The sequence below is a fragment of the Granulicella sp. WH15 genome, from assembly GCF_009914315.1.
GTDB lineage: Bacteria > Acidobacteriota > Terriglobia > Terriglobales > Acidobacteriaceae > Edaphobacter.
This window is the reverse complement of sequence record NZ_CP042596.1, coordinates 3,621,085-3,851,770: the sequence shown is the minus strand read 5'-3', so window position 1 is coordinate 3,851,770 and position 230,686 is coordinate 3,621,085. Positions and strand designations below refer to the sequence as shown.

Below are 230,686 nucleotides of genomic sequence, written 5' to 3'. Positions count from 1 at the left end.
TGACGGCGGCGGCCACATAAACCCAGCGCCAGCCGTGGATCTTCGAGATCCAACCGGAGAAGGTGCGCGCCAGCAGCACGCCCAGCAGAAGCCCTGTCATCACAATGCCGATGGCGCGTCCCCGCTGCGCATCGGTCACCAGGTCCGGCGCGATAGGCAGCACGATGTGCGTCACCGACGCCAGCACACCCACCAGCACGCTGGCCAGTATCAGAGACGTCAGGTTGGGCGCGAGCGCCACCAGCAGCAGCGCCACCGCCACGCCGCCGTACATCCGCATCATCAGCGAGCGGCGTTCGAGCACGTCGCCGAGTGGTACGAACAGTAGCAGCCCGCACGCGTACCCCACCTGCGTCGCCACGGCGACAAAGCCGGTGTGCCCGGCGGTCGCATGGTAGGTGTTGGCCATGTCCAGCAGCAGCGGCTGGTTGTAATAAATGGAAGAAACGCCGACGGCACAGGCGAGTCCCAGGAACGATAGAGGCGCGTGAGAGGGGCTTTGTTTCGCGTCTTCGGCCGAGGTGGTCTTTAGTCTCATGGTCAATTGGCCTGACCACAGTGTACCGCTCTCAGCTACCCCTCTGCCTTAAGGGAACGGCTTCAGCCGTGCCATCCATACACGCCAATAAAACGGCTTTAACCGCTGAGGAACTCTTTCTGTAAATCCAGAAAGACGTCCTGCCGGACGGGCCTCCTGCGCGGAGGGCGGTTACTTCATGACGCGTATACCTTGTCTCGATGCCTCAAAAGGCATCGGTCCTCCCGTTGCCCGGAAACAGAATTTCAGAGCACCAGCTTCGCAATCGTGGCCAACTGCATAAACGACGTGCCCTCATAGATCTTGCCGATCTTGGCATCGCGATACAGCTTCTCTACCGGATAATCCTTCACAAACCCCGCCCCGCCGAAGACCTCTACCGCCAGCGACGCCACCTTCTCCGCCACCTGGCTGGCGATGTACTTGCACATCGCCGCCTCCTTCAGGAACTCCGCTCCGTTGTCCTTCAGCCGCGCGGCGTTATAGACCAGCAGACGAGCAGTCTCGATCCCGGTCGCCATCTCGGCCAACTGAAACTGCATCGCCTGAAACTCGGCCAGCGGTTTGCCGAACTGCTTCCTCACCTTGGCCCACGCCGCCGCATGGTTGAAGGCTCCCTGCGCCAGCCCCAGCATCTGCGCGCCGATGCCGATCCGCCCCTCGTTCAGCGTCTCGATGGCGATCTTGTAGCCTTTGCCCGGCTCGCCCAGCAGATTCGCCGCAGGCACCACGCACTCATTGAAGACCAGCTCACAGGTGCTCGACGCACGTATTCCGAGCTTGTCTTCCTTCTTGCCCAGCGCGAACCCCGGCGTGCCCGCCTCGACCACAAACGCCGTAATCCCCTTGTACCCCAGCGCCGGATCGAGCGTCGCAAAGACCAGGAAGATCCCGGCCTCCTTCGCGTTGGTGATCCAGAGCTTCTGCCCGTTCAGCACGTAGTCGTCGCCGCGTTGGGTTGCCCGTGTCTGCAACGCAAACGCGTCGGAGCCGCTGGCCGCTTCGGAGAGGCAGTACGCGCCAACCGTATCCTTCGCCAGCCGGGGCAGGTATCGCTGCTTCTGGCCGTCGTTCGCCCAGCGTGCCAGCGCATTGATGCAGAGGGTGTTCTGCACATCGACCAGCACACCCACGGCGGGGTCAGCCGCCGAGATGGCCTCCACGGCCAGGATCGCCTCGAAGAACGTCCCGCCCGCGCCGCCGTACTGCTCGGGAATCTCGATGCCCATCAGCCCCAGCTCGAAAAGCTGCTTCAGCAATCCGGCGTCGAGCTGCTGCGTCTCGTCCATCTGCCGCGACAGAGGAGCAATACGCTCTCGGGCAAACTGCTCGACCGACTGCTGAAAGAGGAGTTCATCTTCACTAAGCTGGGTAAGGGCGCGGGGCATCTGAGGCTTCAAGGACACGGAAAAAGACCTCCGGAAAACATCGGAAGTCTAGCATCGCGGAAAGGGAACTGGCTTAGAGGCTTTAAAGACGCCCTAACGCCGGGCGGGCGGCACTTCGTGCAGTCTTGGACGCTCCGCGTAAAAGCAAAGATCAAGTACCTACGCGCCGACTGTCCGCCCGCCGCGGCTCACAATCGAAAGCTGGTCGAGCGACAAAATCTTCCTCGCCTGGGTCCGCGCATGAAGACTCCACGGCCCCATCGGGTCCAGCCTTACATACGCCATCCAGTGCCGCAGCGCCCGCCGCCGCTCGCCCACCCGCTCATATGCCAGCGCCAGGTTATAGTGCGCATCAGCATACCCAGGCACAATCTCAATCGCCCGCCGATAAGCAATGATGGCCCCGGCAAGATCCTGCATCTCATCCAGCACATTGCCCAGGTCGAAGAACGCCAGAGCATAGCTGGGATCGGACTCGGTGGCCCGCCGATACATCGTCTCCGCGCCGCTGAAGTTCCGCTGGTTATACCGGATGGTGCCCAGGTTGATGCACGCCGGGGCGTGCTCCGGGCGCAGCTCCAGAATCGCCTCATAGAGCAGCGCCGCATCGGGAATCGTCGTGGGGTTTTCTTCCAGTTGGACCGCCCGCAGGAACATCTCCTGTACCTGCGCATTGCTCCGGGTCGCGTCCTGTGCGGCTGCCACGCCACCCCGCCGCACCACGGTCATCTGCCGCCCGCTGCCCGCGAGGTCGAAGTCAAAGGCCAACTGCCGCGTCACCGGGTCCACCAGCGCGCCGCCGATGCGGAAGTTGATCCGCGATCCCCGCCGTACCGCGGTCGATTCAGTCAGCGGATTCCTCATCCCGCTGACGCGCTGCATGGCGTCGATCGAGGCGCGGATGCTCCGTGCCGAGATGCGCGCCGAGTACATCTCGCGCAGCGCACGGATCTGGGAGAGGTGTTCAAAGGTATACCGCGCCTCCGAGTCGGAGGCGCCCTCGGGACGAATGAGCCCCTCGCGCTCCCATGCCGCCAGGTGGCGAGCCGGAAGCTGCAAGATGCGAAGAACGTCCTGGCGAGTATATCGGGTCAATTGGGACTCTCGTCTGCCTGCCTGCGCAGGTTCTGTCTGGAGTATGCGGGGTGGCAGGTTACCAATCAAGACCCTTCCATCAAATAGGAGTGAAAAGGGGTGGATATCGTGTACCAAATGTGGTTCTAAACGCTTTCCATCAAGTTTTCCAGAGATTTTCCAGAGAGACGCCGTCTCCGCAAGCGGGTCGGCTCTGTGCCGGAATAACTCGTGACCCAGATGGTTACAAGTCCTTCGCATGCTTGGCCCTCGGCTTGAATGTACGGTTACATTCGTATAAATTCACATACTGAAGGGATTCCGTTCTCGTCATTCCGAGCAGCGTTCATGCGCCGATACGCGCAGCTGCACCATACGTTCTCCCACCGTTACTTTTTGTGCGTCTCAGACTGAGCCAGAGCGATATAGAGCCAGAAATGAGACTGCCTACTCTCAAGGAGCGCGATGTCTCGCTACGCTTTCGTTCGTCTGTCTCTTCCTTTTTTAGCGTTATTCTCATGGCTGCTGGCAGCATCTCCGGCTTTTGCCCAAACAGCCCAGCTCAGCGGCACCGTCAAAGATCCCGACCAGTCCGTCGTCGCCAATGCCACGGTGACGCTGCACAGCACGCAGTCGTCGGCCACGCTCGACGCGGCCACCAACCAGTCCGGGCAGTACACGTTCTCCTCCGTGGCCCCCGGCACCTACAGCCTCGAGGCGCATAAGGCCGGGTTCGCGCCCATCGTCCTTCCTTCGATCGTCCTTGCGGCTGGCCAAAGCCTGACCCGCGACCTCACCTTTACCCTTGCCGGAGCCAGTACGTCCATCACGGTCAACGGCGGCAGTGCAGGTACCCCGGCCAACGGCTACTACGTCGATAACGTCGATCAGGGCGTCATGGGCTCCGCACCCATCGTCAACCAGCCGTACACCATCACGGTCCTGCCCTCCGACCAGATCGTCAACACTCAGGTCAAGAGCCTGCGCGACGCCTTCAAGTTCATGCCGCTGGTCGGCTTCACCGAGCAGCAAGGCTCGGAGATCCTGCGCCCGTCCACACGCGGCGTGCAGGGCAGTATCGCGCAGAACACCCGCATGGACGGCATGGCCATCGCCATCACGGGCGGCAACGCGATGGAGCAGTACCAAGAATTGCAGGTAGAAAACGGCCTCGGCGCGGCCATGTACGGCCCTGCCAACCCCTCCGGCATGTTCGACTTCGTGCTCAAGCGCCCGACGGAAGATCGCACCGCCAACCTCTACCTCGAGCAGGACAGCAGCTCCATCGGCACCGCCTACGGCGACGCCGGAGGCCGCCTCGGCCCGCACAAGATCTTCGGCTACCGCACCAACCTCCTCTTCGGAGACGGCACGGCTTACGTGGAGCAGAGCCGCCTGCGCCGCCGCCTCGCCGAGTTCGCCTTCGACCTTCGCCCCACCAACCGCACCACGCTCGACGCCCACTACAGCGCCTACGACATCGTCCAGCGCGGCTACCCCGGCTGGTTCACCTACGGTCCCAACAAGGCCGTAAAGGGCACCACCCAGAACCCCGCGCCCACGCTGATCCTGCCCGGCGCGCCCGACCCCACCCGCGTGGGCTACGGGCAAGCGTATGCCGGAATCAACCTGACCACGCAGAGCACCAGCGTTCGCCTGCTCCACGACTTCTCGCCCAACTGGCACGCGATGGCCGGAGCGTTGGCGCAGCGGCTCGACCGCTTCATCGACACGCCGGTCAACAACCTGACCGACAACAACGGCAACTACAGCACCTCTCTGGCCACCGGCTTCGCGCCGCGCTTCGGCGTCGAGAGCGACCTGGGCTACATCACCGGAACCATCGCGCGCTGGGGCATCAAGCAGGACGTCGTCCTGGCCAGCGAGGGCTACCGCTTCAACCAGTACGCCTACATTGCCCCCGCCGCGGCCAACGTCCTGCTGGGCACGGCCAACATCAACGCCCCGGTCATCTTCGCGCCGCCCGCCGCGGGCCTGCCGCAGAACCGCAATCTCTACCAGTCCGCCGTCGTACACCAGCAGGGCTTCAACCTGGGCGACCTCATTACCTTCCCCTATCGCTTCTCCGTCCGTCTGGCCGCCAGCCAGGACTGGATCGGCGTCGATAACAACAACTCCAGCAACGTGCGCACCAGCGGCTCGAACAAGAACGGCATCAGCCCGTCGGTCAGCGTCATGTACAAGCCGACGGCCTCGACGACCGCCTACGCCACCTACGCCAGCAGCCTGCAACAGGGAGACATTGCTCCGGGCGGCACGGTGAACGCCAATCAGGCGCTCGCGCCCTATCGCAGCAAGGAGTGGGAGCTGGGCTTCAAGACCAGCGCCCGCCCGATCAACCTGACGGCGGCGCTCTTCCGACTGGAGCGGCCCTTCGCCAATACCGTAGCCTTCGGCACCGCTGGCCAGACGATCTTCGAGATCGTCGGCAAGCAGGTGAACTACGGCGCCGAGCTTTCGGCTCAGGGCACGCTCTTCCACCGGCTGCTGCTCGACGGCGGCTTCACCACTCTGAACGCGAGGCTGAACGATACCGGCGTCGCGGCCACCGACGGCAAGCGGTTCGTCGGCATCCCCGGCTACCACTCCAACCTGTACGGCGAGTATCGCGTGCCGGGTGTCACCAACCTGAGCGTGACGGGCAACTGGCAGTTCACGGGGCGGCGTCCGCAGGACGACGAGAACCTGCACTCGACGGGCGGATTCAACACCTTCGACCTCGGTGCCCGCTACTCGCGCACGATCTTCACCAAACTGGCCACGCTGCGGTTTACGGCGAACAACCTGGGCAACGTGCGCTACTACTCCACGATTGCGGCGGGCGATATTACGGGGACGAACGCTAGCAGCAACACGGCTCACCTGGCGCCCCCGCGGACGATCTCCAGCTCATTGCAGTTCTCTTTCTAAGAGCAACGAGTCGCACAAACCCCATCTCTCGAACCTGAGAGATGGGGTTTTCTTTTGCAAAGAAACACGCGAAGCGTCCAAAACCGCACGAAGTGCCGCCCGCCCGGCGCGAGGGCGTTGTTGCACTTGATCTAGCCGCCATTCATCGCCGATGAAGCCGCCAATGAACGGCCCACCCGGTTATTGCTTGTTTCTTTGTTGTTGCCTGTTTTCTTGGTTGTCATTCAGGAGCGAAGCGGAGGAATCTGCTTCTGTCGTTGTCGTTGCTTTTGCTCTTGCTTCTGTTTTTGCCGTTGCTCTTGCTGTTGCTTCTGCCCTTGCCGTTGCTTCTGGGGTAGGTCCGGGCTTTAGCCCGGACATTAAAACCCGCCACAGACGCGGCTTTAGCCCCGAGGTATGCTTTCTTCCCCTCAGGCACGAATCTCCGCAACATCCCCCACCGCCTCAAACTGATGCTGCCGAAACAACTCCTGCGCCTCTGCTCCCCGCAGCCACTTCAAAAACGCCGCCGCCCCAACTGGATTCGCCGCCCCCCGCACCAACCCCGCATAAAACACCAGCGGCTCGGGATAAAACGTCTTCTCCCCGATCGTCAACCGAACCTCCGGATGCTCCTCCCGCACCCTCTGGCTGCTCAGGTTGATCTCCTTGGGCAGAGCAATATACGGCAGACTCCCAACCCCAATCTTGTACGAAGAACTCACATCCAACTTCCCACTCTGCAATGCTGCCTGAACCCCCGGCACAATCTGCGCCGGGTTCAGCGCAGGGCCGAGCACCTTCTCCACCAGGTTCGGCTGGCCATACTTCCCAGCCGCGAGCATCATGGCAAAGAGGATCGCCCGCGCCCCCGGATCGGCGGCAGGATTCCCGCGCCCAATGCGAAGCCCTGGCTCCTGCAACACCTCCCACCAGTTTGCCTTACCGCTGGCGGCGGCTTCGAGCTGCGGAGCAAAGCGGCTCTTGGGGCTGTAGACGAGCACCAGCTCCGTGCGCGCAATTGGCTGCGCAGACTCCGCCTTTCCGGCGTGCATTACGGTCAACATGGGGCCAGCCGTGACGGGGATAAACACATCCGCATGAAGATTTCCGTTAACGATCGCCTGCGCGACGGCATCGGCTCCTTCGGAGTGGGCACGTAGGTCCAGATGCAGCGTCCTCGCAGCAGCAGCTTTGAGCGGTCCCTCCAGCATCGCCCTCATCGACCCGGCCGAAGCAACATCCAGCCCAGCCAGCTCCTGGCCCAGTCCCGTTTGAGTCACGATGCCACCCGCAGCTAACAAACCAGCCTGCATCAGCAGCTTCCGCCGCGTGAGAGATTCCTTGATGTCCATGTAACGATTCTATGCGGAATGAATCGTTATAAAAGCAACAACAAAAGCGCCCTAACGCCGGGCGGGCGGCACTTCGTGCGGTTCTCGACGCTACGCGTGTCTTTAAGGCTGTCGGCTCTCCCTCCGAGCCACCTGCCGCGGAGTCTGCGGCGTCATCACCAGCTTGCCCACAGGAAACCCCTGAGCCGCAGCCTTCGCCTTAATCTCTGCCAGCACCTCCGGCTTCATCGTCGTGGTCCGCGCCAGCACCCGCAAGTCCTTATGGTTCGGGTTACCCACCAGCGACCACTCATACCCCGGTCCCACCGCCAGCACCCAGAACTTCTTCGAAAACGGCCAGATGTAGGTCACCTTCAATTTGCCGTCGCCGCTCTTGTCCTGAGTCCTGCCGTTCCCGTTGTTGGTATCCGTATACCCGGTCTTGGTCTTGCAGGAGTTCACCAGTTGGAACCGGTTCGGCTTATCCGCCAGCGCGATCAGCATGAAGACGTCACCGACGCACTCCTTCTCGCGCTTATCGGCATACCGCGCCACCTCGTACCAGGTCCCTGTAAAGCTAGGCAGGTCAACCTTCGGCACCGCGCGGACGGATTGACCCCGCAACGCCTGCGCCCCGGCCAGCAACAGGCAGATCATCGTCATCCGGCTTCGCATCCCCATCCTGCCTCCTGTGCTGCTCTCGATTCTCGCAGAAAGGGCATTAAACGAAACAGGGAGCGGCATCACCGCTCCCTGCATCAAGCTACATCCGTTCCTTAGCGATGACCGCCGCCACCATGACCGCCACCGCCGCCGTGTCCACCGTAACCGCCGTGTCCGCCATAACCACCCCGGAAGCCGCCCCTGTAGAAGCCGCCGCCGTAGAAGCCGTATCCGAAGCCCAGGCCGTAGCCATACGGGTATCCCCAGCCCCACGGATAATCCCAGCCGTAGGCATAGGGTGAGCCGTAGAAGCCGTCGTAGACGGGGCCATAGCCATAGCCGTACCCATAGCCGGATTCGCCGCCACGGTCTGCGATACCGCCCGGAAGCAGGTCGCTGGAGAGCCGGTAAGGATCGACCTCAATCGAGCGAATGCCCTTGGCCGAGGCCATGAAGGAGAGTTCGTGATCCTCCTTCACCTTGATTCCCTTGACGTCTGACTGGCCGCTGGGAGCAGCTACACCGGGATATCCCTCCGCCTCGCCCTTCAGCACGCGGACGGTATTGGTATCGGCGTTGAAGGTGTAAAGACCATCCTTGAGCAGGGTGACCTCGCCACCGGGCAGGTAGACGAGCAGCTCCGAGTTCTGCGCCGGCTGATGGACCTGGATGTTCACGACTCCGTGCTCGATGCGCAGCTCAGTGCCGTTGGCATCGGCCGAAACGGTATGCGCGGAGCTGTTCGGCTCGGCGCGGAGCCACACGCCGGGGATCGGCTGGGTGGTGGTGATCTGGGGCATAACCCGGGCTGCCGGGTAGGGAGCGCCCTCGCCGTTCTCGTACGCCCGCACGATGGGGGCAGGCTGCGACTGGGTGAAATCCGTGGAGCCTGCGGCTGCCGACTGTGCGTAAACTGTCGCGGCGGACAGCGGCACCAGGGCAAGTAGAAGAGTTGCAAAAGACCTTGGCATCGTAAACCTCTCTAGGTTATAGACGCGAAAATCCTCCAAATGTCGCGGTGCCATTTCGTACCGTTCTCGGGGCTGCATGGGAGGGATGATCTGCATGGGGCCTCCTGTGGGTAGGCAGCAAGCGGCTTTGGTTTCAGGCCGGTGGCGGAAGCAATGTCGTTTACACCACTGAATCGAGCGCCGCGCTCCGTTAGAATAGGGCGATCGAATTTTCACGGTATTTGCTGCTGCGGGTCCATTTGGCCGATAGCTCCTCTGTACCTCGGGGAAGCGGCAGCAGGTTACCTTTGTGCCCTCAATCTCTTGTGGATGGCTATGGCGATACGACTGATCCTGCTTCTGGGCGCAATGCTCCTCTCCTGTGGAAGCGCGGGACTGTTGATCGTGCGTCTGACCAACCCGCGCCTCTCCGGCCTGGGCTGGCTGGGGGGAGCGTTCGCCGCCGGGGGCATCGGCGCGGTGCTGCTGGCCACCGAGCGCAGCACGCCGGATATCATCGGCTGCCTGCTGGCCGATCTCCTGATCCTCTCGGCCTTTGTGCTGGTTCACGTCGCCGTGCTGGAGCTGTCCGAGCGCGGGTCGCTTCTGCCCAAGTTCGGCATCTTCCTGCTCGTCCTGCAGGGGGCCTTCGATCTCTGCCTGATGGCGGGCTATGGTGCTTCGATACTGCGCACCGAGGCGGCGTGCGTCCTCATCGCCCTGCAGGTTGCCCAGACAGCTCTCCAACTGATCCGTTTCGCGCGTCAGGGCATCCGGGCTGCGGCCTGGTTCAGCGCCGGTATTCTCGTCTGCTTCACGGTCTTCAACCTGGTCCGCAGCGGCCTGCTCGCGTTCGGCGGCGCGGGCGGCCGCAGGTTCGCTCAGGACTCGATCGGCGTCATCTACTCGGTCTACATCATCGTGGGGCTGGGCATTGCGTTCGGCTTCTTCTGGATGACCACCGCCGTGCTCACCCTCCGGCTGGAGCAGCAGGCCAGTACCGATTCGCTCACCCGCGTCTTCAACCGCCGCTACTTCCTGAAGTGGTGCGAGCAGGAGCAGGGACGCTCCCGGCGCTCCGGCTCTTCCTTCTCCATCCTGATGGTGGACATCGACCACTTCAAGCAGATCAACGACACCTTCGGCCACTCGGCCGGAGACACGATGATCTGCACCGTCATCGAGAAGATGCAGGACGCGGTGCGCGGCATCGACGTCATCGGGCGCTGGGGCGGCGAGGAGTTCGTGGTGCTACTGCCCGGCGCATCGGCCGATTCAGCCCAGGTCGTCGCCCACCGGATGCGGTCGAACGTCGAGAAGATCGGATGGATGGAGCTTGACCTCCAGGCCGGTGGGAAACAAGCCGAGAGAAAGCTGGCCGTGGGAGTGACGGTGAGCGTCGGGGTAGCCACCAGCAGGGACGGCGAGGACTCCATCGCCGAGATCCTCGGCCGCGCGGACCAGGCCATGTACGAGGCCAAGTCGCAGGGCCGGAACTGCGTCTGTACAGCCATTTAACATGCGTCTGCCACTATGGGGGGAGGGAAGCGGTGGGCGGCACGGTACTTGCGGTTCGAGGAAACTGTAGCCCGGTTCCCGGCATCCCTGCATACAGGGTTTGGAATGAGTATGCCTGCCGCGCGACGGGGTGAGTTGTGCTCTGGATCACCTTCTTTTCCTCGTCGAGTCATGTACTGTACAGGCAGAAAGCTCGGGTGATCTTTTGGTAGATGGTTCGCGCGGCAGTCATTCTGGTTCTTTGAGTACAGATCAAGCTGCGGCATCGCCGAGAGAGCGCTCGAGCCTCTCTCGCATCATTTCTTTTGCACTGCGGTTCTCCAGCACTTCGCATCGAGCGAACGGTTTAGAAGGGGTATTTGGATGGAATTTCACATCGCAAGAGAGATCCGCAGGCGGCTGAATCTGGACGGCCTGTTATTCAGCTTCACCGGCAACGTCATCTTCGCCAACGTCGCCGCGAGCCGCAAGCTGGCGCAGGATCTCGCCGAGCTGTATAAGAATTCGGCAACAGACCCCAGCTCCGAGGAGCCCATCAACGCCGGAGCCCTCTTCGCCATGGGGCTCATCGACGAGCTGAGCCACGCCCTCGTCGCCCGCTATCGCCGCGAGAAAGACCCGGCCGTGCTCGCCGAGGCCATCCGCTGGTTCGGCGATCAGGTCACGCAGCCCGAGATCGACCGGCTTCTGCTCACCTTCTCCGAGCAGTTTCCCAACGTCGCCATCTACCGCAATCAGCTCACCGCGCGCCAGTGGCTTCAGGGCAGCACGGAGGACATCTCGAACCGTGAAGCCGCCTTTGAAGAGCTGCTGCTGCTCTGGCTGGCCAACAGCAATCCTTCCTTCGCTCCCTTCCGCCTCTTGTTCGAAGACCGGGAGCTGAAGAAGCAGACGGCTTACGTGGGTGTCACCTCCGCTCTGCCGGGCTACTTCGTCACCCGGCCTCCGGTCTCGCCGGGGCTGGGCAGCCTGCTGGATGTGCTGCGCGCTCCCATGCTCGCCTCGCCCCACTCGCTCACCGGCCAGCTCGACTTCATCCGCGAGAACTGGGCCGACTACCTCGGCGAAGACCTGAACCGCGTGCTGCTGGCCATCGACATCCTGCGCGAAGAGGAGGTCGCTATCTGGATGCGCTTCCATCCCGCCGGTCCGGACCGGCATCGCCACGGCGCACCCGGCTTTGGAGGAGAGGGCTTCGTCGGCGACGAGTTCGTCGGCTTCAACGAGCTGGCTGCGGGCAACCACCGCCGCTACGCCGCCGGATACCAGGCTCCCCTGCACGAGTACGAGGCCTTCAGCGCCGACCAGGCGTGGATGCCCACCGTCGTCCTGATCGCCAAAAGTACCTACGTATGGCTGGAGCAGCTCTCCAAAAAGTATGGCCGCCACATCCACCGGCTCGACCAGATCCCCGATGCCGAGCTGCACCTGCTGCACAGCCGCGGCATCACCGGCCTGTGGCTTATCGGCCTGTGGGAGCGCAGCCGCGCCTCGCGCACCATCAAGCGCCTGCGCGGCAACCCCGATGCCGTGGCCTCGGCCTACTCGCTCAAGGACTATGCCATCGCCGAAGACCTCGGCGGCGAAGCAGCCTACGCCGACCTGCGCGACCGTGCTGCCCGGGCCGGTCTGCGGCTGGCCAGCGACATGGTCCCCAACCACATGGGCGTCGACTCCGACTGGGTCATCGAGCACCCCGAGTGGTTCCTCTCGCGCTGGGAGAGCCCGTTCCCCGTCTACACCTTCGAGGGGCCGGACCTCTCCACCGACAGCCGCGTAGAGATCAAGATCGAGGACCATTATTACGATCAGACCGACGCCGCCGTGGTCTTCCGCCTGCGCCACCACCGCGAGGGCACTACCCGCTTCGTCTACCACGGCAACGACGGCACTACCTTTGCCTGGAACGACACCGCGCAGCTCGACTACTCGAAGGCCGAGGTGCGCGAGCACGTCATTCAGGTCATCCTCAACGTCGCCCGCCGCTTCCCCATCATCCGCTTCGACGCCGCGATGGTGCTGGCCAAGCGCCACGTGCAGCGGCTCTGGTTTCCGTTACCGGGCGCAGGCGGCTCCATCCCCTCACGCGCTGAAAACGCCATCTCCGAAGAGGCCTTCGACGCGCTGATGCCGCACGAGTTCTGGCGCGAGGTGGTAGACCGCGTCGCCGCCGAGGTGCCCGGCACGCTGCTCTTGGCCGAGGCCTTCTGGCTGCTGGAGGGCTACTTCGTCCGCACCCTGGGGATGCACCGCGTCTACAACAGCGCCTTCATGAACATGCTGCGCGACGAGGAGAACGCCAAGTACCGCTCCTACCTGAAGAAGACCGTCGAGTTCGATCCCGACATTCTGAAGCGTTACGTCAACTTCATGAGCAACCCCGACGAGCGCACCGCAATCGACCAGTTCGGCTCCGGCGACAAGTACTTCGGAGTCTCGGTGCTGCTGGCGACGCTGCCCGGCCTGCCCATGTTCGGCCACGGCCAGATCGAGGGCTACACCGAGCGTTACGGCATGGACTTCAAGCAGGCGCGGCTGGACGAATCCGTCAACGACGGCCTGGTCGCGCGGCACGAATCCCTGATCGCCCCGCTGCTCAAGAACCGCCACCTCTTCGCCGAGAGCACCAACTTCGTTCTCTACGACTTCTGGAACAGCCACGGCACGGTAGACGAGAACGTCTTCGCCTACTCCAACCGCTCAGGCGGCCAGCGCGCCCTCATCTTCTATAACAACAGCTACGGCTCCACTCACGGCACCATCCACATGTCGGTGGGATTCCTCGAGAAAGCCTCGGGCGCATTGCAACAGCGCAGCCTCGCCGACGGGCTGGCGCTCCCGGATGACGGAGCCTCCGTCATCGCCTATCGCGACTCGGTCTCCGACCTCGAGTATCTGCGCCGTGCGGGAGACCTGCGCGACAACGGCTTCACGCTCGATCTACGCGGCTACCAGCACGTCGTTCTCCTCGGCTGGCGCGAGCTTCGCTCCTCTGCCACGCATCCCTGGGACCGCCTCTGCGACGCGCTCAACGGCGCGGGCGTCTACAGCCTGCACGAAGCCCTCTCGAAGCTCCGGCTAGGCCCGGTCATCGCCGCGCTCAGCCAGACGATCAGCACGGAGAATGTATACAACTTCTCCGAGATGGCGGCCGAGATCGCCGCGTTGGGCCTGCGGAAGCCCAAGCCGCTTGAGGCCGCCTCCGTCGCTGACAAGCTCGCGGAGAAGGTTGTCGAAGCCGAGCCCGACCCTCGTCTACAGGAGTTCCTCCTCAAAGCGCACGACTTCGCCGCACGCGTTGCCGAGCTGGCTCATGTGGAGGGCATCGACGTGTTCACCACGCAGCGCCAGAGCGACCAGGTCGCAGCCCTTGCCGCAGCCTCCGTCAACCTGCCGTCCCTCGTGTTGCCCAGGCTGGCCGTGGCCATCCCCGAGTCCTTGCAGCTCGCAGCCCATCTGGTACTCCCTATCACCGGCACCAGCATCCCTTCCGAGCCGGCCTGGGGACCGTTGCTTGCATGGATCGCCTTTCAGGTCTTCCCCGAGCAGCCGCTGGCCCTCTTCGACCGTCTCCAGCTACGCCCGGCCCTCGCCGAAGTCTTCTCCGCCATCGGTATCGAGGGTGAGCGCGCCTGGCGGGCCGCGGCCCAGGTACGGGTCTTGCTGCGGATGGAAGATGAGCCCTCAGTCGCAGCCGCACTCCACTCGGAGGCCTTCTGGCAAGACCCCGACCTTCGCTGGCTGATCGGCTCGAACGTCTCCTCCGGCACGGAGTACTTCAACCAGGAGCAACTGGAGGAGCTGCTCTGCTGGTTTATAACACCGTTACTGTTACAAATCGCAGAGGACCGCTCCACGCTCCGCGAAGGCATCGAGCAGATAGCGTCACTCCTCAAGGAGATAACCGAAGCCGCCCACACCGCCGGTTACAAGGCGAAGGCCTTCATCGACCTCATCACCAAAGAGACCCCCGCTGCGTTGGAGCCGATCAACGAACTAAGCTGACAACTCCGCCAGAAACTCATCGTGCGTAACGATACGCGCGAACATGGGGATGTTTTCTCAAACGTAAACCGCTGTTCCTCCTCGGACACCGTCGCCGTGCAGTCCGAAATCGCCGTCACCTGGAAGCCCTTCTCAGACCCGGTACGCACGGTCGACTCCACGCAGCAGTTCGTCAGAAACCCCGCCACCACCAGGTTCCGGATTCCGCGGCTGCGCAGGATAAAGTCGAGGTTGGTGCTGGCAAACGTATCCAGCCCGCGCTTGCCTTCGATCACAATATCCTCCGGCAGCGGCGCAAGGTCCGCGACGATCTCCGCGCCCCAGCTTCCGCGTACGAACGCCTTGTTATCGACCACGCCCTTCAGAATCCCGTAAGGCTCGGGCGTAATCTCCCGATATCCTCCGCAAAGCTGATGGGTGGATGCTGCTTGTCGCCCGACAAACCCACTCTGCAAACAAGTATCATGGCTATAGCACCTCCCCGCAGCCTCCGCGCTGACCGAACCTTCCCGAACCAACCGCAACAGGAGCAACGCACCCCATGTCGCACCCAACACGGCACCACACCGGCATCCACCACAACTGGATCATCGTGCTGCTGGGCGCGCTCTGCGTCGTCACCCCCTTCGCCATCGACATGTACCTCCCGGCGTTCTCCACCATCGCCACCGAGTTCCTCACCTCCACCCCGCAGATCTCGCTGACGCTCTCCACCTACTTCGTCGGCTTCGCCCTCGGCCAGATGATCTACGGCCCTCTGCTCGACCGCTTCGGACGCAAGCGGCCCCTCTACGTGGGGCTCGTGGTCTACATTCTGTGTTCCATCGGCTGCGCCTCGGTCCATAGCCTCAACGCCCTCATCGCTCTGCGTTTCCTCGAAGCCCTCGGCGGCTGCGTGGCCCAGGTCGGCGCCATCGCGATGGTGCGGGACTTCTTCCCGGTCAAGGAGAGCGCCAAGATCTTCTCGCTGCTCTTCCTGATGATCGGTGTCTCCCCGCTACTCGCGCCGACCATCGGCAGCCTGCTCATCGGCGCACTGGGCTGGCGCGCGATCTTCCTCTTGCTGGCGGCCATCGCGACAGCCATCCTTCTCGTCACCTTCTTCCTGCTGCCCGAAGGCCACGAGCCCGACCCCACCATCTCGCTTCGCCCCGGCCCGCTGGTGCTCGGCTTCTGGCACATCCTGCGCGAGCCGCAGTTCATCACCTACACCCTGGCCGGAGCATTCTCCTTCGCCGGTCTCTTCGCCTTCGTCGCGGGCTCGCCCATCATCTTCATGGACGGATTCCACATGGGCACCAAGGCCTTCGGCATCGTCTTTGCGGTGCTGGTCATGGGCTTCATCGGCGGCAACCAGATGAACGTGGTTCTCCTGCGCCGCTTCACCAGCCAGCAGATCTTCTTCATCGCGCTGATCGCGCAGGTGATCGTCGGCGTCCTCTTCTTCGCCGGGATGCACGCTCACGTCGTCGGCCTGCGCTCGACGCTGGTGCTGTTCTTCGTCTTCCTCTCCTGCATCGGGCTTACCTATCCGAACTCAGCCGCCCTCGCCCTCGCGCCATACTCGCGCCACGCGGGCCGAGCCTCGGCACTGCTGGGTTGCTTGCAGACGGGTACAGGCGCATTGATCTCGATGGGCATCGGGATGCTCGGCGCGGGCTCGGTGGTGTCGCTGCTGGCATCCACGGCTCTGGTTGCGCTGGCAGTCCTGCTGGTAGGTAGAACGGCCATTCGGCAGGTGGTCGAGAGCGAGCCGGACGTAGTGGTCCTGCATTAAGAGCACTTCACGCGAAGCATCGAGAACCGCATGAAGTGCCGCCTGCCCGGCGCGAGGGCACTGGTGCCTGTTTTTTGTTGCCAATCAGGACCGAAAAATATGCTTTTTTCGTAAAAATAAGTATGGTTATCAGTTGTTGCAGATCTCATTCCCCGGCAGGTGTCCCCTTAGCATGAGCAACGGGCCAGATTTACGAGACAGTGTTGAACGCCAGATGTGTCCCAAGTGCAAGACCGGAACTCTCGATCGCGTTGGGCGTCAGGGTTTCCTGGAAACAAGTGTCTACTGCCGCTTCGGCTACTTCCCCTGGATCTGCGGCGAGTGTAAATACCGCGCCATCATCAAGGTTGAGGGTCCAGTGCGCGGCAGGCGATCACGACGATCTCGGCAGTAGAACCCACGCAACTCGTCTTCCGCATGGAGGAGGTGATTGGCTTGTAAAGGGGGAATGGAGCCGATGAGCGGAGTTGAACCGCTGACCTACTGATTACGAATCAGTTGCTCTACCAACTGAGCTACATCGGCGTACCTCTGTCATTCTACCGTTCGCGGCGAGATGGCACAATACCGCACCGCGACTATCTGGCGCGAGCCCATCATCTTTACCGCATTGGGACAAATACCTTGGCGCAACTGGCCAGCCCAAAGTGCCCCGCAGGCGCATCTTTCGGCCCGGAAGCTGCCTTGCCCCTATCCAGGACCTTCACATTGGTGCCCCGCGACAGGTCGAAGTTGACCCCGCTCGACGCGATATCCACATACGCCAGGTGTACCTGCTGCGGTGTAATCCCCTGGACGACCACGTTGTGCAACGCGATCTCCGTCCGGTGCGCCTCGTCCAGCCCCGCCACCAGTACATCTCCCGGGGTCTCGCTGATGACGTTGTCCAGCTCGATCTTCTTGTAATCCGGAATCTTGTCGCCCGTATAGTGCGGGTCCACGAACCCCTCCGTCGTCTGGTTCGTGTAGTACGGCGAGATCGCAACCGGATTCGCCACGTCCCTCATACAGATGTTCCGGTACGTCAGGTCGTGTACCTGCCCGCCCCGCGTCACGTTGCTCTTGATGCGGATGCCGCTCGACGTATGGTCCTCGGTCAGCCCGTCCACCAGCAGATACGCCTGCCCCACCGTCTCCGACCCGATCGACATCCCGTGCCCGGTGTAAAAGTGGTTGTCGAGCACGCTCATATGCGTGGTGCCGCTCTTGATCGCGATATTGTCGTCGCCGTTGTCGATCCAGCTATGCGCCACCGTCACGTTGGTCGAGCCGCTGGGGTCGATCCCGTCCGTGTTCCGCGCGTCCAGCCCCTTGTCCACCGGCGTCAGCAGATGCACCGCCCACGCCGTAAAGCCGTTCGTCCCGTTCACGCTCACGTGGAAGTTCGGCGAGTTGTGCAGCGTAATCCGGTAGAGCGTCAGCCCGTCGGCGTGGTTCGCCACCACCAGCCTCATGCTGTAGTACTTCTCGTTCTTCGGCTCGGCCCTGCGAGCCATCTCCCACCAGCTATAGTCGTGGCCGATCAGCTTCGCGTAGCCCCGCCCGTCGATCGTCCCGTCGCCCATCACCGCAGCGTCGGTCACGTTTACGGCCGAGAGCAGCGGCCTGCATCCGCCACCCGGCACCGGAGCCGCCGGAATCGTCCCGCACACTCCCGGCTTCGCCGCCGCGTCGAAGAGCTTCGGGTCGCGCGACGCAAACAGCGTCACCCCCTCGTCGATCAGCAGCGTCACTCCCGACCGCAGCTCCAGAGGCCCGGTCAGAAACGCGTTATTCCCGTCCACCGGCTTCAGCTCCACCGCCATCCCCGGCTTGCAGGCATCGAGAGCCTTCTGAATCCGATCCGTATCCAGCCTGCGCTCGTCGGCCTCGGCGATCTTGCCGCCCGCCGTCCGCAGGCTGGCGGAGAGCTGTACGCACGAGGCCGGAATCTTCGGCTCCGCCACCTGCCGGGTATCCTGAGCCACTGCAAACCCGGCCCCAGCCACCATGCTTAGCACCACACCCAGCCGCACAAAAACCATCATGTACTCCACGATTTTGTACCGTTTCGACCGCCCTGCCACCTTAGCACAGGGGTAAGTGGTCCGACCAAAACGACGAAGAGGCCGCCCGGCAACAGGGCGGCCTCTTACTAGGGAGAATAGCTCCGACGGAGGCAAAGCCATCAGAACTTTCTGGCGAAATAGTAAGAGTGGCAAAAACCGGTGTCAAGGCTAAAACCCGGACAACATAAACCGATCATTTAGAAAGAGTTATCAGACGCACAAAGCCCTGAACGCTCATTTTGCCGTAAAGTCAAAGCTGCATCAGAAGCAGTGCAGTAATTCTGGTAAATCCATCAGGAATAAGACTTACAGCCAATTATGCGCACCAATACCGGTGCACTATCAGCCGTGCCCCTCCGTCCCCTTGCTCTCCGGCTGGGGAACGAACAGCGGCCTGGGTTGATCGCGCAGATTGATCGCCAGAAACTCCGGCTCGACGTGTGCGGGCTTGCCCCGCAGCACCCGGATACCGGCTCTGGCTCCTCCCAGGAAGATGCCCAGCAGCACCGCGCCTCCTCCCACCACGACGGAGAAGAAGAGGATGTTCTGGAGCAGCGTTGCCGTTTTCTTCACCTCGGCGTGGAACTCCAGCGGCATCTTCTGGTCGAACGAGACCTGCTGGTTCAGGTGCAGCGCGGCTACCAAAGCCTGCGCCTGCGCGGCCGAGAGCGCCCCGCTGGTAATCCCCAGAAGCGGCCCCACGCGCCGCATCTTCACCATTCCCATGGAGTTATGCAGCGCGCCGTGCTCTCCATTCGGCTCGTTCATCTGCTTCTCGATCGCCCGCCCCTTCTCTCCGGCGATCTGCGGCGTGGGGTAGAGCAGCAGCGTCAAAGTACCCTTGCCGTACCCGGCGGTCATCACCTCGGCGCTCTTGTCGAACCCAATCACCTCGGCAGGGATCTTGAGCCCCAGCGAGCCATACCCAACTGGTCCGACCACATACCGCGCCGTATCCGCCTCCAACCCCTCCACCGGCAGATAAGTCGGCAGCAGCGGAGCCAGCGCGCGGCGGCCTCCAACCTTGGGCAGGGCGGAGGTTAAAGCCAGCATTTCCTTGGGGTTAGCCTTGCCTTTCATCCGCAGCACGGTCGTCCCGGCCAGCACCAGCACGGTGTCGCCGTCGGTGACCGACTGTGTTCCCAGCTTAGCTGCTCCGGTCATCACGCGGCCCTTCGGGAGGGCAGTACGGTAGAAGGTGTAGGCGGCGTAGGCTCCGGTGGCGTCCACGAACTGCATCGCCGTTGCGGCCAGCGCGGGTCCGCCGGTTGCGTGGTTGTACTGGGCTTGGGCAAACCGCTCCAGCCCGTCCTCCTTCAGCAGAGGCGCGTTGGCGGCGTCCGCCTGGTTGGGATCTGTTCCGGTCACTGCGTCGCCAGCGCGCTCCAGCCCCGTCACCTGGTGGGGGAGCAGGGGGATTGGAGGCTCCAGCAGCGTGGTGGCCCCTTGCTGCGCGTTCGCAACCATGCCCAGCAGCAGAGGCAGGGTCAGCATCCATCGAGTCTGTGAAAACAAGCCCATATCAAGCATGAGACTACCACCAGAGCTGCAAATTCGGATGCCCCACGCGCAGCGTCGAGAACCGCACGAAGTGCCGCCCGCCCGGCGTGAGGGCGCTTTTGTTGTTGCACTTGTGGCTAAGAAGAAAAAGCATACCTCGGGGGCTAAAGCCGCATCTGTGGCGAGTATTGATGTCCGGGCTAAAGCCCGGACCTACCTCAGAAACAACGGCAAGAGCAAAAGCAACAGCAGATTCCTCCGCTTCGCTCCTGAATGACAACCAAGAAAACAAGCAACAGCAACAACGCCCTTGCGCCGGGCGGGCGGCACTTCGTGCGGTTCTCGACGCTTCGCGTGTTCTCTTGTTATTGCACGCTGGCCCGGTTTACCACCACGGGCTTGCCGCCGCCGAGGCTGTTCTCATACTTGGCCACGCCGTTGAACAGGCTCTCCGCCACGCGCTGCCGATACTCCGGCATCCTCAACTGGTGGGCATCCTGCGGGTTCGTCACAAACGAGATCTCCGCCAGAATCGAAGGCATATTCGCCCCGATCAACACCACAAACGGAGCTTTCTTCACCCCGCGATTCTTCAGCCCCGCGTTCCCGCGCTCCAGCCCCGCAAACAGCGAGCCCTCCACGTCCGTGGCGAACTCCCTCGACTCGGCGATCTTATCCTTCAGGGTAATCTTCTTCACCAGGTCCGAGAGCTGGTGGATCGACTGCCCCGAGACCGCATTCTCACGCGCTGCCACGTCCAGCGCGCTGGGATCCGAGGTGAAGTTCAGATAGTACGTCTCCACGCCGCGCGCAGTCTCGTCGCTGGAGCTGTTGGCGTGGATCGAAAGAAACAGGTCGGCCTGCGCCTTGTTCGCAATCGCGGTGCGTGTCTCGAGCGGGATGAAGGTGTCGTCCGAGCGTGTGTAGATGATCTCCGCGCCCAGCCGCTCGTGCAGCATCTTGCCCAGCCGCAGTGCCACATCCAGCACCACGTCCTTCTCTTCGATCCCGTCCACGCCCAGCGTGCCCGAGTCGTGCCCGCCGTGGCCCGCGTCGATCACGATCCGCCCGATCCTCAGGCCCAGAGCGCGGATCAGAGAGGTCTCGCCATCGGCTGTTTTGTCGGCCTGCTTGGTCGGGGCCGCGTCAGTATGGGCAACCGAGCGAGAACGCCGTGGCAGAGGAGCGGTATCAGGTACATCCTTATTTCCCAGCACGACTGCCGCAATGGGCCGCGTCGTCGGCGCGCTGGTGGCGTCTACACGTCCCGGCAGATCGCTCACAGCGGCCACATCCGTCGTCATCGTGGGAGCAGATTGCGCCACGGTGTTCGGCACCGGACGACCCAGCGTTACTTTTGACGCCGCGCTGACACGCGGGGCCGGAACGGATGTCTTAGCTGCTGGCCCCGGCATCACATCCGCCTGCTCCGGACGCGTTCTCTCCGGCTGAGGCTGGGGCGTCAGCGGCCTCACCGCATCGCCGCCGTCGGTCACCGCCATGGGAGGCAGACCGGAGCTGTTAGCTGCCGCACTGGCCCGGCGGCTCGCGCTTGGAGAGACGGGCAACTCCGCTACCTCATTCGGATCGATCTTGCTCTGCGCCTCCGGCTTGGGAGCGGGTGTCGTTGTGGATGTTGTGGCCACATCGCCGGGGACGGCCTTGCTGCCGTGAATGTCGATAATCAGCCGATACGGATTCGGCAGCAGAAACGCCGAGTACTCGGTCACCGAGTTCACGTCGAGCACCACCCGGGTCACATCGCCCGAGGACTGCGCCGCCCGTATCCGCTTCAGGAAGCCGTCGTCGTTTACGGTGAAGCTCTTGCCGACCAGCTCCTGTGCCAGCTTTGCTCCATGTAGATCGAAGTAGATCCGGTCAGGGTTGGGCACCCGTGCCGCCTCGAACGTCACCTCGTCGCCGAGGTCGATTGCGACCCGCGTGTACGTCGAGGTGGACCAGTGACGAATCCCGGTCACCTGCGCCAGCGGGGTGGTGCGTGTCGTCTTTGCCGTTGTCGTTACTGGAAGCGCCACGGGAGCATCGGCAGAATCCGCCGTACGTGCCGCGATCTTTGCATCCGGCTTTGTCGTTGTAGCTACTGCATCGTTCGCCGGATGCCGCGTTGCTGCGGGCACAGCTTCAGCCGTGCTGTAACTGCTCGCCGGAGCAGCGGGCTTCAGCCCTTGAGGGGCGCTCTTGATCCCGCCAGCCGTAGCTTCCGCACCCTTGGGCCGTCCTAGCTGAGCCAGTCCTGTCCGCGCCTCGGCCGCAGCCGTGCTGTGCGGATACAGCTTCAGCACCAGCGCGAACCGCTCCTTTGCCGCGACTGAATCATGCAGGTCTTCGGAGTCGATCTTGCCCTCGGCCAGCAGTGCGGGTATCCGTAGCGGGCTGCCCGGATACTGCGTGCGCAGAAACTCATACTGCCCCACCGCTGCTTCGAGGCTCTTCACATCGTCCAGCGAGTGACCCTGCTCGGCCAGCAGCTCGGCGACTGTGTTTACGGCCTCAGCCGCGTGCGCGTCGCGGGGATTGTCGTGGTAGATCGTGCGAAACTTGTCCAGCGCCCGCGTATAGTCAGCCTTGCTGCGCGCGTCCTCGGGGATGGCCTCGAGGTGCTCGCGTGCCTCGGTCGCCTGCTCCCAGGGGGTGGGCGGCGGCGTATGGCGGGCTGTGCGGCCAGCCGCCAGCATCGGAAGAGGAACGCAGGAGCACAGGACCGCCGCGGCCCAGAGGCTTGTAGGGAAGTGGCGGCGTGCTGGCGCGAGGCGTAGTGTCACAGGTCTGAGTTTAAGATGACCGTGCGTGTGTATTGGGTGAAAAGACCGGCGGTATCACCTCCGATACCCCCACGGCTGTCCCAATAAGAACCTTTGCGCGGTGTTTACGAGGCGTTCGCGGAGGCTATGTATCCTGATTTGCATAGCCGCATCCATTAAGTAGACGCCCTTAGGGCTGGAGGCTGTGCGGATGGCAGGGATCAGGCGGGTTAGCAAGCTGCGGCAGTTGGTGCGGCTGGTGCGAGAGAGCCACGCGGTGCCGATGACCGGCGAGCCGAAGCTGCCGGGTGCGATCGGCCCCGGCGAGTTGGGCGTCACCTTTCTGGGCCATTCTTCGTTCCTGCTGCGGCTGGCGGGACGCGCGGTGCTGGTCGATCCGGTCTTTGCCAAGCGGCTGGTGGTGCTGCGGCGGGCGCGCCGTGTTGGCGTGGAGATGGAGAATTTGCCGCCGATCGACGTCGTATTGCTGAGCCACGCGCATATGGATCACCTGAACCGGCCGACGCTGAAGCAGGTGGCTCGCCAGACGCGGCTGCAGACCGGGCGTGCGCCGGTGGCGGTGGTGCCGCGCGGCGTGGAGGATCTGGTGGATACGCTGGGGTTTGCCGAGGTGCGGACGCTGGACCGCTGGGAGTCGACCACGGTGGCCGGGCTGCGCGTGACCCTGACCCCGGCCAAGCACTGGGGAGCGCGGATCTTCAGCGATACGCATCGCGGATTCGGCGGCTATGTAATTGAAGGGGAAGGGCATCGGGTCTACCACTCGGGGGATACGGCTTATTTTGACGGCTTCCGCGAGATTGGCCGGAGGCTGCACCCGCAGGTGGCTCTGGTGCCCATTGGGGCTTATTTTCCGGACACTCACCGCTCCGTCCACACCAGCCCGGAGGAGGCTCTCGACGGCTTTGTCGATCTGGGCGCGGACGTGATGGTGGCGATGCACTTCGGTACCTTCCGGCTGGGGCGCGAGCCGATGGAGGAGCCGCCTATTCGGCTGATGGCCGATGCCCGGCGGCGCGGGCTGGAGAGCCGGGTGCGAGTGTTAGGGGAAGGTGAAACGTTAGTCGTCGCGCCCGTTGCCGGCGACGTTTTGGCTGAGCCCGCATCCAATATTGCATGACAACAGCGACAGTAGCGAAGACGTTCAAGCTCGGCGGCGATTTGGAGATCAACCGGCTCGGTTTTGGAGCCATGCGGATTACCGGCGACGGGGTCTGGGGCGAGCCGAAGGATCGGGAGAACGCCAAACAGGTTCTGAAGCGGGTGGTCGAGCTGGGTGTGAACTTTATCGACACCGCGGACGCCTATGGGCCGGATGTGAGCGAACAGTTGATCGGCGAGGCGCTCTCGCCCTATGCCAAGGGCGTGGTGATTGCGACCAAGGGCGGGTTGACGCGGCAGGGTCCGAATAAGTGGCTGCCGGTGGGCCGTGCGGAGTATCTGGAGCAGCAGGTGGAGATGAGCCTGCGGTTCCTGAAGACCGACCGGCTGGACCTGTGGCAGTTGCACCGGATCGACCCCAAGACGCCGGTGGAGGAGTCGCTGGGCGCGATGAAGAAGATGCAGGAGGCGGGCAAGATCCGGCACATCGGGCTGAGCGAGGTGAAGGTTCCCGAGATCGAGCAGGCGCGCAAGGTGGTCGAGATTGTGAGCGTGCAGAATAAGTACAACATCGGCGACCGTGCCCATGAAGACGTGCTGGAATATTGCACAAAGCATGGGATCGCGTTTATTCCGTGGTTCCCGGTGGCGGCGGGCGAACTGGCCAAGCCGGGCGGCAAGCTGGATGAGGTGGCGAAGCGGCATGACGCGACGGTGAGCCAGTTGTCGCTGGCTTGGCTGCTGCATCACTCGCCGGTGATTCTACCGATTCCGGGCACGCAGTCGATTGCGCATCTTGAGGAGAATGTGAAGGCTCAGGATGTGGTTTTGAGCGATGCGGAGTGGGCGGAGATTGAGGCTTCGGCGAAGTAAGTTTGATGTTCAAGCGGCCCCGGATCTTGTGAAGAGATCCGGGGCCCTTCGTTTTTTACGCGAAGCGTCGAGAACCGCACGAAGTGCCGCCCGCCGGCGTGAGGGCGCTTTTGTTGTTGCACTTGTGGCTAAGAAGAAAAAGCAAACCTCGGGGGCTAAAGCCCGCATCTGTGGCGAGTATTGATGTCCGGGCTAAAGCCCGGACCTACCCCAGAAACAACGGCAAGAGCAAAAGCAACAGCAGATTCCTCCGCTTCGCTCCTGAATGACAACCAAGAGAACAGGCAACGACGCCCTTGCGCCGGGCGGGCGGCACTTCGTGCGGTTCTCGACGCTGCGCGTGTTTTTAGGGACGCCACCAGCCTGTTGTGAAGACCCGATGTGCCCCGGCTCGCAAGAGCGAGAAGAGCAGCACCGCAACAGCCAGGTAGATCAGCCCGCGAAGCTGGCTGCGGCGTTCCTGCTGCTCGGTCTCCCGGTGGTCGCGCTGCATTATTTGGGCTCGGTGTTGACGTAGTAGGTAAAGCGTAGCTCCAGGTTGCCGTGATACCCGGCGGGCAGCGCCTGGAACTGGCCCACACCAACGATGGAACCCCACGCGGCACGGTCGATGGCAGTGTCGTGGGTGCTGCCGTCCAGGTGCATAGCTCCGATCTTGCCGTCGGGCAGGATCGTGAAGCGGATCTGGGTGATGCCGCGCTTGTTCAGCGGTGGCCGGGCTTCTTCGGGGATCAGCGGAATCCACGTGTTGTAGATCTCGCGCTTCAGGCGGCGGAAGTAGGCGTCGAAGTCGACCCCCTGGGTATCGGAGAGGACCTCCATGCCGGAGCCGAGGTCGGCTCCCCCGGCGTGGGTGACGGCGCTGGCCCCGTAGTCGCCACCGGCAGCCCCGGCACGGGCGGCATCGCGGGCGGCCTGACGGATGGCGTCGCCGGGGTTCTGGTTGGGCGAGCTGAAGTTAGGCCGGGTGGGGGCTGGGCGCGGAGAATCCGGAATGGCGGCCTGTTGCTGCGGCTGGGGCGTGGGCGCAAGACGGGGCTGCGGTGTCTCATGCGTCGCGGCGGGCGGTGGGGGCGGCGGTGGAGGCGTTGCCGCCTGGGGCTGAGGCGTGGGCGCTGGAGCGGCCTTTGGAGCTGGAGCCGGGGGCTGCGGTGTCGGCTTGCGCGTGGCCTGTAGCTGCTTGATGGTCTTCTGGTCGAGCGCGGGCGGGTTACGCGCCAGATGGTGACGGGTGATGTCCTTGGGAGTGGTCAGCTCGGTCAGCTCCCGGGCCTTCAGGACATCGGCCGGGTTGACGATCTTGCCCTGGTGAAAGAGCACTCGGGGGCCATACACCAGAAACCAACCGATAATCAGGTAGACGATGACCGAGATGTAGATGGACTCGCGGAAGCGCGAACGGGCACGGTCGTCGTCGAGGGTGTCGAGCAGGCGGACAAGCTCGTGCTCGGCCAGCTCGCCGTAGCGGTTGCTGCGGAGGACGACGGGCTCGGGTGATTCAGGCGGCGGCGGGTTGGACGGAAGATCGAGGATCGGCATCAGTGGGATTCGCGTGCGGTTGTTGCGGAGGCACTGGAACGTAAGACGAGTTTAGACAGGGTTAAGTTTGCGCGGGGGCCGAAACGCGATGCCGCAAAAACGGTACAAGGTTCATTTTCTCACGAGGCCGGGGAAAGAAAATCAGGCAAATTGGGCCTTAAAGTACCCAGCCCATGCCTGGTCCGGACTCCTCTTATCCACACCCGAGCCGGGCTTTGGCGGGCGAACGATTTATCTGGTAACAATCGGCGATTAGACTGAGGGGAATGACTCTTAGCTTTCGCAAGAATGTGCGGGTAGTGGTGCTGACGATCAGCGACCGCTGTTTTCAAGGCACGCAGGCAGACCTCTCCGGGCCGCGCGTGCAGGCTGTGCTGGCGGCCGCGGGCGTGCCGGCGACGGCAACCGAGATACTGCCGGACGAGGTAAACGAGATCGCCACGGCGCTGCGGCGGCACGCCAAGGACGTCGGCCTGATTGTGACCACCGGCGGCACCGGCCTGGGGCCGCGCGATGTGACGCCGGAGGCGACGCGCTCGGTCTGTGAGCGCATGGTGGACGGTCTGCCGGAGCGGATGCGCGCTGCGGGGCTGGCGCATACGCCGATGGCTGCGCTGAGCCGTGGCGTCTGCGGGACGCTGGGGACGACCCTGATCGTGAACCTGCCGGGCAGCCCGGCGGGCGCGGCCACCTCGCTTGAGGCCATTCTGGGCCTGCTGCCGCACGCGCTCGATCTGCTGGCCGGGCACGGGGATCATGCGCAGGTGTCCGAGTGAGCGCTGGCGCAGTGTTGCTGAAGGGGCCGTGGGGTTGGTTGAAGCCGGTCGGGGCATGGCTGATGAAGGCCAAGGTCTGGCTGATCCTGGCGCTGAAGCCGTTTGGCGCGTGGGGGATTCTGGGGCTTTCGACGATTGACTCGGCGGCGATTCCGCTGCCGTTTCTGGACCCGCTGGTGGTGAGCTACGGCGTCACGAACCACGGCAAGTTTCTGCTCTACTGCTTTATGGCGGCGCTGGGGTCGGCGATTGGGAGCATGTTGCCGTACTACCTGGGCCGCGCGGGCGGCGAGCTGTTTCTGCTGAAGCGCATCAACCGTGAGCGGTACGAGCAGCTCCGCGACCGGTTCGAGCGGCAGGAGTTTCTGGCGATCATGCTTCCCGCCATGATGCCGCCGCCGATGCCGGTGAAGCTCTTCGAGCTGGCGGCGGGCGTCTTTGAGATGAGGCCGCTCTCGTACTTCCTGGCGATCTGTGGGGGCAAGTTCCTGCGGTTTACGGTGGAGTCGATCATCACGATTGTGTATGGGCCGACGATCTTCCACACGGGGATGCAGGCAGTGCATGAGCACTCCACGGCATTTGTGGCTCTGCTGGGGATTGTGCTGATTCTGCTGGGGGTTTGGGTAGCGCGGAAGATCTTCGACCGGAAGAAGGGGATTCCGCTCCCAAGCGAAGAGGGCAAAGACGAGTTCGAAAACTAGGCACTTCGGCACTTCGTGCGGTTCTCGGGGCGGTATGGGGAAGTGATCTTTTGAGGGCCTTCCGTTGGTCGGCAGCGAGCATCTTTTGATTCCGACCAACGGGAGGAGCACGCGAAGCAGTAAAAAGGCGTATGAACGCCCGCCCTCCGCGCAGGAGGCCCGTCCGGCAGGACAAAAGCACTAAGGGCGCACTCGATAACGAGTGCGCCCTTAGTGCTTCAGATCAGTTGCTTACGCGATATCGTGGTGCGGCTGGAAGGCATCGACCATGCGCGTGGCCAGTGCGGGCAGTCCGAAGAGCGCCCCGGCGACCAGTCCGGTGGAGACGAGGTCGTTGCGATAGAAGGGCAGCGCGGAGGCGAAGCAGGAGGCCAACCCGGCGGCGGTGTGGGCGTACATGCTGCCCATCCAGACGACCAGGTTACTGAGCAGGAAAAACGAGGTGGCCGAGCCCAGAACCGCGCCGGTGACGCGCAGGGCGGAGGCGCGCTGGAGCAGTGTGCGGCCCATCAGGCAGACGCCCGCGTACCAGGCCCAGGTGACGACGTATCCGCTGACGTGGAAGGGATAGTGGTAGATGAAGAGCGTCAGGAAGACGTCGGTGGCCATCAGGGCGGCGACCGCGATGGCCGTCTGCCAGGGGCTGCGCTTCGTGCCGCGTGCGCCGAAGAAGAGCAGCGAGCCGCCTACCGCGGTGAAGTTCATGGCGGTCAGGTGGAGCGACGGCGGAAGGATGCGGCTGAGGATGGCGAAGAGCAGAACGATGGAAGCGGACATGGGATGTACCTCGGATGGGACGCGCGCGGAGGCGCTACCTTGATTGTCCGGGTTTCGGGGGCGCGGGTCAACCGGAATGACGCGATTTTCAGCGTTGGACGCGGCCGTCCAGCTCCATGCGGGCGATGCGGTGGGCATCATCGGCGGCCAGATCGACGAAGACGGTGCCGGAGAGCGGGGCGCGGTGGCGGGCGTCGAGCGGGGGGATGCTGCCGAGGAAGCGGGCGTCGCGGAAGGTGACCGGGGTGAGGCCGTCGGGCGTTACTGCGCCCTGATCGACCAGGGGGAGAGCGGACCAGTCGAGGTAGGGCTCGGCCAGCGGGCTGCGCTTGGCGACCAGCGTGGCGACGGTGGGGGCGGCTTTATTGATTCGTAAGCCGGGAGCGGAGGTGCCGGTGCGGGTGTTGACGGTGGAGAGTTGGTCGTAGGCGGGGGTGTCGGCGACCACGTGCCAGGTGAACGGGTCGATGGGCGAGGGGCTGGCGAAGAGCGGGGCAGGGGTGGTGGTAGCCGCTATTTGGAGCGCCCGGGAGTGCTCGTGGAAGCGGAAGCCCCAGAGTGCGCAGATGGCGAGCAGGGCGGCGATGGCCCAGGTTTGGACCGTCCCGAGAAACTTCGGCGCAAGAAGCCCGATCAGGAGCAGGACGAAGAGGATCGGCTCGAAGATGAAGACGAAAGAGCCTGAGTACCAGCGCGGGTTGAAGGGGAAGAACGGGCGCAGGCCGTAGTTGTTCGTCCAGTCGAGGAAAAGGTGGCTGAGGAGCGCGATGAGGGTGGCGAAGTATAGAAACGGCCAGTTGACGGGGGCCTTGGTGGGTTTGCTTCGGCGGCGGTGGACGAAGCAAAAGGCGGCGGTCAGGAGCGCGGCCTCGAAGGGGACGCCGACGAAGGTGTGGGTGATGCCGCGATGGTGCTCGAAGCCGGGGATCGGCCCGGTGAGCGACCAGAGGGTGTCGATATCGGGCAGCTCCGCCGCGATGGCCATGGCGGCGGTGGCGTAGGCGGCGCGGCGGTTGAAGCCGGTGCGGGCCAGGAGGGCTCCGGTAAGGACGTGGGTGACGGGTTCCATGCTGCTCTGAGGATACTGTGTGCCGCCCGTACAATCCGGATATGCCCCTGCAACTTCCTTCGACTGAAACGGAGATCGACGCGTTTCTGGCGGCGTTCGAGAGTAAAACCCTGCCCAAAGAGCGGTGGACGCACGCGGCTCACGTGTTGGTGGGGGCCTGCTACGTCCACGAGCATGGTGAGGCGGCGGCGACAGTGCGGATGCGCGAGCGGGTGTCGGCCTACAACGTCGCGGTGGGCGGCGAGAACACGGCGAGCAGCGGGTATCACGAGACGATCACGGTCTTCTGGATCAAGCTGCTGGCGCTGCTGCATGAGCGGTACGAAGGGCTGGGGCGCGGCGCGTTTCTCCGGCTGGCGCTCGCGGAGTATGGCGACCGGCGCGATACTCTGCGCGAGTTTTACGACTTCGATGTGGTTGGTTCGGAGGAGGCGCGGCGCCTGTGGATTGCGCCGACGGCGCGGCAGCTCGACTGAAATTTATACTGGCTGCTATGGCGGATGGGCACCACACGGTCGAGCAGAAGATTGAGAAGCTGAGGGAAGAGCTGCGTCACCACGAGCATCTGTACTACGTCGAGGACGCGCCGGTACTGACGGACGCGCAGTACGACGAGCTGATGCGGCGGCTGAAGGCGCTCGAGGAGGAGCATCCTGAGCTGGTGACGCCGGATTCGCCGACGCAGCGCGTGGGCGGCAAGCCTAAGGACGGGTTCGTGAAGACGCCGCACTCGCGGCCGATGCTGTCTCTGGACAACGCCTTTGATGAGGCCGAGCTGCGGGCTTGGGATGCGCGGGTGCGAGGTGGGTTGCCGCCGTCCGAGACGGTGGGCTACGTCTGTGAGCTGAAGCTGGATGGGCTCTCGCTGGCGCTGCAATATAGCGGCGAGGCCAATGGCTCAGCGCACCTGGTGAGCGGAATCACCCGTGGTGACGGGACGATTGGGGAAAATGTAACCACAAATGTTCGGACGGTGCGCTCGATTCCGCTGAGCATCTCGGCGGCGCGGATGAAGAGCGCAGGAGTAGACGGCGGTTTCGAGGTGCGGGGCGAGGTGCTGCTGTCGCAGGCGGCCTTCGAGAAGCTGAACGAGGAGCGCGAGGCCGCGGGACTGGCTCCGGCGGCGAACCCGCGCAACGCCGCGGCGGGCACGGTGCGGACGCTTGAGCCGAACATCGTGGCGCAGCGTCGGTTGGACTTTTACGCATACTTTCTGCTGCGGGATGGCGAGTTCTTGATGCCGACCCAGACCGAGACGCTGTCGGCGCTGCGGGCTCTGGGCTTTCTCGTGAACAAGCACGCGCGGACGGTTGCGGATATCGATGGGGTGATCGAGTTTATCGCCGGTGCGGATGCGCTGCGCGACTCGCTGCCGTACGAGATAGACGGCGTGGTGGTGAAGGTGGATTCGACCGCGCAGCAGCGGCGGCTGGGCTTTACGGGCAAGGCTCCGCGCTGGGCGATTGCTTATAAGTTTCCGGCGCGGGCTGCCGTTACGTTGCTGGAGAATGTCACGTTTCAAGTGGGGCGCACGGGTAAGGTAACTCCTGTGGCGAACCTTAGGCCGGTCTCGATCGGCGGCACGGTGGTGAAGCGTGCGACTCTGCATAACGCCGATGAGATCGAGCGGCTGGGCGTGCGGATCGGTGACCATGTATCGGTGGAGCGCGGCGGCGATGTGATCCCGAAGATCACCGGCGTCGTGCTGGATAAGCCGCGTGGTGAGGGAGTGATCGAGTTTCCGGAGACGTGTCCGGAGTGTGGCACCGCGCTGGTGAAGGTCGAAGGTGAGGTTGATTGGCGCTGCGTGAATGCGAGCTGTCCGGCGCGTCTGCGTGAGGAGTTGCTGCACTTCGGCTCGCGCGGCGTGATGAATATTGAGGGTCTCGGCGAGGTGATGGTGGCCCAGTTGCTGGGGCAGAAGCTCTCGGAGGTTGTGCCGGAGGACTCCGAGTTGGAGGACGCTGCCGAGGTGGTGCGCGAGCCGCTGGTGCGGTCGCTGGCCGATATCTACTGGCTGAAGAAGGAGCAGTTGCTCGAGCTGGAGCGAGTGGGCGATAAGAGCTCCCAGGCACTGCTCGATGAGATTGAGCGGTCGAAGACGCGGCCTCTGGCCAAGGTGCTGCTGGGGCTGGGGATTCGCTTTGTCGGCGAGCGGACTGCGGAGTTGCTGGCCTCGCACTTTGGGTCGATGGATGCCCTGATGGAGGCGACGGCGGAGGAGCTGACCAAGGTGAACGAGGTCGGGCCGAAGGTCGCTGAGGGCGTGGTCGAGTTTTTCGCTGAGCTTCGGAATCGCGCGCTGGTGGAGAAGTTGCGCGAGGCCGGGTTGACGATGCCTGCGGAGAAGAAGGTGACGTCCGACGTGCTGGCGGGGCTGACATTTGTGCTGACCGGGACGCTGCCCACGCTGACGCGGGAGGCGGCGAAGGAGAAGATCGAGGCTGCGGGCGGGCGGGTCTCCGGCTCGGTGAGCAAGAAGACCAGCTACGTGGTGGCAGGCGAAGAGGCTGGCTCGAAGCTGGAGAAGGCGAATGAGCTGGGGGTGAAGGTGGTGGATGAGGCGGGGTTGCTGGAGTTGCTAGAGGCAAAAGACTAGTCCTGCCGGACGGGCCCGCTGCGCGCGGGGCGGGCGTTTGCACGCCTTTTTAAAGCTTCGCGTGGCCCTCCCGTTGGTCGGGAATAAGACTTTCTTTTTTGTGGGAAAGGCGTTGTTAGAATCAAAGGGATGGCTACTATGACCGGCATTTCTCCCGAGGTTCTTGCAAAGTACCAGCCCGTGATCGGGCTGGAGGTTCACGTACAGCTCCTGACCGAGACCAAGGCCTTCTGCGGATGCGTGAACAAGTACGGCGGCGAGCCGAACACCCACACCTGCCCCACCTGCCTGGGGTTGCCCGGTGCGCTGCCCGTGCTCAACCGCAAGGCCGTCGAGTTCGCCGTGCTGGCCTCGAAGGCCATCGGTTGCACCATCAACGAGACCAGCATCTTCTCGCGCAAGAACTACTTCTACCCGGACTCGCCCAAGGGCTACCAGATCTCGCAGTTCGACAAGCCGCTGGCCGAGCACGGCAAGCTCTTCGTGACCGGGCCGGACGGGCAGCCGAGGCCCATCGGCATCACGCGGCTGCACATGGAAGAGGACGCCGGAAAGAGCGTCCACGACGGCTTCGCGGACTCGGTCTCGAGGACGTATGTGGACCTGAACCGCTGCGGCACGCCGCTGGTCGAGATCGTCTCCGAGCCGGACCTGCGCACGGCCGATGAGGTCTTCGAGTACCTGACCAAGCTCAAGGAGATCCTGCTCTACGCGGGCGTGAGCGACTGCAACATGGAAGAGGGTTCGCTACGCTGCGACGCCAATGTGAGCGTGATGCTGAAGGGCGCGAAGGAGTACGGGACCAAGGCTGAGGTCAAGAACGTCAACAGCTTCCGCTACATCCGCTCGGCGGTGGAGTACGAGATCGAGCGGCAGATTGGCGTGATCGAAGAGGGCGGGCGCGTGGTGCAGGAGAGCCGCCTGTGGAACCAGGGCGAGGGCCGGACCTACTCGATGCGCAGCAAGGAACAGGCGCATGACTACCGCTATTTTCCGGAGCCGGATCTGCCGCCGCTGGTGGTGGGCGCGGAGTGGCAGGAGGAGATTATCTCCGCGCTGCCGGAGTTGCCGGAGGCGCGGCGGGCGCGGATGATCGCGGCGTATGACATCTCCGAACAGGACGCGATGACGCTGACCGCGACCAAGGCGTTTGCGGATAAGTTTGAAGCTGCCGCGACGAAGGCGAAGAGTGCGAAGCGGGTGGCGTCGCTGTTGACCAGCGAGCTGACGATGCGGCTGCGGGCGGCGGAACTGGAGATGGACCAGTCGCCGGTGTCGATGGACGGCCTGGTGATGGCGGCGGATTTGGCGGAGAGCGGCGAGCTTTCGAGCAAGATGCTGAAGCAGTTGCTGGATAGCTGCTTTGCTTCGGGCGAGGATTTTCCGGTGGTCTACGAGCGGGAGAAGCCGCAACAGATCTCCGATACGGGTGCGATTGAGGCGATGATCGATGAGGTGATCGCTGCGAATCCGAAGCAGGTGGAGCAGTATCGGGCGGGCAAGAAGACGGTGGCGGCGTTCTTTGTGGGAAATGTGATGCGGCTGTCGAAGGGGCAGGCGAATCCGGCGTTGTTGAATCAGTTGGTGGCGAAGAAGCTGGACGGGCAATAAGCCCTTCACGCGAAGCGTCGAGAACCGCACGAAGTGCCGCCTGTCCGGCGTGAGGACGCTTTTGCATATGTCGAATACACCAAAGAGCCACGCGGAGATGCTGGAAGTAGCCTTGGCGGAGGCTCGTCTGGGCCGCGCTGAGGGCGGCGTTCCTATTGGTGCGGCGATGTTCGACGGTAGCGGCAAACTGCTGGCCTCGGGCCGCAATCGGCGCGTGCAGCAGGACGATCCTTCGGTTCATGGCGAGACGGATGCCTTTCGCCGGGCCGGTCGGCAGAAGAGCTACCGCGACGTAACGATGGTGACGACGCTGGCTCCGTGCTGGTACTGCACCGGGTTGATCCGGCAGTTCGGCATCAGGACGGTGATCGTGGGCGAGAGCCGGACGTTCTTGGGAGGCATCGAGTCGCTGCGGGAGTTGGGAGTGACGGTGATCGATATGGATTCGGACGAGTGCCGTTTGTTGCTCGAAGGGTTTATCGCGGAGAAGCCTGAGGTTTGGAACGAGGATATCGGCGAGTGACGGCGAAGCCAGCGGTGCCGACGATCAGGTAGCCAAGGTAGACGAAGGGTAGCCAGTTGTAGGGCGCGGGTGGGACGGGGTAGAGAGTGCCCGCCAGCGCCAGCAGCATCGCCAGGGTGGCGACGATGGAGAGGACGATGGTGCCGGTGCTCAGGTGGTGGTTGCGGCGCAGGTAGAAGGGTAGGGCGATTGCCACGAGCGCGTAGACCGTGATGAAGCCGTAGACTGCCAGCGACCCCAGCCAGCCGTAGATGTCGATGCCGGAGGCTCCGCGAGCCGCGAGGATGGCCGCGGGCAGCATGGTGACGCCGCCGATGAGCAGGACTGCCGCGGCGGGCGTCGCATTGACCGCGTGGGCGGTGCCGAAGACGCTGTGGATGAGGCCGTCGTTGGATATCTGGAGCAGCACGCGGGCCGCCGCCGAGATGCAGGCCAGCGTGCAGGCGAACATGCTGACGAGGGCGCCGATGTCGATGAGCGTGCCGAAGATGGGGACGTGGACGAGGTTGGCCAGCACGCGCATGGGGGCGCTGGATTCGCCGAGGTTCTGCCCGGCGGCGCGCATTCCGAGGGTTTCGAGATATGCGCAGACGCAGAAGAGGACCGCGCAGAAGACGGCTGACTGGATGACCGCGCGGGGGATGGTGCGGAGCGGGTCTACGGCCTCCGCGCCGAGGGTGGTGGCGCTCTCGAAGCCGACGAAGCTGAAGAGCGCGAGCACCATGCCGAGGCGCACGCCGGAGGTGTGGACGCTCTTCAGATGCAACTGCGCGAGGTCGAGCTTCAAGCCGTTGTGCCAGAGCAGCAGCGCCAGCACGATGGCTATGAGGAGAACGGAGGTCGCCTCGATCCAGAGCATCAGGCGGGCCGAGACCTGCACGTCGCAGTAGGCGATGACGGTGGCGGCTCCGGTGCAGAGCAGGACCAGAAGGGTGGCGAGGATGCGGGGATTGACTGTGCTGGTATGGAGGAAGAGGCTGGCGTAGTTGACGAAGCCTCCGGTGACCGAGGAGCCGGTGGCGACGTAGGCGAGCAGAAGAGCGAGTCCCGCGATGCGGCCAGCCCAGGGCGGCAGCGAGTGCGTGGCGAAGGTGTAGAGCGAGCCTGATCCGGCCGAGTAGCGGGCGAAGTGGCCGATGATGAGCGACATGAGCAGGATGGCCGCGCCCGCGCAGAGGTAGGCCAGCCAGGTCCCGTTGCCCGCGAGCGCGAAGACGAGCGGGATCGTCATGGTCGGGGTGGTGGTGGGGGCGACGGTGGAGAGCGACTGGGCCAGGGTCTCGAAGGGCGAGAGGCAGTCGGGGCGGAGGCGGGGTGTGAGCGGGGCTGTGGCTGTGTCCAACGCGAGTCTCCGGTACTCCGGTACTTCGTACGGTCTTGGGGGCGGTATGGGTGAGTTATCAGCATGGGGCCTTCCGCTGGTCGGCAGCAAGCATTTTTTGTCTCCGGCTAAGGGTGGTCTTATGTCATTGATCCTGCCTATACCGTCCCGAGGACGGCACGAAGTGCTCTAATACCGGAATGCGTCGTCTCCCTCTCTTCGGTTGCGTGGGTTTGGCCCTGTTGGCTATGGGGGCGGTGCGGGAGGACGCGATGCCAGCCAATACGGTTCCGCTCTCGGCGATGATGCGTGAGCTTTCGGCCCAGCCGGGGTTTACGGATGCGCTGCTGGCGCAGATACAGAACAGCTCGAAGGCTGGAGCGCTGCTTACTCCGAAGCTGGTTGATCGGATGCGGCAGATGATTCTGGGTAAGGACTGGCAGGGGCTTGATCGATTTCCCGGTTGGACGATGCGCGAGATTAACCCGACTGTGCGTGTCGTTGGGCGGGTGGCGGCCAAGGATGAGGGAGTGACCGCGTTGGCGACCGCCGGTGGCGCTCCCAGCAAGGGAGAGCAGAGCGGGAAGGTTGCGGCGTTTGTGGATCTGGGGCCGTATGCGCTTGGTGTTGCCGCGACCGAGGATTTGGATAAGCCATCGACGCGACCGGGATTCAGCGAGCAGGATCTGGTCAGTTCGCTTGGTGATGGCGTGGTGCGGGGCGATGGCGCGAATCCGGCGGTCGCGCCGATGCACTCCGAGAGTGAGCGGCTGGCCGAGGTGCTGAATCGGCTGAGCCTGAATGAGTTTGATGGCTCCGCGCCGATGCAGGCTGTGATTGGCGGCAGGGCCACTCACTCGCCGCAGGAGCTGATCGCCGCGCTGACTGCGACCGGCCATGAGGTGATGGTGGCGGACTCGCGCTACTTCGCCAACTTCGGTCACCTGCACTACAAGGGGCCGGGGGCGGCTGCGTATCAGGATGTGATGATGCCCTTCTTCGTGAACTCGCTGGTGCTGGTGCCGGGGACGGATCGGCCGCTGTTGGTGCCGGTCTCGCACGCGGAGTACGAGTGGTTCGTGCGTGGGCCGAAGATCAACGCGGAGGTTAGCTTCTACTTCGGAATCGATGGCAAGGCGGAGTGGCGGACGATGGATCAGCTCGATCAGGCGTGGGTGAAGAACCGGCACGCGCATGAGTATCGCGGGGCGGATGCAGTCGAGGTGACACGGCTCGCGGGATTGATGGTACGGACCTACCTGCACCAACACATGGTGCGGCCGGATCTGCCGTTCGGCGGCTACTACGCGCTGGGCGTCTGTCAGGACGTGGTGGCAGCGATTGAGTTGAAGCTGACCGGGCGATCGACGCTCTTTCCAAACACCGCGGATGGCGCACTCTTCAGCGATCCGCGCGATGCGGAGATCAACGCGCTCATACGGCGCATCCCCAAGGACAGGGCGGGTGAGCCGCCCGATGTGGAGAGGATCTTCGGCTCGCTGCCGGTCGCCGAGGACGAGCTTGCGAGCATCACGATTCCGGGGCTGGCCGCGGACCTGATCGCGGTGCGCGCGGCGTGGCAGGACGGCACGCTCGAGCGGATACAGCCGAGGTGGCGCGTCTGGTTGAATCGGACGCTGGTGGGCGGCGGCTTCCTGCTGGCGCTGGGTGTCGCCGGGGAGTTGTGGCGGCGGCGTTCGCGGCGGGATTGAACCGCGTACAACGCGCGGACGCTGCCGCATGTCCTAGTTGTCAGCTGTCTGGAGGTTTTTTATGGCCACGAAGAAAGCTGCTACGAAGAAGGGGACGAAGTACGGTGCGGCTGCGGGCAAGAGCGTCGAGCGCGAGATGAAGGCGATGAAGCAGGGAAAGCTGACGAGCGGCAGGAGCGGCAAGAAGGTGACGAATCCGAAGCAGGCGATTGCGATTGGCCTGTCTGAGGCGCGCAAGGAGGGGGCCAAGGTTCCTGCGGCTCCGAAGTCGTAAAAGCCTTGCACGGATAAAACAGAAAAGGCACGGATAAGAGCGGAATTCGAGCCATTGGCTCCGTCTCTATCCGTGCCTTTGCTGTGTTGATCCGTGAGGATCTTTTGTTGTTACTTTTTATCCGAGCTGGCGGCCGGCGCGGCGGCGGGAGCTGCCGGAGCAGCAGCCGCAGGGGCCGCCGCCGGGGTGCTGGAGGAGGGGGTAGAGTCGCCACTGGTGGACTTAGCCGAAGCATAGCCGTCCTTGTACCAGCCGCCGCCCTTGAGCGCGAACGCGGGCGCGGAGATGACGCGCTGTAGCGCGCCGCCGCAGAAGGGGCAGACCGTGATCTCGGGATCGGAGAACTTCTGGATCTTTTCAGTGTGGCGATGGCAGGCAGTGCATTCGTACTCGTAGAGCGGCATGGCGATCCTTTGTTTCCAAGATATTGCTAAAAGCTATTTGGCTAATTCTTCCTTGACGAGGTTGCTGACGAGCTGGCCATCGGCGCGGATGCCGTCGGCCAGAAGGCGCTGCTTGATAACGCGCATGGCCGGTCCCATGTCCTTGGGGCCAAGCTTGGAGCCGCCGGGGGCCTCAGCCAGGTAGGCGAGGGCACCCTGAACGATGGCGCGAATCTCCTCTTCGGTCGCGGCCTGGGGCAGGTAGCTCTCGATCATGGCCAGTTCGACGCGCTCTTTTTCGGCCAGCTCGGGGCGGTCGCCCTTGGTGAAGGATTCGATCGACTCGCGGCGCTGCTTGATGAGCGTGGTCAGGATCTGCGATTCTTCGGCGTCGTCGAGCGGCTGGCGCTTGTCGATCTCCTTGCTCTTCAGGGCGGACTTGACCATGCGGAGCGTGGTGAGACGGTGCTCGTCGCGGGCCTTCATGGCGGCGATGATGTCCTTGCCGATACGGCTGGAGATGCTGGTCTCGGCGGTGCTGCTGTTGGTGTCGCTCATGCGATTCCTCTTCCGCAGACTGTTTCAAGACTGCTTCGGGAGATATCTCGATCCTGTGGGATCGGCGTTTCCCGGTTCATGCAAGTCTGCTGTTTTCATTATAGGAACATTGCTCCGGGCAGGACCGGCGAAATGGCTGGCGATGAAGGAGGTCGAGGCATCCCCGGCGGCTACAATGGAGGCATGATCCGTAAAACGCGCCTGTTTACGCGGGTAGGTGCGTAGCGGCGGAGAGGATGAGGGGATGCAGAGAGTTTCGATTGCAGCAAGACCGGACTGGCAGAAGAAGGTCGAGGCGCAGGGGCTTACCTTCCACTCGCCCGCGGCGATGGCTCCGCAGCCCTACTGGGATGAGTCGGCCTGCTACAAGTTTTCAGCCGCGGAGATCGACACGCTCGAGGCCGTGGGCAGCGAGCTGCAGGGCATGTGCCTGGCGGCCGCGCAGCATGTGATCGACAAGCAGCGGTACGCCGAACTGGGGATTCCGGCCAATGCCGCGCCGGTGATCGAGTGGGCGTGGAACCAGGATCCGCCGTCGATCTACGGGCGTTTTGATATTTTGTGGGCGGGGGCTAGTGCGGGTTCGAAGTGGGGTGCGACTGCGCCTAAGCTGCTCGAATACAACGCCGATACGCCGACTTCTCTGCTCGAAGCAGCGGTGGTTCAGGGGGATTGGCTCGACGAGGTCGGGCGGTCGCTCAGCGCCAACCCGGACCAGTTCAACACGATCCACGAGCGGCTCATCGAGCGGTGGCAGAGCGTGGTGGACGCGCTGATTCCGCCGGTTTACTTTGCCGCGCTCGATGACCCGGATGAGCCTGAGGATCTGGCGACCACGACGTATCTGCGAGACACGGCGGACCAGGCCGGGCTGCACACCGAGGCGATCAGCCTGCAGGATATCGGCTGGAATCCGGATCGCGAGTGCTTTGTCGATCTCGAGGAGAACCAGATTTTTTCGATCTTCAAGCAGTATCCGTGGGAGTCGATGCTGGGCGAGGACTTCGGGCCGCAGGCGCTCGATACCTACGCCGACGTGCGCTGGATCGAGCCGATATGGAAGCTGCTGCTCTCGAACAAGGGGCTGCTGCCGATCCTGTGGGAGCTGTATCCGGGGCATCCGCTGCTGCTGGAGGCTTACTTCGACGAGCCGCGCCGGATGGGCAGTTATGTGCGCAAGCCGATCTACTCGCGGGACGGGGCGAACGTCAGCATCATCCGGCCGAATATGCGGGCGATCGAGATGCCGGGGCCGTATGGGGATGGACGATTTATCTGCCAGTCGCTGGCTCCGGAGGTGGTGTTTGCGGAGCGGCATCCGGTGCTGGGGCTGTGGATGATTGGCGAAGAGTGCTGTGGGATGGGAATTCGTGAGTCGGCAGGGTTGATTACAGATAAGCTAAGCTCGTTCGTGCCGCACTATTTTGAATAGAGATTCGACCAGATACTCGACCGGGAGCTGTTCATGCTGGATGTTCATCCGCCTCATGGAGCCACGCACAGTTGGCGCGATTTTTTCATCCACATTGTCACGATCACCATCGGTCTGCTGATCGCGCTGTCGCTCGAGGGTACGGTCGAGTGGCTGCATCACCGGCATATCGTCCATGAGGCGCGCGAGAATATCCGCCGGGAGATTGAGCAGAACGACAAGGCGGCGAAGGAGAATCTCGGCTATCTGCAGGAGAATATCGACAACGTGGACGCGAACGTTGTGAAGATACGCTCGTTGCGGACAGACAAAAACGCATTGAACAACAGTGAGCTGCTCTTTCGCTTTCGGTGGTCGGATTTGAGCGATTCGGCGTGGCGTTCCGCGCGCGACACCGGGGCGCTGGCGTTGATGCCAACCGAGGAGGTAACGCGGTACGCCGAGAGCTATGGGTTACAGGAACTCGCCCTCCATCAGGAAGTCACTACGCTGGTCTACGAGACCGAACTGGCGGCTCCGCTGATGGTAGAAAAAGACCCTGCCGCGCTGAATCCTGAAGATGTTCACGAGCTTCTCAAAGGGGCTGCCATCACGACGATCCGGTTGAGCACGCTGAAGCAACTGGTGATGCAGTTGGAGAAGTCGTATGCGGAGCTGCTCCAGAAGCAAGCAGCCTAGCTATATCGACTGGGCTAGCCGCGGCCGTTGAACTGGTGGATCAGGCGTCTATCCCGCTTGGTTGGCCGTCCAGCGGTGTAGCTATCGGCCATTGGCCCCAGCAGCTTGCGCTCTTCAGCCGCTTTTTTGCGGGCTTCTATGCCGGCCTCGGTCTCGCGGTAGAGAGTCTGGGCAATTGCGGCGGCACCGCGCTGCTCGCTCAGGGCCAGCACCTCAATCTCGAACTCGCCTGCATCATTTTTGATCTGCAAGATATCGCCCACACGGACCTCTCGCGCTGGCTTCGAGCGTTGCCCGTTGCTGTTGATGCGGCCCAGGTCACAGGCCTTCGAGGACTGTTCGCGGGTCTTGAAAAAACGTGCGGCCCAGAGCCACTTGTCGATGCGAGTACCGGTCATTCTTCCATTTTCATACAAGATTGCTCGGGAAACTTCATCAGGCCGTGCAGCTCTCCCGGGCGCAGTTCACTACAATGGAGGGTAAGGGGTGCTGGTCTCTCTCCCCGCGAAGCTGTTCCGGAAGTCCAACCGTAAACCGAATCGTTCGAAGACATTACACGATTGATGCCAGGTGGGGTGAACCCACCACCGAGGTCCTCCTTGAAGATCGTAATTGCTGAGAAAGTCTCCCCTGCTACGCTTGCCATATTCCAGAAAGAAGCGGGCTGGAACGTCGTTACCGCCGATAAGATTGCCAATGGACTGCCCGCCGAGCTGGCCGATGCGGACGCGCTGATCGTTCGTTCGGCGGTGCAGGTGGATGCCAAGCTGCTCGAGTCCGCGCCGAAGCTGCGGGTGATCGGACGCGCCGGGGTGGGCGTGGATAACATCGACACCGCCGCGGCCACGCACAGCGGCATCGTGGTGATGAACACGCCCGGAGCCAATGCTGTCGCGGTCGCCGAGCTGACGCTGGGGCTGATGATCTCGATGGGCCGGTCTATCCCTCGCGCGAACAGCACCACGCACGCGGGCAAGTGGGATAAGAAGTCGTTGCAGGGAAGCGAGCTGCGGGGCAAGACGCTGGGCATCGTCGGGCTGGGACGCATTGGGCTTGAAGTTGCGCGGCGGGCCAAGGCGTTTGGCATGGAACTGATCGGCTACGACCCGTTCATCGCGCCGGTGATCGCGCGCGAGAACGACGTGACGCTGGTGAGCATCGACACGATCTTCAACGAGTCGGACTACCTGACGCTGCACGTGGGGCTGACGCCGCAGACCGAGGGCCTCATCAACGCGCAGTCCATTGCGATTATGAAGCCGGGCATCCGCATCGTGAACTGCGCTCGCGGCGAGCTGATCGTGGACGAGGCGCTGGTCGAAGGGCTGAAGTCGGGCAAGGTCGGCGGCGCGGCGCTGGACGTCTTCCGGCAGGAGCCGCTGAAGGAGTCGCCGTACTTTGGCCTGGACAACGTGCTGCTCTCGCCGCATATTGCTGGCTCGACCGACGAGGCGCAGGAGGCCATCGGCATCCAGCTCGCCATGCAGGTGCGGGACTACCTGAAGCTGGGCGTGGTGCAGAACGCGGTCAACCTGCCCTCGCTCTCTCACGAGGAGTATATCGAGGTCGCGCCGTACATCGAGATGGCCGAGCGGCTGGGTAAGTTCCTGTCGCACGCGGTGCCGGGCAATCTCGAGAGCATTCAACTGAGCTACAGCGGGCGGCTGGCGACGCAGAAGACCGACCTGATCCGGAACGCGGCGATCGCGGGTATCTTCGGCCAGAGCGAGAGCGTGAACCGCATCAACGCGGCGGCGATTGCGGCTGAGCGCGGCGTGCGGGTGCAGGAGGATAAGAAGGAGTTCACGCCGGGCGGCGCGGGCAGCGTGCTGAAGCTGGTGCTGCTCTCGTCGGAGGGGGATGCGAGCGCGTCGGCGACGGTGCTGCATGGCAACTCGCCGCGGCTGCTGACGTATGACGGCATTGATATCGAGGCTCCGCTGCAGGGGACGCTGGTGGCGATTCGGAACCACGATGTGCCCGGTGTGGTGGGGCGGATCGGAACGATTCTAGGCGAGCACGAGGTGAATATCGCCAACTTTGCGCTGGGGCGCGGGGTGGATGCTCGGCCTCGGCGTGTGCCGCGGGGGCAGGCGCTGGCGGTGGTGCAGATTGAGGTGGCAGAGGCAAGTGCGGCCTCGACGGCCGTTGCGGCACTGAAGCAGGTGGAGGCTATCGCCGGGGTGCGGCTGGTGGAACTGGGTTAGCCCAGTTCCATCAGCCTGCTCCGGCAGGTAGCTGCTAACTGCCGAGAAGCGCGTCTCTCAGGACCAATTCCGAGTCGAGGCCATAAATGCTCTATCCTGAATTTCATTCCTTTGTGAAAGCAGTGATATTGAAGAGAACAGGATTCGTACTGATCGTTGCCGCTCAATCCTGGTTGAGCTTCCTATTGCCTTGGGGGGCTGCCTCTGCGCAGGATTTCTCCTTGCCTGCAAGACAAGCGGACTTCAAGACCTTCGTGCAGGATTTCGAGAGCAACTACGCGTATTTGGACCACGCTGAAAAGCCCTGGCTGACCTGGGAAGTCAGGTACGCCGGGGCTGTGCAGCAAGCCGACTCCAAAGAAGCGTTTGACGCAGTGCTGGCGTCCGCTCTCAGCGAATTGCACGACTTCCATGCTGAGGTCCGATCCCGTCTGGTAAATCGCTGGTTGCCCGTTCCTACCTTTGCAGATATCTGGGCCGAGTTTCAGCCGTCCGGGGCCATAGTCACCGCTGTTCGGAGAGGAAGCGATGCTGAATATGCGGGTATTCACGCAGGGGACCGTATCACGAGCGTAGGTTCTGTTCCGCTGGAACAAGCCATTGCAACCCGGCTCACGCCAGCTGTTTCGCAGACAAGTCCGCAGGCACGAGAGTGGGCCTTGCTCTCTGTTCTTACCGGCAAATCGGATGAGCCAAGAGTGCTGAGCCTGGTGACACCTGCGGGGCATTCGTATACCGTGACCTTACCCGTGGAACGCCACTTCGACCAGGCTCCGGGAGAACTCTCACTAAAACGCCTTCCCGGCAACATCGCGCTCATCCGATTCAACAACTCGCTGGGTGAGCAGAAAACCGTCGCTGCTTTTGATAAGGCACTTCTCGAAGCGAGAGACACAAAGGGTCTCATCCTTGACCTTCGGGATGTACCGAGTGGAGGTGACAGCTCGGTTGCGCTCGGCATCATGGGGCGTTTCGTGTCAGAGATTCGACCTTACCAACGGCATCGCATTCCTAACTACGGGCAGTCCGATGTGGAGCGGAACTGGGTCGAGTTTGTCGAGCCAAGAGGCCCGTTCACCTACACCGCGCCGGTTGTGGTGCTGGTCAACCATTGGACAGGCAGTATGGGGGAAGGCATCGCCGTGGGCTTCGATGCAATGCGGCGAGCCGTGGTCGTGGGGATGCCCATGGCCCATCTGGCGGGAGCGGTCTCAGATGACAAGCTCCCAAAGACAGGGGTAGATGTGGCTTACGCAACGGAGCAGATCTACCACGTCGATGGCGTGCCTCGACAGAAGTGGCTTCCACCCGTTCTCATGGAGGAGCCTCTCGAAGATCAAGCTGGTGATGTAATCCTCACGCGAGGAATCGCCGAGTTGAAAAAGCATACGCTTTGGCCGAAGAGCAGCCTGGGCAAACTGCAGCCGCTGCAATGACAAAGCCAAGTATCGGGATATCGGCTTGTCGGAAGTCGCTCCGCTGGGCTAGAAGTAGTTGCGATGAGGCCCAATAAGAATCGTCAAGAGCATCTGATGGTTGCGGAAAAAATAATGCCGCTGCACGCTTTGATTCGGTGCAGCGGCTTGTTTTATTCGCGGATGATCTTCACGAAGATGCCGTCGGGCAGAGAGGCTCCGCCGAGGATGTGGACCACGCCATCCTTGGTGAATCCGCGTAGCATTCCGGCGGTGGCTGGAGCGCGGTTGGCGGCGTAGGGATCGGGGGGCGCGGCGGACTTTGCCGGGTGGGGGATGGCGCGGAGGGGCAGGCTCTGGACTGGCGAGTCGGCGGCGTCTTTGGGGGTGCGCTTCATGCCGCGGTCCATCGCCTGGTTGGCCAGCGCGTCGGCTTCCTTATTTTTGTGCCGGAGAGCGTGGCTGATCTCGAAGCCATCCAGCTTGGCGATGCGGTTGCGGGCCTCCTGCCAGAGCGGCTTCAGGTCGGGCGAGTTGACCTTATATTTGCCCTGAATCTGCTTGACCATCAGCTCAGAGTCGGAGACGACCTTGAGGCGCGGAATCTGGTTTTGCAGGGCGTAATCGAGCACGGCGAGCAGCCCGGAGTACTCGGCGAAGTTGTTGGTGCGGATGCCGAGGAACTCGGATAGCTCGGCGAGGGTGCGGCCGTTGGCGTCAACGAGGACGGCGCCGAAGCCGGAGGGGCCGGGGTTGCCGCGGGAGCCTCCGTCGCAGTGGGCTTGGACCCAGTCGCTCGCGGAGGAAGTTTGCTTGGGAAATAGAGACGACATATGGGGCTAGTTTAGCCGTTTGCCGACCGTGATGACCTTTTTCCACTTCCTCGGTCTACTAGAGTGCAGGTGATCTTAGACTCCGGAGTCGGATCGAATGAGTGTTGATACGGTTGGTCTTGAGGCCGAAGGCGGGCTGTCCCCAGTACTTTCCGCTCTGCGGCGGCTGGGTAATGCGGGAAATGGCGTTGGTGTGTTTTCCAGCAGCCCGGTAGAATCTTCGTCAGAGATGGCGAAGGCGGCGATTCAACGCGGAGCACGGGGCGGCAAGCTGACGCCGGCGCAGATTGAGGCGCGTGCGCAGCAGCGTGTCGAAGACGACGAGCTGATCCGCGAAGCGCAACGGGGCGAGCGGGCTGCGTTCGATTCGCTGGTGCGGCGTTACGACCAGAGCGTGCTGCGGCTGGCGCTGCACATGCTGGGCAACGAGCAGGACGCCCAGGACGTCTACCAGGAGGCCTTCATCAAGGCCTACCGGCATCTGGGGAACTTCCGCTTCGAGTGCTCGTTTTATACGTGGCTCTACCGGATCGTGACGAATCTCTGTCTCGATCAGTTGCGGCGGCGCAAGTCGCGCCGGGAAGACGCGGCGACGGTGCTGGACCAGAGCGGCGACGAGATGGACCTGATGGCCAACGTGACCGACGACCGGGCGATGGCGAATCCGGGCCGGGAGCTGGACCGGAAGGTGATGGGCGAGCGGATCGCCAGCGCGCTGGACGGACTGACGCCGCGCGAGCGGACGGTGTTTGAGCTGAAGCACTACCAGGGTTTGAAGCTGAGAACGATCGGCGAGATGTTGAACACGACGGAAGAGACGGCGAAGAATACGTTGTTCCGCGCCACGCGCAAGCTGCGGGCGAGCCTGGCCAACGTTCGTTAGTTGGCGGGTCTGATTTACAGGTTTGAGTAGTAGCGGTTGAGTGACTTACTGGGCAAAGACCTGGAAGACGCAACACAATTTGAGGCTGGATCGAGGCGAGTGCAATGGACTGCGACAAGGTACGGAACAGTGTGATCCTGGCGGCATACGGCGAGCTGCCGGATGAGGACGCGATTGGACTGGAACAGCATATGTATCACTGTCCGGAGTGCCTGGAAGAAGTAAAGGCGATGGAGGAGATCAGCGAGCTGCTGGCGTACGCGCCGGTTGCGGAGCCGCATCCGAACCTGCTGGCGCAGAGCCGAGTGCGGCTGGATGAGGCGCTCGACGCCATGCCGCGGCACGGCCTGCTGACCAACCTGCGGGTGAACTTTTTTGCCTGGATCGGCCACTTGCAGAGCGCGCCCGCGCTGGCCACGCTGCTGGTCGGCGTCGGGTTTCTGGCCGGAAACTTTACCTATCGCTACCAGGTGGCGCACGCGCCCAAGCTGCCTTCGCCGGTCATCCTGACGAACACCACGGGCGGCGGCATCTCGAACATCAGCGGCATCGTGCAGACGCCGAACTCGGATGTGGTGCAGGTAAGTTACAACCGCATCGTGCCGGAGTCGGTGGAGGGATCGCTTGACGACCCGCAGATTCGGCAGTTGCTGATGCTGGGCACCAAGGCCGCGACCGATAACGGTGTGCGGGGAGATTCGGTTGCGCTGCTGGCGCATGAGTGCCGCGCGGGCCACGCGTGCCGGATGGAAGAGGGCAGCTCCAGCGGCGACGACGTGCGCGCGACGCTGCTGGTGAGCCTGCGCTACGACAAGAATCCCGGCGTGCGGATGAAGGCGCTCGAAGGCCTGCAGCCGTACATCATCACCGACCAGCGGGTGCGCGACGGGATCGCCGAGGCGCTGCTGCACGACACCAACGCCAGCGTGCGGACCAAGGCGATTGCCATGCTGGAGCCGGTGCAGTCGGACTCGAGCGTGCGTCAGGTCTTCCGCACTGTCTCGACGACCGACGAGAACCCGTATATTCGTACGGTGAGCACGCGGGCCCTGCAGGGCACGGCGGATATCCAGTAGTAAGCTAAAGGTATTCGCGGGAGCATCCGGACATCTGATGGTGTGACCAAGGGGCCTTGGTTGACGATGCAGGTGGGTGCGCCGGTAATTTGGAGCAAAGGACCTCAGAGGCGACACGAGAAGATGACGATGGCTTCCAGATGCGGATGGTGGGTTCTGGCGGCTGTGCTCGTGCTGGCTGACGGCCGCATGGCGCTGGGGGCGCGGGCTCGCTGGGGCGGCGGGACTGGCAAGGGCTGGGCCGGAACGAGCGTGAATCATGGCGCGGTCGGGTATCTCGGGATCGACGTGCGCGACATCGGCGATGGGCAGGTTGCGGTTCTGAAGCTGAAGGACTCGCGCGGCGCGGAGATTGTGCGCGTGGACCATGACGGTCCTGCCGGAAAGTGCGGGCTGCGTGAACACGATGTCGTGCTGGTGTTGAATGGTCAGGCGATCGAAGGGGAGGAGCAGATCCGGCGTATGCTGCGCGATCTCGCGCCCGGACGGCCGATTACGCTGATTATCAGCCGCGATGGCCAGACGATAAGCCTGAATACGCAGATGGCGGATCGCGACCAGATTGAGCGGCAGGCCTGGGAGCAGCACATCACGGTGCCCGACCCGGGGCTGGCTGGGCCTTCGGCTCCGGCGGATGACGCGGCCGAGAACTTTGTCGGCAGCACGGGAGCGCCGGTGCGCGGCAGCCGTGGGTTTCTGGGGTCGATGCTGCTGATGAGCCCTTCGTACACGGGTGCGATGCTGGAGATGCTGGGGCCGCAGTTGGCGGAGTTCTTCGGGGTGCCGGACGGGGTAGGACTGCTGGTGCGGAGCGTCGCGACGAACAGCCCGGCGGCGCTGGCGGGGATGCACGCGGGCGATGTGGCGATCCGTGCCAATGCGCAGCGGCTGACGACGATGGGGGAGTGGTCGAAGACGATCCGCGAGAGCAAGGGGCGGCCGGTGACGGTGGTGGTGCTGCGCGATAAGAAGGAAGTAACGCTGACGCTGACGCCGGATGGGAAGAAGCGGTCGTCGCTGGAGCGGCAGAAGATCGTGGCCCAGTGGGCGTTTTTGACAGAGCTGTAAAGTAGTCTCTACGCTCCCCGGCTGCGCCGGATTTTTTCCTTGTTCTTGCGGACGAGTTGCAGGAAGTCGCGCTGCACGGGGTTCTCTTTTTCCGGGTTCCAGGCTACCGAGAGGCCGACGTGCGCGGTCTCGGGGAGCAGGTCGGCGAAGACGAGCCCGGCGCTGCGCAGGCGGCGGACTCCGGCGGGAACGAGCGCGACGCCTTCGCCGGACTCGACCAGGGTGAGGATGCCGGACCAGGAAGCCGAGCTGTTGACGATGTGCGGGGAGAACCCGGCGTTCGAGCAGAGCGAGATGATGCCGTCATGGTAGGTCTGGGCCGAGCGTCGTCCGATCATGACGAATCGCTCCTCGGCGAGGCGGGCAAACTCGATCTGGGCTCCGGCGAGGGGGTGGTCGACGGGCAGCACCGCCACGATGGGGTCCTCGAAGAGAAGCTCGTCTTTGAGGGTGCGGTTAAAGGGCGGCTCGAGCGGGCGGGTGAAGCCGATGTCGATGGTGCCTGTGGTGAGTGCCTCGAGCTGCTGGGCGGCGAGCATCTCGACCAGGGTGAGCCGGATATTGGGGTGGAGCTTGCGGTACTCGCGGATGAGCCGGGGGAAGAAACCTCCGGCGCCCCAGAGGAAGAAGCCGATGGTCAGAGCGCCTTCGAGGCCCTGCATGGCATGGCGCGTGGTGTCGACGGCGCGCTCGGCGGCGGCGAGAGTCTTGTGCGCCTCGTCGAGGAAGATCAGGCCCTCACGAGTGAGCTGGGTGGCCCGCTGCCCGCGTTTGATCAGGGTAACGCCGATCTCGTCTTCGAGGTCCTGTATCTGTTCGGAGATGGACGACTGCGCGACGTGAAGGTGGCGACTGGCGGCGCTGAAGGTCCCATGTTCTGCGACGGCGCAGAAGTATCGCAGGTGACGAAGCTCCATATCAGGTGATGATATCGGTTTTTCCGATGTTCGAGAGCGGAAATAAGCGTGAAACAAAAAGAGGTTAATCCTGTCTACTAAAGAAGCCCTTGAAGTGATTAAATTGAATCAATTTCCCAACTCTAAGGTGGTCTGCCCATGTGGATCGTAAAAATTGCTCTTACGCGGCCCTACACCTTCGTCGTGTTGGCGATTTTGATCCTGATTGCCGCGCCGGTCGTCATCCTCAGCACGCCGACGGATATCTTCCCGGCCATCAACATCCCCGTGATCTCGGTCTCCTGGTCGTATACAGGACTGAACGCGGAGGAGATGGAAGGCCGCATCACGACGCCGTATGAGAAGTCGCTGACGACGCTGGTCGATAACATCCAGCACATCGAGTCGGTGACGGTGGCGGGAACGTCGGTCATCAAGATCTACCTGCAGCCGGGCTCGTCGCTGGATACGGCGAACGCGCAGGTCTCGGCCTCGGCCAACTACTCCACCAAGCAGTTGCCGCAGGGGATTCTGCCTCCGCAGATCATCAACTTCTCGGCCTCGACGGTGCCGATTCTGCAGCTTGGATTATCGAGCGATACGCTCTCCGAGCAGCAGTTGAACGATATTGGTTTGAACTTTGTGCGTCCGGCGCTGGTGACGGTGAACGGAGCCGTCGTGCCCAACGTCTACGGCGGCAAGCAGCGCTCGATCATGGTGAACATGAACCCGGCCAAGATGCAGTCGCTGGGGCTCTCGCCGAAGGACGTGCTGACCGCGCTGGCCAACCAGAACGTGGTGCTGCCCGGCGGCACGGCGAAGATCGGCGGGGATGAGTACGACATCCATCTGAACTCGACGCCGCGCACCATCGAGGGGCTGGCCGAGCTGCCGATCAAGCAGTCGAACGGGGTCACGGTCTTCATGCACGACATTGGGACCGTCTCGGACGGTTCGACGCCGCAGACCAACATCGTGCGGCAGGATGGGCACCGCGGCGTGCTGGCGTCGGTGCTCAAGTCGGGTAATGCCTCGACGCTGGGCGTGGTCTCGGGTATCCGCGGTCTGCTGCCGCGCCTGCTGACGACTCTGCCGGACGGGCTGAAGATCACGCCCATCGGCGACCAGTCGAAGTTCGTGCGCGGCTCCATCCAGGGCGTCATTCGCGAGGCCGTCATCGCCGCCTGCCTCACCGGGTTGATGATCCTGCTCTTCCTGGGAAGCTGGCGCTCGACGATCATCATCGCGGTCTCGATCCCGCTCTCGATCCTGGTGTCGATCATCGTGATGAGCTGGCTGGGCCAGACGATCAACATCATGACGCTGGGTGGACTGGCGCTCGCGGTCGGCATCCTGGTGGACGATGCGACGGTAGAGATCGAGAACACCAACCGGTATCTGGAAGAAGGTCTGGGATTGCAGGAGGCCATCCTGGCTGGAGCTGCGCAGATCGCGGTGCCCGCGCTGGTCTCGACGCTCTGCATCTGCATCGTCTTCCTGCCCATGTTCTTCCTCTCGGGCGTCTCGCGCTACCTCTTCGTGCCGTTGGCCGAGGCGGTGGTCTTCGCCATGCTGGCCAGTTACCTGCTCTCGCGCACGCTGGTGCCGACCATGGCGATGTACCTGCTGAAGCCGCACGATCCGCACGCGATCCCGTCGATGAATCCGTTCTCGCGGTTCCAGCGCCGGTTCGAGCACTACTTCGAGATCGCGCGCGCGAACTACCAGTCGACGCTGGCGGGGCTGTTGCAGGTGAGGCAGCTCTTCGTCCCCGTGTTCCTGCTGATCTGCATCAGTGCCTGCCTGCTGATCCCGTTCCTGGGCCGCAACTTCTTCCCGGCGTCGGATAACGGCTCGTTCATTCTGCATGTGCGCGCCAAGAGCGGCATGAGGATCGAGGAGACGGCCAAGCTCTGCGACCTGATCGAGCAGTCGATCCGGAGGGTGGTCCCGGCCGAGGAGATGGACAATATCCTCGACAACATCGGAATGCCGTACTCGGTGTTGAACTACCAGCACAACACCTCCGGCCTGATCGGCACCAACGACGCGGACATCATGGTCTCGCTGAAGGAAGACCACCACCCCACGGCGGACTACGTGCGCAAGCTGCGTGCCAATCTGCCCAAGGAGTTCGATGGAACGATCTTCTACTTCCTGCCCGCCGATATCGTGACCCAGATCCTGAACTTCGGCCTGCCCTCGCCCATCGATGTGCAGTTTGAGGGGGCGGACATGGCGGCCAACCGCAAGGTGGTGAACGCGGTGCTGGCGGATATGCGCCACGTACCCGGCCTTGTGGATCTGCGGGTGCAGCAGCCGGATGACTACCCGGTGCTCGACCTGACGGTGGACCGCACCAAGGCGGACCAGGGCGGGTACACCGAGAACGATATCGGCGCCAGCGTGCAGAACATGCTGAGCGGCAGCTCGCAGCTCTCGCCCATCTTTTATCTGAACCCGCGCAACGGGGTAACGTACCCGGTGGTGGCGCAGACGCAGCAGTACGACATTACGTCGCTCTCGGCGCTTGAGAATATTCCGCTGTCGTCGTCGACGGCCCGGCGGACGGAGATTCTGGCTGACGTGGCCAAGATCTCGCGCTCGACCGAGCTGGAGACGGTGAACCACTACAACATCCGCCGGGTGCTGGATATCTACGGCGCTCCGCAGGATCGCGACCTGGGCGCGGTGAATCGTGATATCGAGCGCATTGTGGCTCGGCACGAGAAGGAGCTGCCGCGTGGAAGCTTCGTGAAGATCCGGGGCCAGGTGGAGACGATGAACGCCTCCTATGTCGGTCTGCTCTCCGGACTCGGCTTCGCCATCGTGCTGGTTTACCTGTTGATCGTGGTCAACTTCCAGTCGTGGCTCGATCCTTTCATCATCATCACGGCGCTGCCTGCCGCCCTGGCCGGTATCATCGTCTTCCTCTTCCTGACGGGCACGACGCTCTCAGTCCCTGCGCTGATGGGTGCGATCATGTGCATGGGCGTCGCCACGGCGAACAGCATCCTGGTCGTCTCCTTCGCCAAGGACCGGCTGAACGTTCACGGCGATGCGATCCGGGCCGCGCTTGAGGCCGGTGCCACCCGCTTCCGGCCGGTCTGCATGACTGCGCTGGCGATGATTATCGGCATGGTGCCCATGTCTCTGGGCGCGGGCGAAGGCGGCGAGCAGAATGCTCCGCTGGGCCGCGCCGTTATCGGCGGCCTGATCGCCGCCACCGTTGCTACCCTTGTCTTTGTCCCTGCCGTCTTTGCGCTTCTTCACAGTCGTCGTGCGCGGTCCGTCGCGTCTGACCAAACCGAGCCGCACGCAATCGGCGCCGGAGCCTGATTTCCATGAGTGAGTCCCAGTACAGCGCAGCCGCCAATCCCAGCCATCCCATTCCGGACGCGACATACACCGAGAAGCCTACCTACCTCGACGCTCACGGCGTGGACACCGGCAAGCCTCCCGCCCCCAGCGGCGGCATCAGCCGCTGGCTCTGGATCATTCTGGCGATCCTGGCCATTCTGCTGGCGGCTGCGATCGTCTCCGGCATTCTCTCGCGCAGGCACGATGAGACCAAGCTGGAGACGGTGACGAAGGAAGGCTCGGTTCCGACCGTCTCGGTGATGCACCCGATCTCGTCGCGGCTGGCTCCGGAGATCTCGCTCCCCGGAAGCGCCCAGGCCTACGTGGATACGCCGATCTACGCGCGCACCAACGGCTATCTGAAGAGCTGGCACTACGATATCGGCGCGCACGTGCGCAAGGGGCAGTTGCTGGCGGTCATCGAGACGCCGGAGTTGGATCAGCAACTCCAGGTGGCCGAGGCGCAGCTCAAGAGCGCGCAGGCCAACCTCGATCTGGCCAACATCACCTCCACCCGCTACCAGGGGCTGCTCAAGACCAACTCGGTCTCGAAGCAGGAGACCGACCAGGCGATGAGCGACGCCGCCGCCAAGCAGGCTGCGGTAGAGGCAGCGATGGCCGGGGTTCGCCGTCTGGAGCAGCTACAGAGCTTCGAGAAGATCTATGCTCCGTTCGACGGTGTCATCACGGCCCGCAATACGGACGTGGGTCAGTTGATTACGGGTGGCATCGACACGGGCAATGCGGCCCGCGAGCTCTTCCATCTGGCTGAGATCCACACCATCCGCGTCTTTGTGCCGGTTCCGCAGGCGTACGCGGCGGCGGTCAAGGATGGAGGCGCTGCGACCCTGACCCTCGATGAGTATCCGGGCCGCACCTTCGTGGGCAGGATCGCCCGCAATTCGAGCGCGATCGACCCTTCCTCGCGCACGCTCAACGTGGAGGTGGACGTCGATAACCCGAAGGCGGAGCTGCTGCCGGGCGCGTACGTCACGGTTCACTTCAAGGTCGCCGACCACGGCGAGGTGCTGACGATCCCGTCGAATACGCTCATCTTCCGCTCGCAGGGCTTGCAGGTCGCTGTGGTTCGCGACGGCAAGGTGGCGCTGACGCCGATCAAGGTCTCGCGTGATGCCGGTGCGTTCGTGGAGATCTCCGCCGGAATCACTGCCTCGGATCTGATCGTGCTCGATCCCTCCGATTCGATCGCCTCGGGCCAGCAGGTCACCACCCGGGAGCGCAAGGTGGAGCTGCCGACCCAGAAGGCCGCCAAATGAACCCGGTCCTTCTGAGCCAGGTCTCTCTGAAGCAGCCCTCTCGCCTGCGGGATCTGCCGCGCTGGTGCGTCCTCTCGGCCTCTGCCCTGCTGCTCAGCGGCTGCATGGTCGGGCCTAAGTACACCAAGCCTGCGGTCTCGCTGGCTCCGACGACCTCGCCAGCGACCCAGCCTGCCAATCAGTACGACCAGTACAAGGAGACCGACCCTAACTGGCATCAGGCCAATCCCGCTGACGCTGCCCTGAAGGGCGAGTGGTGGACGATCTTCAACGATCCCCAACTGACGGCGCTCGAGGTGCAGGTTCCCAAGACCAACCAGACGCTGCGCGCTGCCGAGGCCAACTTTCGCACGGCCCGGGCGCAGATCAAGATCAACCATGCGGACCTGTACCCGACGCTTGGGGTAGCTCCGTTTGTCGGGGGTGAACGCGAGTCAAACTCCCGGCCCTACTTCAATCCGCCCAGCCCGAACAACGGTCTCGCCGACCTGCTGGTGCCGGTCGATTTCAACTATGAGGTCGATCTCTGGGGCCGTATCCGGCGCAACATCGCGGCCTCCAAGGAGGAGACGCAGGCTTCGGCGGCTGATCTGGCCAACGTACTGCTCTCGCTCCAGACCGAGCTGGCGCTGGATTACTTTGAGGTCCGCAGCGCCGACGCGGCCAAGAAGCTGCTCGACGACACGGTTCAACAGTATGTCGAGGCACTGCGCGTGACGACCAACCGCTTTGAGGGCGGCATCACCTCCAAGGCCGACGTCTCACAGGCCGAGACGCAGCTCCAGGCCGCCATGGTGCAGGCCTCCGACATCGCGGCGACGCGCGCGCAGTTTGAGCACGCGATTGCGATCCTGACCGGCCAGCCGCCCGCTGTCTTTTCACTGCCGCCGGTTGTGGCGACGATTGCCCCGCCGAGCATCCCGGTCGGCCTGCCCTCCGAGCTGCTGGAGCGCCGCCCCGACATCGCCGCCGCCGAGCGACGGATCAACGAGGCCAACGAGCGCATCGGCATCGCGCGCGCGGCTTACTTTCCCACGCTGAACCTCTCGGCTGCCGCCGGTTTCGAGGGCTCCTCGGCCACTAACCTCTTCAATCGCTCCAGCTTCATCTACTCGCTGGGGCCGACGCTGGGCGAGACCTTCTTCGACGCTGGACGCCGCGCGGGCATCTCCCAGCAGGCCTACGCGCAGTACGACGAGACGGCCGCGCAGTACCGGCAGACGGCGCTGACGGCCTTCCAGCAGGTGGAGGACAACCTGGTCCTGCTGCGGGTGCTGGCCGACGAGGCCAAGCAGCAGCACGCCGCCACAGCCGCCGCGCAGGAGGCCGAGCAGATCTTCAACAATCGCTACGTGGGCGGCGTGGATAACTACCTTCAGGTGATTACGGCGCAGACCACGGCGCTGAACAACGAGCGCAACGAGATCGACATTATGCGTCGGCGGATGGACGCCTCGGTGCTGCTGATTAAGGCGCTCGGCGGCGGCTGGACGACGGCGCAGCTCCCGACTTACTAGCCTTCAGGGTGTTGTCGGAAAGATTTTTTCGACAACACCAGCGCCAAAAAATGTTGCGCGCAACACCCTTTGCGGAGATGGGGTTCCATCTGGTGTAGCAAGGAGGTTGTGCGATGACGATCAAAGGTATGAAGACCAAGGTTGCGACGATGATGGCGGCGGGTTTCCTGGCGGGAGCCCTGGTAGTGGCGGCTCCGGTGAAGGCTGAGGCCCAGCGTGTTGTGGTCCGTTTTGGTGGACCGCGCTATGTGTATGCTCCCGCGCCGGTTGTCTATGGGCCTGCCTACGCGCCCGGATACTATGGGTATGGTCACCCCTACTGGGGCGGCGGTCACTGGCGTGGCGGCCGTGGCTTCTACGGCCGTCGTTGATTCACGGCTGAAAGATCAGGTTTGACGTTCACGAGGCCGGTTGCGGAGAGATCCGCGCCGGCCTTGTTGTTTTGCTACAGGGATGCGGTGGCGATGCGGCGGACGTCCAGGCTGGCGAAGGAGTGGTTAGTCTCGTCCACCGAGTGCGGCAGGGCCACTGGGCGGCAGGCGTCTTCGAGGACCAGGCACTCGAAGCTGAGGCGGGTGCCGTCTTCGGCTGAGTAGCGGACGCAGAAGTCATAGGCCAGCCCGGCGATGAAGAGGCGCTTCAGGCCGCGCTCGTGCAGGTATCCGGCCAGCCCGGTCGGGGTGATGTGGTCGTTCTCGAGGAAGGCGGAGTAGCTGTCGATCTCCTTGCGGAAGCCCTTGCGCAGGATCATCTCGACGTGGGGAATCCGCAGGGCAGGGTGGAGTTGGGCACCGGGGCTGTCGATGAGGCAGTGATCGGGCCAGAGGGTCTGGGCACCGTAGGGGGCATGGATCTGGGTGAAGGGCGCGGCTCCGGGGTGCGAACTGGCGAAGGAGATGTGGCCCTCGGGGTGCCAGTCCTGGGTGAGGATGACGTGCTGGAACTTCTCGGCGAGCTGGTGGACGGCGGGGAGGATCTGGTCGCCGTCGGTTACGGCCAGTGCGCCGCCGGGCATGAAGTCGGGCTGGAGGTCGATGAGGAGGAGCGCGTCGGTGGATTGGTTGATGTGCATTTTGCCCCTCACGTCTGCGTACACTACTCCACGGAATTAAAAATCTCAAGCACTTCGTGCCGTTCTCGGGGGTGCATGGTCGGGATGATCTTCTAAGGGCCTTCCGTTGGTCGGCAGCGAGCATCTTTTTATTTCCGACCAACGGGAGGGCCACGCGAAGCTCTAAAAAGGCGTGCAAACGCCCGCTCTCCGCGCAGGAGGCCCGTCCGGCAGGACAAGGTCTTTGCTGAAAGGTATCTTGCTAGGGACGGGAGAGTGCCCTGATGACGCAGAACGTGATTGAGAGCAGGCTGGATAGCCGCTCGGCAAAGGCTGTTGCGAACAAGGCGGCTCTGGCGGCGCTGATGGCCGAGGTACAGGCTGGCGAAGAGGAGATCCGGCAGGGTGGAGGAGCTAAAGCCGCCGAGGCGCAGCGGGCCAAGGGGCGTCTGACGGCGCGGGAGCGGCTGGCGCTGCTGCTCGATGAGGGGAGCGAGCTGCTGGAGCTGGGGTTGTGGGCGGCGCACGGGATGTACCAGGAGTACGGCGGCGCGCCCGGCGCGGGGGTGGTCGTGGGGCTGGGACGGGTGGGCGGCAGGCTGTGCATGGTCGTCGCGAACGATGCTACCGTGAAGGCCGGGGCGTTCTTTCCCATGACCGCCAAGAAGGTGCTGCGGGCGCAGGCGATTGCGCTTGAGAACCGGATTCCTACGCTCTATCTGGTGGATTCGAGCGGGGTCTTTCTGCCGTTGCAGGAGGAGGTCTTTCCCGATCAGGATGACTTTGGCCGGGTCTTCCGCAACAACGCCGTGATGAGTTCGCTGGGCGTGCCGCAGATGACGGCGATCATGGGGATGTGCGTCGCGGGCGGGGCGTACCTGCCGGTGATGACCGATACCGTGCTGATGACCGAGGGTTCGGGGCTGTTTCTGGCCGGACCCGCGCTGGTGCAGGCGGCGATCGGGCAGAAGACGGACCCCGAAGAGTTGGGCGGCGCGGCGATGCACGCGGAGATCTCGGGCACGGTGGACTTCAAGGAGCCGAACGACCATCTGTGTCTGGTTCGGTTGCGGTCGCTGGTGGGCAAGATCGGCACGCGGCCCGAGGCTCCGTTCTCGCGTGTGGCCTTTGATGCGAAACGGGATAAGCCGCTCTACGCGGCGGAGGATCTGTATGGGCTGCTCGATCCGGCTCCGGGCGCGAGCAACGTGTATGACGTGCGCGAGGTGATCGCGCGCCTCCTCGACCGCAGCGAGTTCGACGAGTACAAGGCCGACTTCGGGCGGACGCTGGTGTGCGGGTACGGGCGCATCGGCGGGCGGGCGGTGGGGATCGTGGCCAACCAGAAGACCAACCAGGTGACCACGATGGCGACCGGGCCGATGGCGGGGCAGAAGCGCGTCGAGGTGGGCGGGGTCATCTACACGGAGGGCGCGCAGAAGGCGGCGCGGTTCATTATGGACTGCAATCAGAACCTTGTCCCGCTGATCTTTCTGCACGACGTCAACGGCTTCATGGTGGGCAAGGATGCGGAGTGGTCGGGGATCATCCGGGCGGGGGCGAAGATGGTTTCGGCGGTTTCGACCAGCGTAGTGCCGAAGATCTCGGTGATCGTGGGCGGCAGCTTCGGCGCGGGGCACTATGCGATGTGCGGGAAGGCTTACGATCCGCGATTTTTGTTTGCGTGGCCCACAGCCCGGTATGCCGTGATGGGCGGGGCGGCGGCGGCGAACACTCTGGCGGAGGTGAAGGCCCGGCAGCTCGAGCGGGAGGGGAAGGCTGTCTCGGCGGAGGTGCGCAAGGCGCTGTGGGAGGAGATCAAGGCGGGCTACGATGCGGCGGCGGACCCTCGGTATGGGGCGGCGCGGCTGTGGGTGGACGCGATCATCGACCCGGCGAAGACCCGGGAGGTGTTGATGACGGCTCTCGAGGCTTGCGCGCTGAACCCGGAGGTCGGGCGGTTCAATGTGGGAATCTTGCAGACCTGATATGGGATGGGTTGAGGCTTTTGCGTCGTAATTGGGGGTGGCACATCCCTTATAGTGGTGTGCATGGCTGATGTTTCGGCCAGGCCGCGGAGGATGCAAGGATGATTCATACAAGATTGAAGTTGGCGGCGATTCTTTTCACGGGTTTGCTGACCGTAGGCACGGGCGTGCTGCCCCCGGTGCAGGCACAGATGGCTCCGGTTCCGCCTCCCGCGGGGCGCAAGCACATCTACTCCGAGACGGCGGACCCGAAGGCCGATATCGCGGCGGCGCTGGTTCAGGCGCGCAAGGAGCACAAGCGCATCCTGCTGGACTTCGGCGGCGACTGGTGCGGCGACTGCCAGGTGCTGGATATCTACTTCCACCGCGAGCCTAACGCGGCGCTGCTGAACAACCACTTTGTGCTGGTACACGTCTACATCGGTCAGATGGATAAGAATCTGGACGTTGGGGCCAAGTATGGAGTCGAGATCCAGAAGGGCGTTCCGGCTCTCGCCGTCATCGACGCTCACGGCAAGGTGCTGTACTCGCAGGCGCAGAGCCAGTTCCGGACGATGCGCTCGATGGACCCTGGCTCGGTGAGCGCCTTCCTGAACCAGTGGAAGGGCTAGGCTGCGGCTCCCGGGCATGGGGCCGGAGATGGAGCGGGCCATGCGTGGTCCGCTCGAGCTGAAGCCGTGGCTGCGGCTGGCCAGGGCGTGCCACCGCGCGGCGCTGCTGGCGCTGCGGCACGACTGCCTGAACCTGTCGCAGTCGGCGGCCTACTCGGCCATCATCGCGCTGTTCCCGGCGCTGATCGTGACGGCTGCCCTGGTCGCGCTGCTGCCGGATGCGGGGCCGGTGCGGATGCAGTTGGGGCCGCTCTTCGACCGGATTCTTCCGGCTGAGGTAAGCGAGGCGCTGACGCCTTACTTCGCGGTCTCGCACACGTCGCACTCGACGCGGGCGCTGGTGCTGGCGGGGGTGGTGAGCCTGATGGGCGCGTCGAGCGTGATCGCCACGCTGATGGAGGGTGTGCGCCGGGCCAACGGACTGCCGATGGACTGCTGGACGGTGTGGCAGCGGCGTGGGCGGGCGTTTCTGCTGGTGCCTCTGTCGCTGGGGCCGCTGATCCTGGCCAGCGGGCTGGTAATTTTTGGTCACATCATCGCGGACTGGCTCTCGGGCTACGCGACCGAGGTGCGGCCGATGATCTTCCTGGTGGCTCTGGTGCTGCGCTGGCTGATCGCGGTGGCCGGGGTGGTGGGGCTTACGGCGCTGATCTACCACATGGGCACGCCGCTGAAGCAGCACTGGCTCATGACGCTGCCGGGAGCCTGCGTCTCGACGGCGATGTGGTTTCTGACGACGCTGGTCTTCGGCTGGTATGTGACGCGATTCGCCAACTATACGCAGATCTACGGCTCGCTGGGGTCGGGCATTGCGCTGCTGGTCTGGCTGTACCTGGTCTTTCTGAGTGTGCTCTGCGGGGCCGAAGTTAACGCGGCATTCTTTGAAAGGAGTGGTCAGAAATCATAAGCCGGGTGTATGAAGGAGCTACCCCGGAACAATTTGGGCGAGCGGGTTTTGCACGGAAGGTTTACCGGTTTAGGCTCCGCGCCATATAGAATTGGCTGGCAGTTCCACTCCAATGGTCAGACCATGTAGATTGCTGTTCTGCATGGCTGAGAAAGAACGCGGCGTCCGCTCTCATGACAAGTTCGAACTCAGAGTCTTCGAAATCCAAAGCAATCTTCCCGGTTCTCGACCGGCGCGCCAAGATTGTTGCGACCCTTGGCCCAGCCTCCAGCACGGTTCCCGTCTTCCGGGAGCTGGTGCGGGCCGGGCTCGACGTGGCGCGGCTCAACTTCTCCCACGGCAGCCACGCCCAGAAGGCGGAGCTGATCCGCATGGTGCGGCAGGTGGCGCAGGAAGAGGGCAAGCCCATCTGTATCCTGGCCGATTTGCAGGGGCCGAAGATCCGCACCGGCAAGCTGGTCGATCACAAGCCCGTGCTGCTGGTCGAAGGCGAGCACCTGACGATTACGCCCGAAGAGATCGAGGGCACCAAGGAGCGCGTGGGAACGACCTTCAAGACGCTGGCCGAGAACCTCGAGCCGGGCTCGCGCATTCTGCTCTCAGACGGCCTGATCGAGCTGCGCGTGGTCGAGCTGCGCGGCACCGACACGGTCTGCGAGATCGTGAACGGCGGGATGCTGGGCGAGAATAAGGGCATCAACCTGCCGGGGATCGCGGTGAACGTGCCGTCGCTGACCGAGAAGGACGAAGAGGATCTGATCTTCGCCATCGGTGAGGGCGTGGACACGGTGGCGGTCTCGTTCGTGCGCACGGCTGACGATGTGCGCCATGTGAAGAACCGGCTGGCGGCGCTGAAGTCGGATGCGTGGGTGATCGCGAAGCTGGAGAAGCCGCAGGCGATCGAGCACCTGGACTCGATTCTGGAAGTGGCTGATGCCATCATGGTCGCGCGCGGCGACCTGGGCGTCGAGGTGCCGCCCGAGAAGGTTCCGGCGATCCAGAAGCACATCATCAAGCGTGCGGCGGAGTATCGCAAGCCGGTGATTACGGCGACGCAGATGCTGGAGTCGATGATCGATAACCCGCGGCCCACGCGGGCGGAGGCGTCGGACGTCGCCAACGCGATCTACGACGGTACCGATGCGGTGATGCTCTCGGCCGAGAGCGCGGCGGGCAAGTACCCGGTGCAGGCGATTGCGATGATGGCCAAGATCGTTAGCGAGACCGAGGACCAGATTCGTCGCGACCCGCCGCCGATGTACAAGGTGAAGCGTAAGGTGCAGCTCTCGATCCAGGAGACGATCTGCGAGAGCATGGCGCACGCGGTCGGCGAGATCGACGTGACGGCGATTGCTCTGTTCACTGAGACGGGAAGCACGGCGCGGCTGCTCTCAAAGTACAAGCCGGATACCCCGATCTTCGCGCTGTCGCCGTTCCCGGCGGTCGTCAACCGGGCGATGCTGCTGTGGGGCACGTACCCGATTCTCTGCGACCGCTTCAAGGATACGGACCGGCTGGTGTACATGGCCGACGAGATCCTGCGCACGGCCGGACACGTCCGGGTCAAGCAGGTGCTGGGGATCGTGGCGGGAACGCAGATCAACTCGGGCGGCACCAACTTTATGCGGCTGCATACGGTGGGCGAGTCCGGCTTCATGCCGAAGTAGGTACTTCGTACCGTTCTCGGGGCAGTATGGGGGAATGAACAACATGGGGCCTCCCGTTGGTCGGCAGCGAGCATTGCTTGCTGCTGGGCTGATGGGAGGTTCTGTTGCGTAGAATGGTGGGATGGGCCGCATACGCATCCTCTCCGACCAGGTCGCCAACCAGATTGCCGCAGGCGAGGTGGTGGAGCGTCCGGCTTCGGTGGTCAAGGAGTTGCTCGAGAACTCGCTGGACGCGGGTGCGACGCGGATACGGGTGGAGGTCGAGGGCGGCGGGCGCAAGCTGATCCGCATCGTCGATAACGGCTGCGGCATGGTGCGGGACGACGCGCTGCTGGCCTTTGAGCGCCATGCGACCTCAAAGCTGCGGACCTCCGATGACCTGCTCTCGATTGCCACGCTGGGCTTTCGCGGGGAGGCGCTGCCGAGCATCGCCAGCGTCTCGCGGCTGTCCCTTGAGACTCGTGCCGCAGAGGATGAGGCAGGTACCCGCGTCGAGATCGCGGGCGGCAACATCCTCAACGTCGAAGAGGCCGGGCTGCCGGTGGGCACGACCATCGCGATTCGCGACCTGTTCTTCAACACCCCGGCGCGGCGCAAGTTTTTGAAGTCGGAGTCGACCGAGCTATCGCACATCGCGGCTCTGGTGACGCACTACGCGCTGGCCCAGCCGACCAAGCACTTCGAGCTGCACTCGGCCACGCAGGCCCTGCTGGTGGCTCCTGCCGTGGCCAACGCGGGCGAACGGCTCTTCCAGATCTTCGGGCGGGAGACGGCGGGGCTGATGATCCCGACCGCCGCCGAGATGGACTTTGCGAGGGCCGGGCTGCCCGAGCCTCCGCCCTGGCGGCGCGAACAGGACTACCAGCCGCCCGATCCGGGGTTCATACGGATCTCGGGGTTTGTCTCCAAGCCCGAGCTACAGAAGCTGAACCGGAACTCGATCTACGTCTTTGTGAACGGGCGTCTGATCCGCGACCGGCTGGTGATCCACTCGCTCACTGAGGCGTACCGCAACATCATTCCGCCCACGAGCTTCCCGGTGGTGCTGCTCTTCCTCGAGATGCCGCCGCAGGAGGTGGACGTGAACGTCCATCCGGCCAAGACCGAGGTGCGCTTCCGCCAGCAGAGCTTTGTGCATGACTTCATCCGCGACACGGTGCGGACGACGCTGATGCAGGCGCGTCCGGCGGCGAGTTTTGCGGCGGCGTTGAGCGGTGCTCCGTACGCCGGGGCCAGCTCCAGTTTGCTGCTCGACGTAAGCCCGATGCCGGGCGATCCGGGCGAGGCGGTGTTTTCGCCGAGCGGTGCGATGGGCTTCGGGTCGGAGTCGATTCCGCGCCGGGAGGATGCGGAGCTGTTCTCGCTGGCCGCGCCGGTGCAGCCCGAGTCGCCGGGACATCTGGCGTTTCAGGAGACGATCTCGGTAGGCTACGAGCCTGCGCGTCCGGCAGCGGTAGCGGCGGTGGTGACCAGTGGCGTCATCGAGAACCCGACGCTGGCCTCGCTCTCCACTTTGAGGCCGCTGGGGCAGATCCGTGATTCGTTCATCCTGGCGGTGAACGAGGAAGGTCTGTGGATCATCGACCAGCATGTGGCCCACGAGCGGATTCTCTTCGAGAAGGTGATGCGCGAGCGCGAGACCGAGCAGGTGCAGCGGCAGTATCTGCTGATGCCGGTTCTGGTGGAACTGCTGCCGCACCAGATGGTGACCTTCGCGGCCATCGCCGACGAGCTGGCGCTGAATGGCTTCGAGGCTGAGCCATTTGGCCCGCGGACGCTGGCCGTCAAGGCGGCTCCGGTGGGGCTGACGGGCAAAGAGCTGGAGCACATGCTCGAAGACGTGCTGGCCGGAACCGAGCGCGAGCAGCAGACCGAGAACGCCGATACCCGGCGGCGGCGGATCGCGGCGAGCATCGCCTGCCACGCGGCGGTGAAAATCAATATGCCGCTCGAGCGATCCAAGATAGAATGGTTGCTGGCCGAACTAGGAAAAACCGAGTATCCGACGAGCTGTCCGCATGGCCGGCCCATCGCGTTACGGTATTCTCATAGAGAGATAGAACGAGCCTTTCAACGAACCTGATCTCAGGCGGCTCGTGTACTTTTGACAAATTAACGAAGCACCCTCCGTGTGGGTCTCCACCACGCTGGAGGCCGCCGCGGCTTAAAGAACTCTGCCAAACAGCAGACCGCCCGGCAGGAAAGGCAACACTGTGACCTCATCGAACCCCGCCTCCCCGTCCTCTACGCCGTCGGCCGAACAACTCGCCGCCGCCCGCGCCGCCCGCTGGCACCAGAACGCCGAACCCCTGCTGACCATCGAGACGATGCGCGACTGGATCGTGGCCAACGGCCTGGTGCTCTACACGCCGCGCGCGCAGCAGCTTCCGTCGCCCGCTCCCTCGTTCGTCGAGGCGACGCTGGGCGTGGCCAACACTGAGCCGACCCTGACCGATATGGAACAGGCGCGCGGGATACTCTCGCGGCTGGTGGCCGAGGGTGTGGTGGTGCCGCTGAACCTGCTGGGCGTCACCGGCGGTAACGGTACCGATGTGCCGGATTTCGTGGTCTCGGCGCAGGTGTTTTCGTATGTCTTTACGTTGCGCGGCAACAAGGCCTGGAAGCAGGTTCCGAGCACCTCGGGCGCGGTGAAGGTCTCGCCGCTGGCGCTGGCGGCTTATGAGATTCTGACGGCCAAGATCAGCATGTCGGCCTACGAGCTGACCTCGCAGCTCGGCAAAGAGGTGACCGAAGTGGCGGTGTTGCGTGCGCTGACCGAGCTTTGGGGGCAGTTGCGGGTGATCCCGGTGCCCCAGCAGGACGGATCGGCCACGCTGTGGGAGCTGGCTTCGACGCGGTTCACCAAGCAGATCAAGTCGGGTGCGAACGCGGGGCAGCCGACCGCGCTGAGCGCGCTGATCTCGCTGTATCTGGGCCAGTCGCTGATGGCGACTGAAGATGAGATTGAGACGTTCCTCTCGCCGCTGGCTGCGCGTTCGCGGCTGCGCGACGTGATCCATGCGCTGCTCTCGGCGCGGCAGCTCGACGCCGTGGTGGTGGAGGGCAAGACTCTGCTGCACGTGGCGGGCGATCTGCCGGTCTTTGCCGGAATCGCCAAGCCGGAGCAGGCTGAGCCTGTGAGCGCCGAGGTTGATGGCGACGGAGAGCGGATTCGCAAGTTCACCCCCAAGCCGGGGAGCAAGATCGGGACCGGGCTGCGGTCGAAGCCGGGTTTTGGCGGCAAGCCTGCCTATGGCTCGAAGCCCTCGTTTGGAAGGAAGCCCGGCTTTGGTGGAGCCTCCGATGGGCGCGAACGCAGGCCGTTCAACCGGGATGCGAAGCCCTTCGGCAAGCCGACCTACAACAAGCCGTGGGAGGAAGATAAGGCCGCTCGACAGGCTTCGCCCTCGTTTGATGGCGGGGTAGCGGCCTCGGGTGAGGGTTCGGAGGGTGCGCGTCCGGCGTTTACGCCGCGGCCTTCGCGGCCTGGTTTTGGTGGTAAGCCCAGCTTCGGCAGCAAGCCTGGGTTCGGCGGCAAGCCGCGCTTCGAAGGGCGTCGCGAGGGATTCTCGCCGCGTCCGTCGTTGGGGGGAGATCGCCCGGCGCGTCCGTTTACGCCGCGTCCGTTCTCGTCCGAGGGTGGCGAGGCTGGCCCGCGCAAGACCTTCTCGAAGCCCGGAACCTTTGGGCGCAAGCGTGAGGGCTTTGGTGCGCCGTCGGGTGAAGGACGTCCGCCGCGCCGTGAGTTTGGCGGCGGCTCGGATCGTCCTGCGGGCGGTGGCTTCAAGAAGCCGTTCGGAGGGCCGCGTCCTGACCGTGCAGGCTTCTCGGATCGCCCGAGCTTTGGCTCGAAGCCCGGCTTCTCGCGGGATCGCGGCGAGCAGGGCGGTGGCGATGAGGCCCCGCGCAAGGTGTTCCGGAAGTTCGACGCGCCGCGTGGACCTAAGCCCTTTGGCAGCAAGCCTTTCGGTAGCAAGCCCTTTGGTGGTAAGCCTGCGGGCGATCGGCCTTCGCGTCCCTTCGACGCGAATCGTCCGCCGCGTCCGCCCTTTGGCGGCGACCGCTCGGATCGCCCCGCACGGTCGTTCGGAGACCGTCCGGCGCGCCCCTTTGGGGACCGTCCGACCCGTTCCTTCGGGGACCGTCCGGCGCGTCCGTTCGGTGGCGACCGCTCGGGTTCGTCGGATCGTCCGCGTCCCGAGGGCCGTCCCAGCTTTGGCGCGAAGCCCGGTGGATTCGGCGGCAAGAAGCCGTTCGGCAAGTCATCCGGATCGGGAGGTTTTTCGAAGCCCGGCGGCACGTTCGCCAAGTTTGCCGACGGCAAGAAGCCCTTTCGCAAGCCGGGTCCGGGCAAGCCGTCCTTCGGCGGCAAGAGCGGAGGCGGCTTCAAGCCTTCGCGGCGTCGTGAGGATGGCAAGTGAGCCATTCCGCTACTGATTCATCGCAGCGCCGCCAGCGGCCCGTCATCGCTATCGACGGGCCGGCTGGCGCGGGCAAAAGCACCATCGCGGCCCATCTGGCGCGGCGATTCGGCCTTTTGAACCTCGAGACTGGTGCGATGTACCGGGCGCTGGCGCTCAAGGCGATTGAGAACGACCGAGACTTCGACCAGGAGCCGGAGCTGCTGGAGCTGGCTGCGCATACGACTATCACGCTCGAGCCGCAGCGCGAAGGCAATCGAGTGCTGCTTGATGGGCAGGACGTCTCGCGGCGTCTGCGTGATGCGGACGTGACGGCGGCGGCGTCGCGGGTTTCGGTGCATCCGAGGGTGCGGGCGTGGATGGTGGCCCGCCAGCAGGCCCTGGGGGCCTCAGGTGGCGTAGTGATGGAAGGCCGCGACATCGGAACGGTGGTCTTTCCCGACGCTGAGATCAAGATCTTTCTAGACGCGGACCCGGAGGTGCGGGGAAATCGCCGCTTCAAGCAGGCGGCTCCGCAGAATCCGGCGAATGAGCGGATAACCGAGGCGGCGGTGATCGCCGAGATGAAGGAGCGGGACCAGCGCGACCGCAACCGTGCTGAGTCGCCGCTGCGACCGGCCGAGGATGCGATCATTCTGGATTCGACCGCGATGACGCTGGAGGAGGTGCTGGCTCGATCGGAGGAGATCGTTCTGGCGCATTTGGGCGCTGTAACCGGCGCTGCAAGTGGGAAGAGTGTAGAATCGCAAATAGGGTGAGGTTGTTTAGACACGTTGCTGGTCGGAAAGTTGCACAAGTTTTGCGACAGAATCAAATAAGTCAAAGAAATTTGTGCGAAAACTTGCCAAGCGTGCTAACCTTTGCACATCGTTTGAAACAGATTGGTATTCTGCAAAGCTGTACTGTCGAACCCCGATTTGTTATTACGGCAAATTCAAGAGCACTAAGGAAATTATCAACATGGAACAGGGAACAGTGAAGTGGTTTAACGATGCCAAGGGGTTTGGCTTCATCAGCCGTCAGAACGGCGAGGATGTGTTTGTTCACTACTCGGCGATCAATTCGAACGGCTTCAAGAGCCTTCAAGAGGGGCAGGCTGTTCAGTTCAACGTGGTCAAGGGACCCAAGGGTTGGCAGGCGTCCGACGTTCAGCCTCTCTAATTAGCCACCGCTCTTGAGCGGTCAGGCAACTACAAGTTCGGCGAAAGGGACGGCTCAGGCTGTCCCTTTTCGCGCTCCCTGCAGCTTTTCCTTCCAGTGTGCCTTGCGGAGCGAGTAGCCCACCTCGGTGGGTCTACGGTTTGGGCTGCGGCTCCTTCGGTTCAGAATCAGGTTTATCCTCCTCTATCTGGTTGATTCCGGGCAGGATGGTGGATGTCGCCTTGAATTTGCGGTAGTCGCCGTATCTTGCCCTGACGTTTCCGTCGAAGCTGAGGAAGAGCATGATGCGAGCCTGTCCGTGCGCCTCGAGACTCTCCGGCAGCCAGACCTCATCGTTGATCTTCCGGTTGCGGAAGGTAAAGGACGTGCCCTTGCGCACGCTCACCAGAAGACCTCCTCCAATCTTGAACGGATTGATGAACTGCCCGCCGATGCGCACGATGCTCCGGTCCGCCTCGTCGATCCAGATCGTCCCCGCCATATCGTGAATGGCCGCCTCGCCGGGGTTGCGGGTCTTGGCCTTGGGGTCGCCGGTGAAGTCGACCACGATGGTGTCGCGCCCGTTGATTGTCTCGCGGCGGGCGTTGGTGAATGAGCCTAGCTCCAGCATCCGGGAGACGGTGATCTCTTCGTGGCCTTGCGAGTCGGTCTCCTTGCCTGAGGCGTCGGCCTTGAGACGCCGTTCGCGTGCCTTGGCCACATCTTTGTCGATCCTTTCCGAGAGCTTCTTCTGCTCCTCCGGGCTAAGCTCCTTGCCGTCTTTGCTGACCATCCGATGCACGTTGACGCCTTCGGTCCAGAAGACGTCAAACTCTCGTGTGGTCGTCTTCTTTACGGAGCCATGGCTGTCCAGCTCGTCGGCCTGGGTGGATTCCCGGTAGATGTAATCCTTTTCGACGGTCTCGGCCTCGCGCTGATGGGCCTCGACCTGGTGCATCAGGGTGGGGATGTCGGGGAGCGGAGCGGGAGTGGTTTGCCCGTGAGACGGTAGCCAGGAGAGCAAAAATAAGAGGCCCAGCCGGAGGATTCGAGGTCGATTCATAGGGCTCCGGAGAGGGCAGATGTACGATTCCTGGTACGTCCGTGCGGTTATCGGCTGCCGGAGATGCGGACAGCCTATCGATGGGTCTAGCATACCAAGTGTTGCGGTGGAGCCACGCTCCCGCGCTCAATCTGAAGATTCGTGGTAAGGCAAAGCGAGGAATGATGGCAATCAAGGACAAGAAGACTGCAGTAAAGACAGTAGTTGTGGCCGAAAGTGCCGGTTCCGGACGCCGGCAGGAGACGTTCGACGTGTTTCGGCGCTGGGGATATTTGCAGTCGACGCTGGACCCGTTGGGGCAGTTTTTGCCGGGAGAGGCGTTCCCGGTCGCGGTGCCGGATGGCCCGGATGCGGTAGAGGCGCGGGGGTACTACTGCGGCACGATTGGCGTGGAGTACATGCACATCGCCAGCCCGGAGAAGCGGCAGTGGCTGGAGCAGCAGATGGAGCGCAAGGCTCCGGCGACGGACCAGAAGCACGTGCTGACGCAGCTCATCAAGGCCGACATCTTCGAGCAGGTGATCCAGGCGCGCTACCTGGGCACGAAGCGGTTCTCTCTAGAGGGGCTGACGGTGCTTATCCCCTACCTCGACCGGACCTTCGAGGTCAGCGCCGGGTTGGGCGTGAACAAGGCGATCCTGGCGATGAGCCATCGCGGTCGCCTGAACGTGATGACCAATACCGTCGGCCGCAGCGCGACGGAGATCTTCGCCAAGTTTGAGGACGTGGACCCGCGCAGCACGATGGGCGGCGGAGACGTGAAGTATCACCTGGGCGCGACCGGCGACTATACCTCGCCCGAGGGCAAGAAGATTGCGCTGCACCTGGTCTCGAACCCGAGCCATCTTGAAGCGGTGAACCCCGTGGCGATGGGGCGTGCGCGTGCGAAGCAGACCCGCATTGAAGTCGAAGAGGGCATCGAGAACGCCAAGCCGCAGGTGCTGCCGATCATCATGCACGGCGACGCGGCCTTTGCCGGTCAGGGAGTGGTGGCCGAGGCGCTGAACATGGCGACGCTCGCAGGCTACAACATCGGCGGGACGATCCACATCGTGGTGAATAACCTGCTTGGATTTACGGCGCTGCCGGAGGAGTCGAACTCCTCGCGCTTCTCGACCGACCTGGCCAAGCGCCTGCCGATTCCGATCTTCCACGTGAACGCCGAGGACGCCGACGCGGTGATGCGCGTGGCGACGATTGCGGCGGAGTATCGGCATAAGTTCGGCTCCGATGTGGTGGTCGACCTGATCGGCTACCGGCGGCATGGGCACTCCGAGGTGGATGACCCGACGGTGACGCAGCCGCGCCGCTACGCCGCCATCAAGGAGCATCCGGAGCTTTACAAGATCTACGCCAAGCAGATCGGCGTGGACCCGGCGGCCGAGGTGGCCGAGGTGCAGGGCCACTTCCTCGAAGAGCAGAAGAAGGCCATGAAGGCCGAGCGCAAGATGGAGATGGCGCAGCTTCCGGCGTACTGGGATAAGTATCGCGGTGGATATATTCAGCCCGCGGACGACCAGGTGAAGACCGGCATCAGCTCCGGTGAAGTGGTGGCGCTGACTGCCGCGCTGACGACCTATCCCGAGAGCTTTCACGTTCATCCCAAGGTGAAGAAGCTCTACGAGCAGCGCGTCGAGATGGCCGCGGGCAAGCGTGCCTTCGACTACGGCATGGCTGAGCTGCTGGCGTATGCGTCGCTGGTGAAGGCGGGAACGCCGGTTCGTCTGACCGGACAGGACTCGCAGCGCGGAACGTTCAACCAGCGCCACTCGGTGATGATCGATATCGAGACCGAGGCGCGGTATACGCCGCTGGAGCATATCGCTTCGGAGCAGGGCAAGTTCGAGGTTTATAACTCGCTGCTCTCGGAGGCCGCGTGTCTGGGTTATGAGTACGGCTACTCGCGTGACTACCCCGAGACGCTGGTGCTGTGGGAGGCGCAGTTCGGCGACTTCGCCAACGGCGCGCAGATCATCATCGACCAGTTCATCTCGGCGGGCGAGGCCAAGTGGCACCTGCTCTCGGGGCTGGTGATGCTGCTGCCGCACGGGTACGAGGGCCAGGGGCCGGAGCACTCGAGCGCGCGCATGGAGCGGTATCTGCAACTGGCTGCGACCGACAACATGGTCATCTGCCAGCCTTCGACGGCGGCTCAGTACTTCCACATGCTGCGGCGGCAGGCGCTGCGCGATCTGCGCAAGCCGCTGATCGTGTTTACGCCGAAGAGCATGTTGCGGCACCCGGATGCGTCTTCGTCGCTTGAGGCTTTTAGTGCGGAGACCTTCCAGAAGGTGCTGCCGGATGCGAGCGTCAAGGACCCGCGCAGGATTCTTCTGTGCTCGGGTAAGATCGGGCATAACCTGCGGGTGGAGCGGGAGAAGCGTAAGGATAATGGCGTTGCCATTGTCTTCCTGGAGCAGCTCTTCCCGTGGCCGGAGCAGGAGTTGCAGGCGGCGCTCGACATGCACCCGAATGCTGAGGTCGTGTGGGTGCAGGAGGAGCCGGCGAATATGGGCGCGCTCTTCTACGTGATGCCGCTGCTGAGGACGATGACGCGGGATCGGGCTATCGTGAAGGTGAGCCGCAGTGCTGCGGCGACTCCGGCGACGGGCTCGCCCAAGGCGCATGATATTGAGGAGAAGGCGCTGATCGATATGGCCTTTGGTGCGTAACGATCACTTTAGAAGAAGAGAAATCCGGGTGGCCTAATAGGCCACCCGGATTTTTTGATGAAGCAAGAAATACGCGCAGCGTCCAAGACCGCACGAAGTGCCGCCCGCCCGGCGCGAGGGCGCTTTTGCTGTTGTCTGTTTTCTTGGTTGTCATTCAGGAGCGAAGCGGAGGAATCTGCTGTTGTTTTTGTTTCTGAGGTAGGTCCGGGCTTTAGCCCGGACACATCCGACGGCCACCGATGCGGGCTAAAGCCCGCGTCCGTGGCGAGTTTTGATGTCGGGGCTAAAGCCCCGACCTACCTCAGAAGCAGAAGCAACAGCAACGACAAAGGCAAAAGCAGATTCTTCCGCTTCGCTCCTGAATGACAACCAAGAAAACAGGCAACAGCAAAAGCGCCCTCGCGCCGGGCGGGCGGCACTTCGTGCGGTTCTCGACGCTTCGCGTGTTATTTTTCTGATGCTGGCAGGCTGGGCGTGATCTCGCGGGCGTAGATCTGATGCGTCACCTTGGGCGGCGTGCCGTCGGGCGACTGGTGCAGCGCATAGGCTCTGTCGCGGATCACAGTATCCGCCGCGGTTGTGCGTTCGCGCGAGCGCAGGTAGTCCAGCCACGACTCCATGATGAAGGTCTCGTTCAGGTGCGTCGGGTTCACCGCCTCGCGGTAGATCCCCCAGCGAACCGCCCCGTCGCGCAGCCGCACGCCGCGCAGCTCGTGGATCGCATGGGTGAACTGGACGTAGTTCTCCGCCGGAATGTTGTACTCGATCGAGATGCGCACGGGGCCTTCACTGAAGTCCGATTCGAGGTTCTCCTCGGGCGCGATCAGCTCGGGCGCGGGGCGCTTCCACTCGTAGGGGGTGTGGTCGGGCAGCGCGCCGTGCAGGATCTTGAAGCGGGCGGCGAGCGGCAGCGTCAGTCCTAGACCAGCGGCGGCTATCGCCAGGGCTGTCGAGGTCTGCATATGCTCGGCCAGCGCGCCCCAGAGGATCGAGCCCAGCGCCAGCCCGCCCTGGAAGGTCATCAGGTAGGTGCCGAGGGCGCGGGCCGTGACCCACGCGGGCACCGAGAGCTGGATGGAGGTGTTGATGGTGGACATGGTGCTCGTCCACGCCGAACCGGCCACGATGAGCACCGGAACGATGATGTACGGCGTGTGCACGAAGGCCAGGATGAGCAGCGTGAAGACCTGGTAGCTGGTGCCCACCATCAGGATCGACGAGGCGGTGAGGCGGCGGCGAATGCGCGGCATCTGGGTGGCGGCGATGAGCGCTCCGAGGCCGAGCGAGCCGTTCAGGATGCCGTAACCCATCGCGCCCTGGTGCATGTCTTGCCGGGCGACCACGGCCAGCAGCGACCAGATGGCGGAGACGAAGAAGGTGTAGTGTAGTGCGCGGACGAGCGACGCCTGTAGTTGCGGCGAGTAGCGGACGTAGCGCAGGCCGGAGCGGATGGACCCGGCGATGCGCTCGGATGGCAGCGCCGACTTGAACAGCGGAACGCGCTTCCAGTTGACCAGAACCCAGATGACGCCCGCGAAGGAGACCGCGTTGAGCGCGAAGACCGCGCCCGCGCCGGTGTGGGCGGTCTTGAAGGCCGCGACCATCAGGCCGCCGATGGCCGGGCCGACGGCGCGGGCGATGTTGTTCGAGGCGGCGTTGAGCGAGACGGTGTCGGGGATCAGCTCGCGCGGCACCAGCTCCGGCACGATGGCCTGCCAGGCCGGGTTGTTCATGGCCGAGCCGATGTTGAGCAGGAAGGTAAACCCCAGCAGTGCCCAGGGCGAGACGTGGCCGAGAAAGGTCAGAACGGCCAGGATGCCGACCGAGCCGAGCATCCACACCTGCCAGAAGATGAGCAACTTGCGCCGGTCGTAGATCTCGGCGGTGGACCCGGCCAGCAGGCCGAGGACCAGCACGGGCAGCGAGGCCGCCGTCTGCATGAGCGCGATGAGCAGGGGCGAGGTGGTCAGGACGGTCATCAGCCAGGTTCCGGCGGTGTCCTGCATCCAGGTGCCGACCGAGGAGACGGTCGAGGCGATCCAGCGGTCGCGGAAGAGCCGGATGCGCAGGGGCGCGAAGCCACTGACGGTCGGGTTAGCTGTGGCGGTTGCGGGCGTGACGTTGGGGGTCTCGAGCGGCATCGGCTGGTTCTAGTCTACTGCTCGGTGTTGTAATTTCTATGAAGCCCAGGAGCTTGTACTGCTGCTAATCTGAGCACAAGAGTCCCCCCTTCTGCTATTCCCGAAAGGAAGTCTGAAAGGAAAGTTCAGGATGCGATTGCTCGATCGACTACAGCCCGTGGGAGCGCTGGTGATGCGTCTGGCGCTTGGCCTCTCCATGAGCGTTCATGGCTATCAGAAGGTGTTTCATCCCGGCGCGTTGCATCACTTCGCCCAGTATGTGGCAACGCTGGGGATGCCGCAGTGGCTGGGGTATGTCTCTGCCTATGTGGAGCTGGTCGGCGGCGTTCTGCTGCTGGTGGGGCTTTTTACGCGGCTCGCCGCAGCTCTTACTGCGATCAACATGCTGGTGGCCTTCTTTACTGTCGGCATCCATCAGGGCTTTGGAATTTACAACTACATCCTGGCGCTCGTCGCCCTGGCGGTCATGCTGACCTTCTATGGTGCGGGTGCGTTGGCTGTAGATCGAAGGTTTCCGCAATGGCGCTGAAAAAGGGAAAGCCACGCAGCGCGGTGGGGGCTGTTGCGTGGCTATTCCTGTAATACAAACGAAGTGGGTGGACTTCGTTGGGGCCGGCTCAACTCAACGCAAGCGCGAGGAGCCTTGCCCTAACGAAAAGCATAACCCGGATCGTTAGAGAACGTCAATAATTAAAGAAAATTTGTACTTCGTACCGTTCTCGGGGCGGCATGGGGAAATTATCGTCTGAGGGCCTCCCGCTGGTCGGCAGCGAGAATTCTTATTTCCGACCAACGGGAGGACCACGCGAAGCCGAGAACGGCACGAAGTGCTCAGAGGCGGCAGATCAGCAGTTCGCGTTCGTAGATCATCTCCGGCGGCAGGTGGTCGTGGAGCGAGATGAACAGCTCCTCGTGGCCCATGACCTCCTTCTTCCAGGTCTCGCGGTCGACGGCCTGGAGCTGCGAGAACTGGTCGTAGGAGAAGTCCAGCCCGTTCCAGTTGATGTCCGTGTACTTGGGGGTCCAGCCGATCGGCGTCTCCTTGCCGCGTACCCGGCCGCGCACCCGGTCGACGATCCACTTGAGCACGCGCATGTTCTGGCTGTAGCCGGGCCACAGGAACTTGCCGTCCGGCCCCTTGCGGAACCAGTTGACGTGGAAGACGCGCGGCGTCTCGGTCAGGTTGCGCTGCATACGGATCCAGTGCCGGAAGTAGTCGCCCATGTGGTAGCCGCAGAAGGGCAGCATGGCCATGGGGTCGCGGCGCACGGTGCCGACGGGGGCTCCCGCTGCCGCCGTGGTCTCCGAGCCCATGGTGGCCCCGATATACACGCCCGCCGACCAGTTGAAGGCCTGGTAGACCAGCGGAATCGTCTGGGGGCGGCGGCCGCCGAAGATGAACGCCGAGATGGGCACGCCGTTCGGGTCTTCCCACGCCGGGTCGATGGTGGGGCACTGGCTGGCCGGAGCTGTGAAGCGGCCGTTGGGGTGTGCGGCGGGCGTGGCCGACTCCGGGGTCCACGGGTTGCCGCGCCAGTCGGTCAGGTGCGGCGGCGGAGCGTCGGTCATGCCCTCCCACCAGACGCCGCCCTCGGGCGTCAGCGCCACGTTGGTGAAGATGGTGTTGCGGGCCAGCGTCGCCATGGCGTTGGGGTTGGTCTTCTGGCTGGTGCCGGGCGCGACGCCGAAGAATCCAGCCTCGGGGTTGATGGCGCGCAGGCGTCCGGTGGAGTCGGGCTTGATCCAGGCGATGTCGTCGCCGACGGTCCAGACCTTCCAGCCCTCGAACCCGGCGGGCGGGATGAGCATGGCGAAGTTGGTCTTGCCGCAGGCGGAGGGAAAGGCCGCGGCTACGTAGGTCTTTTCGCCGTCGGGCGACTCGACGCCGACGATGAGCATGTGCTCGGCCATCCAGCCCTCGTCGCGGGCGATGTTGCTGGCGATGCGCAGCGCGAAGCACTTCTTGCCGAGGAGGGCATTTCCACCATAACCAGACCCGTACGACCAGATCTCGCGCGTCTCGGGGAAGTGGACGATGTACTTCTCCTCGTTGCACGGCCAGGGCACGTCCTTTTTGCCGCCGACCAGCGGCGCGCCCACGCTGTGCATACACGGCACCACGCGCTTCTCATCCTTGTCGATCTCGGCGAAGACCGGCGTGCCGATGCGCGCCATGATGCGCATGTTGACGACCGCGTAGGCGGAGTCGGTAAGCTGCACGCCGATCTGCGACATGGGCGAGCCGATGGGGCCCATGCTGTAGGGCAGTACGTACATGGTGCGTCCGCGCATGGAGCCTTTGAAGAGCGCCTTCAGCTTCTTGCGCATGACGAACGGGTCTTCCCAGTTGTTCGTGGGACCCGCGTTGTCCTTGGACAACGAGCAGATAAAAGTCCGGTCCTCGACGCGGGCGACGTCGTTGGGCGACGAGCGGGCGTAGTAGCAGCCGGGCCACAGCTCCTGGTTGAGCCGGGTGAAGGTGCCCGCGTCGACCAGCCCGGCGCAGAGCGCGTCGTACTCGGCCTGGGAGCCGTCAACCCAGTGGATCGAGTCGGGCTGGGTCAGGTCGGCCATCTTTTCGACCCAGCGGATGAGGTGCTTGTTGGTCGTGGGCAGTGCGGAGGTCGCGGACATCGTCGAGGTCTTCATGTCACGGTGATTCTTCGCCGTTGGTGATTGGGCTGTCAACCTGCAAATGAGAAATATGTTCGATTATCAGACCAATTTTTCGAGTGGGTCCATGAATGGGTGAGAGCGCCAAGCGGCCTTACTCCTCCTGAAAGCCTTACACTGGGCTCTGATGCGGCGTATTGTCCTCACCACCTTCGGCTCTCTCGGCGACCTTCATCCATACCTCGCGGTGGGCCTTGGGCTGAAGGCGCGAGGCCACGCGGTCACGATTGCGACATCGGAGATCTATCGCGAGAGGGTAGAGCGCGAGGGGCTGGAATTTCATGCGGTGCGGCCAGATCTGGAGCGGTTTCGCGGGGATCGGGAGGTGGTGCGCCGTATCTGGAGCCCGCGCACCGGCACCGAGTACATCATCCGCAAACTGATGTTGCCGCATCTTGCCGACTCGTTCGCGGACCTGCGCGCGGCGTGCGTGGGTGCGGACGTTCTGGTGACGCATGTTCTGCTCTACGCCGCTCCACTGGTGGCGGAGACGCTGGGGATTCCGCTGGTCTCAGTGGGCTTGCAGCCTGCGGCGTTTGTGTCGGTGCATGATCCGTCGGTGCTGGCTCCCGCGCGCTGGACGTATGGGTTGCGGCGCTTTGGGCCGACGCCCTTTCGAGTGCTGCACAAGATGGCGGCGTGGCGTGCGCGTGCATGGGCACAGCCGATTTACGATCTTCGCCGCAGCCTTGGCTTGCCGATGCCCGCGCAAAACCCGATTCTCTACTGGGGCGCGCAGGGGGAGTATGCGCAGGCTTGGTTTTCGCCGCTGCTGGGCGTGGCTCAGCCGGATTGGCCTGCGGGCACGGTCGTTACGGGGTTCCCGTTTTATGGTGCTTCGAGTGGAATCGCGCTGACTGCGGAGACGGAGGAGTTTCTTCGTGCGGGCGAGCCGCCGCTGGTCTTTACGCTGGGTTCGGCGGCGGTGCAGCACGCTGGAGACTTCTATGCCGAGAGCGCCGCTGCTGCGCGTTTGCTGGGGCGGCGCGCTGTTCTGTTAGTGGGGGAAGAACCGCTTCAGGGGCTTGCATCGGAGACTATTCATGTGACTGCTTATGAGCCTTATGCGGCGCTGTTTCCGCGAGCCGCAGCGGTGGTTCACCAGTGCGGCATCGGCACCACGGCGGAGTCGCTGCGAGCCGGTGTGCCCATCCTCGCGGTGCCGTGGGGGCACGACCAATTCGACAACGCGGAGCGGTTGAAGCGGCTCGGCTGTGCGCGGGTGTTGTCCCGGAGAGGCTATCGGGCGCGGCAGGTTGCGAAGGCGATTCACGAGCTTACCGGCTCTGCTTCGATTGCTGTGAAGGTTGCAGAAGTGGCGCAACAGATTCGAGCCGAAGACGGTGTTGCAGCGGCCTGTGATGCCATCGAACGCGCGATGAGAGGTTAGTGGCAGATCGTAAGGCTTTGTCGTTGTCTGTTTTCTTGGTTGTCATTCAGGAGCGAAGCGGAGGAATCTGCTTTTGCCTTTGTTGTTGCTTCTGCCGTTGTTGTTGCTCTTGCTTCTGGGGTAGGTCGGGCTTCAGCCCGACCTACCCAGAAGCAAGAGCAAAAGCAGATTCCTCCGCTTCGCTCCTGAATGACAACCAAGGAAACAAGCAACGGCAAGTGCCGCCCTCACGTCGGGGCACTTCGTGCCGTATTCGAAAGACCGGCACCTCGTGCTGTTTTGGACGCTTCGCGTAAAAGGCGATCTACGCGATCGCCGCTGTCACCAACGCCTGCGCCTCGGTCTGGATCTGCTTCAGGTGATCCTCTCCCTTGAAGCTCTCCGCGTAGATCTTGTACACGTCTTCCGTGCCGCTGGGCCGCGCCGCAAACCAGCCGTTGGCCGTCGTCACCTTCAACCCGCCGATGGCCGCATGGTTCCCCGGAGCCTCGGTCAGGATCGCCGTGATCGGCTCCCCGGCCAACTCGGTCGCGGTCACCTGCTGGGGCGAGAGCTTGCCCAGCTTGGCCTTCTGCTCCTTGGTCGCGGCCGCGTCGATGCGCTGATAGACCGGATTACCGTAGCGGGCGGTCAGCTCGCCGTAGAGCACGCCGGGGTCCTTGCCGGTGCGGGCGGTCATCTCCGCGGCCAGCAGGCCCAGGATCAGACCGTCCTTGTCCGTCGTCCAGACCTTGCCATTAGTGCGCAGGAAGCTGGCCCCGGCAGACTCCTCGCCGACGAAGCCCAGCGTGCCGTCAATCAGGCCGTCGACGAACCACTTGAAGCCCACCGGAACTTCGAGCATCGGGCGTCCGAGGCCAGCGGCCACGCGGTCGATCATGCTCGAAGAGACCAGCGTCTTGCCGATGCCGACGCTTGCAGCCCAGCCCGGACGATGCCGGAAGAGGTACTCGATTGAAACCGCGAGGTAGTGGTTCGGATTCAGCAGGCCGGAGCTGCGCGTCACGATGCCGTGGCGGTCGTGGTCGGTGTCGCAGGCCCAGGCCACGTCGAAGAGATCCTTCTTCGCGATCATCGAGGCCATCGCGTTGGGGCTGGAGCAGTCCATGCGGATCTTGCCGTCCCAGTCGCAGGTCATAAAGCGGAAGGTGGGGTCGATGTTTGGGTTCAGCAGCTCGGCGGGCAGCTTGTACTGCTCGATGATGCGCGGCCAGTAGTGGACGCCCGCGCCGCCCAGCGGATCGACGGCCAGCTTCAGCCCGGAGCCGCGCAGCACGTCGAAGTCGATGACGTTCGCGAGGTCGTCCACGTAGGCGGTCAGGAAGTCGTGGCGGAGGGTCGTCTCAGCGGCCAGCGCCTTGCTGTACGTGATGCGCTTGACGTCCTTGAGGCCGCCCGCGATCAGCTCGTTGGCGCGGTTCTCGATCCACTTGGTCGCGCCGGTGTCGGCCGGGCCGCCGCTGGGCGGGTTGTACTTGAAGCCGCCGTCCTCGGGCGGGTTGTGCGAGGGCGTGATGACGATGCCGTCGGCCAGCTCGGTGATGCGGTCGCGGTTGTAGCCGAGGATGGCGTGCGAGAGAGCGGGCGTGGGCGTGTAGCCGAGCGTCGCGTCGATGCGGGTGGGGATCTCATTGGCTGCCAGCACCTCGAGCGCGGTGGCGAAGGCGGGGTCCGAGAGCGCGTGCGTGTCCTGCGCGAGGAAGATGGGACCGGTGGTCTTCTGGCTGTGGCGGTACTCGACGATGGCCTGGGTGATGGCGGCGATGTGGTCGTCGTTGAACGAGGTGTTGAGCGCGCTGCCGCGATGGCCGGAGGTGCCGAAGGCCACGCGCTCGGCGGGATTGGAGACATCCGGGTGCAGGCTGTAGTAGGCGGTAATCAGGCGCGGCGTGTTGACGAGGTTCTCAGGAAGCGGAAGTTTGCCGGGCTCGTTGGGCGTGAGTTTCATCATGGTCTTCAAGGGCCTTCACTTCTGGATTTGCGCTGCGCCTGATGCAAAGTTTACGGGGCAGTCAATCAGGCGATCAATCAGTTGGATGCTGTCTTTGACGTTGGGCGGAGATCCGCAGACTCAGCCGACGAAACCTCTTGCACTTTCACCTGTGCTGTTTTTCAATAGAGGCGTTTCATACATTACTTTTGTACCTCAACCGCTGGCCCGACCACAGCCGGCGGCAACGTGAATTTCTGAGCAGGGATCGTTGAGAGGTGCGTGGGATGAAGAGGATGGTCGTGGGCAGCACTCCACGGCGGTCGCTCCAGTGCCGCGCTCCTCTGTTTGGAGTGGTAATGCAGTACTTTTCTGCCGTTGGCAGTGTGCGGGGGATGCGACGTTCTCAGGAGGCAGTGCTGGCCCGTGGGTGGGGCCGGATTCTGGCTCTGCTTTGCGCCGCCTTGGTCCTGACCGCGCAGGCCCGTGCCGTACAGGCTACGCTGGTCGCGGATGCGCACGTCAACAGCGCCCGCCCCACGGTGAACAGCGGGGCCATCTCGAACATCTATGTGGGGAGCGGCTATACCGGGTTGGTGCAGTTTGACCTGAGCCTGCTGCCTACCGGAACGACCTCGGCGCAGATCTCCCGCGCGGTGCTGCGGCTCTATGTCAACCGCGTGGATACGGCGGGGCAGATCGGCGTGCAGCCGCTCAGCGCGGCGTGGGGCGAGTACAGCGTTACCTACCAGACCATGCCCGCGATGGGCAGTGCGGTGCAGACGATCAATGTCGGCCAGGCCGGTGCGTACATCGCCATCGACGTGACCGCGCAGGTGCAGGGCTGGCTCAGCGCGCCTGCCTCCAACCACGGTCTTGCCCTGACCGCTGCTACGGCGGCGGTGCAGTTCGACAGCAAGGAGAACGACCTGACCGGACACGCGCCCGTGCTGGACGTGGGGATCGTCTCGCAGGGGCCGCAGGGAGATCAGGGACCTGCCGGTCCTGCTGGAATAGCCGGGGCCGTTGGGCCTGCGGGGGCGACTGGCCCAACCGGAGCTACGGGTGCAGCCGGAGCAATAGGGCCAATGGGACCAATCGGGCCGTCAGGACCAACTGGCCCGGCAGGACTGCCCGGCGCAGTTGGTCCCGTCGGTCCGTCTGGTCCAAGCGGGCCTGTTGGAGCCTCTGGGCCTCAAGGTCCAATTGGCCCCGCCGGTGCTCCGGGAGCAAAGGGGGATACGGGCTTTACCTACCAGGGGAGCTACAACGCCGCCACGACCTACGCCGTGGCCGACGTGGTGGTCTCCGAGGGCTCCAGCTATCTTTCGCTGGTCTCGGGGAATCAGGGCAACACGCCTGGCCTGTCGCCGCTGGCATGGGGGCTGCTGGCCTACGGGAGCACGACCGGCAGCGGCACGGGGACGGGCAGCGGCATCGCCTACCAGGGGGCGTACATGCCGCTCACCAGCTACGCGTTGAACGATACGGTCCTCTTCAACGGCTCCAGTTACATCTCGCTGGTGGCGGGCAACCACGGCAATACTCCGGGGCTGACGCCGTCGGCGTGGGGGTTGCTGGCCGCCGCTGGCGTGGGCGTGGCCGGGCCGGTCGGACCAGCGGGGCCTGCCGGAGCCGCCGGTCTGCAAGGTCCAGCCGGACCCACCGGCGCGGCTGGACCGGCAGGCGCGCCGGGAGCTGACGGGAAGCCGGGGCTGGTCTACCAGGGGGCTTACGGCTCCAGCAATAACTACGCCCTGGGAGACGTGGTGCTCTGGCAGGGGGCGAGTTACGCGTCTCTGGTGGCAAGTAATCACGGCAATACGCCGGATCAGTCGCCCTCCTACTGGGGCGTGCTCACGACGCAGGGGCCGCAGGGCTTCAGGGAGTCGCTGGTCCGTCTGGCCCTGCCGGTCAGGCTGGAGCTTTGGGACCTGTAGGACCGCCCGGTGAACGGGGCGATCAAGGCATGCAGGGCATCCCGGGGCAGGCCGGGGCTCAGGGGATTCCGGGAGTCGCCGGGGCACAGGGGCCGACTGGATCGGCTGGGCCGCAGGGTGTCCCCGGCCCGGTTGGATTGGCCTATCAGGGGAGTTACTCCTCGGTGGCGAACTATGCCCTGGCTGATGGGGTGACCTACAACGGCTCCAGCTACGTATCTCTGGTCGCCGGAAACCACGGCAACACACCCGGCCAGAGCCCCGCCGCGTGGGCGCTGATCGCGGCGGCTGGTTCTGCTGGAGCCGCCGGGGCGACGGGAGCCACAGGGCCAGCCGGGGCCATCGGCCCTCAGGGATTGCCGGGGCCAGCCGGGCCTCAGGGGACCACGGGCGCGACCGGTCCGCAGGGGCCGCCGGTCGTCCGCTACACCGGCGCGTACAACCCCGCCACGAGCTATAGCCTGAACGACGCGGCCAGCTTCGGCGGCTCCACCTACGTCTCGATGCTGGACGACAACCACGGCAACACACCGGACGTCAGCCCCGGCTACTGGACGGTTCTGGTGGCGCAGGGTGCTCCGGGTGCTGCCGGTCCGGCTGGCGCTGCCGGAGCGCCGGGAGTCGCCGGTCCCGCAGGCCCGGCCGGAGCTACTGGGCCGCAAGGGCCTCCGGTCAGCTTCATCGGCGGATGGCTCACCAGCCGCGCCTATGCGACGGGCGACGCGGTGAGTTACAGCGGCGGCAGCTACATCGCCTTGCAGGCCAACACGGGCCGCCAGCCCGATATCTCGCCGGTCTACTGGGCGGTGTTGGCGCAGTCCGGAGCGCCGGGACCAGCCGGTCCCGCAGGCCCGATGGGGCTTGAAGGGCCTACCGGGTTTCCCGGTCCGACCGGACCCCAAGGCCCGGCAGGCCCCATCGGAGCCACCGGCTCAATCGGTCCCGTCGGCCCGGCTGGAGCAACTGGTCCTGCGGGGCCAGCCGGACCAGCCGGGGCCGCGGGAGTGGCTGGACTGGCCTATCGCGGTGCCTACAGCTCCACGGCCAACTACGCCCTGAACGACGCGGTCACCTTCAGCGGCTCCAGCTACATCTCGCTGACAGACAGCAACCACGGCAACACGCCCGACCAGAGCCCGGCGATGTGGTCGCTGCTCGCGCGGCAGGGGAGTCCCGGCGTCGCCGGGGCCATCGGGGCTATAGGTCCACAGGGTTTGACGGGGCCAGCCGGACCTACGGGTGCCCCCGGTGCAAACGGGGCCAACGGTGCGCCCGGCCTCAACTTTCGCGGCCCGTGGGGCAGCGGGGTTCCTTATGCTTTGAACGACGCCGTAACTTACGCGGGTTCCACCTATCTGGCGCTTGTGAGCAACTCGGCGGTTGAGCCGGACACCGGCGCGGGTGTATGGGCGGTGCTGGCGGCGGTGGGCGCAGCCGGACCCGCCGGGCCGACCGGGGCCGCGGCCAGCGTGCAGATCGGCACCGTCACCACCGGGCCGCCGGGGTCGAGCGCCGTGGTGACGAACAGCGGCTCGGCCACGGCGGCGGTGCTCAACTTCACCCTCCCACAGGGAGCTACCGGGGCCGCGGGCACGGGCGGTACAGGAGGTGGTGCTGCTACCAGCGGGATTCCGTACGCCTCCATGTATCACGCCGTCTCGTTCAGCAACCTGTACTACTCGGTGAACAGCAGCAACAGCGCCGCCAGTGAGAGCGACTCGGTCCTCACGTGGGTTCCCGACGGCTGCACGGCCTCCAAGCTGGTCGTCTTCTCGAACCAGTCTTCGAGCACGTTGCAGGTGACGTTGCGTAGCGGCTCCTTGGGCATCGGGATGACCGACACCGCTCTCTCTTGTGCGCTCGCCACGGGCACTAGTTGCACTTCGACCGGATCGGTGGCGATCCCGGCCGGGAGTTTCGTGGATCTCAGCGTCACGCACGCCAGCGGAACAGCCGCCGGGGTATGGACCGCGTTGGCTTGCAACTGAGCGCTTCATGACCCTAATGGTTTGGGCTGGGAGAAGAAAGCATACCTCGGGGGCTAAAGCCCGCATTGGAGGCAGGTTTTAATGTCGGGCTAAAGCCCGACCTACCCTAGAAGCAAGGACAAGAACAAAAGCAAAAGCTAAGAACAAAAAGTAACAGCAACAGCAACGACAAAACCAGAAGCAGATTCCTCCGCTTCGCTCCTGAATGACAACAAGAAAACAGGCAAAAGCAGGGGGCTTGAGGCTCCTCTCTTGTCCCTTTTTATACTCGTTTCGCCTTGCTCTTGGTTTAGGGGCTAGAGTTGTGGCAGATTTCGTCGCAGTTCTGTTGCCAGCTTGCTCAGCCGTGTGCGGTCGGGTGTTTCGGCTTCGAGCGTGGCCTCCAGCTCTTGTGCCAGCCGTGTTGCTGCCATGTGGCCGAACATCCCCAGCGTTCCGGCCAGCTTGTGGGCGACGGAGGCGGCTTCGGCCTTCAGTTCCGGGGGTAGGGGATCGGCGGTGGCGGCCTGGTTCAGCACGGCCAGACGCTCCAGCAGAATAGGCTTGTTGCGCTCCCACAGGGAAGCCAGCAGGGCCTTCGTCTTTTCGTTGGGGGAGGTCACTCCACCGGCCAGCCCAGAGCTTCGGAGATCTGCGCGGCCAGGGTCAGCGGGTCGAACGGCTTGAACAGGACCGCGGCAACGCCCAGACCGGCAAACCGCCGCTGATCGACGCCCTGTACCTTGGCTGTCAGCAGAAGCACGGGGATGTGGCTGGTGGCGGGGTTCTGTTGCAGATGACGAAAGGTCGTAGGCCCGTCCATCTCGGGCATCATCACGTCCATCAGGATGGCGTCCGGAAGCTCGCGCTCCGCTGTCTCAATGCCTGTGCGGCCGGAGTTCGCGGTCAAAATCTCCCAGTCGGCGGTGGCTTCGAGCGAGAGCGAGGCCACCTCGCGGATGTCGTCGTCGTCGTCGATAATCAAAACCCTGCGCATGGGGTGATTGTTTCATGTCCTGCCGGACGGGCCTCCTGCGCGGAGGGCGGTCACTTCGTGACTTTCATACTTGTCTCGATGACTCAAAAAGCAATGGTCCTCCCGTTGGTCGGAAGCGAACAATGCTCGCTTCCGACCAACGGGAGGACCTCAAAAGATCACTCACCCATGCGGCCCCGAGAACCGCACGAAGTGCCGAAGTACTAGGCGGTGACGGCTACCTTGTCCAGAATCTCGGCAAACTTCTTGCCCGTGCGCGCCTCGTACCCCTTCTTGTGGAAGGCATAGCCCGCGATCAGCGGCAGCGCCAGCGTGGCCTCGGAGTAGACCATCTGCTCAAAGGTCAGGTCCACCTTGCCCCAGCTCGATGCTTCCTTCAGGGTCGAGCCCGAGAGCGCGCCGTCACGAGCATCGGCCACCGTGATCTGGATGGCGTACTTGTGCATCGAAGCCTCGACGCCGAGCACGTCCGCCGCCACCACGATGTCCTGCGCGAAGTTCTTGGGCACGCCGCCGCCGATCATCAGCAGGCCGGTGGTCGGGTTCTCGATCTTGATCTTGGTGATCTCGTAGAAGTCCTTGGCCGAGTCGATGGAGACGACGGGCTTGCCCTGACGCTCATGCTGGTGGGCCACCAGGCCGAAGCCAGCCGAGCAGTCCGAGAACGCCGGACAGAAGATCGGCACGTTCTTCTCGTACGCGGCCAGTACGATGGAGTCGTTGTGGCCGTTCGCGGGCGTGCGGCCCTTTTCGACGAGGTATGCGCCCATCGCCTGGATGAACTCGCGCGAGGAGTAGGCGCGCGGCTCGAGCGAGTTGGTGATCTGGTGCGTGATCTCGTCGCAGATGCGCAGCTCTTCTTCGTCGATGAAGGTGTCGTAGATGCGGTCGATCATCAGTTCGCGCAGGGTGGCGTCGCCCGCGCCGTACTTGTACTCGTCGCCCGCGATGTAGTGACGAAAGCCGAGGGCCTCGAAGAAGTCCTGGTCGACGATGTTCGCGCCGGTGGAGACGATGGCGTCGACCATGTTGTTGCGGATCAGGTCGACGAAGATCTTCTGGAGTCCGGCGGAGATCAGCGAGCCGGCGAGGCAGAGGATGACGCCGCACTCGGTATCGCGCAGCATCATGTCGTAGATGGTGGCGGCGCGGGCGGTGTCACGCGCGGAGTAGGCCATCCGGCTCATGGCGTCGACGACGGGAACCACGTCAAGCTTCGTGATATCGATGTGTTCGACGGTGCTGTGGAGGAGTTCTTTTTTCGTAGTCATAGACTCACATTTTACCGGAAGCAGGCGGCGCGGCAGCAGGAATGACGCCGCGTTCTATGAATTCTCGGCAACTGGTGTTCTGTGATGGGAAAACTCGTTCAGGAGCTGGCCGCCGCCTGCTCTGCGTACGGGCCAATAAAGGGAATCACGAACTTCTTCCCCTGGAAGGCCTGCACGATGGCGATCAGCCACAGCACGAAGATGACGCAGTGGATGATGATGGCCAGCAGCGTCCCGAAGAAGGGGATGAGGTGCAGCACGCTGGCGACCATGCCCGCCAACGTCAGAAAGATGCACTGGAAGGAGTGGAAACGTATGAAAGGACGGCGGTTATACGGCGAGATGATGAGGAACAAGATCGCCGGGATTACCGTGATGTAGGCAAGCCCGCCTGCGACGTTATCGGTCATTCCGGCAGCGGGCGTCGGGCCGCCGTAGGGATTTTCATGACTTTCATAAGGAGCAGACATAGAAGACCTCCATGCGCCCAAAGTAAGGGTGCGCCTATCCTACAGCGCAAACCCCTCTCCTTGTTACCCTTATTCGTATGAATGTGAACTTTGCGGAGCGGGCGCATAACCACAATTGGAAGCTCGACCCCATCGTCCGGTCGCTGCTCGATACGGATTTTTATAAGCTGCTGATGCTCCAGTTCATCTGGAAGAACTACCCGGAGACGCCGGTCACCAGCGAGGTCCACAACCGCACGGTGAAGGTGAGGCTGGCCGAGCGCGTCGGCGCGGCTCCGCTGGTGGAGCAGCTCGAGCACGTGAGGGGCCTGCGCTTCCGCCGTTCGGAGCTGGTCTGGCTGGCGGGAAATACCTTTTATGGCACTCGCAGCATCTTCCAGCCAGCCTTTCTGGAGTGGCTGGAGCACGACTTCCGCCTGAGCGATTACACGGTCTCGGAGGAGGACGGGCAGCTCGTGCTGCGCTTCTCCGGCCTGTGGACCGAGGTGACGATGTGGGAGGTCTATGCGCTGGCTATCGTCAGCGAGCTGAAGACCCGAGCGGCGCTGGCCGAGCTGTCGGAGCTGGAGCTGGACGTGCTCTACGCCCGCGCCAAGACCCGCCTGTGGGACAAGATCGAGCTGCTCCGCACCTGCGGAGTTCAGCTCTCGATCTCCGACTTCGGCACGCGCCGCCGCCACTCCTTTCTGTGGCAGGAGTACTGCGTGCAGGCCATGCGGCTGTCGCTGAATCGCGGCTCCGGGCCGGACCGTTTTGCTGGCACCTCCAATACGGCGCTGGCTTATAAGCACGATCTTGAGGCTATCGGCACCAACGCCCACGAGCTGCCCATGGCGCTGGCTGCGCTGGCCTCGGCTGGGTCGGACGACGAGCTGCGAGCCTCGCAGTACCGGGTGCTGGAGCTGTGGGGCCAGAGCTACGGCGGCGCGCTGCTCATCATGCTGCCGGATACGTTTGGCTCAACCCAGTTCCTCAATGGCGCGCCGGAGTGGACCGCCGACTGGACGGGGCAGAGGATGGACTCGAAGGACCCCCATCTGGCGGGCGACGAGTACATCGCCTGGCTGGAGAGCCGGGGCCGCGACCCGCGTCAGAAGCGCCTCATCGCCTCGGACGGGCTGGACGTCGAGGACATCATCGAACTGCACCGTTACTTCGAGGGCCGCATCCGCTTCAGCGCCGGTTGGGGCACACTGCTGACCAACGACTTCCGAGGCTGCCATCCGCGCGGCGAGGACACGCTGGAGCCTCTGAGCCTGGTCTGCAAGCTGACCAGCGCGGGCGGGAGGCCAGCGGTCAAGCTCTCGGACAACCTGCATAAGGCCACCGGCCCGGCCGAGGAGATCGCCCGCTACCGGCGCGTCTTTGGCAGCGCTGCCACGGAGGGAGCCGAGGTCGTGGTCTAGAAGCTCACCAGATTCGCTGCACTTGAAACGAGTCCAGTTGCGCGTCGGCGCTGATGATCGGGATATCCTCCGCCAGCGCCTGGGCCGCGAGCATCCGGTCGAACGGGTCGCGATGCTCGCCTACCAATCGCCCTGCCCGCAGTGCGTGGTCGATGCCGATCGGCAGCAGGGTGTATCCAGCCTCGTCCACCGCCTCCAGAAAGTTCCGCTCGAAGGCCTCCGCCTCGGGGATCTTGCCCAGCCTCACCTTGGTGGATATCTCCCATGCCGACGCTGCCGATACCAGGATCACATTGGCTTCGTCGGCGACGATCTTCGCCGCGCGGCGGCCCAGAGTCTTGGGAGAGAGCGCCGCCCAGAGCAGTGCGTGCGTGTCGAGCACAACCCTCACTCGTCCTCACCATTCCAGAGCTTCAGCTCCGCTTCGGGAAGTGGTTCGAAGAAGGCATCCGACAGCACGAATCCCGGCGTCTCCATTACTCCCAGCCGCTTCTTCTTCACGGGGTGGATCGCCTCCAGCCTCGCCACCGGCGTTTTGTCGCGGCCGGAGGTGATGACGACTGTTTCGCCGCGCTGTGCCTGCTTTACGAGGTCGGAAAGGTTGGTCTTGGCCTCGAAGATCGTCGCTTTCAACATGGTTACCTCCGGCTCAAGCTGCTAAGTTATCTTAGCTAATATGAGGAGTGAGCGGCAACGGTTGTTTTGCCGTCCGCTCGTTATACTGAGCCCATGGCCCGTCTCCCCTCTCTCCTCCGCGCCGCTGCCGTCGTTACTCTGCTTCCCCTCATCCCTGCCCAGAGCGCCTTCGCCTGGGGGCACTATGGGCACGAGATGATTAACCGCCTCGCTGCCGAGAAGCTGCCCGCCGATGTGCCCGCGTTTCTGCGCTCGCCCGCCGCGCTCGATGCGATGGAGTTCTACAGCCCCGAGCCGGACCGCTGGCGCTCGCTGGCCGAGCCGGATCTGAGCGCCGTCGTCGCGCCCGATCACTTTATCGACATGGAGTGGTCGGATCTGGTCGGCAATCCGCTGCCGCGCCGTCGCTACGACTTCATCCGTGCGCTGGCCTACGCGCAGAAGTCGCACCCCGACATGGCGCTCTCGCCCGAGAAGGTCGGCCTGCTGCCCTACGCCATCGACGAAGGGTACGAGAAGCTGAAGAACGATATGCGCTGGTATCGCGGGCTGGTCGCCCAGCACAAGGACACCCGCGCTGCCGAGGCTGAGATCGTCTACCTTGCCGGGATTCTGGGCCACTTTGTAGGTGACGGCTCCCAGCCCCTGCACGCGACGATGCAGTTCAACGGCTGGACCGGCCCCAACCCCAACGGCTACACCACCGACAAAGGTTTTCACTCCAAGTTCGAGAGCGACTTCGTGAACTCGACAGTGAAAGCCGAACGCGACCTTGCGCCGCTGGTTCCGGCTGCTCCTGTTGTTTCGAGCGATGTCTTCGCCGATACGATGACCTATCTGCACCGCTCCAACTCGTTTGTGGAGCCGGTCTATCAGCTCGAAAAGGCTCATGCCTTCGACGGCAGCGGCACGCCCGAGGGGCGCAAGCTGGTCAACGAGCGGCTCGCCGCCGGGGCTACGGAGCTGCGCGATCTGATCTACACGGCGTGGGTGAAGAGCGCCGATCCGGTGCCGTCGTATCGGAACTCGCAGCCGGTCAAGCCTGAGTCGGAGTAGGCTGTGAGTTGCAATTCAGCCAACCTTTTTCCCGTGTTCGCGTCCATTTCCCTGTAGGACGAAAGGCTTACTCGCATGACGCCCCAGGAACAACAGCTTCTCGAAGGTCTCATCCAGCGCGTAGAACAGACCCAGTTGCCTGAAAAAGATCAGGAGGCCGAGCAGCTTCTGCGCCAGTCCCTCGGCCAGAACCCCGACGCGCTCTATATCCTCTGCCAGACCGTGCTGGTGCAGCAGTACGCGCTCGAGCAGGCCCAGAAGAAGATCGAGTCGTTGCAGCAGGCTCCGCCGCCGCAGCAACAGAATCCGGAACACCACACCAGCTTCCTCGGCAACCTCTTCGGTGGAGCGCAGCATCAGGCTGCTCCGCCGCCGCCTCAGCCGCAGTACGAGCCTGTCAACTACGGCGCGCCTCAGCCTCCGTATGGACAGCCTTACGGCCAGCCCTATGGTGGCGGCTACGGTGCCCCGCAGTACGCGCCCGCGCCACCCATGGGTGGCGGATTCGGGGGCGGCGGCTTCCTGCAGGGAGCGATGCAGACGGCCGCCGGAGTGGCCGCCGGTGAGCTTGCCTTTCGCGGCATCGAAGACCTGATGCACGGCTTCGGCCACGAGGCCGGATACGGCAGCGACCGTGGCCTTGGCAGCAACTTTGGCGAGCGCCCCGAGGTCATCAACAATAACTACTACGGCGACGATCACACCCCCGGCCTAGGCGGCGACCACGATGGAAGTCTCTCCGACCGCCTCCGCGCAGCCGACGGCGGCTCCGGCTTGAGCCCCGACATCGAAGACCGCCGTCAGGGCTTTGCCGATACCTCGTCCCCGGACCTCGACGCGCAGGACGACAGTACGCAGGATGACTTTGCCGACTCGGGTTTTGATTCGGACGCCGGTGATGACTCTGACGACAGCGGTGATTTCAGCTCGAACGACGACTCCGGCTTTTAGGGCGTGAAGCCGCACCATCCGGGTGCCCCGTGGCTCGATTTTGAGACATGGGGTTTGGTCGGGGCACAACCGAAGAAAGCATACCTCGGGGGCTAAAGCCCTGATCTACCCCGGAAGCAAGAATAAAAGCAGAAGCAGATTCCTTCGCTTCGCTCCTGAATGACAACCAAAAGAACAGGCAACAACGCCCTCACGCCGGGCAGGCGGCACTTCGTGCGGTTCTCGACGCTTCGCGTAAAGGCAAAGATCTCAAGGATCCCCTTTTATCCGCCTTGATCCGCGTTAGGCCTTGTCCTTTGTTGCAGGGGATGACGACTCCCGAGTCGCCGACCTGCGCTCCATCGACGCCAGCAATCGCTTGAGCATCGGCGTCAGCACCAGCGCCAGCACAGGTGCGATCACCACCGCGGCCACCGCCCACACCACCACCGCGTGCCACTCCCACGTCCAGAGCAGCCGCGTGGTGTCCCACGGATGGTGCCTTACGCCCTCGAAGATCGCCGCTCGCTTCAACGGCATTCTGCCGGTGTGGAACAGCCGGTCGCCCAGCCGGATGAAGACGAAGAACAGCACAATCTGCAGCGGATAGACGACATGGTTGGCGATCTGAGAGGCCACAAGGTTCAGCCGGAAGACTCCGGCTGCCAGCAGTGCCAGCAGCGTCGTCGTGCCTAGCAGCGGGTTGATCCCGATCATGGCCCCGACGGCGAGCGACCAGGCCAGCCGCTGCGGAGTCGCGCCGACGCGCATCAGGTCCAGCAGCGGGGTGACGATGCGCCGCCGCCCGATCTCCCGGAGCCGTGCCGCGATGGTCGGTTCCGGCTTCGGCACTGTTTCATCCATTCCAGGCACAGCTAAGGATAGACTGACAGGGATCAATAAAGTGTGGACAGGAGGTTCGTGGCATTGCTTCACGCGGTCTTCGGCAGCATCAAGCTTCTCGGCTACTTTCTGCGCTTCGGCCTCGAGCTTCTCATCCGCCAGCCCTCCACCCGGCAGGATCGCGCCGCGTGGCTCCATCGCTTCTGCTCCACGGCTCTCAAGGGCATGGGTGTTTCGCTCACCGTTGAGGGCGCGTTTCCCGCGCGCGGCGCGCTTATCTCCAATCACCTCAGCTATGTGGACATCGTCGTCTACGCCGCGCTCCAGCCTTGCGTTTTTTGCTCCAAGGCCGAGATCCGCGAGTGGCCCGTCATCGGCTGGATGACTACCATGTCCGGCACCGTATACGTCGAGCGTGGCCGTGGCGGCTCCGCCCTGCGCGCGCGCAGCGGGATGCAGGCCGCCGCCGAGGCCGGGCTGCCCGTCGTCTTCTTTCCCGAGGGCACCACCACCAACGGGGACGGCCTGCTGCCCTTTCACTCCGGCCTGCTGGCCCAGGCGATGGACTCGGGCGAGCCCATAACCGCCGCGCATATTCACTACACGCTCGACCTCGACAACGGCCCTGGAGTGACTGCCCGCGAGGCCGTCTGCTGGGGAGATTCGACGCCGATGCTCAAGCACGTAGCCCGCTTCCTCACGCTGCGCGGCGTCCACGCCACCGTCCGCATTGCGCCGCAGCCCATCGTGTTTTCGAGCGGGTCGGTTCACCGCAAGATCGCCGCCGTCGAGGCTCGAGAGGCCGTTCTGGGGCTTTCCGCTGTCGGGGAAGTAGTCTCAGCAGATTAACTGCTTGTGAACCTCAAAGTTGCACCGTTCATGATTCAACTAACATTCATGCTGTAGACAACTTCTGTAATACAAACAGCCGCACACTAACCTCGTAGCCAAACCCAATACGAGGTCGGTCGATGCCTGCAACCGCACGGTCCTTCGATGTCCAGCCAGTCGACGCTCTGCCAGTCGATGTACTGCATGACCTTCGCGCGGATGTTCGCGAGCTGCCCACCCGCCGCACCGTCTGGCTGGAGGCCGGAGCCTACGTCGCCCGGCTCGCCATCTCCGAGGCCGACCGCCTGGCCGCCTACCGGCTTCGCTTCCTCGTCTTCAACCTGGAGATGAACGAGGGCCTCGAGTCCGCCTACGAGGACGGCTACGACACCGATCGCTACGACTCGGTCTGCGAGCAGCTCATCGTCGAGCACCGCGCGACCGGGGCGATCGTCGGCACCTACCGGCTGCAGATGGGCGACGTTGCCGCCCGCCACTTCGGCTACTACTCCGAGCAGGAGTTCGACTTTACCCCCTACGAGTCGATGCGCTCGCAGATCGTGGAACTGGGCCGGGCCTGCATCCACCGTGAGCACCGCAGCAGCGATGTGCTGAACCTGCTCTGGCGCGGGATCGCCCGCTACGTTATCGCCAACGGCGGCCGCTACATGATGGGCTGCTGCTCGCTGCCCTCGCTGGACCCCAAGCTCGGCCACGCCATCTTCCGTTCGCTCAAGTCGTACATGGTGGAGCCGTCGCTGGTGACGGTGCCTACCGCGGCTTACGCGCTGCCTGAGGGGCTGCCCGATGCGACTGTTGAAGGCTCGGGCGAAGAGGTGCGCGCGCCGCGTCTGCTGCGGGCTTACCTGGCCATCGGCGCGAAGATTTGCAGCCAGCCCGCCATCGACTGGGAGTTCAAGACCATCGACTTCCTGACGCTCTGCGACCTGCAGGCGCTGCACCCGCGTGTGGCAGCCCGCTTCCTGAGCGGCTGCTAGTTACATCTATGCCCTCAACGCTGGTTCGAGATAAGAGTTCAGAAGGCGCGCCCCAGAGCAGCATGGGGCGCGGTCCTGTCTCTGAAGCGACAAGCTCGGCGCAGCCACTTCGTATTCTTCGCTCGTTCTTTCGCACGCTGATTCTCGTTGGTCTGCTCTCGACGGCGGCTCTCGATGGGCTGATCCGCAAGCGGTTCTTCGGGATGCGCGTTGGCCCCGAGGGAGCCGTCTGGGTGCATCGCTGGTGCCGCCGCATCGTCCATGTTCTTGGCATCGGCTGCACCGTCGAAGGCTCGTTGCCGAGGGTCAAGCCGGATGAGTGTGGGCTGGCGGTGGTCTCCAACCACCTGAGCTACCTCGATATTCTGCTCTACTCCGCCGCCACGCCCTTCATCATGGTCTCGAAGACCGAGGTGCGCGGCTGGCCGCTGCTGGGCTGGATCACCGCGCAGGCGGGCACGATTTACGTCGAGCGTGCCGACGTCGCCGGGGGGCAGAAGCAGACACACGCCGAGGTTAATGCCGCCATGGCCGTGGCCTTCCGCAGCGGGCTTCCGGTGCTCTTCTTTCCGGAGGGGACGACCACCGACGGGAACGGTATCCTGCCCTTTCGCCGGGGGCTCTTCAACTCCGTGGTCTATGATTCGGTGCCGGTTCGTACGGCTGCTCTGCGCTTCACGCTTACGCAGTCGAATCCTGGGGCGAGTATCGGCAATGACGTCTGTTTTGTGGGCGATGCGGAGTTTGCGCCGCACATCTTTACCTGCCTCGGGTTGAGAGGGATTCAGGCGAATATTCGATTTGGAGAGCAGGTTCCCGGTGAGGATCGTTTTGCCCTCGCGGCCAATAGCCGGGAAGAGGTTATCCGGCTCTATGAGGAGCTGGCGCAGAGGTAGGTATCCAGGGCACAGCTGGAGAAAGCATACCTCGGGGGCTAAAGCCCGCATTGGTGGCTGTCTTTGATGTCCGGGCTAAAGCCCGGACCTACCCCAGAAGCAACGCAACAGCAAAAGCAACAGCAGAAGCAAAGACAACAGCAGATTCCTCCGCTTCGCTCCTGAATGACAACCAAGAAAACAGGCAACAGCAACGACGCCTCAGGCCGGGGCGCTTCGTGCGGTCTTGGACGCTTCGCGTAAAAGCACGGCTCTCAAGGCTCCGCTCTTATCCTTTTTTCCTTTTTATCCCCGTTTCGCCTTGCTCTTGGTTTTTGTACTCAGGCGTCTGCTATATCTTCGGGATCACTGCCGTCAGCAGAGCCGTAAACTGTCCCTCCACCTGCCGTCCGATATCCAGCACCTCGCTATGGTTGATTGCCTCGTCCAGCACCCCGGCGGCCATGTTCGTCACCAGCGAGATCCCCAGAACCTCCATCCCCATGTGGCGCGCCACGATCACCTCGTGCACCGTCGACATGCCTACCAGATCCGCGCCCAGAGTGCGGAAGGCCCGGATCTCCGCTGGAGTTTCAAACGAAGGCCCCAGCACCGCGAGATATACGCCGGAGTTCAACTCGTAGCCCAGCCGAGCAGCCTCGGCTACGGCCAGCTCCCGCAGGCGCGGCGAGTAGGCGTTGCTCATGTCGAAGAAGCGGTCGCCGAAGCGGGCGTCGTTCGGCCCCAGAGCCGCATTGGTGCCGGTCAGGTTGATGTGGTCCGCGATGGCCACCAGCGCGCCCTGCCGGTAGCCGGTGTTGATGCCTCCGGCGGCGTTGGTTACGACCAGCGTTCCGGCACCCAGCAGCTTGGCCACGCGAGTCGCGAAGGTGACCGACTCCATCGGATGGCCCTCGTAGGCGTGCGCGCGGCCTTGCAACGCGACCACGCTGACCCCGCCGATGGTCCCGAGGATCAGGTTCCCCGAGTGCCCGACGACGGTCGAGTGGGGAAAGTGGGGAATCTCCGCGTAGGGAATCACAGCGTCGGTGGCGATCTGCTGGGCGAAGCTCCCCAGGCCGGAGCCGAGGATGATCGCCACGCTGGGCACGAGTGAAGTGCGAGTGCGGATGTAGGCTACGGCCTCGGCGGCTTTGTCGTACTGATTCATCAATGCGTCTTCTCCAATTGCGCTGGCGTGGCTTGTGTCACGAAGGGCGGTGAGGTCTCTGAGTCCTCGCCCTCGTCGTTGAAGTGGTCCGAGAGCAGGCGTTCGGCCTCGTCGGCCAGCGGCACAATCGCCAGAATCTCGACCAGAATACTCTCGGGCCGGTACACGATCAGGCACTGGTAGATCGAGACCATCCGCAGCGGGTGCGGCGTGATCGCACGCCGTCGTGCTCCCATCGCGGGGAAGCGTCCCAGCAACTCGAACAGCTCGAGAAAGGTGCGGCCCACGATGGCCGCACCTTCGGGGTTGACCTGCGCCGCGCTGCGTACGATCTCTTCGAGGTCTCGCGCGGCGCGCTCGGACAGGTGGAAGCGCTTCAGCGCCCGTTTCATTGGGCAGGCTCGCGGATGTATTTGTTCAGCAGAGCTTCGATCTCCTCGGCTGAGACGAACTTGCCGCGCTCGGACTGCTCCAGCCCTTCGTCGATGGCCGCGGCGGCGTAGGCCTTCCACTGCTGCTCGGCGTGGAGATGGCGCAACGCGGCTTCCACCACGGCGGCCTCGTCGGGATACTGCCCGCTTGCCAACTGCTCTGCTACAAAGGCCTCGGATTCGGCTGACAACTTCAGGTTCATGGCGCTTACTTTAGCAGCATTGAGACGATGCTGGCGCTCATCAGGTTCGCCATCGTCCCGGCCAGCATGGCGCGCACGCCCAGTTGGGCCAGGTCGTTGCGACGGTTGGGCACCAGCGCGCCGATGCCTCCGATCTGCATCCCGATGGAGCCGACGTTGGCAAACCCGCACAGCGCGAACGTCGCGATGGAAAACGTGCGCGGCGAGAGCGTGTGCTTGAGCGGGCCAAGCTGCTGGAAGGCCAGGAACTCGTTAATCATCGTCCGTGTGCCCAGCAGGTTGCCGATGGCGCGGGCGTCCTGCCAGGGAATGCCGATAAGCCACGCCACTGGCGCGCCGATGACGCCGAGGACCGCGTTGAGCGAGTGCGGAAAGGGGATGTGCCCGTGCGCCCAGGCGAAGTTCGAGATGCCCAGCATGATGGCGTTGAAGAGGCCCACCAGCGCCACGAACGAGATGAGCATGATGGCCACGTTGAAGGCGAGCTGGCCGCCGTCGATGGTGCCGCGAGCCACTGCCGCGATGAAGTTTTCGTTCTTGTGCTCCTCGTTGGGCGGCATGTGGACCGTGCCCGCCGTCGCTGGAACCTCGGTCTCGGGCACCAGCATCTTGGCCACGAGGATGGTGCCGGGAGCCGTCATGATGACGGCGGAGAGGAGGTCCTGCGCATTGATTCCGAAGCTGATATACGCCGCCATGATGCCGCCCGAGACGTGCGCCATGCCGGAGGTCATGATGACCATCAGTTCGGAGCGCGTGGCCCCGGCGAGAAAGGGGCGGATGGTCAGAGGGGCCTCGGTCTGGCCCATGAAGATGCTGGCCGCGACGTTGGTGCTCTCCGCGCCGCTGGTGCCCATGGTGTGCTGCATGACCCATGCCACCACGCGGATGATGCGCTGCATCAGGCCGATGTGGTACATGATGGCGAAGAAGGCCGAGACGAAGATGATGGTCGGCAGCACAGCGAAGGCCAGGGTCGAGAGGGAGTCGCCCGGTGTGCCCATGCGGCCAAAGACCAGCGAAGACCCGTCGGCCGAGTGACCCAGCAGCGACGTGATGGCCTGCGAGACGTTGTGCAGGATGACCTGTCCGAAGTTCCACTTGATGACCAGGAAGGCGAAGATGATCTGGAGCCCCAGACCCCACGCCACGGTCCGCCAGCGGATGGCCCGGCGGTTGCTGGAGAAGGCGTAGGCAAGCCCGAGGAACGTAATCAGTCCGAGTAGTCCGGTAAAACGTGCCAAGGGCAGCTCTCCTTCAAGCGTGAGCAGGGGCGACAGTGGTAGCCAAGCGCGTAAGGAGAGTGTATCGAAAGCGGGGCCGGTCGGGCGAATCGTAATGGGAGGGCCTCAAGGGGTCGCCCGGATGACCTCGCGCACCAGCGGCTGCCGCTCGGGCTTTTCGGCACCGATCTGCACGGTCGCCCGCAGCATTCGTTCCGGCTCGTCGAGCTTCGACTCGTCTTCGGCGAAGAGGGTGATGAGCGGTTGGCCGGTGGTCACCTTGTCGCCGAGCTTCGCGTGCATCTCGATGCCCGCGTGCGCGCTTACGGGATCGCCGGGTTTGGCCCGGCCCGCGCCAAGGCGCTGCACCGCCCAGCCCACCTCGGTGCAGTCCATCGCGGAGAGGTAGCCGTCCTGTTGGGCGTGAAGTACACGGCTTGCTGCGGGTTTGTGGAAGCTCGCAGGATTGTCGAAGACGGAGGTGTCTCCTCCCTGTAGCTCGACGATCTTCAGCCACGTCGCATAGGCCGCACCCGAACGCAGCAGGGAGTCCGATAGCGCGGCCCCAGCCTCGGCAGATTCCGCCTTGCCGCCCAGAAAGAGCATCCAGCCCGCCAGCGTGTTCGACAGCTCGATCATGTCGCGGCTCATCGGATGACGGATGCCGCGCATCACGTCGACGCACTCCCAGACCTCGACCCAGTTGCCCGAGAAGCGGCCCAGCGGCTCGTCCATCGTGGTCAGCAGCGCGACCGTCTTTGTTCCCGCGGCCTCGCCGGTCGAGACCATCAGCTCGGCCAGGAAGCGCGAGTCCTCGTACCGCTTCATGAATGCGCCGGAGCCGGTCTTCACGTCCAGCACCAGGCCGTTCAGGCTCTCGGCCAGCTTCTTGCTCATGATGCTGGCGGTGATGAGGAAGGGCGACTCCACCGTGCCGGTGTGGTCGCGCAGTGCGTAGAGCACGCGGTCGGCGGGGACGATGGTGGGGGTCTGGCCGATCAGCGCCGCGCCGCACTCTCGCAGCACCTCGGCAAAACGCGCCAGTGAGAGCTGGGTGTCGAAGCCCGGAATCGTCTCCAGCTTGTCGAGCGTGCCGCCGGTGTGGCCGAGCGAGCGGCCCGAGATCATGGGCACCGCCAGCCCGGCCGCGGCGACGATGGGGGCGATGAGCAGCGAGGTCTTATCGCCCACGCCGCCGGTGGAGTGCTTGTCGATGGTGAAGGTGCCGGGGGCCAGCACCGACGCGTCGAAGACCTCGCCAGAGAAGCGCATGGCCTCGGTCAGGGTGGCAAGCTCCGGCAGCGAGAGGCCGCGCTGGAAGACCGCCATCAGGAAGGATGCGATCTGGGCGTCGGTGACCAGTTGCCGCTCCGGCGTGCGCTCGGCGACGGCGGCGATGAAGCCGCGGATCTCTGCCTCGGTCAGCACCAGGCCGTCGCGTTTGTGCAGGATCACGTCCAGCGGATGGATCGTTTGCGATGTGCGGGGAGTCATAGTTCCTTCAGCTCAAACGCCGCCGGAAGCAGCTCGGACAAGGTGCGCCGGACCGTCAGGCCATCGTCGCCCGGAAAGGAGATGACCGCGTCCCGATCGGCGAACTCCGCGATGGTCTGGCGGCAGGCTCCGCACGGTTGACAGGGGGCCTTGGCGAGATTGGCCACTGCGACGGCCCTAATGCGGATCGCCGGTCCATACTTGGCCACAGCCGCAGCGATGGCGTTCTGCTCCGCGCATGTCGTCAGGCGGTAGGATGCGTTTTCGACGTTGCAGCCCGTCACCACGTCGCCGCTCTCGAGCAGGATCGCAGCGCCCACGTGAAAGCGGCTGTAGGGGGCGTAGGAGCGGTGGCAGGCGGCTTCGGCCAGGTGTTGCAGCTCGGTCGAGCGGTCGGGCTGAGGCTTGCTCGAGAGACTCGGGTCCTGCTCCGGATTGCGGGTAACGATGCGCGCGGCCATTCTTCTTAGAGCGTAGAAGCTGGCGGAGCTACTGGCAAGCCCTAGCGGGGAAGCTCTCTGTGTACCCCGGCCGATATTCATGCAGTCGTAGCAGAGGCCGATAGAAGTCTTGTGGAGCACCTGGTCAAAGAGTTGCTCGCAGAGGGGTTGGAGCGACCGGATCAAATGGAACAGATGGCGCACATCGGCTGTCGCATTACCGAAGTGAGGTGGCGGCAGGAGAGAGCCGGGGTAACCTTGGATATCCCGTGCTTCGTTCCCGCCATCCAAGGGGTAACTGTCGTCTTTAGGTACGGCCGCGTGGCTGAACTGCCTCGTACAGTGGGCCGCGTACGGGCTGTTCTCTACCTGCTGGGGATTTGTAACAAATTTAGTAAGGAGCATTGCATGAGGGCTCTGATTGTGGATGATTCGAGGTCGTTGCGGGAGTATCTGCGCCATCTGCTGGAGAGGATGGGCATCGTCTGCGAAGAGGCAGACAACGGCCTGGAGGCGCTACGCGTGCTCAGGAGCGACCAGGAGAACGGCCAGGAGTTCGACTTCATGCTGCTTGATGTGAACATGCCGGTGATGAACGGGATGGAGTGCATCAAGGCGCTGCGAGAGGCCGAACTGCAACCCCGGATGAAGGTGATGATGGTGACGACGGAGGCGGACGACGCGTACATTGGACAGGCGCTCGACCGTGGTGCCGACGAGTTTCTGATGAAGCCTTTTACGTCGCAGTCGCTGCGCGAGAAACTGATGCTGCTTGGCCTCGCAGCCGCATAAATACTAGGTTTGGATGCATCTACGAATGTAGAAAGGCAGAGCATGAGCGTCGAGCAGGGTGGAGCAAAGCAGCAGGCGCAAGCCGAGAGAGGTGGGGTCGCGGCGGAGCGCTCCGACGCTGAGTATGAGGCGTTGCGGGCGCGGCTACTCGCACAGAGCGAACAACCGGAGCGCGGCGTTCTCAAGGACACACTCTTTGAAGTCCGCTCGATTTCGCACGTCGAACGCGGTGGTGAAGACAGGGCCAGCTCTCTGCGGGCCGATGAGGCGACGCATCTGTGGCGCTCTGTCGCAGAGGCCATGATGATCAATGAGACTAGCTTCTTTCGTGATATGAAGCCGTTCGATGCGCTGCGCGACGCGGTGCTGCCGCAATTGATCAAGCAGAACCGCTCGCGGCGGCGTCTGCGCATCTGGAGTGCTGCCTGCTCCACCGGGCAGGAGCCTTATAGTCTGGCAATCCTGCTGTGCGAGCACTTTCCCGAACTGGAGCAGTGGGATGTCGAGATCATCGGCACGGACAGCTCGAGGCCGGTGCTGGAGTATGCGCGTCAGGCTCGCTATCGCCGCCTGGAGGTCAACCGCGGGCTGCGGGCGAGGCTGCTGGTGAAGTACTTCGATCACGAGGGAGAGGTGTGGGTGCTGAAGCCGAGGTTGCGTGCAATGTGCACGTTTCAGTATGTCGACCTCTGCGCGCCGCTGCCGGACCTGCCGGTCTTCGACCTGGTGCTGCTGCGGAATGTGCTGCTGCATCTGCCTCGGATGGAGCGGGCCGCGGTCTTTCCAAAGATTCGTGAACATATGTCTTCGAGGGGGTATCTGCTGCTTGGACAGGCAGAGCAGGCGGAGGATTCTACGGATCTCTTTCGGCCTGAGATTTTTTATGGCTCTTGTTTCTATCGTGCGGCTACTGCTGTTTAGCCTCTGGTTGAATCAAAAATCTTTCTTCGCAACCAATAGAAGTAGCACTCGAAGTTCTGGGAAGGCGTGCAAACGCCCGCTTCGTGCCTAGTTGGCCTGTCCGGCAGGACAAGTCTTCTACGCAGCCGCTTACACTATTGGCGGAGTAAGTTATGCCGCGTGATGCAAAAAAATCCGCGAGGACTTCAATGGCGGCAACTGCCTCTGCCGCGAAGAAGCACTCCGCTCAAGACGCGTCCGAGCGCGCCCTTGCACTCTTCCATCCCATCACCGCCGCCTGGTTTCGCGCGGTCTTCCACGCGCCTACAGCCCCGCAGATCGAAGGTTGGCCCGCCATCGCGCGCGGCGAGTCCACCCTGATCCTGGCCCCCACCGGCACCGGCAAGACCCTCACGGCCTTCCTCTGGTGCCTCGATAAGCTCATGCTGCGTACGCCGCCCGAGGCCGCACCACGCGGTTGTCGTGTCGTCTACATATCTCCGCTCAAGGCGCTTGCAGTCGATGTGGAACGCAACCTGCGCTTTCCCTTGGCGGGCATAGCCGACACAGCCCGAAGCGAGGGCGTTGCGTTCCATCCACCCGAGATCAGTGTTCGCACCGGAGACACCTCGCCCCGGGATCGCGCCCGCTTCAACCGCCACCCGGGCGACATCCTCATCACCACGCCGGAGTCGCTCTACCTGATGCTCACCAGCGAAGCGGGAGAGCAACTGCGCACGGTCGAGACTCTTATCATCGACGAGATCCACGCCCTCGTTCCCTCGAAGCGCGGTGCACATCTGGCTCTCTCTATCGAACGTCTCGAAGCCCTCATCCAGCCGACGGGACGCCGCCTCCAGCGCATCGGACTCTCTGCTACGCAGCGTCCGCTCGAAGAGGTTGCCCGCTTCCTTGGAGGCGCAGATACAGCTATTCCAGAAATAGAAACTAATTCAGTTACAAATATTGTCGAAGCCTATCCTCCTGCTCTTTTGCAGGCGAGTAATGAGCCAGATGAAGACTTCGGCGTACGCTTCCGCCCGGTCACCATCGTCAATGCCGGAGCCCGCAAGCTGCTCGACCTTCGAGTCGAAGTCCCGGTTGAGGATATGGCGCGTCTCGGCGACATTCAGAGCGACACCTCCGAGCAAGCTCCCAAGCGAAGCAGTATCTGGCAGTCCATCGAGCCGCGCCTGCTCGAGATTGTTCAAGGCCGCACCTCCACGCTCATCTTCGTCAATGCGCGCCGCATCGCCGAGCGGCTCGCCGGTGCGATCAACGACCTTGCCGGAGAACCTATAGCCCGCGCTCACCACGGATCGCTGGCAGCCACGCAGCGCACGGAGATCGAAGAGCTTCTCAAGGCTGGTCGCCTCAAAGCGTTGGTCTGCACCTCATCGCTCGAGCTGGGCATCGACATGGGCGCCATCGACCTTGTGATCCAGATCGAAGCTCCGCCCTCGGTCGCCAGCGGGATGCAGCGCATCGGCCGCGCCGGGCACCAGGTGGGAATGCCGTCGAGCGGCATCATCTTCCCCAAGTATCGCGCCGATCTCATCGCCTGCGCCGCCGTCACGCGTGCCATGCACGAGGGCCACGTCGAATCCACGCGCTTCCTCCGCAACCCACTCGATATTCTCGCGCAGCAGATCGTCGCCATCGTCGCGCATCCGCCTATCGAGGCGAGCCTCCGCACGCGGGCTGCCAGCAACGAAGACGAAGGTCCGGGCATCAGCTATATGGGGCTTTTTCAGCTCATCCGCGCTGCTGCTCCCTTTGCCGCGCTTACCCGGCCAATCTTCGAAGGCGTGCTCGATATGCTTGCAGGACTTTATCCTTCCGATGAGTTTGCCGAGCTTCGTCCTCGCATCACATGGGACCGCACGCGCAACTGGCTCACGCCGCGGCAGGGTGTCAAACGTATCGCGATCCTCAACGGCGGCACCATTCCTGATCGCGGGCTCTATGGTGTCTTCCTCGCAGGTGCTCATGCGAAGCCTATCCGCGTGGGCGAACTGGATGAGGAGATGGTCTTCGAGTCGCGCGTCGGCGAGACCTTCGTGCTGGGCGCGTCCACGTGGCGCATCGACGAGATCACGCCCGACCGCGTCCTCGTTGTCCCTGCTCCCGGCGACCCGGGCAAGATGCCCTTCTGGCACGGTGACCGCCCGGGCCGTCCGCTTGAGTTTGGACGTCGCATCGGCGCGCTGGTGCGCATGCTGCGCGAACAGCCGCGCGGTGCGGCGCTCACCACGTTGGTTCAGGACCACGATCTCGACCCGCAGGCCGCCGAGAACGTGCTGCGTTACCTCACCGATCAGGAGCTTGCCACCACTGTCGTTCCCGATGACCGCAACATCGTCATCGAGCGCGTGCGCGACGAGCTGGGTGACTGGCGGGTGTGCTGCCTGACCCCCTTCGGCTCCAGAGTTCATGCTCCGTGGGCCACGGCCGTCACCGCGCGCATCCGCGCCAACGGCGGGCCGGAGGTGGAGGCCATGTGGACTGAGGACGGCTTCGTCCTGCGCTTCCCTGAGACCGATGAGCCGCCCTCCACCGAGCAATTCCTGCTCGCGCCTGAGGAGGCTTCGGAGCTTGTCCTGAGACAGCTCGGCTCCACGGCTCTCTTCGCCGCCCGCTTTCGCGAATCCGCCTCGCGCGCGCTGCTCCTTCCGCGCCGCAGAGCTGATGGGAGAACGCCGCTCTGGCAGCAGCGCAAACGCGCCTATGACCTTCTCACCGTAGCGGCGCGGTATCCGTCATTCCCCATCCTCCTTGAGACCTACCGCGAGTGCCTCCGCGACGTCTTCGACATGCCCGCGCTGATGGAGATTTTACGTTCCATCCAATCGCGCAGCCTGCGCGTCCACACGGTCGATTCGCGCACGCCATCGCCTTTTGCCGCTGCGCTCCTCTTTGGCTACGTCGCCAATTACATCTACGACGGCGATGCACCGCTGGCCGAGCGTCGCGCCCAGGCGCTTTCGATCGACCAGGACCAACTCCGCGAGTTGATGGGGGATGCCGACCTGCGCGAGCTGCTCGATGTCAATGCCATCGCTGAGACCGAAGAAACGCTGCAATGCCTTGTTGATCCCTACAAGGCGCGCAACATGGACGGTGTACATGATCTTCTGCTTCGCCTTGGAGACCTCAATCGAGCTGAGCTTCTTGCCCGCTGTACTTCGCCTGAAGCAGCTCTTACTGTCGAGCGTCTGCGCAAGGCTCGTCGTGTGTTGGAGGTGGTGGTGGCGGGAGAGAAACGCCTCATCGCCGTGGAAGATGCGGCCCGCTTCCGTGATGCACTCGGGGCTGCTCTGCCGACTGGCCTGCCCATGGCTTTTCTCGCTCCTGCGCCGGATGCAGTTCTCGACCTGATCCGCCGCTACGCCCGTACTCACGGTCCCTTCACTACTGCCGAGGCTGCTGGTCGTTTTGCTCTTCCACCTGATGTTGTCGAGGCTATCCTCAACCGACTTGTCCAAACTGGCCGCATTGTTGAAGGTGGTTTTCGCCCCGGCGGCAATCACCGCGAGTGGTGCGATAACGAGGCTTTACGCGCTATTCGGCGCAAGTCGTTGGCCCGCCTTCGTAGAGAGATCGAGCCGGTCGAGCAGGCCACGCTGGCCCGGCTCTTTACGCGCTGGCAGGGAGTGGTGCAGCCGCGACGTGGCCTTGATGCGCTGCTCGATGTCATCGAAAACTTGCAAGGCGCGCCTATTCCCGCGTCTTTGTTGGAGAGTGAGATCCTTCCCGCAAGAATTGCAGACTACAAGCCTGCCGATCTTGACACTCTGATCGCTGCGGGTGAGGTTGTCTGGTGCGGGCTCGATCCCATCGGCGAGCGTGACGGTCGCATCGCGCTTTATCTTGCCGAGCGCCTCCCCGAGCTTTGGCCTGTAACAAATTCAGTTCCAAATACAAATCCTGTTACAAATTCGATGGCGGATCGCGAAGCCCGCATCGTTGCTTACCTCCGCGGCAATGGAGCCAGCTTTTTTCAGTTGCTCCACGACGGGACGGGCGGCGGCTACCCGGGCGAGACGCTAGAGGTCCTGTGGGCGTTGGTCTGGCGCGGGCTGCTGACCAATGATTCGCTGCACTCCCTCCGCGCTTACTGCGAGCGGCCTGCGGAGGCGAAGAAGCCTGCACGCCGCGTCCACAACCAGCAGGTCGGATTCCGCTCGCGCCGCACCACTCCTCCTACAGCACAAGGCCGCTGGTCTCTGAACCCCGCTGCCTTTGCGGAGAGCCGCTCCGCGACCGCGTGGGCACATGCGATTGCTCAGCAACTCCTTACTCGCTATGGTGTGGTCTTCCGTGAGACGGCTCACGCGGAGAATCTTCCCGGTGGTTTCTCCGCGATCTACGACGTGATGAAGGCGCTTGAGGAGTCGGGCCGCATCCGCCGTGGATACTTCGCTGCCGACCTCGGGGCTATTCAGTTTGCGATGCCTGCTGCGGTCGATCTTCTGCGTTCTCTCCGTGCCTCGGGCGATACCGGCAAGATTGAAATGCTGCAACTGGCCGCGACCGATCCTGCTAATCCCTACGGTGCTCTTCTACGCTGGCCTTCGGTTGCAGACGCTTCGCTGACCCGTTCTGTGGGGGCTCGCGTCATCCTTGCCGATGGGATGCTGGTGGCTTATCTTCGTCGGGGCAATCCCAATGTGCAGGTCTTTCTGCCGGAGGAAGAGCCGCAGCGTGGGCGGCTTGCGCGGGCGCTTGCCGAGTTTCTTGTGGGGCTGGGAGGGATGTTGATTCGTTCGATCAACGGCACTGCCGTTGCCGAGCACTGGCTTGCGCGGATCTTATTGGATGCAGGGTTTCATGCCGCTCCCATGGGCTTCAATGTGCGTAGAGGCTTAGTCCTGCCGGACGGACCCGCTACGCGCGGAGCGGGCGTTCACACGCCTTTTTAAAGCTGCGTGGTCCACTCGCTGGTCGGAGTTGGGAGGATTACTGCCGACCAGCGAGTGTCGAAGTGCTACTGCTGCGGTGGTGTTTCGTTCTGCGGCTTGTCTCCGCCGCCAAAGAGCCGCTTGAAGAAGTTCTTCTTCTTCGGCGCTTCGGGATCGTTACTCTCCGGCTGCTGCGGAGTGGAGTAGTTATCCGGCGGCACCGGCGCGGGAGCAGCTCCGGTCAACTGATCGACGATCGTCTGCGTCCGGTCGCCCATGTGCGAGCAGGTGCCCGCGGGCTGGGTGCCGTCGAGGAAGGCCATAGTGTAGCCGTTGCCCGAGCAACTGGCGTCGGCGGGCAGGTTGCTGGCCCTGTTGATCTCCACCAGAGATACTCCGTCAGGCTTGGTGAAGCTGTGCATGTCCGAGTACTGCGGCAACTTGATGGCGCGGTTCATGAACTCGGCCCAGATGGGAGCGGCGGCGAGTGCGCCTTGTAGCTTCACGTCGGTGTAGTCGTCGTTGCCGATCCAGATGATGCATAGCAGGTTCGAGGAGTAGCCCGCGAACCACGCGTCGTGGCTGGTGCCGGTCTTGCCCGCGGCCGGCGCGGTGAATCCGTGGCTGCGCACGGTGGCGGCGGTGCCGCGAGCCATGACGCCCTCGAGCAGCGACTGCGTCAGGTAGGCGGTGCGCGGGTCGAGCACCTGCTTGGCCTCGGGGGCGAAGTCGGCGACGATATCGCCGTTGGGGTTGCGGACGCTGGCCAGCATCCACGGCTTCAGGTGAACGCCGTTGTTGGCGAAGACCGTGTAGGCTCCGGCCATGTCGATGGGCGTGGCGCTGTAGGTGCCGATGGCGACCGATGGTGTGGCCCGCGCGTTGGTGATGCCAGCCGAGCGGGCCAGCGCGGCGACATTGCTGTAGCCGACCTTCTGCGCCAGGGCGATGGTGGCGATGTTTAGCGAGTGCTCGATGGCTGTGGCCGCTGTGACCATGCCGGGGTACTCGCCCTTTTCGAAGTTGCCCGGAGTGTAGGACTGGCCGTTGGTGCCGAAGTCCTGTGGGTCGTCACTGATGCGGGTGAGGGCGGTGAAGGTCTCGCCGTCGCCGAGTGTGAGGCCGTTGAGCGAGGTGTTGTAGGCGGTGGCGTAGACGAAGGGCTTGAAGATGGAGCCGGTGGGCCGCTCGGAGACGGCGTGGTCGAGCTGGGAGACGCCGTAGTTGCGGCCGCCGACGAGGGCGAGGATCTGGCCGGTGTGGGGATTGATGGCGACGAGCGCGACCTGCGGGTAGGTGACGCTGGCATCCTTGGCCCGGCGCTGCTTGCGGACCTGCTCATCCACATTGCGCATTCCCACCTCGACGGCGTCGGAGGCGGCGCGTTGCAGCTCGGGGTCGAGCGAGGTGTAGATGCGCAGGGACTGGTGGTTCAGGTCGTCGCCGAGGCGTTGTACAAGCTGCTCGTGGACGAGGTCGATGAAGTACGGGGCCTCGCTGGCGTCGACGTTGGGCGGGGCGAGGTGGAGCGGCTCTGCCTTGGCGTGCTCGGCCTCGGCCTCGGTGATGGCACCGGTCTCAACCATCGAGTCGAGGACGACGTTGCGGCGCTCCATGGCGCGCTCTGGGTGGCGATAGGGGTTCAGGCGGTTGGGAGACTGGATCGTTCCGGCGAGGAGGGCGCACTCGGCGGTGTCGAGACGGCCAAGGTCTTTGCCGAAGAAGGCCTGTGCGGCCTCGCCGAAGCCATTGATGGCGAAGCTGCCGCGCTGGCCCAGGTTGATCTGGTTGGCGTACATCTCGAAGATCTGCTGCTTGTTGAAGCGCGACTCGAGCTGGAAGGTGATGAGGATCTCGCGCAGCTTGCGGACGTAGTTCTTCTCGGGCGTCAGGAAGAAGCCGCGCGCGAGCTGCATGGTGAGCGTGGAGCCGCCGCACTCCTTCTGGTGCGAGACCAGATCCTGCTCGGCGCACTTGGCCATGCGGAGGTAGTTGACACCGCCGTGCTCGAAAAAGCGGCGGTCCTCGATGGCGACCACGGCCTGCACCATGCGCGGCGGAATCTCCTTGTAGCTGACGAGGCGGCGCTTGGTGCGGTTCTTGTCTTCGGAGAGGGCGGTGATGAGCCGGGGCTCCAGCTCGTAGGCCTGGAGAGCGACGCCGTTTTCGGCGGTGATGGCGGTGACCTGCGCGCCGTCGGTGGTGATGGTGGCCCCGTCGGTGGAGTGGAAGGACTGCGGGCCGGGCTTGATGAGGATAGAGTTGTCGCGGGTCTCGAAGGTGCCGAGGTTGGGATTGCCGTTGTAGCCTGCCGAGCGCAGGTCGGCGGCGATGGAGGCCACGGTGAGGCGCTGGCCGGTGCGGACCTCGCGCGGCGCGGCGTAGATCTGGGCGACGGATTTGAAGAGCGGCCCGGCGGCCAGGCGGTCGTCGACGATCCGCTGGTACTTCATGTAGAAGAAGCCGAAGATGGCGGTTCCGGCGAGCAGAACCAGCAGGACGAGCACCAGTACGCCGCGCAGGACGCTCGAGAAGAAGCCCACCTTGGGGCGATTGGGACCGAGTTTGAGTTTGACTGCCATAATCTTCAGACCTTACGGGTGGGGCTCGTTGGAGAGAAAGAAAAACATTCTCGGGGCTGTGCCCCACATTGTTTGGACGCTTCGAGAGGGGCTTGCACCCCTCCTTTTCCAAGCGGCCGCATCCATGCAGTTACGGTAGCCAAGGCCAGCAAGACAACAGCAACAGCGCCCTTACGCCGGGCGGGCGGCGCTTCGTGCGGTTCTCGACGCTGCGCGTGTTCTTGCTTTCATCACGCAGCGCCGAGTGGATTTCCATAACTTACAACCTACAACTCTACGCAAGCGCCAGCTTTACAGCCGAAACGATCTCGGCCACCGGGACATCAGTAGTTTGACTCTTCAGCCGGTCCAGCAGCTCTACCTGCCCGTCCACCAGCTTCTTGCCGATGGCGATGCGGTAGGGAATACCCGTCAGGTCGGCGTCCTTGAACTTGACCCCGGCGCGCTCGTCGCGGTCGTCGAGCAGCACGTCTACGCCAGCAGCCTCCAACTCGGCGGCGATCTTTTCGCCAGCCTCCACCAACTCAGGCTCCTTGACGTTGGTGATCGTGACGACGACCTGGAAGGGCGCGATGGCGGCGGGCAGCACGTAAGCCTCGCCGTTGTGGGCCGCGGCCGAGGTCTCGATGGCGGCGGTGAGGATGCGCTCCACGCCGATGCCGTAGCTGCCCATAATGGGGGTGACCTCCTTGCCGTCCTTGTTCAGGACCGAGGCTCCCATGGACTTCGAGTACTTGTAGCCCAGCTTGAAGATGTGGCCGATCTCAACGGCCTTGCCCAGGCGCAGCGGCTGCCGGCCGATGGGGTCAAGCTCGCCCTCGAGGACGTTGCGGATGTCGGCCGTGACCGTGGGGGTGAAGTCGCGGCCCGGCGTCACGTTGCGCAGGTGATAGTCCAGTTTGTTGGCTCCGGCGACGAGGTTGTGACGGCCCTCAAGTCCTAAGTCCATGATGACAATGCTCTTCAGGCCCTCGGCGGCGTTCTCGCGCGAGACGCCCTTCAGCTTGGCCAGCTCCTTGCCCGACTTCAGCCCGTTCAGCGAGCCGCCGGACATCACCTCGGCGATGCCCACAGGGCCAAGGAACCCGGCGGGGCCGCCGATGTGCAGCGCAAGCTCTTCGGGCATCATGGGCCGCAACTCGGCGGTGCCCGCAATGGCGTTGAGCTTGGTCTCGTTCACCTGGTGGTCGCCGCGCAGAAAGGCCACGACGGGGCGCAGCGGCTCGCCCGCTGGTGCGGCGGCGCGCTCGCCCATGAAGGCGACGCACTTGATGTCCTGCGAGGCCTGGATGCCGAAGAACTCGGTGACGTCGGCGATGGAGGCCTTGCCGGGCGTGGGTACCAGCTCGGGCAGGCCGTCGCCGGTAGGAGCCAGGTCTTCGACCGGGGCCAGAATGCTGGTGGCCTTTTCGAGATTAGCGGCGTAGCCCGAGGCCGAGCTGGCGATCAGGTCTTCGCCCGCCTCGGTGTAGACCATGAACTCCTGCGACTGCGAGCCGCCCATGGCTCCCGAATCGGCCTCGACGGCGACGAACTCCAGCCCGCAGCGGCTGAAGATGGTGCGGTAGGCCGCGTCGTGGAGGTTGTACGATAGATCGAGGCCCGCCTCATCGATGTCGAAGGAGTACGCGTCCTTCATGATGAACTGGCGGACCCGGAGCAGGCCGGACTTTGGCCGGGGCTCGTCGCGGAACTTGGTCTGGATCTGGTACCAGATCTGGGGGAGCTGCTTGTAGCTGCGCAGCTCGTTGCGGGCGATCGAGGTCATGATCTCTTCGTGGGTCATGCCGAGACAAAGCTCCGCGCCCTTGCGGTCTTTGAGGCGGAACATGTTGTCACCCATCCCGGTCCAGCGGCCCGTCTCCTCCCAGATCTCTTTGGGGTGCAGGGTAGGGAGCAGGAACTCCTGGCCGATGCGGTCCATCTCCTGGCGGATGATGGCGATGATTTTATTAATGGAGCGATTGCCAAGGAAGAGATACGAGTAGATGCCGGCGCCGAGCTGACGAATATAGCCTGCGCGCAGCAGAAGTTTATGGCTGGCGACTTCGGCGTCCGTGGGCGCCTCGCGCAGGGTCGGGATAAAGAGTTTGGACCAACGTTGCATGTGTGCTTTCAATGCCTTCCAGCCCTTTGTCGGATGGGCCAACCGGTAAGCGGTGCCGCGGAGAACGAATGAACCCCCATTCTAACTGTGCGTCGAGGAGGCCGCTTGTGGGAGAGAAAGCGCCACAGTGTTCGGTGAACGACAGACACGTAGCGAACATTACGCGTAACGTGACTCTATTGTTCCACTTACGGTGCACGGATCGATCTGCCCGTCTCATGCCAGTTTTAGTAAAGGAATAAGTATCTTGAGTAACGACGGACCCCCGTCGGCCAGTTCGATCCGGCCCAGAAATTTAATTCTTTCGCAGATGCCCGAGTCTCAGTACGCGGCTATCTCGCGCTTCCTCGTGCCTGTCGATCTCCCGTTGGGATTTCGACTTTCGGAGCCGAACCAGCCGATCGACCATGTTTATTTCCTGGTGGGCGGCCTGGTCTCGGTGGACGCGCTGACCGAGAAAGGCGAGTCGGTGGAGGTGGGGGTGCTGGGCCGGGAGGGGTTTGCCGGGCTGAGCGGCCTGCTGGGGCATCCGCAGATGTCGCACTCGGTGGTGATGCAGGGCTCGGGCGCGGGGCTGCGGATTCGCACGAATATCGTGCGGGAGGAGTTCCTGAAGGGCGGCGAGTTTGCCCGGTCGGTACACTCCTTTATTTACATGCAGATGGTGCAGATGGCCCAGTCGGTGTTGTGCAACCGGCTGCACCCGATCGAGGCCAGGATGGCGCGGTGGATGCTGACGGCGTGCGACCGGATGCAGACCGACAACCTGAAGCTGACGCAGGAGTTTCTGGCGCAGATGCTGGGGTCGAGGCGGTCGACGGTGACGGTGGCGGCGGGGAAGATGCAGCGGAGGGGGCTGATCGACTACCGGCGGGGGAATGTTCAGATTGTGAACCGGCTGGGGCTGGAGGCGGTGGCGTGTGAGTGTTATGGAATTGTGCGGTCGACGTATGACTCGTTGATTGGCCGGAACTATTAGCCACTAAACACGCGCAGCGTCGAGAACTGCATGAAGTGCCGCCCGTCCGGCGTCAGGACGCTTTTGCTTGTTTTCTTGGTTGTCATTCAGGAGCGAAGCGGAGGAATCTGCTTTTTTCTTTGTCGTTGCCGTTGCTTCTGGGGTAGGTCCGGGCTTTAGCCCCGACCTACCCCAGAAACAACAGCAAAACTACGCCCCCTGCCAGAGATCATGCAGGTGCAGCGCCCCCTCGACGCGCCCATCGGCGACCACGATGAGGGTGGTGATCTTGCGCTCCTCCATCAAGGCCAGGGCGTCGGAGCCGAAGGCTTCGGGCGAGATGGTGACCGGAGTGGGGTTCATGATCTCCCCAGCGGTCTTCTCCAGCGCGTGCGTGCCTTCGCGTTCGAGCAACCGCCGCAGGTCGCCGTCGCTGATGATGCCTTCGAGGCGGTCGCCGTCGAGCACGGCGGTCATTCCCAGGTGCTTGCGCGACATCTCGTGGATTACCTCGGGCATGGCCGTCTGACGGGCCACGCGGGGAATGGCGTCGCCGGTGTGCATGACGTCGCGGACGCGCTCCAGGCGGCGTCCGAGCAGGCCGCCGGGGTGGAGCGTGGCGAAGTGCTGGGGGGCAAAGCCGCGTCGCTGGCTCAGTTCGAGCGCCAGCGCGTCGCCGAGGGCGAGCATCAGGGTGGTGGAGGCGGTAGGGGCCAGGTTGAGAGGGCAGGCCTCCTGATCGACGCTCGTGTCCAGCGTGACGGCGCTGGCCCGCGCCAGCGTGGAGTCGGCTGCGCCGCAGAGGCTAACGATGGGGATAGCCAGATGGTTGAGCGTGGGCAGCAGGCGGAGCAGCTCCTCGGTCTCGCCCGAGTAAGAGAGCGCCAGGACGATGTCGCCGGGTTGCAGGATGCCCATGTCGCCGTGGACGGCCTCGGCGGCGTGCAGGAACTGCGCCGGGCTGCCGGTGGAGCTGAGCGTGGCGGCTAGTTTGAGGCCGATGAGGCCGGATTTGCCGATGCCGGTGACGATGATGCGGTGTTCGGCGGCGGAGGCGGCGAGCAGCAGGGCCACGGCGCGCTCGAAGGGGGCGGCCAGCGTGGTGTCGAGGCGGTCGGCGAGCTGCGACAGGGCGGCGGCTTCGATGCGGACAAACGTGGCTGGGGTATGGGTTTGGGTCGGCATCGGTAACCAAATGGCGCGGGCGGAGTCGAATGTTCGGCAGACCCGCGATAAAACCGATGCTAGCAGAGCGGAACTCGGAGCCGACTGACGATAGACTTGTAGATGGAAGTTAAGTAGAGGGGCATGATGAAGCGAAGCGCGCTCGTAGTGGTGGCGATGGTAGTCGGGGTTACCCTGCTGATCTGGGCCGGGGTGCATAACCGCCGCGAGCGGTCGCTCGCGATGCAGAAGGCCGCGGAGAAGGCGGCCATGTCGATGCCGGAGGCGAACGCTCCGGGTGCGGGCGATGGCCCGGCGCAGCCGTCGCTCGAGGGCAAGAAGGCCGCGGCGTTCTCGCTGGTCGATCTCGACGGCAAAAAAGTAACGCTGGCCGACTACAAGGGCAAGCCCGTGCTGGTGAATTTCTGGGCCACCTGGTGCGCGCCGTGCAAGCTGGAGATGCCCTGGTTCGAGGAGTTCCGCAAGAAGTACACGGACCTGGTGATCCTGGGGATCGCCGAGGACGACGCCAGCAAGGAAGAGATTGCGAAGACGGCGAAGAAGGCCGGGGTGACCTACCCGATCCTGCTGACGGACGGCAAGGTGGCCAGCGCGTACGGTGGCGTGGAGCTGCTGCCGACCTCGTTCTACGTGGGCAGGGACGGCGTGATCCTGACGCAGACGGCCGGGCTGGGCGGCAAGGATGAGATCGAGGCGCACATCCAGAAGCTGGTCGGGGCGGGCAAGTAGTGTTGGTACGCGGACTGGTGATGGGGCTGGCGCTGCTTCAGTTCAACGTCAGCATGGATTTTGCGCCGAAGCCGAAGCAGTATGTGGCCTTTGCGGCGGAGCTGGCGACGGTTCCGGCGGGTAAGCGGGCGGAGCTGGAGTTGCGGTTTCGGGTGGCTGGCGGGTTTCATGTGAACTCGCACACGCCGAAGTCGGAGCTGCTGATTCCTACTCGGCTGGAACTGGTTCCGGCCGTCGGGGTGAAGGTGGCCGAGGCGGTGTATCCGGCGGGGAAGAGCTATAGCTTCAGCTTCAGCCCGAAGGAGTCGCTGGATGTTTATTCGGACGACTTTGTGGTGAAGGTGCCGGTGGTGGCCGCGGCGGGGGAGCATGAGCTGAAGGGGACGCTCAGGTATCAGGCTTGTGACCGGGCGGCGTGTTATCCGCCGAAGAGCCTGCCGGTGGATGTTTTGTTTACGGCGAAGTAGTTTTTACGCGAGGCGTGGAGAATCGTACGAAGTGCCCCGGCGTGAGGGCGTTTTTGTTGTTGCCTGTCTTTTTGGTTGTCATTCCTCCGCTTCGCTCCTGAATGACAACCAAAAGAACAGGCAACGACAGGTCTTGCCGCTTCGTTATCGCTTTTGTGTAGCCAGCTTCTTCTGCGTATCCACAAAGCGGCGCACGCGGTCGAGCGAGCGGGCCTTGCCGAAGACGATCAGGCTCTCGAGCAGCGGCGGCGACGTCGTGCGGCCCGTTAGGATCGCGCGGAGGAGCATGAAGTTCTCCTTGACCGACCACTGTTTGGCCTCGCCCACGGTGCGCAGAGCGGCGTCGAGACCCTCGGGGGTCCAGTCGGCGGCTTCGAGGGCAGCGAGCTGATCGACGGAGAAGGTCAGGGTCTCCTCCAGCGTGCGCTTCTTGGGGACGAAGACCTCGGCGGACGGGGTCACGTCGTCGCGGAAGAAGAAGTCGGCGAGATCGCCGAACTGGCCGAGTGTCTCAATGCGCGTCTGAACGAGCGGGGCGATTTTAGCCAAATAATCGTCCGAGAAGAGGACGGTCTTGAGCTGGGTGAGGAAGGACTCCGGCGTCAGGGCGCGGAGGTACTCGCCGTTGAGCCACTTGAGCTTGACCAGGTCGAAGACCGGGCCGCCGAGCGAGATCTTGTCGAAGGCGAACTGCTCCAGCATCAGTGGCAGCGTGAAGATCTCGGCCTGAACGGACTTGTCGGCCTCGCCGGTGGCCGGGTCGATCTTGCCTCCGGCGGGCATTCCGCCGCCCATCAGGCCGAGGAAGTTCAGCATGGCCTGGGGCAGGAATCCGGCCTGCCGGTAGTAGATGAGGGAGACCGGGTTCTTGCGCTTGGAGATCTTGCTCTTGTCGAGATTGCGCAAGAGCGGCATGTGCCAGAACTTCGGCAGCTCCCAGCCGAAGGCCTTGTAGAGCAGCACGTGCTTGGGGGTGGAGGAGATCCACTCCTCGGCCCGGATGACGTCGGTGATGTGCATCAGGTGGTCGTCGACGACGTTGGCCAGATGATAGGTGGGGAAGCCGTCGGACTTCATCAGGACCTGATCGTCGACGTTGTTGTGCGAGAACTTGACGTCGCCGCGCAGCTCGTCGCGGAAGGTGGTCTCGCCCTCGATGGGCACCTTGAGCCGGACGACGTAGGGGCGGCCTTCGGCCAGGTAAGCGTCGATCTGGGTTTGGGTAAGCTCGCGGTGCGCTCCGTTGTAGCGCGGGGGCAGCTTGGCGGCAAGTTGGGCTTTGCGCAGTGCTTCCAGCTCTTCGGCGGTCTCGAAGGAGCGATAGGCGGACCCGTTGGCGAGGAGGATCTCGACGTGCTCGCGGTAGATTTCGGTGCGCTCGGACTGGCGGTAGGGGCCGTAGGGTCCGCCGACGTCGGGGCCTTCGTTCCAGTGGAGGCCGAGCCAGTGGAGCGAGTCGAAGATCTCTTGCTCGCTGGTGGCGACGAAGCGGGTGCGGTCGGTGTCTTCGATGCGGAGGACGAACTGGCCGCCGCGCTGGTTGGCGAAGATGTAGTTCAGCAGGCCGATGTAGGCGGTGCCTACGTGGGGGTCGCCGGTGGGCGAAGGAGCGATGCGGACGCGGGTGGGACGGGTATTTTCAGTAGACATAGTCAATATGGATGGTATCAAGCAGCTTGTTCTGCTTCCGGGTTAGAGGTCGATGGCGAACTGGTGGAAGGAGCCGGAGGCGGCGGGTTTGGGCTCGCTGGCCAGGGCCAGGATGAGGCGTTCGAGGACCAGCCGCTTGTCCGGTGGGGAGCTGCGGATCTCGAGATCGGCGCGGGCGATCAGGCGCAGCGCTCGCGTTAGGTCGGCGCGGGATTTGTAGCGGCGGGCCTGACGGATGAGGTCCTCCGCCGCGAAGGGCGGCATACGGAAGCCGTGCCAGAGCACCGACCAGATGGCGCGGGAGTCGCGCACGTTCTTCTCGAGGATGATGAGCATCTGGCGGAAGGTGCGGGCCAGCATGTACAGGTGGCCGATGGCCGAGTCCTCGCCGCCGTCGGAGGCGTTGAGCAGGCCGTGCAGCAGCGCGAGAGCGCGGGGGCGGTCCTTGGCCGAGATGGCGTCGGTCAGCTCGTAGAGGGAACGCTGCTTGGCGGCGAGGACCATCGTCTCCACGTCGCCCAGGGTAATGGTGGGGGTGGGGATGTCGGCGACGGGCTGAGCCTGATCGTGTTGCGGCGGGATGAGGAAGAGCTGCTTGCCCTGCGCGTAGAGGGCCAGCTTCTCGAACTCGCTGGCGATCAGCATCATGTCGGCCCCGAGGGCGTCGACCAACTCGCGGGCGGCGTCGGGGTGGATCTGGGTGTTGCGGGTGACGGCCTCGGCGGCCAGCCAGCGGGCAGCGTCGCCCTCGTCCACGCGCGATAGCTCGACGATGCCGCACCAGTCGCCCAGGGTCTCGCGGATGCGCTCGAAGCGCTCCTTGTCCTGCATGTCCATGCGGCGCAGGTCGGTGGGGATGGAGAGGTGGTCGGCCACGAAGATGATGAGGGCCGAGGGGTTGGGACGGCGGAAGTAGGCGTCGATGGCGGCGAACTCTTCCTTCTTCTGACCGCGTCCGTAGAGGGTTTTGAGGCCGCGGACGAAGAGCACCTGGAAGGGCACCATGAGCGATGGGGTCTGGGCGCGGTCGAGCACGTCGAAGATGGGGACCTCGGCGAGGTCGAGGTCGTGGAGGCAGAAGTCGCGCTGATCGGGCGGGGCCAGCTCGGCGAGGACACCGGCGCGGCAACGCTGGTAGAGAAAGGACTCGTCGCCCGCGAGGACGTAGCCGGGGCGGCGCGCGTCGGTGGCGATCTCAGCCAGGAAGCGGTCGGAGCTGGCGAAGGAGCGGATGCTGGAGGTCGGTTTCGGCGCCATTAGAAGGACTCCAGAACGTTGGAGACGAGGGCGTGGGCGAAGTCGCGCGCGATGCGCTGGACGGCAGGGCCGTCCTCCTGGATGAAGCCGCTGAGGTCCTGGGTGGACTGGTACTGATCTCGATAGGCCATCGCGTCGTTCTGGTAGAGGACGTGGCCGTTGCGGTCGGTGAGCACGACGCGGGCGGTGATGGTGATGAGGTAGCTGGACGTTTGGCCGGAGGTGGAGTCGTAGGTCAGCGGCGAGAAGGTCTGCGAGAGGATGGTGCCGCGCAAGGTGGCATCGGCGTCGGCCGCGTCATTGTTGAGGATGACGTACTTGGTGCGGGTGTCGAACTCGCGGACGACGGCCTGGGTGAAGGCCATCTCGGTGTGGAAGGCCTGGGCGCGGGTGGCAAAGACGGGGACGTACAGGGTACGGACGTTCGCAGGCAGGTGCGTGGCCGCGCCGGCGGCGTGGTAGCCGCATCCGGCGAGCGGAAACGAGAAAAGGATCAGAAGAATCAGGAGAATCGAACGGCACATGCTGGTTCTATTGTCGCACCGGATGCTGAGGAGAGGCTGTGAGTTATAGGTTGATGAGCCTTATCAAATACGCGAAGCGTCCAGAGCAGCACGAAGTGCCGCCCGTCCGGCGTCAGGACGCTTTTGCCGTTGCTTCTGGGACAAAAGGAAGCGGCCCTGGGGAGGGTTCTCCGCAGGGCCGCCGGGTAAAGTTGAGGTGAGCTACGGCAGGACTGGTTAGAAGCTGGCGCGGAGACCCATCTGGATCTGCCGCGGTTGGTTTCCTTGAGTCCGGGTGACGCCGAAGCTGGCCGGGGTTGCGATGCTGAGGCTGGGGTTGGCGAAGTCAAGATGGTTCAGGGCGTTGAACATAATGCCGGAGAACTCGAGACTGGACCGCTCCCAGACCATCAGCGTCTTCTTGATGCTCAGGTCGACGTTCAGGTAGCCGAGACCACGAATCGGGCCGGTTCCACCGCCATGCTCGTCGATGCCGAGGATGGTCGGACGGACGGTGTCATAGACCGCGACCGGATCGGCGAACATGTTGATCGCCGCCGGTCCGGGGCCTTTGACGGTCGTTCCGACGTTGATGGCGGGGTTGATGGCGTCCTGACCTCCGGCAACTCCACGATGCGTATGATAGCCGCCCGTGTAGGGCTTGGTGAAGACGCACTGCTCTTTGTCCGAGAGGTTGGAGCCATCGGCGCCGCCAAAGGACTGGGAGCCAGCGTTCGTGGTGCAGGTGAGCGGCTGGCCCGTGCCCGCGACGATGACCGGTGAGATCGTCCAACCACCGGCGAGGCGGCCGACGATGCCCTCCTGATGCTTGTACCACGGCGTCTGGTAGACGATGAAGGTGTTGAAGATCAGCTTCTGGTCGAAGGACTGGACTCCGTAGTTCTTATGGATATCGAAGGAGTCGTTCGCGACCGAGCCGCTGGTGGATTGGGCGTAGGCGTTGAGTCCGAGAGCCTTGCTGTAGGTGAGATTCTCCTGCAGGGTGAGGCCGCGGAAGTTGGTGGTCTTGAAGGTGACGTAGCCTCCGTTGTAGTTGCTGTAGCCGGACGAGGTGCCGACCGTGAGACCGCTGCCCAGCTGACCTGCCGATCCGAAGGACGAGCCGGGGATGGGCGTGTTCATCATGGTGCGGGAGAAGTTGAAGGCTCCGTTGTCCAGAGCCGACCAGAGGGCGAAGACCTTCTGGCTGCCGAAGTTGCTGGCCTGGTTGTGGACGACTGCCGCCGTACAGCTGGCGAACCCGCTGCAGTAGGCCGAGTTGACGCCGCCGAGAGCTGACTCGAAGAAGGGCTGAGGCGAGACGTTCGGAAGCACCGGGGTCTTGGCCGTGGCTTTGCTGGTTGCCAGAGAGCAGGCGCTGGCCGAACTGGCGCAGCCGAAGGCGGTCTCCACCGCGGCATAGGCCGCTGCGAAGGTCTGGCCGCCTTTGCTGAACATGTAAGGCACGGCGTTGGGGTTCACCATGATGTACTCGTTGTGGATGAGGCGGCCGATGTAGCCGACCTCGACGAGCATCTTGCGGTTGATCTGGCGCTGGATGGAGAGGTTGAAGGTATCGGCGCTGTTGGGGCGCAGGCTGGGGTCGAGCGGCGAGGCGATCGAGACGCCAGGGCCGTTGTAGCCGGGGAAGTAGGGTTGAGGTGCCGTGGCAGGAGCCGACGCCAGAGGAGCCGAGAGGCCGTCCAGGTTGTTGGCCGTCGAGCCGAAGCGGAAGACGCTACCGTCGTTGAAGCCGGTGGCGTTGCAGGTGCCGTCGGACTGCGGAGTGCGGCACTGCACGGCCAGGAAGATGCTGGGGCTGAGCAGCGGGTTGAGCACCTGCAGGTCGCCGTTGATGCGTCCGTAGATGCGTCCGTAGCCGCCGCGGATGACGGTGGAGCCGTCGCCGAAGATGCGGCGGAGGGCCGAGTTCTGGAAGTTGGGGTTCCAGGCCAGCGAGACGCGCGGGCTGACGGAGCCGTAGTAGGGGTTGTAGGGGTACTTGCGGCCACCCTGGACGTTGTTGATGAGGGCGAAGCCGGTCTCGGGGTTATAAGACGCACCCTGAGCGGCGGCTGACGCGCGTGCTGCCAGGTAATCGGCAGCGCGGATGGGGTTGGCATTGGTATCGACCCACATGACCTGGTTGCCGTTGCGCTCGTGCGGCGGCATCTCGATGGCGTAGCTGAGGCCGTAGTTCAAGGTCAGGCTGGGCTTCATGTGCCAGGTGTCGGTCGCATACAGGTTGTAGTACGGAACTGAGGTGCTGGCTCCGATCGACGTCTGCGGAGCGTTCAGGGTCAGGCCGCTCTTGGTGTAGGTGTAGGTGTCGCCGACCTGGGTGTCGGTCACCATGCCGTAGTAGGCGGCCAGCAGGCGGGCATTGTTCGTGTTGCTGGTCACTGCGCCGAGTCCGCCGGCGTTCAGGCCGGGGAAGGTAATCAGGCCGGCTCCGCTGGCGTCGCCGATCTGGTAGGTGGTGGTGTAGTTGATGTTGTTGCCGTTATCGCTGCGCTGGTGGTAGTTGAAGTTGTGCTGGAACTGGCCGCCGAACTGGATGAGGTGGTCGCCCTTCAGCTTGGTCAGGTTGTCGCTGATGAAGTTGTCCTTGCCGTTCCAGATACGGGTGCGGACGTCCTGCGTATCGACGTTGTAGGGCGCGAGGACGACGGTGCTCGCGCTTTCACCGAGAGGCTCGAGCGCGCCGCCCGCACCGGCAAGCTGCGGAGGAGCGTTGTTGTCCTTCCACTGCCAGTTGTTGCGCAGGTAGCTGTAGTGGAAGTCGTTGGTCAGCGAGGAGCTGATGTTGGTGGTCAGGCCGACGACGAAGAACCAGGGGTCCTGCGGACGGTTGGCGTTGGCGGCGGGTACTCCGAGGGTGTCACCGGCGAAGGCTCCGCCGATATCGACCTGGTTGGTGGTGAGCTGGGTGAGCTTGAAGTAGCGGTAGCTCGCCATCAGGTGCCACTTGGAGCCGAAGTCGTGGTCGACGCGGGCTACGCCGAAGTTGCTGGACTGCGGGGTGCGGACGTTCGCCTTGTAGCCGATGGTGTTGACGCCATCGCAGTAGGAGGCGCTGACCGGGCCGCAGCTGGGGTCGAAGACGCCCGCGTACGAGCCGCCCTGTTGGGGTAGCTGCGTGGCCCAGAAGTTCTTCATGCTGGCGTTGAGGCCGAGATGGCGCGGGTCGTCGGCCTTCAGCGTGTCCGCAGTGTAGGTGACGCCGTTGAAGGTGAGGTTACCGGCCATCATGGCAGCCGAGGGGACGGCGCGCTCATAGGTCTGAGACTGCGGGTAGCGGAAGCCCTCGTAGTTGACGAAGAGGTAGGTCTTGCCTCCCAGCATCCAGGGAGCGATGGGACCGCCGCCGGCGACTCCGAAGCGGCTGTAGTGGTAGCTGGGCTTGGGCGTGTAGAGCGACTGGAAGTTGTTCTCCCACTTGTTGGCGCCGATGTTGCTGTCGAGGTAGTACTCGTAGACGGTGCCGGTCCAGCGGTCGCGGCCGCGCTTGGTGACGATCTGAGACTGAGAACCCGAGGAGTTGTTGAAGTCGGCCGTCTGGCCGGAGGTGGAGACGCGAAACTCTTCGACGCTGTCCTGCGGCATGGGCATGACGCCCGAGGAGCCTGCGCCGAGGAAACCGCCCGTGGTCGAGTTGCCGAAGGAGCCGGTGTACTGCTGCATATTGCCGTCCATGTCGCTGGAGTTGCTGCCTCCGTCGAGAGTGATGACGGCCTGGTCGGATACGGTTCCGGCGACGCTGCCGCCGGGGGTGACGCCGGGCTGGAAGGAGGCGAAGGAGCTGACGTCGCGGCCGATGGCGGGCAGCGAGTCCACCATGACTGGGTCGACGGACTCGCCGACGGTGGAGTTCAGGGTTTGCAGGTCGGCGTTCGAGGCCTGCACCTCGATGGTGGTCGATTCAGAGCCGATGGCCAGGCGGAAGTTGGCCGTGGTCTGCGCACCGACGCCGACGGGCTGGCCGGTGATCTGGTCGGTGGCGAAGCCGGACTTGGTCGCGGAGATGCTGTAGGTGCTGGGCGGAACGTTGGGCAGTACATACTGCCCGTCCTTATTGGTCGTGGCCGAGAGCTTCGCCTTGGTGGCGATGTCGACCACCGTGATGGTGGCCCCTTCGATCAGCGCGCCGCTTGCGTCGGTTACGGTTCCGGTTACGGTGCCGGTGCTGGTGGCCTGGGCAAATGCAGAGGGGACGCTACCGGGAAGACAGGTGAGTAGGAACAGCGTCAGAACTGCAAATAATGGCCGCCAAAATGTAAGTCGTATCATTCCATCCCTCTTTCATGTTCGAGATCTCTGTGTTTGTGAACTGGGGGAGTGTTACTCGTCAGTGCCGGAGCAGGGAGCTGTCTTTACTCCGGTCGAATTGTCTGATTACCTGACCAATTGTGGAATTCCAACTGCAGATACGGTGCTACGGTTGCCCCATCTGCAAAGAGATGGGGACATGAGGGAGTGGAAGCTGCAATAGCTCCAGTAGGGGCGAGGCAAGTAAAAAGTGTTGCTAAGCTACCGGAATGCGAAAGCGTGTTTCGTGGTGTACGAATGCAGAAATCGAGTGCTTTGGGAGAGCAGCTACAACTGCAAAACCTATCAACTCAGGTGACACGAACAGCACTGATGCGTGAGTGCGCGAGGTCTGCACACTTGTTTCAAGGGTGAGTCGATACCACGTCGGCAAAGGATTCTTTGTCACGAATCGTGGCTGGATTGCGGGGTTTCTGGTGTGAAATTACCACAAATAAATCCTGTTGCAAGTTTTTTTTGATGATTGTCGAATTAGTTCGGTGTAGTGGTGTGGCAGAGGCGCATTTTGGGAATTTTCGCCTATCTGCGCGGGGACGGGCGAGTGGGTGCTCGACCCATGTAAACTTTCGGACCTGAAGCAAAGAGCTTCCGACCCCGCTGCGCAGGTCTGGGGATGCTCGCGGCTTCTGATCTTTTATGACTTCGGAGTTTGGAGGAAAGATGAAGACCTTACTGGTGGTGCTGTTGTTGTCCTCCACGCTGTATGCGCAGACGCAACGTAAGCAGGTCGATCCCTTTGACGCGCTGCCTGCGAACATGGAGGTGCTGAGCCACTTCGGCGAGCGGGCCGACTTTGCGCCCGATAACAAGAGCGTCGCGTTTATGGGCAAGAGCTATGGCGACGCGTTCGTCGTCGACCTGAAGACCCATGTGATCCGCTGTCTGACGTGCAATGTTCCGGGCACGGCTTTTTTGCGGGTGATGTACCTGGCCAATGGCGACTACATCCTGCTGGGGCCGGAGAAGTTTACCGATCTTAAGGTGAGCCGGACGCGGGATAACGAGTTCTGGTATCTGAGCAAGAAGCCGAACTCGAAGCCGGTGCGGATGGGCGGGGTGCATCTGCACGAGGGCGCGGCGGTCTCGAAGCACAGCATGAAGGTCTCGTACTCGGAGACGTGGGAGGAGATTGCGTCGTTCCCGGAGCACTACTCGCGGCTGATGACGGCGGATGTGGACCTCTCGGGGACGACGCCGAAGCTCATCAACCAGAAGATGGTCTATGAGAGCCACGACAACGACTGCATTCTGGAGGCGCAGGACTTCTACGATAACGACACCAAGATGACGTTCACCTGTTACGTGACCAAGGGGCGTCCGGCGGGCTCGGATGCGCTGGCCAAGGTGATGGGGATCGACCTGAAGACGGGCGTGGTGACGGACTTTACCAAGTCGCCCGAGACCTATAACGAGACCGAGGGTATCTATCCGGACGGCAAGTACACGAGCGTCGAGGGCGACCGGCACATCGCGCAGCTCGGCGGCGAGCATGGGATGAAGAACATCGATATCTACAAGATGAAGCTGGACGGGACGGGGAAGGACTACGTCCGGATCACGCACTTCAACGACTACCAGGGGTGGAAGTCATCGAACCCGGTGATCTCGACCGACGGCAAGATGATGGCGTTCCAGGTGGGCCACTCGACGGATGCTTCGGCTGGGATTGGGTATGGGGTGCTGCTGTACCACTTTTGAGCGATGATGGTGGAGTTGAGCGGGATCGAACCGCTGACCTCCTCGTTGCGAACGAGGCGCTCTCCCAACTGAGCTACAACCCCACATCTGTTGTTGCTGTCGGCCGCGCCTCGGGGTATGAGGGCCGCTGACGATTCTCTAAGTGTATCAGTTGCGGCGGGAATGGGCCAGAGGGATTCCCGCCACAACTGACAAGATACGCGAAGCGTCCAAAACCGCACGAAGTGCCGCCCGTCCGGTGCTAGGACGCTTTTGCTGTTGCTTCTAAAGAGCAGTCTCAGCGAAACGAGGGGAGCGGACGTGGCCGACGACGTCGGTTCCTGCGGCCAGGGGCTTTTCCACCATGCACCAGAGGACGCCGTTTTCATCGGACTGAACCGCGAGCACGGGGATCTCGAGGCGAGTGCCGGAGCGGGTGACCGCCTCGAGGACGCCGGTATCGCCGACCGTGAAGCCCTGTGGGTCGAGCGACATCTGCCAGACCCCGGAGAGGCCGATACGCGACTCGAGCGTGATGTCGGCGACGACTGCGGTGAAGGTCTTCATCGGGCCTCTTCTTCACGGGTTAGGACCGCGGCCAGACGCTCCATCTCCCAGCGGCTGCCGACCATGAAGGGCGTGCGCTGGTGGATGCCGGTGGGCTTGATCTCAAGAACGCGGCCCGAGCCGGGCGACGCCATGCCGCCAGCCTGTTCGGCCAGGAATGCGAGCGGGTTGGCCTCGTAGAGCAGGCGGAGCTTGCCCTTGGGCTGTTTGAGCGTGGGCGGGTAGAGGAAGACGCCGCCCTTGAGCAGGGTGCGGTGGAAGTCGGCGACCAGGCTGCCGATGTAGCGAGAGCTGTAGCCCTCGGCGCGCAACTCTTCGACGTAGGTCCGATAGCCCTCGGGCCAGGTGGCCAGGTTGGCCTCGTTGACGCTGTAGTAGGGGCCTTTTTCGGGCATCACCATGTGCTCTTTGGAGAGAACGAAGGCGCCGATGGTGGGGTCGAGCGTGAAGCTGTGGACGCCGTTGCCCGCGCTGTAGACCAGCACCGTGGACGGCCCGTAGACGACGTAGCCCGCGGCGACCTGCTCGGTGCCGGGCTGTAGGATGGACTCGTCGAGCGAGAGCGCGGGGACGCGGCGGTGCACGCTGAAGATGGTGCCCACGTTGACGTTGACGTCGATGTTCGAGGAGCCGTCGAGCGGGTCGAAGATGACGATGTACTTGCCGCGCTCGACGGAGCGATTGAAGGTGACCGGCTCTTCGTCCTCTTCGCTGACGAGGGCGGCCACCGAGTCGCGCAGGCCCAGGCAGTGGATCATGGCGTTGTTGGCGTAGACGTCGAGCTTCTGCTGCTGCTCGCCCTGCACGTTCTCCGCGCCGAAGGCTCCCAGCACGTCGCCGAGACCGGCGGAGCGGATCTTGGCCTCGACCATCTTGGCGGCGAGGGTGATGCCGCCGAGGAGCCAGCTAAAGGTGCCGCTGGCATCGCCGTGGCGCTGCTGCTCTTGCAGGAGGTGCTGCTGGACTGTCGTAATCATGTGGCCCATTTTATCGTGGCTGGGTTGGCCTCGCGTAAACCGCCGTACCGCTTATCCCCAGGTGAACTCGATAGGGGTATGGATGTCCGGATGGAGGCTCTTGTGCACGGGGCAGGTGTGGGCAGCCCGCTCGAGCTTCTCTTTGTTTTCGGCGCTGAGAATCTGGGGCACGTGGATCTTGACGGCCAGGCTCTGGATTCTTCTCGGAGCTGTGGCAGTCATCTCCTTTTCGACGGTGGCCGTGGAACCGGCGATGTCGAGGTTCAGCGTACGGGCCATGATGCCCATGACGGTGAGCATACAGGTGCCGAGCGCAGTGGCGACCAGGTCCGTGGGAGAGAAGCTCTCGCCGCGGCCCTGGTTGTCCTTGGGGGCGTCGGTGTTTAGCTCAGTTCCGGAGGGACCGTGGACCGCTTTGCAGTGCAGGTCTCCCTGGTATTCGAATTGAATGGCAACCATTGCGACTCCTCTGGATAACGCAGCTTAGGTAATGTCGTCGGTGTCGAAGACCGGGGCTTTGCGGCCCAGCGCCTGGGTGTCGCGGACCTGCACCACCAGGCTCTCGACCACCGAGTTGACTTCGTCCACATCGGCTGTGGCGGCGATCGCCTTGGGTGCCGAGTCATCGTCGATGCTCTCCAGCAGAACCGTCGCGTAGGCCACAGCGACGCCATCCTGGTTGAGTCCCTCGGGGGTTTTGGCTTTGATGCCGACGGCTGAGGGCTTGATCTCCAGCAGCTCGGCCACGCGCTGGCGCAGGTCGCCCGCGATGGGGACGATCTTGGGACGCATCATCACCAGCACCGTGTCGATGTTGACGATGCGGTAGCCTGCCGTGGCGATCTCTTCGAGCGAGGTGCGTAAAAAAAGGCTCGAGGCCGCGCCCTTCCAGCGGGGATCGCTGGGCGGGAAGAAGGTGCCGATGTCGCCAGCCGAGACCGCGCCGAGCAGGGCATCGGTGATGGCGTGCAGCAGCACGTCGCCGTCCGAGTGACCGGCGAGGCCCTCGGTGTGGTCGATCTCAAGGCCGCCGATGATGAGCGGGACGCCGGGCTTGAAGGCGTGGGAGTCGAAGCCGAAGCCGATTCTCATGCTCATTGGGTGCCTGCTTTCTCGGCTGCGGCTTTTTCGGCGGAGGCAAGGTAGAACTCCGCCAGCTCGATATCGCCGGGCTGGGTGATCTTGAAGTTGCGCGAGAAGCCGGGAACGACGGCGACCTGGATGCCTGCTCGCTCGAGCAGGCTGGACTCGTCGGTGCCGGAGAACTCGTCGGCCTCGGACTCGGCGAAGGCGCGCTTGAGCAGGTCGAAACGGGCTCCCTGCGGGGTCTGGGCCTGAACGATGCGCTCGCGAGGGATGGTGGAGGTAACGATGGCGCCGTGGGCGGTGCGCTCTACCTGCTTGATGGTGTCGACGGCGGGCAGGCCAACGATGGCGGCTCCGTACTCGAGCACGGCGTCGATGGTGCGATCAATGGTGCCGGGGTCGATGAGCGGGCGGACGGCGTCGTGGACCAGGATGACGTCGTCGTCGGCGCAGTCCACCGTGGCGAGCGCGTTGGCGACCGAGCCCTGGCGGTTCTCGCCGCCTTCGACGACCTTTACCTTAGCTTCGAGGCCGTAGCGGGCGATGAGGGTGCGGACGCGGTCCATCTCCTGCGCTCGCACGGCGACCAGGACGGTCTCCACCCGCTCGACGGCCGCGAAGGCGCGCAGGCAGTGGATGAGGACGGGAACGCCGTGGAGAGTGAGGAACTGCTTGGGCGCAGGCGGGGTTGCGCCGCCCGCGGACATGCGGGTTCCGATACCGGCTGCCGGAAGAATGACATAAACACGCATAGCTCACGAAGTATACCGCGTACGGCACTTTGGTACTTCGTACGGTTCTCGGGGAGGCATGGGGAAGTGATCTTTTGAGGTCCTCCCGCTGGTCGGAAGCGGACATCGCTTTCAGAGCCTATGGGAGGGTGCCTTTGCCGTTGCCTGTTCTTTTGGTTGTCATTCAGGAGCGAAGCGGAGGAATCTGCTTCTGTCTTTGCCGTTGCTCTTGCCGTTGTCCTTGGGGTAGGTCGGGGCTTTAGCCCGACATCAAAACCCGCCACAGATCCGGACTTTAGCCCCGAGGTATGCTTTCTTCCCCCAGCCCCTAGCTGCTCGGGTTCTCCTCGATGAGCATCATCTCGTTGGTGGGCTTGAAGCCGTGCTTCTCATAAACCGGCCGTCCAAACTTGGAGGCGTGGAGCGAGACGACGCGGATATTGCGGCGGTGGGCCTCATCCACGGCCAGGCGGAGGAACCGGCCGGCCAACCCGTGGCCCCGGAAGGACGCGGCGACGTAGAAATTAAGCAGGTAGGCGCGGACCGGCTCGGGGTCCATCCAGTGCGGAGGAAAGTCCATGAGCCAGAGGCCAGCCCCGGCAACGGGTTCACCCTCGTATTCGGCGACCCAGCCGATGTAGGTACCGTTCTCCAGCTTGGGGCGCACCCAGGCGGCGAAGCGGTCGGGCAGGGTGGCAGTGGCCTCAGCGGTGGTCTGGGCCGATTCGATGAACATCTTCTGGCGCTGCTGGCCAATGAGGAGGGCGTCGGCCGGGGTCGCGGGGCGGATAACGGGCATGGATCATTATAGGGATGTATTTTCAAGACAATAGGATCGACTAAGGATGGCTCAGGGAATTTTGTTTTCGCGGACGCACTTGAAGGTAGGGGACCGTATCTGCTGTGCCGTATCGGGCGGGGCGGACTCGACAGCGCTGCTGCTGCTGGTGCACGAGGCCAATAGCGCCGCCCGCAACGCGCTGGGAGTGGGGCTGGCGGCGGTGCACATCCACCACGGCCTGCGAGGGGCGGAGGCGGACGCAGATGAGGCGTTCGTGCGACAATTGTGCGAGCGGCTGGCGGTGCCGCTGGAGGTGCGGCGGGTCGATACGGCGGCGCGGGCGGCAGCGGGGGAGACCATCGAAGAGGCGGCGCGGAACCTGCGCTATGAGGTCTTTCGCGAGCTGATCGCGACGGGCCGGGCCGACTCCGTGCTAACGGCGCACACTCTCGACGACCAGGCCGAGACCGTATTGATGAAGCTGCTGCGAGGCGCGTGGACCGAGGGGCTGGGAGGAATCTCGCCGGTGCTGGAGGTGCCGCGCGGACGGATCGTGCGGCCCCTGCTGGGGTCGCGACGGGCGGAGATCGAGGCGTATCTGCGTGACTGTGGGCAGGCATGGCGGACGGACTCGTCCAACGTGGACGAGGCGTTTACGCGGAACCGGCTGCGACATACGCTGCTTCCGATGCTGCGGGAGGAGAATCCGGCGATCGATCGGACGCTGGCCAATCTGGCCGAGATTGCTCGGGACGAAGAGGCCCGGTGGGAGGGCGAACTGGCGCGTCTGCTGCCGCAGGTACTGTTACCGGGCAAGCCGGTGCGGGGCGGGGGGCGGTCGAACTCGACGGCTCCGGGCGCTGCGGCGGTGGCGATTGAGCTGGACCGGCTGCGGGCGATGGACCCGGCGCTGCGCCGGAGGGTACTGCGGGCGGCGGCGCGGGGATTGGGCGCGAGGCTGGGCTTCGACGAGACGGCCCGGCTGCTGGCCTTGGCGGGCATCGAGCCCATGGCGACGGTTCCGAGTAAACCCGGGGCACTGCTTGAGTTAGGCGGTGGTCTGGTCGCCGAAAGGACGCTGCGGGAGCTGCGGCTGTCGCGCTCGGCCTGAGGGGGCGGAGGTTCGATTTGGGAAACATTTGCCCGCTCCCCTTTACTTTCCACCGCATCCGCCTTGCGTGGGAGTAGAATAATCGGTGATTACGGGAATCTCTGCTCCCACCGTCCATGCAGCGGCATCCAATACTTTCGGTAGATGCAGACGTCTAACCGTTATGTCCGGGATGGAGTTTCATACCGGTAAGTTTGATCTGTAATTCGGCTCCCGCTTCACCATGAGGAAATTCGCTTTGAACTCGACCGTCAAACAAATTCTGATCTGGGTCTTCATGATCACCTGCCTGGTGTGCCTCTGGCAGTTTGTCGCCCGCACCGCCGGCACTGGCAAGGACAAGAACGTCAGTGTGTCGCAGATGTTGAATGATGCGGACCAGGGCAAGATCGCGGACGTTACGGTCAACGGCACCGAGGTGACGGGTCACTACAAGGACGACAAGGATCTGTTCCACACGACGATCCCGGCCAACTACCCCGACCTCTACAACAAGCTGCGCGAGCACGGCGTCAGCATCACGATCAAGGATCAGAACGTCTCGCCGTGGATCACCGCGCTGATGAACCTGGCTCCGGTGGCGCTGCTGCTGGCCCTGTTCCTGTTCATGATGCGGCAGATGCAGTCGGGCGGTAACAAGGCGCTGAGCTTCGGCAAGAGCCGCGCGCGCCTGCTCTCGATGCAGCAGAAGAAGATTACGTTCAAAGACGTCGCAGGCGTCGATGAGGCCAAGGAAGAGCTGAAAGAGATCATCGAGTTCCTGCGCGAGGCGCAGAAGTTCCAGCGCCTGGGTGGCCGCATCCCCAAGGGCGTGCTGCTGGTCGGGCCTCCGGGAACCGGTAAGACCTTGCTGGCGCGGGCGGTAGCGGGTGAGGCGAACGTTCCGTTCTTCTCCATCTCGGGCTCGGACTTTGTGGAGATGTTCGTCGGCGTCGGTGCGAGCCGCGTGCGTGACCTCTTCGAGCAGGGTAAGAAGAATGCTCCCTGCATCATCTTTATCGATGAGATCGACGCTGTGGGACGGCACCGTGGAGCAGGACTGGGCGGCGGGCACGATGAGCGCGAGCAGACCCTGAACCAGTTGCTGGTGGAGATGGACGGCTTCGAGTCGAACGACGGCGTGATCCTGATCGCCGCGACGAATCGGCCTGATGTGCTCGATCCGGCGCTGCTGCGTCCGGGCCGCTTCGACCGCCGCGTGATGGTGGATCGTCCCGACATTCGTGGCCGCGAAGAGGTTCTGCGCGTGCACTCGAAGAAGGTGCCGATGGCCGAGGACGTGAATCTGAACCAGTTGGCTCGTGGAACACCGGGCTTCTCGGGCGCGGATCTGGCCAACATGGTGAACGAGGCTGCTCTGACGGCGGCTCGGTTCAACCGCAAGGCCGTGCACATGTACGACTTCGAAGTCGCCAAGGATAAGGTGATGATGGGCGCCGAGCGCAAGTCGATGCTGCTCTCGGACGACGACAAGAAGGATACGGCGTACCACGAGGCCGGACACGTGTTGGTCGCGGCGCTGCGGGAGCACTCGGATCCGCTGCACAAGGTGACGATCATCCCGCGCGGAATGGCGCTGGGCGTGACGATGCACCTGCCGGAAGAGGACAAGCACACGGTCACCAAGGAGTATCTCGACACGCAGCTCGCCGTGCTGATGGGCGGACGCTGCGCGGAGGAGATCTTCATGGGCCGCAAGACCACCGGCGCGGGCAACGACATTGTCCGCGCAACGGAGCTGGCGCGGCGGATGGTCTGCGAGTTCGGCATGAGCGACATGGGACCGCTGACCTACGGGAAGAAGGAGCAGGAGGTCTTCCTGGGACGCGATCTGGCTCAGGCCCGCGACTACTCGGAGGACACGGCTCGAAAGATCGACGCCGAGGTTCGGAACTTTGTCGATACGGCTTACAACTCGGCGTATAGCATCCTGAACAGCAACCAGGACATCATGCACCGCATGGCGACTGCCCTGTTGGAGCGCGAGACGCTGGATGCGGCGGAGATCAAGCTGATTATCGAGGGCAAGGAGCTGCCGGTGGCGAAGTCGCCGCTGTCGGCTCCGGACCCTGGCCCGGGTGGCGACACCCAGAAGGTGCTCAAGCCCGAGACTGGCCGCAAGCCCGGCTTTGGAGAAGGCCAGCCTTCTCCGGCATAACGAATTTGTAGATAAAACGTGAAGGGCAGCCAAAGAATGGCTGCCCTTCACGTTTCTGGAAGTGCAGGTTTGAGAGCCTTGCTCGGGTTATAATCGAACCACAAGCGGGAGTAGTTCAGTGGCAGAACGTCAGCTTCCCAAGCTGAATGTCGCCGGTTCGATCCCGGTCTCCCGCTCCAGTCGTTCCCGTGGGTTCTGCCGGGTTAATCCTCTAACTGAAGAAGACGTTCTTTTGGACAGGTCGCACTATGTGCGGGGCGGGTGTTTGCACGCCTTTTTGCTGCTTCGCGTGGTCCTCCTGTTGGCCGGAAGAAAGATATTCGCTGCCCATCAATATTGCAATGTGCCCTTGTCTTCTATGCGGACCCGGTAGATAGAGGTGCGGGCGGTCACGTAGATCGTTTGTAGATCCTGGTCGCCGAAGGTGAGGTTCGAGGGCATCTCGGGGAACTCGATCATCTTGAGAAACTTCCCGGCGGGGGAGTAGATCGCAACCCCGCGGCAGGCGATGTAGATGTTCCCGTTCGCTGCCACGCGCAGGCCGTCTGGACCGCCGTCGATGCCGGTGATGAAGGTCCGTCCGTTCGACGGGGTGCCGTTTGCGTCGAGGTCGTAGGCCAGGATCTTCCGCTCCGTCGTATCGGCGATGTAGAGCGTCTTGCCGTCAGGAGTGAGGGCTACTCCGTTAGGCCGAAGCATCCTGGTTACGAGAGAGATCTTGCCCGTCGGGGTGACGTGGTAGACGCCCGCATAGCCCAGAGTGAGAGTCTCGAGCGTGTCGGCCGGGGCGGGGTCGCTGAAGTAGACCTGGTCGTCGCGGCGCACCACCACGTCGTTGGGGTCGTTGATGCGCTGGCCGTTGAACTTGTCGGCGATGACCGTGATCTTGCCGTCCTTCTCCACGCGCACAACGCGGCGGCTGTCGCGCTCGCAGGTGTACAGGCGGCCTTGTGCGTCCATGGAGTTGCCGTTGCCGCTGTGGGTGTGGTCGCGGTAGACGGTGGAGCGGTTGGGGGCCTTCATCTCCAGCGTGCGCGAGCCGAACATATCGCTGAAGATCAGGCTGCCGTCCTTGCTCCAGACGGGGCCTTCGACGTAGCCGAAGTCACCGCCGAAGCGCTCGACCCCGGGGCTGGCCGCCTGCATGGACGGAGCGGGGCCAGCGGGGCGACCTGGATGCGCCAGCGCCAGGAGCCGCCGGGGGCTAGGTCGATAAAGCCCTTGCGCGAGTTGAGCGAGTTGATGAGGCCGAACCACGGCTCGGGGCTGAGGTAGCCCTCGTGCGGGCCGCCGTAGACGTTGAAGCGTATGAGTTGGCCCGAGAGATTGGGGATAGCGAGTTCAGTGTTGGTTGGGTCGATGCTCGCGGTCTGGGTGATGCGGACAGAGAGCCCGGCCGGGTCCACCAGACGTGCATAGGGCATACTGCGGTAGCCGGAGAGCGGCAGCGCGATGTGCGCGTCGAAGTCGCCCATTCGTTGAGGGATCGCGTAGGAGCTGGGTTTCTCTTCTCCATTAAGGCCGACGCCGCCCGGATAGCGCATTAGCTGCGTAGTGTTGGGACTCTCAAAGGTCATCGCGGCGGGGTCGCTGCCCTCGACCAGCGGCACGCGGAAGGCGATGTGGTTGCCGATCGAAAATGGCATCGGTCCCTTGTTCTCGGCGTCGGCGGAGATGGTGTAGTTGAGCGTGAGCAGGCCGCCGCTCAGCTCATAGGTCAGGTCGACCTTGAAGCCGAAGGGATAGTCGAGGCGCGTCTTGTCGGAGTCGGTTAGCTCGACCGTCACGCGCGCGCCCTGGGCATCGGCGGAGCGGCTGATCTCCTTCCACGGTAGGGTGCGGGCGAAGCCGTGACAGGGCATGGGGAAGGTCTTGCCCGCTACGGGATAGGTGCCGTTGCCGCAGCTCTCTTTAGGGATTGTGCCCACCGGATACTGCACCCCGGCGGCGGGCCAGAGCAGCGGCGCTTTACCCTGGAAGCCGGGTGAGGTGTAATCGCGGGCATGGTAGAGCAACTCCAGCGGTTTGCCCTGGAAGGTGATCTTGTAGCTGCTCAGTTCACCTCCCTGGGATGGGGCGACGGCGGCCTCGGCCTTGGCGGTGTTGTCGTGTAGGACGACGACACGCGGCGAGCCAGGACCGTTGGCGTCCTCATCCGTGATCTGGTAGCGGGCTTGAGCCTGCGCATGAGCGGTGGCCAGGGTGAAGGCCAGGAGGATGACGGACGGGCGAGCTATTTTTTTCATCACTTCACCGCTTTCACGACCTCGGGGAGCGCGAAGGAGAAGACGTCCGAGTTGGCCGTGATGGAGATGTACTGCCTGCCCTTGACCATGTACGTGATGGGCTGCGAGTTGATGGGCTGGCCGGTGTTGAAGTGCCATACCGGCTTGCCGGTCTTTGCGTTCAGCCCGACGAACTCGCCTTCGATCTCGCCCGAGTAGATGACTCCGCCGCCGGTCGAGAGCAGGCCGCCGCCGAGTGAGGTGGACCCGATGCGCTCCGTCTTCCAGACCTCCTTGCCGGTAGTCAGGTCGAGTGCGCGGACGAAGACCTTCCAGCTCTCGTCCTTCAGGAGAACGTCTCCTCCGGCGCGGTACTGGAAGCCCCCGGGACGGAACTGCTCCGTGTTCTTGGTGGCCATGCCGCAGCCCTCCAGCGAGACGAAGGAGAAGAGCTTCGTCTGCGGGTCGTAGGTAGGCGACATCCAGTTGGTCGCGCCGATCGACGACGGGCAGACCTTGGTGCCCTTCAGGCTGGGCTCGATGCCGGGAACGAGAATGGGGCGACCCTCGGGCGTCAGGCCGGAGGCCCAGTTGAGCTTGTCGTAGAACGCCTTGCCGCGCAGGAACTTGCCGTTGGTGCGGTCAAGGATGTAGTAAAAGCCGTTGCGGTTGGCCTGCACCAGCAGCTTGCGCGGCTTGCCCTCGTAGACGGTGTCGACCAGCACGGGGATCTCCGAGCCGTCCCAGTCCATCACGTCGTGCGGGGTGAACTGGAAGTGCCACTTCAGCTTGCCGGTGCTCAGGTCGAGCGCCACTACAGAGTCGGTGTAGAGGTTGTCGCCCTTGCGCACGTCGCCGTTGAAGTCGGGCGAGGGGTTGCCGAGCGCCCAGAAGAGCGTGTTCATCTCCGGGTCGTAGCTGCCGGTCAGCCACGTTGCGCCGCCCCCATGCAGCCACGAGTCGCCCGCCCAGGTCTCGTGCCCAGGCTTGCCGGGGCCGGGGACGGAGTCGAAGCGCCAGAGATGGCTGCCCGTCTTGGCGTCGAAGGCGTCTAGGAAGCCGTTCAGCCCGCGGTCGCCGTAGATGACGCCTACCATGACCGTTCCTTTGGCTACCATCGGCGCGGCGGACGAGTGGTAGCCGTCCTTAGACTCGGCGATCTTGCTCTGCCAGAGCAGGCTTCCGGTCGAGGCCTTCAGGGCCACCAGGAAGGCGTCGGTGGTGGTGAAGTAGACCTTGTCCTCGAAGACGGCGACGCCGCGGTTGGGACCCTCGCGGTCGGGGGCGTGGTTCAGGTCGTGGTGGAACTGCCAGATGAGCCGCCCGCTGCGGCTGTCGAGCGCGTAGACCTCGTTGGGCTGGGTGACGTACATGACGCCATCGACGACGACGGGCACGCTCTGCAAGCCGCCGGAGCCGGGGATGTGGAAGACCCACTGCGCGGCCAGCGAGTGGATGTTCGTCAGGTTGATCTGGTTGAGATCGCTGTGGCGCTGGCTGTTGTAGCTGCCGTTGTAGTGCAGCCAGTCGCCCGCAGGGGCCTGCTCGAGACGGTGGTCGGTGACCTGCGCTGGGAGAGCGGTTGCGAGGCCGAAGAGCAGTAGCAATGTTGCAAGTTTCATCGTCCGGCCTCTCCCTCGCCCTCGGCTTTTTTGTGCAGCTCTACCTGCACCTGGTGGGCCAGCATCGCGACCAGATCCTGGTACTCCTCTGCCGTGAGCACCTTGTCGTAGTTGTGCGGCATCAGCGACTTCTTGCCGTGCTCGACCGACTTCAGCTCGGTCTTGTCGAAGAGGTGCAGCCTGTCGTGCAGGTCGAGCATCTGGAGCGAGAAGCCGTCTTCGTTTTTAGCGATGCCGGTGATGGTCTCGCCGCTCCTGGTAATCACGGTGACGGGCCGGTAGGCGGGCGGGATCGGAAGCTCCTGCGTCAGCGACTCGCGCAGATGCTTGAGCGTGACCTGCGCGCCGACGTTTGAGAGGTCAGGCCCGGCGCTGCCGCCCTTGCCGTTCAGCATGTGGCACTGCAAGCACCCGCCCTTGCCCGCGAAGACCGCCGCGCCCCGCTGCACGTTGCCTGGAACGTCGGTCTCGGAGGCCGAGCCGCGCATGGCCCGGATGAAGGTGACGATGCGCCAGATGTCATCGTCGGGCAGACCCATGGCGGGCATCGCGGTGCCGGGGATGCCGTTCTTGACGACGTCGTAGATGGCGTTGGGGCTGAGCCGGAAGAAGCGGCGCTCGCCGACCAGGGCCGGGGCGCGTTCGCCTTCGCCGCCGTCGATGCCGTGGCAGGCGGTGCAGGTGCGATTGAAGATGGCATGGCCTGCGGCGACGACCTCAGGGCCGGTGCCGAGCGGGTTCTTGGGCTGCGTAGCCTGCCCGAAGGCGGCTGTTCCGAGGCAGATCAGGCCGAACGCGACTCGCGCGATCCATGACGTTCGTTGGTTCCGTAACTTCATCAGGCTGGCCACCCAACATAAAAGTGAGTTGTGTCTTTGAAGGTCGAAGAGCCGTTGAGGTCCAATGGCGAGACGATACACGCGTGAGTTTGCGATGTGCAAGCGATCCGGGATCGACCATCATCTTTTTAGATGGTCATACCATCGAACCTGTTTATGCGGACCCTGTGTCCGGGCAAGGATGCGATCTAAGTCTAATCTTCTAATGCAATACTCTTAGTTGCTTGAGCAGGAGGGTCTCTGGGAGAAGAGGAAAACATAAGTGTAGTGGTCGCGACCCCACTGGTGAGGTCGCAGGTCGTCACGCTCGCGCTGCTCTTTCTTGCGGGCATCGTCAACTTCCTCGACCGAAGCGCGCTCTCCATTGCGAACGGTCCTATCCGGCAGCAGCTCCATCTCTCAGCCACCAGCATGGGAGCACTGCTCTCCGCGTTTTCTTTGGCGTACGGTTTTGCGCAACTGCCGATCGGTCCTCTGCTCGACCGCGCCGGGGCACAGCGGATGCTTGGCGCGGGGCTGGCTCTCTGGTCTACGGCGACGGCGCTTACGGGAGCGGTCCTCGGCATCAGAAGCTTTCTGGCGCTGCGGGTTCTGCTTGGTTTGGGCGAGGCTCCGTTCTTTCCAGCCTCGCTCCGGATTGTGCGGGAAGAGTTCGTTCCGCAGCAACGAGGCCGCGCCATCGCGACCATCAACATCTCCACCACGCTGGGGCAGGGCATCGCGCCGCCGTTGCTTACGCTGCTGCTGCTCAGGGCGGGGTGGCGGGCCATGTTCGCGATGATCGGTGGTGTGGGGTTGCTGCTGGCCGCGGCTTGGCTTCTACTACTGCGTCGAGAGTCGAGCGTAAGAACGCCGCCCGCGCCACTGGCAGAGACATTTGCCGGATGGGCCGCGCTCTTTCGCGTGCCCGCGATCTGGGGCCTGATGCTTGGATTCGGCGGCGTGAACTATACCAGTTGGTTTTTTATCGCGTGGCTCCCGGCCTATCTCCAGACCAGCCGAGGCATCAGCATCAAGACCAGCGGCTGGCTGGCGGCGCTTCCGTTTCTGGCCGGGTCTCTGGGGATGTTGTTGAGCGGAGTGCTGGCCGACAGACGTGTCCGTGGAGGTGCCGTCGTGGCGCGAGTGCATCGCTCTCAGGTCATCGTCGGCATGGTCCTCTCGGCTCTGAGCACGCTGCTGGCGATCCGGGCCGCGTCGCTCGCCGTCGCGATGGCGTGCATCTGCGGTGCGCTGCTGTTCATTCACTTTGCGGGCACGTCGGCGTGGGGGTACGTACAGGCGGCCAGCCCGCGCGCGCTGGTTGCCACGGTCGGCTCGATCCAGAACTTCGGCAGCTTTATGATCGCTTCAGCCGCGCCGCTGCTCACCGGCTGGATACTCGACCGCACGCACGCCTTTGCGGGGAGCTTCCTGCTATGCGCGGTCGTGGCTCTCTGCGGCGCTGCAAGCTACATCTTGCTGGTGAAAGACTCGCTGCCTCTCTCTGAAGCATAAAAAAGAGCCGCGCTGAGGAGCGCGGCTCTTTCGTTGGCTAAAGGATCTTTAGCGGCTGGCAGTGTTGACGGGCTTCGCGTTTGGGTTGATCTTCTGATGCTCTTCAAGCGCCTGCGCCTCGGACATGTAAGTGAGCGACTTGTTGATCTGCGGGTCCCACTCGGCGCGGACCTTCAAGCCCTCAAGCTGGCCGAACTGCGAGGTGAACAGCTCCGCCTTGATCGACTCCTTCACCCAGTCGATATTGGTGGCAACGTCGGCGTCAGTGTAGTCGATCTTCTTGGTCTTCATAAAGTCCTTGAACTGCGCGAGCACAGCGTCATCGACCACGAAGTCCTTGGCGACTGTCTTGTCGGCCAGGTAGTGCTTGGAGAAGTTGAAGAAGGCGTAGTGCTGCAGCAACTCATCCTGAAAGTGGTTCGCCTTGATCGGGTCGATGTGCTCGTCGGGCGTGATGCCGCCGCCACCGTACACCGTGCGGCCGTCGTCGGTCAGCTTCACCTCGCGGTTAGCGTTGTCCTTCGAGGGCTTGGCGGCGTCGCGGACGTAGTAGTAGTCGTACAGGCTCATGTGGTCGTAGGGACGCTGAATGAGTCGTCCCGACGGCGTGTAGTAGTGGAAGGTCGTCAGCGCGAGGCCGGTGTTCTGCGAGACCGAGAAGACGGTCTGAACGAGGCCCTTGCCGAAGGTGGTCTCGCCGACGATGAGGGCGCGGTCGTGATCCTGCAACGCGCCCGAGACGATCTCAGCCGCCGAGGCCGTGTTGCGGTTGACCAGGACGACGATGGGGTAACGCGTGCCCTGTTCGCCGTGGGAGGCGCGGTAGGACTGGTCGGCGAAGGAGCGGCCGTGCTGCGAGACGACCGTCTGGCCCTTCTGGAGGAACTTGTCGGACATGTTGACGGCTTCGTTGAGCAGGCCGCCGGGGTTGCCGCGCAGGTCGATCACCAGCCCCTTCAGGTCACCCTGGGCGCGGAACTTGTCGAGCGCGTCGCCGACTTCCTTGGAGGTGGTCTCCATAAAGTTGGTGACGTGCATGTAGCCGATGCCGGGCTTCAGCTCAAAAGCGAGATCGACCGAAGCGCGGGGAATCTCGTCGCGGACCAGGTCGAAGGAGAGCGGCTTGTCGCGGCCCTCGCGGTTCATCACCACGACGACGTGGGTGCCGCGCGGCCCCTTCAGCATCCCGGCCACGGCGGCGGAGTCGAGGTTGTCGGTAGGCTTGCCGTCCACCGAGACCAGTACGTCGCCCGGCCGAATGCCCGCCTTGAACGAGGGCGTTCCCTCGAACGGCGTCAGGACGACGACGCGGAGCTGGCCGTCGATCTGCTGCGGCTGGATGGTCATGCCGACGCCGTAGTAGCGTCCGTGCTGGTCCTCGCGCATCTGGGCGAAGGCCTTTGGATCGTAGAAGTTGGAGTGCGGGTCGAGGACGTGGAGCATCCCCGGGATGGCCCCGTCGTAGATGGCCTTGTCGGTGCGGTCCGAGTCCATCTTCTCGGCGTAGTTCTGCTCGACGACGGAGTAGACATTGGTGAAGGCGTGCAGCGAATCGCGCAGGGTGCTCTCGTCGGAGGCGGACTGCGCGGAGACCTGGCGGGAGTAGACGTTGCCCAGGGCGGCGCAGGTCGCGAGAAAGGCGGTGACGGAGAGAAGGGCGCGGCGAGTGCGGGGGGCCATCGGTCTGAGTAACCTCTAGATAGGTACGGCTGGAGAGGAACCGGCGTGGCCGGGCCTGTCCGTATGCTGCTAGCTTGGACGGAGTATAGCACCGTAGAGTGAGCCGAGGCGCGCTTTTGGCCCTGCGGAATCAGGCTCCGGAGCCGGTTCGGAGATGTTCTGGGCCTCGGTCTGGTTGCCGGGGCTGGTTGGCAGGTTAGAATGATTGGACCGGATATCGAACGTGGCGCTGCTGCCATGCAAGGGCCGTTCGAACCGAAGTTTGGGCGTTGCAGGTGCGGGGTTTCCCCCCATGGAAGTGAGAGAGCTTTTGACCTTGAATTGGATCGCGACGATGAAGCTGCCGGCAGTTGTGGTTGGCCGGAGTGAGAAGCGGCAGTGGGTAAGTGGGTTTGCGGCGTGGTCGCTGATGGCCGCGCTGGCGGTGCCGGTCTCGGCGCTGGTGGCTGGGTCGGCTGCCGCGCAGGTGGTCCAGGCTCCGCGCTACCAGAGCAGCCAGAGCGTGAACGCGCCGACGCAGCAGTTGAAGATGCCGCCGCTGCCTCCGGCGATTACGCCCGGCGGAACCGTGGTCGAAGATGTGGTCGCGCGGGTGAACGACCAGATCATCAACCGTAGTGACCTCGAGCGCTCACAGCAGCAGCTCGAGATGGAGCTGGCCCAGCAGAACGCCAGCCCCTCCGAGGCGGCGAACCGCCAGCGCGATATGCTGCGCGACATGATCGATCAGCAGTTGCTGATCTCGCGCGGTAAGGAGCTGGGCATCAACGCGGACGCCGAGGTTATTCGTCGGTTGGACGAGATCCGCAAGCAGAACAAGATGGACTCGATGGAGCAACTGGAGGCGGCAGCCAAGCAGCAGGGCGTCAGCTTCGAGGACTTCAAGGCGCAGATCCGCAACAGCGTCGTCACCCAGCAGGTGGTGCGCGACGAGGTGGGCCGCCGCTTGCAGATGACGCAGGCGCAGGAGCAGGCATACTACGACCAGCACAAGAGCGAGTTCTCTCAGCCCGAGCAGATCCGCCTGAGCGAGATCCTGGTGCCGCTGCCCGCTGATGCCGCGCCGGATGCGGTCGCGCAGGCCCAGGCGAAGGCTAACGATATCAAGTCGAAGATTACGGCTGGCGGTAAGTTTGACGAGCTGGCCAAGCAGTACTCGGGCGGGCCGACGGCAGCGCAGGGCGGGGAGTTGGGCCTGTTCAAGCGCGGTGCGTTGGCCAAGGTACTGGAGGACCAGACCTTCGACCTGAAGGCCGGTGAATCGACGCAGCCGATCCGGACGCGGCAGGGTTTTGTGATCCTGAACGTGACCGAGCACCAGGCCGCTGGCGTTGCTCCGCTGAAGGAAGTGGAGCAGCAGGTGCAGGAGGCGATGTACATGCAGCAGATGCAGCCTGCTCTGCGCGCCTACCTGACCAAGCTGCGCGAAGAGGCGTACATCGACATCAAGCCGGGCTTTGTGGACTCGGGCGCCAGCCCGAAGGAGACCAAGCCGATCTTTACCTCCTACGCTCCGCCTACGCCGAAGAAGAAGAAGGTGACGGAGAAGAAGCGGTTTGAGCGCGCGAGCGGGTTCTCTCGTCCGGCTGCGAAGCCGGTTGTGGCTGGCCCCGACACCACGGGCGGACGTACCCTGACGGGTGCGGAGGCTCAGCAGGCCCAGGCCGCCGCTGCTCCCACGGTCGATCCCAAGACGGGGCTGGCGGTGATCGCGCCGCCCAAGCTGGCCGCGAACGGCAAGCCGAAGAAGGTTCGCCGCGAGAAGGTACGGTTCGGTCAGGCTCCGCAGAACTCGCTGCCGGCTGAGACCGCGCAACAGGCGGCGGCTGAGGCGGCTTCGCCCGCACCGGCTGGCGGCGGCATCGGAGCGGCGATCGCTCCGGGCGCGGTGATGGCGGATGCGGCGAGCAGCCCGGATAGCAGCTCGCAGGTGGCGGCGGATGTGGGCGACGATCCGCTGGCTCCCAAGGCTCCCGAGAAGAAGAAGACGCGCTACGGCTCCCGCGAGAACGCGGCCAAGGTCAAGACGGAGAAGATCAAGAAGGTCAAGGCCAAGAAGGTCGAGAAGGTTAAGGCGGCTCCCGTAGAGATGACCTCGGACGAGAAGGCCGCGTCTCAGACCCAGGCCGCTCCGTTGGGCCTGAACGGCGACACTGCCAAACCGAAGAAGGTGAAGGTCAAGAAGCCGAAGCGGAAGAAGGGCGATCCGAAGCCGGTGAAGGAGCGTCTGCAGGGTAAGCAGAAGGTGGTTCCGCCGCCGCCTGCCGAGCCCGCGCCGACGGCGAATCCGGCCTTGGCTCCGCGTGGTGATGTGCCTGCTACGCCTTCGCCGGTGCCTGCCACACCTCCGCAAATCTAGCCGCAAAGTAGGAAGCCCTGCCCTTCGATAAAGGGCGGGGCTTCTTACTTTAAGAACAAAAGCGCCCTCACGCCGGGCGGGCGGCACTTCGTGCTGTTCTCGACGCTTCGCGTGAAAGGCAAGACTCTGCCGTGCGCGGTATCCTGTGGGGATGAAGGACTTCTATGTCGCCGACGCGGCGCGCTTCGAAAACGCTGTAGTCACCACCTACTTCTGTCTTTCCTCGCTCTCGGTGCGGGAGAAAAAGACCGGCGGCCAGTTCCTGGCCATGACCCTGAGCGACAAGACCGGATCCTTCGAGGCCCGGATGTGGGACGACTTTGCCGACGCCATAGCCAGTTGCTCCGAGGGCTGCTACGTCAAGGTGCAGGGACAGATTTCGAAGTACCAGGGCAAGTTCCAGATCACCCTGCAGAAGATGCGCCACGCCGCCGACAACGAGGTCGAGCCCGGCGACTACCGTCCGGTCTCGCAGTTCGACCCCGCCGAGATGGAGGCGGAGCTGCGCGGCTACGTGGCGGCGTTTCGAAACGAAGACCTGAAGCGGCTGGTGCTGGCCTTTCTTGACGATCCGGGGATTGGGCCGCAGTTTACCGTCGCGCCTGCGGCCAAGGGGCTGCATCACGCGTGGCTCAGCGGCCTGCTGGAGCACGTGCTGATGCTGGTGCGCGTTTGTCTGGCCACCGCGCCGTTCTACCCCGAGGCCGACCCCGACCTGCTGGTGACGGGCGCGATTTTGCACGATATCGGCAAGGTGCGGGAGCTGGAGTGGAAGACCAGCTTCGGCTATACGCTGGAGGGCCAGATGATCGGGCACATTTCGATTGCGCAGGGGATGCTGCGCGAAAAAGTGCTGGCGCTGGCTCCGTTTCCGGATCGGCTGCGGGTGCTGGTGGAGCACATGATCCTGAGTCATCATGGCCGGTATGAGTTCGGCTCGCCTAAGCTGCCGATGACGCCGGAGGCGATGGTGCTGAGCGCGCTCGATGACCTTGAGGCGAAGTTTGCGGCGATGCGGCGAGAGTTCGCCGCGGCGGAGGCGGCGGGCAAGAAGCCCAGTGAGACGACCGAGTGGGTGCGCAGCATGGAAAGACCGCTGTTGAACTCGCAGGCATACTTGGCGGACGAGGAATAGAAAAACACGCGAAGCGTCGAGAACCGCACGAAGTGCCGCCCGCCCGGCGTTAGGGCGCTTTTGCTGTTGCCTTTGAATCCGTCGAGTAAGCTGAAGGTATGGAGTATTACCGCAGATGGTTGGTAGGAGCGTGCTGCTGTCTGGCGTTGACGGTGAGTTCTGGCGCGGCCCAGACAAAGACTGCTCCGAAGATTGCCCTGACTTTCGACGATCTGCCTGAGATCGACGGGCTGGCTCCGGGGATGACGAGGCTCTCGATCATCCGTTCGATCATCCACGCGCTCCAGGCCGCGCACGCGCCGACGACCTATGGCTTCCTGAACGCGCAGTTAGTGGTGGACGAGCCGGAGCTGATCTCCTCGTTGCGGGCGTGGCGAGCTGCCGGATTTCTGCTGGGCAACCACACCTACTCGCATGCCGACTTCAACCAGACGACGCTGCCCGCGTTCGAGCGCGAGGTCACCCGCAACGAGCCGCTGCTACGCCGCCTGATGGCCGGAGAGGACTGGCGTTGGTTTCGCTATCCCTATCTCTACGAAGGAGATACGCTGGCCAAGCGGAATGGTCTGCGCGCCTATCTAAGCAACCGGGGATACCGCGTCGCGCAGGTGACGCTGGACTTTCAGGACTACGACTGGAACGATCCTTATGTCCGATGCGCGACGAAGCGCGATCAGCGTTCGATTGCATGGCTGAAGCAGATGTACCTGGACAGTGCCACGGAGGCGATCCGCATCGGCCGCGAGCGGTCGCGAAAGGTATACGGGCGCGATATCTCGCATGTGATGCTGCTGCACGACGGGGCCATCGAGGCGGTGATGCTGCCGCAGTTGCTCGAGCTGCTGCACCAACAGGGGTTCCAGCTAGTGACACTGCCCGAGGCGGAGAGCGACCCGGCCTATGCGATCGACCCCGGCGTGGCGCTGAAGCTGGGTGGTACCCTGCCCGAGCAGATGATGGAGGCCAAGGGGATCGAGGACGGGCCGTTCCGAGACACGCCTGTCAAGGAGCTGGACAGCATCTGCCGGTAAGGTGCTTCACGCGATGCTCGCTGCCGACCGGTGGAATGCCCAATGCTGTTACTTATCCCATGCCGCCCCGAGAACGGTACGAAGTACGATTGTTACAATCTCATATGACTGGCTTTATGGCCTAGCAATGTATTGGCCTGAGTAGTGTGAGGTAGGATGCTTCGTTTTTCTACGGCGGGTGAGAGCCACGGCGAGAGCCTGGTGGCGTTGGTGAGCGGTCTTCCGGCCGGTGTGCCGGTCGTGCAGGAGTTCGTCGACCGCGAGCTTTGGCGGCGGCAGCAGGGCTATGGGCGCGGCGGCAGGATGCGGATCGAGCGCGACACCGCGCACATCCTCTCGGGCGTGCGCCACGGCAAGACGATCGGCGCGCCGGTCGCGATGACGCTTGCCAACGTGGATTGGAAGAACTGGGAAGAGATTTTGCCTGTGGGCACGGGCGACGCGGAGAAGCACAAGGCGGTGGCCTCGCCGCGGCCCGGCCACGCGGATTTGGCGGGCAGCCTGAAGTACGATTTTCCCGATGCGCGTTACGTGCTCGAGCGGGCGAGCGCCCGTGAGAGCGCGGCGCGTGTGGCCTGTGGCGCGTTGGCTAAGCTGCTGTTGCGAGAGCTGGGCGTCGCGGTAGGCAGTCACGTGATCCGCGTGGGACGGCAGGAGCTGGGCCGAGACGCCAGTTGGGCCGAGATCGCCGCGACCGATGCCAAGGATGAGATCTTTCTGAACTGTGTGGACCCCGAGGCCGAGGCCCGGATGAAGGGCGAAGTCGATCTGGCTCTGCGCACGGGCGATACCATCGGCGGCGTTTTTGAGGTGGTGGTGCACAACCTGCCGCCGGGTGTGGGCACGCACGTCAACTGGGACGAGCGCATGGATGGCCTGTTGGCGCAGGCCGTGATGAGCCTTCAGGCAGTGAAGGCCGTGGAATTGGGACGCGGAGTGACGGCGGCGGAGTCGCTGGGTTCGACCGTGCATGACGCGATTGCGTACGAGGGCTCGGAGGAGGACTTTACGAAGTTCTCTCGCGAGCAGAATAATGCTGGGGGCATCGAAGGCGGCATCTCGAACGGCGAAGACATCGTGGTGCGCGGATATCTGAAGCCGATTTCGACGCTGCGCCGCCCGCTGGCCAGTGTGAGCTTCGCGACGCGTGAGACCACTAAGGCAGCGTACGAGCGCAGCGACGTCTGCGTGGTTCCGGCGGCGGGCGTCGCAGCCGAGGCGATGGTCGCGCTGACGATAGCCAAGCTGGTGATCGACAAGTTCGGCGGCGATTCGCTGCGCGAGCTGAAGCGTAACTTCGAGGGTTACTGCGAGCAGATTCGGAAGTACTGAAAGGGAAGTTGTGGCGACAAAGAAAGCAGCAGCGAAGAAGACGGCGACCAAGCCGCTGAAGATCCACGAGGTGGTCAAGTACCCGGACCCCATTCTGGCGGTGCGTGGCGAAGAGGTGACCGTCTTCGACGCGGAGCTGAAGCAGTTCGTGGACGAGATGTTCGACAGCATGTACGCCGCGCACGGCATCGGCCTGGCGGCTCCGCAGATCTCGGTCTCGAAGCGCATTGCGGTCGTCGACGTGAGCTTCAAGAAGAATGCGAAGGACAAGGTTGTGCTCATCAACCCGGAGATCGTCGAGCGCGAGGGCAAGCTGCTCGAAGAGGAGGGCTGCCTGAGCCTGCCGGATATCCGCGAGAAGGTCTCGCGCGCCGCCAAGGTAAAGGTGCGGGCGCAGGACGTGACCGGCGAGTGGTTCGAGATTGAGGGCGAGGAGCTGTTCTCGCGCGCGTTGCAGCATGAGATCGACCATCTGGACGGCATTCTCTTCATCGACCGCATCAGCCGCCTGAAGCGCGAGCTGGTCCTGCGTAAGATCAAGAAGCTCCAAAAAAACGGCGAATGGTAGTACTTCGTACCGTTCTTGACCGCTTCGCGGTGGCTTCGCTCCGCTGGGTTGTGGGATCGGTTGCAGGATAAATTTGAGGTTGGAATGAAGCTGGTATTTTGCGGGACCCCGGAGTTCGCGGTCGATACGCTGCAGGCGGTCATCGCAGCCGGCCATGACGTGCGCCTGGTGGTGACCCAGCCGGATCGCGCTGCCGGGCGCGGGATGGAGATGCACTTCTCGGCGGTCAAGCGGGCCGCGCTGGAGCTGGCCCTTCCGGTGGTGCAGCCGGAGAAGATCAAGAACAACCCAGAGTTTCGCGCGCAGCTCGAGGCCATTGCGCCGGATGCGATCCTCGTGGTCGCCTACGGGCGCATCATTCCGGACTGGATGCTGGCGCTGCCGAAGTACGGCTGCATCAATCTGCACGGCTCGCTGCTGCCGAAGTACCGCGGAGCCGCGCCGATCCAATGGGCCGTGGCCAACGGCGAGACCGAGACCGGCGTGACCACCATGCTGCTCGAGGCCGGGCTGGATACGGGGCCAATGTTGCTGGTGCACAAGCAGCCGATCGCGCCCACCGATACCGCCGAGGACCTCTTCGAGAGCCTGGCCGAGGTGGGGGCCACGCTGGTGGTCGAGACGCTGGCGGGGCTGGAGTCGGGCAAGATCGTCCCCGTCGCGCAGGATCACGCGCAGGCCACGCTGGCGCCGATCCTGACGCGGGAGGATGGTCGCATGGACTTCTCCCTGACGGCAAAAAAACTTTACGACCGCTGGCGTGGATTTCAGCCGTGGCCGGGGGCGTTTACCTCGCTGCGCGGCAAGAAGCTTATCGTGAACCTGATGCGGCTGGCGGAGGGCACGGGCGTCGCGGGCGAGTTGCGCGTGGATGGAGACCGTCTACTGGTCGGTTGTGGAGATGGTTCGATGCTGGAGCTGGTAGAGGTCCAGATGGAAGGTAAGAAGAGGATGATGGCGGCGGAGTTTCTGCGTGGGTTTCAGGTGAAGAGCGGCGAGCGGGTGGGAAGTTGAAGAAGAAGTCTGTGGTGAAGAAAGATCCGGGCGGCCTCGAGGCTGCGGCGAAGGTGCTGGCTGCCGGAGGCCGGGTTCCGAAGAAGTTTGCCAAGGCGCGTCCGGCGAGCGCGGGGCCGACCCTCTCGGCGCTTGAGGCGCAGACTAAGGTAACGGCTGCGCGGCGGGTGGCGTTCGAGATTCTGACGCTGGTAGGGCAGGGCAAGGGCCATAGCGACGAGCTGCTGCACGGGGTTCGTACGAAAGAACTCTCCGAGGCCGACCGCAACCTGACCACCGCTCTCGTGATGGGGGTGCTGCGCTGGCAGATCGCCCTCGATGCCCGCATCAGCAAGCTGTTGCAGAGGCCCGACCAGAGGCTGGCGGAGCCGGTCGCGCTGGCTCTGCGGCTGGGCGCGTTTCAACTGCTGCACATGGACCGTATCCCCGCGCACGCGGCTCTGAGCGAGAGCGTGGAGCTGTGCCGCGCCGCCGGGAATCCGCACGCGACCGGCATGGTGAACGCGATTCTGCGCAAGCTGGCCACGGCTCCGCCGCCGGGAGCGAAGGTCTTCGAGACGACGGCGGCGTTTGCGGAGCGGCTCTCGCATCCGCTGTGGCTGGTGGAGCGCTGGGTGGCGAGCTATGGCCGTGAGGCGGCGCTGAAGATCTGCGAGTCCGGCCAGTCTGAACCGGCCGGCGGCGGCTTGTTTGCGGACGCTCCAGCCGAGGAGAATGCGCCCACGATGGACGACGGCTCGCGCTTGGTGGCCGAGATTGCTGCGGCTGCGATCCCTGCCACGGATGGCCGTCCGGCGCGGCTGTGGGACTGCTGCGCTGCTCCCGGAGGCAAGACGCTGATGCTGGCTCTGCGCGCCCCCGAGGCCGAGCTGCTGGCGACCGATGTGAGCGCCAAGCGCATGACCCAGATGCAGGCGCGGCTACGGCGTTTTTCTTACGCAGCCAACATCAAGACGGCGGCCACCGATGCGGTTCGGCTGCCTGCTTCGGCGGGGCTGTTCGACCTGATCCTGTGCGATGTGCCTTGCAGTGGAACGGGCACGCTGGCGCGCAATCCGGAGATCCGGCTGCGTCTTCAACCGGAGGAGTTGGTGAGGCAGTCGGAGAGGCAGCGGGCGATCCTGACGGCGGCTCTGGAGCGCGTTGCGCCGGGTGGGCGGCTGGTTTATTCCACCTGCTCGCTGGAGCCGGAGGAGAATGAGCAGGTGGTTGCGGCGGTGGCCGGTGGCTGGCGTCGTGTGCCGGTGGAGGAGCTGAAGGTGGGGTTGGAGCTGAAGGGCATGGTCCGCGATGGCGCGCTGCGTACGCTGCCGGGTGTCGATCCCTGCGATGGGTTCTATGCGGTGGTGCTGGAGCGGGAAGGGTAGAGTCGTTACGCGAAGCGTCGAGAACCGCACGAAGTGCCGCCCGCCCGGCGTGAGGGCGTTGTTGCTTTTGCTGTTGTGGTTGAGAAAAGAAAGCAAACCTCGGGGGCTAAAGCCCGCGTCTGTGGCGGGTTTTAATGTCCGGGCTAAAGCCCGGACCTGCCCCAGAAGCAACGGCAAGAACAAAGACAACAGCAAAGACAGAAGCAGATTCCTCCGCTTCGCTCCTGAATGACAACCAAAAAACAGGCAACGGCAACGGCGCCCTTGCGCCGGGCGGGCGGCACTTCGTGCGGTTCTGGACGCTTCGCGTATTTCTTTCTCTCTTAGAAGTGAATTACCAGATCCGAGGCAGCCGTGAACTGGTTGTGCTTGGTGCCGTTGTCGTAGGCCTTGCGATTCCACGCCCGGTCGAACCGCACCTCCGGCCGTAGCTGGATGGTGCTACCGAACCAGTGGCTCAGCGCCAGCGTGTTCTCCGAGTACTGCGTTGCATAGCCCGTGCGCTGCCCCTTGAAATCGTTCAGGTAATCGGACCGGAAGCCCACGAAGGTGTGCGGCGAAAGCTCGCGCAGCACGTAGTTCACCACCGCGTAGACCGGCGCGGTACACGTCGTGTGGCCGGGCAGGCAGGGCACCGCGTTGGTGTTGGCCTGGGGCGCGATGGGGCCACCCAGCGCGGGCACATCGCGCTGATACATGTAGTACGCCTCGGTGGCCATGTGGACCTTCTTCGAGAAGCGGTGATACCAGGTGAGGTCGTACTGCTGCAGGTTGTTGTATGCGTATTTGCCGCTGTTGATGCCGTTCAGGCAGGCGTAAAGATTGTCGTTCACTGAGGCCGAGGTATAGCTGATGCAGGCTGTGGCCGAGGGCTTCGCGTCCTCCACCCACGGGGCCACGTCGTGCCCGGCGGTGATGCCCGCCTGCACCAGCCAGCGGTCGTTCAGCTTCACGGTGGCGAGTACGCCAGTGTCGGTGAAGGGATCGACCGCGTAGAGCAGCGAGTGGCTGAAGAAGTAGTTGTTCGGGCTCAACTGCGCCTCGATGCCGGGGATCGAGATGAAGCGGCCGACGCGCAGGTTCATCCCCTGCGCCACTTTGGGGAGGTAGAGATCGACGTACTCGAGGCTGGGGTCGAAGCCGTAGCGGCGGTTGTGGTCGATGAGCTGGCTGCTCAGGTAACCGCGGTCGGTCGTGAAGCGGTAGTCGGTGCCGTAGAGGGCGGTCAGGTGAAAGCCCCAGTCGACGTGGCTCTGCTGCACCGAATCCGGCAGCCGCTCCACGTAGACGACAGCCTGGTTCAGCTCCAGCCGACGCGAGTAGAGGTCGTTGGCCTCGGGCGAGTTGCTCTTGGCCGAGGTGCCGACGTTGACTGAGGGATCGAGCCAGCCGTAGACCTTGATGCGGCTGCGCGAGAGCCGCTCCGCGCCCAGGATCGCCGTCATCAGCGGATAGCTGTTCGTATCCGGCTCGCCGATGACGGGCGAGCCGCCGTAGGACCAGTCGGCACTGGGGAACGGAGGCGAGTCGAGCGGGGAGGGTGCGCCACGGCGGGCGGGTGCTGGCCCCGAGGCTGCGGTGCCGCTCCAGTCTTCGCGGTAGAACTGTCCCAGCCGGGGAAAGAATCCGTGCGCCTCAGGCTCGGGAGTGGCCTGTGCCTTCGGAGCCTCAGCTTGCTGGGCCACGCACCGCCCGCCGCCAGCCACAGCCGCAATCCCCCACGCCAGTGCCACCGACGCTACCTGCAACTTCACCATGCCACCCATCTTTCCTTATCGTCAGCTTTCTTGTCTGATGCCAAAACAATATCCGATGACTTTAGTCCTGCATTGATTACACTCGAGCCATGTCCCGCGCGATCCTGCTGAAACCTGCCCGACTCTTCCATCTTTACAGCGGCGTCTTCCTGGCGCCTGCCATGCTGTTCTTTGCCTTCACTGGATTCCTCCAGACCTTCTCTTTTCACGAGACGACCAAGGGCAGCGCCTACAAGCCTCCGGCCATCTTCGTCGAGTTGGGGCAACTGCACAAGAAGCAGACCCTTGTCGTTCCCGCCGCGAAGATGCACGCTCCCGACAAGCCGGATGCTGCTGCGAACGGCAAGGGGCATAAGCCCGCCGATGCGGCTCCGGAGGCGCCTGCCGCGCCGGTCAAGGTGCACAACCTGCTGCCGATGAAGATCTTCTTCGGCGTGGCCGCAGTCGGGCTGTTCCTCTCGACGCTCACCGGGCTGTTCATGTCGTACAACTACGTCCGCAACAAGGTGGCGATCACGGCAACGCTTCTTGCCGGTATCGTGATTCCGCTGCTGTTGTCGCTGTTTTAAAACCTGACCAGCCGGACGGACCCGCTACGCGCGGGGAGGCGTTTGCACGTCTTTTTACAGCTTCGCGTGCTAGTCTGAGCAGGCTATGAGGCCCTTTCAACGATTTCTGCTGCGCGTCCTGCACGTCGTCAACCTGACGGCTGGAGGACTGTCGCTGGTGGTGGTGGCGCTTGTCACCGCGCTGCTCGCCATCCGCGTGGCCATTCATGGGCGCGAGGTCAATGTGCCCAGCTTCGCTGGTCTCAGCAACGCGGAGGCCGTAGCCCTTGCCGACTCGCTCGGGCTCAACCTGGAGGTGGAAAACCGCTTCTACTCCAGCGCCGTCAGCGCCAACCACGTGCTCTCGCAGTCGCCGCTCCAGGGCAATCGCGTCAGACGCGGCTGGCAGGTCCGCGTCACCGAGAGCCTGGGGGCGCAGCGGGTCGCCGTGCCCGACGTCACCGGGCAGAACGAGCGCTCGGCCACTGTTTCGCTGCGGCGGCTGGCGCTCGAGCCGAGCGGCGTCTCCTACCTGCCGACAGCGTCCGTACCGGCGGGAGTGGTGCTTACGCAGTCGCCGCCGCCGCGCTCCACTACGGCTGAAGGTCCGGGCGTCTCCCTGCTGGTCGCGACCGATCCGTTGCCGTCGTCGGCTGACGCGTTTGTGATGCCGTCGCTCATTGGCCAGAGCCTCGCCAACGCGCAGGCCCGCCTGGGAACGGCTGGGCTGCGCATCGCCAGCGCGCAGGAGCCCACGCCTCCGCCCGCGCCGGTCATGCCTGCCACGACGGGCCTGCCGGGTGCCCTGGCTGCTTTGCCTCCGCCGGTCTTCGCACCTCCGCCGGTCAGCACGCACTCCGTCATCGTTAGCCAGACGCCGCTGCCGGGACACCGCGTAACCCGCGGCGATAACATCCGCGTGACGGTCGTCCACTAGGGACTGCTTTCAGCTTTGCTGAGGCTTTATCAGGAAGCAGCGGCGTCTTCACCCGGAAACAGCAGCGACAACCCGATGGTGATTGCAAGCACCACCGCGATCACGCCCAACGAAAGCAGCGGGCCAACTTCGAAGATCGTCGCGGTCAGCATCTTCACGGCGGCAAAGGCCAGGATCGCGGCCAGTCCGTAGTGCAGCAGCCGCAGCTTTTTCAGCATCTGCGCCAGCAGGAAGAAGAGCGAGCGCAGCCCCATCACGGCGAGGATGTTCGAGGTGTAGGCGAGGAACGGGTCGCGCGTGATCGAGAGCACGGCGGGGATCGAGTCGAGCGCGAAGACGACGTCGGTGAACTCGATGGCCAGCAGCGCGAGGAAGAGCATGGTGACCATGCGGCGGCCGTCTTCGACCGTGAAGAAGCGGTCCTGGCGCAGCGAGACGGGGTGGATGCGGGTGATCCAGACCGTCCACGCGGGCGGCTTGTCGGAGGTCTCGGTGGTGTCCTCGGGCATCACCAGCCGCACCGCCGCTACCAGCAGGATGACCGCGAAGACGTAGCTGACCCAGTGGAAGCGCGCCAGCAGGCTGAGTCCCGCGCCGATGAAGAGGCCGCGCATCAGGATCGCCCCGGCGACGCCCCAGAAGAGCACCTTGGGCTGGTGCGCGGGCGCGACCTTGAAGACGCGGAAGAGCAGCAGGAAGACGAAGAGGTTGTCGATCGAGAGCGACTCTTCGAGCGCGTAGCCTGCAAGGAACTGGGTGGCCGAAGGTGTCCCAAAACGGCACAGAACATAGGCGGCGAAGGCGAGCGCCGCGGCGATCCACATGACGGTAGCAGCGACGGAGTCCTTGTGGTTGCGGGCGGCGATGTCCTCGGGCGAGAGCGGGCGCGGCGCGCGGCGGCTGTACAGCAGCTCAATTGCGAGCAGTACGAGAAGCGCGGCGTGGAAGCCGATCCAGTGCGCGTGCGTGGCAACCCATTGGGGGATGGAGGTCATCTTTCTCTCATGCTACTGGCTTTATGCTATCGGGAATTTTGTGTAACACCCTGCATTTTGTGTGACACGCTGCCGATAACGGCATAGATTATCGGGAGCGGTAGCTTGTAATTTTTGGAAAGAAATTTTGGAGGTCGGTACATGAAGCGTTTCTTTGGTTTGACGGCACTGGTTGCGGGACTCCTGTTCTCGCATGGACTGCTGGCACAGGCTCCGGCTGGTGCTCCTGCAGGGGCAACTGGCATCTGTAAGGATGGCACCTACTCGACTGCTGCCAGCAAGTCCGGCGCCTGCCGCGGACACAAGGGCGTCCAGACGTGGTACACGGCCTCGGCCGCTCCGGCTGCCGCTGCTGCGAAGACTGCAACTCCGGCTCCGGCTCCGGCCGCGCCTGCTGCGCCCACGGCTCCGGCTCCTGTAGCCGCTGCGAAGACGGCTGCCCCCAAGGCCGGACCGGCCGCTGCGGCTGCCAGCCGTGCTCAGGCTCCCGGTGGCGGTCCTGGGCTGGTTTGGGTCAACACGGCCAGCAACGTCTATCACTGCCCGGGAACGACCTTCTACGGCAAGACGAAGGCTGGCTCGTACATGAGCGAGTCCGACGCCAAGGCCAAGGGTGCGCACGCCAATCACGGCCAGGCCTGCTCGAAGTAAACTCCCCTGTAACTATCCATGGCGCGCCGTTTCGATGCGGCGCGCCATGGGTGTTTTTGTGGCCGCTTCTGGGCGAAGAGCAAGGCGAAACGGGGAAAAAGGGATAAAAGGAGATAAGAGCGGAGCCTTGAGAGCTGTGCTTTCCTCTCACCGATCTGTGGCAGGGATGAAGAGAGCATACCTCGGGGGCTAAAGCCCGCATCGGTGGCTGTTTTGATGTCCGGGCTAAAGCCCGGACCTACCCCGGAGGCAAGAGCAACGACAAAGCAGAAGCAAATCCCTCCGCTTCGCTTCTGAATAACAACCAAGAAAACCAGCAAAAGCACCCTCACGCCGGAGACTTCGTGAAGCCTCGGATGTCTCCCGCAAAAGCACAGCTCTCAAGGCTCCGCTCTTATCTCCTTTTATCCCTTTTTCCCCGTTTCGCCTTGCTCTTGCCTTAGTGCTGATTGATCAGCCGGATGACCTCGAGGAAGAGGTCGGCGGATATCTGCAACGACTGTGGGCTGAGCTTGTCGAGCGTGTCCTCGGCTGTGTGGTGGTAGCCGTCGGGGGTCGCCGCGGTGTGCGGGCCGTAGTCGATGTCGATGATGTCGAGCACCGGCACGCCGCGCTGCTTGAACGGCAGATGATCGTCCTCGATGCCGCTTGAGTAATCCTCTTTGAAGACGTGCCCCGCATGGCCCGTATTGCGCGCGGCCTGCTGCAACAGGCTCTCGAGCGCCGGGGTTGAGTTGCCGTCGTGGTCGATGTTCAGGTCCTTATCGCCGATCATGTCGGCGACGATAAAGGCCTTGATCTTGCCGATGGTTCCGTTCTGGCTCCACTTCGCGGCCAGGTGCCGGGTGCCGTAGAGCGAGTCCGACGCGGACCAGCTCTTCACGGCCTCTTCGCCGTCGTCGAAGACCAGCCAGACGCTGTAGCCCTCGGGAGGATGAGCGCGGAAGTACGCGCCCAGCTCGATCAGCAGCGCCGAAGTACAAGCTCCATCGTTGGCCCCGACGAAGTTGATGTCCTTCAGCGGGTAGTTGGTCTCGTAGTGGCTCGCGAGGACGATGATGCCATCCTTCTTGCCGGGGTAGCGCACGATGTAGTTGCGCATCGTCTGCATCCCGAGCGGGGTGGAGGCGGTGAACTGGTCGGTCTCGAAGTTGCCCTTGGCGATCTCGGGGGCGAAGTGCGCCTTGATGAACTGCTCCGCTGCAAGGTGGCCCGGTGAGCCGTTGAAGCGCTTCGGCGCGACGGCGAGAAGCTGTTTGGTGACCTCATAAGTAGCGGCTCCGGAGACGTGTCCCGCAGCGGGCTTCTGGGCAAACGAGGGCAGCGCAAAGAGAGAGACAAAAACTGTTACAAATGCAGTCCAGCGCATAAAGCTACGGTGATTCGCGGACATGTTCCTCATGATGCCTTCAGTTCCTTGGCCTTGCGTCGGCTGGGATGTACGAAGTAGGCCACGGCCACGCCCAGCAGGTAGAGCACCAGCATCGGGCTGGCGAAGATGCACATGCTCACCGGGTCGGGCAGCGGGCAGATGACCGCCGTAATCAGGAAGATGATGAGGATGGCGTAGCGGATGTGCCTGACCAGGAACCCCGCATCGACGATGCCGAAGAGCGAGAGGAAGAAGAGCAGGATCGGCAGCTCGAAGCAGATGCCCAGGCCGAGGATGACGGCGAGGAAGAAGCCTGTGTAGTCCTCGATCGTAATCATGTGGGTGAAGTTTTTGCCGAAGCCCATCACCAGCACGTTGATGGCTCCGGGCAGCACGTACCGGTAGCCGAACCATGCGCCGCCGACGAAGAGCCCGACCGTGGCGCTCATGAACGGCCAGACGTACTTCTTCTCGTGCGCGTACATGCCCGGCGAGATGAAGAGCCAGATCTGGTAGATGATGAAGGGGCTCGAGAGGATCGCGCCCGCCACGACCGAGGTCTTGATGATGAGATTGAGCGCATCGGTGGGGTGCGTCATCGTCATCGTCAAGCCGATATCGACCAGCGGCTTCTGGATGAAGGCGACCAGCCGGTCATGGAAGATGTAGGCGATGGCGAAGCCGACGAGCAGGTAGAGGATCGCGCGGATGAGCCGCTTACGCAGCTCGTCCAGATGCTCCATCAGGCTCATGCCTGGCAGTTCGGCCCGGTCCTGTACGGCGGAGCGGACGTTGTCGATCATGTCAGCCATGCTGGGGCGAGACCTCGTGGCTGGTAGTGGAAGGATCGGTGGTTTGGGGAATGGCTTCGAGCATCGGCTCGAGTGCTTCGGCCTCGGCTGGCTTGGCGGACGAGCCACGGCCTACGGGCAGGCCCGTCGCCGGAGGCATCAGGTTCAGGTCGCCGGATGTGGCGATGGGCAGCGGCTCGATCGGCTCTGTGGGCTGCGTCTCCGTGAGTTGGATATGGTTCTCCACGGCCTCGGCTGGCATCGCCTCCGTCTGGGCCACCTCGTCCACAACTGGTGTCGGCGTGGTGTTCTCAATGGGCGGGGTTACGGGCGCGGCAGCCTCGAGCGCGGCGATCTTCTTCTGCTGTTCGGCCTGCTCGGCTAGCCGCAGCTCGTCCTCCATCTGCATACGAAACTCGTTGGAGGCACGGCGGAACTCGCCCATCAGCTTACCTAGCTGACGGGCAAGCTCGGGCAGCTTCTTCGGGCCGAAGAGCAGCAGAGCCAGGACAAAGATGAACGCGCTATCGGCTAGGCTCGGCATAATCTCTCGCAGGCAGCATGAAAGACCATGATACGGCTAAGAGTTAGACGGGACAAATATTGCTCGGAAAGGCTCTGTCCTGCCGGACGGGCCTCCTGCGCGGTGGGCGGGCGTCTCCACGCCTTTTTATAGCTTCGCTTGGTCCTCCCGTTGGTCGGAAAGAAAGATATGTCCGCTGCCGACCAACGGAAGGCCCCATGCTGATAATTTTCCAATGCCACCCCGAGAACCGCACGAAGTGCCGAAGTACAAGTACGATAAAGTAGAAGGAGACTTGGCGTGCATCGTTTTGGGCGCGGCCGTGTCTAATGGAAAAGGCGGTCTTTGACCGCCGTCGTACCGGTTGCAACATCCCCGTGGATTGGGGACTTTATTCGGTTCAGGTCTGCATTTGCCTGTCCGGTCGAGTCCGGCGAATCCACTGCAGCCTTGCAGTGAGTGCTTTCAACATCCCCGTCTCGAGAGCGAACAGCGCCTATCGCGCGATCGACTCTGAGAGACTGAAGGCGGAGTTAGATGAACGGAATCCTTGTTGATGATGCAGAGGCGGTCGCGGGCTTGCCTGCGATTGAAACGGCTCCGATTGAGGGCCAGGCCTGCCTGCTTGAAAACTATCTCTCCCAACCCGACCACACTATGGACGCCCGGATTGCGGCGGCGCGCGCGAAGCTCGGCAAAGAGGCCGTCGTGCTCGGCCACCACTACCAGCGCGATGAGGTGATCCAGTTCGCCGACTTCACCGGCGATAGCTATAAGCTCTCGAAGATTGCCGCCGAGACCGATGCGAGGTACATCCTCTTCTGCGGCGTGCACTTTATGGCCGAGAGCGCGGACGTGCTCGCGAAGCCCTGGCAGCAGGTGATCCTGCCTGACTTGAACGCCGGTTGTTCGATGGCGGATATGGCCGAGATCGGCCAGGTGGAAGACTGCTGGGACGCGCTGGGTGCGAGCCTCGGCACCGACGGCATCGTCCCGCTGACCTATATGAACTCGGCTGCGGATATCAAAGCCTTCTGCGGCGAGCGCGGCGGGCTGGTCTGCACCTCGTCCAACGCCCGCGGAGCCTTTGAGTGGGCCTTTGCGCGCGGCAACAAGATTCTCTTCCTGCCCGATCAGCACCTGGGCCGCAACACCGCGTTTTCTATGGGGATTCCCCTGAACGAGATGGTCGTCTGGGACCCGTACATGATTAACGGCGGCGTCGCTCCAGACCGGCTCAAGGCCGCCAAGGTCATCCTGTGGAAGGGCCACTGCTCCGTGCACCAGCGCTTTCTGCCCGAGCACGTCGACCGCGTCCGCCGCGACGAGCCGGGGATGCAGGTGATCGTCCATCCCGAATGCCGTTGGGAGGTCTGCCAGAAGGCCGACGCGCTGGGCTCGACCGAGCGCCTGATCGAGCTGATCGAGAAGTCGCCCGAGGGCTCCAGCTTCGCCGTGGGCACCGAGATTCACCTCGTCAACCGCCTCGCCGCCCGCTTCGCCCCGCTGGGCAAGCGCGTCATCACGCTCGACGACTCCGGCTGCCTCTGCACGACGATGTACCGCATCTCTCCCGCGCACCTGGCCTGGGCGCTCGAAAGCCTGGTTGCGGGCAAGGTCGTCAACCAGATCAAGGTAAGCGAGCAGACTAAGCACTGGGCCAAGGTCGCGCTCGACCGGATGCTCGAAGTTCCCACCGCCCACGCGATCCAGAGGCCTATTTGAGTAAAACCTTTACCCTATCCGAGGCTCAGACCCTGATCCCGGTGCTCGAATCGCTCGTGCACCGGGCCCGCTCCGCCGCGATCCGCGCCAGCACGCTCGACACGCAGATGCAGGAGCTGAGCCAGCGAATCTTCCTCTCGGGCGGGCTGCACGTCGATGTTCCGAAGGCGGCCCGCCGCCGTGCCGAGCGCGAGAAGGCCATGCAGGAGGCGCGGGACACGGTGGAAGAGATCGAGGAGATCGGCGCGTCGATTGCGGATCTCGATGAGGGCCGACTGGAGCTGCCTGCAATGGCCGAGGGCCGGATCGTGCTGCTCTGCTGGACGATGGGTGACGCCGAGATTGTGCAGTGGCGCGAGAGCGAAGAAGGGTCTCCTCTACGCAGGATGGGGGATGGGCCTTTTGGGCCGTCAGGCCGTGAGCGCGAGCGGCCGAACTGAGGCTTGCGAATATGCAGTATCTCTAACAGAGCAGCCCCATAATGGGGCTGCTCTGTTTTTGTCGGTGAAGACGTTTGTTTCCCGCGTGCGTCGAACAGGTATCGGCAGGCAGTTCTGAGAAGATAGAGAAGATTGAAGTTCGTCTCGATAGAGACGGCTGGGCTTCGTGCCTGGACGAGAGAGAAAGGTTTGGCATGGCGAGCAAGGGGTGGGCCGCGCAGGTGGGGCGTTGGATCGTAGCAGGGATTGCATCGGTAGCGTTGACCGGATGCTCGGGTTTCTTTCCTCCTCTGGACTCCTCGAGCGGCGGCTCCGGCGGATCGGGTGGTGGAACCGGCAACTACGTACTGGCGCTCTCGCCCGACCTGGGCACGCTGAGCGTGTACACCATCGGCACCTCGAAGCTCTCGATCGGCTCCGGCTCGCCGCTCACGCTGCCCTCGAATCTGGTCTCGGCTAACTCCGGGGCCATCGCCGTCACACGCAATAACTCCTTCGTCTACGTCGGCGGCCTCAACGCCATCTACTGCTACTCCATCGGCACCTCGGGCGCACTGTCGCTGGTCAACGCCGGGTCGCAGACGATAGCGGCGAACGTCGTTTCCATGGACGCCTCGCCCGACGGCCAGTGGCTGTTCGCGCTCGATAACCTCTCGCAGACCGTCTTCGAGTTCTCGCTGAACTCGAGCACCGGGGCGCTCGCGCTCGTCAACCAGGTGCCTTATAACATCAAGTCGGGCGCGACCCTGGTGCCGAAGTCCATCCGGGCGACGTCCACGCTGGTGGCGGCGGCCCTGGGGACTGCGGGTGACGCGCTGTTCGCGCTCACTACCTCGAACGGCAACCTGACCTACAGCGGCGGCATCAGCCTGAATTCGGCGACCGAGAGCGACAACGACGTGGCCATCTCGTCGGATAGCAGCTTCCTCTACGTCTCGCGCAGCGGCACTGCCGACGGCATCGCGGCCTACACGGTCAACTCGTCGGGGGTGCCGTCTACCTTTGGCTCCGGCGCGCTGACCGCGTCCGGCACTACGCCGAACGCGATGCTGCTCGACTCGACCGGCGCGTACCTCTACGCGGCTAACCGCGGCTCGTCGGACATCTCCGAGTACACGGTCTCGGCCGGCACGCTGAAGGCGCTTTCGACCCCGACGGTCTCGGCCGGCATGATCGTGACCTCAATGGCCCGCGACAGCACCGGCAAGTATGTACTGGTGGGCGGCGTCAGCTCGACGACGGACGTGGGGATGTACAGCTTCGATTCGACGGTTCCGGGCCAGCTGGACCTGGCCACCAGCGTCTCGACCGGCAAGGAGACGGTGGGGGTACAGGTCGCTACGACCCACTAAAAACAACAACAAATACATCCTCCCGCCGGGCACTTCGTGCTGTACTCGAAGTACGGGTACTTCGTGCGGTTTTGGACGCTTCGCGTATTTATTGCCCGCCCGCAACCCGGGGCCTTCTTCCGCAATCTAAAGGAGTTGTGGTTTCATTCTGGCCCTCATTCCTTTTCGGGAACGGCCTAGACTCCGCCGGGTGGAACCGGCCGATACGTCGAACGGCAGATGGTAACCTGCGAAGGATGGTTGTGACGAAGAAACACGGGTTTGCAGCAGGGGCGCGCCTCTATCTCACTCTGCTGGTGGGGCTTCTCACCCTCGGGCAGGCCGGTTGCTCCCGCTTCCGCGCCGCGCCGCAGGAGCAGTTCGTCTACGTCACCGCCAAGCAAACCTTCCTGAGAGACCGGGTCGCCGCCGTCTCGAACCGCACGGCCACCGTCTCGAACGGCGACAAGCTGAAGGTGCTCGAGCACGGCCGCCGCTTCGTGAAGGTGCGGACGGAGAAGGGCGAGATCGGCTGGATCGACGAAAAAGTAGTGGTCAACGGCGATGTGCTGGCCAGCTTCGACACGCTCAAGGACCAGCATAAGGGTGACTCCGTGGTGGCGTCGGCGGTGGTGCGAGACGAGGTTTACCTGCACCTGAGCCCTGGCCGGGATACGGAGCGCTTCTACCGTCTGGCCGAAGGTGACAAGCTCAGTCTGTTGAAGCGGGCGACGATCGTGAAGGCTAACTCGGCCACGACCAATGCGGCACGGGCCAGAAGGGCCATTCCCCAGGCTGTGGGGACCTCCGCGGCCAAGTCCCCGGCGGCTCCAGCCGTGCCGGAGGCTTCCGCTCCCGTCAAGCCGGATGCGGGGGATCAGCCCGCTCCGCCGCCCGTGGTGATGGAGGACTGGTGGCTGGTGCGCGACGGCCAGGGCCACACCGGCTGGCTCTATGCCCGCATGATGGACGTCGATGCGCCGGACACTATCGTCCGCTACGCCGAGGGGCAGCGCATCGTGGGGGCCTACGTCCTGACCACGCTGCACGATCCCGACGCGGGCACCACCGGTAGCGGCCTGGACGTGCCGGTCTACGTGACCGTGCTGAGCCCCTACAAGGCCGGGCTGCCCTACGACTTCGACCAGGTGAGGGTCTTTACCTGGAACATGAAGAAGCACCGCTACGAGACCGGCTTTCGCCAGCGCAATATCGAGGGCTACCTGCCGGTGACGATCACGAACGCGGTCGATCCCAACGCGAAGCCCGGAACGCCCGCAGCCCAGCCCGCGCCGACTTTCAGCTACAAGGCGCTGGCGGCGGACGCTCCGCCGGTGGTGCCCGATCCTGTGACGGGGGCAATGGTGCCTGGCAAGACCGTCACCCAGACCTTCCGGCTGGAGGGCAGTCAACTGCGTCGGATTCTGCCGCCGGGTTCGGGGGCGGCTGCTGTGGTCTCCTCGGCGGCGATTGCGGATACGCTGGCGCATCCTGAAGCGGTCGAGAAAAAGGAAGCCAAGGGCAAAGCGGGAAGACACAGGCACTAAGCAGAGAAACACGCGAAGCGTCCAAAACCGCACGAAGTGCCGCCTGCCCGGCGTGAGGGCGCTTTTGCTGTTGCCTTATGCGTAGAAGCTGCGGATAGCCTCAACAACCGTCTGCTGCTCGTCTTCGCGCAACTCGGGGTACATCGGCAGCGCCAGAACTTCAGCCGCAGCCCGCTCTGATTCGGGAAAGTCCCCGGCCCGATACCCCAGCGATGCCAGACTCTCCTGCAGGTGCAGCGGCAACGGGTAATAGACCTCGGTGCCGATCTTGCGCTGCGTCAGAAACTCGCGCAACTCATCCCGGCGGGGAGCCCGGATGACGTACTGGTGGAAGACGTGCTGTGCGCGCGGATGCGTATAGGGCAGCACCAGCCCGTCCGCAATGGCGCCCGAGGAGGAGAGCAGCCCCGCCGCCAGAAAGAGTTGGTTGTAGCGGGCGGCAAGGTCGCGGCGCTGCTGATTCCAAGCGGGCAGGTGCTTCAGCTTGATCTCGAGAACCGCCGCCTGGATCGTGTCCAGCCGCGAATTCCAGCCGATCTCGTCGTGGAAGTACCGCCGTCTCATCCCGTGGGCGCGCAGCATGGAGGCGCGCTCGGCGAGCGTGGGGGATTTGGTGGTTACCAGCCCGGCGTCGCCGATGGCGGAGAGATTCTTGGTGGGGTAGAAGCTGAAGCACGCGGCATCGCCCAGCGAGCCCGCCGGAGCGCCGTTCCAAGTGGCCCCGAAGGCCTGCGCGGCGTCCTCGATCAGCAACAGGCCGGGGTGATTGCGCTGGAGCGCGGTGAAGCTGTCCCAGTCCGCGCACTGGCCGTAGAGGTGGACCGGCAGCACGGCTTTGACGTTGAGATGCGGATTGGCCTCGATAGCCGTCTGAACCGATGCAGCCGAAAGGTTGAAGGTAAGTGGTTCAATATCAGCGAAGATCGGTTTTGCTCCCGCACGCAGGATGGCACTGGCGGTAGCAAAGAAGCTGAAGGGCGAGGTGATGACCGCGTCAGAGGTAGCGGCGGGTACAGCCTCGGTCGAGTCGCCGATATGGGCGGCGGCGAGCGCCAGCCAGAGGGCGTCGGTGCCGCTGGCGCAGCCGATTCCGTGGGCTACTGAGCAGGCTTCGGCAGCGGCGCGCTCGAAGCTCGAGACCTCAGGACCGAGGATAAAACGCTGTGAGGTACAGACGGATTCGACGGCTGCGAGGATTTCTTCGCGGATCTGAGAAAACTGCCGGGCGAAATCCAGCATCGGAACGGGTTGCAGGGTTGTGACCGCTTCGGATGGCACGTTCTTATGCTACACGGGCATAAGAACCCTGCGGGCAGTACCGTTCCATTTTGGGGCTGAGACAATTTCCGGTTGGAGATCGTCTACGCGCTAGATTGAATTGAGCAGGAATCCAAAGTATTGTCGAGTTGGCCCAGTTAGTTACTTAAGTACCCGTTTGGGTACTAACTGTAGCCTGCGGAACCTTAACAATGCACCACATGGCGTCATTTTTGACGCGAACGGCAAGGAGATCGGCCATGGAATCAAAGCCGGCACAGAATATTCAGGATACCTTCCTGAACACGGTCCGCAAGGACAAGAGCCCGATCACGATCTACCTGGTAAGCGGCGTAAAGCTGACGGGGAAGATCAGATCCTTCGATAAGTACTCGGTTCTGCTCGAGAACAACAGCCAGGAGCAGCTGATCTTCAAGCATGCGATCTCGACTGTGGTGAGTGGCCGCGCCGGTGGCCATATGGAGATGCGGCCCGATACAAGGTCCTCCGAAGGACGTGAGAGTCGCAGCAACGAGAGTCGTCCGGAGCTGCGCCACGGTGTCACGGTGGCTGGCCATGGAACTCCGGAAGTGGTTGCGGCTGCGGCTGAGTAAGGATTGGCGCGGCTGCGGCCGTCGGCGATGAGTACGGCACAGTCCAGACACGAAACAGGCGGCACTCCGCCGTCTCACCCGCGTAACCCGGGGGGGACGGCGGAGCGCGCCGTTCTGGTTGCACTCGAGTTTACCGGGCAGCGGCGCAAGCTGACCGCGGCGGCCAGGCTCGCGCGAAGCTCGGCCCGGGTAGCTGACGGTGCGGTCGATCTGGATGAGATTCTGGGGAGTGCCGGGACTGCTGCGGAGCCGGAAGAGCAGGCTCCGGACCTGGACTTCGAGGCGTCGCTGGCGGAGTTTGAAGAGTTGGCCCGGAGTGCCGGAGCGGAGATTGCGGCGACGATCATTCAGCGTCGCCCACGGCCTGACGCGGCGACGCTGGTGGGCCTCGGCAAGCTGGAGGAGATCGAGGGCGTCATCGCCTCGACCGGGGCGGACGTGGTGCTCTTCGACCACGACCTGAGCCCTTCGCAGTTGCGGAATCTCGACAACCGCCTGCCCTGCCGGGTCATCGACCGGACCCAGTTGATCCTCGATATCTTTGCCCGCCATGCGCGCACCCGAGAGGGACAGTTGCAGGTAGAGCTGGCGCAGCTCGAGTATCAGCTTCCGCGTCTGGCTGGGCGTGGCAAGGCCATGAGCCAGCTCGGCGGCGGCATCGGCACCCGCGGACCGGGTGAGACGCAGCTCGAGACCGACCGCCGCAAGATCAACCTGCGGATCGACCACGTGAAAGAGCAGCTCGAAGCTGTCCGGCGGATTCGCCGCCAGCAGCGGCAGCGGCGCGAGGCGGTTCCAGTGCCGGTGGTGGCGCTGGTGGGGTACACGAACGCGGGCAAGAGCACGTTGTTCAATGCGCTGACCTCGGCGGGGGCACTGGAGTCATCGCGGATGTTCGCCACGTTGGACCCGAAGCTGCGGCAGTTACAATTGCCTTCGCGGCGAAAGATTCTGCTGTCGGATACGGTGGGATTCATCCGCAATCTGCCGCACACGCTGGTGACCAGCTTTCGCGCGACACTGGAGGAGGTGGAGCGCGCCGAGATCCTGCTGCATGTGCGCGATGCCTCGAGCGAGAGCCTGGAGGAGCAGAAGGCGCAGGTGGAGAAGGTGCTGGCGGAGCTGGATATTGCGGGCAAGCCGGTGATCGAGGTGCTGAACAAGATCGACCGGGTGCCGGTGGCCGAGCGTGTGGTTCCAGCGGGCGCGGTGGCAGTGTCGGGACTTACGGGCGAAGGGCTGGACGGTCTGCTGGCGGCCATCGACCGGGAGCTGGTGGTGGATCCGCTGGTGGAGAGACGGTTTCGAGTGCCGCAGGCCGAGGGCGCCGCGCTGGCCGCGCTCGAGGCCGGGGCGATAGTCGCGGAGAAGAACTTCGAGGGCAATCTGGCGTACTTCCGGGCTGTAGGACCGGCTTCGCTGCTGAACCGCTACCGGAGGTTTCACGTTCGCGGGGTAGGTGCGGACGCGGAAAATAGCTGAATTTTCATAGAGATGCAATCATGTTCGAATATCAGGTAAGACGTGCGTTTACCGATCATCTCGGTTGACACTGTCGTAAGTGCTTTGCTAAAAATAACGTGTACGCCAATACTGTACGAAACGCATGTTACCCTCCAGACCGGCTCGATTTTCTATGGATTTTTCCTGCGCGATGACAGCCCCGGCCGACAGATAAAAGAGGTTCCAAGGCAGTCTTAGGCTGTCTCTATCCCCATGGATGAGATTCTTCAACAAGTAGGCGGACTTGTGCTCGGCTCTGTGCCGACGATGGTCCTGTTTGTGCTTCTAGTGGTGGCCTACGGGCTGCTGGTGCGGCGGCCACTGGATCGTGTGCTGGCGGAACGCCGTGCGCGGACGAGCGGTGCGGTCGAGCAGGCGCGTGGTGCGATCAGTGCGGCCGAGGCTGAGACCGAGGCGTACGAGAACAAGCTGCGCGCGGCCAAGAACGAGATCTATCAGGCTCGCGACAAAAAGATGAAGCAGTGGATCGCCGAGCGCGATGCCGCCCTGGCCGAGGCTCGTCTAGCGACGCAGGCGAAGGTCGAGTCGGCGCGGCAGGAGATCGAGCAGGGCGCGGCGGCGGCGCGGCAGCAGATTGAGGGCGCGACGGCTGAGCTGAGCACGCAGATCCTGAAGGCTGTGCTTCCGGCCGGTGTGGAGGTTGCCCAGTGATGAACGTTATGAAGAAGTACTTTGCGGCAGCCCTGCTGGCGGTGGTGTTTCTGGGTACGGCTGGAACGGTATGGGCTCAGGCTGTTGACGACAGTGGCCGTGAGACGACCCCGGCGGCGGTTTCGCCCGAGAAGAACCAGCAGGAGAAGGACGAGAACTACGCGTTCAAGCACTCGGCCGGTGTGGTTGCCTTGGGCAGGATGCTGGGGATGAACGCCGAGGTTGCGGCGACGACGTTTGAGATCGCGAACTTCGTGGTGTTGGCCGGGCTGGTCGGCTTCGGGATGATGAAGATCCTGCCGAAGACCTTCCGGGGGCGGTCGGCCGCAATCCAGAAGCATCTGGTGGATGCACGCGTGGCGACCGAAGAGGCGAGCAAGCGGCTGAGCAGTGTCGAGGCTCGGCTGGCCAAGCTGGACGGCGAGATCGCGGCGATGAAGGCGCAGGCCGACAAGGATGCTGCGGCGGATGAGGCTCGTATCAAGGCCTCGGTCGAGGAAGAGAAGCACAAGATTCTGACGGCGGCTGAGCAGGAGATCGCGGCGGCGTCCGTGCTGGCGAAGCGGCAGTTGCAGGCTTATGCTGCCGAGCTGGCCATCGACCAGGCGGCGCGCAAGCTGGTGGTAACGGCTGAGACCGACCGGCTGCTGGTGCAGGCGTTTGCGGCCCGGTTGACCGGAGATTCGACGAAGGGCGGGCAGAACTAATGGCGGTCTTCGCACCCAAGTATGCCCATGCCTTTGCTTCGGTCGTGGCTTCTGCCAAACTCGATGCAGCCACGGCGCAGCAGCAGTTGAACGACTTTGCCGGAACGCTCGCGGGCAGCCACGAGCTGCGCGAGCTGTTGATGGACCCTTCGTTTCCGCACGATCAGAAGTTGAAGGTGCTGGACGCGGTCTGCGCGAAGATCGGTGTATACCGCGAGGTAAGGAATCTCTTCGCGGTCATCATGGATCATCACCGTCTGGGCGAACTGAACCAGATTGTGGCCGAGTATGCGCTGGTGGCCGATGAGGGCGCCGGTGTGGCTGAGGCCGAGGTGACGAGCGCCCGTTCGCTGAACGAGCAGGATCGCTCGGAGCTGGAGCAGCAGGTGGCCAAGCTCGCCGGAAGCAGGGTGCGCGTGACGTACCGTGAGGATGCGACGCTGCTGGGCGGCGCGGTTGTCCGGATCGGCTCGACGATCTACGACGGGTCGGTGAAGGCGCAGTTGGAACAGATGAAGCAGCGGCTGGTCAGCGCATAGGATTTTCCCCGCAAGCCGGGAACGAATTTAGAAGAATTTAGCAGTACAGGATTAGGTAAACGAGATATGGCACAGATCAACGCAAACGAAATTACCGAGCTGCTTCGCCAGCAGATTGAGAACTACGAGTCGCGCGTTCAGGTGGATGAGGTCGGTACGATCGTATCCCTGGGCGACGGTATCGCCCGCGTACACGGGCTGGACAAGGTCATGGCTGGTGAGCTGATCGAGTTCCCGCACGGCGTGGCCGGACTGGCCATGAACCTCGATGAGGATCAGGTCGGAGCCGTGCTGCTGGGCGACTTCGCTGAGCTGAAAGAGGGTGACCAGGTAAAGCGTACCGGCAAGATCATGTCGGTGCCGGTCGGCGAGGCTCTGATCGGTCGCGTGGTCAATGCGCTGGGTCAGCCCATCGACGACAAGGGCGCGATCGAGACGGACACGTTCCTGCCGGTAGAGCGGCTGGCTCCGGGCGTCATCGACCGCCAGAGCGTGCGTGAGCCGATGGCGACGGGCATCAAGGCCATCGACACGATGATTCCTATTGGGCGCGGCCAGCGTGAGCTGCTGATCGGCGACCGCCAGACGGGTAAGACGGCGATTGCGCTCGACACGATCATCAACTCGGCCAAGAACAACCTGATCTGCATCTACTGTGCGATTGGGCAGAAGCGGTCTTCGGTTGCTCAGGTGGTCCAGACGCTCGAGAGCTACGGCGCGATGGCGTACACCATCGTTGTGGCTGCGACGGCCTCTGAGCCTGCTCCGATGCAGTATCTCGCTCCGTTCGCCGCGACCGCGATGGGCGAGTACTTCCGCGACAGTGGCAAGCACGCGCTGATTATCTATGACGATCTTTCGAAGCACGCGGCCAGCTACCGTGAGATCTCGCTGCTGCTGCGCCGTCCGCCAGGGCGTGAGGCGTACCCCGGAGACGTCTTCTATCTCCACTCGCGTCTGCTCGAGCGTTCGGCGAAGGTCTCGGACAAGCTGGGCGGCGGCTCGCTGACCGCGCTGCCGATCATTGAGACGCAGGCTGGCGACGTTTCGGCTTATATTCCGACCAACGTTATTTCGATCACCGACGGCCAGATCTTTGTGGAGACGGACCTGTTCAACTCGGGTATCCGCCCGGCTGTGAACGTCGGTCTGTCGGTCTCGCGCGTGGGCTTTGCTGCGGCGATCAAGGCGACCAAGCAGGTCGGCTCGACGCTGAAGCTGGACCTGGCGCAGTATCGCGAGCTGGCGGCGTTCTCGCAATTCGGCTCCGACCTCGACAAGGTGACGCAGAACCAGCTCAACCGCGGTGCGCGCCTGGTGGAGCTGCTCAAGCAGCCCCAGTTCCAGCCGCTCCCGGCCGAGAAGCAGGTTGCGATCATCTTTGCCGGAGTCAACGGCCTGCTGGACGATGTGCAGGTGAAGGATCTGCGGGCGTTCGAGGACGGCTTCTATCCGTACCTCGAGTCGGCGCAGCCCACGATCCTGACCGATATCGCGACCAAGAAGGCCATCGACGATGATCTCAAGGCGCGTCTGACGGCGGCGATCAAGGACTTCAAGGCGAGCTTCCTCTCCAATCTGAAGGAAGTGGCGGTGGCGAAGTAGACCATGGCTAACGTTCTCGATCTACGACGCCGCATACGCAGTGTGAAGAACACGCGGCAGATCACCAAGGCCATGAAGATGGTCTCGGCGGCGAAGCTGCGGCGGGCACAGGAGCGCGCGTTGCAGGCGCGACCGTACGCGCAGATGCTGACGAATGTGCTCGAGTCGATGGTGCGCCGGACTGACCTTTACAACCCGGAGACCGGCGAGATTCTGCATCCGCTACTGATGGCCCGCGAGGAGAAGTCCGTGCTGCTGCTAGTAGTTGCGGGCGACAAGGGCTTTGCCGGTGGCTTCAACTCGAACATCGGCAAGGCTGCGCAGAAGTTTATCGACGCGCGAGCGGAACGGGGCCAGAACGTCGACCTCGAACCGATTGGGCGCAAGGCGATCGGCTTCTTCAAGAAGAAGTATCCGGCTGCAAACTACGAAAAGACGGAAGAGCACTACGATAACGATCTTTCGACCCACTACGAGACGATCCGGCATCGCGCGGAGAAGATCGAGGTGGCGGTCGAGCACCCGGACCTGCTGCTGAAGGCGGACTTCGGGGCTGTGACCGAGATCAGCAAGTCGATCATTGCTCGTTACGAGCGGTCGGAGATTGACGCAGTTTACGTGGTGTACAACGAGTTCAAGTCGGTGATCCAGCAGCGCGTGGTGGTTGAGAAGCTGCTGCCGATCTCGCGGCTTGGTGACCATGAGATTGCGTCTGCCCAGGAGATGACCGAGGAGCAGCGGGATGCAGCGGTGAAGGCCGCGCAGTCCGAAGGCATCACGGTCTTCGAGCCGGACACGACGGAGGTGGAGAGGGAAGCGAAGAAGTTCGGAACGGCGGAGGTCGATTACCTCTTCGATCAGTCGCCCGAGGAGCTCTTCGGCCACCTGATGCCGCGTTATGTGACGACGCAGATCTTCCATGCGCTGCTTGAGAGCGTGGCGGCGGAACATGCGGCGCGTATGACGGCGACGGATGCGGCGACCAAGAATGCAGGAGATCTGATCGACAGCCTGAGCCTGACGATGAACCGCGTACGGCAGGCTGCGATTACGAAGGAAATCATCGAGATTGTGAGTGGAGCGGCCGCGCTGTAGGGCGGCTGAAAAGAGACTATGGCAGAGAATATTGGAAAAGTGATTTCGGTCAGCGGCCCGGCCGTTGACGTTCAGTTCGACGAGAAGAGCATGCCGCCGATCTACCAGGCGGTCCGCATCGTGAGCGAGGGCTTCAATGTGCCCGCGCCGCTCGATGTCGTCGTCGAGGTACAGCAGCACCTGGGTGAGGGCCGCGTGCGCTGCATCGCGATGGTCGCGACCGAGGGCATGGTGCGCGGGATGAAGGCGATCGACACGGGCGCGGGCATCATGGTGCCGGTGGGTCGCGAGACGCTGGGCCGCGTGCTCAACGTGCTCGGGCAGCCCGTGGACGAGCTTGGCCCGGTGAACGCCAAGGTACACATGCCGATTCACCGGCAGGCTCCCGCGTTCGACGAGCAGTCGACGTCGGAGGAGATGTTCGAGACCGGCATCAAGGTCATCGACCTGATCCAGCCGTTCCTTAAGGGCGGTAAGATCGGCCTCTTTGGAGGCGCCGGTGTGGGCAAGACGGTCGTCATTCAGGAGCTCATCAACAACGTCGCGCAGCAGCACGGTGGCTTCTCGGTCTTCGCCGGAGTCGGTGAGCGCACCCGTGAGGGGAACGACCTCTGGCACGAGTTCCAGGAGTCGGGCGTTATTGATATTCACGACTTCAATAAGAGCAAAGCGGCGCTGATCTACGGGCAGATGACCGAGCCGCCAGGGGCGCGTCTGCGCGTGGCGCTGACCGGCCTGACCGTTGCGGAGTACTTCCGCGACGTCGAGGGTGCGGACACGCTGCTGTTCATCGACAACATCTTCCGGTTCACGCAGGCCGGTTCCGAGGTTTCGACGCTGCTGGGCCGTATGCCCTCGGCCGTGGGATACCAGCCGAACCTGGCGACCGAGATGGGTGAGCTGCAGGAGCGCATCACCTCGACCAAGAAGGGCTCGATTACGTCGGTGCAGGCTGTCTACGTTCCGGCCGACGACTTGACCGACCCGGCTCCGGCGACGACCTTTGCCCACCTCGATGCGACCACGGTGCTCTCGCGTCCGCTGTCGGAGTTGGGTATCTACCCGGCGGTCGACCCGTTGGCTTCGACCTCGCGTATCCTCTCGCCCCGCATCGTCGGGCAGGAGCACTACGACGTGGCGCAGGGCGTGAAGCGGATTCTGCAGCGGTACAAGGATCTACAGGACATCATCGCGATTCTGGGTATCGACGAGCTTTCGGAAGAGGATAAGATCACCGTCGCGCGTGCGCGTAAGGTGCAGCGCTTCCTCTCGCAGCCCTTCCACGTGGCCGAGATCTTTACCGGTATTCCTGGCGCTTACGTGAAGGTGGAAGACACGATCCGCAGCTTCAAGGAGATCATCGACGGTAAGCACGATGCGATCCCGGAGCAGGCGTTTTACCTCAAGGGCGGCATCGAAGATGTGATTGCGGCCGCTGAGAAGATGAAGCAGAACGCATAAGCCATGGCAGAGACGACACAAGACGGGAAGTTGGCGGTTCGGCTGGTAACGCCGGACCGCGTGTTGCTGGAGGCGACGGCGGACGCGGTTGAGCTGCCGTCGGCCTCTGGATACCTGGAGGCGCTCTACGGCGCGACTCCTCTGCTTGCAGAGCTGGGCGCGGGCGAGGTGCGGCTGCATGGCGGCAGCTCGGGCGACCAGAAGTTCTTTGTCGCGTGGGGCTTTGTCGAGGTTCTGCCGGATCGGGTGACGATCCTGGCGGAGCGGGCGATGGCTCCGGGCGAGATCGACCGGGCGCACGCAGAGCAGGAACGGCAGCGCGGCGAGAAGATGTGGGCCGAGGCTGGCGATAGTGCGGCTGTATACGACGAGGCGAATGAGATCATCCGGGAGTCGGAGGAAGAGATCGCTTCGGCTGAAGGTAAGAGCCATTAATTGTTTATTGAGTAGAGAAGAGGCCCGGCGATTGCCGGGCCTCTTCTTTTTGGTGGGGAAAATACGCGCAGCGTCCAAGACCGCACGAAGTGCCGCCCGCCCGGCGTTAGGGCGCTTTTGCCTTTGCTTCTTGAAAAAGGCACAACGTGGATAAGACGGATAAAAAGGGATCAAGCTGGAGTTGTGGGTGAGTTGAAGAAAGCATACCTCGGGGGCTAAAGCCCGCTTCTGTGTGTGTTTTTAATGTCCGGGCTAAAGCCAGGACCTACCTCAGAAGCAACGGTAGGAACAACTGCAAAAACAAAACAGAAGCAGATTCCTCCGCTTCGCTCCTGAATGACAACCAAGAAGACAGGCAACGGCAAAAGCGCCCTCACGCCGGGCGGGCGGCACTTCGTGCAGTCTTGGACGCTGCGCGTGAAATGCCAAATGCCCCATTCATCCACGGTTTTACCGTGGATGAATGGGGCATTTGAAGGTTGATTGCTACTTCTTTTTAGTGGTGGTCTTTGCAGCAGTTTTTGCTGCGGGTTTGGTTGTGGCTTTGGCCGGAGCAGGGGCCTTTGCGGCGGCTGGTTTTGCGGCTGGCGGCTTGGGAGCGGCTGGAGGAGGCTCGACGGCGGCGGCTGTTGCCTCCGGCCCTGGGGTGGCAGTCGCCTCGGCCTGCTGGCGCAGGGCGTGGACGACCACTCGGAGCATCTCTTCCTCAGGCGCGGGCTTGCCGGTCCATATCTCGAACTGGCGCGCTCCCTGCTGGATAAACATCTCGACGCCGGTGATGACGGGGATGTTCAGCTGGCGGGCCAGCTTCAGCAGCGGGGTGTCGACCGGGTTGTAGACGAGGTCGAAGACCACCTTGGGCTGGAGCTTCTGCAGCTCGTCGGCCGAGAGCAACTGCGCGCCCTTCTGGCCCTTCATGCCGATGGGGGTGGCATTGACGACGACGTCGAAGGTGGCCTTGGCCAGAGCCTCGCGCTTGATGACCTTGGCCCCGGCCTGCTTGGCGAGCTTGGCGGCTGTCTCGGGCGTGCGGTTCAGGATGTGGACCTCGGCGCCCTTGTCGCGAAGCCCGAATACAGCGGCGCGGGCGGCTCCTCCGGCCCCTAGTACGAGGATCTTCGAGCCGGCGATGGGCAGCCGCTTCTCGAGCGGGCCGACGACCCCGGCGACGTCCGTATTGAAGCCGTAGAGATTGCCGTCCTGAGCGCGCAGCACCGTGTTGACGGCCCCGATCTTGGCCGAGAGTGGGTCGGTGTGGGCCAGATGCTGCATGATCGTCTGCTTGTGCGGCATCGTGATGGAGAGGCCATGCAGGGGGATCTCGCGGACGAGCCGGGCGAGGTCGGCGACGTCGGTGGTCTCGAGCGCGAGGTAGACGGCGTTGACGGTCTCGCGGCGGAAGGCCGTGTTCATCATCAGCGGCGAGAGCGACTTGCCGACGGGGTGTCCGGCGACGCCATAGACCTTGGTGGCCGCGTCCACCTCGTCGATCCGGTAGGTGTCGAGCAGGGTGCGGGCGGCGATCTGGCCGGGGCCGGTCTCCTCGCCGACGGTGGCCGCGGCGAAGGTGAAGAGTGAGCCGGAGCGAACGCCGAGGACGCGGGAGGTGATGCCCGCCTCGCCCATGGCCATGCCGATCAGGTTGCTCTCGTCCTCGTGGCGCTCGAGGAAGCGCAGCAGGGTGACGTTGTCGGAGAGGGTGCGGGCGGTGGGGACGATCTTGATGAAGTCGGGCTGGAACGCCTGGATGCGGTCGTAGACGGCGTCGAGGTCGCCGGTGGCTTTGAAGTCGTGCCAGGAGATGAGCATGGCGGCGGGGCTGTCTCGAAGGCGCTGGAGGTCGGCCTTCTTGTGAGCTTCGGCAGACTCGATCTCGATATCGACGATGTGGAAACCGGCCTCGGCGGCCTTGACGAGGATGTCGAGCTGGGCGGCGGCGGAGCCGGTGAAGCTGCCTCCGTTAGGTGTGCGTCGACAGGTCGCGATGGCGGTCGCGGCGGTGTTTTCGGCCAGGAAGGCCTGGAAACGCGGCAGCGCGGCGGCGGGCTTGTCGAGGTAGTCGAGCCGGAACTCGAGGAAGGGCGTTTCTTTAACGGCGGCGGTGGCGCGGTCGATCATGTCGCCGACGCTGGAGCCGGTGAGCGCGACACAGATGCGGCTCATACGGGTGCGAAGATATTGGATAGACGGACTAGGCAAAGTATTTTCTCAAGGACGCAATTCGCGGTATCTTACAGACCGCTTCGTCAGGATGCAAGATCGGCAGTCTGCAATGTATTGATTCGGCACAGTGTATGACGGGTGCGTTTGGATAAATGTTATCGGGAGTTTGCGATGGATGTTGTGAAAGTTTCCGAATGGCAACAATATAGATGGCTTCGGCATGGATTCAGCACGCGTGCGGGTGGATTTTCCACAATTTATGGGCCGTCGGAGCTCAATTTGGGAATGACGAAGGACGATGACCCGGAGCTGGTGCGGGCGAACCGGGCTCGGCTGGTGGAGGAGGCCGGGGTGGGTGGGCTGGTGACGCTGCGGCAGGTTCACTCGGATGAGGTACTGGTGGCCAGGGCGGCGGGACCGGCGGGCGATGGGGATGGATTGATGACGGACGAGGCTGGGTTGACGCTGGGGATCCAGACGGCGGATTGCGTACCGGTGCTGGTGGCCGATGTGCGGCGGCGGCGGGTGGCGGCGTTCCATGCGGGCTGGCGGGGGACGGTGTCGGGCATCGTCGAGAGCGGGGTGGAGAAGCTGCGGCGGGAGTTCGGCTCGGCGGCGGAGGATCTGGTGGGGGCGGTGGGTCCGGCGATTGGAGCTTGCTGCTATACCGTCGGGGACGAGGTGCGGGGGGCGTTTGGGGAGCGGTTCTCTTGTGCGGAGGAGCTGTTTGCCCAGAGGGAGGGTGGGCTGCATTTGGATCTGGCCGAGGCGAATCGGAGGCAGTTGATGGCCGCCGGGGTGGACAGGGTGACGGTGGTGGGGGAGTGTACGGCCTGTGCCCGGGTGGGCGAGCGGCGGAAGTACTTCTCGCATCGGGCCGAGAAGGGGTTTACCGGGCGGATGATGAGTGTGATTGGGATGACGGCTTAGATCGTCTTTACGCGAAACGTCGAGAACCGCACGAAGTGCCGTTTGCTTATGAGGCTTTGCAGAGTTCTTCGATGAGGGATTCGCGGTGCTGGAGGGCGATGGTGTCGGCGTGGTCGAGGACCTTGAGGTAGGCGAAGAGGGAACAGGCTGAGAGAACGATCAGGATCGGGATCGGTAGCCAGGGGCGCGAGAGGGACTGTCCCAGGATGTACAGGCCCGCGGTCAGACCGGCGGAGAGGAGCATCAGGCCGATGCTCATCAATCCGCTGAGCTGGGAGGCTTGCTTGCGGGCGAGCTTGCCGGGGTCGAGCTTCTTGGGGGCGGTGAAGGAACGGAGATTACCGACGGCGGTGTTGGCCAGGGTAGCGAAGACGACCCAGAGCAGGGTGGTGAACGTCAGCAGGAGCGGCGGCGTGCCCGCGGCGTAGGCCACGACGCCGTAGACCAGCGCCACCTGCACGGCGGTGATGAGGAAGATCAGCAGATTTTTGGCCAGCAGCACGCTGCGGAAGCGGACCGGCGCAAGGAAGTAGAACTGGACTCCGGCCTGGTCGAGTCCGAACGAGTTGTAGGGGAGCGCGGCGAGGCCAAGGATGGAGTAGCCCATGCCCAGCGGGAAGGCCATGCCGGTGTGCGAGAGCGTGCCCAGGCGTCCGGCGAAGATGACGACCATGCCGACCGGGGCGAGCAGGCCGTAGAGCTGGGTGGTGCTGCGGCGGACGTAGGTTAGCTCCTTCTGGAAGATGGCGGCTACGGGGGCGCTGAGGCCGTAGGTGGCCCAGCTTCGAGCTGCGGCTGGGGAGGAGGCTGGCCGAGGCGCGGGCTGGTCGGATGGGGTGATGGTGTCGGAGAGGGCTTCGCCCTGGAACTCGCGGTGGGTGCGCCAGGCGAAGACGGCCAGGAAGACGGCGGCGTAGAGGAGCACCGCGACCAGTCCGGCCAAGGCGGCGAAGGTCTGGTGGGCGGCGGCGTGGAGGATGGCTCCGCTGGCCAGCCCGGCGGGCAGGCAGGCGGCGATGGGCTGGATGCTCCGGAGGAAGTGCGCCGCGGCGGCGATCCGGGCGGCCTGCTGGGCGTGGTTGGTGTGACCGCCCAGGCCGTTGTAGGTGACGTTGAGGTACTGGAAGCCGATGCCGATGGCAAACAAGATGCCAGTGAAGACCTCGCGGGCGCGCCGGGTGGAGAGCCAGCGGTCGACCCAGGCGAAGACCATGCGGGTGAAGAGGATGTTGGCCAGCGCGAAGGTGAGGGCGGCGGCCAGGGCGATGGGGATCAGGCTCGGCCGCGCGATGCCGATGCCGACCACCGAGGCCAGCAGCGCCATGGTGCCGATGACGGTGGAGGCGGCGAGCAGGCCGAGGAAGAGCCGGATGACCAGGTAGCGCGGGAACGAGAGCGGGAAGCGGATGAGGGATTCGGGATCGAACGAGAGGCCTGGCGGCGAGAGGTTGATGCTGACCAGCACCCAGAGGGTGAAGACGGCCCAGTAGATCAGGTTGAGCGCTGCCAGGTTGCCGCTGCTGACCGCCTCGTAGGCGGCGAAGCCGGTGCCGATGGTAGGCCCCAGAGCGAAGGCCGCGAAGATGGGGTAGAGCAGGACGCGGGCGACCAGCTCGCCGGTGCCGCCCTTGCGGCGGAAGCCGTTGAGGAAGAGGCGTCCGCGCAGGTAGGCGACGGCGCGGAAGTGGGTCGAGGCCGGGATTGGGCTGGTTTGGCTTAGCCGAGCCACGAGAGCTCCTGCTCGGGCGGGGCGACGCCGGTGGTGCCGAGCACGTTGAGGAAGATCTGCTCGAGCGTGGCCTGCTGGGTCTCGCCGTCCGGCCCCGGCAAGGTGTGAACCCCGGCGCGGAGTTCTTCGAGCGAGCCTTGGGCGACTAGCGTTCCCTTTTGGATGATGGCCACGTGGGTGCAGAGCCGTTCGACGATCTCGAGGACGTGCGAGGTGAGGAAGATGGTCGCGCCGCGGTGGATCATGCCTTGCAGCATGGATTTGAGGGTGCCCGCGGCGATGGCGTCGACTCCCTCGAACGGTTCGTCGAGGAAGAGCACTTTAGGGCCGTGGATGACGGCGGCGGCCAGCGCGAGCTTCTTCTGCATCCCGTGGGAGAAGTCGGTGATGAGCTTCTTCTGCTCGTTGGCCAGCGACATGAACTCCAGAAGCTCGGTTGTGCGCTCGCGCGTGGTGGCCGGATCGAGGCCGTACATGCGGCCCACGAAGGTCAGGTACTCGGGCGCGGTGAGGCGGCCGAAGAGCGCGAGGCCCTCGGGGACGACGCCGATTTGGCGCTTCAGGGCCACGGTGTTGGCCAGCAGGTCTTCGCCCAGGATCTCGATGGAGCCGGAGGTGGGGGCGAGCAGGCCGGTCAGCATCTTGATGGTGGTGGATTTGCCCGCGCCGTTCGGACCGAGGAAGCCGAAGAACTGGCCCGGCGCGACCGTCAGGTTTACGTCGCGGACGGCGGTGAAGGCGTCGAAGCGACGGGTGAGCGCGGTGGTCCGGATGGCGGGAGCGGTGTCGGACATTGCGATGAGTTTAGAGCATTTCGAGCGGAGCTAGAATAGTGCGGGGAGCGAGATGCGATGGGAATGAGCGATGAGGTCTTCGAGGTAATGTGTCCGGACTGCGGGGCGAGGATCAAGGTGGACCCGGTGACGCGGAGCATTATTGCGCACACGTCGGCCCCGAAGAAGAAGACCTTTGAGGACTTCGGTGACGCGGCGCGGGCGTTGCGCGAGGCCGATGCCCGGAGAGACTCGCTGTTTGCACAGAGCCTGGATGCGCAGAAGAACAAGGACGATGTGCTGGCGAAGAAGTTCGCCGAGGCCGTGAAAGAGGCGAAGAAGACGCCGCTCGCGGGTAAGCCGCTGCGGGATTTTGATCTGGACTAGGGATTTAGATTAGGCGCTCTTCAGGCCGGATTCGGCGATGGCTGCGGAGATCACCTCGTCGGCGATGCCCTGCTTGCGCAGGCTTTCGGTGAGTATCTGGACGGGGGAGTTCTCCAGCCGGGTGAGATCCTGGCGCAGCCCTTGGCCGATGTAGGCGCGGATGAGGGGTTGGTAGCCGGAGAAGCCCAGCATCGGGGCGATCTCTTTCAGCTCTTCCAGAACGTTTTCCGGCATTCTCATGCTGATCGTCGTCATCTTGCGCGGGCGTTGGAGCCGCTGCTGGATTCGCTCAGTCGTTGTCTTCATATTGCCTCCTCTCGTGTCCGGTGGCGGGACGGGCGGAGATGATCCGGATCGTCTCGCGCTCTCTGACCAGATGAACGACGAACAGTATCTTCAGGTCGCTGGTTGCGCCGATGGCTGCTTCCCGTTGCTCGTCTCCGTCGGTCGCATCCTGCGTGTAGAGAAAAGAGTCGAAGAAGACTTCACAGGCTTGATCGAAGCTGACACCGTGTTTGCTGAGATTGCCTGATGCTTTCTCTGTATCCCAGACGAACCGCTGGCCTCGGTAGTTAGAGTAGAGGTCCATTGCTGGTTATTGTATATACGTTGTGTATACAATGTACACACGCGACAGGTGTGATTTTGGGGTGGAATACGCGAACGTCAGTTCGTAAGAGCTGGGTTGTAGACTGAGATAATGCCTCCTATCCTCAACGCGCAGGGCGTAAGCAAACGGTTCGGCGCGACGCCACTCTTTCAGGATGTCTCCTTTGTCGTCTCCGACGGCGACCACATCGGCCTTATCGGGCCGAACGGCGCGGGTAAAAGCACGCTGCTCAAGGTGCTTGCCGGGGAGGAAGACGCCGACACCGGCGATGTCGCCATTCGTAAGCGGGCGCGGGTCGGATATGTGCGACAGGAGTCGCACTTTGCTCCGAAGCTGACCGTGCGTGGTGTGCTCGAGGCCGCGCTGGTGAAGGCAGGCGTGCCCGAGGGCGAGCACGAGGGGCGTCTGCGTGAGACGCTGGGGCGTACCGGCTTTCCGGACCTGATGGCCGAGGCGGCGAAGCTCTCGGGCGGCTGGCGCAAGCGTCTGGCTATTGCGGAGGCGGTGGTTTCAAGTCCCGACGTGCTGCTGCTCGACGAGCCTACGAATCACCTGGATCTGGCGGGCATCGCGTGGCTGGAGCAGTTGATTCAGCAGACCGAATCGGCCGTGGTGATGGTCTCGCACGACCGTTATTTTCTGGAGTCGACCGCGACCGAGATGGTCGAGCTGAACCGCGTGTATGCCGAAGGGCTGCTGCGGGTGAAGGGATCGTACTCGAAGTTTCTCGAGGGCAAGGCGCAGTACATGGAGTCGCAGTCGAAGCTGCAGGAGTCGCTGCGCAACCGGGTGAAGACCGAGACGGAGTGGCTGCGGCGTGGGCCCAAGGCGCGGACGACCAAGTCGAAGGCTCGGATCGACTCGGCGAATGAGCTGATCGGGCAGTTGAAGGAGGTCAACTCGCGCACCCAGACGGCGAGCGCGGGGATCGACTTTTCGGCGACCGAGCGGCAGACCAAGCGGCTGGTGGAGTTGGAGGATGTCTCCTGCGTGCTGGGAGACCGCACGATTGTGGAGGGGCTGAACTTTCTGGTGACGTCGGGGATGCGCGTGGGCCTGGTGGGGCCGAACGGCGCGGGTAAGACGACGATTCTGCGGCTGTTGACGGGTGAGCTTGCGCCGTCGAAGGGGACGATCAAGCTGGCCTCGTCGTTGAGGATTGTCTACTTCTCGCAGATGCGCGAGCTGGACGAGAACCTGACGCTACGGCGGGCGCTGGCTCCGGATTCGGACTCGGTGGTTTACCAGGGGCGCGTGGTTCATGTCGCCAGTTATGCGACCAAGTTTCTGTTTACCAGCGAGCAGTTGAACCAGCCGGTGGAGCGGCTGAGCGGAGGCGAGCGGGCGCGGGTGCTGATCGCGAAGCTGATGCTCGAACCTGCCGATCTGCTGTTGCTGGATGAGCCTACGAACGATTTGGATATCGCTACGCTAGAGATTTTGGAAGAGAGTTTGCTTGAGTACACCGGCGCGCTGGTGCTGGTGACGCACGATCGCTACATGCTGGACCGGGTCTCGACGGTGGTGCTGGGGCTGGACGGCAAGGGTAATGCCGAGAGGTTCTCGGACTACTCGCAGTGGGAGCAGTGGCGCGGCGGTGCGATTGAGGAGCCGATTGCTCCGGGTGAGGCGGGGACGGCGGTGGCCGGTGCGGCTCCGGCGGCGGCTACTAGCACGGGTAAGAAGAAGCTGAGCTACCTGGAGGCGCGAGAGTTTGCGGGCATCGAGGCCAAGGTGGATGCGGCTGAGGAGCGGTTGCAGGCGGCTCGGGAGAAGCTTGAGGATAATGCGGTGGTGACCGATCCGGTGAAGCTGACGGCGGCGCTGAAGGAGATGGAAGACGCGCAGAGTGAGGCGGACGGCTTGTATGCGCGTTGGGCGGAGCTGACCGAGAAGGCTGGTTGAGTGATCTTCTGAGGTCCTCCCGTTGGTCGGAAGTGAGCAATCTTCGTTTCCGACCAACGGGAGGACCTTTGTACTTTGAGTCATTGAGACAAGTATGAAAGTCACGAAGTGACCGCTCCGCGCGCAGCGGGCCTGTCCGGCAGGACAGAGTCGTGGGTAGTTGCGCTATTCTGCTGAGACTATGACAACGAAGATGGTCAAAGGCTTGGCGTGTGGCCTCGTGGCGGTGCTTGCAGCGGTATCGGCGATGGCGCAGGAGGCCGCGAAGCCTGCGGTGGTGCTTCATGCGGCGCATCTGCTCGATGTGCGGGCGGGGAAGCTGGTCTCTCCGGGCGAGGTTTTGGTGGTTGGGGAGAAGATCGTCGAGGCGGGTACGCATGTGACGCGGCCTGCCGGTGCGCAGGCCATCGAGTTGGGTGAGCGCACGCTGATGCCTGGGCTGACTGACGTGCATGTTCACCTTTTTCTGCATCCGGGTGCGGAGGATTTGCAGACCGTTGAGGAGTCGGTGCCGCAGCGGACGCTGATTGCTGCGGATGCGGCCAAAGCCGACCTGATAGCGGGCTTCACCGCCGAGCGCGATATGGGCACCGAGGGCGCGGGCTCGGCGGATACGGCTGTGCGCAATGCGATTGATACCGGGTTGATTCCTGGGCCTCGGCTGCGTGTGAGCGGCAATGCGATTGACCTGCTCGGCGGCCACGAGGACGCGATCCACTACAACCCGGCGATGCACGTGCTCTCGAACGCCGACTACGCGAATACCGCCGACGAGATCGTCCACGTGATGCGGGAGCAGCGCAAGGAAGGCGCGGACTTCACCAAGATCTACGAGACCGGCAAGGACAGCTTCGTGGATGGGGTTTTCAAGACTCCCTACCAGTACACCGAGGCGCAGCTTCGGGCGGCGGTGGCTGAGGCGGATCGCTTCGGCAAGGGGGCTGGGCATGGTGTTGCCGTACACGCTACCGGCGAGCCGGGCACGGGGTTTGCCGTGGCGGCGGGCGTGGAGTCGGTGGACCACGCCGACCAGCTCGGCGAGGCTACGATGCGGGCGATGAAGGAGAAGAATATCCCCGCGGTGCCTACGTTTGCGATCAGCGAGTACTTTGCCGATCACGCCGCGTCGCCCGAGGGTGCGGCCCGGCGGCGGGCGCAGAACGCTTATCATGTCGCCGAGTTCAAGAAGCAACTCGCCGCCGGAGTGCCGATGGCTGTCGGCTCGGATGTGGGGCCGTTTCCGCATGGGACGCAGGCGCGGGAGATGGAGTTGATGGTGGAGAACGGCATGTCGGCTGCCGATGTACTTCAGGCGGACCTGTTGACCAACGCTCGGCTGATGGGGTGGGAAGGGAAGATCGGGGAGCTGAAGCCGGGGTTTTATGCCGATGTGATCGCGGTGGATGGTGACCCGTTGCAGAGTATCTCTGCTCTCAGGAAAGTGGCGTTTGTGATGAAGGGCGGGGTGGCTTATAAGCATCCCTGAGCCGGGAGAAGAGAGCATACCTCGGGGGCTAAAGCCCGCATCTGTGGTGGGTTTTGGGCTAAAGCCCGGACCTACCCCAGAAGCAACAGCAAGAATAAAAGCAGAAGCAGATTCCTCCGCTTCGCTCCTGAATGACAACCAAGAAAACAGGCAACAGCAACGACGCCCTCACGCCGGGCGGGCGGCACTTCGTGCGGTCTTGGACGCTTCGCGTAAAAGGCAAAGATATCAAGGCTCCGCTCTTATCCCTTTTATCCCTTTTTTCCCTTTATCCCCGTTTCGCCTTGCTTTTCGTCTTAGCCGAGCCACTGCTCGTCAGCCGATGGGCCGTAGAGCGCAGGTACGGGGACCTCGTTCAGCCGCAGGTACACGCCTAGCTGGGAGGTGTGGTGGATCAGGTGGTTGAAGCACATGATCCGGAAGGTAGCCACGCGAGACTTGTGCAGGATGACGTGCTCGCCGAAGCTGAACTTCCACAGCGCCTCAAGGTGCTCGTCCGAGGCTGCGGCGATGGCGGCGCGGCACTTTGCGCTGGACTCGTCGAGCTGCTGCAGACACGCCTCGCGCGTGGTGAAGACAAGCGGCACGTGCGGGCGTTTGGAGGCTACCATGTCCATGCCCTCGTCCTCCATGATGTAGAAGCCGAACAGCGGCATCGTCGCGCAGTGCATGGCCAGCTTGCCCAGCGGCGTCGAACGCTCGTGGGGCACCCATGCGGCCTTGTCCTCGGGGACGCGCTCGAGCGTGCGCCGCGTGTTGGAGATCTCCTGGTCGAAGTCCTCTAAGAGCACCTGCGCGATGGTCATGGCAACCTCTGGTAGAGAGATTTACAGCCCGACGGTATTGTAGCCGCAGTCCACGAACATGATCTCGCCGGTGATTCCACTGGCAAGATCCGAAGCTAAAAAGAGCGCGGTGTTGCCGACCTCGAGCGCATCGACGTTGCGATGGAGCGGTGCACGATCTTCGACGGCGTTGAGGATCTTGGTGAAGTCGCCGATGCCGCGTGCGGCCAGCGTCTTGATGGGCCCGGCGGAGATGGCGTTGACGCGGATCTTCTGGGCTCCGAGGTCGCTGGCGAGATAGCGCACGCTGGCCTCGAGCGCGGCCTTGGCGACGCCCATGATGTTGTAGTTGGGGAAGACCTTCTCGGAGCCGTAGTAGGTCAGGGTCAGGATGGAGCTGCCCTCGGGCATCAGCGGCGCGGCGGCGCGGGAGAGAGCGATGAGCGAGTAGGCGCTGATGTCGTGGGCCACGCGGAAGTCTTCGCGCGCGGTCTGGAGCACGGTGTTCTTGATGTTGGGCGCGAAGCCGATGGAGTGCACGAGGATGTCGAGCTTGCCGTAGGCGTCCTTGAGCTGCGCGAAGACGCTGTCGATGTCGGTGTCGGAGGCGACGTCGCACTGGAAGGTTTTGGCTCCGGCCAGCTCGGCGGCCAGGGCATCGGCATCACGCTGCAGGCGCTCGTTCTGGTAGCAGATGGCGAGCGTGGCTCCGGCTTCGGAGAGCTTCTGGCAGATGGCCCAGGCGATGCTGCGCTTGTTGGCTAATCCGAAGACGACGGCGACTTTGCCCTTCAGGTCGATCATGATGCGATGTGCTCCCGGTGTTGAACTTCGTTGCTAAGGATATCAGTAGGCCCCGAGCTAGAGGGTCAGGAAGTCGTACTGCTCTTCCGTGATGGGCACGACCGACAGGCGGAACTGACGGAACATGATGGAGTCGTGGAAGACCGGGGCTTCGCGGATCTCGGCGAGCGGCTTCTCGGCCTTCAGCCGTTTTACGGGCTTGATGACGACCTTCGGGTTCTTCGGATCGCTGGCGTCCACGCTCACGACCTTCGCGGTGCCGACCGCCGCCTTGCCGATGTTCGAGTGGTAGATGACGAGCTTTTCGCCCTTCTTCATGCCGCGCAGGTAGAGCAGCGCCTGGTTGTTGGCTATGCCGTCCCAGACGGTCTCGCCGTCGCGGAGCAGGTCGTCGTAGGAATACTTGTTGGGCTCGGTCTTCAGCAGGTAGGGCATGTCCTTCAGGGTATCGCAAGGGACGGGTGGGTGTGAAAACCGGGTAAAAATCCGCCGGAGTAGTGGTATTATCGGCGTATTCCAAACAGTTCAGGTTGAGAGAGCGACCATGAAGCACAGCTACCTCATCGCGATTAATGCACTTAAGAAGAACAAGCTGCAGACGATCCTGACCATGGTCGGCATGACGATCGGCGTGGCTACCGTGGTGACCATGATCGCTGTCGGCAGTGGTGCGCAGAACGCCATCGAGGACGAGGTGCGCGCCGCCGGGATGAACCTGATTACCGTGCAGGCGGGGAACTACCAGAACCAGCGCGGCATCGCCTCGGGGCAGGATTCGGCGGGCAACGATCCCTCGGGTGCGGATGCGCTCAAGGACGGCTACATCCCCGACCGGCTGAAGAAGAACCTGCGGCTGGGGGACTTTGCCGCGGGCAAGGGGGCTGCCGATACGCTCTCGCTCGATGATGCCGACGCGATTCGCAAGCGCGTCACGCTGGTGCAGTATGTCTCGCCGGGGCTGCACGACCATGCCAACGTCAGCGTGGGCAGCTCGATCCACTTTACGGCGCTGCATGGTGAGGGGACCGATATCTTCAACATCAAGCGGGCGTGGGCGCTGATGAGTGGCCGGTTCTTTAGCCAGAGGGAGGAGGCGAATGGCGACCATGTTGTCGTCATCGGCAGCATTGTGAACCACGCGCTCTTCCACGACGAGGACCCAGTGGGTAAGAGCATCACGATCCATAATGTTCCGTTTCAGGTTGTCGGTGTCTTCGGCTCGGGTAGCTGGATGGTGCAGGAGAACACCGGCGACGACCAGTTCGATGCCGTCTACATGCCGGTGACTACGGCGCAGAGCCTGCTGCACGCGCCCTTTCTCAACACCATCACGGTCTCGACCTACTCGGTTGGCGACGTGCCCGATGCGGGGTATGAGATTACCGATGTGTTGCGGGAGCGGCACAAGATTGATGAAGGGTTGTCCGATGATTTTCGTGTGCTGACGCAGGCGGGCACCGCGATTACCAAGACTGGCGTTGACCCCGAGGTGGCGCGGTCGATGGTCGGCAGCGGCAAGAGCCTGGACGATGTGACACTGAAGCAACTGGCGAAGACGATGGATCAGTCGAGCAGGACGATGACCGTGCTGCTGGCTTGTATTGGTACGGTTTCGATGATCGTTGGCGGGATCGGCATTATGAACATTATGCTGCTCTCGGTGGTCGAGCGGACGCGGGAGATTGGGATCCGCCGGGCGGTGGGGGCCAGCTCGCAGGACGTGATGCAGCAGTTTTTGATGGAGTCGATTACGCTGAGCCTGGCGGGTGGTGTGCTGGGAATCATCGTCGGGGTGATTACTTCGGCGGCGATCACACAGATCATCAAGTGGTCTACGAGTATCTCGTTTGTGTCGGTGATGGTGTCGTTTGGGATCTCGGCGGCAATTGGGATCTTCTTTGGGTACTATCCGGCGCGGAAGGCTTCGCGGGTTTCTCCGATGGAGTCACTGCGGTATGAGGCGGCGTCGTAGTGGGGAAGACCACGCGAAGCAGTAAAAAGGCGTGTGAACGCCTGCCCCGCGCGCAGCGGGCCCGTCCGGCAGGACAGGTTCGTGGCAGGGATAGGTCGGGCCTTCAGCCCTCTTCTTGCCTCTGTCTCCGATTACCTAGGGCGTTGCCCTAGGCTGGTATAGAGCGCGCCTTCAGCGCTTTCCGGGGATCAGGTCTATCTGATCTTATCCGCCGAGATCGACCAGCGATACCTGCGGTAGTGGCTGGCCAAGAAAGACTCCGCCCAGACGCTGAAACTTCTCTACCGAATCGGTTGCAAAGAAGGTGCAGTTGATTTCGGCGCCGGGGGAACTGACTCTGGGTAGTTTGGATTCGATCACACGGGCGGCAGCCTGTGCTGTTGTGGCTGCGGAGTCCACGATTCGCATGGGGTGGCCCATCTCTTCGAGTGTCCGCTCGATCATCGGCTTCAGCAGAGGGTAATGCGTGCAGCCCAGCAGCAGGGTGTGGGCATTGGGAGCCTCGGCGAAGGCCTCGTCTAGGTAGATGCGCAGCACCTCCGCTGTTACTTTGTGGTTGATCCAGCCTTCCTCGACCATCGGGACCAGCAATGGGCAGGCCTTTTCGTAGGCTTGCAGGCCGACTGACGCGCACGCTCGGGTGTAGGCCCCGGACTGGACTGTTGCGGATGTGGCGAGCACGAGGACGTCGTGCTCCCCGGCCTCGCGGGCGGCCTCGGTGCCGGGGCGGATGACGCCCACCACCGGGATCGGCATCGCGGCTTCGATCTCGGGCAGGGCCATCGCGGTGGCGGTGTTGCAGGCGATCACCAGCATCTCGGCACCCTCGTCGAGGAGGAACTCAGCGCTCGAGACGGCGTAGCGGGCGATGGTCTGCTGGCTCTTGGCCCCGTAGGGCAGGCGCGCCGTGTCGCCCAGGTAGATGTAGTTCGCGCCGGGGATCAACGGCAGCAGCGCGCGTAGGACGGTGAGGCCGCCGAAACCGGAGTCGAAGACGCCGATGGTGGGGCCGGTGGTGGAAGGGGTGCTCATTCGTGTCTCCCGACGCGGCCCAGTGTGTGCAGAGGCTCGCGCGTTGTGTCGAGTGCCGGGTAAGGGTGCAGCAGATCGGCGTGTCCCGCCAGCGTCTCGCTGGAGCGTCCGTCTACGAGGAACTGCACCCGGTCGATCTCGGGAAAGTTGGCGTGCAGGGTTCCGATCAGCGAGCGCAGCGTCAGGTCTTCGGCCTCGATGCCGGAGGGGTGCGAGCTGGCGAAGGTTCCCTTCAGGTCGATGACGGCCATCTGGCCGTGGCTGGCTTCGGCGCTGCGGGTGGTTTTTTCGGTGCTGGTGCCGGCCGGGTTGCCGAGGGGAAGCTGCACGAAGTAGACGTTCGCGATGGCCCGGCCGCTCGGGAGAGGGTGCAGGGTGGCGGGCAGAGCATAGTGGGCCATCGTCTGCTCCAGCAGGGCACGGGCGCGGAGCGGGCCGGACGGCGGCAGCGCCATCTGCTCCTGGTCCAGAGTGATGGAGCCGTCGGCGTCGTTGGCCAGGGCCACCGAGACCGTCTCGTTGGGGATGTCGGTGGGCGCGGGGATGGGGCTGAGGTCGCGCTGGGCGACAAGGCGCTGGTGGGTGACCACACAGCCGCGGACGAGCAGCAGCGCCATCAGCAGCGAGCCGCCGAAGAGGATGCGGAAGGCGATGAGCTGGTAACGGGGGATCATCGCACGGCTCCGGGCTGGGTGGTGGCTGGTGAGGGTTTCTTCGGCTTTTTGGCTGTAGGTTCCGGAATTGTCTCGGACTCGGCTGCTGTCTCCTCGGCTACGCGGGCGATCTCGGCTTCGAGGTGTCCGCGCCAGAAGCTCAGACCGCTGGCGATGGCGTCGGCGACGCGGGCCTGGTAGGCGGCATCGGTCACGGCGGCGTTCGTCAGCGGGGCCAGTTCGACCGCGATGGCGGGGCAGGTGAGCGAGTCGATGGGCGGGACCGACGCCCGTGCCAGCACCAGGGGGATGCGGATGTCGTTCAGGGCCGTGGCCAGATCGGTGGCGAGCTGGAGAGACTGTGGAACCGTTGTGGCCTGGGCGGCGTTCCACGGAAGGATACTGGGGGCCGGATGGGAGGCGGTGAAGGGCGCGAGCGACGAGGTGAAGAGGTGGACGCCGTGGCCGCCGCTGGTGGCGTGCAGCAGCAGGCAGGCCAGGGGGCGCAGGCGGTTGGCCTGCTCGGCGCGCTGGTCTTCGGCGGCGACGGATGGGGTTTCGGTGTTGTCCGTTGGAGTGGTGACCGCAAGATTGCGCGAGAGGACGACGTTGAAGCCGTGGGCTACGAGTTGGGTGCGAAGGCGCTCGGAGAAGGTTTGGGTGAGGTTTTTTTCGAGGACCCCGGTGGGGAGGGTCGCGCCGTCATCGGTGCCGCCGTGGGCCGCGTCGATGACGATGAGGCCGGTGTTGGTGGCGAGGATGGGCGGTTTGGCTGGAGGATGGTGGGGACGGGGTGCTGGAAGCTGCGCGGGAAGCGGCGGCGCGAGCCAGAGCAGGGCGGCGAGTGCGAGCGGCCGGACGCGGCGATCTGTGGGGGAGGAGGTCACGGAGCGGTTGGTTTGATTGTAGCGGGTCTGGTGAAGGGGGTGGTCTCTCGTATCTCCTTTTGGGTCAATATGGGAATACGCGTAGCGTCCAAAACAGCACGAAGTGCCGCCTGCCCGGCGTGAGGGCGCTTTTGTTGTTGTTTTTTGAAAAAGAAGTTGTGGCAGAGGGAGGAAAGCGTTCCTCAGAGACTAAAGTCCGGGCCTGCCCAGAAGCAAGAACAACAGCAACGGCAAAGACTGAAGCAGATTCCTCCGCTTCGCTCCTGAATGACAACCAAAAAAAGGGCAACAGCAAATGAAAGGACAGGCAACGGCAGAAGCACGACGCCCCTGCCTCTATTTTGAGACAGGGGCCGTCGTAGTTTGTCGGGTTAGTCGAGGGCGTAGATGGCGAGGCCGCTCAGCAGCTTGGGGAAGAAGTCGGTGGACTTCTGCGGCATCACGTCTCCCGAGAGCGAGATGTCGCGGAGCTGGTCGAGCGTCACCGGGCGGATGAGGAAGGCGATGTCGGCCGAGCCGGTGCGGACCTGCTCGACGGCCTCGGTGGCCTCGCGGAGATAGCGGATGTTTTCTACACCCGCGATAGACTCGTGGGTCAGGTCGAGCAGCCGCTCGAGCACGATGGTGTGGAGCTGCACCACGTCGAGCGCAGCCTGACGCGGGGAGACGCCCAGGTCGGCGAGTGTCTTGGCCATCGCCTCCGGCTTGGCCGTCAGCAGGTGGTTGCCGTCCGCAGTCACGGCGATAAAGGCTACTCCGGCGGAGGTTCGCAGCGGCTCGAGATCGGGTGTTGCGACCGGGGTGATCTCGAAGAACTCCTCGGCGCGGGCGAGAAACGCCTGCGTGTTGAAGTCTTTGAGGCCGAAGAGCACGCGGTGCGTGGGCAGGATCGTGATGCCCGGCGCGTCCATGTTGACGAAGGTCATCATCATGGCGGCCTCGGGGAAGGCGGGCTTCGGCAGTAGGGAGTGAGGCTCCTCGGCGCGGTTCGAGGGCGACTCGTCATCCTCGTCCGTCGTGGTGGCTGCGGCGGCCTGGCCCAGCTCGGCGGCGCGCTCCTTCATATAGGTGACGGAGGTCTCGTAGCGATGGTGGCCGTCGGCGATGATGAGCTTCTTGTCCGCCATCGCCGTCACGATCAGGTTGATGAGGTGCGGGTCGGTGAGCCGCCAGACGCGGTGTACCACGTCGTACTCATCGGTGATGCTGAGGTCGGCCTGGCTGCCGTTGTCGAAGATCAGCTTCTCGGCGGTGAAGGCCGGGTCGGAGTAGAGCATGTAGATCTGCTCGCAATAGGCGCGGGTGGCCTTGAAGAGCGCGAGCCGGTCGGACTTGTGCTTGGGGAAGGTCTGCTCGTGGCGGTAGACGACCTTGTCGGCGTAGTCGTAGAGCTGGCCGAGGGCGATGAAGCCGCGGCGCTCGCGCACCTCGTCGGTGCCGGGCACGGTGTAGGTCTGGGAGTAGCCGTAGAGGGCCGGCTCGGCCTCTTCGCGCAGGATCGCCTTCTTGCGCCAGGAGGTGAGCGACTCAGCGGCGCGGGTGTAGACGTTGTGCTGCGGCGTGGAGGCGGCGTCGGGGGCGAAGGCGTCGGTGTCGTCGGGCTCGCGCTTGCCCAGGATCACGCGAATCAGGTTGTACTTGGAGCGATCGTAGTAGGCCTGCTGCATGGCCGGGGTGATCTTGTCGTAGGGCTGGGTTACGACGTCTTCCATCTTGACTTTAGAGGTGTCGTAGCGGAGTGCGCGAAAGGGGTAGATACGGGCCATGCGGGTCGGTTGCTCCTGAATATTCTCTCGAACGATTGTACGGGGAAGGTGGGGGTAAAAGATTACAGGTCAGTGCTTCGGCGCGCCGGAGACAACCTGGACGCAGGTGTTTGGCAGCAAATAGGTAGCTTCAATTCCTGTAGAGACGCGGGTGCGGATGGGGTGGTATAAGTCGCGCAGATGCATGGAGGTCGATCATGCGTTATTCAAGGCTTTGGGTGCTTTGCCTGCTGCTTGCTTCGACGGAGATCGGCCATGCGCAGGAGAATCCACTCGACCTGGTGCATACGCCTGTGCCGCCTGCGCCCGCGCCTAAGCCGGTGGAAGCAGGAGCGGTCACCTCTCGGTTGAGCGGTAGGTTGCGGGTGGATGTGAACCTGGTGCTGGTCCCCATGACCGTTACCGATACCCTGAACCGCCTGGTCACGGGGCTGGAGGCGAGCAACTTCGAGGTCTACGACAATGGCACCGGGCAGGCGATCAAGAGCTTTTCCACTGAGGACGCGCCTGTCTCGATCGGGATCGTCTTCGACCTGAGCGGCAGTATGCAGAGCAAGTTTGCGCGGGCGCGTCGGGCGCTCAGCGAGTTTATGAGTACCTCCAACCCGCTCGACGAGTTCTTCGTGGTGGCCTTCAACGACCGGCCTGCGGTGGTGGTCGACTACACCTCGCAGGTGGACGATGTGGAGGCCCGCATGATGATGCTGCGGCCCGAGAACCGCACCGCGCTGGTGGACGCGGTTTATCTGGGCGTCGATAAGCTGAAGCAGGCCAAGTATGACCGCAAGGCGCTGCTCATCCTCTCCGACGGCGGCGACAACCGCAGCCGCTACACCGAGGCCGAGCTGCGCCGCGTGGTGCGCGAGGGCGATTTGCAGATCTACGCCATCGGCATCTTCGACCAGTACGCCCCGACCCACGAGGAGCAGATGGGGCCGGTGATGCTGAACGAGATGTGCGAGATGACGGGCGGGCGGATGTTCCGCGTGCTCGATGTGGCCGAGCTGGGGGATATCGCCACCCGCATCAGCGCCGAGCTGCGTAACCAGTATGTCGTCGGGTATCGGCCTTCGGAGGTGAAGAAGGACGGCAACTGGCGTAAATTGAAGGTACGGCTGATTCCTCCGCCGGGCTTTCCAGAGCTGACCGTACACTATCGCCAGGGGTACTATGCACCTTCGCAGTAAACGATTTGGAACGGCCGGCGTGCTGACATTCTTTGCGGTTCTGGCGTTGTGGGGGCGGGTTGGGTCTGCCCAAACGGCCACCCAGGCAGCGCCCCAGCAGCCCAGCCTCACCGTCGACCGCGATCCTGTTCCATCGCCTGATCCCGAGCCTGCGGCCGGTTCAGGGGCCACGGCTGCGCCCCAGGGCGTCGGGGCCATCGCCCGCGAGGGCAACAGGTTCACCCTGCGGCAGGATGCCTACGAGGTCCGGCTCAACGCCTCGGTCGTCGACGGCGGAGGGCGGGCCGTGCAATCGCTCGATAAGGACTCTTTCAAGGTCTACGAGGACGGGGTTCCGCAGACGATCATCAGCCTGCGGCACGAGGATCTGCCCGTTTCGATCGGGCTGCTGATTGACAGCTCCGGGTCGATGTACGACAAGCGCGCCGCCGTGGAGCAGTCCACGCTCGACCTCATCAAGCTATCGAACCCGCAGGATGAGGAGTTTCTTGTCGACTTCAGCTTTGAGCCCTTTATCGACCAGGACTTTACCTCCGACGTGCGTAAGTTGCAGCAGGGGATGAGCTATATCAAGTCCTCGGGCGGCACGGCGATGTATGACGCGCTTGTCGCCTCCGCCGACTATTTGGCCAAGAATGCCAAGCGGCCCAAGCAGGTGCTTGTGGTCGTCACGGACGGCGAGGACAACGCCTCCAGTGCTTCACTCGAGCAGGCGATTCGCCGGATTCAGGATCTCGATGGGCCGGTGATCTACTCCATCGGCCTGCTCTTTGGCGCGGATACCGACCGGCGCGAGTCACGGCACGCGCGGCGGGTGCTCGAAGAGCTGAGCGCGGAGACCGGCGGCATGGCTTACTTTCCCAAGTCGATCAAGGACGTCGACGCCATCGCTGCGGAGGTGGCGCAGGATATCCGGACCCAGTACACCATCGCCTATCACTCCACCAATCCGCCTTCGAAGGGCGGGTATCGGCAGGTGCATGTGGAGGCGAAGGGTAAGGGATTTGGGCATCTGACCGTGCGGACTCGGAACGGGTACTTCCCGCGCACGTCGGCGGCTGAGCCTCCTGCGGCGGCTGCTCCGAATGCTCCTGCTGCTCCCGGACGATAACGGGGCTATATCAGCGGCGTTCGCCTACATGCAGCCGCACCGTCTGGCCGGGCTGAGCCTGCACGCGAAAGGTCGCCACTGAGTTCGTGAATTCGTCCGGCTGTGGGTCCGAGTCGATCTTCCAGCCCCTGGGTACGGCCTGATCGACGACGAAGGTAACGGGCGTGGGGGCGGGGTTGTGCAGCAGGTACTCGTGCTCCCGAATGGTCACATAGGTGCGCTTGACCACGCCGTTCTCGATGTTTTCCTCCCAGTGGCTGGAGGCGTTTTCGCTCTCGAAGTGGCAGATGCCGCTGTCCCAGCGATAGTGCGGCCTGGAGTAGGGCTGGGCGGCGGCGGTGCGGTCCTGCGAGAGGATGCGGCAGCGCCCGTCGATGTGGATCTCGGACTGATCGGGCGTGGCCGGGGTGGCAGCGGGTGGGATCGCCTGAAGGGTGAGGAGCAGCGTCGCAGAGAGAAGGCTGGAGGTCATGGTTGGGTGGTCGAGCTATGGGCCGCAGCCAGTGTAATGGAGGCTTGCGGATGGAGGATGAAAATTCTTCCGCTTTGGGTGCTCCGGCCAGAGGGGGAGACAGTTTATTCATAAATATGATAGACCTATAAGCCGCAGTAATGAGGTGGCATTGTGACCTTTGGACTGACCGAGGAGCAGGAGTCCCTGAGGCGCGAGATCCGCGCCTTTGCCGCGCGGGAGATCGCTCCGCATGTGAGCGAATGGGACGAACGCAGCGAGTTTCCTCATGACGTTGTGAAGAAGATGGGCGCGATGGGGCTGATGGGAATTATCTTTCCCGAGGAGCTGGGTGGCTCCGGCATGGGTTATGTGGAGTATGTGCTGGCGATTGAGGAGCTGTCGCGTGTCGATGGCAGTGTCGGCATTATCGTGGCTTCGCATAACTCTCTTTGTACGAATCACCTGATGCTTGGCGGTAATGACGCTCAGAAGAAAAAGTGGGTGACGCGGCTGGCGAGCGGTGAGTGGCTGGGTTCGTGGGGGCTCACTGAGCCGGGGTCGGGGTCGGATGCGGGCGGGATGAGGACCACTGCTGTCCGCCGGGGTGATGAGTGGGTGATTGACGGCAGCAAGACCTTCATCACCAACGGCAGCTACGCGGATTGCGCGCTGGTGCTGGCCGTTACCGATAAGGAGAAGGGAACGCATGGCGGCATCTCGGCGTTTCTGGTCGAGCGCGGGACGAAGGGGTTTCGCTCGGGTAAGAAGGAGAACAAGCTGGGGTTACGCGCCAGCGATACTGCCGAGTTGATCTTCGAGGATTGTGTGGTTCCTGCCGAAAACCTCGTGGGTAAGGAGGGAGACGGCTTTAAAGACGCTATGCGGGTGCTTGATGGCGGGCGTATCTCGATTGCGGCGCTGAGCCTGGGGATTGCGCGTGGGGCTTTGGATGCGGCGATGAAGTATGCGACCCAGCGCAGGCAGTTCGGCAAGGCCATCAGTGAGTTTCAGGCGATCCAGTTCAAGCTGGCTACGATGGCGACGGAGCTGGATGCGGCGTGGCTTTTGACGATGCGGGCCGCGCGGATGAAGGACGCCGGATTGAAGGTGACGCGGGAGTCGGCTATGGCCAAGCTCTATGCCAGTGAGGTGGCCTGCCGGATCTGCGATGAGGGCGTGCAGATTCATGGTGGGTATGGGTTTATCAAGGATTATCCCGCCGAGAAGTTTTATCGGGATGTGAAGCTCTGCACCATTGGTGAGGGGACCAGTGAGATTCAGAGGATTGTGATTGCGCGGGAGTTGTTGAAGGGGATGTAGAGGCGTCGTGTTTTTACGCGAAGCGTCGAGAACTGCACGAAGTGCCGCCCGCCCGGCGTGAGGGCGTTGTTGTCGTTGCTTCTAAGCAAAAAAGAATCTGTGGCCGAGAAAAGAAAGCATACCTCGGGGGCTAAAGCCCGGACCTACCCCGGAAGCAACGGCAAGAACAAATGCAACGGCAAAGGCAGAAGCAGATTCCTCCGCTTCGCTCCTGAATGACAACCAAAAGAACAGGGAAGGACAAGTGCGCCCTTGCGCCGGGCGGGCGGCACTTCGTGCGGTTCTGGACGCTTCGCGTAAAAACACGGATCTCAAGGTTCCCCTTTGATCCGTGCTTTGATCCGTTTTTATCCGCGTTAGGCTTTGTTTTTGTGACTGCTTAGGCGATGACCTCAAAAGGGCGCATCATGTCGTTGGCCTCGTGCTCGAGGATGTGGCAGTGGTAGAGGTAGCTGCCCGCGTAGCCCTCGAAGTGCACGATGATGCGCGTAATCATGCCCGGCGGGCACTGTACTACGTCCTTCCAGCCCATCTCGCCCGGCTCCGGCGGCAGCGGCTGCGTCATATAACGCATTACATTTTTGACGTCGTAGGCGAAGACGTCGAAGACACGGCGGTCGAGCACCTGGAAGCGCACCAGGTGCAGGTGCATGGGGTGCGTGTCCTCGGTCATATTGATGAACTCCCATATCTCCGTGGTGTTGAGTCGGGGCTGCTCGGTGACGGGTTCGTGCCAGCGCTTGCGGTTGAGCAGCATCACCATGGAGTTTCCGGCCGAGTCCTTGTGCTCGCCGAGGAGGATGGTGCGGGTCTTGATGGCGGTGGATGGGGCCAGGCGTGGTATGGGGCGCAGGGCTGTAGGGATGGGCTGGGTGACCGCGGGCTGGGCGGCTACGCGGAACTCCAGGATCTCCAGCGCGCCGTTCATCAGGTGGACGTTCTTTCCGGCAGATTGCGAGAAGTCTACGAGGATGTCGGCCCGCTCGGCCGGGGCCAGGTTCAGGCCGGTCTGCTTAAGGGCGGCGGGGAGCAGGCCCTGGTCGCTGCCGATCTGGTGGAAGGGCTGGCGGTCGGTGAAGGATAGCGCGAAGAAGCGGCTGTTGGCCGCGTTGACCAGGCGGAGGCGGTAGAGGCGCGGCTCGACTTGGTGGTAGGGGCGGATCTTGCCGTTGATGAGGATAGCGTCGCCCGCAAACTCCGAGACCCAGGGGTGCTCGGGATCGGGGGCGCTGGGGTAGAAGAACTGGCCGTCGGCGGTGAAGTCGCGATCGTAGAGGATGAGGGGCAGCTCGTACTTGCCAGATGGCAGGTGGAGGGCATCCTCGACGTGGTCGCGCACCAGAAAGAAGCCGAAGAGACCGGCGTAGGTATTGAGGCGGTTAATCCCCATGGCGTGGTCGTGATACCAGAGGGTTGCGGCCTCCTGGTGCAGGGGGTAGGTGCAGGCGAGGCTGTTGCCGGGGGTGTACCAGTCGTCGGGGTGGCCGTCGTCTTTGGTGGGGACGCGGGCGCCGTGGACGTGGACGATGGCGCGGACCTCCGGGCGGTCGCGGCCTGCGCCGTGGAGGGAGTGGTCGATGGGGAGGAAGTGCTTGGTGGGTAGGTCGTTGCGCCACTCGATGTGGAGGGGCTGGTTGGCGCGGGCTTCGATGAGCGGGGCGATGGCGGTGTCGCCGTAGCTCCACATGCGGGTGGGGGGCAGGTCGCGGTGGACCTTGGCGTGGATCTCACGCATGGAGACGCGGAGTTTTTTGCCGGGGGCGGCGTGGAGGCGTTCGGGCAGGGGCAGCTCGTCGACGAACGGGGGCAGCTCGAGGACGTGGAGCATGGGTTGGGTGGGCGGGGCAGCGTTCACGGGCATGGAGGAGCTGTTGTTGCCGTGGGACATCTGCATCTGGGCGAACATCTGGGAGGGCAGGCGGGTCCAGGAGAGGCCGAGCGCGGCGGCCTGCTGGAGGAAGGTGCGGCGGGTGGGGGACAAGCGAGCTCCAGGGTGGTGGTGATTGGTTTGAGCGTAGAAGGGGAGTGTGACGGGGTTGTGAATTGGGGTTACGTGAAGCGTCGAGAACCGCACGAAGTGTCGCCTGCCCGGCGTTAGGGCGTTTTTGCCTTTGTCTTTTTGTGGTTGAGAAAAGAAAGCATACCTCGGGGGCTAAAGCCCGCGTCTTTGGCAAGTTTTAATGTCCGGGCTAAAGCCCGGACCTACCCCAGAAGCAACGGCAAAAGCAACGACAAAGACAGAAGCAGATTCCTCCGCTTCGCTCCTGAATGACAACCAAAAGAACAGGCAACAGCAAGGGCGTTAAATGCGAAACCCCACCCTTTGCTGGTTGGCGAAGGGTGGGGTTTCGGGTTGGCGGTGATTTAGTTGCCGGAGGTGACTGCGCCGGTGGTCGGGTTCAGCAGGACGACGCTCGGGTTGGGAGCGACGTTGTTGCTGAAGTTGAACATGCTGTCCAGCGAGCCAGCCGACGCGTCAAAGGAGCCGCCGCCGATCCGCTTGCCGCCGAGGAAGGTGTCCTCGATGAAGCGGGTGATGGAGGACTGGTCGGTGGTGTTGCTGTCGATGTAGTTCTTGTTGGACCAGGGCGAGATGACCAGCAGAGGCAGGCGAGGACCGAAGCCGCAGCGTCCCTGCACCGGCTTGCCGGCGGAGTTGGGGCCGGGCAGAGCAGACGCGACCAGGGAGGCCGAGCCGCAGATTCCGGCGCTGGTGTAGGAATCAAAGCTCGTCTGCGAGCCGTTGATGACGTTGGAGATGTGATCGTACCAGCCGTCGGAGTCGTCGTAGGCCAGGATGATGGCCGTCGAAGTCCAGAAGGGAGACTTCTCGATGGCGTTGACTTCGTTGACGACGAAGGTCTGCTCGTCGAGGGGATCGGAGTAGCTGGCGTGGCCGTCCTGGAAGCCGGGGGCCTTCAGGAAGCTGACTGCGGGCAGGTTGCCGGCGGCAAGAGCTGCGTCGAAGTCCTGGATGTCGTACTGGTGGTTGGCGGTCTTGGCTCCGGTATCAGCCGCGGTGCCGATGACGGCGACCGAAGCGGGACGGATGTGGGTGGGGTTGGCGGTGCTGGGGTAGTACTGGAAAGGCTCGTGGTGGGGGATGTAGTCGGCCTTCAGCAGGTTGCCGGGGATGTTGACGGCGGCAGTGCTGCGGCCGCAGCCGGTGGTGCCGTTGGCGTTGGTGACGCCGAGGTTGAAGCCGCCCTCGAAGAAGCCCCAGGAGACGCCAGCCGCATTCAGCAGGTCGCCGATGTTCTTGCCGGACATGCTGACGTTGGCGCTGGCCGAGGAGCAGGTGTCGCCCGCGGGATCTTCGTCGCCGACGAGGGTGTAGCCGCCCTGGCCGTCGGCCACGACGCCGGAGGCCGCGCCGGTGGTGTAGGTGGCGACGCCGTTGGTCTGGCCGGAGACGAGGTTGATGGCTCCCTGGGTGGAGGCGCCGAAGGTGGTGCCGAAGGAGTGGTCGTTGAGCGCGTAGTGCTGCGCGTAGTTCCACATGGCGGTGACGGTGTTGCCGTCATAGTAGCCCATGGTGAGGGCGTTGGTGTTGGCGATGGCGGGCGCGTTGGTGGAGGTGCCGAAGTTCGCGCTGACGCTCTGGTCCGAGGTTCCGACGGAAAGGGGGAAGAGGTCCATCTTGCCGTTGTCGAAGGCGGTCTGCTCAGGCCCGTAGTTGTGATCCTGGTCGCCGGTGCCGGCCTGGGCCGGGGCGAGGCGGAAGGGGTTGGAGGCTACGGAGATGTAGCCGTTGGCCGGATCGGCCTGGACGTTATTGGCCTTGTTCAGGTTCGGATTGGCGGTGAGCAGAGACGGGGTCGAGATGTAGTTCGTTGTCTTGGTCGGGGTGCCGGTGGCCGCGGTGAAGGGGGTCTCTCCGGGGAGATTGGCGGCGTTGGGGTAGGTGCCGAAGTAGTGATCGAAGGAGATGTTCTCTCCGAAGATGACGACGACGTGCTTGATGACCTGCGAGCTGGTGACGGGAACGGCGGCGACCGGTGCCGGAGCTGTTGAAGCGGGCTGGCTGGTGCCAGTGCTGCATCCGGTCAGAACTATGGTCGTGGACAGGCTAAGAGCTAAAAACTTGCGAATCATTCAATGGCCTCGATCAGTAAAGATGCGAACTTCTCCGGTGATACAGCGGCACCATGAATGGGCGTTGAATAGAAGGTGAACAAAGACAGAACAGGGTAAAGGCGGGCCGCCCGGACGGTGCCGGGGGCGCTGGCGAGAGGTTGGGGAGACGGTTGAGCCTCTGGTGAAGCCGTCTTTCAGAAGCGAGAGGGGCACCTGAGTTTGTGCCGGAGTCGACGTACTCCGTCTGTGCGCGGTGAGACTGAGGAGGATGGCCCGGTCTCGGGGCAGGATGCTTTTTTATCCATGAAGCGTGCAGGCGGATTTTAAAAGTACAAAAGAGATTAATTTTCTATTGTTTTCCTAACGGAAGCCTGTTATTCATTCTTCTATCACCCGCATCCAAAAGTTTTCCTGATTGCAGCCGTTTTTGAACGTCTAGCATTTTGCTTCGTTCTTGTCGGAATGTTTCAGTTCTATCTCGCTTGCCGAGGTAACAGGCTAGCTCTATCTAAAGAGCCTGCGCCCCCGTGTCGAACGAGGTTGGCATTACCTGTATGGCTACTCGGATCTTCAGCGGAGACCAAAATCAATGAAGCGTGTTACGAAGAACCTCTTCCTCGCTCTTGTGCTTGCCAGTACGGTGACATTTGCGCCAGTCGGCTTGATGCCGGTTGGCTTTGCTCAGCAGACCCAGGCCACTATGACTGGCCAGGTGACGGACCCTTCGGGCGCTACGGTGGCAGGTGCCCAAGTAACCATTACGAACGTGGATACGGGGAATAGCCGTGTAATTGAGACCAGCAGCTCTGGCCGCTATAACGTGACCAACCTGAACCCCGGCCACTACTCTTTGACGGTGAAGATGGCCGGATTCACGGAGAAGGTGCTGAAGGGCATCACGCTGGAGGTTGCTCAGAACGGGCAGCAGGATGTGGCTCTTTCGCTGGGCGCGGCCACCGACGTGGTGACGGTAAACGCTTCGGCGGCGATCACCGAGACGGAGGACTCCTCGCAGGGCGGCGTTATCGACAACCAAAAGGTCGTCGGGCTGCCTTTGAATCAGCGTACGTTCTACTCGCTGGCACTGCTTGAGCCAGCGGCTTATCTGCCGGGCCAGTCCTCGACGCTGGGCTTCCGCGGCGGATTCAACGTGGCGGGTAATAACGAGACGGCCAATACCTTTACCGTCAACGGTATCGACGACAACGACCAGAACGTGATGGCCCCGTCGTTCCGTCCGTCGGTGGAGACGATCCAGGAGTTCAAGTTGCTGACGGGCGTGTACTCGGCTGAGTACGGGCGCACGTCGGGCGGACAGGTGGTCGTCATCACCAAGGGCGGAACCAATGCCTTCCACGGCGACGTCTTCGAGTTCATTCGCAACTCTCAGTTCGACGCGAAGAACTACTTTACGGTGCCCGGAACTCCCACGACCTTCCGCCGGAATCAATTCGGCGCAACGATCGGCGGCCCGATCCGCAAGGACAAGACGTTCTTCTTCTTCGGGTATGAAGGTCTTCGCCTCGCCCAGCCGACGGTTGTCGGCGGTTCGGTTCCGAACCCGGCCATGCTGAACGGCGACTTCAGCACGGTCTGTACCTCGGGATTCAACTCTGCGGGCCTCTGCAATACGGCTTCGCAGCAGCTCTATAGCATCGTGCCTCCCAGTGGATCGGGCAAGCTCTATGCGCGAGGGAATCCGTATCTCCGGAATCAGATTCCTTTGAGTGATTTCAGCACGCGTGGGCTGGCATTATTGAAGTTCTACCCGAAGCCCGATGCCGGTCAGAACCTGGCCGCTGTCGCGACTCCGAGCTATACGCTGAACGAGGAGCGGACCGAGAACATCGACCAGTACTCGGCGCGCGTCGACCATAAGATCTCCGACAAGGACTCGCTGCTGGTCCAGTACAACTACTTCAACGACCCGTCGTTCGAGCCTTCGAACTCGCTCTGCTCCTCGGGGCAGATTCCGGGATTCGGTTGCACGGTGAACCAGATCTCGACCCTGGCGGGCGTCAACGAGATCCACGTCTTCAGCGAGCACTGGCTGAATGAGTTCCGGTTCGGTTACGACCGGCTGGAGCAGCCCCGTATCGGAGAGGATTACAACAAGGCGTTTCCCGCGGTTCCCGGCGCCTTCAACGATGCCTCGGTGAGCCAGGTCGGCACCATTCCTGTGACCAGCGTGACGGGCCTGTCGACGATTCACCCCTATGGCAACCTGCCGCAGCATCGTTGGGATAACCACTACAACCTAGTCAACAACACGACCTGGTCGCATGGGAACCACACGGTCAAGTTCGGCATTAACCTGCTGCAGGCGCGCTACTCAATCGTCTTCGTCTCGAACGGCACCAGTAACTTCGCCTTCACTGGTCCTTCGGCCAGCAACAATAATATTTCGACGGGCAGCCCGATCGCCGATCTGGCGCTTGGGTACGCCACCACGTCGAGCCGCAATACCAGCGCGCCGCGGATGCACTACTTCTATACCAGCACGGCGGGTTACATCCAGGACGACTGGAAGGCGACGCCGCACCTGACGATCAACATGGGCGTGCGCTACGAGTACTTCAGCCCGACGCAGGATCGTGCTAACCAGTTCGAGAGCTATCGGTTGCCGACAGCGCCCGGACTTCCGGGAAGCGTGGTCGTTGCAGGCGTTGGTGGTTACGGCTCCAAGATCTACAACGACGACATTAATAATGTCGGGCCGCGCCTCGGCCTCTCCTGGCAGCCCTATGGAAATGCCAAGACCGTGGTTCACGCCAGCTATGGCATCTACTACAACTCGCCGGCGATCGGAAACGGCGTCAACCTTGGCCAGGGAGACGGCGCTCCCTTCCGGCTCGCCCAGAGTTTTACGAGCCGGACGACGGCGACCGCACAGACCCAGATCCAGATGGACAATAACCCATTCCCCTTCACGGGTTCGGTGCCAGACGGCTCGACGGCTCATCCGTTTACGAATACGACCTTCACAGGTATCGATCCGAACTTTGCGACTCTCTATATGAATGAGTACGGCGCGGATGTGCAGACAGAACTGACGCCGACGATGACGCTTACGCTTGGCTACCTGGGAAATCAGGGAGTCCGCCTGCCGCGTCTGGTCGAACCGAATCAGGGTATTGTGACAGCGGCATCGGCGACGTCAGTGACCAGTTACTATCCGCTGAGCACGTTGGCGGATGGCAAGACTGCTGTGCCGCTGCTTGGTCCAGTCGGAGCACTTAACTATTACTATTCGCTCTCTCCTACCGGCACGGCGGTCTCTTACTACGTCAGCAATGGGCACTCTAACTTCAACGCGATGACGGTGAAGCTGCAGCAGCACTATCACGATGGGCTTACCTTCAATGTTGCCTATACCTGGTCGCACTCCATCGACAACGCTCCTGGCTATGCCAGCACCAGCGCGGCGTCGAGCGGTACGCCCCAGGACTCTCGCAATCTACCGGGGGAGAAGGGAACATCGGACTTCAATGTAGGTTCGCGTATTGTGATCAGCCCGGTATATGAGCTGCCCTTCGGTAAGAACAAGCAGTTTCTAACTCACGGTATAGCGGCGGCGCTCGCGGGTGGATGGCAGCTTTCGGGTATCTATACCTATGACACGGGACGCCCGTTCACGGTCTCCATGCCGAATAACAACCGTTCCGGCTCCGGTGTAGGTGCCGATCGTCCTAACCTGATCGGTAACCCGAACAACGGTCCTAAGACGGTGGCGCAGTGGTTCAATACCGCCGCGTTTGCTCCGAATAACTTTGGCCAGTTCGGTACGGCAGGGCGCAATATCGTGATCGGGCCGACTTACACCGATACCGACGTTGCGATCCAGCGTATGTTCGACATCACGGAGCGGTATCACGTCTCGTTCCGTGCCGAGTCGTTCAATGTCTTCAATACGCCGACCTTCTTCAACCCACTCGCTGCCACTACCTATAACTACGGAACGACCAGGTTCGGTCAGTTGACTACGGCGAATGACCCACGATCGATGCAGTTCAGCGCAAAGATCCTCTTCTAATCACAAAATAGTACCTATTTTGATAAATAAGTTTGGGTATGCCCCCACACGGGGGTATACTCACGCTTAACCAACTAACAGAATTTCGTTTTGCTGAGCCACATTTCTCCCATGTTGCTCAGTTCAGCGCTCCATCCACGTCTTAGCCCAACAGCTTACGCAGATAGGACATATTCGATGAAGTCTGTTACAAAATGTTTCTTGTCATTTTTAGTACTGGCGTGTGCGTTCTTGTTCGTACGCCCCAGTTTGGCCCAGCAGACGCAGGCTTCCCTTACCGGACAGATTTCAGATCCGCAAGGCGCCACCATTCCGAACGCGGAGGTCAGCATCAAGAATGTTGATACCGCAATCACCAGAACTGTAGCTACCAATGGTCTCGGACGCTACAGCGTAACTAACCTGAATCCCGGTAATTATGCGGTTTCGGTAAAGGCTCCGGGCTTCAGCGAGAAGCTCCTGAAGGGCATTGTTCTTGCAGTCGGACAGGAAGGATCGCTGGATGTTGCGATGACCCTGGGAGCTGCGAGCGATGTAGTTACTGTCAACGCCGAAGCGGCTGTGACCGATACGGAAAGCTCTTCGCAGGGTTCCGTTATCAACAACCAGGAGGTTGTCGGTCTTCCGCTGAACCAACGTACCTTCTACGGTTTGGCCTTGCTCTCTCCAGCTGCTTACATGCCGGGACAGAACTCCACCCTCGGCTTCCGCGGTGGATTCAACGTGTCGGGTAACAACGAGACTGCAAATACCTTTACCGTCAATGGTATCGACGACAACGACCAGAACGTAATGGCGCCTTCGTTCCGTCCTTCGGTCGAAGCGATCGACCAGTTCAAGCTGCTTACTGGTGTTTACTCGGCTGAGTATGGACGTACCTCGGGCGGCCAGGTGGTTGTTATCACCAAGACCGGCACCAATGCATTCCATGGCGACGTCTTCGAGTTCATCCGTAACTCACAGTTCGATGCCAAGAACTACTTCACCATTCCGAACACGCCTACGACCCTCATCCGTAACCAGTTCGGTGCGACCATCGGCGGTCCGATCATCAAGGACAAGACCTTCTTCTTCTTCAGCTACGAAGGAATGCGTCTGAAGCAGCCGGTTGCCTCTACGACCACGGTTCCTAATCCTGCCATGCTGAATGGCGACTTCAGTTCGGTCTGTACCACAGGATTCACCTCTGCTGGTATCTGTACTACAGCTTCGCAGCAGCTTCATGCACCGGGCAACTCGGCGTCTCCTTATCTCTTCAACAAGATTCCGACCTCAAGCATGAGCGCCAAAGGTCTCGCTCTGCTCAAGCTCTATCCTGCTCCCAGCCCTGGTTACTCGACCGCAACTGCAACTCCCGGTTACACCTTCGATGAAGAGCGTACGGAGAATTTGGACCAGTATTCGGTACGCGTGGACCACAAGATCTCGGATAAGGATTCCCTCCTGGTCCAGTTCAACCGGTTCAACGATCCGTCTTTTGAGCCGCAGAACTCGCTTTGCGGAACCTCCCAGATCCCAGGTTTTGGTTGCACCACGAACCAGATCTCCACTCTGGCTGGCGTCAACTGGATTCACATTGTCAACGAGCGTTGGTTGAATGAGTTCCGTATTGGTTATGACCGTCTGGAGCAGCCGCGCACCGGTGAGGATGTGAACAATGCCGCTGCAAACGCTGCGAGCCTTGGTACTGCTGCCTTCAGTGATTCTACTGTCTCCAGCGCGATCAACGGTGGTGCTCCCACGACTACGGTTTCGGGAATTGCTACTCTCCACCCCTATCAGAACCTTCCTCAGCATCGTTGGGACAACCACTACAACATGGTGGATAACGTAAGCTGGTCGCACGGCAAGCACAACGTGAAGTTTGGTGTGAACATGTTGCAGGCCCGCTATACCGACGTTTATGTCGCGCTGGGCACAGGTTCACTCACCTTCAGCACCTCCAACCTCCTGAGCACAGGCAATACGATTGCGGACCTTTATACCGGCGAAGCTTACCAGTCCAGCCGTTCTCCGAAGGCCCCTAATTTCCAGGCTCAGTACAGCTACTACGGTGGTTATCTGCAGGACGACTGGAAAGTTCTTCCCACACTAACCTTGAATGTTGGTTTGCGGTACGAGTACTTTGCGCCAACCTTCGATGCTCACAATGTGATGGCGAGCTATGAGTTGCCTGCAGGCTTTGTCGGACGTACTCGTCAGAACTCTGCCGGAACTATGGCGGTTGCTGGTCAGAATGGCATCGGAAAGTACCTTTACGGCAAGGATCTCAATAACTTTGCTCCTCGTCTGGGCTTTGCCTATCAGCCTTTTGGCAATGACAAGACGGTGGTCCATGGTACTTACGGAGTCTTCTATAACGCACCTGCCATCGGAAACGGCGCGAACCTGGATATGAGCATCAATCCTCCGTTCCGTCTCAACCAGACCTTTACCAGCACGGTTGCAGCTCCAATCCAGATTGACAATTCGCCTTTCCCTAGTGGCACGGCGGATGGATCGTTTGCTCATCCCTTTACGAGTGTTGCTCCGTATGGAATTGGGCAAAATTTCAAGACGCAGTATATGAATGAGTGGGGTCTGGATGTTCAACGTCAGGTCACTCCGACCATGACGTTGACTGTTGGTTATATCGGAAGCGAGACTGCCAAGATAGCACGTCAGGTACAGCCAAACCAGGAGATTATCACTGGAATTGTCAACGGCAAGGCCATTGGTTATGCGCCACTAACGAATGTAGGACCTCCGACGGTTTCGGCGGGTGGTGTTGTGACACCGGCAGCCACTCTGAATCCGATTGGACCAGTGAATGCTGCTGGAGCATATGCGGTTGGACCGACTGGCTCTTCAACTCTGAATGGTCAGTACTACCAAATCAGCAATCCAACTCTCTTCCTGAGCGTGGGACATGCAAGCTTCAATGCACTGACGGTGAAGGCGCAGCAAAACTATCACAATGGCTTCTCCTTCATCCTCGCGTACACATGGGCTCACTCCATCGACAATGCACCTGGCTATGCCAGCGGCAGCAATTCGTCTAATGGAACCCCGCAGGACAGCTTCAATCTTCAGGCTGAGAAGGGCACCTCTGACTTCAACGTTGGAAGCCGCCTCGTTATCAGCCCGGTGTATGAGCTGCCTTTCGGTAAAGGGAAGCCGTTCCTGACTAACGGTATTGCTGGTCTTCTCGCCGGCGGATGGCAGCTTTCGGGTATCTTCTCCTATGACACGGGTCGCCCGTTTACCATCCAAATGGCAACGAATAACTCGGGTTCGACAAATGGCGGAGCAGATCGTCCGAATGTAATCGCCAACCCCAACAATGGTCCTAAGACAGTGGCGCAGTGGTTCAACACGGCTGCTTTCACAGCAAATGCTGTTGGCCAGTTCGGAAACGAATCGCGCAATGCATTGATCGGACCCAACTATGACAATACTGACGTAGCGATTCAGCGCATGTTCGATGTTACGGAGCGTTATAAGTTCGCGTTCCGCGCTGAGGCGTTCGATGTATTCAACCACCCGAACTTCTATAACCCGCTCGGAACATCGACTGGTGAGTTCGGTCAGTCTAACTTCGGTAAGCTGACCCAGGCCAACGACCCCCGTTCGATGCAGTTCAGTGTGAAGGTGCTGTTCTAAGTCGTCGGTCAACCTGTAATACTGAGCCACGCCAGGGAGTTATCCCTGGCGTGGTTTTTTTGTTATTTCGAATAAGTTCGTGAGGTATAGGTAAAAAGGCTGGGCGGAAATTCCGTCCAGCCTTTTATAAGTGAGTTAGTTGAGTAAGCTACGACTTACGATTTACGGGTGGGATAACCATGTCGGGAGTCAGGGTGGGTTTCTTGAGGTGCCACTGGGTGGCTTGCTCGTAGGCATGGGCCAGTGCCAGGACTTTGCCTTCGGAGAAGCGGGGACCGGCGATCATCAGGCCGATGGGTAGGCCGGTCTTTGAGAATCCGCAGGGGATAGAGATGGCTGGGATGCCCCAGATATCGAAGGGCGTGCAGTTACTGTCGACCTCGGGCTCGCGGGGCTTGGGGTCTTCTTCGCGGCTGAGGGCGAGATTAATGGTCGGTGCGATGAGCCGCATGGTGGGTAGTGCAACCAGGTCGAAGTCGGTGAAGGCATCGTCGATGGTGCGGCGGGTAAGAGTAAGTTGCCAGGCGGAGCGGATGTAGTCGATGACCTTGTCGGCGCAGGGCTCCTCGGATACATCGTCGAGCGACTTACGGCCGCCCTCAAGGCTGCGGGCGATGCTGATGGAGTAGCCGCCCCGGTTACGCTTGAGCAGCTCCTGGTGGTAGGCCTGGGTCTCGCCGTTGAGAGAAAGCGCGGAGAAGCCGCCTGTGCTGGGCAGGTGCACGTCCTTGACGCTGGCGGTGAGCTTGGCCAGGACGGCGATGGCAGCCTCCATGGCGGCTGCGGTATCTTCGTCCAGACGATCGTAGAAGGGCGCGCGCGGGATGCCGAGACGGATCTGCGCAATGGGCTGCTTCATCGTCTGGGTATAGTCTTCGGGCGCATGCTCGACGCTGCCGACATCGAGCTTGTCGTAGGCGGCCATGGCGTTGAGCAGGATGGCCGCGTCCTCGACGGTCTTGGTCATGGGGCCACAGTGGTCGAGCGAGTAAGTCAGCGGAACGATGCCGCGAATGGAGACGAGGCCGTAAGTCGGCTTGAGGCCGACCATGCTGCAGTAAGCCGCGGGCATACGCACGGAGCCGCCGGTATCGGTGCCGAGGGCGGCGACGCACATGTCGGCGCTGACCGCCACGGCGGAGCCACCGGAGGAGCCTGCAGGGGTGTGATCGGGGGCCCAGGGATTGCGTACCGGGCCAAAGTAAGTCGCCGAGGAGGTGTGTCCCATGGCGAACTCGTGCATGTTGGCCTTGCCGAGGACGACTGCTCCGGCAGCCTTGAGGCGGGCGGTGATGAAGGCATCTTCAGCAGGAACGCGGTCGTCGAAGACCTTACTGGCCGCAGTGGTGCGGACCCCGGCGGTGTCGATGTTGTCCTTGAGGACGATGGGCACGCCGTGGAGTGGGCCGCGGAAGTGACCGGCCTTGGCTTCTTTGTCGAGTAACTCGGCCTGGGCCAGCGCCTCTTCGTGCATAACGGTGATGAAGGCGTTGAGCTTGGGGTTATAGACGGCGATACGGTCCAGGTAGGCGCGAGTTAGTTCAACGGAGGTAATTTCGCGCGCGTGCAGGCGGCGCGATGCCTGGGCGAGACTGAGAGTGACGAGCTGGTCGGGCGTATCGGCTGCCCACGCGAGCGTGCTGCCATGATCCAAGGCGGAGACTGCACCGAGAGCCGTGCCCAGATACATGAACTGGCGTCGACTTATCTGTTCCATAGGTTTGCTTACCTCAGGGATGTAGGTGATTTGATTTTGATAGTACGCGAAAGTACTGCATCCACGGCGAGATAGAAGCAGGTGTGGGGCAGAGCTTTTTGTAGAAGGTGCTGAAAGGCGACGGGTTGTACGCTAATCGTCCGCATGTAGCGATTTAGCCTGTTTCTGAAATCACGAATGACGTATAGTTGGAGTCTCAATCGACTTACAATCAGGGCCCTCAAGGAGCATATCGAATCATGTTCATCCCAACTTCTGGGGAACGTAGGATCTGCGTTTCACGCAAGCCCAGGGTTTTCCTCCCTCTCCTTCTTGCTTCCAGTCTTTTGTTCGCAGCCGGATTTCAAGCGTCGGCTCAGAATGCGGGGCCGGCTCGTGGAGCTGCGGCTGCTGCGCCTGCTCCTGTGGAGCGGGGGGCGAACGCCGGACAGGACCAGGTGCTTAAGAGAATCGACGACCTGCTCTGGTATCAGAAGGTCGGCGATATCGCCGAGATCGACAAGAGTGAGTACGGCGGCCTGCCCCCGGCGCATCCCCTGCACCCGAAGCAGCCCGGAGCGACTAACCCGCTCATCATTCATGTGTACACGTTTATCCCGAAGAATCTGGACCGGTCGAAGAAGCAGCCGCTGATCGTCTATGTTCATCAGGGCGTGCACCAGAGCCTCGACACCACGATCGACGCGCACCAGATCCGCGAGTTGCTGCAGCAGGGATACACCATTGTGGCGACGGACTATCGCGGCAGCACCGGCTACGGCCAGGGCTACTATGAGGACATCGACTACGGTGGCCGCGAGGTCGATGATGTGTACCTGGGCATGAAGTGGATGCTCGACCGCTATAGCTTCCTCGATCCGAAGCGTGTGGGCATCGTGGGCTGGAGCCACGGCGGCCTGATTACGCTGATGAACATCTTCGCGCATCCGCATGACTATGCGGTGGCTTATGCGGGTGTGCCGGTGAGCGACCTGGTGGCGCGCATGGGCTATGAGACCGAGGCCTATCGCCAGATCTACTCAGCCCCATATCACCTGGGCGAGTCGGTGCACGACGACATTCAGGAATACCGCAAGCGTTCGCCGGTGAACCATGTGAAGGAGTTAGACACTCCGTTGCTGGTGCATACCAATACCAACGATGAGGACGTGAACTTCCTTGAGGTGGAGCACCTGATTCAGGCGTTCAAGGCCGAGGGGAAGAAGTTCGATTACAAGATCTACGAGAATGCGCCGGGAGGTCACTACTTCAATCGCATGGACTCGCCGCTGGCGCTCGAATCGCGCCACGAGATCTACTTGTTTTTGGCCAAGTACCTGCATCCGGATCACGAGGTCAAGTAACAAGCACTTATTGTTTCCCACGACTTACTTTTTCTAACTCGTTTTCTTAACTCGTTGTGAAGGAGCTACCCCGGAATGAAGAAGCATAGGATGCTTTTGCCCCTGGCAGGACTGGCCCTGGCCGCCGTGCAAGCGAGCGTCGCGCAGACCGATGCGCCGCGCAAGATCACGACGCCCAAAGAGTCGATTGGGTTCAACATCGGCGACGACTATCACATGGCCAACTACGTGCAACTGACCAAGTACTGGCAGACGCTGGCCAAGGAGTCGGACCGCATGAAGCTGGTGGATATCGGGCCGACTGCGGAGGGCCGCCGTCAGTTGATGGCTATCATCTCGTCGCCCGAGAATATCGCCAAGCTGGATCACTATCGTGAGATCTCCGAGAAGCTGGCGCGGGCCGAAAACCTGACCGACGAAGAGGCGCATAAGCTCTCGGAGGAGGGCAAGGCCGTCATCTGGATCGACGGCGGACTGCACGCCGGTGAGACCGTCGGCTCGCAGCAGATCGTTGAGACCGTCTACGGCCTCAATAGCAAGACCGACCCGGAGACGCTGCGCATCCTGAACGACGATATCGTACTCTGCGTGCTCGACAATCCCGACGGTATGGACCTCGTCGCCGACTGGTACATGCGCGAGCCTGTGCCCGAGAAGCGCGCCATGAACGGCCGCAACGACGCCGGTACGCCGCGCCTGTGGCACAAGTACGTGGGCCACGACGACAACCGTGACTTCTACATGAACAACATGCCGGAGACCATCAACATCAGCCGGATTCTCTTCCGGACGTGGTATCCGCAGATCATGTACAACCACCATCAGACCGGTCCCGAAGGCGCGGTCATCTTCATGCCGCCCTTCCGCGATCCATTCAACTACCACTTCGATCCGCTGATCGTGATGAAGATCGAGGCGGTCGGTGCGGCTATGCACGAGCGCCTGATCGAGGAGAACAAGCCGGGTTCGGGTATGCGCAGCGCGGCCAATTACTCCACCTGGTACAACGGCGGACTGCGCACGGTCACCTACTTCCACAACATGACCGGTCTGCTGACCGAGATCATCGGCAGCCCCACGCCGATGCAGCTTCCTCTAGTGCCCACGCGCCAACTGCCGACCAACGATCTGCCCTTCCCGGTGAAGCCACAGATCTGGCATTATCGCCAGTCCATCGACTACGAGCAGACTAATAACTGGGCTGTGCTCGACTACGCCTCGCGCGAGAAGGCACACCTGCTCTATGACACCTACCGGATGGGCAAGAACTCCATCGAGCGTGGCAACCAGGACTCGTGGACTGTGACGCCGAAGCGGATTACCGCGCTGAATGAGGCTGCCGACAAGGCCAAGCCTGCCTCGGCCCGCCGCTCGGATAACCCTTTCGAGGAGGCGATAGTCGCTCCGCCCGATCTTTACAACACCATCCTGCATGATCCGGCCAAGCGCGATCCGCGTGGCTTCATCATCCCGGCCGATCAGCCCGACTTCCCCACGGCGACCAAGTTCGTCAACGCGCTGATGAAGAGCGGTGTCGAGATCGAACAGGCGACCTCTGATTTCACCGTCGCGGGCAAGAGCTACCCGAAGGGTTCCTACGTGGTGATGTGCAACCAGGCCTATCGTCCGCACGTGCTCGATCTCTTCGAGCCGCAGGATCACCCGAACGACTTTGCTTATCCGGGTGGCCCGCCGGTCCGTCCGTACGACGCTACCGGCTGGACGCTTGCCTTCCAGATGGGCGTGCAGTTCGACCGTGAGCTGGACGGCTTCTCGGGGCCGTTCGCCAAGATCACGACCGATCTGGCGCAGCCGATTCCGGGCGTCATCACCGGACCGGCCAAGCCCGCTGGATATCTCGTGAGCCACTCCTACAACGATGCGTTTACGCTGACCAACCGGCTCCTGAAGGCCAACCAGAAGGTCTACTGGCTGAGCCCCTCGGTCACGGTTCCGGTCAAGAGCACCAGCACCGGCACTCTCTGGATTCCGTACACGGCTGAGGCGCAGAAGATCCTTGAGACCTCCGCCAAGGAGCTTGGCGTCAATGCGACCGCGGTTACCACGCGGCCCACGGGTGAGGCTCTGCAATTGCACCAGGAGAAGATCGGCCTGTACGACCAGTACGGCGGGTTGATGCCCTCGGGCTGGATACGCTGGCTGATGGAGCAGTTCGAGTTCCCGTTCGAGGTTATCCACCCGCAGGTTCTGGACGCGGGCGACTTGAAGGCGAAGTATGACGACATCGTCTTCTCCGATGGCGCTATCTCGCTGCCGGGGCGCGACAGCCTGGCGAACAACCGCAACACGCAGCCTGCTGCGGAGTCGATCCCGGCTGAGTTCCGGCCGTGGCTCGGTCACATCACCCGCGAGAAGACTGTTCCTCAGCTCCAGAAGTTTGTGGAGGAGGGTGGTACAATTCTGGCGATTGGAAGCTCGAGCGCCGGTATCTACGACTACCTGAAGCTGCCGATCTCGAGCGCCGAGACGGAGATCGTCAAGGGTAAGCCCATGAACCTCTCGGGCGAGAAGTTCTACATCCCCGGTACGCTGCTGCGGACGCAGGTGGATACGGACAGCCCGGTTGGCTATGGTATGCCGGATAAGGTGGATGTCTTCTTCGATCGCAGCCCGGCGTTTCGGCTGAATCCGGATGCTCCGAAGAAGGGTGTGAAGACGATTGCGTGGTACGGCGGCGGCGATCTGCTGGATAGCGGCTGGGCGTGGGGTCAGCAGTATCTGAACAATACTGTGGCTGTGGCTCAGGCGAACGTCGGGAAGGGGAAGGTGCTGCTGTTTGGACCGGAGATTACGTTCCGTGGCCAGCCGCATTCCACCTTCAAGTTCCTGTTCAATGGATTGCTGTATGGTCCGGCGACTCCTGTGGAACTGAAGTAGGTTGTTGGTTGTAAGAAGGGGAGACGCTCTTTGAGCGTCTCCCCTTTTTGTCTTTACGCGTAGCGTTGAGAACAGCACGAAGTGCCGCCCGCCCGGCGTTAGGGCGCTTTTGCTGTTGCTTCTGTGGCCGAGTGAAGAAAGCATACCCCGGGGGCTAAAGCCCGCGTCTGGGGCGAGTTTTAATGTCCGGGCTAAAGCCCGGACCTACCTCAGAAGCAACGGCAACAGCAAAGACAGAAGCAGATTCCTCCGCTTCGCTCCTGAATGACAACCAAAAGAACGGGCAAAAGCAAAAAAGAGGAGGTGCCTTGTGGGCATCTCCTCTTTGGTGGTTGTTGCGGACGTTAGCGGATCGAGCTGCCGCTGTCGTCCTCGTCCTCGCTGGTGGCGGCTGCCGGAGCGGCCGGAGTGTTGGCGTCGCGGACCGTGGGGTACTTGATGCCGAGCTGCTCGAGGTACGTGGAGTACTTGGTCGAGTCGTAGTAGTACTTCTTCATCTCGGGCCGGTACTTGTCCATCGTGGCCTTGTTGAGCCAGATGGCCGGTTTGTCCGTGGCGCGGACGAAGGGGATGTACTTCACGTCCTTAGTCTGGACGTTGTCGTAGTACTCCTTAGCCGCTTTGCGCAGCTCCGGCTTGGTCATCAGGTCGTAGAGGTTGAGCGCCTGCACCTCGGCTCCGGCCAGCACGCCCTTGTGCGCGATAGGCGTGGCCATGGCGATGGCGTTGGCCCAGTTGTGGCCGGGCATGTTGGGGATGTTGGCCGGATAACGCAGTACGATGGTCGGCACGGCCCAGCTAATGTCACCAATATCGTCCGAACCGCCGCCGTAGAACTTCTCAGGATCGGCTGCGGGCTTCAGCTCGTCGAGCTTCACGGCCAGGCCCTTCTCGGGAACCTTCAGCTCCTTTTGGATAGCCTTGGCCAGCGTCTGGTCGTCGTCCGACCACTTGGGCAGGCCGACCAGCTTGGCATTGGCGGTGGAGTCCTCGGCGATGGCCTTGTTGAAGTGGCCCGGCCAGGCGGTGCCCAGCAGGGTCGAATCCCAGGTGGTCTTGGTCATGAGCGCCGCTCCCTTGGCCATGTCGTTACCGGCGTCCCAGAGGCCCTTGATGTGTTCGTAGTCGGCCTCGCGGAAGTAGTACCAGACGGAAGCGGTCTGGGGGACGACGTTGGGCTGGTCGCCGCCGTTGGTGATGACGTAGTGCGAACGCTGTTGCAGGCGCAGGTGCTCGCGGCGGAAGTTCCAGCCCACGTCCATCAGTTCGACGGCATCGACGGCGGAGCGGCCGCGCCAGGGAGCACCGGCGGCGTGGGCGGACTCGCCGTGGAAGTTGTACTGGATGGAGACGAGGCCGTTGTTGGTGAAGCCGCCGTAAGAGGTGCCCAGGTTGTCGCCGACGTGCGAGAAGAGGACGTCATCGACGCCCTTGAAGTAGCCGTCGCGGACGTAGTAAGCCTTGGTGCCGACCAGCTCTTCGGCTACGCCGGGCCAGATCTTGATGGTGCCCGGGATGTGGTTCTTAATCATGACGTCTTTGACCGCGAGAGCGCCGACGATGTTGACCACGTTGCCGGAGTTGTGGCCTTCGCCGTGGCCGGGAGCGCCGGGGATGATGGGGTCGTGGTAGGCGACGCCGGGCTTCTGCGAGGCCTGGGGGATGCAGTCGATATCCGAGCCGAGAGCGATGGTGGGGCCGCCGGTGCCGTTGGTCCATGTGGCCATGAAGGCGGTGGGGATGCCCGCGATGCCTTTTTCCACGGTGAAGCCGTTCTTCTCGAGGATGTCGACGAGGTACTTGGAGGTCTCGAACTCCTGGAAGCCCAGCTCGCCGAAGCTGAAGATGGTGTCGTTCATGACCTGTACGAGCTTGGCGTTGCCCTGGACCTCTTTGAGGATCTGCTGCTTGATGGGGTCGACTGGTGCAGTAGCCGGGGCCTGTGCTGTCGCCTGAACGGCGATCGCTGCGAGCAGGCCGAGAGAGAGGTGTCTTGCGTTCATGGAGCACTCCTTAGGAAGTAACCAATGGAACTGAGTTGTGGGGATGTGACTTCAGAATAACTCGGGAAGCGGTTGTAAGGTGTGCATAATGAAAAACCCCATGCCTCTGAGTCGAGACATGGGGTTTTCGTGCTTCCGTTGTTGCTTAGTTGCCGAGTGCCTGGGTGGCGGCCTTGAGGACCGCGACCTCACGCTCGACCGCTGCGGCGGTACGGGTGATGGCGTTATCGACGGAGTCCCAGTCCTTCTGCTCGATGGCCTCGCGGACCATGGGCAGTGTTTTGACGCCGTAGCCGGTGTAGAAGCCGGGCGCGTAGATCATGTTCTGGAACCAGGGGCGGTTGGGCAGGCCAGCCGGGTCGATGAGGACGCGGTCGGACTGCATGAGCTGCGTGTTAACGGACGGGTTGGGATGAGCCATGAAGGCCTTCTCGTAGGCTGCTGCGGCGGCGGTCAGGTCGTCGGATGCCTGGTCGAGCGGGGCGAAGTTCAGGTAGGGCGCAACCTTCTCGACAGACGGCGGCACCATCGTCTTCTTGGGATCGTAGAGGGCCTTGTAGACGCCGTCGGCGATGTCGGCGTTGCGCTCGCGGGTGGCGGTGCGGATGGTGTCGGCCAGCTTCTTTACCTCGGAGACGTAGGTGTGGATGGTGTCGGCGAAGTCGTTGAACTGGTAGGGGACGACGTCGGCGTCGGCCATGCGGATGGACATGATTCCGGCCGTCTGGGCGAGCGCGCGGCCGTAGACGAAGTCGGTATCCATGAAGTGCGAATACCAGTAAAAGTCGTCGTAGATGGAGTGGTACTGGCCGCCGCCCACGTCTTCACCGCCGAAGCCGATGTTGAGGCTGGCGATGCCGAGGTGGTCGATGAAGGCGGTGTAGTCGGAGCCGGAGCCGAGAGCGGGGATGGCGGTGTCGCCGTGGCCACGTAGCGCGGCGCGAAGCTCCGGTGTGGCGCGGGCAGTGGAGGCGAGACGGGCGCGCTTCCAGACGGACATTTTGGTTTCGGGGTCTTCGATGTCCTTGGTGACGCCGTCGATGAAGGCCTCGAGCGAGTGCGTGCCCTCGGCGCGGAAGAAGCCGCGGCTGTTGCCGTCGGAGTTGAAGTAGGCGACGGCGTGCTGCTTCAGCTCATCGGCGTGGGCTTCGACCCACTCGGTCGAACCGAGGAGGCCCGGCTCTTCGCCGTCCCACCAGGTGTAGATGATGGTGCGGGCGGGCTTCCAGCCCTGCTTGAGCAGCTCGCCCAGACCGCGCGCCTCTTCCAGCTCGGCGCTGGCTCCGCTCAGCGGGTCTTCCGCTCCGTTGACCCAGGCGTCGTGGTGGTTGCCGCGCACGACCCACTGGTCGGGATAGGTCGCGCCGGGGATCGTGGCCACGACGTCGTAGAGGGGCTTGCGGTCCCAGTTGAAGGCGAGCGAGAAGTGGGCCTTGACCTCGCTGGGGCCGGAGCGGTAGGTGATGGGCAGGCCGCCGCGCCAGGAGGCCGGGACGACCTGGCCGCCGAGGGCCTTGAGGAGCGGCGTCGCGTCGGCGTAGGAGATGGGCATGACCGGGATCTTCATCATTGAGGTGACCTGGTCAAGCGGGAGGAGCTTGGTGCTGGCAGTCGCTCCGACGTTGGGCGACTGGGGATCACCGGGCTGCACGGGGAGATCGAGGACCGAGCCGCGCTGGGCGCCGTCGGCTGGCCGCATGGGGCCGTCGGGGAAGGTGCCGCCCTGCCCGTAGCCGTCCTGCTGGGGGTCGGAGAAGATGAGGCAGCCGACTGCGCCGTGCTGGGCGGCTAGCTTGGGTTTGATGCCGCGCCAGGTCTGGCCGTAGCGGGCCAGCACGATGGCTCCCTTGACCGAGACGCCCATGCGCTCCAGCTCCTCGTAGTCGGAGGGCGCGCCGTAGTTGACGTAGACGAGCGGAGCGGTGACGTCGCCGTCGGCGGAGTAGGCGTTGTAGGTGGGGAGCTGCTCGGCTTTCTGGTTGGTTGTTGGGTCGATGGAGAGGACCGGCTCGTCCAGCTTGGCTACAAACTTGGTGGGGCCGAGAAGCTCAAGGTGACGCGATTTTGGAGTGGGAAAGAGAGTCGTGAACTCCTCGATCTTGGCGTCGAGGCCGTAGCTCTTGAGCTGGGCGAGGATCCACTCGGCATTGTCCTTGTCATAGGGCGAGCCGACGTGGTGCGGACGCGCGGAGAGGCGGCGCATGTTCTCGCGGACGCGGGCGGCGTCGGGGATGGCGCGGTACTTCTGCTCCCAGGAAAGTTCCTGCGTGGAGTGCTCGGGCGTGTAGCCGCGAAGCGGCGCGGTTGGGGCCACAGGAGCCTGGGCGAAGGCGGTGGTCGAAAGGAGCGTGAGGGCGGCGGTGAGTTTGCGCATGGAGTCCTTTGGGGGAGGCAGCAGGTTGAAGAAGACTTTGCTTCACAAAGACCCCATTCAGCGATGACGATGCTGAATGGGGCCCGTGGTTGTTGTGATTTTAGGCTAACGAGTAGAAGAACTCGACGTAGGATTTTACGGCTCCGTCCATGCCCGCGACCTTGGGGTTGGCCGAGTCGATGACCCAGTACTCGTCCGGGGCGTGGGCTCCGTCGCCGTGGCCCAGGCCGAACTGACCGGCGGCGAGGTGGAGCGGCGCTCCGGTGAAGGTGACGCCGGGCCACGAGCCAGCCAGACGCGGCCAGACCAGCGGGTCGATGCCCGCCTTGCGGTAGGCGGCGATCTGGGCCTTGACCAGCTTGGAGTTGGGGTCGGTCTCGGTGGGGTCGTAGCCGCCGGACATGTTGACCTCGATGTCGCCGAAGCCGTGCTTGGCGAGGTGGGCCTTGAGCAGCTCGACGGTGCCCTTGGCGGTCATGTCGGGGACCAGGCGCATGTCGATCTTGGCGACGGCGCGGTGGGGCAGGATGGTCTTGCCGCCGGGTCCGGTGTAGCCCGCGACCAGGCCTTCGATGTTGATGGTGGGCTGGCCGACCAGGCGGTAGAGCGAGTCGTGCCAGGACTCGTCGTTGAACCAGTGCTCGACGCCGAGGGCCTTCTTGCTGCCCTCCTCGCTGCGGCGGGGGATGGCATCCTCGATGATCTTCTTCTCGGTCGCGCTCAGGGGGCGGACCTTGTCGAGGAAGCCCTCGACGGCAGGGGTGTGGCCGTCGGGTTTGACGAGGGTGTTGAGAGCCTGGATGAGGTGCCAGACGGGGCTGTCCACCTGCGCTTCGAGACTGGAGTGGACGTCGTGCTTGGGACCGCGGCCCCACTTCTCGCCGCTCGAGACCAGCTCCAGCTCGGCCACGCCCTTGGCTCCGAGATTGATCTCGACCGAGCCGTCGAGAGACTGGCTGCCGAGTGGGATCATGACGCCGACGCACTTCTTGAGCGCGGCCTCGACCTCGGACTTGAAGACGATCTCGTGGAAGTTGGGCGAGGCGATCTCCTCTTCACCCTCGCAGATAAGGACTATGTTGACCGGCAGCTTCTTGCCGGAGGCCTTGAAGGCGTGCAGGGCGGCGAGAACGGCGGTCTCAGGGCCCTTGGAGTTGGTGGCTCCGCGGCCGACGATGCACTTGCCGATGCCGGGCTTGTCGACGAGCTTGGCCTCGAGCGGAGGAGAGGACCACTCCTTCGGGTCGAACTGCTTGACGTCGTACATGAAGTAGATGGCCAGCCATGTGGGCGCGCCCGCGTCCAGCGTGGCGAAGACGCCGGACTTACCGGCGGTGGGGACGACCTCGACGTGCTGGAAACCGGCCTCGCGGGCGAGCTTGGCCATGTACTCGGGGCCTTCGGGGTAGTTGCGGTTCTCGGCGGCGATGGAGGGTAGGGCGATCCAGTCCTGAAGGATCTTGACGGTGGCGTCGTGCTGCGTGGCGATCTGCGCGACGACGGCGGCCATATCGGGGTTCTGGGCGAAGGCGCGGCCTTCGGTGGCGGCCAGTACGGCGGCGGTGGCGGTAGCTCCCTGGAGGAACTCGCGGCGGTTGATGCTGAAGCTCTTCAGTTCCATGGTGTCTCCTGCGGTTTGATTTTGCTGCGTGGAAAGGTGCGGGATAGAAAGCCGGTTCAGGATAAAGCCACGAAGCATTGGTTCACTTCGTGGCTGGTTGGGTTCGGATCACTTGAGGATCGACAGAATGATGAGAAGCGCGTTTTGTGGTCCCTTGTAGGAGTCGGTGACGTCTTCGGTCTCGCCCAGTGAGTGGGCGCCGGTGGACTTGCCGCCGCCCCCGAGCGTTACTGCCGGAATACCCATGTGCCAGGGGATGTTGGAGTCGCTGGAGCTGGTTCCGTAGGCGGCCTTGCCGTAGCCCAGCGCCGCGATGGAGCCGGTGGCGATCTGCACGATGTCGGAGTCGATCGGGGTGGTTCCGGCAGGGCGGACGCCGATGGTGTCGATCTTGACCGAGAGCTTGCCCTTGTCGTGCCAGCGGGCGTTGGCCTCGTCGAGACCCTTCTGGACCGCGGCCTTGAACTGCGCGTCCACGGCGTCGAGAGCTTTGCTGTCGGGCGAGCGCTCGTCGTACTCGAACCAGGCCGAGAAGGGAATGGAGTTGACCGAGGTGCCGCCGCCCACGGTGCCCATGTTGAAGGTGGTCTTGGGATCGGTGGGAACCTGCATCTCATCGATGTGCGCGCCCATGCGGCTGATGGCCTGGATGGGGTTGGCGAGGCCGAAGGCTCCGTAGCTGTGGCCGCCGGGGCCGGTGACGGTGACCTTATAACGGTAGCTGCCGACGGCTCCGTTCGAGACGCGCTCGACGGGACCCGGCTCGACCGAGATGAAGTAGTCGATCTGGTCCTTGAGGGTGTTGCCGAATAGCTCCTTCATGCCTCGCAGGTCGCCCTGGCCCTCTTCGCCCACGTTGGCGACGAAGGTGACGGTGCCGGTGGTCTTGAGCTTGGTCTCCTGCATGGCGTGGATGACGGCGAGCAGGCAGGCGAGGCCGCGAGTGTCGTCGCCGATGCCGGGCCCGGCCAGGATGTTGCCGGTGCGCTTGACGTGGAAGTCGGTGCCCGGGGGGAAGACGGTGTCGAGGTGGGCGGCGATAACCAGGTGCGGCTTGGGCTGGGTGCCGGGGCGGTCGCCGAGGACGTTACCGGCCTTGTCGGTGCGGACGTTTACAAGCCCGGCGGCCTTGAAGAGGCGGGCCAGTTCCGCACCGCGGACGTCTTCCTTGAAGGGCGAAGAGGGGATCTCGCTGATGCGGACCTGCTCGTCGATGAAGTGCGGCTCGCTGGCCTTGATGACCTCCATGGCCTTCTGGACGTCGGGGCGGGCGAGGATCGCGGCGGGTGTCTGGGCGGGCGTTTGCGCGATAGCCGCGGCGGAGGGCAGCAGCAGAATGGCGGCGAGAGCAACGAGGCGTCCGCGGGATTCAGGACGTGAAAGCAACACAGAACGAACGTTCATTGGCAGGGGAAGACTCCCATCTTTGTGCTGGTTTGGAGGGAAGAGTGGCGGGTCACGTCGGCAGGCGTAGACGAGCCGTTCTCCCCTGGAAGGGGTTCTCGGGCGCGCGGAGGGGACGAAGACAAATTGTAGGGCTTAAGCTCTGGGTTAGGTTCTAATACCAATTTAACCTGATGTCAACCTGATCAGGAGGCGGGTGCAGACCCGCAGGATGGCTACTATGCGCGGTAGTTGGCGCGGGTTTTCTCATTGCCGTCCACTCTGAGGTATGCTCTCTGCATATCAAAACTTTGTCTGGATGGATGCGTCGCGGAGGAGTTTTTTCTTCCGTCGTGCAGGTCCGATCCGCGTGCTTTCTCGGCTTGCGGATCTGTCCTCTTTGAATTGGAACAGGCAGATACCTAAGGATTTGTCCATGAATCGGAACGCCGCTGTTGCACTTGCTCTTGCCGCCATCTTGACGACGGGCTTTGCCTTTGCCGCCGAGCCTCCCTCAAAGACTCTTTATGTACGTGCCGGTAAGCTGATGACCTCTGCCTCCGATCCGCTGAAGGGGCCGACGACGATGATCGTGACCGACGGGCGGATCTCTGCGATCGGAGACGCGCTGCCCGTGCCGCAGGGGGCCGAGGAGGTCGATCTTTCGAAGTACACGGTCATGCCGGGCTTCATCGACTCGCACATTCACCTCTGGACAGGGCCGAGGGCTCTGGGGAACAACGTCTCCTACGGGCTGCAGACGCTGCGCGCGCAGAAGGCGATGAAGTATGCGATCACCTCCGGCGTGGTGGGGGTGCGGGTGCTGGGGTCGGATGGGTTCATCGACGTGGCGCTGGCCGATGCTATCGACGAGGGCACGGTGGTGGGACCGCATGTGTTGCCTGCCGGTCATGCTATCTCCATTCCGGCGGGGCATGGCGATAGCTTCTCGTATCCGGCGACGATTCCGCAGGATGCTTACTACACGCCGTTGCAGGGCTTCATCAGTTCGACCGAGGATGCGGAGAAAGCGGTGCATCTACAGATCAAGTACGGCGCGAAGGTCATCAAGATCATGGCGTCGGGCGGTGTAGGCTCTCCGCTGGATTCTCCTACGGCGGAGCAGTTGTCTCCTGAGGAGATGAAGGTCATCGTCGAGCAGGCGCATATGGCGCATCTGAAGGTCTCAGCTCACGACGAAAATACGACCGCGATCCTCGATGCGCTACACGCAGGTGTGGACTCGATTGAGCACGCCTCGGAACTGAACCAGGAGGCGGTCGACTATATGAAGGCTCACCACGTCTGGTGGGACCCGACGGTGTATATCGTCGACAGCATTGTGCTGGGCGGAGAGACCGGGCCGGACTACTTTGTGCGCAAGGGCAAGGCCCTGGCGGGCACGCACTTTCCCAGCTTCAGGCTGGGGCTGAAGAATGGCATGGCTCCGCAGATGTGTGCGGGGTCTGATATGTCGTACGAGCCGGGCGGCGGCACGGTGCTTGACGAGATGATGACGATGGTGAAGTACGGCGCAACACCGCAGCAGGCGCTGGTCGCCGGGACGATCAACGGCGCGGCCCTGGCGGGCTGGAGCGATATGGGAACGCTGGAGGTGGGCAAAGAGGCCAGCTTCGTGGCGCTTGATGGCGATCCGACGACGGATATCTCCGTGGTGAAAAAGACGAAGGCTGTGGTCTTCAAAGGGAAGGTTGTCGCTGGAGTGGGGAAGTAAGTCCAATTTTTGTTACTTATTTTGTTTCTTATTCCAAGGAGCTGTGACGATGATGAAGATACAGGCTGCTGCAATGTTTGCTCTCTCCTCTACTCTTGCCTCCGGCATCGCATATGCCGCTGATGCGCCCGCAAAGACGTTGTATGTGCGTGCGGGCAAGCTGATGACTTCGGCCGCCGAGCCTCTGAAGGGGCCGATGACGATGGTTGTGACCGACGGCAAGATCACGGCGATTGGCGCGTCGCTGCCGGTGCCTGCGGGCGCGCAGGAGGTGGACCTCTCGGGTTATACGGTCGTTCCGGGCTTCATCGACTCGCACATCCACTTGAATACTGCCGGTCCGGCGGGTGGGGAGACGAATCCCTCTTATGGCTTGCAGACGCTACGGGCGCAGAGAAATATGGAGTATGCGCTGAAGTCAGGCATCGTCGGCGTGCGCGTGCTTGGGACCGATGGGTTCATCGACGTGGCGCTGGCGGATGCGGTTGATGAAGGCACGGTGATGGGGCCGCACATGCTTCCGGCGGGCCACCCGATGTCGATTCCGGCGGGCCACTCGGATCACTTTACCTTTCCTTCGACGATCAATCTCGACGCTTTCTATACGCCGCTGCAGGGCTTCATCAACTCGCCTGCCGATGCGGAGAAGGCAGTGCATCTGCAGATCAAGTACGGCGCGAAGGTCATCAAGATCATGGCGTCGGGCGGTGTAGGCTCGCCGCTGGATTCGCCGACGGCGGAGCAGTTATCGCCGGAGGAGATGAAGGTCATCGTCGAGCAGGCGCACATGGCGCACGTGAAGGTCTCGGCGCATGACGAGAACACAAAGACTATTCTTGATGCGCTGCACGCGGGTGTCGATTCGATCGAGCACGCCTCGGAACTAAACCAGGAGGCGGTCGATTACATGAAGGCTCATCATGTCTGGTGGGACCCGACGGTCTTCGTCGTGGACAACATCGTGCAGGGCGGAGACCACGGCCCGGCGCACCGTATCCGCAAGGGTAAGGAACTGGCGGCGAACCACTTCGCGAGTTTCAAGCTGGGGCTGAAGAACGGTATGGCCTCGCAGATGTGCGCGGGCTCGGATATGAGCTACGCGCCCGGCACCGGCACCGTGCTGGACGAGATGATTACGATGGTGAAGTTCGGCGCGACGCCGCAACAGGCGCTGGTGGCCGCGACGATCAACAGTGCGGCCCTGGCGGGTTGGAGCGACATGGGAACGCTGGAGGTAGGCAAAGAGGCTAGCTTCGTGGCTCTCGATGGCGATCCTACCGCAGACATCGCAGCCGTGAAGAAGACGAAGGCGGTTGTCTTCGAGGGCAAGGTAGTAGCCGGAGTAGGCAAGTAATCGGCAGCGATGCGGCATACAGCCTTGGTAGGTTAGGCTGTACGCTATTTGTAACTAACTGAGTGCTATTTTGATGGGAGCAGGCGTATGACGGTGAATCGCGTTCTGGTAGTCTCCGCGGGGATGCTCTGCGGCGTGTTGGCAGTGCAGGCGTATGCGCAGGAGACGGCTGCGGATAAAAAAGCAATTGTGGCGACGATCGACGCCAACGCCTCCACTTACAAGCAGGTCTCCAAACAAATATGGGACTATGCGGAGCTTGGCTATCACGAGACCAAAAGCTCGCAGCTCTTGCAGGATCATTTGAAGGAGGCTGGGTTTACGGTGCAGGCCGGTGTCGCCGATGAGCCTACGGGTTTCATCGCGAGCTATGGACAGGGCAAGCCGGTGATCGCGATTTTGGGTGAGTTCGATGCGTTGCCGGGACTGTCGCAGAAGGCGATGGTGGCCACGCGCGAGCCCATCGTTGAGGGTGGCTCGGGGCATGGCTGCGGGCACAATCTGCTGGGTTCGGGAGCGGCGCTGGCCGCGGTGGCCGTGAAGGATTACATGGTCAAAAACCATATCGCGGGCACGCTGCGGTACTACGGCACGCCCGCCGAAGAGGGTGGTTCGGGCAAGGTGTACATGGTGCGTGACGGACTGTTCAACGACGTGAACGTGGTGCTGCACTGGCATCCGGGCGATCGTAACTCGGTCAACAACGGCGGCATGTTGGCGGTGACGTCGGCGAAGTTCACCTTTCATGGAGTAGCCGCCCACGCTGCTGCTGCGCCGGATCGCGGACGCTCGGCGCTCGATGCCGTGATGCTGATGGGCAATGGCATTGAGTTCATGCGCGAGCACGTGCCGAGCAACACCCGCATCCACTACATTGTGACCAAGGGCGGTGTGGCTCCGAACGTGGTGCCCGATCTTGCCGAGCTTTATATCATGGCGCGTAATCCTTCGAGCCAGACGCTGGATGGGATCTGGGGGCGGATCAACAAGATCGCCCAGGGCGCGGCCATGATGACGGAGACTAAGCTCGATGTGAAGATCATCAGCAGTGACTCCAATATTCTGGGCAACGATGTGCTGGCTGCGGAGATGCAGAAGAACCTGGAGTTCGTCGGCGGCTACCAGATGGACGATAAGCAGAAGGAGTTCGCGCTGGCGTTGCAGAAGACGCTGCCTCCGGGCGCGGCTGGCGATCTGAGCCTGACCAATGTAGTCCAGCCGCTGAAGCCCTTCGACCCCAACGGGGCCGCGGCTTCTACCGATGTGGGCGATGTGAGCTGGACGGTACCGACGATTGGTTTGAGTGCGGCTACCTTTGTTCCGGGCAGCTCTGCGCACACCTGGCAGGCCGCTGCGACGACGGGCACGAGCATCGGACAGGACGGGATGGTCGTTGCATCCAAAGCGCTGGCGCTGACGGCGGTGGAGCTGTTCAAGGATCCGCAGCTGGTAGCCAAGGCCAAAGTCGAGTTCGATCGTCAGATGGTGGGGAAGAAGTATGAGTCGGCGATTCCCGCGAACCAGAAGCCACTGCTGAACTATCGGGAGAATTAATTAAAAGGAAGCTGAAAGTAAGTTCTAACAGGCAAATTAAGTAGTAGACAGATGGAATTAATAAGTCGAAGAGGCGAGGCGGAGACGCTTCGCCTCTCTCGTTAAGTCTGGTGGCTATGTCGTTGAAGCGATAGAGAAGGTGATCTCTGAACCGGTATTCAGCAACCAGTCGGAGTTACTGGATGGAGCAGCTTCTACTATTTTTTCGTAGCAGGATATGAGGCTGCCTGGGAAATAGGCTCTGGAACTGCGGGTTTCTCGCACAATCGAAAACGTTGCCTCGCAATAACAATTTTTATTGACACAGTGATGACACTCTCCTATATTCAGGTCACGCCGCAACAAATTGTGATTGCTGTAATGTGAGCACCGAAGGTCCACCTGCTTCGCAGTCTGTGAACTACCGGTTTTGCCTGTTGCATTAAGTTCCATTCCCGAGCTTCACCGCATTGCATTTACATCCTGACTTTAGAGATGAGCTAGGTCTTACTGCCTGGTTATATCTAAACAGCGCCCGAGCTATTCGCTGCTTCGCGGTGTTGTTCGAAGTGACTCTTCTTATCCTGGTATGTAGCCATAGGAGGCTGCGTCGTATGCGCTTGAATCGGAGTCTAGGATTCGTGTCTTCTCTGGGGGCACTCGTATTCTTGTCGGGATGTACCTCGAACAATAAGCCTATGCGTCATCTGGCTGCTGCGCCGCCGAAGCCCAAGCTAGGTATCCGCGCGCACGATGACACTACCTTGCAGATCAACATGGCGATGATCCCGCCGGAGATGCAGAAGGTATTTCAATACATCGACGACCACATCGACGAGCACGTCGAGAATCTGCAGAAGTGGGTGCAGCAGCCCAGCGTCTCCATCAGCGGCGAAGGTATTCCGGAGTCGGCCGAGATGGTGAAGGGATTCTTCGAAAAGCTCGGCTGCCAGGAGACGCGCGTCTACGACGTGGGCATGACCGAGGTTGGAAAGCCCGGTAATCCTGTGGTTTATGCACGTTGCGATGAGGGTGCGCCGAAGACGCTGGCCGTCTACTGGATGTACGACACCATGCCGATCACTCAGCCAGATGCTTGGTCCTCGCCGCCGTTCGAGGCGAAGATCGTGGACGCGAAGGTGGCTGAGGTGCCGAATGCGACGAAGGTACTCATTGGTCGCGGAGCGACGAACTCCAAGGGCCCCGAGATGGTGGAGCTGAACGCCCTCATGTCGATGAAGGCGGTGATGGGTCACCTGCCGGTCAACCTGATCTTCGTTGCGGAGGGCGACGAAGAGCGTCTCTCGATCGGACTGCGCAAGTTCGTCAAGGAGCATCGCGATCTTCTGACTCCCGCGGATGCTTTTATGATGTTTGCCGGTCAGAACGACCAGGGCTTCTCGACGGTGCGTGGTGGCTCTGAAGGCTGCCTGTTCATCGAGCTGTCGACTAGCGGTAAGAGCTGGGGACGCGGCCCGATCCAGTCGGATATCCACGGCATCAACATGCGCTCGGTGGATAGCCCGGCGTGGCGTCACGCACACATGCTGGCTTCGCTGACCTCGCTCGACGGCAACACGCCGTTGATCCAGGGCTTCAACGATGGTATCGAGCCGCTGGATGCGGAAGACAAGGAGATGCTCAAGAAGCAGGCTGCGAAGATCGACATCAAGCAGGCTGCAAAGAATCTGGGCGTAGGCCGCTTTATCGCGGACAACGCCGAGCAGATGGTGAGCATGGCTCGCTATCACACCGCCTTCGACTTCGACGGCGTGTGGGGCGGCAATATGTTCGCCGGTGGTTCGGGTTCGATCCTGCCCAACAAGATCACCTCCAAGCACAGCATCCGGTATCTCCCGAACCAGCACGGCTCGGATATCGTGAAGAAGATCCGCGCGCAGCTAGACCGGAATGGCTACAAGGATGTTGAACTGACCGTGATCGGCGACGATGAGTGGTCGAAGATGCAGTACGACACCGACATCGCGCACGCGGTCGAGAAGACCTACGACGCCTTCAACATTCCGTACCAGAAGCTCTCGAAGAACGAGACGATTCTGGCTGGCGGAAACGAGATGGGCGGCGCATGGCCTGGCTATATGTTCACCAATGGACCGCAGGGCGATACGACCTTCACTCCTGTAGGTCTTCCGATCGCCGGTGGCGGCGCGGGCGGCGGTGGACGTGCTCACGCGGCGGATGAGTATTACGTGATCGAAGGAGCGGGCAAGCGTTACGGTATCGCTGGCGGTGAGAAGTCCATCGCCATGGTGATGTGGAACTTTGCCCATACCACCACGACTACGCCGAAGAGCGAGTTGAACAAGAAACCCTAAATCGCTGAGGATAGGTGTCGGGGAGTTACTCGCTCTCCGGCACCTATCCAACTATTTCCTGTCTCGCTACGCTCAGCGCGTAGCTGCGGCGGCGTATTACTTAATTGATTTGCCTGAATGGCCGTTTGCACTGCAAGATAGCTCAATCTTCCGATATTTACTGGGGAATCTGGTCCACGAATATTCCTTGACCGACACTCCTCTTGAGTAACGTCTCGCCACATAAATCCGACGAAAGAGCCAACGACAAATGACACCTGTTATCTCGATTCGAAATCTAACTAAAACCTACAAGATGGAAGACATCGAAGTGCACGCGCTGAATTCGATCTCCATCGACATTAACGCGGGTGAGTTCGTATCGGTCATCGGCCCGTCGGGATCCGGCAAATCTACCTTGATGCACATTCTGGGCTGTCTGGACCAGCCGACCAGTGGGCAGTACCTGCTGGATGGCCGCGATGTCTCGCACCTGAGCGACGACGAGATCTCCGGCGTTCGCAATCGGCAGATCGGCTTTGTCTTCCAGGGATTCAACTTGTTGACCAGGACGACGGCGCTCGAAAACGTTGAACTGCCGCTGCTCTATAACCACGGCGCGAAGGTGTCGGCAGCCGATCGCAGAAAGCGTGCCATGGAGGCGTTGGCCTCGGTGGGTCTTGAGAATCGTCACTCGCACCACACCAACCAGCTCTCCGGTGGACAGCAGCAGCGTGTGGCAATCGCCCGTGCTCTGCTGAACAATCCTTCCATCCTGCTGGCCGACGAGCCGACCGGAAACCTCGATAGCCGCACGAGCGTGGAGGTCATGGACATCTTCCAGAAGCTCAAGGACGAGCGCGGAATCACGATCGTTCTGATCACGCACGAGATGGAGGTCGCGGAGTATGGCTCGCGCATCGTCTCGTTCAAGGACGGTGTCATCACCTCCGACATTGAACATCACACCCGGCGTACGGCGAAGGGTGAGCTTGCAGACATGCCGCTCGCGATCACGAAGGGAAAGATCTAATGTCCGTAAAGACCAGCTATACCATCGCCCTGAAGGCGCTACGTAGAAATAAACTACAAACCGGACTCACGATGCTGGGCATGACCATCGGCGTGGCGACCGTGCTGACGATGGTTGGGCTTGGCAACGGAGCTCAGACGGCTATTCAGGATCAGGTGCGTGCGGCAGGCATGAACCTGATCGTGGTCACGGCTGGCAACTACCAGGTGCAAGTGGAAAAGGCCGCGGCTGATGCGATTGAGCCGGCGGCTTATGAACCGGCTCCGATGCCTCAAGCTCCGGTGTTGAAGCAGATTGCCTGGGATTCCAGTCAGCGGGCTCACTTCCTTCTAGCTGGGCACCCCGAGGATGATCCCTTCGCGGTTCACAACCATCCCACTTCGCGTCAGCGTCTGGGCGACTCGGAGGCTGGTCTTGGTGCGGCGGCTACGTTGACCAACGACGACGCCAACGAGATCCGCAAGATCAAGGGCGTGCAGTACGTCTCGGAGGGCATCCACGAGAATGTGCACGTCGTAGCGGGAGACAAGCGTTGGTACACGCGTGTTCATGGCGACGATTCTTCGTTGCCGCTAATCCGCCGCGCCTGGGTCTTTCCATGGGGACGTTTCTTCAACAAGAAGGAAGTCTCCAGCGCGAAGCAGGTCTGCGTTCTGGGATATGTCACCAGCCAGAGGCTCTTTGGCGATGCGTCTCCGATTGGAAAAGAAGTAACCCTGTGGAAGCAGACCTTTGAGGTCGTGGGTGTGGTGGGCAGCAGCAGCTGGCTGGTAGCTCCGGAGCCGGGCGACGATCAGTTCGACGCTATTTACATTCCGATCAGCACCATGCAGAAGCTTCTCAATCTCTCCAAGCTGAACGACATCACCTTGACGACGTTGTCGACCGGAGATGTCACACGTGTCTCTAAGACTGTGACCGATCTTCTGCGGAAGCGTCACAATATCTCAGCCAAGGCTCCGGACGACTTCACCGTAACCAACCAGGCTCGCAAGGAGCTTTCGAAGGGAAGCATGAGGCCGGAGATTGCGCAGGCCGTCGTCGGCAACATTGATGGTCTGGAGAAGGTGACGCTGGGACAGCTCTCGAAGACGCTCGATCGGTCGAGCCAGACAATGAGTGTGCTGCTCGGAAGTATCGCTACTGTGTCGCTTATCGTCGGCGGAATCGGCATCATGAACATCATGCTGCTCTCTGTTACCGAGCGTACGCGTGAGATAGGTATTCGCCGCGCAGTGGGAGCTACATCCAGCGATGTGCTTATGCAGTTCGTCATCGAGTCGATTACGCTCAGCGTGGTCGGGGGGCTTTTAGGCATCGTCATTGGATTTATAGTTGCCGCAGCCATCTCGCACTCCGTGCAATGGTCTACCTCGATCTCGCCTCTATCGGTCATCGCAACCTTTCTCATCTCCGCCGCCATCGGAATCTTCTTCGGCTGGTATCCTGCCCGGCAGGCTTCGCGCGTTCCTCCAATTGCTTCCCTGAGGTTTGAATAATGCTCAAGAATAGTTTCCAGATTGCACTCAAAGCGCTTGGGGCGAATAAGCTCAAAACCGGCTTGGCCGTGCTTGGTATGACCATCGGTGTGGCGGCTGTTCTTACGATGTTTGCCCTGGGCACAGGCGCTCAGGAGAGCATCTCTTCGGACGTCAAATCGGCCGGTACTACGCTGATCTTCGTGAAGGCTGGTAACTTTACCCGCGGCGGCGAGCAGTCCAAGATCGCCACCGGTATGGGATCGGCCAGCACGCTGACATCGAATGACGCTTATGAGATCGGCAAGATCGACGGCATCGGACACATGGCGGCCACCATCCGCGCGCGCGGCTGGGTGGTCAATGGCGGGGAGCGTAACTACGGCCAGATACTTGGTACGGACTTCGAGTATCCGCTGATGTACGACTTCAAGTTCAAAAAAGGTAAGTTCTTTAAAGCGAGCGACGTCGCTAATTCGGCGAATGTTGCCGTTCTGGGATCTGTACTGCGTGACCAGCTCTTTGGCGAGGGCGTGAATCCGGTCGGAAAGACGATCACGGTTCGCGACCACGAGTTCACAGTAGTTGGTGTGTTTACCACTAGCGACGAGGAGCAGGGGCAGATGGTGTTTGTCCCCTATCCGGTGATGCAACAGATCATGGGCTTCAACTACATCACGGGCATTACGATTGCAGCGGGCCAGGCTGGAGACGCGACGCGCATCGCAAGCGACGTCAAGACTCTGCTGCGGCAGCGGCACAAGCTGGATGCGGCCAAGCCTCATAACTCGGGCGAGGCAGTGAACGTGATGCCGGGTGCACAGTTCGGCACGGCGGATGACTTTACCGTGACAACACAGGCCGAGGCCGCGCTGACCAAGGGCCTGACGACATCGGTCTCCTCGTTCATCCTGGCGAACATGCCTTCGATGGACCAGGTGAACATGCAGGAGATGTCGGGCACGCTGAACCGCGCCGGTGCGACGATGACGGCGCTTCTGGGTGCGATCGCAACGATCTCCCTGATCGTCGGCGGAATCGGCATCATGAATATCATGCTGGTGTCAGTAACGGAGCGTACGCGTGAGATCGGTATCCGCCGCGCTGTGGGTGCACGGTCTTCCGATGTGCTGATGCAGTTTCTGGTGGAGGCGGTCGTGCTCAGTCTGATGGGCGGCGTGCTTGGAATCATTTTGGGTTTTATCGCATCGTTCGCGATCACGCACCTGCTCATGTGGCCGGCCAGCGTATCGCCCACTGCCGTTGCGCTGGCGTTCGGTATCGCGGGGGCGACCGGGGTCTTCTTCGGGTTCTACCCGGCCCGGCGTGCTTCAGTGCTGAATCCCATCAATGCGCTGCGGTACGAATAACTTCTTCTGTCACGCGGCGAATCCTGCTTGGATAAGAAGCAGAATTCGCCGCATGGCTTAGGTCGATACGAGAGATTGATCCACACGAGAAAGTAGTATGGCGCTATGTTCAGCTACCTTGTTGCCCTGAAGTCACTGCAGAAGAATAAGCTCCAGACCATCCTGACTATGGTGGGGATGATGATTGGAGTTGCCACTGTTGTAACCATGATTGCACTGGGCAGCGGAGCGCAGAAGGCCATTCAGGATCAGGTCCGCGCTGCGGGAATGAACCTCATCACGGTTACAGCCGGCAACTACCAGGTAGAGCGGGTCGATGACTCCGGCTCGGATGGGATGGATGGCCCGGCGACCAAGGCGGCTTTCCATGTGCCTTCGCGTGGCCAGGGTGCGCGTCTCGCATCGGCGACCTGGGACCCAAATATCAAGCTGCATAAGGCATTCGTCTTTGTTCCCAACCGCTTGAAGAATCAGTTGCGGCCTGGAGATTTCAAAGCTGGGCATGGCGCGGCAGAGACCCTGACGATGGATGACGTCGATGCCATTCAAAAGCTCTCCGGTATCCAGTTTGTCTCTTCGGGTTTGCACGGCAACATCAATGCGATTGCGGGTGACAAGCGCTACTTCACGCGGATGCACGGTGAGGGCACGGAGATCATCGACATACGCCGAGGCTGGGCTCTGCGTTATGGGCGTTTCTATACCAGGCGGGAACAGAACAAGGCCGCTCACGTTGTGGTTCTGGGCGATGTCGCCAGCAAGGGACTCTTCGGCGATACCAACCCCGTGGGCAAGACGGTAACGATAAAGGATCAGCCGTTTGAGGTAATTGGTGTCGTGGCCACCAACACGTGGATGGTTCCCGAGACGGAGGGAGACGATCAGTTCGACGCGGTCTATATCCCGATCACTACCGTGCAGCAGTTGCTGAAGATCTCATACCTCAGCACGGTTACTATCACTACCTCGTCCACTGGCGATGTAACTCCGATCTTGAAGGCAGTTACTGAGCTACTGCGGAAGCGTCACGGAATTACGCTCGATATGCCGGATGACTTTATCGTCAGCAGCCAGGCCCGCAAGGCGATGTCGAAGGGCGGCGTGCAGACGGATGTGGCCAGGGCCGTGATGGGCAACGTCAACGGCCTCGAGAAGGTGACGCTGGAAGAACTGGGCAAGACGCTGGACCGCGCCAGCACCACCATGACCGCGCTGCTGGTAAGCGTTGCGACGGTGTCGATGGTCGTCGGCGGCATCGGCATCATGAATATCATGCTGCTCTCGGTGACCGAGCGCACGCGTGAGATCGGCATCCGCCGCGCGGTGGGCGCACGTTCCGACGACGTGATGAAGCAGTTCCTCTACGAGGCGATTACGCTCAGTCTCTCCGGCGGCATCCTGGGGATACTGGTCGGCGTCATCATCTCTATCTCGATCACGCAGTTTGTTCACTGGTCTACGAACGTATCGGGGCTGTCCATCATCATCTCGTTCGGCATCTCTGCGATGGTGGGAATATTCTTCGGCTACTATCCTGCACGCGAGGCCTCGAGAGTCTCTCCGATGGACTCATTACGGTACGAGTAAGCCGCAGAAATAAATTCTTGCGCATAACTAAGGCGTAGCTCTTGAGTTGGTGAGAGCCACGCCTTAGTTATGCGCAAGCTAGTTTGATTTTGTATCAGCCCGATTGCCTGTGATGTCGATATCAGGCTGAGTCATCAGGTCGTGGTAGCGTTGCCAACGCTCTTCAATGGTTGACTTACCTGGATCAGGCCCTTCGATATAACTCTGCATCAGATCGACGCCATAGGTGTAAGTCAGCACATAGCTTCGATACTCGTTGAGATACAAAAGCGTCGCCTTGGTATGAGCCATGAGCGCCTCGTTCTCCAGAGCCTCGCTGGCGTGGAGATACTCAAGCGTTCCATCCAGGTAACCGCGTGCGATAGATGGTTCAACGACGTGGAGCTGATCGACCAGGCGCTCCACGCGCAGATATTTTTCGGCCTGTGCGGCGTCGAGCCCAGCCAGTGGAAATAGCTCCTTGCGCTCGAACTCGAGTCGCTCGGCGTCGGTGAAGGCTAGTTGGGTGGCGTAGACGGCGGCGGACTCCGAGATCAGCGACTGGGGGCTGAAGGTGGTCTGCACGGTCAGCTCGGGCCACTGTGTCTTGCGGACCAGTGTTGCGTCGCGAGTGGAATTGAAGACGTGGTGACCGGGGTAGCCCTCGTGGCAGGCGAGCTGCAGCGCGCGATCGACGGTGAGAACAAAGTCCGTATTGAGCTGTAGGACGCTGTGCAGGTTGCCGTAGTAGCGGCTAAACGCGCTCCAGGGCTGGTTTGTCGTGTACTCGAGCGTGGTGGATTCACCCGCGGGCAGTGGGATGTGGGCCGCGGTGATCTGGCGGCAGGCAGCGATGGCGCGCGTCATCACGGCGGGAATGAGCTTGGGCGGAATGGCGAACTTCTGGTCGAAGGCCGCATAGCGCGTGGCCAGCGAGCCGGTGCCGCCGATGGCGCGGTCTATCTCAGCGCGCACCTGGGCAAGATGCTCTTTGTCGTAGGTGGCGGGAGCCTTGATGCCGAGCAGCGCCTCGCTCTCGCGATCGAAGGGCATCTCGTTCTGCTGCTGGCCGATGGTCAGGATGTCGATGCGCACGGCGATGGCCTTAAGCTGGCGCAGGAGAAAGTCGACGCGTTGCTTCTGGACGGGGTCGGTGATCTCAAGCTGCCGGATCTGTTCTTCGAGAGCTAGCGCCGACTTTTTAATCTCCGGATAAGTCGGGGGATTCTTGTGAATATCGGCGACTAGCTCGGGTGGCCCGTAGTAGTAGTCGAGCGACTCCTTATCGCGTTCGCCCAGAGCCACGGCCAGGCGGACGTAGGCACGTGCATCGTCGTCGAGTGCTTCGATCGGCGGTGCACTGCGCTTGCAGGAGACGGTGCAGCATAGGACGGCTAACGCAAGGCAGCGGAGGGCTGCGGGCCACTTCGAAGAGAGCCGGTGCGCAGATGAGGTGTGACCCACGTCGTGGTTAGGATCCATCGGTGGCCCCAGTTTACATGCCCGCCGACATGGCGGGAGAGGTATTGCCGAGCCAGCCCGAGAGGCAGAGGATAACGGCCATCGCCACTGCTTCAGACAGCAGGAGACGGGCAAGAAGCTGAAGCCTGGGAGCACTCGCGTCCTTAGCCAGACAGGTGAATCGGCTGGCTCCGCCGAACGCGAACGCGATCAGCACGACGGCGATCTTGGCGAGCAGCACCTTGCCCCACAGCGTCGTCCACAGGCCCGCAAGGGGGCCGTTGAGCTCGCGGTCGGAGGTGTAGACGCCGCTGAGGAGCACGGTGATGACGGCGTAGGTAGCGAAGCGCGAGAGCTGTTCGCCGTAGCTCCAGATGGCATCGGGTCGCACCCTGCGGACAAGCAGGGGCAGGACGAAGAAGCCGGAGACGAGGATGGAGCCGGACCAGACAGCGGTGGCGAGGATATGGAGCACCTGCACGGACTCCATCAGGGTGAAGTCGCCGTCATCGGCTGCATGGCCGGAGGCTGCTTTGACAGCGGCGATGAGCGCCAGCGCCAGAATCGTGATGATAGACCTCGAGCGCCAGCGGATGGAACCACGAAGGCTCGGCCTGGCGAGAGTCGCCAGTAGGAGCAGAACGATGGCGCAGGAGTTGATGTACCAGAGCTTGCCCTGATGGGTAGAGGAGAGGATGGATGGGATAAGGGCAATGTTGTCGCGGAAGCTGGAGGAACCGCTCATGCTCGAAGCTAGAAACCAAGGGCGCGCCAGGTGAGCCAGAATCAGGAGAAAGATGAGAGCCAGCATGAGACGGCGGGCCGATCTCTCGGAGAACGTATGCTGCACAGAAAGAAACGCAGGCACAGCCAGCCAATGGTCCGCGAGCAGGAGGCCCACCATCAGAGCGAAGGTGGCGTCGGTAAGGGTAGAGAGCAGGATGCTCAGAAACAGGATCGGTCCGTTCAATTACTTCACCCTATGGCTGTTTTCTCTCGACGACGGAAGTAAGTTGGCCCATGTCACCCTGAGTTTGTCACCCGAGTTGCTGTTTGACTTACTTTTTTCTGAGGATGTCCGGAGAACCTCTTGAGTATAAATCGAGCGCAGGCATAGATCATCCAGTACTCTCGGTCGTAGTACTAGATCTCTACTAGAATGGTGCCATTATCCTACTGGAGCCGAACGCATGACCATGCTTGACCTGTGCGCCTACCTGGGGCTTGGTGCCGTGGGAGCGGCAACCCTGAACGTCTGGTTGGGGTTGCTGATGGCGCTGCGCTACAGTCCGGTGCGGCACTGGCCGCATCGCCGCATCAACGTCTTCGCGCTACACCAGTGGACGGCCTACTGCGCGGTCGCGCTGACGCTGGCGCACCCGGTGGTG

At 62.9% G+C, this 230,686-nt stretch carries 182 protein-coding genes and 3 tRNA genes (2 of these 185 running past the window's edge); 100 read left to right on the top strand and 85 right to left on the bottom strand.

The annotated features are described in order from the left end of the window. The 3 genes from FTO74_RS15940 to FTO74_RS15930 form a co-directional block, all read right to left on the bottom strand. Nucleotides 1-538: the 5' portion of an MFS transporter gene (locus tag FTO74_RS15940; RefSeq protein WP_162539031.1), read on the bottom strand. It extends 728 nt beyond the left edge of the window; the window shows 538 of its 1,266 coding nt (coding positions 1-538); its start codon is at nucleotides 536-538; its stop codon lies beyond the left edge, outside the window. Nucleotides 539-783: 245 nt separating this feature from the next. Next, nucleotides 784-1,926, bottom strand: a complete 1,143-nt coding sequence (locus FTO74_RS15935) for an acyl-CoA dehydrogenase (RefSeq protein ID WP_162539943.1) — start codon at nucleotides 1,924-1,926, stop codon at nucleotides 784-786. A gap of 159 nt (nucleotides 1,927-2,085) precedes the next feature. Continuing rightward, nucleotides 2,086-3,021: a tetratricopeptide repeat protein gene (locus FTO74_RS15930; RefSeq protein WP_255462321.1), complete on the bottom strand. Its 936-nt coding sequence runs from the start codon at nucleotides 3,019-3,021 to the stop codon at nucleotides 2,086-2,088. Between the two features lie 444 nt (nucleotides 3,022-3,465). Between FTO74_RS15930 and FTO74_RS15925 the strand changes: the two genes are divergently transcribed. Then, entirely contained in the window at nucleotides 3,466-5,931 is a 2,466-nt protein-coding gene (locus tag FTO74_RS15925) for a TonB-dependent receptor (RefSeq protein WP_162539029.1), read from the top strand. A gap of 410 nt (nucleotides 5,932-6,341) precedes the next feature. Here FTO74_RS15925 and FTO74_RS15920 read toward each other — a convergent pair whose 3' ends face one another. The 3 genes from FTO74_RS15920 to FTO74_RS19930 all read right to left on the bottom strand — a co-directional run bounded on the left by FTO74_RS15920 (nucleotide 6,342) and on the right by FTO74_RS19930 (nucleotide 8,842). Next, nucleotides 6,342-7,265, bottom strand: coding sequence for a substrate-binding domain-containing protein (locus FTO74_RS15920; RefSeq protein ID WP_162539028.1), 924 nt, complete (start codon nucleotides 7,263-7,265; stop codon nucleotides 6,342-6,344). Nucleotides 7,266-7,367: 102 nt separating this feature from the next. Then, nucleotides 7,368-7,925: a lipocalin family protein gene (locus tag FTO74_RS15915; protein WP_255462320.1), complete on the bottom strand. Its 558-nt coding sequence runs from the start codon at nucleotides 7,923-7,925 to the stop codon at nucleotides 7,368-7,370. Between the two features lie 95 nt (nucleotides 7,926-8,020). Further along, nucleotides 8,021-8,842: a hypothetical protein gene (locus FTO74_RS19930; protein WP_162539027.1), complete on the bottom strand. Its 822-nt coding sequence runs from the start codon at nucleotides 8,840-8,842 to the stop codon at nucleotides 8,021-8,023. Nucleotides 8,843-9,193: 351 nt separating this feature from the next. Between FTO74_RS19930 and FTO74_RS15905 the strand changes: the two genes are divergently transcribed. After that, on the top strand, nucleotides 9,194-10,375 hold the full coding sequence (locus FTO74_RS15905) for a GGDEF domain-containing protein (protein WP_162539026.1): 1,182 nt from the start codon (nucleotides 9,194-9,196) through the stop codon (nucleotides 10,373-10,375). A gap of 363 nt (nucleotides 10,376-10,738) precedes the next feature. Next, nucleotides 10,739-14,380 (top strand): alpha-amylase family glycosyl hydrolase, encoded by a 3,642-nt coding sequence (locus tag FTO74_RS15900; protein ID WP_162539025.1) that lies wholly within the window; start codon nucleotides 10,739-10,741, stop codon nucleotides 14,378-14,380. Here the strand turns inward: FTO74_RS15900 and FTO74_RS15895 are convergent. After that, nucleotides 14,302-14,835 (bottom strand): isochorismatase family cysteine hydrolase, encoded by a 534-nt coding sequence (locus tag FTO74_RS15895; protein WP_220399036.1) that lies wholly within the window; start codon nucleotides 14,833-14,835, stop codon nucleotides 14,302-14,304. The genes FTO74_RS15900 and FTO74_RS15895 overlap by 79 nt on opposite strands. A gap of 86 nt (nucleotides 14,836-14,921) precedes the next feature. Between FTO74_RS15895 and FTO74_RS15890 the strand changes: the two genes are divergently transcribed. Next, nucleotides 14,922-16,157, top strand: a complete 1,236-nt coding sequence (locus FTO74_RS15890) for a multidrug effflux MFS transporter (RefSeq protein ID WP_162539024.1) — start codon at nucleotides 14,922-14,924, stop codon at nucleotides 16,155-16,157. A gap of 449 nt (nucleotides 16,158-16,606) precedes the next feature. Here FTO74_RS15890 and FTO74_RS15885 read toward each other — a convergent pair. The 4 genes from FTO74_RS15885 to FTO74_RS15870 form a co-directional block, all read right to left on the bottom strand. Continuing rightward, nucleotides 16,607-16,682 (bottom strand) — tRNA-Thr (locus FTO74_RS15885). A gap of 77 nt (nucleotides 16,683-16,759) precedes the next feature. After that, the gene (locus FTO74_RS15880; RefSeq protein ID WP_255462319.1) at nucleotides 16,760-18,184 is read right to left on the bottom strand and encodes a glycosyl hydrolase family 28 protein; all 1,425 of its coding nucleotides are present in this window, start codon (nucleotides 18,182-18,184) and stop codon (nucleotides 16,760-16,762) included. A 363-nt stretch (nucleotides 18,185-18,547) separates the two neighbouring features. Further along, on the bottom strand, nucleotides 18,548-19,699 hold the full coding sequence (locus FTO74_RS15875) for a DUF6599 family protein (RefSeq protein ID WP_162539023.1): 1,152 nt from the start codon (nucleotides 19,697-19,699) through the stop codon (nucleotides 18,548-18,550). Between the two features lie 371 nt (nucleotides 19,700-20,070). After that, nucleotides 20,071-22,488 carry an N-acetylmuramoyl-L-alanine amidase gene (locus tag FTO74_RS15870; RefSeq protein WP_255462318.1) on the bottom strand — a complete coding sequence of 806 codons (2,418 nt, stop codon included), beginning with the start codon at nucleotides 22,486-22,488 and terminating at the stop codon, nucleotides 20,071-20,073. Between the two features lie 190 nt (nucleotides 22,489-22,678). Here FTO74_RS15870 and FTO74_RS15865 point away from each other — a divergent pair, with 190 nt between their 5' ends. From FTO74_RS15865 to FTO74_RS15855, 3 genes are all read left to right on the top strand, one after another. Then, nucleotides 22,679-23,608 (top strand): MBL fold metallo-hydrolase, encoded by a 930-nt coding sequence (locus FTO74_RS15865; protein WP_162539022.1) that lies wholly within the window; start codon nucleotides 22,679-22,681, stop codon nucleotides 23,606-23,608. After that, nucleotides 23,605-24,462 carry an aldo/keto reductase gene (locus FTO74_RS15860; protein ID WP_162539021.1) on the top strand — a complete coding sequence of 286 codons (858 nt, stop codon included), beginning with the start codon at nucleotides 23,605-23,607 and terminating at the stop codon, nucleotides 24,460-24,462. The genes FTO74_RS15865 and FTO74_RS15860 overlap by 4 nt, the downstream gene beginning before the upstream one ends. 265 nt (nucleotides 24,463-24,727) lie before the next feature. Further along, a complete protein-coding gene (locus FTO74_RS15855) occupies nucleotides 24,728-24,979 on the top strand; it encodes a hypothetical protein (protein ID WP_162539020.1) in 252 nt (83 codons plus the stop codon). Here the strand turns inward: FTO74_RS15855 and FTO74_RS15850 are convergent. Beyond that, nucleotides 24,955-26,001, bottom strand: a complete 1,047-nt coding sequence (locus FTO74_RS15850; protein ID WP_162539019.1) for an energy transducer TonB — start codon at nucleotides 25,999-26,001, stop codon at nucleotides 24,955-24,957. The two genes, FTO74_RS15855 and FTO74_RS15850, sit on opposite strands and share 25 nt — an antisense overlap. A gap of 266 nt (nucleotides 26,002-26,267) precedes the next feature. Between FTO74_RS15850 and FTO74_RS15845 the strand changes: the two genes are divergently transcribed. Together FTO74_RS15845 and FTO74_RS15840 are read left to right on the top strand one after the other, a co-directional pair. Next, nucleotides 26,268-26,777: a MogA/MoaB family molybdenum cofactor biosynthesis protein gene (locus FTO74_RS15845; protein WP_162539018.1), complete on the top strand. Its 510-nt coding sequence runs from the start codon at nucleotides 26,268-26,270 to the stop codon at nucleotides 26,775-26,777. Further along, nucleotides 26,774-27,481 (top strand): VTT domain-containing protein, encoded by a 708-nt coding sequence (locus FTO74_RS15840; protein WP_255462317.1) that lies wholly within the window; start codon nucleotides 26,774-26,776, stop codon nucleotides 27,479-27,481. Before FTO74_RS15845 ends, FTO74_RS15840 begins: the two co-directional genes overlap by 4 nt. Nucleotides 27,482-27,712: 231 nt before the next feature. Here FTO74_RS15840 and FTO74_RS15835 read toward each other — a convergent pair whose 3' ends face one another. After that, nucleotides 27,713-28,258 carry a DUF6580 family putative transport protein gene (locus tag FTO74_RS15835; protein ID WP_162539017.1) on the bottom strand — a complete coding sequence of 182 codons (546 nt, stop codon included), beginning with the start codon at nucleotides 28,256-28,258 and terminating at the stop codon, nucleotides 27,713-27,715. Nucleotides 28,259-28,346: 88 nt separating this feature from the next. Beyond that, nucleotides 28,347-29,327, bottom strand: a complete 981-nt coding sequence (locus FTO74_RS15830; protein WP_162539016.1) for a metal-dependent hydrolase — start codon at nucleotides 29,325-29,327, stop codon at nucleotides 28,347-28,349. A 41-nt stretch (nucleotides 29,328-29,368) separates the two neighbouring features. On the opposite strand from FTO74_RS15830, the gene FTO74_RS15825 reads away from it, so the two are divergent. The 4 genes from FTO74_RS15825 (at nucleotide 29,369) to FTO74_RS15810 (ending at nucleotide 34,060) form a co-directional block, all read left to right on the top strand. Then, nucleotides 29,369-29,803 (top strand): hypothetical protein, encoded by a 435-nt coding sequence (locus tag FTO74_RS15825; RefSeq protein WP_162539015.1) that lies wholly within the window; start codon nucleotides 29,369-29,371, stop codon nucleotides 29,801-29,803. A gap of 17 nt (nucleotides 29,804-29,820) precedes the next feature. Further along, complete coding sequence (gene ligA / locus FTO74_RS15820) at nucleotides 29,821-31,926, top strand: NAD-dependent DNA ligase LigA (protein ID WP_162539014.1); 2,106 nt, start codon at nucleotides 29,821-29,823, stop codon at nucleotides 31,924-31,926. Nucleotides 31,927-32,055: 129 nt separating this feature from the next. Beyond that, the gene (gene gatB / locus FTO74_RS15815) at nucleotides 32,056-33,537 is read left to right on the top strand and encodes an Asp-tRNA(Asn)/Glu-tRNA(Gln) amidotransferase subunit GatB (RefSeq protein ID WP_162539013.1); all 1,482 of its coding nucleotides are present in this window, start codon (nucleotides 32,056-32,058) and stop codon (nucleotides 33,535-33,537) included. 67 nt (nucleotides 33,538-33,604) lie between these two features. Then, entirely contained in the window at nucleotides 33,605-34,060 is a 456-nt protein-coding gene (locus FTO74_RS15810; RefSeq protein WP_162539012.1) for a nucleoside deaminase, read from the top strand. On the opposite strand, the gene FTO74_RS15805 is transcribed toward FTO74_RS15810, so the two are convergent. Next, entirely contained in the window at nucleotides 34,014-35,402 is a 1,389-nt protein-coding gene (locus FTO74_RS15805; protein ID WP_162539011.1) for an APC family permease, read from the bottom strand. The genes FTO74_RS15810 and FTO74_RS15805 overlap by 47 nt on opposite strands. Nucleotides 35,403-35,581: 179 nt before the next feature. On the opposite strand from FTO74_RS15805, the gene FTO74_RS15800 reads away from it, so the two are divergent. Beyond that, complete coding sequence (locus FTO74_RS15800; protein ID WP_162539010.1) at nucleotides 35,582-37,093, top strand: hypothetical protein; 1,512 nt, start codon at nucleotides 35,582-35,584, stop codon at nucleotides 37,091-37,093. Between the two features lie 61 nt (nucleotides 37,094-37,154). Then, nucleotides 37,155-37,367, top strand: coding sequence for a DUF6496 domain-containing protein (locus FTO74_RS15795; RefSeq protein ID WP_162539009.1), 213 nt, complete (start codon nucleotides 37,155-37,157; stop codon nucleotides 37,365-37,367). Nucleotides 37,368-37,477: 110 nt separating this feature from the next. On the opposite strand, the gene FTO74_RS15790 is transcribed toward FTO74_RS15795, so the two are convergent. Continuing rightward, a complete protein-coding gene (locus FTO74_RS15790) occupies nucleotides 37,478-37,771 on the bottom strand; it encodes a zinc ribbon domain-containing protein (RefSeq protein ID WP_162539008.1) in 294 nt (97 codons plus the stop codon). Between the two features lie 33 nt (nucleotides 37,772-37,804). Then, complete coding sequence (locus FTO74_RS15785) at nucleotides 37,805-38,308, bottom strand: GatB/YqeY domain-containing protein (protein WP_162539007.1); 504 nt, start codon at nucleotides 38,306-38,308, stop codon at nucleotides 37,805-37,807. A 244-nt stretch (nucleotides 38,309-38,552) separates the two neighbouring features. Here FTO74_RS15785 and FTO74_RS15780 point away from each other — a divergent pair, with 244 nt between their 5' ends. Together FTO74_RS15780 and FTO74_RS15775 are read left to right on the top strand one after the other, a co-directional pair. Next, a complete protein-coding gene (locus FTO74_RS15780; RefSeq protein ID WP_162539006.1) occupies nucleotides 38,553-39,740 on the top strand; it encodes a glutathionylspermidine synthase family protein in 1,188 nt (395 codons plus the stop codon). A gap of 33 nt (nucleotides 39,741-39,773) precedes the next feature. Further along, nucleotides 39,774-40,418 (top strand): hypothetical protein, encoded by a 645-nt coding sequence (locus FTO74_RS15775; RefSeq protein WP_162539005.1) that lies wholly within the window; start codon nucleotides 39,774-39,776, stop codon nucleotides 40,416-40,418. A 14-nt stretch (nucleotides 40,419-40,432) separates the two neighbouring features. On the opposite strand, the gene FTO74_RS15770 is transcribed toward FTO74_RS15775, so the two are convergent. Continuing rightward, entirely contained in the window at nucleotides 40,433-40,816 is a 384-nt protein-coding gene (locus FTO74_RS15770) for an RNA-binding S4 domain-containing protein (protein WP_162539004.1), read from the bottom strand. 201 nt (nucleotides 40,817-41,017) lie between these two features. Here FTO74_RS15770 and serA point away from each other — a divergent pair, with 201 nt between their 5' ends. Together serA and FTO74_RS15760 are read left to right on the top strand one after the other, a co-directional pair. Beyond that, the gene (gene serA, locus FTO74_RS15765; RefSeq protein ID WP_162539003.1) at nucleotides 41,018-42,625 is read left to right on the top strand and encodes a phosphoglycerate dehydrogenase; all 1,608 of its coding nucleotides are present in this window, start codon (nucleotides 41,018-41,020) and stop codon (nucleotides 42,623-42,625) included. A gap of 86 nt (nucleotides 42,626-42,711) precedes the next feature. Continuing rightward, on the top strand, nucleotides 42,712-44,061 hold the full coding sequence (locus tag FTO74_RS15760) for a S41 family peptidase (protein WP_162539002.1): 1,350 nt from the start codon (nucleotides 42,712-42,714) through the stop codon (nucleotides 44,059-44,061). A gap of 152 nt (nucleotides 44,062-44,213) precedes the next feature. Here FTO74_RS15760 and FTO74_RS15755 read toward each other — a convergent pair whose 3' ends face one another. Beyond that, the gene (locus FTO74_RS15755; protein WP_162539001.1) at nucleotides 44,214-44,873 is read right to left on the bottom strand and encodes a ribonuclease HI family protein; all 660 of its coding nucleotides are present in this window, start codon (nucleotides 44,871-44,873) and stop codon (nucleotides 44,214-44,216) included. A 97-nt stretch (nucleotides 44,874-44,970) separates the two neighbouring features. Between FTO74_RS15755 and FTO74_RS15750 the strand changes: the two genes are divergently transcribed. The 3 genes from FTO74_RS15750 to FTO74_RS15740 all read left to right on the top strand — a co-directional run bounded on the left by FTO74_RS15750 (nucleotide 44,971) and on the right by FTO74_RS15740 (nucleotide 47,900). Then, entirely contained in the window at nucleotides 44,971-45,756 is a 786-nt protein-coding gene (locus tag FTO74_RS15750; protein ID WP_162539000.1) for an RNA polymerase sigma factor, read from the top strand. Nucleotides 45,757-45,860: 104 nt separating this feature from the next. Beyond that, the gene (locus tag FTO74_RS15745) at nucleotides 45,861-46,832 is read left to right on the top strand and encodes a HEAT repeat domain-containing protein (RefSeq protein WP_162538999.1); all 972 of its coding nucleotides are present in this window, start codon (nucleotides 45,861-45,863) and stop codon (nucleotides 46,830-46,832) included. Nucleotides 46,833-46,961: 129 nt separating this feature from the next. Next, nucleotides 46,962-47,900 (top strand): PDZ domain-containing protein, encoded by a 939-nt coding sequence (locus FTO74_RS15740; RefSeq protein WP_162538998.1) that lies wholly within the window; start codon nucleotides 46,962-46,964, stop codon nucleotides 47,898-47,900. Nucleotides 47,901-47,908: 8 nt separating this feature from the next. Here FTO74_RS15740 and FTO74_RS15735 read toward each other — a convergent pair whose 3' ends face one another. After that, a complete protein-coding gene (locus tag FTO74_RS15735) occupies nucleotides 47,909-48,817 on the bottom strand; it encodes a LysR substrate-binding domain-containing protein (protein WP_162538997.1) in 909 nt (302 codons plus the stop codon). Between the two features lie 138 nt (nucleotides 48,818-48,955). Here FTO74_RS15735 and FTO74_RS15730 point away from each other — a divergent pair, with 138 nt between their 5' ends. The 4 genes from FTO74_RS15730 to FTO74_RS15715 all read left to right on the top strand — a co-directional run bounded on the left by FTO74_RS15730 (nucleotide 48,956) and on the right by FTO74_RS15715 (nucleotide 55,321). Then, a complete protein-coding gene (locus tag FTO74_RS15730; RefSeq protein WP_162538996.1) occupies nucleotides 48,956-52,135 on the top strand; it encodes an efflux RND transporter permease subunit in 3,180 nt (1,059 codons plus the stop codon). A gap of 5 nt (nucleotides 52,136-52,140) precedes the next feature. Further along, entirely contained in the window at nucleotides 52,141-53,433 is a 1,293-nt protein-coding gene (locus tag FTO74_RS15725) for an efflux RND transporter periplasmic adaptor subunit (RefSeq protein WP_162538995.1), read from the top strand. Then, entirely contained in the window at nucleotides 53,430-54,950 is a 1,521-nt protein-coding gene (locus tag FTO74_RS15720) for an efflux transporter outer membrane subunit (protein WP_162538994.1), read from the top strand. Before FTO74_RS15725 ends, FTO74_RS15720 begins: the two co-directional genes overlap by 4 nt. A gap of 113 nt (nucleotides 54,951-55,063) precedes the next feature. Beyond that, nucleotides 55,064-55,321 carry a hypothetical protein gene (locus FTO74_RS15715; RefSeq protein ID WP_162538993.1) on the top strand — a complete coding sequence of 86 codons (258 nt, stop codon included), beginning with the start codon at nucleotides 55,064-55,066 and terminating at the stop codon, nucleotides 55,319-55,321. A gap of 74 nt (nucleotides 55,322-55,395) precedes the next feature. Here the strand turns inward: FTO74_RS15715 and pncA are convergent, their stop codons facing one another. After that, the gene (gene pncA / locus FTO74_RS15710) at nucleotides 55,396-56,022 is read right to left on the bottom strand and encodes a bifunctional nicotinamidase/pyrazinamidase (protein WP_162538992.1); all 627 of its coding nucleotides are present in this window, start codon (nucleotides 56,020-56,022) and stop codon (nucleotides 55,396-55,398) included. Nucleotides 56,023-56,285: 263 nt separating this feature from the next. Between pncA and FTO74_RS15705 the strand changes: the two genes are divergently transcribed. The 8 genes from FTO74_RS15705 to FTO74_RS15670 all read left to right on the top strand — a co-directional run bounded on the left by FTO74_RS15705 (nucleotide 56,286) and on the right by FTO74_RS15670 (nucleotide 66,756). Then, the gene (locus FTO74_RS15705) at nucleotides 56,286-57,989 is read left to right on the top strand and encodes an acyl-CoA carboxylase subunit beta (protein ID WP_162538991.1); all 1,704 of its coding nucleotides are present in this window, start codon (nucleotides 56,286-56,288) and stop codon (nucleotides 57,987-57,989) included. Nucleotides 57,990-58,090: 101 nt separating this feature from the next. Further along, on the top strand, nucleotides 58,091-58,600 hold the full coding sequence (locus tag FTO74_RS15700; protein WP_162538990.1) for a thioredoxin family protein: 510 nt from the start codon (nucleotides 58,091-58,093) through the stop codon (nucleotides 58,598-58,600). Between the two features lie 40 nt (nucleotides 58,601-58,640). Next, nucleotides 58,641-59,507, top strand: coding sequence for a YihY/virulence factor BrkB family protein (locus FTO74_RS15695; protein WP_255462316.1), 867 nt, complete (start codon nucleotides 58,641-58,643; stop codon nucleotides 59,505-59,507). A 173-nt stretch (nucleotides 59,508-59,680) separates the two neighbouring features. Continuing rightward, nucleotides 59,681-61,174, top strand: coding sequence for a pyruvate kinase (gene pyk / locus FTO74_RS15690; RefSeq protein WP_162538989.1), 1,494 nt, complete (start codon nucleotides 59,681-59,683; stop codon nucleotides 61,172-61,174). A 121-nt stretch (nucleotides 61,175-61,295) separates the two neighbouring features. Further along, on the top strand, nucleotides 61,296-63,257 hold the full coding sequence (mutL, locus tag FTO74_RS15685) for a DNA mismatch repair endonuclease MutL (protein WP_162538988.1): 1,962 nt from the start codon (nucleotides 61,296-61,298) through the stop codon (nucleotides 63,255-63,257). A 130-nt stretch (nucleotides 63,258-63,387) separates the two neighbouring features. Continuing rightward, entirely contained in the window at nucleotides 63,388-65,595 is a 2,208-nt protein-coding gene (locus FTO74_RS15680; RefSeq protein ID WP_162538987.1) for a crosslink repair DNA glycosylase YcaQ family protein, read from the top strand. Then, a complete protein-coding gene (cmk, locus tag FTO74_RS15675) occupies nucleotides 65,592-66,353 on the top strand; it encodes a (d)CMP kinase (protein ID WP_162538986.1) in 762 nt (253 codons plus the stop codon). Before FTO74_RS15680 ends, cmk begins: the two co-directional genes overlap by 4 nt. A gap of 202 nt (nucleotides 66,354-66,555) precedes the next feature. Next, on the top strand, nucleotides 66,556-66,756 hold the full coding sequence (locus tag FTO74_RS15670) for a cold-shock protein (protein WP_013581125.1): 201 nt from the start codon (nucleotides 66,556-66,558) through the stop codon (nucleotides 66,754-66,756). 133 nt (nucleotides 66,757-66,889) lie between these two features. Here the strand turns inward: FTO74_RS15670 and FTO74_RS15665 are convergent, their stop codons facing one another. Further along, the gene (locus FTO74_RS15665; protein WP_162538985.1) at nucleotides 66,890-67,798 is read right to left on the bottom strand and encodes a hypothetical protein; all 909 of its coding nucleotides are present in this window, start codon (nucleotides 67,796-67,798) and stop codon (nucleotides 66,890-66,892) included. Nucleotides 67,799-67,962: 164 nt separating this feature from the next. On the opposite strand from FTO74_RS15665, the gene FTO74_RS15660 reads away from it, so the two are divergent. Continuing rightward, nucleotides 67,963-70,470: a 2-oxoglutarate dehydrogenase E1 component gene (locus FTO74_RS15660; RefSeq protein ID WP_162539937.1), complete on the top strand. Its 2,508-nt coding sequence runs from the start codon at nucleotides 67,963-67,965 to the stop codon at nucleotides 70,468-70,470. Nucleotides 70,471-70,916: 446 nt separating this feature from the next. On the opposite strand, the gene FTO74_RS15655 is transcribed toward FTO74_RS15660, so the two are convergent. Continuing rightward, nucleotides 70,917-72,611 carry an MFS transporter gene (locus tag FTO74_RS15655; protein WP_162538984.1) on the bottom strand — a complete coding sequence of 565 codons (1,695 nt, stop codon included), beginning with the start codon at nucleotides 72,609-72,611 and terminating at the stop codon, nucleotides 70,917-70,919. Nucleotides 72,612-72,741: 130 nt separating this feature from the next. On the opposite strand from FTO74_RS15655, the gene FTO74_RS15650 reads away from it, so the two are divergent. Further along, nucleotides 72,742-73,140 carry a DoxX family protein gene (locus tag FTO74_RS15650; RefSeq protein ID WP_162538983.1) on the top strand — a complete coding sequence of 133 codons (399 nt, stop codon included), beginning with the start codon at nucleotides 72,742-72,744 and terminating at the stop codon, nucleotides 73,138-73,140. A gap of 302 nt (nucleotides 73,141-73,442) precedes the next feature. Here the strand turns inward: FTO74_RS15650 and FTO74_RS15645 are convergent, their stop codons facing one another. Then, nucleotides 73,443-75,260: a phosphoenolpyruvate carboxykinase (GTP) gene (locus FTO74_RS15645; RefSeq protein ID WP_162538982.1), complete on the bottom strand. Its 1,818-nt coding sequence runs from the start codon at nucleotides 75,258-75,260 to the stop codon at nucleotides 73,443-73,445. Nucleotides 75,261-75,411: 151 nt separating this feature from the next. Here FTO74_RS15645 and FTO74_RS15640 point away from each other — a divergent pair, with 151 nt between their 5' ends. Further along, a complete protein-coding gene (locus FTO74_RS15640; protein ID WP_174242235.1) occupies nucleotides 75,412-76,674 on the top strand; it encodes a glycosyltransferase in 1,263 nt (420 codons plus the stop codon). A gap of 304 nt (nucleotides 76,675-76,978) precedes the next feature. On the opposite strand, the gene pgm is transcribed toward FTO74_RS15640, so the two are convergent. Beyond that, nucleotides 76,979-78,622, bottom strand: a complete 1,644-nt coding sequence (gene pgm, locus FTO74_RS15635) for a phosphoglucomutase (alpha-D-glucose-1,6-bisphosphate-dependent) (protein ID WP_162539935.1) — start codon at nucleotides 78,620-78,622, stop codon at nucleotides 76,979-76,981. 269 nt (nucleotides 78,623-78,891) lie between these two features. On the opposite strand from pgm, the gene FTO74_RS19925 reads away from it, so the two are divergent. After that, nucleotides 78,892-80,544, top strand: coding sequence for a DNRLRE domain-containing protein (locus tag FTO74_RS19925; protein ID WP_220399035.1), 1,653 nt, complete (start codon nucleotides 78,892-78,894; stop codon nucleotides 80,542-80,544). Between the two features lie 29 nt (nucleotides 80,545-80,573). After that, nucleotides 80,574-82,532: a hypothetical protein gene (locus FTO74_RS15620; protein ID WP_220399034.1), complete on the top strand. Its 1,959-nt coding sequence runs from the start codon at nucleotides 80,574-80,576 to the stop codon at nucleotides 82,530-82,532. 296 nt (nucleotides 82,533-82,828) lie between these two features. Here the strand turns inward: FTO74_RS15620 and FTO74_RS15615 are convergent, their stop codons facing one another. The 4 genes from FTO74_RS15615 to FTO74_RS15600 form a co-directional block, all read right to left on the bottom strand. Then, nucleotides 82,829-83,134: an Hpt domain-containing protein gene (locus FTO74_RS15615; protein WP_162538979.1), complete on the bottom strand. Its 306-nt coding sequence runs from the start codon at nucleotides 83,132-83,134 to the stop codon at nucleotides 82,829-82,831. Continuing rightward, nucleotides 83,131-83,508: a response regulator gene (locus FTO74_RS15610; RefSeq protein WP_162538978.1), complete on the bottom strand. Its 378-nt coding sequence runs from the start codon at nucleotides 83,506-83,508 to the stop codon at nucleotides 83,131-83,133. The genes FTO74_RS15615 and FTO74_RS15610 overlap by 4 nt, the downstream gene beginning before the upstream one ends. 203 nt (nucleotides 83,509-83,711) lie before the next feature. Next, on the bottom strand, nucleotides 83,712-84,779 hold the full coding sequence (locus tag FTO74_RS15605) for a deoxyhypusine synthase (RefSeq protein ID WP_162538977.1): 1,068 nt from the start codon (nucleotides 84,777-84,779) through the stop codon (nucleotides 83,712-83,714). A gap of 98 nt (nucleotides 84,780-84,877) precedes the next feature. Then, nucleotides 84,878-85,249: a hypothetical protein gene (locus tag FTO74_RS15600; RefSeq protein WP_162538976.1), complete on the bottom strand. Its 372-nt coding sequence runs from the start codon at nucleotides 85,247-85,249 to the stop codon at nucleotides 84,878-84,880. A 77-nt stretch (nucleotides 85,250-85,326) separates the two neighbouring features. Between FTO74_RS15600 and FTO74_RS15595 the strand changes: the two genes are divergently transcribed. Continuing rightward, entirely contained in the window at nucleotides 85,327-86,655 is a 1,329-nt protein-coding gene (locus FTO74_RS15595; protein ID WP_162538975.1) for a nicotinate phosphoribosyltransferase, read from the top strand. 4 nt (nucleotides 86,656-86,659) lie between these two features. Here FTO74_RS15595 and FTO74_RS15590 read toward each other — a convergent pair whose 3' ends face one another. Then, nucleotides 86,660-87,037, bottom strand: coding sequence for a type II toxin-antitoxin system VapC family toxin (locus FTO74_RS15590; protein WP_255462314.1), 378 nt, complete (start codon nucleotides 87,035-87,037; stop codon nucleotides 86,660-86,662). Between the two features lie 5 nt (nucleotides 87,038-87,042). Beyond that, complete coding sequence (locus FTO74_RS15585; RefSeq protein ID WP_162538973.1) at nucleotides 87,043-87,291, bottom strand: type II toxin-antitoxin system prevent-host-death family antitoxin; 249 nt, start codon at nucleotides 87,289-87,291, stop codon at nucleotides 87,043-87,045. 93 nt (nucleotides 87,292-87,384) lie between these two features. Between FTO74_RS15585 and FTO74_RS15580 the strand changes: the two genes are divergently transcribed. Continuing rightward, nucleotides 87,385-88,347 carry a S1/P1 nuclease gene (locus tag FTO74_RS15580; protein WP_162538972.1) on the top strand — a complete coding sequence of 321 codons (963 nt, stop codon included), beginning with the start codon at nucleotides 87,385-87,387 and terminating at the stop codon, nucleotides 88,345-88,347. 75 nt (nucleotides 88,348-88,422) lie between these two features. After that, nucleotides 88,423-89,298, top strand: a complete 876-nt coding sequence (locus FTO74_RS15575; protein WP_162538971.1) for a DUF2076 domain-containing protein — start codon at nucleotides 88,423-88,425, stop codon at nucleotides 89,296-89,298. A gap of 282 nt (nucleotides 89,299-89,580) precedes the next feature. Here FTO74_RS15575 and FTO74_RS15570 read toward each other — a convergent pair whose 3' ends face one another. Continuing rightward, nucleotides 89,581-90,141, bottom strand: a complete 561-nt coding sequence (locus FTO74_RS15570) for a DUF2062 domain-containing protein (RefSeq protein ID WP_162538970.1) — start codon at nucleotides 90,139-90,141, stop codon at nucleotides 89,581-89,583. Between the two features lie 57 nt (nucleotides 90,142-90,198). On the opposite strand from FTO74_RS15570, the gene FTO74_RS15565 reads away from it, so the two are divergent. From FTO74_RS15565 to FTO74_RS15555, 3 genes are all read left to right on the top strand, one after another. Beyond that, nucleotides 90,199-90,969, top strand: a complete 771-nt coding sequence (locus FTO74_RS15565; protein WP_162538969.1) for a lysophospholipid acyltransferase family protein — start codon at nucleotides 90,199-90,201, stop codon at nucleotides 90,967-90,969. 122 nt (nucleotides 90,970-91,091) lie between these two features. Continuing rightward, nucleotides 91,092-91,949, top strand: a complete 858-nt coding sequence (locus FTO74_RS15560) for a GNAT family N-acyltransferase (protein WP_162538968.1) — start codon at nucleotides 91,092-91,094, stop codon at nucleotides 91,947-91,949. Between the two features lie 8 nt (nucleotides 91,950-91,957). After that, on the top strand, nucleotides 91,958-92,845 hold the full coding sequence (locus FTO74_RS15555) for a 1-acyl-sn-glycerol-3-phosphate acyltransferase (protein ID WP_162538967.1): 888 nt from the start codon (nucleotides 91,958-91,960) through the stop codon (nucleotides 92,843-92,845). Between the two features lie 331 nt (nucleotides 92,846-93,176). On the opposite strand, the gene FTO74_RS15550 is transcribed toward FTO74_RS15555, so the two are convergent. The 6 genes from FTO74_RS15550 to cdd all read right to left on the bottom strand — a co-directional run bounded on the left by FTO74_RS15550 (nucleotide 93,177) and on the right by cdd (nucleotide 97,807). Further along, entirely contained in the window at nucleotides 93,177-93,995 is an 819-nt protein-coding gene (locus tag FTO74_RS15550) for a purine-nucleoside phosphorylase (protein WP_162538966.1), read from the bottom strand. Further along, the gene (locus tag FTO74_RS15545; protein ID WP_162538965.1) at nucleotides 93,995-94,387 is read right to left on the bottom strand and encodes a type II toxin-antitoxin system RelE/ParE family toxin; all 393 of its coding nucleotides are present in this window, start codon (nucleotides 94,385-94,387) and stop codon (nucleotides 93,995-93,997) included. The genes FTO74_RS15550 and FTO74_RS15545 overlap by 1 nt, the downstream gene beginning before the upstream one ends. Continuing rightward, nucleotides 94,384-94,629 carry a hypothetical protein gene (locus tag FTO74_RS15540; RefSeq protein WP_162538964.1) on the bottom strand — a complete coding sequence of 82 codons (246 nt, stop codon included), beginning with the start codon at nucleotides 94,627-94,629 and terminating at the stop codon, nucleotides 94,384-94,386. Before FTO74_RS15540 ends, FTO74_RS15545 begins: the two co-directional genes overlap by 4 nt. Nucleotides 94,630-94,634: 5 nt before the next feature. Beyond that, on the bottom strand, nucleotides 94,635-95,873 hold the full coding sequence (locus tag FTO74_RS15535) for a nucleoside transporter C-terminal domain-containing protein (RefSeq protein WP_162538963.1): 1,239 nt from the start codon (nucleotides 95,871-95,873) through the stop codon (nucleotides 94,635-94,637). Nucleotides 95,874-95,978: 105 nt separating this feature from the next. Next, the gene (locus tag FTO74_RS15530; protein ID WP_162538962.1) at nucleotides 95,979-97,346 is read right to left on the bottom strand and encodes a thymidine phosphorylase; all 1,368 of its coding nucleotides are present in this window, start codon (nucleotides 97,344-97,346) and stop codon (nucleotides 95,979-95,981) included. Further along, a complete protein-coding gene (gene cdd / locus FTO74_RS15525; protein ID WP_162538961.1) occupies nucleotides 97,343-97,807 on the bottom strand; it encodes a cytidine deaminase in 465 nt (154 codons plus the stop codon). Before cdd ends, FTO74_RS15530 begins: the two co-directional genes overlap by 4 nt. A gap of 387 nt (nucleotides 97,808-98,194) precedes the next feature. Here cdd and FTO74_RS15520 point away from each other — a divergent pair, with 387 nt between their 5' ends. The 3 genes from FTO74_RS15520 (at nucleotide 98,195) to FTO74_RS15510 (ending at nucleotide 104,400) form a co-directional block, all read left to right on the top strand. After that, nucleotides 98,195-98,578, top strand: a complete 384-nt coding sequence (locus tag FTO74_RS15520; RefSeq protein WP_162538960.1) for a response regulator — start codon at nucleotides 98,195-98,197, stop codon at nucleotides 98,576-98,578. Between the two features lie 42 nt (nucleotides 98,579-98,620). After that, the gene (locus tag FTO74_RS15515) at nucleotides 98,621-99,499 is read left to right on the top strand and encodes a protein-glutamate O-methyltransferase CheR (protein WP_162538959.1); all 879 of its coding nucleotides are present in this window, start codon (nucleotides 98,621-98,623) and stop codon (nucleotides 99,497-99,499) included. Nucleotides 99,500-99,687: 188 nt separating this feature from the next. Next, entirely contained in the window at nucleotides 99,688-104,400 is a 4,713-nt protein-coding gene (locus FTO74_RS15510; RefSeq protein ID WP_162538958.1) for a DEAD/DEAH box helicase, read from the top strand. Nucleotides 104,401-104,465: 65 nt separating this feature from the next. Here FTO74_RS15510 and FTO74_RS15505 read toward each other — a convergent pair whose 3' ends face one another. Together FTO74_RS15505 and FTO74_RS15500 are read right to left on the bottom strand one after the other, a co-directional pair. After that, on the bottom strand, nucleotides 104,466-106,961 hold the full coding sequence (locus tag FTO74_RS15505; RefSeq protein ID WP_162538957.1) for a transglycosylase domain-containing protein: 2,496 nt from the start codon (nucleotides 106,959-106,961) through the stop codon (nucleotides 104,466-104,468). Nucleotides 106,962-107,235: 274 nt separating this feature from the next. Beyond that, complete coding sequence (locus FTO74_RS15500) at nucleotides 107,236-109,068, bottom strand: proline--tRNA ligase (protein ID WP_162538956.1); 1,833 nt, start codon at nucleotides 109,066-109,068, stop codon at nucleotides 107,236-107,238. Between the two features lie 310 nt (nucleotides 109,069-109,378). Between FTO74_RS15500 and FTO74_RS15495 the strand changes: the two genes are divergently transcribed. Then, nucleotides 109,379-110,047 (top strand): Crp/Fnr family transcriptional regulator, encoded by a 669-nt coding sequence (locus FTO74_RS15495; protein WP_162538955.1) that lies wholly within the window; start codon nucleotides 109,379-109,381, stop codon nucleotides 110,045-110,047. A 189-nt stretch (nucleotides 110,048-110,236) separates the two neighbouring features. On the opposite strand, the gene FTO74_RS15490 is transcribed toward FTO74_RS15495, so the two are convergent. After that, the gene (locus tag FTO74_RS15490; RefSeq protein WP_162538954.1) at nucleotides 110,237-111,211 is read right to left on the bottom strand and encodes a KpsF/GutQ family sugar-phosphate isomerase; all 975 of its coding nucleotides are present in this window, start codon (nucleotides 111,209-111,211) and stop codon (nucleotides 110,237-110,239) included. Between the two features lie 123 nt (nucleotides 111,212-111,334). Here FTO74_RS15490 and FTO74_RS15485 point away from each other — a divergent pair, with 123 nt between their 5' ends. Together FTO74_RS15485 and FTO74_RS15480 are read left to right on the top strand one after the other, a co-directional pair. After that, nucleotides 111,335-111,940, top strand: coding sequence for a TlpA disulfide reductase family protein (locus FTO74_RS15485; RefSeq protein WP_255462313.1), 606 nt, complete (start codon nucleotides 111,335-111,337; stop codon nucleotides 111,938-111,940). Then, entirely contained in the window at nucleotides 111,940-112,407 is a 468-nt protein-coding gene (locus FTO74_RS15480) for a protein-disulfide reductase DsbD domain-containing protein (protein ID WP_255462312.1), read from the top strand. The genes FTO74_RS15485 and FTO74_RS15480 overlap by 1 nt, the downstream gene beginning before the upstream one ends. A gap of 144 nt (nucleotides 112,408-112,551) precedes the next feature. Here FTO74_RS15480 and gltX read toward each other — a convergent pair whose 3' ends face one another. The 4 genes from gltX to FTO74_RS15460 form a co-directional block, all read right to left on the bottom strand. Beyond that, nucleotides 112,552-114,057 (bottom strand): glutamate--tRNA ligase, encoded by a 1,506-nt coding sequence (gltX, locus tag FTO74_RS15475; protein ID WP_162538953.1) that lies wholly within the window; start codon nucleotides 114,055-114,057, stop codon nucleotides 112,552-112,554. A gap of 42 nt (nucleotides 114,058-114,099) precedes the next feature. Continuing rightward, on the bottom strand, nucleotides 114,100-115,314 hold the full coding sequence (holA, locus tag FTO74_RS15470) for a DNA polymerase III subunit delta (protein WP_162538952.1): 1,215 nt from the start codon (nucleotides 115,312-115,314) through the stop codon (nucleotides 114,100-114,102). Next, nucleotides 115,314-115,838, bottom strand: a complete 525-nt coding sequence (locus FTO74_RS15465; protein ID WP_162538951.1) for an LptE family protein — start codon at nucleotides 115,836-115,838, stop codon at nucleotides 115,314-115,316. Before FTO74_RS15465 ends, holA begins: the two co-directional genes overlap by 1 nt. Before the next feature lie 216 nt (nucleotides 115,839-116,054). Further along, nucleotides 116,055-120,107: a carboxypeptidase-like regulatory domain-containing protein gene (locus FTO74_RS15460; protein ID WP_162538950.1), complete on the bottom strand. Its 4,053-nt coding sequence runs from the start codon at nucleotides 120,105-120,107 to the stop codon at nucleotides 116,055-116,057. Between the two features lie 699 nt (nucleotides 120,108-120,806). Between FTO74_RS15460 and FTO74_RS15455 the strand changes: the two genes are divergently transcribed. Further along, entirely contained in the window at nucleotides 120,807-121,844 is a 1,038-nt protein-coding gene (locus tag FTO74_RS15455) for a hypothetical protein (RefSeq protein WP_174242234.1), read from the top strand. 7 nt (nucleotides 121,845-121,851) lie between these two features. On the opposite strand, the gene FTO74_RS15450 is transcribed toward FTO74_RS15455, so the two are convergent. From FTO74_RS15450 to FTO74_RS15420, 7 genes are all read right to left on the bottom strand, one after another. Next, nucleotides 121,852-121,927 (bottom strand) — tRNA-Ala (locus tag FTO74_RS15450). Nucleotides 121,928-122,108: 181 nt separating this feature from the next. Further along, nucleotides 122,109-122,390, bottom strand: a complete 282-nt coding sequence (locus tag FTO74_RS15445) for a hypothetical protein (protein WP_162538949.1) — start codon at nucleotides 122,388-122,390, stop codon at nucleotides 122,109-122,111. After that, a complete protein-coding gene (gene fbp, locus FTO74_RS15440) occupies nucleotides 122,387-123,367 on the bottom strand; it encodes a class 1 fructose-bisphosphatase (RefSeq protein ID WP_220399033.1) in 981 nt (326 codons plus the stop codon). The genes FTO74_RS15445 and fbp overlap by 4 nt, the downstream gene beginning before the upstream one ends. 51 nt (nucleotides 123,368-123,418) lie before the next feature. Then, the gene (locus tag FTO74_RS15435; protein WP_162538947.1) at nucleotides 123,419-123,826 is read right to left on the bottom strand and encodes an OsmC family protein; all 408 of its coding nucleotides are present in this window, start codon (nucleotides 123,824-123,826) and stop codon (nucleotides 123,419-123,421) included. A gap of 24 nt (nucleotides 123,827-123,850) precedes the next feature. Continuing rightward, entirely contained in the window at nucleotides 123,851-124,465 is a 615-nt protein-coding gene (ispF, locus tag FTO74_RS15430; RefSeq protein WP_162538946.1) for a 2-C-methyl-D-erythritol 2,4-cyclodiphosphate synthase, read from the bottom strand. Then, a complete protein-coding gene (ispD, locus tag FTO74_RS15425; protein ID WP_162538945.1) occupies nucleotides 124,462-125,205 on the bottom strand; it encodes a 2-C-methyl-D-erythritol 4-phosphate cytidylyltransferase in 744 nt (247 codons plus the stop codon). Before ispD ends, ispF begins: the two co-directional genes overlap by 4 nt. A gap of 307 nt (nucleotides 125,206-125,512) precedes the next feature. After that, entirely contained in the window at nucleotides 125,513-125,983 is a 471-nt protein-coding gene (locus FTO74_RS15420; protein ID WP_162538944.1) for a GNAT family N-acetyltransferase, read from the bottom strand. A 46-nt stretch (nucleotides 125,984-126,029) separates the two neighbouring features. On the opposite strand from FTO74_RS15420, the gene tilS reads away from it, so the two are divergent. The 3 genes from tilS (at nucleotide 126,030) to FTO74_RS15405 (ending at nucleotide 129,413) form a co-directional block, all read left to right on the top strand. After that, nucleotides 126,030-127,076, top strand: a complete 1,047-nt coding sequence (gene tilS / locus FTO74_RS15415) for a tRNA lysidine(34) synthetase TilS (RefSeq protein ID WP_162538943.1) — start codon at nucleotides 126,030-126,032, stop codon at nucleotides 127,074-127,076. A 238-nt stretch (nucleotides 127,077-127,314) separates the two neighbouring features. Next, a complete protein-coding gene (gene ftsH / locus FTO74_RS15410) occupies nucleotides 127,315-129,234 on the top strand; it encodes an ATP-dependent zinc metalloprotease FtsH (protein WP_162538942.1) in 1,920 nt (639 codons plus the stop codon). A 104-nt stretch (nucleotides 129,235-129,338) separates the two neighbouring features. Then, nucleotides 129,339-129,413, top strand: a tRNA-Gly gene (locus FTO74_RS15405). A 151-nt stretch (nucleotides 129,414-129,564) separates the two neighbouring features. On the opposite strand, the gene FTO74_RS15400 is transcribed toward FTO74_RS15405, so the two are convergent. Genes FTO74_RS15400 through FTO74_RS15385 form a run of 4 tightly spaced genes read right to left on the bottom strand, consistent with a single transcriptional unit; the run spans nucleotide 129,565 to nucleotide 133,920 of the window. Beyond that, nucleotides 129,565-130,380: an SMP-30/gluconolactonase/LRE family protein gene (locus FTO74_RS15400; RefSeq protein WP_162538941.1), complete on the bottom strand. Its 816-nt coding sequence runs from the start codon at nucleotides 130,378-130,380 to the stop codon at nucleotides 129,565-129,567. Then, a complete protein-coding gene (locus FTO74_RS15395) occupies nucleotides 130,293-131,480 on the bottom strand; it encodes a hypothetical protein (protein ID WP_162538940.1) in 1,188 nt (395 codons plus the stop codon). The genes FTO74_RS15400 and FTO74_RS15395 overlap by 88 nt, the downstream gene beginning before the upstream one ends. Beyond that, complete coding sequence (locus FTO74_RS15390; protein ID WP_162538939.1) at nucleotides 131,480-133,081, bottom strand: PQQ-binding-like beta-propeller repeat protein; 1,602 nt, start codon at nucleotides 133,079-133,081, stop codon at nucleotides 131,480-131,482. Before FTO74_RS15390 ends, FTO74_RS15395 begins: the two co-directional genes overlap by 1 nt. Then, the gene (locus FTO74_RS15385; protein ID WP_162538938.1) at nucleotides 133,078-133,920 is read right to left on the bottom strand and encodes a c-type cytochrome; all 843 of its coding nucleotides are present in this window, start codon (nucleotides 133,918-133,920) and stop codon (nucleotides 133,078-133,080) included. The genes FTO74_RS15390 and FTO74_RS15385 overlap by 4 nt, the downstream gene beginning before the upstream one ends. Nucleotides 133,921-134,187: 267 nt before the next feature. On the opposite strand from FTO74_RS15385, the gene FTO74_RS15380 reads away from it, so the two are divergent. Next, the gene (locus FTO74_RS15380; protein WP_255462311.1) at nucleotides 134,188-135,417 is read left to right on the top strand and encodes an MFS transporter; all 1,230 of its coding nucleotides are present in this window, start codon (nucleotides 134,188-134,190) and stop codon (nucleotides 135,415-135,417) included. Nucleotides 135,418-135,465: 48 nt separating this feature from the next. Here FTO74_RS15380 and FTO74_RS15375 read toward each other — a convergent pair whose 3' ends face one another. Next, on the bottom strand, nucleotides 135,466-137,097 hold the full coding sequence (locus tag FTO74_RS15375; protein WP_162538937.1) for a S41 family peptidase: 1,632 nt from the start codon (nucleotides 137,095-137,097) through the stop codon (nucleotides 135,466-135,468). Between the two features lie 334 nt (nucleotides 137,098-137,431). Between FTO74_RS15375 and FTO74_RS15370 the strand changes: the two genes are divergently transcribed. The 7 genes from FTO74_RS15370 to FTO74_RS15340 all read left to right on the top strand — a co-directional run bounded on the left by FTO74_RS15370 (nucleotide 137,432) and on the right by FTO74_RS15340 (nucleotide 145,903). After that, nucleotides 137,432-139,456 carry a peptidylprolyl isomerase gene (locus FTO74_RS15370; RefSeq protein WP_162538936.1) on the top strand — a complete coding sequence of 675 codons (2,025 nt, stop codon included), beginning with the start codon at nucleotides 137,432-137,434 and terminating at the stop codon, nucleotides 139,454-139,456. Between the two features lie 151 nt (nucleotides 139,457-139,607). Further along, nucleotides 139,608-140,591, top strand: a complete 984-nt coding sequence (locus tag FTO74_RS15365) for an HD domain-containing protein (RefSeq protein ID WP_162538935.1) — start codon at nucleotides 139,608-139,610, stop codon at nucleotides 140,589-140,591. 152 nt (nucleotides 140,592-140,743) lie between these two features. Beyond that, nucleotides 140,744-141,622 carry a polysaccharide deacetylase family protein gene (locus tag FTO74_RS15360; protein WP_220399032.1) on the top strand — a complete coding sequence of 293 codons (879 nt, stop codon included), beginning with the start codon at nucleotides 140,744-140,746 and terminating at the stop codon, nucleotides 141,620-141,622. A 156-nt stretch (nucleotides 141,623-141,778) separates the two neighbouring features. After that, entirely contained in the window at nucleotides 141,779-142,954 is a 1,176-nt protein-coding gene (aroC, locus tag FTO74_RS15355; RefSeq protein WP_162538933.1) for a chorismate synthase, read from the top strand. A gap of 10 nt (nucleotides 142,955-142,964) precedes the next feature. After that, complete coding sequence (gene def, locus FTO74_RS15350; protein WP_255462310.1) at nucleotides 142,965-143,522, top strand: peptide deformylase; 558 nt, start codon at nucleotides 142,965-142,967, stop codon at nucleotides 143,520-143,522. 84 nt (nucleotides 143,523-143,606) lie between these two features. Continuing rightward, nucleotides 143,607-144,536 carry a methionyl-tRNA formyltransferase gene (gene fmt, locus FTO74_RS15345; protein ID WP_162538932.1) on the top strand — a complete coding sequence of 310 codons (930 nt, stop codon included), beginning with the start codon at nucleotides 143,607-143,609 and terminating at the stop codon, nucleotides 144,534-144,536. Further along, entirely contained in the window at nucleotides 144,533-145,903 is a 1,371-nt protein-coding gene (locus FTO74_RS15340) for a transcription antitermination factor NusB (RefSeq protein ID WP_255462309.1), read from the top strand. Before fmt ends, FTO74_RS15340 begins: the two co-directional genes overlap by 4 nt. 323 nt (nucleotides 145,904-146,226) lie before the next feature. Here FTO74_RS15340 and FTO74_RS15335 read toward each other — a convergent pair whose 3' ends face one another. After that, entirely contained in the window at nucleotides 146,227-147,660 is a 1,434-nt protein-coding gene (locus tag FTO74_RS15335; protein ID WP_162538931.1) for an outer membrane beta-barrel protein, read from the bottom strand. A gap of 89 nt (nucleotides 147,661-147,749) precedes the next feature. Between FTO74_RS15335 and FTO74_RS15330 the strand changes: the two genes are divergently transcribed. After that, nucleotides 147,750-148,229 (top strand): PepSY domain-containing protein, encoded by a 480-nt coding sequence (locus tag FTO74_RS15330; protein WP_162538930.1) that lies wholly within the window; start codon nucleotides 147,750-147,752, stop codon nucleotides 148,227-148,229. Nucleotides 148,230-148,314: 85 nt separating this feature from the next. Further along, entirely contained in the window at nucleotides 148,315-149,145 is an 831-nt protein-coding gene (locus FTO74_RS15325; protein WP_162538929.1) for a PASTA domain-containing protein, read from the top strand. Between the two features lie 29 nt (nucleotides 149,146-149,174). Here FTO74_RS15325 and FTO74_RS15320 read toward each other — a convergent pair whose 3' ends face one another. Continuing rightward, a complete protein-coding gene (locus FTO74_RS15320; RefSeq protein WP_162538928.1) occupies nucleotides 149,175-150,140 on the bottom strand; it encodes a TerC/Alx family metal homeostasis membrane protein in 966 nt (321 codons plus the stop codon). Nucleotides 150,141-150,281: 141 nt separating this feature from the next. Between FTO74_RS15320 and FTO74_RS15315 the strand changes: the two genes are divergently transcribed. Then, nucleotides 150,282-150,791: a DUF3761 domain-containing protein gene (locus FTO74_RS15315; RefSeq protein ID WP_162538927.1), complete on the top strand. Its 510-nt coding sequence runs from the start codon at nucleotides 150,282-150,284 to the stop codon at nucleotides 150,789-150,791. 439 nt (nucleotides 150,792-151,230) lie between these two features. Here FTO74_RS15315 and FTO74_RS15310 read toward each other — a convergent pair whose 3' ends face one another. The 3 genes from FTO74_RS15310 to FTO74_RS15300 are packed head-to-tail and all read right to left on the bottom strand — an operon-like array spanning nucleotide 151,231 to nucleotide 153,498. After that, the gene (locus FTO74_RS15310; RefSeq protein WP_162538926.1) at nucleotides 151,231-152,184 is read right to left on the bottom strand and encodes a M28 family peptidase; all 954 of its coding nucleotides are present in this window, start codon (nucleotides 152,182-152,184) and stop codon (nucleotides 151,231-151,233) included. 5 nt (nucleotides 152,185-152,189) lie between these two features. Continuing rightward, nucleotides 152,190-152,975, bottom strand: a complete 786-nt coding sequence (tatC, locus tag FTO74_RS15305; protein WP_162538925.1) for a twin-arginine translocase subunit TatC — start codon at nucleotides 152,973-152,975, stop codon at nucleotides 152,190-152,192. Beyond that, on the bottom strand, nucleotides 152,968-153,498 hold the full coding sequence (locus FTO74_RS15300) for a twin-arginine translocase TatA/TatE family subunit (RefSeq protein WP_162538924.1): 531 nt from the start codon (nucleotides 153,496-153,498) through the stop codon (nucleotides 152,968-152,970). The genes tatC and FTO74_RS15300 overlap by 8 nt, the downstream gene beginning before the upstream one ends. A 516-nt stretch (nucleotides 153,499-154,014) precedes the next feature. Between FTO74_RS15300 and nadA the strand changes: the two genes are divergently transcribed. The 4 genes from nadA (at nucleotide 154,015) to FTO74_RS15280 (ending at nucleotide 158,520) form a co-directional block, all read left to right on the top strand. Beyond that, nucleotides 154,015-155,202: a quinolinate synthase NadA gene (gene nadA / locus FTO74_RS15295; protein WP_162538923.1), complete on the top strand. Its 1,188-nt coding sequence runs from the start codon at nucleotides 154,015-154,017 to the stop codon at nucleotides 155,200-155,202. Continuing rightward, entirely contained in the window at nucleotides 155,199-155,642 is a 444-nt protein-coding gene (locus FTO74_RS15290) for a DUF2203 domain-containing protein (RefSeq protein WP_162538922.1), read from the top strand. Before nadA ends, FTO74_RS15290 begins: the two co-directional genes overlap by 4 nt. 194 nt (nucleotides 155,643-155,836) lie before the next feature. Beyond that, the gene (locus FTO74_RS15285; RefSeq protein WP_162538921.1) at nucleotides 155,837-156,994 is read left to right on the top strand and encodes a beta-propeller fold lactonase family protein; all 1,158 of its coding nucleotides are present in this window, start codon (nucleotides 155,837-155,839) and stop codon (nucleotides 156,992-156,994) included. Between the two features lie 242 nt (nucleotides 156,995-157,236). Beyond that, on the top strand, nucleotides 157,237-158,520 hold the full coding sequence (locus FTO74_RS15280; protein ID WP_255462308.1) for an SH3 domain-containing protein: 1,284 nt from the start codon (nucleotides 157,237-157,239) through the stop codon (nucleotides 158,518-158,520). 75 nt (nucleotides 158,521-158,595) lie between these two features. Here FTO74_RS15280 and FTO74_RS15275 read toward each other — a convergent pair whose 3' ends face one another. Further along, a complete protein-coding gene (locus FTO74_RS15275) occupies nucleotides 158,596-159,798 on the bottom strand; it encodes a DegT/DnrJ/EryC1/StrS family aminotransferase (protein WP_345933380.1) in 1,203 nt (400 codons plus the stop codon). A 239-nt stretch (nucleotides 159,799-160,037) separates the two neighbouring features. Here FTO74_RS15275 and hfq point away from each other — a divergent pair, with 239 nt between their 5' ends. The 9 genes from hfq (at nucleotide 160,038) to atpC (ending at nucleotide 168,408) form a co-directional block, all read left to right on the top strand. Beyond that, nucleotides 160,038-160,391, top strand: coding sequence for an RNA chaperone Hfq (hfq, locus tag FTO74_RS19820; RefSeq protein WP_255462307.1), 354 nt, complete (start codon nucleotides 160,038-160,040; stop codon nucleotides 160,389-160,391). A gap of 27 nt (nucleotides 160,392-160,418) precedes the next feature. Continuing rightward, on the top strand, nucleotides 160,419-161,873 hold the full coding sequence (gene hflX, locus FTO74_RS15265; protein WP_162538920.1) for a GTPase HflX: 1,455 nt from the start codon (nucleotides 160,419-160,421) through the stop codon (nucleotides 161,871-161,873). Between the two features lie 234 nt (nucleotides 161,874-162,107). Continuing rightward, on the top strand, nucleotides 162,108-162,566 hold the full coding sequence (locus tag FTO74_RS15260; protein ID WP_162538919.1) for an ATP synthase F0 subunit B: 459 nt from the start codon (nucleotides 162,108-162,110) through the stop codon (nucleotides 162,564-162,566). Next, nucleotides 162,566-163,273, top strand: a complete 708-nt coding sequence (locus FTO74_RS15255; protein ID WP_162538918.1) for an ATP synthase F0 subunit B — start codon at nucleotides 162,566-162,568, stop codon at nucleotides 163,271-163,273. The genes FTO74_RS15260 and FTO74_RS15255 overlap by 1 nt, the downstream gene beginning before the upstream one ends. Next, nucleotides 163,273-163,812, top strand: a complete 540-nt coding sequence (atpH, locus tag FTO74_RS15250) for an ATP synthase F1 subunit delta (protein WP_162538917.1) — start codon at nucleotides 163,273-163,275, stop codon at nucleotides 163,810-163,812. Before FTO74_RS15255 ends, atpH begins: the two co-directional genes overlap by 1 nt. Nucleotides 163,813-163,878: 66 nt before the next feature. After that, the gene (gene atpA, locus FTO74_RS15245) at nucleotides 163,879-165,417 is read left to right on the top strand and encodes a F0F1 ATP synthase subunit alpha (protein WP_162538916.1); all 1,539 of its coding nucleotides are present in this window, start codon (nucleotides 163,879-163,881) and stop codon (nucleotides 165,415-165,417) included. A 3-nt stretch (nucleotides 165,418-165,420) separates the two neighbouring features. Next, the gene (locus FTO74_RS15240; protein WP_162538915.1) at nucleotides 165,421-166,512 is read left to right on the top strand and encodes a FoF1 ATP synthase subunit gamma; all 1,092 of its coding nucleotides are present in this window, start codon (nucleotides 165,421-165,423) and stop codon (nucleotides 166,510-166,512) included. Nucleotides 166,513-166,530: 18 nt separating this feature from the next. Then, a complete protein-coding gene (gene atpD / locus FTO74_RS15235) occupies nucleotides 166,531-167,973 on the top strand; it encodes a F0F1 ATP synthase subunit beta (RefSeq protein ID WP_162538914.1) in 1,443 nt (480 codons plus the stop codon). A 3-nt stretch (nucleotides 167,974-167,976) separates the two neighbouring features. Continuing rightward, on the top strand, nucleotides 167,977-168,408 hold the full coding sequence (atpC, locus tag FTO74_RS15230) for an ATP synthase F1 subunit epsilon (protein ID WP_162538913.1): 432 nt from the start codon (nucleotides 167,977-167,979) through the stop codon (nucleotides 168,406-168,408). A 486-nt stretch (nucleotides 168,409-168,894) separates the two neighbouring features. Here atpC and aroE read toward each other — a convergent pair whose 3' ends face one another. Next, on the bottom strand, nucleotides 168,895-170,571 hold the full coding sequence (gene aroE / locus FTO74_RS15225; protein WP_162538912.1) for a shikimate dehydrogenase: 1,677 nt from the start codon (nucleotides 170,569-170,571) through the stop codon (nucleotides 168,895-168,897). A gap of 171 nt (nucleotides 170,572-170,742) precedes the next feature. Here aroE and pgeF point away from each other — a divergent pair, with 171 nt between their 5' ends. Next, complete coding sequence (pgeF, locus tag FTO74_RS15220) at nucleotides 170,743-171,501, top strand: peptidoglycan editing factor PgeF (protein ID WP_162538911.1); 759 nt, start codon at nucleotides 170,743-170,745, stop codon at nucleotides 171,499-171,501. Nucleotides 171,502-171,547: 46 nt separating this feature from the next. Here pgeF and FTO74_RS15215 read toward each other — a convergent pair whose 3' ends face one another. Both FTO74_RS15215 and FTO74_RS15210 read right to left on the bottom strand, forming a co-directional pair. Next, entirely contained in the window at nucleotides 171,548-173,230 is a 1,683-nt protein-coding gene (locus FTO74_RS15215) for a hypothetical protein (RefSeq protein ID WP_162538910.1), read from the bottom strand. Then, nucleotides 173,218-174,024 (bottom strand): ABC transporter ATP-binding protein, encoded by an 807-nt coding sequence (locus tag FTO74_RS15210; RefSeq protein ID WP_162538909.1) that lies wholly within the window; start codon nucleotides 174,022-174,024, stop codon nucleotides 173,218-173,220. The genes FTO74_RS15215 and FTO74_RS15210 overlap by 13 nt, the downstream gene beginning before the upstream one ends. 57 nt (nucleotides 174,025-174,081) lie before the next feature. Here FTO74_RS15210 and FTO74_RS15205 point away from each other — a divergent pair, with 57 nt between their 5' ends. Then, nucleotides 174,082-174,390 (top strand): hypothetical protein, encoded by a 309-nt coding sequence (locus FTO74_RS15205; protein WP_162538908.1) that lies wholly within the window; start codon nucleotides 174,082-174,084, stop codon nucleotides 174,388-174,390. Nucleotides 174,391-174,399: 9 nt separating this feature from the next. On the opposite strand, the gene FTO74_RS15200 is transcribed toward FTO74_RS15205, so the two are convergent. Beyond that, nucleotides 174,400-174,696 carry a hypothetical protein gene (locus tag FTO74_RS15200; RefSeq protein ID WP_162538907.1) on the bottom strand — a complete coding sequence of 99 codons (297 nt, stop codon included), beginning with the start codon at nucleotides 174,694-174,696 and terminating at the stop codon, nucleotides 174,400-174,402. Continuing rightward, nucleotides 174,680-174,979, bottom strand: coding sequence for a BrnT family toxin (locus tag FTO74_RS15195; RefSeq protein ID WP_162538906.1), 300 nt, complete (start codon nucleotides 174,977-174,979; stop codon nucleotides 174,680-174,682). Before FTO74_RS15195 ends, FTO74_RS15200 begins: the two co-directional genes overlap by 17 nt. A 111-nt stretch (nucleotides 174,980-175,090) precedes the next feature. On the opposite strand from FTO74_RS15195, the gene FTO74_RS15190 reads away from it, so the two are divergent. Further along, nucleotides 175,091-176,905, top strand: coding sequence for an ABC-F family ATP-binding cassette domain-containing protein (locus FTO74_RS15190; protein ID WP_162538905.1), 1,815 nt, complete (start codon nucleotides 175,091-175,093; stop codon nucleotides 176,903-176,905). 181 nt (nucleotides 176,906-177,086) lie between these two features. After that, the gene (locus tag FTO74_RS15185; protein ID WP_255462306.1) at nucleotides 177,087-178,391 is read left to right on the top strand and encodes an amidohydrolase family protein; all 1,305 of its coding nucleotides are present in this window, start codon (nucleotides 177,087-177,089) and stop codon (nucleotides 178,389-178,391) included. 296 nt (nucleotides 178,392-178,687) lie between these two features. On the opposite strand, the gene FTO74_RS15180 is transcribed toward FTO74_RS15185, so the two are convergent. Genes FTO74_RS15180 through FTO74_RS15170 form a run of 3 tightly spaced genes read right to left on the bottom strand, consistent with a single transcriptional unit; the run spans nucleotide 178,688 to nucleotide 180,415 of the window. Next, nucleotides 178,688-179,197: a DinB family protein gene (locus FTO74_RS15180; RefSeq protein WP_162538904.1), complete on the bottom strand. Its 510-nt coding sequence runs from the start codon at nucleotides 179,195-179,197 to the stop codon at nucleotides 178,688-178,690. 21 nt (nucleotides 179,198-179,218) lie between these two features. After that, nucleotides 179,219-179,980: an enoyl-ACP reductase gene (locus FTO74_RS15175; protein ID WP_162538903.1), complete on the bottom strand. Its 762-nt coding sequence runs from the start codon at nucleotides 179,978-179,980 to the stop codon at nucleotides 179,219-179,221. A gap of 57 nt (nucleotides 179,981-180,037) precedes the next feature. Further along, nucleotides 180,038-180,415: an EVE domain-containing protein gene (locus FTO74_RS15170; protein WP_162538902.1), complete on the bottom strand. Its 378-nt coding sequence runs from the start codon at nucleotides 180,413-180,415 to the stop codon at nucleotides 180,038-180,040. 109 nt (nucleotides 180,416-180,524) lie between these two features. On the opposite strand from FTO74_RS15170, the gene FTO74_RS15165 reads away from it, so the two are divergent. Beyond that, entirely contained in the window at nucleotides 180,525-181,952 is a 1,428-nt protein-coding gene (locus tag FTO74_RS15165) for an ABC transporter permease (RefSeq protein WP_162538901.1), read from the top strand. Nucleotides 181,953-182,156: 204 nt separating this feature from the next. Here the strand turns inward: FTO74_RS15165 and murI are convergent, their stop codons facing one another. The 4 genes from murI to FTO74_RS15145 all read right to left on the bottom strand — a co-directional run bounded on the left by murI (nucleotide 182,157) and on the right by FTO74_RS15145 (nucleotide 186,290). Continuing rightward, nucleotides 182,157-182,984, bottom strand: coding sequence for a glutamate racemase (murI, locus tag FTO74_RS15160; protein WP_162538900.1), 828 nt, complete (start codon nucleotides 182,982-182,984; stop codon nucleotides 182,157-182,159). Further along, nucleotides 182,981-183,658: a GerMN domain-containing protein gene (locus FTO74_RS15155; RefSeq protein ID WP_162538899.1), complete on the bottom strand. Its 678-nt coding sequence runs from the start codon at nucleotides 183,656-183,658 to the stop codon at nucleotides 182,981-182,983. Before FTO74_RS15155 ends, murI begins: the two co-directional genes overlap by 4 nt. Then, the gene (locus FTO74_RS15150; RefSeq protein WP_162538898.1) at nucleotides 183,655-184,524 is read right to left on the bottom strand and encodes an N-acetylmuramoyl-L-alanine amidase; all 870 of its coding nucleotides are present in this window, start codon (nucleotides 184,522-184,524) and stop codon (nucleotides 183,655-183,657) included. The genes FTO74_RS15155 and FTO74_RS15150 overlap by 4 nt, the downstream gene beginning before the upstream one ends. 371 nt (nucleotides 184,525-184,895) lie before the next feature. Further along, nucleotides 184,896-186,290 carry a DUF1015 domain-containing protein gene (locus FTO74_RS15145; protein ID WP_162538897.1) on the bottom strand — a complete coding sequence of 465 codons (1,395 nt, stop codon included), beginning with the start codon at nucleotides 186,288-186,290 and terminating at the stop codon, nucleotides 184,896-184,898. Between the two features lie 197 nt (nucleotides 186,291-186,487). Here FTO74_RS15145 and FTO74_RS15140 point away from each other — a divergent pair, with 197 nt between their 5' ends. Both FTO74_RS15140 and FTO74_RS15135 read left to right on the top strand, forming a co-directional pair. Continuing rightward, nucleotides 186,488-187,477, top strand: coding sequence for a VWA domain-containing protein (locus FTO74_RS15140; protein WP_162538896.1), 990 nt, complete (start codon nucleotides 186,488-186,490; stop codon nucleotides 187,475-187,477). Nucleotides 187,478-187,496: 19 nt separating this feature from the next. After that, nucleotides 187,497-188,588, top strand: a complete 1,092-nt coding sequence (locus FTO74_RS15135) for a VWA domain-containing protein (protein WP_255462305.1) — start codon at nucleotides 187,497-187,499, stop codon at nucleotides 188,586-188,588. A gap of 10 nt (nucleotides 188,589-188,598) precedes the next feature. On the opposite strand, the gene FTO74_RS15130 is transcribed toward FTO74_RS15135, so the two are convergent. Next, entirely contained in the window at nucleotides 188,599-189,060 is a 462-nt protein-coding gene (locus FTO74_RS15130; RefSeq protein WP_162538894.1) for a hypothetical protein, read from the bottom strand. A gap of 153 nt (nucleotides 189,061-189,213) precedes the next feature. On the opposite strand from FTO74_RS15130, the gene FTO74_RS15125 reads away from it, so the two are divergent. Then, the gene (locus FTO74_RS15125) at nucleotides 189,214-190,362 is read left to right on the top strand and encodes an acyl-CoA dehydrogenase (RefSeq protein ID WP_162538893.1); all 1,149 of its coding nucleotides are present in this window, start codon (nucleotides 189,214-189,216) and stop codon (nucleotides 190,360-190,362) included. A 379-nt stretch (nucleotides 190,363-190,741) separates the two neighbouring features. On the opposite strand, the gene FTO74_RS15120 is transcribed toward FTO74_RS15125, so the two are convergent. Beyond that, nucleotides 190,742-192,343, bottom strand: a complete 1,602-nt coding sequence (locus FTO74_RS15120; protein ID WP_255462304.1) for a multicopper oxidase domain-containing protein — start codon at nucleotides 192,341-192,343, stop codon at nucleotides 190,742-190,744. Nucleotides 192,344-192,726: 383 nt separating this feature from the next. Beyond that, on the bottom strand, nucleotides 192,727-194,457 hold the full coding sequence (locus FTO74_RS15115; RefSeq protein WP_162538892.1) for an alkaline phosphatase family protein: 1,731 nt from the start codon (nucleotides 194,455-194,457) through the stop codon (nucleotides 192,727-192,729). A 571-nt stretch (nucleotides 194,458-195,028) separates the two neighbouring features. Here FTO74_RS15115 and FTO74_RS15110 point away from each other — a divergent pair. Both FTO74_RS15110 and FTO74_RS15105 read left to right on the top strand, forming a co-directional pair. Then, entirely contained in the window at nucleotides 195,029-198,472 is a 3,444-nt protein-coding gene (locus FTO74_RS15110; protein WP_162538891.1) for a TonB-dependent receptor, read from the top strand. A gap of 177 nt (nucleotides 198,473-198,649) precedes the next feature. Then, complete coding sequence (locus tag FTO74_RS15105) at nucleotides 198,650-202,114, top strand: TonB-dependent receptor (protein WP_162538890.1); 3,465 nt, start codon at nucleotides 198,650-198,652, stop codon at nucleotides 202,112-202,114. A gap of 148 nt (nucleotides 202,115-202,262) precedes the next feature. Here the strand turns inward: FTO74_RS15105 and FTO74_RS15100 are convergent, their stop codons facing one another. After that, the gene (locus FTO74_RS15100; protein ID WP_162538889.1) at nucleotides 202,263-203,831 is read right to left on the bottom strand and encodes an amidase; all 1,569 of its coding nucleotides are present in this window, start codon (nucleotides 203,829-203,831) and stop codon (nucleotides 202,263-202,265) included. A gap of 437 nt (nucleotides 203,832-204,268) precedes the next feature. Here FTO74_RS15100 and FTO74_RS15095 point away from each other — a divergent pair, with 437 nt between their 5' ends. Both FTO74_RS15095 and FTO74_RS15090 read left to right on the top strand, forming a co-directional pair. Beyond that, complete coding sequence (locus FTO74_RS15095; RefSeq protein WP_220399030.1) at nucleotides 204,269-205,174, top strand: alpha/beta fold hydrolase; 906 nt, start codon at nucleotides 204,269-204,271, stop codon at nucleotides 205,172-205,174. Between the two features lie 75 nt (nucleotides 205,175-205,249). After that, complete coding sequence (locus tag FTO74_RS15090; RefSeq protein ID WP_162538887.1) at nucleotides 205,250-208,072, top strand: M14 family metallopeptidase; 2,823 nt, start codon at nucleotides 205,250-205,252, stop codon at nucleotides 208,070-208,072. 344 nt (nucleotides 208,073-208,416) lie between these two features. Here FTO74_RS15090 and FTO74_RS15085 read toward each other — a convergent pair whose 3' ends face one another. The 4 genes from FTO74_RS15085 to FTO74_RS15070 all read right to left on the bottom strand — a co-directional run bounded on the left by FTO74_RS15085 (nucleotide 208,417) and on the right by FTO74_RS15070 (nucleotide 215,474). After that, on the bottom strand, nucleotides 208,417-210,075 hold the full coding sequence (locus FTO74_RS15085) for an amidohydrolase (protein WP_162538886.1): 1,659 nt from the start codon (nucleotides 210,073-210,075) through the stop codon (nucleotides 208,417-208,419). Nucleotides 210,076-210,220: 145 nt separating this feature from the next. Then, nucleotides 210,221-212,449: a transferrin receptor-like dimerization domain-containing protein gene (locus tag FTO74_RS15080; RefSeq protein ID WP_162538885.1), complete on the bottom strand. Its 2,229-nt coding sequence runs from the start codon at nucleotides 212,447-212,449 to the stop codon at nucleotides 210,221-210,223. 100 nt (nucleotides 212,450-212,549) lie between these two features. Beyond that, nucleotides 212,550-214,070 (bottom strand): M20/M25/M40 family metallo-hydrolase, encoded by a 1,521-nt coding sequence (locus FTO74_RS15075; RefSeq protein ID WP_162538884.1) that lies wholly within the window; start codon nucleotides 214,068-214,070, stop codon nucleotides 212,550-212,552. 108 nt (nucleotides 214,071-214,178) lie between these two features. Further along, entirely contained in the window at nucleotides 214,179-215,474 is a 1,296-nt protein-coding gene (locus FTO74_RS15070) for a M20/M25/M40 family metallo-hydrolase (protein WP_162538883.1), read from the bottom strand. 415 nt (nucleotides 215,475-215,889) lie between these two features. Here FTO74_RS15070 and FTO74_RS15065 point away from each other — a divergent pair, with 415 nt between their 5' ends. From FTO74_RS15065 to FTO74_RS15030, 8 genes are all read left to right on the top strand, one after another. Beyond that, nucleotides 215,890-217,188 (top strand): amidohydrolase family protein, encoded by a 1,299-nt coding sequence (locus FTO74_RS15065; protein ID WP_162538882.1) that lies wholly within the window; start codon nucleotides 215,890-215,892, stop codon nucleotides 217,186-217,188. A gap of 49 nt (nucleotides 217,189-217,237) precedes the next feature. Beyond that, complete coding sequence (locus FTO74_RS15060; RefSeq protein WP_162538881.1) at nucleotides 217,238-218,542, top strand: amidohydrolase family protein; 1,305 nt, start codon at nucleotides 217,238-217,240, stop codon at nucleotides 218,540-218,542. Between the two features lie 87 nt (nucleotides 218,543-218,629). Next, complete coding sequence (locus FTO74_RS15055; RefSeq protein ID WP_220399029.1) at nucleotides 218,630-220,096, top strand: amidohydrolase; 1,467 nt, start codon at nucleotides 218,630-218,632, stop codon at nucleotides 220,094-220,096. A gap of 677 nt (nucleotides 220,097-220,773) precedes the next feature. Then, complete coding sequence (locus tag FTO74_RS15050) at nucleotides 220,774-222,411, top strand: M20/M25/M40 family metallo-hydrolase (protein ID WP_162538880.1); 1,638 nt, start codon at nucleotides 220,774-220,776, stop codon at nucleotides 222,409-222,411. A gap of 295 nt (nucleotides 222,412-222,706) precedes the next feature. Then, entirely contained in the window at nucleotides 222,707-223,423 is a 717-nt protein-coding gene (locus FTO74_RS15045; RefSeq protein ID WP_255462303.1) for an ABC transporter ATP-binding protein, read from the top strand. After that, on the top strand, nucleotides 223,423-224,922 hold the full coding sequence (locus tag FTO74_RS15040; protein ID WP_162538878.1) for an ABC transporter permease: 1,500 nt from the start codon (nucleotides 223,423-223,425) through the stop codon (nucleotides 224,920-224,922). Before FTO74_RS15045 ends, FTO74_RS15040 begins: the two co-directional genes overlap by 1 nt. After that, complete coding sequence (locus FTO74_RS19565) at nucleotides 224,922-226,271, top strand: ABC transporter permease (RefSeq protein WP_220399028.1); 1,350 nt, start codon at nucleotides 224,922-224,924, stop codon at nucleotides 226,269-226,271. The genes FTO74_RS15040 and FTO74_RS19565 overlap by 1 nt, the downstream gene beginning before the upstream one ends. Nucleotides 226,272-226,376: 105 nt before the next feature. Next, on the top strand, nucleotides 226,377-227,858 hold the full coding sequence (locus FTO74_RS15030; protein ID WP_162538877.1) for an ABC transporter permease: 1,482 nt from the start codon (nucleotides 226,377-226,379) through the stop codon (nucleotides 227,856-227,858). 78 nt (nucleotides 227,859-227,936) lie between these two features. Here the strand turns inward: FTO74_RS15030 and FTO74_RS15025 are convergent, their stop codons facing one another. After that, nucleotides 227,937-229,319 (bottom strand): hypothetical protein, encoded by a 1,383-nt coding sequence (locus tag FTO74_RS15025; RefSeq protein WP_162538876.1) that lies wholly within the window; start codon nucleotides 229,317-229,319, stop codon nucleotides 227,937-227,939. Between the two features lie 13 nt (nucleotides 229,320-229,332). Next, entirely contained in the window at nucleotides 229,333-230,268 is a 936-nt protein-coding gene (locus FTO74_RS15020; protein WP_162538875.1) for a CopD family protein, read from the bottom strand. Nucleotides 230,269-230,488: 220 nt separating this feature from the next. On the opposite strand from FTO74_RS15020, the gene FTO74_RS15015 reads away from it, so the two are divergent. Further along, nucleotides 230,489-230,686: the 5' end (the start) of a ferric reductase-like transmembrane domain-containing protein gene (locus FTO74_RS15015; RefSeq protein ID WP_162538874.1), read on the top strand. Its footprint extends 375 nt past the window's final position; only the first 198 of its 573 coding nucleotides appear in the window; it begins with the start codon at nucleotides 230,489-230,491; the stop codon falls past the right edge of the window.

Coding starts and splice junctions, on each gene's coding strand:
- FTO74_RS15935 (WP_162539943.1), bottom strand. CDS start 1,926: ATGCCCCGCGCCCTTACCCAGCTTAGTGAAGATGAACTCCTCTTTCAG.
- FTO74_RS15925 (WP_162539029.1), top strand. CDS start 3,466: ATGTCTCGCTACGCTTTCGTTCGTCTGTCTCTTCCTTTTTTAGCGTTA.
- FTO74_RS15920 (WP_162539028.1), bottom strand. CDS start 7,265: ATGGACATCAAGGAATCTCTCACGCGGCGGAAGCTGCTGATGCAGGCT.
- FTO74_RS15915 (WP_255462320.1), bottom strand. CDS start 7,925: ATGGGGATGCGAAGCCGGATGACGATGATCTGCCTGTTGCTGGCCGGG.
- FTO74_RS15905 (WP_162539026.1), top strand. CDS start 9,194: ATGGCGATACGACTGATCCTGCTTCTGGGCGCAATGCTCCTCTCCTGT.
- FTO74_RS15900 (WP_162539025.1), top strand. CDS start 10,739: ATGGAATTTCACATCGCAAGAGAGATCCGCAGGCGGCTGAATCTGGAC.
- FTO74_RS15890 (WP_162539024.1), top strand. CDS start 14,922: ATGTCGCACCCAACACGGCACCACACCGGCATCCACCACAACTGGATC.
- FTO74_RS15880 (WP_255462319.1), bottom strand. CDS start 18,184: ATGATGGTTTTTGTGCGGCTGGGTGTGGTGCTAAGCATGGTGGCTGGG.
- FTO74_RS15875 (WP_162539023.1), bottom strand. CDS start 19,699: ATGCTGACCCTGCCTCTGCTGCTGGGCATGGTTGCGAACGCGCAGCAA.
- FTO74_RS15865 (WP_162539022.1), top strand. CDS start 22,679: ATGGCAGGGATCAGGCGGGTTAGCAAGCTGCGGCAGTTGGTGCGGCTG.
- FTO74_RS15860 (WP_162539021.1), top strand. CDS start 23,605: ATGACAACAGCGACAGTAGCGAAGACGTTCAAGCTCGGCGGCGATTTG.
- FTO74_RS15855 (WP_162539020.1), top strand. CDS start 24,728: ATGACAACCAAGAGAACAGGCAACGACGCCCTTGCGCCGGGCGGGCGG.
- FTO74_RS15850 (WP_162539019.1), bottom strand. CDS start 26,001: ATGCCGATCCTCGATCTTCCGTCCAACCCGCCGCCGCCTGAATCACCC.
- FTO74_RS15845 (WP_162539018.1), top strand. CDS start 26,268: ATGACTCTTAGCTTTCGCAAGAATGTGCGGGTAGTGGTGCTGACGATC.
- FTO74_RS15835 (WP_162539017.1), bottom strand. CDS start 28,258: ATGTCCGCTTCCATCGTTCTGCTCTTCGCCATCCTCAGCCGCATCCTT.
- FTO74_RS15830 (WP_162539016.1), bottom strand. CDS start 29,327: ATGGAACCCGTCACCCACGTCCTTACCGGAGCCCTCCTGGCCCGCACC.
- FTO74_RS15825 (WP_162539015.1), top strand. CDS start 29,369: ATGCCCCTGCAACTTCCTTCGACTGAAACGGAGATCGACGCGTTTCTG.
- ligA (WP_162539014.1), top strand. CDS start 29,821: ATGGCGGATGGGCACCACACGGTCGAGCAGAAGATTGAGAAGCTGAGG.
- gatB (WP_162539013.1), top strand. CDS start 32,056: ATGGCTACTATGACCGGCATTTCTCCCGAGGTTCTTGCAAAGTACCAG.
- FTO74_RS15810 (WP_162539012.1), top strand. CDS start 33,605: ATGTCGAATACACCAAAGAGCCACGCGGAGATGCTGGAAGTAGCCTTG.
- FTO74_RS15800 (WP_162539010.1), top strand. CDS start 35,582: ATGCGTCGTCTCCCTCTCTTCGGTTGCGTGGGTTTGGCCCTGTTGGCT.
- FTO74_RS15795 (WP_162539009.1), top strand. CDS start 37,155: ATGGCCACGAAGAAAGCTGCTACGAAGAAGGGGACGAAGTACGGTGCG.
- FTO74_RS15790 (WP_162539008.1), bottom strand. CDS start 37,771: ATGCCGCTCTACGAGTACGAATGCACTGCCTGCCATCGCCACACTGAA.
- FTO74_RS15785 (WP_162539007.1), bottom strand. CDS start 38,308: ATGAGCGACACCAACAGCAGCACCGCCGAGACCAGCATCTCCAGCCGT.
- FTO74_RS15780 (WP_162539006.1), top strand. CDS start 38,553: ATGCAGAGAGTTTCGATTGCAGCAAGACCGGACTGGCAGAAGAAGGTC.
- FTO74_RS15775 (WP_162539005.1), top strand. CDS start 39,774: ATGCTGGATGTTCATCCGCCTCATGGAGCCACGCACAGTTGGCGCGAT.
- FTO74_RS15770 (WP_162539004.1), bottom strand. CDS start 40,816: ATGACCGGTACTCGCATCGACAAGTGGCTCTGGGCCGCACGTTTTTTC.
- FTO74_RS15760 (WP_162539002.1), top strand. CDS start 42,712: ATGCTCTATCCTGAATTTCATTCCTTTGTGAAAGCAGTGATATTGAAG.
- FTO74_RS15755 (WP_162539001.1), bottom strand. CDS start 44,873: ATGTCGTCTCTATTTCCCAAGCAAACTTCCTCCGCGAGCGACTGGGTC.
- FTO74_RS15750 (WP_162539000.1), top strand. CDS start 44,971: ATGAGTGTTGATACGGTTGGTCTTGAGGCCGAAGGCGGGCTGTCCCCA.
- FTO74_RS15745 (WP_162538999.1), top strand. CDS start 45,861: ATGGACTGCGACAAGGTACGGAACAGTGTGATCCTGGCGGCATACGGC.
- FTO74_RS15740 (WP_162538998.1), top strand. CDS start 46,962: ATGGCTTCCAGATGCGGATGGTGGGTTCTGGCGGCTGTGCTCGTGCTG.
- FTO74_RS15735 (WP_162538997.1), bottom strand. CDS start 48,817: ATGGAGCTTCGTCACCTGCGATACTTCTGCGCCGTCGCAGAACATGGG.
- FTO74_RS15730 (WP_162538996.1), top strand. CDS start 48,956: ATGTGGATCGTAAAAATTGCTCTTACGCGGCCCTACACCTTCGTCGTG.
- FTO74_RS15725 (WP_162538995.1), top strand. CDS start 52,141: ATGAGTGAGTCCCAGTACAGCGCAGCCGCCAATCCCAGCCATCCCATT.
- FTO74_RS15720 (WP_162538994.1), top strand. CDS start 53,430: ATGAACCCGGTCCTTCTGAGCCAGGTCTCTCTGAAGCAGCCCTCTCGC.
- FTO74_RS15715 (WP_162538993.1), top strand. CDS start 55,064: ATGACGATCAAAGGTATGAAGACCAAGGTTGCGACGATGATGGCGGCG.
- pncA (WP_162538992.1), bottom strand. CDS start 56,022: ATGCACATCAACCAATCCACCGACGCGCTCCTCCTCATCGACCTCCAG.
- FTO74_RS15705 (WP_162538991.1), top strand. CDS start 56,286: ATGACGCAGAACGTGATTGAGAGCAGGCTGGATAGCCGCTCGGCAAAG.
- FTO74_RS15700 (WP_162538990.1), top strand. CDS start 58,091: ATGATTCATACAAGATTGAAGTTGGCGGCGATTCTTTTCACGGGTTTG.
- FTO74_RS15695 (WP_255462316.1), top strand. CDS start 58,641: ATGCGTGGTCCGCTCGAGCTGAAGCCGTGGCTGCGGCTGGCCAGGGCG.
- pyk (WP_162538989.1), top strand. CDS start 59,681: ATGACAAGTTCGAACTCAGAGTCTTCGAAATCCAAAGCAATCTTCCCG.
- mutL (WP_162538988.1), top strand. CDS start 61,296: ATGGGCCGCATACGCATCCTCTCCGACCAGGTCGCCAACCAGATTGCC.
- FTO74_RS15670 (WP_013581125.1), top strand. CDS start 66,556: ATGGAACAGGGAACAGTGAAGTGGTTTAACGATGCCAAGGGGTTTGGC.
- FTO74_RS15665 (WP_162538985.1), bottom strand. CDS start 67,798: ATGAATCGACCTCGAATCCTCCGGCTGGGCCTCTTATTTTTGCTCTCC.
- FTO74_RS15660 (WP_162539937.1), top strand. CDS start 67,963: ATGGCAATCAAGGACAAGAAGACTGCAGTAAAGACAGTAGTTGTGGCC.
- FTO74_RS15655 (WP_162538984.1), bottom strand. CDS start 72,611: ATGCCGCTCGAGACCCCCAACGTCACGCCCGCAACCGCCACAGCTAAC.
- FTO74_RS15650 (WP_162538983.1), top strand. CDS start 72,742: ATGCGATTGCTCGATCGACTACAGCCCGTGGGAGCGCTGGTGATGCGT.
- FTO74_RS15645 (WP_162538982.1), bottom strand. CDS start 75,260: ATGAAGACCTCGACGATGTCCGCGACCTCCGCACTGCCCACGACCAAC.
- FTO74_RS15640 (WP_174242235.1), top strand. CDS start 75,412: ATGCGGCGTATTGTCCTCACCACCTTCGGCTCTCTCGGCGACCTTCAT.
- pgm (WP_162539935.1), bottom strand. CDS start 78,622: ATGAAACTCACGCCCAACGAGCCCGGCAAACTTCCGCTTCCTGAGAAC.
- FTO74_RS19925 (WP_220399035.1), top strand. CDS start 78,892: ATGAAGAGGATGGTCGTGGGCAGCACTCCACGGCGGTCGCTCCAGTGC.
- FTO74_RS15620 (WP_220399034.1), top strand. CDS start 80,574: ATGCAGGGCATCCCGGGGCAGGCCGGGGCTCAGGGGATTCCGGGAGTC.
- FTO74_RS15610 (WP_162538978.1), bottom strand. CDS start 83,508: ATGCGCAGGGTTTTGATTATCGACGACGACGACGACATCCGCGAGGTG.
- FTO74_RS15605 (WP_162538977.1), bottom strand. CDS start 84,779: ATGACTACGAAAAAAGAACTCCTCCACAGCACCGTCGAACACATCGAT.
- FTO74_RS15600 (WP_162538976.1), bottom strand. CDS start 85,249: ATGTCTGCTCCTTATGAAAGTCATGAAAATCCCTACGGCGGCCCGACG.
- FTO74_RS15595 (WP_162538975.1), top strand. CDS start 85,327: ATGAATGTGAACTTTGCGGAGCGGGCGCATAACCACAATTGGAAGCTC.
- FTO74_RS15585 (WP_162538973.1), bottom strand. CDS start 87,291: ATGTTGAAAGCGACGATCTTCGAGGCCAAGACCAACCTTTCCGACCTC.
- FTO74_RS15580 (WP_162538972.1), top strand. CDS start 87,385: ATGGCCCGTCTCCCCTCTCTCCTCCGCGCCGCTGCCGTCGTTACTCTG.
- FTO74_RS15575 (WP_162538971.1), top strand. CDS start 88,423: ATGACGCCCCAGGAACAACAGCTTCTCGAAGGTCTCATCCAGCGCGTA.
- FTO74_RS15570 (WP_162538970.1), bottom strand. CDS start 90,141: ATGGATGAAACAGTGCCGAAGCCGGAACCGACCATCGCGGCACGGCTC.
- FTO74_RS15560 (WP_162538968.1), top strand. CDS start 91,092: ATGCCTGCAACCGCACGGTCCTTCGATGTCCAGCCAGTCGACGCTCTG.
- FTO74_RS15555 (WP_162538967.1), top strand. CDS start 91,958: ATGCCCTCAACGCTGGTTCGAGATAAGAGTTCAGAAGGCGCGCCCCAG.
- FTO74_RS15550 (WP_162538966.1), bottom strand. CDS start 93,995: ATGAATCAGTACGACAAAGCCGCCGAGGCCGTAGCCTACATCCGCACT.
- FTO74_RS15545 (WP_162538965.1), bottom strand. CDS start 94,387: ATGAAACGGGCGCTGAAGCGCTTCCACCTGTCCGAGCGCGCCGCGCGA.
- FTO74_RS15540 (WP_162538964.1), bottom strand. CDS start 94,629: ATGAACCTGAAGTTGTCAGCCGAATCCGAGGCCTTTGTAGCAGAGCAG.
- FTO74_RS15530 (WP_162538962.1), bottom strand. CDS start 97,346: ATGACTCCCCGCACATCGCAAACGATCCATCCGCTGGACGTGATCCTG.
- cdd (WP_162538961.1), bottom strand. CDS start 97,807: ATGGCCGCGCGCATCGTTACCCGCAATCCGGAGCAGGACCCGAGTCTC.
- FTO74_RS15520 (WP_162538960.1), top strand. CDS start 98,195: ATGAGGGCTCTGATTGTGGATGATTCGAGGTCGTTGCGGGAGTATCTG.
- FTO74_RS15515 (WP_162538959.1), top strand. CDS start 98,621: ATGAGCGTCGAGCAGGGTGGAGCAAAGCAGCAGGCGCAAGCCGAGAGA.
- FTO74_RS15510 (WP_162538958.1), top strand. CDS start 99,688: ATGGCGGCAACTGCCTCTGCCGCGAAGAAGCACTCCGCTCAAGACGCG.
- FTO74_RS15505 (WP_162538957.1), bottom strand. CDS start 106,961: ATGGCAGTCAAACTCAAACTCGGTCCCAATCGCCCCAAGGTGGGCTTC.
- FTO74_RS15500 (WP_162538956.1), bottom strand. CDS start 109,068: ATGCAACGTTGGTCCAAACTCTTTATCCCGACCCTGCGCGAGGCGCCC.
- FTO74_RS15495 (WP_162538955.1), top strand. CDS start 109,379: ATGCCCGAGTCTCAGTACGCGGCTATCTCGCGCTTCCTCGTGCCTGTC.
- FTO74_RS15490 (WP_162538954.1), bottom strand. CDS start 111,211: ATGCCGACCCAAACCCATACCCCAGCCACGTTTGTCCGCATCGAAGCC.
- FTO74_RS15485 (WP_255462313.1), top strand. CDS start 111,335: ATGATGAAGCGAAGCGCGCTCGTAGTGGTGGCGATGGTAGTCGGGGTT.
- gltX (WP_162538953.1), bottom strand. CDS start 114,057: ATGTCTACTGAAAATACCCGTCCCACCCGCGTCCGCATCGCTCCTTCG.
- holA (WP_162538952.1), bottom strand. CDS start 115,314: ATGGCGCCGAAACCGACCTCCAGCATCCGCTCCTTCGCCAGCTCCGAC.
- FTO74_RS15465 (WP_162538951.1), bottom strand. CDS start 115,838: ATGTGCCGTTCGATTCTCCTGATTCTTCTGATCCTTTTCTCGTTTCCG.
- FTO74_RS15460 (WP_162538950.1), bottom strand. CDS start 120,107: ATGATACGACTTACATTTTGGCGGCCATTATTTGCAGTTCTGACGCTG.
- FTO74_RS15455 (WP_174242234.1), top strand. CDS start 120,807: ATGAAGACCTTACTGGTGGTGCTGTTGTTGTCCTCCACGCTGTATGCG.
- FTO74_RS15445 (WP_162538949.1), bottom strand. CDS start 122,390: ATGAAGACCTTCACCGCAGTCGTCGCCGACATCACGCTCGAGTCGCGT.
- fbp (WP_220399033.1), bottom strand. CDS start 123,367: ATGATTACGACAGTCCAGCAGCACCTCCTGCAAGAGCAGCAGCGCCAC.
- FTO74_RS15435 (WP_162538947.1), bottom strand. CDS start 123,826: ATGGTTGCCATTCAATTCGAATACCAGGGAGACCTGCACTGCAAAGCG.
- ispF (WP_162538946.1), bottom strand. CDS start 124,465: ATGAGCATGAGAATCGGCTTCGGCTTCGACTCCCACGCCTTCAAGCCC.
- ispD (WP_162538945.1), bottom strand. CDS start 125,205: ATGCGTGTTTATGTCATTCTTCCGGCAGCCGGTATCGGAACCCGCATG.
- FTO74_RS15420 (WP_162538944.1), bottom strand. CDS start 125,983: ATGCCCGTTATCCGCCCCGCGACCCCGGCCGACGCCCTCCTCATTGGC.
- tilS (WP_162538943.1), top strand. CDS start 126,030: ATGGCTCAGGGAATTTTGTTTTCGCGGACGCACTTGAAGGTAGGGGAC.
- FTO74_RS15400 (WP_162538941.1), bottom strand. CDS start 130,380: ATGCAGGCGGCCAGCCCCGGGGTCGAGCGCTTCGGCGGTGACTTCGGC.
- FTO74_RS15395 (WP_162538940.1), bottom strand. CDS start 131,480: ATGAAAAAAATAGCTCGCCCGTCCGTCATCCTCCTGGCCTTCACCCTG.
- FTO74_RS15390 (WP_162538939.1), bottom strand. CDS start 133,081: ATGAAACTTGCAACATTGCTACTGCTCTTCGGCCTCGCAACCGCTCTC.
- FTO74_RS15385 (WP_162538938.1), bottom strand. CDS start 133,920: ATGAAGTTACGGAACCAACGAACGTCATGGATCGCGCGAGTCGCGTTC.
- FTO74_RS15375 (WP_162538937.1), bottom strand. CDS start 137,097: ATGGCCCCCCGCACTCGCCGCGCCCTTCTCTCCGTCACCGCCTTTCTC.
- FTO74_RS15370 (WP_162538936.1), top strand. CDS start 137,432: ATGAAGCTGCCGGCAGTTGTGGTTGGCCGGAGTGAGAAGCGGCAGTGG.
- FTO74_RS15365 (WP_162538935.1), top strand. CDS start 139,608: ATGAAGGACTTCTATGTCGCCGACGCGGCGCGCTTCGAAAACGCTGTA.
- aroC (WP_162538933.1), top strand. CDS start 141,779: ATGCTTCGTTTTTCTACGGCGGGTGAGAGCCACGGCGAGAGCCTGGTG.
- fmt (WP_162538932.1), top strand. CDS start 143,607: ATGAAGCTGGTATTTTGCGGGACCCCGGAGTTCGCGGTCGATACGCTG.
- FTO74_RS15335 (WP_162538931.1), bottom strand. CDS start 147,660: ATGGTGAAGTTGCAGGTAGCGTCGGTGGCACTGGCGTGGGGGATTGCG.
- FTO74_RS15330 (WP_162538930.1), top strand. CDS start 147,750: ATGTCCCGCGCGATCCTGCTGAAACCTGCCCGACTCTTCCATCTTTAC.
- FTO74_RS15325 (WP_162538929.1), top strand. CDS start 148,315: ATGAGGCCCTTTCAACGATTTCTGCTGCGCGTCCTGCACGTCGTCAAC.
- FTO74_RS15320 (WP_162538928.1), bottom strand. CDS start 150,140: ATGACCTCCATCCCCCAATGGGTTGCCACGCACGCGCACTGGATCGGC.
- FTO74_RS15315 (WP_162538927.1), top strand. CDS start 150,282: ATGAAGCGTTTCTTTGGTTTGACGGCACTGGTTGCGGGACTCCTGTTC.
- FTO74_RS15310 (WP_162538926.1), bottom strand. CDS start 152,184: ATGTCCGCGAATCACCGTAGCTTTATGCGCTGGACTGCATTTGTAACA.
- tatC (WP_162538925.1), bottom strand. CDS start 152,975: ATGGCTGACATGATCGACAACGTCCGCTCCGCCGTACAGGACCGGGCC.
- FTO74_RS15300 (WP_162538924.1), bottom strand. CDS start 153,498: ATGCCGAGCCTAGCCGATAGCGCGTTCATCTTTGTCCTGGCTCTGCTG.
- nadA (WP_162538923.1), top strand. CDS start 154,015: ATGAACGGAATCCTTGTTGATGATGCAGAGGCGGTCGCGGGCTTGCCT.
- FTO74_RS15285 (WP_162538921.1), top strand. CDS start 155,837: ATGGCGAGCAAGGGGTGGGCCGCGCAGGTGGGGCGTTGGATCGTAGCA.
- hfq (WP_255462307.1), top strand. CDS start 160,038: ATGGAATCAAAGCCGGCACAGAATATTCAGGATACCTTCCTGAACACG.
- hflX (WP_162538920.1), top strand. CDS start 160,419: ATGAGTACGGCACAGTCCAGACACGAAACAGGCGGCACTCCGCCGTCT.
- FTO74_RS15260 (WP_162538919.1), top strand. CDS start 162,108: ATGGATGAGATTCTTCAACAAGTAGGCGGACTTGTGCTCGGCTCTGTG.
- FTO74_RS15255 (WP_162538918.1), top strand. CDS start 162,566: ATGAACGTTATGAAGAAGTACTTTGCGGCAGCCCTGCTGGCGGTGGTG.
- atpH (WP_162538917.1), top strand. CDS start 163,273: ATGGCGGTCTTCGCACCCAAGTATGCCCATGCCTTTGCTTCGGTCGTG.
- atpA (WP_162538916.1), top strand. CDS start 163,879: ATGGCACAGATCAACGCAAACGAAATTACCGAGCTGCTTCGCCAGCAG.
- FTO74_RS15240 (WP_162538915.1), top strand. CDS start 165,421: ATGGCTAACGTTCTCGATCTACGACGCCGCATACGCAGTGTGAAGAAC.
- atpD (WP_162538914.1), top strand. CDS start 166,531: ATGGCAGAGAATATTGGAAAAGTGATTTCGGTCAGCGGCCCGGCCGTT.
- atpC (WP_162538913.1), top strand. CDS start 167,977: ATGGCAGAGACGACACAAGACGGGAAGTTGGCGGTTCGGCTGGTAACG.
- aroE (WP_162538912.1), bottom strand. CDS start 170,571: ATGAGCCGCATCTGTGTCGCGCTCACCGGCTCCAGCGTCGGCGACATG.
- pgeF (WP_162538911.1), top strand. CDS start 170,743: ATGGATGTTGTGAAAGTTTCCGAATGGCAACAATATAGATGGCTTCGG.
- FTO74_RS15210 (WP_162538909.1), bottom strand. CDS start 174,024: ATGTCCGACACCGCTCCCGCCATCCGGACCACCGCGCTCACCCGTCGC.
- FTO74_RS15205 (WP_162538908.1), top strand. CDS start 174,082: ATGGGAATGAGCGATGAGGTCTTCGAGGTAATGTGTCCGGACTGCGGG.
- FTO74_RS15200 (WP_162538907.1), bottom strand. CDS start 174,696: ATGAAGACAACGACTGAGCGAATCCAGCAGCGGCTCCAACGCCCGCGC.
- FTO74_RS15195 (WP_162538906.1), bottom strand. CDS start 174,979: ATGGACCTCTACTCTAACTACCGAGGCCAGCGGTTCGTCTGGGATACA.
- FTO74_RS15190 (WP_162538905.1), top strand. CDS start 175,091: ATGCCTCCTATCCTCAACGCGCAGGGCGTAAGCAAACGGTTCGGCGCG.
- FTO74_RS15185 (WP_255462306.1), top strand. CDS start 177,087: ATGACAACGAAGATGGTCAAAGGCTTGGCGTGTGGCCTCGTGGCGGTG.
- FTO74_RS15180 (WP_162538904.1), bottom strand. CDS start 179,197: ATGACCATCGCGCAGGTGCTCTTAGAGGACTTCGACCAGGAGATCTCC.
- FTO74_RS15175 (WP_162538903.1), bottom strand. CDS start 179,980: ATGATCGACCTGAAGGGCAAAGTCGCCGTCGTCTTCGGATTAGCCAAC.
- FTO74_RS15170 (WP_162538902.1), bottom strand. CDS start 180,415: ATGCCCTACCTGCTGAAGACCGAGCCCAACAAGTATTCCTACGACGAC.
- FTO74_RS15165 (WP_162538901.1), top strand. CDS start 180,525: ATGAAGCACAGCTACCTCATCGCGATTAATGCACTTAAGAAGAACAAG.
- murI (WP_162538900.1), bottom strand. CDS start 182,984: ATGAGCACCCCTTCCACCACCGGCCCCACCATCGGCGTCTTCGACTCC.
- FTO74_RS15155 (WP_162538899.1), bottom strand. CDS start 183,658: ATGATCCCCCGTTACCAGCTCATCGCCTTCCGCATCCTCTTCGGCGGC.
- FTO74_RS15145 (WP_162538897.1), bottom strand. CDS start 186,290: ATGGCCCGTATCTACCCCTTTCGCGCACTCCGCTACGACACCTCTAAA.
- FTO74_RS15140 (WP_162538896.1), top strand. CDS start 186,488: ATGCGTTATTCAAGGCTTTGGGTGCTTTGCCTGCTGCTTGCTTCGACG.
- FTO74_RS15130 (WP_162538894.1), bottom strand. CDS start 189,060: ATGACCTCCAGCCTTCTCTCTGCGACGCTGCTCCTCACCCTTCAGGCG.
- FTO74_RS15115 (WP_162538892.1), bottom strand. CDS start 194,457: ATGATTCGCAAGTTTTTAGCTCTTAGCCTGTCCACGACCATAGTTCTG.
- FTO74_RS15110 (WP_162538891.1), top strand. CDS start 195,029: ATGAAGCGTGTTACGAAGAACCTCTTCCTCGCTCTTGTGCTTGCCAGT.
- FTO74_RS15105 (WP_162538890.1), top strand. CDS start 198,650: ATGAAGTCTGTTACAAAATGTTTCTTGTCATTTTTAGTACTGGCGTGT.
- FTO74_RS15100 (WP_162538889.1), bottom strand. CDS start 203,831: ATGGAACAGATAAGTCGACGCCAGTTCATGTATCTGGGCACGGCTCTC.
- FTO74_RS15090 (WP_162538887.1), top strand. CDS start 205,250: ATGAAGAAGCATAGGATGCTTTTGCCCCTGGCAGGACTGGCCCTGGCC.
- FTO74_RS15085 (WP_162538886.1), bottom strand. CDS start 210,075: ATGAACGCAAGACACCTCTCTCTCGGCCTGCTCGCAGCGATCGCCGTT.
- FTO74_RS15080 (WP_162538885.1), bottom strand. CDS start 212,449: ATGCGCAAACTCACCGCCGCCCTCACGCTCCTTTCGACCACCGCCTTC.
- FTO74_RS15075 (WP_162538884.1), bottom strand. CDS start 214,070: ATGGAACTGAAGAGCTTCAGCATCAACCGCCGCGAGTTCCTCCAGGGA.
- FTO74_RS15070 (WP_162538883.1), bottom strand. CDS start 215,474: ATGAACGTTCGTTCTGTGTTGCTTTCACGTCCTGAATCCCGCGGACGC.
- FTO74_RS15065 (WP_162538882.1), top strand. CDS start 215,890: ATGAATCGGAACGCCGCTGTTGCACTTGCTCTTGCCGCCATCTTGACG.
- FTO74_RS15060 (WP_162538881.1), top strand. CDS start 217,238: ATGATGAAGATACAGGCTGCTGCAATGTTTGCTCTCTCCTCTACTCTT.
- FTO74_RS15055 (WP_220399029.1), top strand. CDS start 218,630: ATGACGGTGAATCGCGTTCTGGTAGTCTCCGCGGGGATGCTCTGCGGC.
- FTO74_RS15050 (WP_162538880.1), top strand. CDS start 220,774: ATGCGTCATCTGGCTGCTGCGCCGCCGAAGCCCAAGCTAGGTATCCGC.
- FTO74_RS15045 (WP_255462303.1), top strand. CDS start 222,707: ATGGAAGACATCGAAGTGCACGCGCTGAATTCGATCTCCATCGACATT.
- FTO74_RS15040 (WP_162538878.1), top strand. CDS start 223,423: ATGTCCGTAAAGACCAGCTATACCATCGCCCTGAAGGCGCTACGTAGA.
- FTO74_RS19565 (WP_220399028.1), top strand. CDS start 224,922: ATGCTCAAGAATAGTTTCCAGATTGCACTCAAAGCGCTTGGGGCGAAT.
- FTO74_RS15030 (WP_162538877.1), top strand. CDS start 226,377: ATGTTCAGCTACCTTGTTGCCCTGAAGTCACTGCAGAAGAATAAGCTC.
- FTO74_RS15025 (WP_162538876.1), bottom strand. CDS start 229,319: ATGGATCCTAACCACGACGTGGGTCACACCTCATCTGCGCACCGGCTC.